The 180,975-nt window shown below is 67.3% G+C and carries 166 protein-coding genes, 3 tRNA genes, 1 pseudogene and 2 riboswitches; of the genes and pseudogenes, 99 read left to right on the top strand and 71 right to left on the bottom strand.

Annotation, left to right across the window (positions count from 1 at the left end; all coding sequences use genetic code 11):
• From AB839_RS02880 to AB839_RS02870, 3 genes are all read right to left on the bottom strand, one after another.
• The coding region (locus AB839_RS02880) for a monovalent cation/H+ antiporter subunit A (protein WP_061478207.1) at positions 1–2,250 on the bottom strand (2,250 nt) is incomplete at its 3' end.
• 331 nt (positions 2,251–2,581) lie between these two features.
• Positions 2,582–3,067 (bottom strand): Mpo1-like protein, encoded by a 486-nt coding sequence (locus AB839_RS02875; RefSeq protein ID WP_061478206.1) that lies wholly within the window; start codon positions 3,065–3,067, stop codon positions 2,582–2,584.
• A 139-nt stretch (positions 3,068–3,206) separates the two neighbouring features.
• The gene (locus AB839_RS02870) at positions 3,207–4,133 is read right to left on the bottom strand and encodes a phosphoribosylaminoimidazolesuccinocarboxamide synthase (protein WP_061478205.1); all 927 of its coding nucleotides are present in this window, start codon (positions 4,131–4,133) and stop codon (positions 3,207–3,209) included.
• A gap of 144 nt (positions 4,134–4,277) precedes the next feature.
• On the opposite strand from AB839_RS02870, the gene AB839_RS02865 reads away from it, so the two are divergent.
• From AB839_RS02865 to AB839_RS02820, 10 genes are all read left to right on the top strand, one after another.
• A complete protein-coding gene (locus tag AB839_RS02865; RefSeq protein WP_008265098.1) occupies positions 4,278–4,607 on the top strand; it encodes a DnaJ domain-containing protein in 330 nt (109 codons plus the stop codon).
• A gap of 57 nt (positions 4,608–4,664) precedes the next feature.
• On the top strand, positions 4,665–5,342 hold the full coding sequence (rpe, locus tag AB839_RS02860; protein ID WP_061478204.1) for a ribulose-phosphate 3-epimerase: 678 nt from the start codon (positions 4,665–4,667) through the stop codon (positions 5,340–5,342).
• Positions 5,343–5,354: 12 nt separating this feature from the next.
• Entirely contained in the window at positions 5,355–5,837 is a 483-nt protein-coding gene (locus AB839_RS02855) for a GNAT family N-acetyltransferase (protein WP_061478203.1), read from the top strand.
• A 223-nt stretch (positions 5,838–6,060) separates the two neighbouring features.
• Positions 6,061–6,996 (top strand): lipid kinase YegS, encoded by a 936-nt coding sequence (gene yegS, locus AB839_RS02850; RefSeq protein ID WP_061478202.1) that lies wholly within the window; start codon positions 6,061–6,063, stop codon positions 6,994–6,996.
• A gap of 200 nt (positions 6,997–7,196) precedes the next feature.
• Positions 7,197–8,672 (top strand): anthranilate synthase component I, encoded by a 1,476-nt coding sequence (gene trpE / locus AB839_RS02845; RefSeq protein ID WP_061478201.1) that lies wholly within the window; start codon positions 7,197–7,199, stop codon positions 8,670–8,672.
• A 67-nt stretch (positions 8,673–8,739) separates the two neighbouring features.
• The gene (locus tag AB839_RS02840; RefSeq protein WP_061478200.1) at positions 8,740–9,519 is read left to right on the top strand and encodes an SIMPL domain-containing protein; all 780 of its coding nucleotides are present in this window, start codon (positions 8,740–8,742) and stop codon (positions 9,517–9,519) included.
• A gap of 2 nt (positions 9,520–9,521) precedes the next feature.
• Complete coding sequence (locus AB839_RS02835) at positions 9,522–10,109, top strand: aminodeoxychorismate/anthranilate synthase component II (RefSeq protein ID WP_005419831.1); 588 nt, start codon at positions 9,522–9,524, stop codon at positions 10,107–10,109.
• A gap of 16 nt (positions 10,110–10,125) precedes the next feature.
• Positions 10,126–11,157 (top strand): anthranilate phosphoribosyltransferase, encoded by a 1,032-nt coding sequence (gene trpD, locus AB839_RS02830; RefSeq protein WP_061478199.1) that lies wholly within the window; start codon positions 10,126–10,128, stop codon positions 11,155–11,157.
• 74 nt (positions 11,158–11,231) lie between these two features.
• On the top strand, positions 11,232–12,026 hold the full coding sequence (gene trpC / locus AB839_RS02825) for an indole-3-glycerol phosphate synthase TrpC (protein WP_061478198.1): 795 nt from the start codon (positions 11,232–11,234) through the stop codon (positions 12,024–12,026).
• Complete coding sequence (locus AB839_RS02820; protein ID WP_005419826.1) at positions 12,023–12,739, top strand: haloacid dehalogenase-like hydrolase; 717 nt, start codon at positions 12,023–12,025, stop codon at positions 12,737–12,739. The genes trpC and AB839_RS02820 overlap by 4 nt, the downstream gene beginning before the upstream one ends.
• A gap of 97 nt (positions 12,740–12,836) precedes the next feature.
• On the opposite strand, the gene AB839_RS02815 is transcribed toward AB839_RS02820, so the two are convergent.
• Complete coding sequence (locus tag AB839_RS02815) at positions 12,837–13,598, bottom strand: sulfite exporter TauE/SafE family protein (RefSeq protein ID WP_061478197.1); 762 nt, start codon at positions 13,596–13,598, stop codon at positions 12,837–12,839.
• Between the two features lie 134 nt (positions 13,599–13,732).
• Positions 13,733–14,422 (bottom strand): cAMP-activated global transcriptional regulator CRP, encoded by a 690-nt coding sequence (gene crp, locus AB839_RS02810; protein ID WP_010482649.1) that lies wholly within the window; start codon positions 14,420–14,422, stop codon positions 13,733–13,735.
• Positions 14,423–14,571: 149 nt separating this feature from the next.
• Here crp and speD point away from each other — a divergent pair, with 149 nt between their 5' ends.
• Complete coding sequence (gene speD, locus AB839_RS02805; RefSeq protein ID WP_005411315.1) at positions 14,572–15,366, top strand: adenosylmethionine decarboxylase; 795 nt, start codon at positions 14,572–14,574, stop codon at positions 15,364–15,366.
• Between the two features lie 168 nt (positions 15,367–15,534).
• Positions 15,535–15,855, top strand: a complete 321-nt coding sequence (gene sugE, locus AB839_RS02800) for a quaternary ammonium compound efflux SMR transporter SugE (protein ID WP_005419816.1) — start codon at positions 15,535–15,537, stop codon at positions 15,853–15,855.
• A gap of 82 nt (positions 15,856–15,937) precedes the next feature.
• Here the strand turns inward: sugE and coq7 are convergent, their stop codons facing one another.
• Positions 15,938–16,582: a 2-polyprenyl-3-methyl-6-methoxy-1,4-benzoquinone monooxygenase gene (coq7, locus tag AB839_RS02795; protein ID WP_053443613.1), complete on the bottom strand. Its 645-nt coding sequence runs from the start codon at positions 16,580–16,582 to the stop codon at positions 15,938–15,940.
• Between the two features lie 197 nt (positions 16,583–16,779).
• On the opposite strand from coq7, the gene rplM reads away from it, so the two are divergent.
• Entirely contained in the window at positions 16,780–17,208 is a 429-nt protein-coding gene (gene rplM, locus AB839_RS02790; RefSeq protein ID WP_005414692.1) for a 50S ribosomal protein L13, read from the top strand.
• A gap of 2 nt (positions 17,209–17,210) precedes the next feature.
• Complete coding sequence (gene rpsI, locus AB839_RS02785) at positions 17,211–17,603, top strand: 30S ribosomal protein S9 (RefSeq protein WP_005411311.1); 393 nt, start codon at positions 17,211–17,213, stop codon at positions 17,601–17,603.
• A gap of 323 nt (positions 17,604–17,926) precedes the next feature.
• On the opposite strand, the gene AB839_RS02780 is transcribed toward rpsI, so the two are convergent.
• A tRNA-Gln gene (locus AB839_RS02780) sits at positions 17,927–18,001 on the bottom strand.
• 55 nt (positions 18,002–18,056) lie between these two features.
• A tRNA-Met gene (locus AB839_RS02775) sits at positions 18,057–18,133 on the bottom strand.
• Positions 18,134–18,254: 121 nt separating this feature from the next.
• Between AB839_RS02775 and AB839_RS02770 the strand changes: the two genes are divergently transcribed.
• The 3 genes from AB839_RS02770 (at position 18,255) to bfr (ending at position 19,905) form a co-directional block, all read left to right on the top strand.
• Complete coding sequence (locus tag AB839_RS02770; RefSeq protein ID WP_005419809.1) at positions 18,255–18,878, top strand: RNA pyrophosphohydrolase; 624 nt, start codon at positions 18,255–18,257, stop codon at positions 18,876–18,878.
• 204 nt (positions 18,879–19,082) lie between these two features.
• Positions 19,083–19,292 carry a bacterioferritin-associated ferredoxin gene (locus AB839_RS02765; protein WP_005411309.1) on the top strand — a complete coding sequence of 70 codons (210 nt, stop codon included), beginning with the start codon at positions 19,083–19,085 and terminating at the stop codon, positions 19,290–19,292.
• Positions 19,293–19,434: 142 nt separating this feature from the next.
• Entirely contained in the window at positions 19,435–19,905 is a 471-nt protein-coding gene (gene bfr / locus AB839_RS02760; protein WP_005419804.1) for a bacterioferritin, read from the top strand.
• A 1-nt stretch (position 19,906) separates the two neighbouring features.
• Here the strand turns inward: bfr and AB839_RS02755 are convergent, their stop codons facing one another.
• Genes AB839_RS02755 through AB839_RS02745 form a run of 3 tightly spaced genes read right to left on the bottom strand, consistent with a single transcriptional unit; the run spans position 19,907 to position 24,694 of the window.
• The gene (locus tag AB839_RS02755) at positions 19,907–22,141 is read right to left on the bottom strand and encodes an ATP-binding protein (RefSeq protein WP_061478196.1); all 2,235 of its coding nucleotides are present in this window, start codon (positions 22,139–22,141) and stop codon (positions 19,907–19,909) included.
• A gap of 1 nt (position 22,142) precedes the next feature.
• Positions 22,143–24,032: an EAL domain-containing protein gene (locus tag AB839_RS02750; protein ID WP_061478195.1), complete on the bottom strand. Its 1,890-nt coding sequence runs from the start codon at positions 24,030–24,032 to the stop codon at positions 22,143–22,145.
• A 44-nt stretch (positions 24,033–24,076) separates the two neighbouring features.
• The gene (locus AB839_RS02745; protein WP_061478194.1) at positions 24,077–24,694 is read right to left on the bottom strand and encodes a DUF4126 domain-containing protein; all 618 of its coding nucleotides are present in this window, start codon (positions 24,692–24,694) and stop codon (positions 24,077–24,079) included.
• A gap of 179 nt (positions 24,695–24,873) precedes the next feature.
• On the opposite strand from AB839_RS02745, the gene AB839_RS02740 reads away from it, so the two are divergent.
• The 5 genes from AB839_RS02740 (at position 24,874) to ampE (ending at position 28,569) form a co-directional block, all read left to right on the top strand.
• A complete protein-coding gene (locus tag AB839_RS02740) occupies positions 24,874–25,617 on the top strand; it encodes a DUF6776 family protein (protein ID WP_005411304.1) in 744 nt (247 codons plus the stop codon).
• Between the two features lie 4 nt (positions 25,618–25,621).
• A complete protein-coding gene (locus AB839_RS02735) occupies positions 25,622–26,086 on the top strand; it encodes a polymer-forming cytoskeletal protein (RefSeq protein ID WP_053497672.1) in 465 nt (154 codons plus the stop codon).
• A 31-nt stretch (positions 26,087–26,117) separates the two neighbouring features.
• Positions 26,118–26,510, top strand: coding sequence for an iron-sulfur cluster insertion protein ErpA (erpA, locus tag AB839_RS02730; RefSeq protein ID WP_005419789.1), 393 nt, complete (start codon positions 26,118–26,120; stop codon positions 26,508–26,510).
• 119 nt (positions 26,511–26,629) lie between these two features.
• Positions 26,630–27,535 (top strand): NAD(+) diphosphatase, encoded by a 906-nt coding sequence (nudC, locus tag AB839_RS02725; RefSeq protein ID WP_061478193.1) that lies wholly within the window; start codon positions 26,630–26,632, stop codon positions 27,533–27,535.
• A 146-nt stretch (positions 27,536–27,681) separates the two neighbouring features.
• Positions 27,682–28,569 (top strand): regulatory signaling modulator protein AmpE, encoded by an 888-nt coding sequence (gene ampE / locus AB839_RS02720; protein ID WP_061478192.1) that lies wholly within the window; start codon positions 27,682–27,684, stop codon positions 28,567–28,569.
• 559 nt (positions 28,570–29,128) lie between these two features.
• Here the strand turns inward: ampE and AB839_RS02715 are convergent.
• From AB839_RS02715 to AB839_RS02670, 10 genes are all read right to left on the bottom strand, one after another.
• Positions 29,129–29,554 carry a DUF2752 domain-containing protein gene (locus tag AB839_RS02715; protein WP_005419786.1) on the bottom strand — a complete coding sequence of 142 codons (426 nt, stop codon included), beginning with the start codon at positions 29,552–29,554 and terminating at the stop codon, positions 29,129–29,131.
• A gap of 43 nt (positions 29,555–29,597) precedes the next feature.
• Positions 29,598–29,876 carry a CD225/dispanin family protein gene (locus AB839_RS02710; protein WP_005419785.1) on the bottom strand — a complete coding sequence of 93 codons (279 nt, stop codon included), beginning with the start codon at positions 29,874–29,876 and terminating at the stop codon, positions 29,598–29,600.
• A 34-nt stretch (positions 29,877–29,910) separates the two neighbouring features.
• Positions 29,911–30,198 carry a CD225/dispanin family protein gene (locus tag AB839_RS02705; RefSeq protein WP_005419784.1) on the bottom strand — a complete coding sequence of 96 codons (288 nt, stop codon included), beginning with the start codon at positions 30,196–30,198 and terminating at the stop codon, positions 29,911–29,913.
• A 229-nt stretch (positions 30,199–30,427) separates the two neighbouring features.
• Positions 30,428–32,317, bottom strand: coding sequence for an MFS transporter (locus AB839_RS02700; protein WP_061478191.1), 1,890 nt, complete (start codon positions 32,315–32,317; stop codon positions 30,428–30,430).
• 98 nt (positions 32,318–32,415) lie between these two features.
• The gene (locus AB839_RS02695) at positions 32,416–33,210 is read right to left on the bottom strand and encodes an SDR family oxidoreductase (protein ID WP_061478213.1); all 795 of its coding nucleotides are present in this window, start codon (positions 33,208–33,210) and stop codon (positions 32,416–32,418) included.
• A 141-nt stretch (positions 33,211–33,351) separates the two neighbouring features.
• On the bottom strand, positions 33,352–35,529 hold the full coding sequence (gene yccS / locus AB839_RS02690; RefSeq protein WP_061478190.1) for a YccS family putative transporter: 2,178 nt from the start codon (positions 35,527–35,529) through the stop codon (positions 33,352–33,354).
• A 95-nt stretch (positions 35,530–35,624) separates the two neighbouring features.
• Positions 35,625–37,694, bottom strand: a complete 2,070-nt coding sequence (locus AB839_RS02685; protein WP_061478189.1) for a TonB-dependent receptor — start codon at positions 37,692–37,694, stop codon at positions 35,625–35,627.
• 286 nt (positions 37,695–37,980) lie between these two features.
• The gene (locus AB839_RS02680; RefSeq protein ID WP_061478188.1) at positions 37,981–41,103 is read right to left on the bottom strand and encodes an efflux RND transporter permease subunit; all 3,123 of its coding nucleotides are present in this window, start codon (positions 41,101–41,103) and stop codon (positions 37,981–37,983) included.
• 31 nt (positions 41,104–41,134) lie between these two features.
• Entirely contained in the window at positions 41,135–44,368 is a 3,234-nt protein-coding gene (locus AB839_RS02675) for an efflux RND transporter permease subunit (protein ID WP_061478187.1), read from the bottom strand.
• A 74-nt stretch (positions 44,369–44,442) separates the two neighbouring features.
• Positions 44,443–45,687 (bottom strand): efflux RND transporter periplasmic adaptor subunit, encoded by a 1,245-nt coding sequence (locus AB839_RS02670; protein WP_061478186.1) that lies wholly within the window; start codon positions 45,685–45,687, stop codon positions 44,443–44,445.
• 186 nt (positions 45,688–45,873) lie between these two features.
• On the opposite strand from AB839_RS02670, the gene AB839_RS02665 reads away from it, so the two are divergent.
• The 11 genes from AB839_RS02665 to AB839_RS02615 all read left to right on the top strand — a co-directional run bounded on the left by AB839_RS02665 (position 45,874) and on the right by AB839_RS02615 (position 57,619).
• A complete protein-coding gene (locus AB839_RS02665) occupies positions 45,874–47,193 on the top strand; it encodes a M20 family metallopeptidase (RefSeq protein ID WP_061478212.1) in 1,320 nt (439 codons plus the stop codon).
• A 491-nt stretch (positions 47,194–47,684) separates the two neighbouring features.
• Positions 47,685–48,503, top strand: a complete 819-nt coding sequence (gene queF, locus AB839_RS02660) for an NADPH-dependent 7-cyano-7-deazaguanine reductase QueF (protein WP_061478185.1) — start codon at positions 47,685–47,687, stop codon at positions 48,501–48,503.
• 212 nt (positions 48,504–48,715) lie between these two features.
• Complete coding sequence (locus AB839_RS02655; protein WP_049410686.1) at positions 48,716–49,009, top strand: LysM peptidoglycan-binding domain-containing protein; 294 nt, start codon at positions 48,716–48,718, stop codon at positions 49,007–49,009.
• Between the two features lie 43 nt (positions 49,010–49,052).
• Positions 49,053–49,565, top strand: coding sequence for a hypothetical protein (locus tag AB839_RS02650; RefSeq protein ID WP_061478184.1), 513 nt, complete (start codon positions 49,053–49,055; stop codon positions 49,563–49,565).
• A gap of 315 nt (positions 49,566–49,880) precedes the next feature.
• On the top strand, positions 49,881–52,103 hold the full coding sequence (locus tag AB839_RS02645) for an NADP-dependent isocitrate dehydrogenase (protein ID WP_061478183.1): 2,223 nt from the start codon (positions 49,881–49,883) through the stop codon (positions 52,101–52,103).
• Between the two features lie 309 nt (positions 52,104–52,412).
• On the top strand, positions 52,413–53,378 hold the full coding sequence (locus AB839_RS02640; RefSeq protein ID WP_061478182.1) for a hypothetical protein: 966 nt from the start codon (positions 52,413–52,415) through the stop codon (positions 53,376–53,378).
• A complete protein-coding gene (locus tag AB839_RS02635; RefSeq protein ID WP_005419763.1) occupies positions 53,371–53,919 on the top strand; it encodes a GTPase in 549 nt (182 codons plus the stop codon). The genes AB839_RS02640 and AB839_RS02635 overlap by 8 nt, the downstream gene beginning before the upstream one ends.
• Positions 53,912–54,328, top strand: coding sequence for a roadblock/LC7 domain-containing protein (locus AB839_RS02630; RefSeq protein ID WP_061478181.1), 417 nt, complete (start codon positions 53,912–53,914; stop codon positions 54,326–54,328). The genes AB839_RS02635 and AB839_RS02630 overlap by 8 nt, the downstream gene beginning before the upstream one ends.
• Positions 54,329–54,381: 53 nt before the next feature.
• Positions 54,382–54,741: a hypothetical protein gene (locus AB839_RS02625; RefSeq protein ID WP_005419760.1), complete on the top strand. Its 360-nt coding sequence runs from the start codon at positions 54,382–54,384 to the stop codon at positions 54,739–54,741.
• Positions 54,742–54,905: 164 nt separating this feature from the next.
• A complete protein-coding gene (aceK, locus tag AB839_RS02620; RefSeq protein WP_061478180.1) occupies positions 54,906–56,636 on the top strand; it encodes a bifunctional isocitrate dehydrogenase kinase/phosphatase in 1,731 nt (576 codons plus the stop codon).
• A gap of 80 nt (positions 56,637–56,716) precedes the next feature.
• Positions 56,717–57,619, top strand: coding sequence for a hypothetical protein (locus AB839_RS02615; RefSeq protein WP_061478179.1), 903 nt, complete (start codon positions 56,717–56,719; stop codon positions 57,617–57,619).
• Positions 57,620–57,658: 39 nt separating this feature from the next.
• On the opposite strand, the gene AB839_RS02610 is transcribed toward AB839_RS02615, so the two are convergent.
• The 3 genes from AB839_RS02610 to trxA form a co-directional block, all read right to left on the bottom strand.
• Positions 57,659–59,233: a sensor domain-containing diguanylate cyclase gene (locus tag AB839_RS02610; protein ID WP_061478178.1), complete on the bottom strand. Its 1,575-nt coding sequence runs from the start codon at positions 59,231–59,233 to the stop codon at positions 57,659–57,661.
• Between the two features lie 209 nt (positions 59,234–59,442).
• Entirely contained in the window at positions 59,443–61,173 is a 1,731-nt protein-coding gene (rho, locus tag AB839_RS02605; protein ID WP_061478177.1) for a transcription termination factor Rho, read from the bottom strand.
• A 228-nt stretch (positions 61,174–61,401) separates the two neighbouring features.
• The gene (gene trxA, locus AB839_RS02600; protein WP_005411275.1) at positions 61,402–61,731 is read right to left on the bottom strand and encodes a thioredoxin; all 330 of its coding nucleotides are present in this window, start codon (positions 61,729–61,731) and stop codon (positions 61,402–61,404) included.
• A gap of 509 nt (positions 61,732–62,240) precedes the next feature.
• On the opposite strand from trxA, the gene rhlB reads away from it, so the two are divergent.
• The 9 genes from rhlB to AB839_RS02555 all read left to right on the top strand — a co-directional run bounded on the left by rhlB (position 62,241) and on the right by AB839_RS02555 (position 70,200).
• Positions 62,241–63,965 carry an ATP-dependent RNA helicase RhlB gene (gene rhlB, locus AB839_RS02595; protein ID WP_061478176.1) on the top strand — a complete coding sequence of 575 codons (1,725 nt, stop codon included), beginning with the start codon at positions 62,241–62,243 and terminating at the stop codon, positions 63,963–63,965.
• A 165-nt stretch (positions 63,966–64,130) separates the two neighbouring features.
• Positions 64,131–64,874 carry a class I SAM-dependent methyltransferase gene (locus AB839_RS02590; protein ID WP_061478175.1) on the top strand — a complete coding sequence of 248 codons (744 nt, stop codon included), beginning with the start codon at positions 64,131–64,133 and terminating at the stop codon, positions 64,872–64,874.
• 99 nt (positions 64,875–64,973) lie between these two features.
• Positions 64,974–65,660 (top strand): cell division ATP-binding protein FtsE, encoded by a 687-nt coding sequence (ftsE, locus tag AB839_RS02585; protein ID WP_005419728.1) that lies wholly within the window; start codon positions 64,974–64,976, stop codon positions 65,658–65,660.
• Between the two features lie 3 nt (positions 65,661–65,663).
• A complete protein-coding gene (gene ftsX, locus AB839_RS02580) occupies positions 65,664–66,611 on the top strand; it encodes a permease-like cell division protein FtsX (protein ID WP_061478174.1) in 948 nt (315 codons plus the stop codon).
• A gap of 7 nt (positions 66,612–66,618) precedes the next feature.
• Positions 66,619–67,461, top strand: coding sequence for a response regulator (locus tag AB839_RS02575; protein ID WP_005411271.1), 843 nt, complete (start codon positions 66,619–66,621; stop codon positions 67,459–67,461).
• Positions 67,458–68,171, top strand: a complete 714-nt coding sequence (gene ung / locus AB839_RS02570) for a uracil-DNA glycosylase (RefSeq protein WP_005419723.1) — start codon at positions 67,458–67,460, stop codon at positions 68,169–68,171. The genes AB839_RS02575 and ung overlap by 4 nt, the downstream gene beginning before the upstream one ends.
• Positions 68,172–68,449: 278 nt before the next feature.
• A complete protein-coding gene (rpoH, locus tag AB839_RS02565) occupies positions 68,450–69,325 on the top strand; it encodes an RNA polymerase sigma factor RpoH (RefSeq protein WP_005411269.1) in 876 nt (291 codons plus the stop codon).
• A gap of 139 nt (positions 69,326–69,464) precedes the next feature.
• Positions 69,465–69,884, top strand: a complete 420-nt coding sequence (locus AB839_RS02560; RefSeq protein ID WP_241776734.1) for a type II toxin-antitoxin system RelE/ParE family toxin — start codon at positions 69,465–69,467, stop codon at positions 69,882–69,884.
• Positions 69,868–70,200, top strand: coding sequence for a DNA-binding transcriptional regulator (locus AB839_RS02555; protein ID WP_019338970.1), 333 nt, complete (start codon positions 69,868–69,870; stop codon positions 70,198–70,200). The genes AB839_RS02560 and AB839_RS02555 overlap by 17 nt, the downstream gene beginning before the upstream one ends.
• 76 nt (positions 70,201–70,276) lie before the next feature.
• Here AB839_RS02555 and purD read toward each other — a convergent pair whose 3' ends face one another.
• Together purD and purH are read right to left on the bottom strand one after the other, a co-directional pair.
• Positions 70,277–71,560, bottom strand: a complete 1,284-nt coding sequence (purD, locus tag AB839_RS02550; protein ID WP_061478173.1) for a phosphoribosylamine--glycine ligase — start codon at positions 71,558–71,560, stop codon at positions 70,277–70,279.
• 61 nt (positions 71,561–71,621) lie between these two features.
• Positions 71,622–73,205 (bottom strand): bifunctional phosphoribosylaminoimidazolecarboxamide formyltransferase/IMP cyclohydrolase, encoded by a 1,584-nt coding sequence (purH, locus tag AB839_RS02545; RefSeq protein ID WP_061478172.1) that lies wholly within the window; start codon positions 73,203–73,205, stop codon positions 71,622–71,624.
• A gap of 205 nt (positions 73,206–73,410) precedes the next feature.
• Between purH and AB839_RS02540 the strand changes: the two genes are divergently transcribed.
• Genes AB839_RS02540 through AB839_RS02515 form a run of 6 tightly spaced genes read left to right on the top strand, consistent with a single transcriptional unit; the run spans position 73,411 to position 79,211 of the window.
• Positions 73,411–74,028 (top strand): CDP-alcohol phosphatidyltransferase family protein, encoded by a 618-nt coding sequence (locus AB839_RS02540; RefSeq protein WP_061478171.1) that lies wholly within the window; start codon positions 73,411–73,413, stop codon positions 74,026–74,028.
• A 34-nt stretch (positions 74,029–74,062) separates the two neighbouring features.
• Positions 74,063–75,814, top strand: coding sequence for a bifunctional alpha/beta hydrolase/class I SAM-dependent methyltransferase (locus AB839_RS02535; protein WP_061478170.1), 1,752 nt, complete (start codon positions 74,063–74,065; stop codon positions 75,812–75,814).
• On the top strand, positions 75,814–77,142 hold the full coding sequence (locus tag AB839_RS02530; RefSeq protein ID WP_061478169.1) for a phosphatase PAP2/dual specificity phosphatase family protein: 1,329 nt from the start codon (positions 75,814–75,816) through the stop codon (positions 77,140–77,142). The genes AB839_RS02535 and AB839_RS02530 overlap by 1 nt, the downstream gene beginning before the upstream one ends.
• The gene (locus tag AB839_RS02525; RefSeq protein WP_061478168.1) at positions 77,139–77,576 is read left to right on the top strand and encodes a hypothetical protein; all 438 of its coding nucleotides are present in this window, start codon (positions 77,139–77,141) and stop codon (positions 77,574–77,576) included. The genes AB839_RS02530 and AB839_RS02525 overlap by 4 nt, the downstream gene beginning before the upstream one ends.
• A 13-nt stretch (positions 77,577–77,589) precedes the next feature.
• Positions 77,590–78,219: a lysophospholipid acyltransferase family protein gene (locus AB839_RS02520; RefSeq protein ID WP_005419712.1), complete on the top strand. Its 630-nt coding sequence runs from the start codon at positions 77,590–77,592 to the stop codon at positions 78,217–78,219.
• Entirely contained in the window at positions 78,216–79,211 is a 996-nt protein-coding gene (locus AB839_RS02515; protein ID WP_061478167.1) for a phosphatidate cytidylyltransferase, read from the top strand. The genes AB839_RS02520 and AB839_RS02515 overlap by 4 nt, the downstream gene beginning before the upstream one ends.
• Before the next feature lie 95 nt (positions 79,212–79,306).
• Here the strand turns inward: AB839_RS02515 and fis are convergent, their stop codons facing one another.
• The 3 genes from fis to prmA form a co-directional block, all read right to left on the bottom strand.
• Positions 79,307–79,582 (bottom strand): DNA-binding transcriptional regulator Fis, encoded by a 276-nt coding sequence (gene fis, locus AB839_RS02510; protein WP_005419706.1) that lies wholly within the window; start codon positions 79,580–79,582, stop codon positions 79,307–79,309.
• A 115-nt stretch (positions 79,583–79,697) separates the two neighbouring features.
• Entirely contained in the window at positions 79,698–80,465 is a 768-nt protein-coding gene (locus AB839_RS02505) for a DUF3426 domain-containing protein (RefSeq protein ID WP_061478166.1), read from the bottom strand.
• A 44-nt stretch (positions 80,466–80,509) separates the two neighbouring features.
• Positions 80,510–81,430, bottom strand: a complete 921-nt coding sequence (gene prmA / locus AB839_RS02500; protein WP_061478211.1) for a 50S ribosomal protein L11 methyltransferase — start codon at positions 81,428–81,430, stop codon at positions 80,510–80,512.
• Positions 81,431–81,594: 164 nt separating this feature from the next.
• On the opposite strand from prmA, the gene AB839_RS02495 reads away from it, so the two are divergent.
• A complete protein-coding gene (locus AB839_RS02495; RefSeq protein WP_061478165.1) occupies positions 81,595–82,560 on the top strand; it encodes a hypothetical protein in 966 nt (321 codons plus the stop codon).
• A complete protein-coding gene (locus tag AB839_RS02490) occupies positions 82,557–82,931 on the top strand; it encodes a hypothetical protein (protein ID WP_061478164.1) in 375 nt (124 codons plus the stop codon). The genes AB839_RS02495 and AB839_RS02490 overlap by 4 nt, the downstream gene beginning before the upstream one ends.
• A gap of 130 nt (positions 82,932–83,061) precedes the next feature.
• Here the strand turns inward: AB839_RS02490 and accC are convergent, their stop codons facing one another.
• The 4 genes from accC to AB839_RS02470 form a co-directional block, all read right to left on the bottom strand.
• Positions 83,062–84,429, bottom strand: a complete 1,368-nt coding sequence (gene accC, locus AB839_RS02485) for an acetyl-CoA carboxylase biotin carboxylase subunit (RefSeq protein ID WP_049412937.1) — start codon at positions 84,427–84,429, stop codon at positions 83,062–83,064.
• A 10-nt stretch (positions 84,430–84,439) separates the two neighbouring features.
• Positions 84,440–84,919 carry an acetyl-CoA carboxylase biotin carboxyl carrier protein gene (gene accB, locus AB839_RS02480; RefSeq protein WP_019660824.1) on the bottom strand — a complete coding sequence of 160 codons (480 nt, stop codon included), beginning with the start codon at positions 84,917–84,919 and terminating at the stop codon, positions 84,440–84,442.
• Between the two features lie 59 nt (positions 84,920–84,978).
• Positions 84,979–85,422, bottom strand: coding sequence for a type II 3-dehydroquinate dehydratase (aroQ, locus tag AB839_RS02475; protein ID WP_061478163.1), 444 nt, complete (start codon positions 85,420–85,422; stop codon positions 84,979–84,981).
• A 292-nt stretch (positions 85,423–85,714) separates the two neighbouring features.
• Positions 85,715–86,443: a DOPA 4,5-dioxygenase family protein gene (locus tag AB839_RS02470; RefSeq protein ID WP_061478162.1), complete on the bottom strand. Its 729-nt coding sequence runs from the start codon at positions 86,441–86,443 to the stop codon at positions 85,715–85,717.
• Positions 86,444–86,608: 165 nt separating this feature from the next.
• Here AB839_RS02470 and AB839_RS02465 point away from each other — a divergent pair, with 165 nt between their 5' ends.
• A complete protein-coding gene (locus tag AB839_RS02465; RefSeq protein ID WP_061478161.1) occupies positions 86,609–87,436 on the top strand; it encodes an isocitrate lyase/phosphoenolpyruvate mutase family protein in 828 nt (275 codons plus the stop codon).
• Positions 87,437–87,469: 33 nt separating this feature from the next.
• Here AB839_RS02465 and AB839_RS02460 read toward each other — a convergent pair whose 3' ends face one another.
• Complete coding sequence (locus tag AB839_RS02460) at positions 87,470–88,003, bottom strand: hypothetical protein (protein WP_005419691.1); 534 nt, start codon at positions 88,001–88,003, stop codon at positions 87,470–87,472.
• A gap of 125 nt (positions 88,004–88,128) precedes the next feature.
• Between AB839_RS02460 and AB839_RS02455 the strand changes: the two genes are divergently transcribed.
• Together AB839_RS02455 and AB839_RS02450 are read left to right on the top strand one after the other, a co-directional pair.
• Positions 88,129–88,725, top strand: coding sequence for an NAD(P)H-dependent oxidoreductase (locus AB839_RS02455; RefSeq protein ID WP_061478160.1), 597 nt, complete (start codon positions 88,129–88,131; stop codon positions 88,723–88,725).
• Positions 88,726–88,741: 16 nt separating this feature from the next.
• Positions 88,742–89,335, top strand: a complete 594-nt coding sequence (locus tag AB839_RS02450) for a TetR/AcrR family transcriptional regulator (RefSeq protein WP_061478159.1) — start codon at positions 88,742–88,744, stop codon at positions 89,333–89,335.
• A 13-nt stretch (positions 89,336–89,348) separates the two neighbouring features.
• Here AB839_RS02450 and AB839_RS02445 read toward each other — a convergent pair whose 3' ends face one another.
• Positions 89,349–90,131: a D-alanyl-D-alanine carboxypeptidase family protein gene (locus AB839_RS02445; protein WP_061478158.1), complete on the bottom strand. Its 783-nt coding sequence runs from the start codon at positions 90,129–90,131 to the stop codon at positions 89,349–89,351.
• 133 nt (positions 90,132–90,264) lie between these two features.
• Here AB839_RS02445 and AB839_RS02440 point away from each other — a divergent pair, with 133 nt between their 5' ends.
• On the top strand, positions 90,265–90,831 hold the full coding sequence (locus AB839_RS02440; protein ID WP_061478157.1) for a GIY-YIG nuclease family protein: 567 nt from the start codon (positions 90,265–90,267) through the stop codon (positions 90,829–90,831).
• A 7-nt stretch (positions 90,832–90,838) separates the two neighbouring features.
• On the opposite strand, the gene AB839_RS21670 is transcribed toward AB839_RS02440, so the two are convergent.
• Positions 90,839–90,982, bottom strand: a complete 144-nt coding sequence (locus tag AB839_RS21670; protein ID WP_197467661.1) for a hypothetical protein — start codon at positions 90,980–90,982, stop codon at positions 90,839–90,841.
• A gap of 98 nt (positions 90,983–91,080) precedes the next feature.
• Here AB839_RS21670 and AB839_RS02435 point away from each other — a divergent pair, with 98 nt between their 5' ends.
• Positions 91,081–91,992 carry a LysR substrate-binding domain-containing protein gene (locus AB839_RS02435; RefSeq protein WP_032954576.1) on the top strand — a complete coding sequence of 304 codons (912 nt, stop codon included), beginning with the start codon at positions 91,081–91,083 and terminating at the stop codon, positions 91,990–91,992.
• Here the strand turns inward: AB839_RS02435 and AB839_RS02430 are convergent.
• Together AB839_RS02430 and AB839_RS02425 are read right to left on the bottom strand one after the other, a co-directional pair.
• Positions 91,976–92,692: an ABC transporter substrate-binding protein gene (locus AB839_RS02430; RefSeq protein WP_061478210.1), complete on the bottom strand. Its 717-nt coding sequence runs from the start codon at positions 92,690–92,692 to the stop codon at positions 91,976–91,978. The genes AB839_RS02435 and AB839_RS02430 overlap by 17 nt on opposite strands.
• 272 nt (positions 92,693–92,964) lie before the next feature.
• On the bottom strand, positions 92,965–93,804 hold the full coding sequence (locus tag AB839_RS02425) for an arylamine N-acetyltransferase (RefSeq protein WP_061478156.1): 840 nt from the start codon (positions 93,802–93,804) through the stop codon (positions 92,965–92,967).
• A gap of 203 nt (positions 93,805–94,007) precedes the next feature.
• Here AB839_RS02425 and AB839_RS02420 point away from each other — a divergent pair, with 203 nt between their 5' ends.
• Positions 94,008–96,596 (top strand): methyl-accepting chemotaxis protein, encoded by a 2,589-nt coding sequence (locus AB839_RS02420; protein WP_061478155.1) that lies wholly within the window; start codon positions 94,008–94,010, stop codon positions 96,594–96,596.
• Positions 96,597–96,640: 44 nt separating this feature from the next.
• On the opposite strand, the gene AB839_RS02415 is transcribed toward AB839_RS02420, so the two are convergent.
• Complete coding sequence (locus AB839_RS02415; protein WP_061478154.1) at positions 96,641–99,163, bottom strand: sulfite reductase flavoprotein subunit alpha; 2,523 nt, start codon at positions 99,161–99,163, stop codon at positions 96,641–96,643.
• Between the two features lie 205 nt (positions 99,164–99,368).
• Complete coding sequence (locus AB839_RS02410) at positions 99,369–101,927, bottom strand: TonB-dependent receptor (protein ID WP_241776733.1); 2,559 nt, start codon at positions 101,925–101,927, stop codon at positions 99,369–99,371.
• 280 nt (positions 101,928–102,207) lie between these two features.
• Here AB839_RS02410 and AB839_RS02405 point away from each other — a divergent pair, with 280 nt between their 5' ends.
• Positions 102,208–103,128, top strand: coding sequence for a helix-turn-helix domain-containing GNAT family N-acetyltransferase (locus AB839_RS02405; RefSeq protein ID WP_061478152.1), 921 nt, complete (start codon positions 102,208–102,210; stop codon positions 103,126–103,128).
• Positions 103,129–103,227: 99 nt separating this feature from the next.
• Here AB839_RS02405 and AB839_RS02400 read toward each other — a convergent pair whose 3' ends face one another.
• The 4 genes from AB839_RS02400 to AB839_RS02385 form a co-directional block, all read right to left on the bottom strand.
• Positions 103,228–103,794 (bottom strand): TlpA disulfide reductase family protein, encoded by a 567-nt coding sequence (locus AB839_RS02400; RefSeq protein WP_061478151.1) that lies wholly within the window; start codon positions 103,792–103,794, stop codon positions 103,228–103,230.
• Positions 103,791–106,172 (bottom strand): protein-disulfide reductase DsbD, encoded by a 2,382-nt coding sequence (locus AB839_RS02395; protein WP_061478150.1) that lies wholly within the window; start codon positions 106,170–106,172, stop codon positions 103,791–103,793. The genes AB839_RS02400 and AB839_RS02395 overlap by 4 nt, the downstream gene beginning before the upstream one ends.
• A complete protein-coding gene (cutA, locus tag AB839_RS02390; protein ID WP_005419675.1) occupies positions 106,169–106,507 on the bottom strand; it encodes a divalent-cation tolerance protein CutA in 339 nt (112 codons plus the stop codon). Before cutA ends, AB839_RS02395 begins: the two co-directional genes overlap by 4 nt.
• A gap of 68 nt (positions 106,508–106,575) precedes the next feature.
• On the bottom strand, positions 106,576–108,366 hold the full coding sequence (locus AB839_RS02385) for an endonuclease (RefSeq protein WP_061478149.1): 1,791 nt from the start codon (positions 108,364–108,366) through the stop codon (positions 106,576–106,578).
• 311 nt (positions 108,367–108,677) lie between these two features.
• Between AB839_RS02385 and AB839_RS02380 the strand changes: the two genes are divergently transcribed.
• The 3 genes from AB839_RS02380 to AB839_RS02370 all read left to right on the top strand — a co-directional run bounded on the left by AB839_RS02380 (position 108,678) and on the right by AB839_RS02370 (position 111,445).
• The gene (locus AB839_RS02380) at positions 108,678–108,965 is read left to right on the top strand and encodes a co-chaperone GroES (RefSeq protein WP_005411227.1); all 288 of its coding nucleotides are present in this window, start codon (positions 108,678–108,680) and stop codon (positions 108,963–108,965) included.
• Between the two features lie 81 nt (positions 108,966–109,046).
• Positions 109,047–110,696 (top strand): chaperonin GroEL, encoded by a 1,650-nt coding sequence (gene groL / locus AB839_RS02375; protein WP_005411226.1) that lies wholly within the window; start codon positions 109,047–109,049, stop codon positions 110,694–110,696.
• 137 nt (positions 110,697–110,833) lie between these two features.
• The gene (locus tag AB839_RS02370) at positions 110,834–111,445 is read left to right on the top strand and encodes a DUF6445 family protein (protein WP_061478148.1); all 612 of its coding nucleotides are present in this window, start codon (positions 110,834–110,836) and stop codon (positions 111,443–111,445) included.
• A 71-nt stretch (positions 111,446–111,516) separates the two neighbouring features.
• Here the strand turns inward: AB839_RS02370 and AB839_RS02365 are convergent, their stop codons facing one another.
• Both AB839_RS02365 and AB839_RS02360 read right to left on the bottom strand, forming a co-directional pair.
• Complete coding sequence (locus AB839_RS02365; protein ID WP_061478147.1) at positions 111,517–112,677, bottom strand: serine hydrolase domain-containing protein; 1,161 nt, start codon at positions 112,675–112,677, stop codon at positions 111,517–111,519.
• A gap of 68 nt (positions 112,678–112,745) precedes the next feature.
• The gene (locus AB839_RS02360; protein WP_061478146.1) at positions 112,746–113,669 is read right to left on the bottom strand and encodes an aspartyl protease family protein; all 924 of its coding nucleotides are present in this window, start codon (positions 113,667–113,669) and stop codon (positions 112,746–112,748) included.
• Positions 113,670–113,775: 106 nt separating this feature from the next.
• Between AB839_RS02360 and AB839_RS02355 the strand changes: the two genes are divergently transcribed.
• From AB839_RS02355 to AB839_RS02330, 6 genes are all read left to right on the top strand, one after another.
• On the top strand, positions 113,776–114,483 hold the full coding sequence (locus AB839_RS02355) for a response regulator transcription factor (RefSeq protein ID WP_061478145.1): 708 nt from the start codon (positions 113,776–113,778) through the stop codon (positions 114,481–114,483).
• A gap of 32 nt (positions 114,484–114,515) precedes the next feature.
• Positions 114,516–115,814, top strand: coding sequence for an ATP-binding protein (locus tag AB839_RS02350; RefSeq protein ID WP_061478144.1), 1,299 nt, complete (start codon positions 114,516–114,518; stop codon positions 115,812–115,814).
• 71 nt (positions 115,815–115,885) lie between these two features.
• Positions 115,886–116,386: a MarR family transcriptional regulator gene (locus AB839_RS02345; protein ID WP_049411847.1), complete on the top strand. Its 501-nt coding sequence runs from the start codon at positions 115,886–115,888 to the stop codon at positions 116,384–116,386.
• On the top strand, positions 116,383–117,123 hold the full coding sequence (locus AB839_RS02340; RefSeq protein ID WP_061478143.1) for a DNA alkylation repair protein: 741 nt from the start codon (positions 116,383–116,385) through the stop codon (positions 117,121–117,123). The genes AB839_RS02345 and AB839_RS02340 overlap by 4 nt, the downstream gene beginning before the upstream one ends.
• A gap of 185 nt (positions 117,124–117,308) precedes the next feature.
• On the top strand, positions 117,309–117,566 hold the full coding sequence (locus AB839_RS02335; protein WP_005419663.1) for a hypothetical protein: 258 nt from the start codon (positions 117,309–117,311) through the stop codon (positions 117,564–117,566).
• A 295-nt stretch (positions 117,567–117,861) separates the two neighbouring features.
• On the top strand, positions 117,862–118,935 hold the full coding sequence (locus tag AB839_RS02330) for a 3-deoxy-7-phosphoheptulonate synthase (protein ID WP_049411859.1): 1,074 nt from the start codon (positions 117,862–117,864) through the stop codon (positions 118,933–118,935).
• 211 nt (positions 118,936–119,146) lie between these two features.
• Here AB839_RS02330 and AB839_RS02325 read toward each other — a convergent pair whose 3' ends face one another.
• On the bottom strand, positions 119,147–119,764 hold the full coding sequence (locus AB839_RS02325; RefSeq protein WP_005411215.1) for a trimeric intracellular cation channel family protein: 618 nt from the start codon (positions 119,762–119,764) through the stop codon (positions 119,147–119,149).
• An 84-nt stretch (positions 119,765–119,848) separates the two neighbouring features.
• A riboswitch (glycine riboswitch) is annotated at positions 119,849–119,952 on the bottom strand.
• Between the two features lie 13 nt (positions 119,953–119,965).
• Positions 119,966–120,055: riboswitch (glycine riboswitch) on the bottom strand.
• Between the two features lie 40 nt (positions 120,056–120,095).
• Between AB839_RS02325 and AB839_RS02320 the strand changes: the two genes are divergently transcribed.
• Positions 120,096–120,371, top strand: a complete 276-nt coding sequence (locus AB839_RS02320) for a GIY-YIG nuclease family protein (protein ID WP_061478142.1) — start codon at positions 120,096–120,098, stop codon at positions 120,369–120,371.
• 152 nt (positions 120,372–120,523) lie between these two features.
• Positions 120,524–120,955 carry a nuclear transport factor 2 family protein gene (locus AB839_RS02315; protein ID WP_061478141.1) on the top strand — a complete coding sequence of 144 codons (432 nt, stop codon included), beginning with the start codon at positions 120,524–120,526 and terminating at the stop codon, positions 120,953–120,955.
• 82 nt (positions 120,956–121,037) lie between these two features.
• Here AB839_RS02315 and AB839_RS02310 read toward each other — a convergent pair whose 3' ends face one another.
• Positions 121,038–122,318 carry an NAD(P)/FAD-dependent oxidoreductase gene (locus AB839_RS02310; RefSeq protein WP_061478140.1) on the bottom strand — a complete coding sequence of 427 codons (1,281 nt, stop codon included), beginning with the start codon at positions 122,316–122,318 and terminating at the stop codon, positions 121,038–121,040.
• A gap of 123 nt (positions 122,319–122,441) precedes the next feature.
• Here AB839_RS02310 and AB839_RS02305 point away from each other — a divergent pair, with 123 nt between their 5' ends.
• The gene (locus tag AB839_RS02305; RefSeq protein WP_049470953.1) at positions 122,442–123,221 is read left to right on the top strand and encodes an NYN domain-containing protein; all 780 of its coding nucleotides are present in this window, start codon (positions 122,442–122,444) and stop codon (positions 123,219–123,221) included.
• A gap of 112 nt (positions 123,222–123,333) precedes the next feature.
• On the top strand, positions 123,334–123,954 hold the full coding sequence (locus AB839_RS02300; RefSeq protein WP_061478139.1) for a glutathione S-transferase: 621 nt from the start codon (positions 123,334–123,336) through the stop codon (positions 123,952–123,954).
• An 82-nt stretch (positions 123,955–124,036) separates the two neighbouring features.
• Here the strand turns inward: AB839_RS02300 and AB839_RS02295 are convergent, their stop codons facing one another.
• On the bottom strand, positions 124,037–126,214 hold the full coding sequence (locus AB839_RS02295) for a primosomal protein N' (protein WP_061478209.1): 2,178 nt from the start codon (positions 126,212–126,214) through the stop codon (positions 124,037–124,039).
• Positions 126,215–126,626: 412 nt separating this feature from the next.
• Here AB839_RS02295 and AB839_RS02290 point away from each other — a divergent pair, with 412 nt between their 5' ends.
• The 4 genes from AB839_RS02290 to sppA all read left to right on the top strand — a co-directional run bounded on the left by AB839_RS02290 (position 126,627) and on the right by sppA (position 131,815).
• Positions 126,627–127,631, top strand: a complete 1,005-nt coding sequence (locus tag AB839_RS02290) for a hypothetical protein (RefSeq protein ID WP_061478138.1) — start codon at positions 126,627–126,629, stop codon at positions 127,629–127,631.
• Positions 127,624–128,205 carry a DUF3106 domain-containing protein gene (locus tag AB839_RS02285; protein ID WP_032954564.1) on the top strand — a complete coding sequence of 194 codons (582 nt, stop codon included), beginning with the start codon at positions 127,624–127,626 and terminating at the stop codon, positions 128,203–128,205. Before AB839_RS02290 ends, AB839_RS02285 begins: the two co-directional genes overlap by 8 nt.
• 207 nt (positions 128,206–128,412) lie before the next feature.
• Positions 128,413–129,777, top strand: a complete 1,365-nt coding sequence (locus tag AB839_RS02280) for an MATE family efflux transporter (RefSeq protein ID WP_005419642.1) — start codon at positions 128,413–128,415, stop codon at positions 129,775–129,777.
• A gap of 115 nt (positions 129,778–129,892) precedes the next feature.
• The gene (sppA, locus tag AB839_RS02275; RefSeq protein WP_061478137.1) at positions 129,893–131,815 is read left to right on the top strand and encodes a signal peptide peptidase SppA; all 1,923 of its coding nucleotides are present in this window, start codon (positions 129,893–129,895) and stop codon (positions 131,813–131,815) included.
• Between the two features lie 125 nt (positions 131,816–131,940).
• On the opposite strand, the gene AB839_RS02270 is transcribed toward sppA, so the two are convergent.
• Positions 131,941–132,153, bottom strand: a complete 213-nt coding sequence (locus tag AB839_RS02270) for a hypothetical protein (protein WP_061478136.1) — start codon at positions 132,151–132,153, stop codon at positions 131,941–131,943.
• A 111-nt stretch (positions 132,154–132,264) separates the two neighbouring features.
• Here AB839_RS02270 and AB839_RS02265 point away from each other — a divergent pair, with 111 nt between their 5' ends.
• Entirely contained in the window at positions 132,265–133,041 is a 777-nt protein-coding gene (locus tag AB839_RS02265) for an SDR family oxidoreductase (protein ID WP_014038643.1), read from the top strand.
• Between the two features lie 48 nt (positions 133,042–133,089).
• Here the strand turns inward: AB839_RS02265 and AB839_RS02260 are convergent, their stop codons facing one another.
• The 9 genes from AB839_RS02260 to AB839_RS02220 form a co-directional block, all read right to left on the bottom strand.
• On the bottom strand, positions 133,090–133,800 hold the full coding sequence (locus AB839_RS02260) for a hypothetical protein (protein ID WP_061478208.1): 711 nt from the start codon (positions 133,798–133,800) through the stop codon (positions 133,090–133,092).
• 34 nt (positions 133,801–133,834) lie between these two features.
• Entirely contained in the window at positions 133,835–134,524 is a 690-nt protein-coding gene (locus AB839_RS02255; protein WP_061478135.1) for a hypothetical protein, read from the bottom strand.
• A 43-nt stretch (positions 134,525–134,567) separates the two neighbouring features.
• Positions 134,568–135,158 carry a Sua5/YciO/YrdC/YwlC family protein gene (locus AB839_RS02250; RefSeq protein ID WP_005419629.1) on the bottom strand — a complete coding sequence of 197 codons (591 nt, stop codon included), beginning with the start codon at positions 135,156–135,158 and terminating at the stop codon, positions 134,568–134,570.
• Positions 135,159–135,256: 98 nt separating this feature from the next.
• Positions 135,257–137,740: a DNA topoisomerase I gene (locus tag AB839_RS02245; protein WP_061478134.1), complete on the bottom strand. Its 2,484-nt coding sequence runs from the start codon at positions 137,738–137,740 to the stop codon at positions 135,257–135,259.
• 193 nt (positions 137,741–137,933) lie between these two features.
• Positions 137,934–138,863: an RDD family protein gene (locus tag AB839_RS02240; RefSeq protein WP_061478133.1), complete on the bottom strand. Its 930-nt coding sequence runs from the start codon at positions 138,861–138,863 to the stop codon at positions 137,934–137,936.
• Between the two features lie 49 nt (positions 138,864–138,912).
• Positions 138,913–139,671, bottom strand: a complete 759-nt coding sequence (locus tag AB839_RS02235) for a pilin (protein WP_053496977.1) — start codon at positions 139,669–139,671, stop codon at positions 138,913–138,915.
• 39 nt (positions 139,672–139,710) lie between these two features.
• Positions 139,711–140,184 (bottom strand): DUF494 family protein, encoded by a 474-nt coding sequence (locus AB839_RS02230; RefSeq protein WP_005419622.1) that lies wholly within the window; start codon positions 140,182–140,184, stop codon positions 139,711–139,713.
• Between the two features lie 43 nt (positions 140,185–140,227).
• Positions 140,228–141,355, bottom strand: coding sequence for a DNA-processing protein DprA (gene dprA, locus AB839_RS02225; protein WP_061478132.1), 1,128 nt, complete (start codon positions 141,353–141,355; stop codon positions 140,228–140,230).
• 110 nt (positions 141,356–141,465) lie between these two features.
• The gene (locus AB839_RS02220; RefSeq protein ID WP_061478131.1) at positions 141,466–142,596 is read right to left on the bottom strand and encodes a LysM peptidoglycan-binding domain-containing protein; all 1,131 of its coding nucleotides are present in this window, start codon (positions 142,594–142,596) and stop codon (positions 141,466–141,468) included.
• A 126-nt stretch (positions 142,597–142,722) separates the two neighbouring features.
• Between AB839_RS02220 and def the strand changes: the two genes are divergently transcribed.
• From def to AB839_RS02195, 5 genes are all read left to right on the top strand, one after another.
• The gene (gene def, locus AB839_RS02215) at positions 142,723–143,235 is read left to right on the top strand and encodes a peptide deformylase (RefSeq protein WP_005419619.1); all 513 of its coding nucleotides are present in this window, start codon (positions 142,723–142,725) and stop codon (positions 143,233–143,235) included.
• A gap of 120 nt (positions 143,236–143,355) precedes the next feature.
• On the top strand, positions 143,356–144,279 hold the full coding sequence (gene fmt / locus AB839_RS02210) for a methionyl-tRNA formyltransferase (protein ID WP_061478130.1): 924 nt from the start codon (positions 143,356–143,358) through the stop codon (positions 144,277–144,279).
• A 3-nt stretch (positions 144,280–144,282) separates the two neighbouring features.
• A complete protein-coding gene (rsmB, locus tag AB839_RS02205; protein ID WP_061478129.1) occupies positions 144,283–145,614 on the top strand; it encodes a 16S rRNA (cytosine(967)-C(5))-methyltransferase RsmB in 1,332 nt (443 codons plus the stop codon).
• A gap of 22 nt (positions 145,615–145,636) precedes the next feature.
• Positions 145,637–147,346: a glycosyltransferase family 39 protein gene (locus AB839_RS02200; protein WP_061478128.1), complete on the top strand. Its 1,710-nt coding sequence runs from the start codon at positions 145,637–145,639 to the stop codon at positions 147,344–147,346.
• Positions 147,347–147,498: 152 nt separating this feature from the next.
• The gene (locus AB839_RS02195; protein WP_061478127.1) at positions 147,499–148,755 is read left to right on the top strand and encodes an O-antigen ligase; all 1,257 of its coding nucleotides are present in this window, start codon (positions 147,499–147,501) and stop codon (positions 148,753–148,755) included.
• Between the two features lie 30 nt (positions 148,756–148,785).
• Here AB839_RS02195 and AB839_RS02190 read toward each other — a convergent pair whose 3' ends face one another.
• Positions 148,786–149,592 (bottom strand): glycosyltransferase family 2 protein, encoded by an 807-nt coding sequence (locus tag AB839_RS02190; protein ID WP_061478126.1) that lies wholly within the window; start codon positions 149,590–149,592, stop codon positions 148,786–148,788.
• Between AB839_RS02190 and AB839_RS02185 the strand changes: the two genes are divergently transcribed.
• The gene (locus AB839_RS02185; RefSeq protein ID WP_061478125.1) at positions 149,591–150,649 is read left to right on the top strand and encodes a CDP-glycerol glycerophosphotransferase family protein; all 1,059 of its coding nucleotides are present in this window, start codon (positions 149,591–149,593) and stop codon (positions 150,647–150,649) included. The two genes, AB839_RS02190 and AB839_RS02185, sit on opposite strands and share 2 nt — an antisense overlap.
• A gap of 91 nt (positions 150,650–150,740) precedes the next feature.
• On the opposite strand, the gene AB839_RS02180 is transcribed toward AB839_RS02185, so the two are convergent.
• The 4 genes from AB839_RS02180 to AB839_RS02165 form a co-directional block, all read right to left on the bottom strand.
• On the bottom strand, positions 150,741–152,279 hold the full coding sequence (locus AB839_RS02180; protein ID WP_061478124.1) for a PH domain-containing protein: 1,539 nt from the start codon (positions 152,277–152,279) through the stop codon (positions 150,741–150,743).
• Positions 152,276–152,776: a PH domain-containing protein gene (locus AB839_RS02175; RefSeq protein WP_005419594.1), complete on the bottom strand. Its 501-nt coding sequence runs from the start codon at positions 152,774–152,776 to the stop codon at positions 152,276–152,278. Before AB839_RS02175 ends, AB839_RS02180 begins: the two co-directional genes overlap by 4 nt.
• A 75-nt stretch (positions 152,777–152,851) precedes the next feature.
• Positions 152,852–153,988: a GTP cyclohydrolase II RibA gene (gene ribA, locus AB839_RS02170; protein WP_061478123.1), complete on the bottom strand. Its 1,137-nt coding sequence runs from the start codon at positions 153,986–153,988 to the stop codon at positions 152,852–152,854.
• Positions 153,989–154,075: 87 nt separating this feature from the next.
• On the bottom strand, positions 154,076–154,996 hold the full coding sequence (locus AB839_RS02165; RefSeq protein ID WP_061478122.1) for a lauroyl acyltransferase: 921 nt from the start codon (positions 154,994–154,996) through the stop codon (positions 154,076–154,078).
• Between the two features lie 61 nt (positions 154,997–155,057).
• Between AB839_RS02165 and dtd the strand changes: the two genes are divergently transcribed.
• From dtd to AB839_RS02145, 4 genes are all read left to right on the top strand, one after another.
• Complete coding sequence (gene dtd / locus AB839_RS02160; RefSeq protein ID WP_005419588.1) at positions 155,058–155,498, top strand: D-aminoacyl-tRNA deacylase; 441 nt, start codon at positions 155,058–155,060, stop codon at positions 155,496–155,498.
• 90 nt (positions 155,499–155,588) lie between these two features.
• Positions 155,589–157,442, top strand: a complete 1,854-nt coding sequence (gene rpoD / locus AB839_RS02155) for an RNA polymerase sigma factor RpoD (RefSeq protein WP_005419586.1) — start codon at positions 155,589–155,591, stop codon at positions 157,440–157,442.
• 265 nt (positions 157,443–157,707) lie between these two features.
• On the top strand, positions 157,708–158,019 hold the full coding sequence (locus tag AB839_RS02150; protein WP_061478121.1) for a hypothetical protein: 312 nt from the start codon (positions 157,708–157,710) through the stop codon (positions 158,017–158,019).
• A 40-nt stretch (positions 158,020–158,059) separates the two neighbouring features.
• Positions 158,060–158,135: transfer RNA gene (locus AB839_RS02145), tRNA-Ile, on the top strand.
• 660 nt (positions 158,136–158,795) lie between these two features.
• Here the strand turns inward: AB839_RS02145 and chrA are convergent.
• Together chrA and AB839_RS02135 are read right to left on the bottom strand one after the other, a co-directional pair.
• A complete protein-coding gene (gene chrA, locus AB839_RS02140; protein ID WP_342668042.1) occupies positions 158,796–160,127 on the bottom strand; it encodes a chromate efflux transporter in 1,332 nt (443 codons plus the stop codon).
• A 164-nt stretch (positions 160,128–160,291) separates the two neighbouring features.
• Entirely contained in the window at positions 160,292–160,690 is a 399-nt protein-coding gene (locus AB839_RS02135) for a DoxX family protein (RefSeq protein WP_061478119.1), read from the bottom strand.
• A 118-nt stretch (positions 160,691–160,808) separates the two neighbouring features.
• On the opposite strand from AB839_RS02135, the gene AB839_RS02130 reads away from it, so the two are divergent.
• Both AB839_RS02130 and AB839_RS02125 read left to right on the top strand, forming a co-directional pair.
• Complete coding sequence (locus AB839_RS02130) at positions 160,809–161,228, top strand: H-NS histone family protein (protein ID WP_061478118.1); 420 nt, start codon at positions 160,809–160,811, stop codon at positions 161,226–161,228.
• A gap of 49 nt (positions 161,229–161,277) precedes the next feature.
• Positions 161,278–161,685: a hypothetical protein gene (locus tag AB839_RS02125; protein WP_061478117.1), complete on the top strand. Its 408-nt coding sequence runs from the start codon at positions 161,278–161,280 to the stop codon at positions 161,683–161,685.
• Positions 161,686–161,708: 23 nt separating this feature from the next.
• On the opposite strand, the gene AB839_RS02120 is transcribed toward AB839_RS02125, so the two are convergent.
• Positions 161,709–162,350 carry a glutathione S-transferase family protein gene (locus AB839_RS02120; RefSeq protein WP_061478116.1) on the bottom strand — a complete coding sequence of 214 codons (642 nt, stop codon included), beginning with the start codon at positions 162,348–162,350 and terminating at the stop codon, positions 161,709–161,711.
• A 467-nt stretch (positions 162,351–162,817) separates the two neighbouring features.
• On the opposite strand from AB839_RS02120, the gene AB839_RS02115 reads away from it, so the two are divergent.
• A complete protein-coding gene (locus AB839_RS02115; RefSeq protein ID WP_005419568.1) occupies positions 162,818–163,270 on the top strand; it encodes a PA2169 family four-helix-bundle protein in 453 nt (150 codons plus the stop codon).
• Positions 163,271–163,404: 134 nt separating this feature from the next.
• On the opposite strand, the gene AB839_RS02110 is transcribed toward AB839_RS02115, so the two are convergent.
• Complete coding sequence (locus AB839_RS02110) at positions 163,405–166,755, bottom strand: autotransporter serine protease (protein WP_061478115.1); 3,351 nt, start codon at positions 166,753–166,755, stop codon at positions 163,405–163,407.
• An 83-nt stretch (positions 166,756–166,838) separates the two neighbouring features.
• Between AB839_RS02110 and AB839_RS21840 the strand changes: the two genes are divergently transcribed.
• The 3 genes from AB839_RS21840 to AB839_RS02095 all read left to right on the top strand — a co-directional run bounded on the left by AB839_RS21840 (position 166,839) and on the right by AB839_RS02095 (position 167,810).
• On the top strand, positions 166,839–167,063 hold the full coding sequence (locus AB839_RS21840; protein WP_061478114.1) for a hypothetical protein: 225 nt from the start codon (positions 166,839–166,841) through the stop codon (positions 167,061–167,063).
• Between the two features lie 91 nt (positions 167,064–167,154).
• Entirely contained in the window at positions 167,155–167,355 is a 201-nt protein-coding gene (locus AB839_RS22070) for a hypothetical protein (RefSeq protein ID WP_061478113.1), read from the top strand.
• Between the two features lie 104 nt (positions 167,356–167,459).
• Positions 167,460–167,810, top strand: coding sequence for a VOC family protein (locus AB839_RS02095; protein ID WP_061478112.1), 351 nt, complete (start codon positions 167,460–167,462; stop codon positions 167,808–167,810).
• Positions 167,811–167,936: 126 nt separating this feature from the next.
• On the opposite strand, the gene AB839_RS02090 is transcribed toward AB839_RS02095, so the two are convergent.
• Positions 167,937–168,239, bottom strand: a complete 303-nt coding sequence (locus AB839_RS02090) for a KGG domain-containing protein (RefSeq protein WP_061478111.1) — start codon at positions 168,237–168,239, stop codon at positions 167,937–167,939.
• 192 nt (positions 168,240–168,431) lie between these two features.
• On the opposite strand from AB839_RS02090, the pseudogene AB839_RS02085 reads away from it, so the two are divergent.
• The 3 genes and pseudogenes from AB839_RS02085 to AB839_RS02075 form a co-directional block, all read left to right on the top strand.
• Positions 168,432–169,101, top strand: a pseudogene (locus AB839_RS02085) (S41 family peptidase); the annotation flags it as partial.
• Positions 169,102–169,199: 98 nt separating this feature from the next.
• Complete coding sequence (locus tag AB839_RS02080) at positions 169,200–170,093, top strand: NAD(P)-dependent oxidoreductase (RefSeq protein ID WP_061478110.1); 894 nt, start codon at positions 169,200–169,202, stop codon at positions 170,091–170,093.
• A gap of 212 nt (positions 170,094–170,305) precedes the next feature.
• Complete coding sequence (locus AB839_RS02075) at positions 170,306–172,837, top strand: methyl-accepting chemotaxis protein (protein WP_061478109.1); 2,532 nt, start codon at positions 170,306–170,308, stop codon at positions 172,835–172,837.
• A gap of 77 nt (positions 172,838–172,914) precedes the next feature.
• Here AB839_RS02075 and AB839_RS02070 read toward each other — a convergent pair whose 3' ends face one another.
• Positions 172,915–173,301: a DUF2628 domain-containing protein gene (locus AB839_RS02070; protein WP_014648516.1), complete on the bottom strand. Its 387-nt coding sequence runs from the start codon at positions 173,299–173,301 to the stop codon at positions 172,915–172,917.
• A gap of 213 nt (positions 173,302–173,514) precedes the next feature.
• Between AB839_RS02070 and AB839_RS21665 the strand changes: the two genes are divergently transcribed.
• On the top strand, positions 173,515–173,685 hold the full coding sequence (locus tag AB839_RS21665; RefSeq protein ID WP_005419553.1) for a hypothetical protein: 171 nt from the start codon (positions 173,515–173,517) through the stop codon (positions 173,683–173,685).
• A gap of 60 nt (positions 173,686–173,745) precedes the next feature.
• Here the strand turns inward: AB839_RS21665 and AB839_RS02065 are convergent, their stop codons facing one another.
• The gene (locus AB839_RS02065) at positions 173,746–175,779 is read right to left on the bottom strand and encodes a TonB-dependent receptor (protein WP_061478108.1); all 2,034 of its coding nucleotides are present in this window, start codon (positions 175,777–175,779) and stop codon (positions 173,746–173,748) included.
• Between the two features lie 496 nt (positions 175,780–176,275).
• Between AB839_RS02065 and mdoH the strand changes: the two genes are divergently transcribed.
• Genes mdoH through AB839_RS02045 form a run of 4 tightly spaced genes read left to right on the top strand, consistent with a single transcriptional unit; the run spans position 176,276 to position 180,700 of the window.
• The gene (gene mdoH, locus AB839_RS02060; RefSeq protein WP_061478107.1) at positions 176,276–178,201 is read left to right on the top strand and encodes a glucans biosynthesis glucosyltransferase MdoH; all 1,926 of its coding nucleotides are present in this window, start codon (positions 176,276–176,278) and stop codon (positions 178,199–178,201) included.
• 50 nt (positions 178,202–178,251) lie between these two features.
• Entirely contained in the window at positions 178,252–178,911 is a 660-nt protein-coding gene (locus tag AB839_RS02055) for a dienelactone hydrolase family protein (protein WP_082783265.1), read from the top strand.
• Positions 178,912–178,914: 3 nt separating this feature from the next.
• Positions 178,915–179,958, top strand: a complete 1,044-nt coding sequence (locus tag AB839_RS02050) for a sensor histidine kinase (protein ID WP_061478105.1) — start codon at positions 178,915–178,917, stop codon at positions 179,956–179,958.
• Positions 179,959–179,968: 10 nt separating this feature from the next.
• Complete coding sequence (locus AB839_RS02045) at positions 179,969–180,700, top strand: LytTR family DNA-binding domain-containing protein (RefSeq protein ID WP_061478104.1); 732 nt, start codon at positions 179,969–179,971, stop codon at positions 180,698–180,700.
• Positions 180,701–180,975 lie beyond the last annotated feature (275 nt).

Genomic DNA, 180,975 nt, shown 5'->3' with positions numbered 1-180,975 from the left:
CTCGCCGAAGGTATCGAAGCCGCGGAAGTCGACCAGGATCACGTTGACCACGTTCTGGCCGTAGGCCTCGGGCAACGCGCGGGCGAGCAGCTCGCCGGCCATGGTGTTCGGCGGCAGGGTCATCGCCGAATAGGCCAGCGCGCCAAGCCCGGCACCGGCGATGATCGCGATCACCGCGTCGCGGCGCTTGCGCCAGCGCGGCCGCTCCGGGCCGGACTGCGCAGGCAGGTAGTTCATGCCCAGCAGCATCAGCACCAGCGTCACCATCTCCACCAGCAGCTGGGTGAGGGCCAGGTCGGGCGCGGACAGGAACACGAAGGTCAGCGCCACCATCAGGCCGACGCCGCCGACCAGCAGCACCGCCAGCAGGCGCTGCTTGTAGATGCGCAGGGTGGCGACCGCGCAGGCCATCATCACCAGCCACAGGGCCCAGCCCAGCAGCGGAATCGGCTGCGGCGCGGTCCAGTTCGGCGAGGCAGGGTTGGCCACGAACGGCGCAGCGGCAACCACGATCGCCACCAGCACCAGGCCCAGCAGCATGCGCTGCAGGCTGCCATTGGCGATGCCGCTGGTCAGGCGCATGGCCAGCGCGGACACGGCGTCCAGCTGGGCGTGGAACACGTTGCGGCCCGTGCTGACATTGGTCACGGCATGCAGGTTGATCAGCCTGCGCAGGCCGAAGTACAGCGCCACGCCACCGACCACGCCGATCGCGCTCATCGCCAGCGGCAGGTTGAAGCCGTGCCACACCGCCAGGCTGTATTCGGGCATGGCGGTGCCGAGGATCGAGGCCGCAGCGGCGTGCAGCACCGGCGCGACGGTCAGTGCGGGTGCCACGCCCACCGCCACACAGATCACCACCAGCAGCTCCACCGGCACCTTCATCCAGCGCGGCGGCTCGTGGGGCACGCGGTCCAGGTCGTGCGGGCCAGTGCCGAAGAAGGTGTCGTGCACGAAGCGCAGGCTGTACGCCACGCCGAACACACCGGCCAGCAGCGCAGCGATCGACACCGCCGTGCGCATCGCGCCCGGGCCGCCACCGGCGGTCAGTGCCTCGGCGAACAGCATTTCCTTGGACAGGAAGCCGTTGAGCAGCGGGATGCCGGCCATCGCCAGCGAGGCGATGATCGCCAGCGCACTGGTGAACGGCATCAGCCTGCGCAGCCCCCCCAGCTTGCGCATGTCGCGGGTGCCGGTTTCGTGGTCGATGATGCCGGCGGCCATGAACAGCGAAGCCTTGAAGGTGGCGTGGTTGAGGATGTGGAACACGCCGGCGACCACCGCCATCGGCGTGGACAGGCCGAACAGCAGGGTGATCAGGCCCAGGTGGGAAATGGTCGAGTACGCCAGCAGGCCTTTCAGGTCGTGCTGGAAGATCGCGTTCCAGGCACCGATCAGCAGGGTCAGCGCGCCGATGCCGCTGACCGTATAGAAGAACAGGTCGCTGCCGGCCAGCGCCGGATGCAGCCGCGCCAGCAGGAACACGCCGGCCTTCACCATGGTGGCCGAGTGCAGGTAGGCCGAGACCGGGGTCGGCGCTGCCATCGCGTGCGGCAGCCAGAAGTGGAACGGGAACTGCGCGCTCTTGGTGAAGATGCCGGCCAGCACCAGGAACAGGGCGTACGGGTACAGCGTGCTGGCGCGGATCTGCTCGCCGGCGGCCAGCACCACATCCAGGTCGAAGCTGCCGACGATGCGGCCGATCAGCAGCACGCCACCGAGCAGGGCCAGGCCGCCGCCGCCGGTGATCACCAGCGCCATGCGCGCGCCTTCGCGTGCGTCCTGGCGGTGCGACCAGAAGCCGATCAGCAGGAACGAGCTGATGCTGGTCATTTCCCAGAAGATCATCAGCAACAGCAGGTTGCCCGACAGCACCATCCCCAGCATCGCGCCCATGAACAGCAGCAGGTAGCAGTAGAAGCGGTGCGCGTTGTCCTGCTGGCTGAGGTAGTAGCGCGCATACAGCACCACCAGGGCGCCGATGCCCAGCACCAGCCCGGCGAACATCCAGGCCAGCCCGTCCAGGCGCAGGGTGAAGTCCAGGCCGATCTGTGGAAGCCAGGGGACCAGGGTGCGAACCACCTGGCCATCGAGCACCGCCGGGGTCAGCCAGCCGAGGATGGCCAGCCCGCCCAACGGCGCCAGCGCCGCCAGCCAGGCAGCAGTCGAGCGCGAACTACGGGGGAAGGCCGCAACAGCCGCTGCCATCAGGAACGGCAGGGCCAGCAGCAGGGGCAGGCTGGAGAGCATGCAGGGAATCCATGATTCACGAGCAGGTCAGGGAGAATAACAGGCTGCGAAATGTCGCCGAAACCCATCAAACAGCGATCAATTGCATGTAACGTTCGCTGATTCATTTTTTCTGCGGCGCAACATCACGTTCCTGCGGTCCCTCCCGGTTGCCCTCGGGGGACACCCTACGCCCACGCAGGGAGACCGCAGGCCCTGTCGCACAGGGGCTGCCGTCAACAGACGGGAGGCGGGGAGCGAGTCACCGGCGCAGGCTGGCAGGGCCGCCGTGGAGTGTGGGTGATGGAATTCGCCCGTTCAGGAAACGACGGCCGCTGTCGACCGCCGGCGATCAGTAGCGCCAGTCGAGCTTGCGATAGAACTTGGCCATCACCCAGGCCGGGCCGATCAGCAGGTAGGTCAGGTCGGTCAGGAAGCTGGGCTTGCGACCCTCGAACGTGTGGCCGATGAACTGCGCGATCCAGGCCACCACGAACACGCCCACCGCCAGCCAGCGCAGCGCCTGCAGGCCGATCTCGGCCTCCAGCAGGCGGCACAGGCAGCCGAATACGAAGAACTGGACGAGCATGCCGATGCCCAGCGGGCGCGACAGCTTGTTGTAGAAGCACCAGGCGCTGAACATCGCGAACGCCGACCAGATGCCGTACTGGAACCAGGTGATCAGCGGCGGCAGGCACCACAGCAGGGCCACCACCGACCACAGGATCGCCGGCACCGCCACCACGTGGATGCGCTGGTTGATCACGTTGCGGTGGTCGTCGGAGTAGCTGGCGAAATAGCGGTCGATCGGCCGCGCAAGCTCGGTGGATGTCTGCATGCTGCGTCGCTTCCTCGGACAACGGTAGTGCCGGCCGCTGGCCGGCAAACCAGAGCATAGCCGAGTTCGCGACGTTGCCGGCCAGCGGCCGGCACTACCGAACGCGCCCCCAGCCTTTGCGGCCAGGGGCGCAGGCGGATCAGTCGACGCTGATCCCGGCCAGGCGCTGCAGCGCCTCGGCGTACTTGGCGCGGGTGCGCTCGATGATGTCGGCCGGGATGTTCGGACCCGGGGCGGTCTTGCCCCAGTCCAGCGTCTCCAGGTAATCGCGCACGAACTGCTTGTCGTAGCTCGGCGGGCTGGTGCCCACTTCGTACTCGTCGGCCGGCCAGTAACGCGAGGAATCCGGCGTCAGCATCTCGTCCATGATGTACAGCCGGCCATCGGCGTCGGTACCGAACTCGAACTTGGTGTCGGCCAGGAGGATGCCGCGCTCGCGGGCGTAATCGGCGGCGAACTTGTAGATGCGCAGGGTGGCGTCGCGCACCCGCTCGGCCAGTTCCGCACCGACCTGCTTCACCATCGCGTCGAAATCGATGTTCTCGTCATGGTCGCCGACTGCGGCCTTGGTCGAGGGTGTGAAGATCGGCTCGGGCAGCTGTTCGGCCTGGCGCAGGCCGTCGGGCAGGTCGATGCCGCTGACCTTGCCGGTGCGCTGGTAATCCTTCCAGCCGCTGCCGATCAGGTAGCCGCGGGCGATCGCTTCCACCGGCACCGGCTTCAGCTTGCGGGTGACCACCGCGCGCTTGGCGTACAGCGCCGGGTCCACGCCTTCGGGCAGCACGCTGGCCACGTCGATGCCGGTCAGGTGGTTGGGCATCAGGTGCGCGGTCTTGGCGAACCAGAAGTTGGAGACCTGGCAGAGCATCTCGCCCTTGCCCGGGATCGGGTCGGGCAGGACCACGTCGAACGCCGACAGGCGATCGGTGGCCACCATCAGCAGGTAGTCGCCCGGCGGGGTTCCGGCTGGCAGCCGCTCGCGCGGGATATCGAACACATCACGCACCTTGCCGCGATGGCGCAAGGGCAGGCCGGGGAGATCGGATTGCAACAGCGTGGTTGGCACGGGCACTCCTGGGGCGTTGTCGATACGGCTGCTGCCCAACGGACCCGGCGGGCCCGCTGACCAGCGGGCGGCCTAGTGTAAAGCCGTCCGGGCCCGCTGTGACGTAAAATGAGCGTCCATTTCGTCGGTCGACCCCGGAGCGCCATGCGCTGGTACGGAAAACTGCTCGGATTCATCGCCGGCGCCCTGCTGTTCCGGCCCAATCCGCTGTTCGGCGCGGTGGTCGGCCTGCTGATTGGCCACGCCTTCGATTCGGACTGGTTCCGCCTGAACAAGGAGAACCCGTACCGGGAGCTGGGGCTGACCTCCGAGGCCACCGATGCCGAGATCGAGCGCGCCTACCGCAAGCTGATCTCGCAGTACCACCCCGACAAGCTGGGCGGTGCCGCCCCCGAGCTGCAGCAGCAGGCCGAGCAGAAGTCGCGGCGGATCAACGCCGCCTACGACCGCATCAAGACCCTGCGCAAGCGCTGACCCGACAGTCCCGCCTGCGGGCGGGAGAATCCTTTCCCCGTTCCGAAGGCCCCGGCCATGTCCAACTGCCTCATCGCCCCGTCCATTCTCTCCGCCAACTTCGCCCGCCTCGGCGAGGAAGTCGACAACGTCCTCGCCGCCGGTGCGGATTGGGTCCACTTCGACGTGATGGACAACCACTACGTGCCGAATCTGACCATCGGCCCGATGGTCTGCCAGGCCCTGCGCAAGCACGGCGTCACCGCGCCGATCGACGTGCACCTGATGGTCGAGCCGGTGGACCGCATCATCCCGGACTTCGCCGAGGCCGGTGCCACCTACATCAGCTTCCACCCGGAGGCCAGCCGCCACGTGCACCGCACCATCCAGCTGATCCGCTCGCTGGGCTGCAAGCCGGGCATCGTGCTCAATCCGGCCACCCCGGTGGACATCCTCGACTGGGTGCTGGACGACCTGGACCTGGTGCTGCTGATGTCGGTCAACCCGGGCTTCGGCGGCCAGGCCTTCATTCCCTCGGCGCTGGACAAGTTGCGCGTGGTCCGCCAGAAGATCGATGCCAGCGGCAAGGACATCCGCCTGGAGATCGACGGTGGCGTGAAGGCCGACAACATCGGTGAGATCGCTGCCGCCGGCGCCGACACCTTCGTGGCCGGTTCGGCCATTTTCAACGCCAGGACCAGCTACCAGGACGTGATCGCGCAGATGCGCGCCAACGTCGCTGCGGCACGGGGCTGAGCCATGAGTACGGTGGCCGTGTTGAACATTCGCCCGGCCACCGTGGCCGATGCTGGCCTGATCCTGCATTTCATCCGCGAGCTGGCGATCTACGAGAAGGCCGAGCATTCGGTGCAGACCGATGAGATCGGCATCGCCGAGAGCCTGTTCGGCGCCGACGCCACCGCCCGCGCGCTGATCTGCGAGGCCGACGGCGAGGCCATCGGCTATGCGGTGTACTTCTACAACTACTCCACCTGGCTGGGCCGCAAGGGCATCTACCTGGAAGACCTGTACGTCAGCCAGGAAAAGCGCGGTGCCGGTGCCGGCAAAGCGTTGCTGAAGTACATCGCACGCCAGGCCGTGGCCGAGGGTTGCGGTCGTTTCGAATGGTCGGTGCTGGACTGGAACACTCCGGCCATCGAGTTCTACACCGCTGCTGGCGCGAAACCGCAGGATGAGTGGACCGTGTACCGGCTGCAGGGGCAGGCGCTGCACGATTTCGCCGACGGTTGACGTGAAATGCATCCACGCATGGCGTGGATCTACTGCCGGCAAAAAAAGGCCACGCCAATCACTGGCGTGGCCTCGCTGCATGCGTGGGAGGCTGATCCTGCCTCCATCCGTCGTCCCTGCTATGGCCTTCCATTCTCCAGCAGCTGAATGACATCTGCGTGACATTCACCGCGGGCAAACAGCGCGTTGCTAGCCTGTGCCACCGCATCCCTGGAAGCTCTGCATGACCACCCCGCGCTGGCGCCTGATCCTCAACGGCAAATCCGCCGGCAACGATGAGTTGCGCGACGCCGTCGGCCATTGGCGCGGACAGGGCGTGCAGCTGGAAGTGCGGGTGACCTGGGAGGACGGTGACGCCGAGCGCTATGTCGCCGAGGCGATCGATCATGGCGTGGATGTGATCGTGGCCGCCGGTGGCGATGGCACGCTCAGTGCGGTGGCCGAGACACTGGCGCATCGTGAGGAGCTGGCAGATGCGCTGCCCTCGCTGGCGCTGGTCCCGATGGGGACCGCCAACGATTTCGCCACGTCGGCAGGCATTCCCACCGAGCCCGCCGATGCCCTCGCGCTGATCGGCCAGGTGCCGGCACGGCCCATCGACCTGTTGCGCGTGGATGCCGATGGCACGCCCTGGTGGTGCGCCAACCTCGCCAGTGGTGGCTTCGGCACGCAGGTGACGGTGGAGACCGATGCCGGCTTGAAGAAGATGCTCGGTGGGCTGGCCTACGTGATCACCGGCATCGCCAAGCTGGGCCGCATCGAGCCGATCGCCGCGCGGCTGTCCGGCCCGGACTTCGCCTGGGAAGGTGACTTCATCGCGCTCGGCATTGGCAATGGCCGGCAGGCCGGCGGTGGCCAGCAGCTGTGCCCGCAGGCACTGATCGATGATGGGCTACTGGATGTCACGGTGCTGCCGGAGCTGGAAGGCGAGGTCACCGCCACCCTTGGCCATATGCTGAAGGCGGGCACCCAGGCCGCACTGGAACAACTCGCCACGCGCGCGCGGTTGCCGTGGCTGCAGGTGGAATCCGAGCGTCCGTTGACGCTCAACCTGGACGGCGAACCGGTGCAGGCCCGTCACTTCCGCGTCGAGTGCGTGCCGGGCAGGGTGCGGATGCACCTGCCGGTCGGTTGCCCGTTGCTGGACGGGCAGGGGTAGAGTCATCGGTCCCCGTGGCCGCTGCGGGCGTCCCGTGGTTCAGTCTCCCGGGGTTCCCCTGCCGTCCAAGCTGCGATACAGTCAAGGGGTGTCCAGCCTGACGACCCCGCATACTCTTTCTTCCGCACGCCGTTGGTGGCGATGGTGGCCCGTTGCCGTCGTCCGCCCCCATAACGCTGTGTCCCGGAAGGAAAGTCGTCTTGAACTCGCACGCTCAGTTTCAGCAGCAGGCCGCTGAAGGCCACACCCACATTCCCGTCGTCCGCGAAGTGCTGTCCGACCTGGACACGCCGCTCTCGGTCTATCTGAAGCTCGCCGACGGCCCCAATACCTACCTGTTTGAATCCGTCGAAGGCGGCGAGCGCTTTGGTCGTTACTCGATCATCGGCCTGCCGGCGCGCCGCGTGTATGCCTTCCACGGCCACACGCTGACCGTGCGCGAAGACGGCCAGATGGTGGAAACCCGCGAGGTGGCCGACCCGTTCGCCGAGGTCGAGGCGCTGCGCAGTGCTCACTCGGTGCCCAAGCTGGACGGCCTGCCGGGCTTCACCGGTGGCCTGGTCGGCTGGTTCGGTTTCGAATGCATCGGCTACATCGAACCGCGCCTGGCGCCGCCGGCCGGCCGTGATGAACTGGGCACCCCGGACATCCTGCTGCTGGACTCCAATGAGCTGGCGGTGTTCGACAATCTCAAGGGCCGGCTGTACCTGATCGTGCATGCCGACCCCCGGGTCGAGGGCGCCTTCGAGCAGGCGCAGGCGCGCCTGGATGCACTGACCGTCAAGCTGCGCGCACCGGGCGCCGGTTATCCCGCCCCGCTCAACAGTGATGTGCTGGACGAGTCCGATTTCGTCTCCGGTTTTACCCGCGAAGGCTTCGTCGATGCGGTCCAGCGCAGCAAGGAATACATCCGCGCCGGTGACATCTTCCAGGTGGTGCTCAGCCAGCGCCTGAGCGTGCCGTTCAAGGCGCGCCCGGTGGATGTGTACCGCGCGCTGCGTGCACTGAACCCGTCGCCGTACATGTACTTCCTGGATGTCGGCGACCTGCAGGTGGTCGGCTCGTCGCCGGAAATCCTGGTGCGTCTGCAGGATGGCGAAGTCACCGTGCGCCCGATCGCCGGCACCCGCCCGCGTGGCGCCACGCCCGAGCTGGACCTGGCACTGGAAGCCGAGCTGCTGGCCGACCCCAAGGAACGCGCCGAGCACCTGATGCTGATCGACCTCGGCCGCAACGATGCCGGGCGCGTCTCCAGGGCCGGTACCGTGGAAGTGGGCGAGCAGTTCGTGATCGAACGCTACAGCCATGTCATGCACATCGTCAGCGAAGTGACCGGCCAACTGCAGCCGGGCCTGAGCTATGCCGACGTGCTGCGCGCCACCTTCCCGGCCGGCACCGTCAGCGGCGCGCCAAAGATCCGCGCGCTGGAAGTGATCCGCGAACTGGAGCCGATCAAGCGCAACGTCTACGCCGGCAGCATCGGCTACATCGGCTGGCACGGCGATGCCGATACCGCGATCGCGATCCGCACTGCGGTCATCAAGGATGGCCGCCTGTACGTGCAGGCCGGCGCCGGCATCGTCTACGACTCGGACCCGGACAAGGAATGGGACGAGACGATGAACAAGGGCCGTGCGCTGTTCCGCGCCGTCGCCCAGGCCGCCAAGGGCCTGTGACGCTCCCCGTGCCGTGGCCTGCGCCGCGGCATCTTCCGCTGTTCCCATTGAAGACAAGGAGTACCGCATGAAGCTGCTGAGCGCATTGCTGTGGTCGTCGCTGCTGGCCACGATGGCCCCGTCTGCGTGGGCGCAGGCCAATACCATTCCGTCGCAGCCGCACCTGCTGGTGAAGGGCGAGGCGCGTCGGGTGGTGATGCCGGACCGGTTCGGCCTGCAGTTGAACATCGAAGAGACCGACATGGATGCCGACGCCGCGCGGCGCCGCGTGCAGGACAACGTTGCCCGCGTGCTGGCACTGTTCAAGCAGCACAAGGCGGTGGAAGGCAGCGTGCGCGCGGACAACCTGCGGATCGGTCCTGCGACGCGCTATGAGCAGAACCGGCAGGTCTTCATCGGTACCCGCGTGTCGCGCCAGCTGCGCGCCAGCTTCGCCAGCGTGAAGGCGATGCAGGATGTGCTGGGGGCGTTGAAGGCCGACGAGAACGTACAGGTCAGCAGCCTGGCGCCAACCTATTCGGGTGAAGTGGCGCTGCGCCGCGAACTCAAGGGTGAGGCGGCGGCCCAGACCCGCGAGTCCGCGCAGGGCCTGGCCAAGGCCTACGGCACCCGGCTGCGCGGCCTGTACAGCATTTCCGACGTAGCGCCGAACTTTGCTTATGGCATCCAGGCCGGCAGTTGGCCGAGCAGTGGGGATCTGGTGACGCCGCCTTCGCCGCCCGCGCCCGAGGCACCGATGAACAGCATCGAGACCACGGGCTCCCGCCTGCCCGAGTCGGTCGAAGCCGGCCCCATCACCTACACCGAAAACGTGTACGCCATTTTCCTGATAAGCGACGGAACCTGACCATGTTGTGGATGATCGACAACTACGACAGCTTCACCTACAACCTCGTGCAGTACCTGCAGACGCTGGGCGCCGAGGTGAAGGTGGTGCGCAACGATGCGATGAGCGTGGACGAGATCGCCGCGCAGAAGCCCGAGCGCATTGTCATTTCGCCCGGCCCGTGCACGCCCAACGAAGCAGGCGTGTCGCTGGAGCTGATCCAGCGGCTGGGCCCGACCACGCCGATCCTCGGCGTGTGCCTGGGCCATCAGGGCATCGGCCAGGTCTACGGCGGCACCGTGATCCGCGCCGGCAACATCATGCATGGCAAGACCTCGCCGATCCGCCATGAAGGAAAGGGCGTGTTCGCCGGCCTGCCGGACCGCTACCAGGCCACCCGCTACCACTCGCTGGTGGTGGACAAGAACAGTCTGCCGGACTGCCTGGAAGTGACCGCCTGGACCGAGAACGAGGACGGCTCGATCGAAGAGATCATGGGCCTGCGCCACCGCCAGTTCCCGGTGGAAGGCGTGCAGTTCCACCCCGAATCCATCCTCACCGAACACGGCCACGCCCTGCTGCGCAATTTCCTGCAGCGTCCGGCGGCCTGATCCAAGGAGCATTCCCATGAGCTTCTCCCCCCAGGAAGCCCTGCAACGCACCATCGAGCACCGCGAGATCTTCTTCGACGAGATGGTCGACCTGATGCGGCAGATCATGCGCGGCGATGTCTCGCCGATGATGACCGCCGCCATCCTCACCGGTCTGCGGGTGAAGAAGGAAACCATCGACGAGATCGCCGCCGCCGCCACGGTCATGCGCGAATTCGCGCTGGCGGTGCCGGTGGCCGACAGCACCCACCTGGTCGACATCGTCGGCACCGGTGGCGATGGCTCGCACACCTTCAACATCTCCACCTGCGCGATGTTCGTGGCGGCTGCGGCCGGTGCGCGCGTGGCCAAGCATGGCAACCGCAGCGTGTCGTCCAAGTCCGGCAGCGCCGATGCGGTCGAGACGCTGGGCGCGGCCATCGAGCTGCAGCCAGCGCAGGTGGCCGCTGCCATCGAGCAGACCGGCATCGGCTTCATGTTCGCGCCGATCCATCATCCGTCGATGAAGGTGGTCGCGCCGGTCCGGCGCGAGATGGGGGTGCGCACCATCTTCAACATCCTCGGTCCGCTGACCAACCCCGCCAGCGCGCCGTCGGTGCTGATGGGCGTGTTCCATCCTGATCTGGTGGGTATCCAGGCGCGCGTGCTGCGCGAGCTGGGCACCGAGCGCGCCATGGTGGTCTGGGGCCGCGACAACATGGATGAGATCTCGCTGGGCGCCGGCACCCTGGTGGGCGAGTTGCGCGACGGCAAGGTGCGCGAGTACGAGATCCACCCGGAGGACTTCGGCATCGCCATGTCGGCCAGCCGCAACCTGCGCGTGGACAGCCCGGAGCAGTCCATCCAGATGCTGCGCGCGGTGCTGGACAACGAGCCCGGCCCGGCGCTGGACATCGTCGCGCTCAATGCCGGCGCCGCGCTGTACGTGGCCGGCGTGGCCAGCGACATCGGTGATGGCCTGGCCCGTGCCCGTGCTGCCATCGCCAATGGCAGCGCCCGCCAGCGCCTGCAACAGTATGTGGAGACCACCCGCGCGCTGGTTGCCTGAGCGCGCGGTTCAGCCTGACCCCGTCGATGGCCGATAATGGCCGTCCTCAGCGCCCCCGCACCGAATCGAAGACGATGAGCGACATCCTGCAGACGATCCTGGCCCGCAAGGCCGAAGAAGTGGCCCAGCGCCGCGCCCAGCGCCCGCTCGAGGCGCTGCAGGCCGCCGTGGCCAGCGCCCCGCCGGTACGTGGCTTCGTACGCGCGTTGCAGGCGGCCGTGGCCAACGGCGACCCGGCGGTGATTGCCGAGGTGAAGAAGGCCAGCCCGTCCAAGGGCGTCATCCGCCCCGATTTCCGGCCGGCCGATATCGCGGTCAGCTACGAGTTCGGTGGTGCCAGCTGCCTGTCGGTGTTGACCGACGTGGACTTCTTCCAGGGCGCCGATACCTACCTGCAGCAGGCCCGTGAAGCCTGCACGCTGCCGGTGCTGCGCAAGGACTTCGTGATCGACGCCTACCAGGTGTACGAGGCGCGCGTGCTGGGCGCCGACTGCATCCTGCTGATCGTCGCCGCGCTGGACGACACCCAGCTGGCCACGCTGTCCGAACTGGCGTTGTCGCTGGGCATGGACGTGCTGGTGGAAGTGCACGACATCGACGAGCTGGAGCGTGCCCTGCAGGTGCCGGCGCCGATGATCGGCATCAACAACCGCAACCTGCGCACCTTCGAGGTGTCGCTGCAGACCACGCTGGACATGCAGCAGGCGGTGCCGCGTGACCGCCTGCTGGTCACCGAGAGCGGCATTCTCGGCCCGCAGGACGTGGCGCTGATGCGCGATGCAGGCATCCATGCCTTCCTGGTCGGCGAGGCCTTCATGCGCGTGGAAGAGCCGGGCGAGGGCCTGCGTCAGCTATTCTTCGCAACATGACAACGCACTATCCGACGCCGCGCGAGGATGCGCCGCTGGTGGTCTTCGACTTCGACCACACCCTCTACGACGGCGATTCGGGTACCCACCTGTTCGCCTCGCTGATCAAGCGCAACCCGTTGCGCATGCTGGCGGCGCTGCTGGTCACGCCGATTGCCGGGCCGATGGTGGCGATGCTGCCGACCCGTCGCGCGGGCATCTCGGTCTATGTGTGGATCGGCAGCTTCGGCCTGCACCGTGCGCGCGATTTCAACAAGGTGATCGACGCCTACGTGCTGCGCAACCAGGCGCAGATGCGCGCCAAGCTGCTGCCGCAGGCGCTGGAGGTGTTCGCCGCGCACCGCGCCAAGGGCGATCGCGTGGTGGTTGCCACCGGCGCGCCGCCGGAGCTGGCCCGCGCGATCCTGGCCTTCGTCGCCCATCAGGATGTGCCGGTGATCGGCACCGAGGTCGGCCCGCGGCTGGGCGGCGTCGGTCCCACCCGTCACTGCCACAACGAAGAGAAGATGCGCATGCTGCGCGAACGCGGCTATGGCGACATCGATATCGCCTATTCCGACAGCACCGCCGACCTTCCGCTGCTGCTGGCGGCCAAGGCGCCGGTGGTGGTGAACCCGAAGCCGGGGCGGGTGGCGTTCTTCCGCCGCGTGCTGCCGGCCGGCACCCGCATCCTCAACTGGGGATGCGTGGATCGCGGCGGCGACAAGGCCTGACCCGCGCCTGTTGTAGAGCCGAGCCATGCTCGGCTGCTCTTCGTTGCGGGATCCGTGCGTCCTCAGCCGAGGATGGCTCGGCTCTACAGGGGATGCTTCAGCGGTAGAGGTGCCCGTACACCGCATGCCCGATCTGGAACAGGCTGATGCCCAGCACCAGCACGCCGACGGCCACCAGCACCCAGCGCTCCTTCACCCGCTTGACCAGGATCGCCGCCACCGGCGCGGCCATCATGCCGCCGATCAGCAGGCCGGCGACGATCTGCAGATGCTGCACGCCCATCGACAACAGGAAGGTCGCTGACACCGTCAACGTGACCACGAACTCGGCTGCGTTGACTGTTCCGATGGTGGTGCGCGCCTGGCCGCCGCGGGCGAGCAGGGTGGACGTCGCGATCGGCCCCCAGCCACCGCCGCCACTGGCGTCGAGCAGGCCGGCGAAGAAGCCCAGCACCGGCACCCGGCGTATCTCGCCCTTGGGCATCCAGCGCCCAGCGGCGCGGGCCAGGATGAGGATCGCCAGCACCAGCAGGTACAGGTAGATCAGTGGCCGGATGATCTCGCCCGGGACCTGCGTGAGCACGTACGCGCCCACGGCACCGCCCACTGCGCCGGGCAGGGCCAGGCGCAGGAACAGGCGTTTATCGACATTTCCGGCTGCGAGGTGCGACACCCCCGAGGCGCCCGTGGTGAACACTTCTGCGGTGTGGATGCTGGCGCTGACCTGTGCCGGGGGCAGGCCCATGCTCAGCATCACCGACGAGGACACCAGGCCGAACGCCATGCCCAATGCACCGTCCACCAGCTGTGCGCCGAGGCCGATGAGGATGAACCACCAGAATTCGCTGCTCAGCTCCATGTACCGAGCCTAGCCCAGCGGGCCGCGCAGGGGCCGTGTAGAGCCGAGCCCTTGCGCGGCTGCCTTTGACGTACCGCAGCCGAGCGTCGGCTCGGCTCTACAGGATGGCTCGGCAGCGTTGGGTTGCCTTGCAATCAACGGGTGCCGTACAGCACCACGGTCTTGCCGCGGGCATGCAGCAGGCCGTCGGTCTGCAGCTTCTTCAGCACGCGGCCGGCCATTTCGCGCGAGCAGCCGACCAGTCGCGCCAGTTCCTGTCGCGAGACGCGCAGCTGGCTGCCCTGCGGGTGGCTCATCGCCTCCGGTTCCTGCGCCAGGTCGTGCAGGGTGCGCACGATCCGGTCGGTAACGTCCAGGAATGCCAGGCGGCTGGCCTTGCGGCTGGTGTCGAGCAGGCGCTTGGAAATCTGCTGGCCCAGCGCATACAGCAGGCGCGGGGCATCGGCCGACAGCGGGCCGAGGAAAAGCTGATGCAGGCGCTCGTAGCTGATTTCAGCCAGCTCGCAGGCGGTACGGGTCCGCAGGATCACCTCGCGGCGGTCCGATTCGACGAACAGGCCCATCTCGCCGACGAACTCGCCGGCACCGAAGTAGCCCAGCACAAGCTCGCGATCGTCATCTTCCTCGGCCATGATCGAAACCGAGCCGCTGATGACGTAATACAGGGTTCCCGCCGGGTCTCCGGGCCGGAAGACGTCGGTACGGGTGGGATATCGCCGCCTGTGGCTGTGCGCCAGGAAACGATCGATTGTGGCGATATCCAGGGCCAGTGGACTGCTAGCTAGGCGCACGGTTGACACGATAGGAGCGCTCCCTCTGCGCATGAACGGATTCACGGGGTCGATAGCGGAGCTTAACCAGCGCAATTGTTAAGGGCAAACAGTGTGCCAGAACTCTTGCGTCTTCACGTTCCCCCCGGGGGCAGTTTGCCCCATAATTCCCCCTTTCCCTTCTTACACAGGAATCGACCGCCGTGGTCAAGCCGTTGCCTCGCCTGAGGCTGCAGGGTTTCAACAACCTCACCAAGGCGCTGAGCTTCAACATCTATGACGTGTGTTACGCGCGCACCGAAGAGGAGCGTCAGCGTTACATTGAATACATCGATGAAGAGTACAACGCCGACAGGCTGACTCAGATCTTGACCGATGTCGCCGAGATCATCGGCGCCAACATCCTGAACGTGGCCCGCCAGGACTACGATCCGCAGGGTGCCTCGGTGACCATCCTGATCTCCGAAGAACCGGTGATCGACAAGAAGCTGGCCGGCAAGGAGCTGATCTCCGACGCCGTGGTCGCGCACATGGACAAGAGCCACATCACGGTCCATACCTACCCGGAAACCCATCCGCAGGAAGGTATCGCCACGTTCCGCGCGGACATCGACGTGGCCACCTGTGGCGTCATTTCCCCGCTGAAGGCCCTGAACTACCTGATCGAGAGCCTCGAGTCGGACATCGTGATCATGGACTACCGCGTCCGTGGCTTCACCCGCGATGTGAAGGGCAAGAAGCACTTCATCGACCACAAGATCAACTCGATCCAGAACTTCCTGGCCAAGAACATCAAGTCGCGTTACGAGATGTTTGACGTCAACGTCTATCAGGAGAACATCTTCCACACGAAGATGCACCTGAAGGACTTCGACCTGGACCAGTACCTGTTCGAGGAAAAGGCCAAGAACCTGTCGTTCAAGGAACGCATGAAGATCGAAGCGCTGCTCAAGCGCGAGATCGAAGAGCTGTTCCACGGCCGGAACCTGTCCGAGTAAGCCCCATGTGCGATGCCCGCAGGCATCGCCACCCAGGCGGGACGACCCGCCCCGTGGAACCAGTGCCCCGCACGCGTTACAGTTCCACGGTGATGTACCGACCCACGGCCCGGTGTGAAAACACCGGGCCGTTTCGTTTTTCTCAAGAAAGGTAAGGAGCCCCCACCCATGCCCTGGATCTACCTGCTGCTGGCCGGCCTGTTCGAGATCGGTTTCGCCCTCGGAATGAAGTACTCCGAAGGCTTCAGCAAACCCCTGCCCACCGTTGCCACGGTGGTATCGGCCCTGATCAGCCTGTACCTGATGAGCCAGGCGATGAAGAGCATCCCGGTCGGCACCGCCTATGCGATCTGGACCGGCATCGGTGCCATGGGCGTGGCTGTGCTCGGCATCTACCTGTTCAATGACAGTGCGTCGCCGGCCCGCCTGGCCTGCGTGGGCCTGATCGTGGCCGGCGTGATCGGCTTGAAGCTGGTGTCGCCCAACTGATTGATGGCCCGACCAACGGTCGGGCCCCACCGTCGCCCCCCGCACCTCCTGGTAGGCCCGCACCGTTGGTGCGGGCGACCCTTCAAATGCGGTAGGCGATGGTCTTCATCACCCTGGAGGCCAGCGCCATCACGCCCGGGATCGGGAACGGCAGGCGGCGTGCGCCGGCCTGCTCGGCGTGCTCCGCATGGCGGGCTTCGTCTTCCTTCATCACCTGGATGACCGCGCGGCTGCGCAGGTCGCTGGCCGGCAGGTCGACCAGGTGTTCGTCCAGATGGGCTTCCACCTGGCGCTCGGTTTCGACCACGAAGCCCAGGTTCCAGCCGTCGCCACGCAGCCCGGCCAGGGTGCCGATGGTGTAGCTGCCGGCATACCAGAGCGGGTTGAACAGGCTCGGACGGCTGTCCAGTTCGCCCAGGCGGGTGGCGCACCAGGCCAGGTGGTCGGTCTCTTCCTGGGCCGCTTCCAGCAGGTGTTCACGCGTGGCCGGGTCGCGGGCCACGGCGGCCTGGCCGAAGTACAGGCCCTGCGCGCAGACCTCGCCGACATGGTTGATCCGCATCAGCCCGGCCGCATGGCGGCGTTCAGTGCTGTCCATGCCCGGCTCGTCGGTGTCCGCAGCCGGGTAGGGACGGGCCGCCGGCGGGTTGCCGAACACCGTGTCCAGGGCGCGCTGCGCCTCGGTCAGCAGGTGGTCCAGCGGGGTGATCTGGCGGAGCACGGTCATGGCGGTACACGGTGGGGCGGAAGACCCCGCGATTCTCGCCCGGCCCCGTCCCCCTGCCAACCCGGTCAGGGGCCGGCTTGCAACGGGGGTCTGACCTGCGTACAATCCCGCCTCTTACGCTTCACCTTTTCACAACGCGTGGCAGAGTTCCGGTGAGCCTTTCGCCGCAATGAGCCCGACCTAACCTAGAGTTCTTCATGAGCACTTTCACTGCCAAGAACGAGACCGTCCAGCGCGACTGGTACCTCGTCGACGCCGAGGGCAAGACCCTGGGCCGTCTCGCCACCGAGCTGGCCCGCCGTCTGCGCGGCAAGCACAAGCCGGTCTACACCCCGCACGTTGATACCGGCGACTACCTGGTCGTCATCAATGCAGAAAAGATTGCCGTCACCGGCAAGAAGCTGCAGGACAAGATGTATCACCGTTTCACCGGTTACATCGGCAACCTGAAGACCGAATCCTTGGCACAGGCGCTGGAGCGCCACCCGGAGCGCGTGATCGAGATCGCCGTGAAGGGCATGCTGCCGAAGGGCCCGCTGGGTCGCCAGATGTACCGCAAGCTCAAGGTCTACGCCGGCACTGAGCATCCGCACGCCGCACAGCAGCCGCAGGTTCTGGATATCTAATCATGGCTATCACTCAAAACTACGGCACTGGCCGCCGCAAGTCCTCCACCGCTCGCGTGTTCCTGCGCAAGGGTTCGGGCAACATCACCGTCAATGGCCGTCCGCTGGACGAGTTCTTCGGTCGTGAGACTGCGCGCATGATCGTGCGCCAGCCGCTCGAGCTGACCAAGAACACCGAAAGCTTTGACATCCTGGTCACCGCCGCTGGCGGCGGCACCACCGGCCAGGCCGGTGCGATCCGTCTGGGCATCGCCCGTGCTCTGGTCGAGTACGACGAAACCCTGAAGTCCGAGCTGCGCAAGGCTGGCTTCATGACCCGTGACGCCCGTGAAGTCGAGCGTAAGAAGGTTGGTCTGCACAAGGCCCGCCGCGCCACCCAGTTCTCCAAGCGCTGATCTACCGCGCCTGGTTGGGCTCCTTCGGGAGCCCGCTGGATGGGAAAGCAAAAGCCCGGCTTCGGCCGGGCTTTTGTCGTTTCGGGGGGATGCATTTCCGGGTTGCCGGCCAGCGGCCGGCACTACCCATGGTTTCGCATCTCGGAAGGGGTGGGGTCAGAGCCCTTTCCTTTGGAAAAGGATCCGACCCCGGGCCTCTCTCTGGAGAAGAGTCCCCTTGTTGTTCAAGGGGGCGCGCCGACAGGCGCGGGGATAAGGTGGAATGCGCGACCAAATTAAAAGCAAAAGGCCAGATCTTTCGATCTGGCCTTTTGCTTTTAATTTGGCTGCCCCGGATGGATTCGAACCACCGAATGCCTGAGTCAGAGTCAGGTGCCTTACCGCTTGGCGACGGGGCAAAACGTGCAGCTATTTTCTCACTTTTCACACTGAAAAACAACTTGATTTTCAATGTGGTGGCTATGGGTGGACTCGAACCACCGACCCCAGCATTATGAGTGCTGTGCTCTAACCGGCTGAGCTACATAGCCTTGGTGAGCCCGCTATTCTGCGGATGTGTATCGGCCCTGTCAACACTTTTGTGCCGTGCTTGTGGGCCGACAGAGGGCATGGGATAGTCCCGACCAGTAGATTTTCTTAGGAGTCCGCATCGTGATCGATCCGGACGGCTATCGACCGAACGTCGGCATCGTGCTGATGCGGCAGGACGGCCAGGTGTTCTGGGCACGACGCGTGCGCCGGGACGGCTGGCAGTTCCCGCAGGGCGGCATGAACACCGACGAGACGCCTGTCGAGGCCATGTATCGTGAACTGCAGGAAGAGACCGGCCTGCTGCCTGAGCACGTGGAAGTGCTCGGGGCGACGCCCGGCTGGCTGCGCTACAAGCTGCCGGCACGGGCCATCCGCCGCAATGAGCGGCAGGTCTGCATCGGCCAGAAGCAGGTCTGGTTCCTGCTGCGCCTGACCGGCGATGAATCGCATGTGCAGCTGGACCATACCGACTCGCCCGAGTTCGACCACTGGCGGTGGGTGGACTTCTGGTACCCGGTGGAGCACGTGGTGATGTTCAAGCGTGGCGTCTATGCGCGCGCGCTGCGACACCTGGCGCCGTTGGCGCGTGGGGTGGCCGGGCAGGGCGTCAGCGCCATGCCCAAGAGTGCCGCCGAGGCCTGGATGCCGGGCCACGCAGCCGGCCACGACAGGCCCCGGAAGCGCACGCCCAAGCGCGGCGGCTACTGGCCGCGCAAGGCCAAGGGGGAGTCCGGGGCGGTTTGAATGGGAGGCCACGCAGGCTGTGGGCCGATCCGTCACGACGCGTCCCCCGCCGGCTGTTTCCACCAGGACCTGGCTGCCCGCCGGGCCGGTCAATCCGACTCTGAACGGTATCGAGAATGGTTCAGGTCTCTGATTGACAACCATTCTCGTTTCCATTGGAATACGCAACAGGCCGCTTCTGGCCTGTCAGCCCGGTTCCCGCCTGTGTACGTCTGCATCTGCAACGGAGTCACCGACCACCAGATCCGCGAAGCCGCCAGCCATGGCGTCAGCACGGTGGCCGAACTGACCATGCGTACCGGTTGCGGTGCCACCTGCGGTTCGTGCCTGGACATGGCCGGCGACCTGCTGGCCAAGGCACGCGCGACGCACGATCTGCCGCTGCCGGTATTGGGCCTCGCCCAGGTCGCCTGATCGTTTCCTCGCGGCCTGTTGACGCCGCGCTTTCGCGTCCTTCACCTGCAACCGCGCAGGCCAATGCGCACGATTCGCGTTCCTTCACCACCGCACGCAAGGCGTTACAGTGCCTGCGTTTTCAGCGTGCAGGAGCATCCCCATGAAGGGCGACACCAAGGTCATCGAATTCCTCAACAAGGTCCTCTACAACGAGCTGACCGCGATCAACCAGTACTTCCTGCACGCCAAGATGCTGAAGAACTGGGGCATCAAGGAACTGGCCGAACATGAGTACAAGGAATCGATCGACGAGATGAAGCATGCCGACATGCTCGCCGACCGCATCCTGTTCCTTGAAGGCCTGCCGAACTTCCAGGCGCTGGGCAAGCTGCGCATCGGCGAGAACCCGACCGAGATCCTGCAGTGCGACCTGTCGCTGGAACGCGATGGCGTGGTCACCCTGCGCGAGGCCGTGGCCTATTCCGATTCGGTGGGTGACTACGTCAGCCGCCAGCTGTTCGTGAAGATCCTCGACTCGGAGGAAGAACACATCGACTGGCTGGAAACCCAGCTCGACCTGATCGAGCGCATCGGCGAGCCGAAGTACCTGCTGAGCAAGCTGGAAGAGTGAATCAGCGGTCCTGGCCGGCGCGATGCTGTGCCAGGTAGCCCGTCAGTGCAACGCGCGCCCGGGCGAATTCCGCAACCAGCAGCGCCACCGCCACTGCGGGGCGCTGCAGGCTGCCACTACGGGCTTCGTGCTCGATCCGCTGCGCGATCGCCGACAGCGACAACGCTCCCACGTTCGCGCTTGATGATTTCAGGCTGTGCGCGACGGCCTGCATGCGCGGTTCATCGCTGTTCCGCGCGGCCAGCTGCAACTGCTGCACCATCGCCGGCACATCTTCAAGAAACACCGTGACGATCTGGGTGGCAGCATCGCCGATCACCGCGTGCAGTTCATCCAGCACATCGCGGTCGAGCACCGGTTGTGGTGCTGGCGCCACCTGCTTTTCCGGATTCGGTAGAGCCGAGCCATGCTCGGCTGATGGCGTGCGACTGCAGTTGGCCGTCAGCCGGGCATGGCCCGGCTCTACAGAAGGCCGTGCAGGTGATGCCGCTTTACCGCCACCCCAGCGCTGCAGCAGCGCATGCAGCGTTGCGCGCGCGATCGGCTTGGACAGGTAATCGTCCATGCCGGCCTGCAGGCAGCGCTCGCGGTCGCCGGCCATCGCATTGGCGGTCATCGCGATGATCGGCAGTCGCGCACGCCCGGTTTCCGCTTCTTCGGCGCGCCAGCGGCGCGTGGCGGCGTAGCCGTCCAGCACCGGCATCTGGCAATCCATCAGCACGATGTCCATCCCGCCTTCGCGAAGGGCGGCCAGGGCCTGTTCGCCATCGGCGGCGTTGCGCACCTCGCACTGGAACACCCGCAGCAGCTGCTCGGCCACCATCCGGTTCACCGTATTGTCCTCCACCACCAGCACGCGCAGATGCAGCGGCGGCAGCGTGGCAGCCGGTTGCTCGTGTTCCGCGCTGGCCAGCAGCGCAGCGGGGCGGGCAGAGGCGACCGGTGCCGCCAGCAGTGCATGCAGGGCGGCGTCGTCGAAGTGGGAGGGCAGCTGGCGCTGGCGGGGGCGTTGCGCAATCGCATCCTCCTGCAGCCACAGTACCTGCAGTGCATCGTCGTCGCCGCGTTCTCCCAGTGCAAGCTGCAGCGTGGCCTCGCCATTGCGGCGTGCGCGCGCATCGACCAGCAGCCAGGCGGGTGCCGGTTTTCCGGGCCGCGCCGGAGCGCGCAGGCGCTCGACCACGCTGTCCAGTTGCGCCAGCACCTGCACCTGCAGTCCATGGTGGGCAGCGACGCGCTCGATGCGTGCCTGCAGCGTTGCATCGGCACTGAACAGCAGCAGCGGTGCCGGCGCGCGCGTCATCGCTGGCAGGTCGCCAGGAACCTTCAGCAGCGGGATCTCGAACCAGAACGTAGCACCCTGGCCGGGCGTGGACTGCACACCGATACGCCCATGCATCAGGTCGATGATGCGCTTGCAGATGGCCAGGCCCAGACCGGTGCCGCCGTAGATGCGCGTGGTGGATGCGTCGGCCTGGCTGAAAGACTGGAACAGGCGTGCCTGCAGCGTGTCGTCGATGCCGATGCCGGTATCGATGATCTCGAAGCGCAGCTGGTGCTGCGCGGCACCTTCGCCCAGGCGCAGCACACGCAGCTGCACCTGGCCGCGGGCGGTGAACTTGATCGCATTGGCCAGCAGGTTGCTCAGCACCTGGCGCAGGCGCACCGGGTCGCCGCGCACCGGCAGGCGCACCGATGGATCCAGCTGCAGGCCCAGTGCCAGGCCCTTGGCGTCGGCGGCGCGCTGCATCAGCTGCACCACGCCATCGAGCAGATCGCGGAGGTTGAAGCTGGTGATTTCCAGCTCCAGCGCCTGTGCTTCCAGCCGGGAGTAGTCGAGGATGTCGTCGACGATGCGCAGCAGCTGCTGCGAGCTGGCCGAGGCGGTGGCCAGCATCTGCCGCTGGTCCTCGCCCAGTGGCCCGCGTGCGATCAGCTCCAGCATCGGCAGGATGCCATTGAGCGGGGTGCGGATCTCGTGGCTCATCGTGGCCAGGAACTCGCCCTTGGCCAGCACGGCCGCCTCGGCGGCCTGCTTGGCCTGCAGCAGCTGTTGTTCCAGCTGGCCCTGGCGTTCAGTGGTATGGCGTAGCTGGTCCCGTTCAGCGGCCAGCGCGCCGTGCGTGCGCTGCAGCTGCGCCAGCGCACGGTCGCGCGCACGAAGCCGCAGGCCCAGCACCATCAGCGCGATGGTGGCCGCGGCGAGGGCAACCAGCAGCACGCCCCACAGCGGCACGTCAGAGCACCGCGTTGTGGAAGTCGAAGTTCAGGTCGCTGCCGGCCGACTGCACCATGTTGCCCTGGATGTAGTCGACGCCGCCGACCCACATCGCCGCCGCAGCCTGCGGATCCTCGATCTGCTGGCCGATGATCTGCAGCCCGGCGGCATGGGCCTGATCGATCGCCTTGCGCAGCTCCTCGCGCATGGCCGGATTGGCATGGCTGCTGGAAAAGCGCGCAGCCATGCGCACGAACGACAGCGGCAGCTGGTTCAGCAGGGCATCGGCCTCGCCGCTGGGTTCGAACTGGCTCAGGCAGAAGCGCACCCCGACACTGGCCATGCGCTGGCAGAACTGCTGCAGCGGCACGGTGTGGATCAGTGCGTCCGGCAGGCGCACGTCGATCACCAATGCACTGCCCGGCAGGTCACGCTGCTGCAGTGATTCCAGCAGCCAGTCGGCGAAGGCGTCGCGCTGCAGGGTGCGCAGCGACTGCGAGACGAACAGGTTCATTGGCTGCGTCGCGTGGCGGTACAGGTCCAGCAGCCCCAGCGCGTGGTCCATCACCTGCTGGTCGAGATCGGCGATGCGGCCCGCGGCTTCCGCGGCCGGGATCACCTGCCCGGCCGCCAGCACGGTGCCGTCGGCCTGGCGAAGGCGCAACAGCAACTGGTACTGCGCGGTGTTGCCGCCGGCAACAGCGACGATCGGCTGATAGGCCAGTTCCAGCTGTCCTTCCAGCAGCGCCAGGTGTTCCTGTTCGGTGACTGCCTGGCGGTGCACATGGCCGGCCACGCCGGCGCTGAGCAGGCGCGCCTGCAGGGTGGTGCGCTCGACGGCTTCCAACGCACTGCTGGCATCGTCGAAGCCCGGTGACAGCGGTGCATAGCCGACTACGCCGCGCAGGTGCACGGATTCGTCGTCGCGGATCACGAAGGCACGTGCCGACAGCTGCTCGCGCAGGCTGGCAGCGATGCTGTCAAGGGCGTCCTCGTCGGCGCTGCGGGCCAGCAGCAGGAAACTGTTGTCGTTCAGGCGTGCCAGCAGGTGCGGATGGCCGGCTTCGGCCAGGCGCTGCCCGGCCTGCACCATCAGCCGTTCAAACGCGGCATAGCCATAGCGTTCGCGCAGGCCCAGCGCGCTGGCCACTTCGATGAAGAACACGCCGCCCTGATCGCGGTGGGCGAGTGCGGTGTTGAGCTGCTGCAGCACGTGGTGGCGCGTCGGCAGGCCGGTTTCCGGATTGCTGGTGGCCGGTGCACCGGTGGCGCCGGGGAGGGTGGCGGCCTGGGCTCGTGCGCGGCGGATGCGGTTGGCCACCGCTGCGATCAGGTGGCGGGGCCGGATCGGCTTGCTCAGGTAGTCGTCCGCGCCGCTGTCGAGGACTTCGAACTGGCGCTCCGGATCCGGATCACCGCTGAGGAACACGATCGGAAGCAGCTGCAGGCCGGGCTGCTGGCGGATCAGCGCGGTCAGGCGCATGCCGTCCAGGCCGGGCAGATGAAGATCCATCAGGATCAGGTCGGGGCGGTGCTCCTTGATGGCCTGCAGCGCGGCATCGGCATCGTTGTGGACGATCGCCTGCATGCCGGCGCCGTGCAGCACGCTCTGCGCGAACAGGGCCTGCGCGCGATCGTCTTCAACGATCAGCACGCGGTAGGGCGAGTCCGATGGCGACGGGGCCAGATCGTTGTTGCCGGCGTCGGCCAGTGCGACCGGGCCGGGCAGCGGCGGCGGCGCGCTGTTGGCCGGCGTGGACGCATCGGCCGCGACAGGAGATGGGGTCGCCGCCATCGGTGGGTCCACGGCCGGAGGTGCCGTCTCGGGGGCCCAGCGTTGCCAATGGTCAGCCGGAGGGGTTTCAGCGCGTCCCGGGCGGGCGCCCGCGGGGGATTCGTTTGCGGCCATCGGTGCTCCTGGTGTTCGCGTCCATTATGCGACAAGCCCGGCGCTCAGCCGGTACCGGTGTGCCCTGGCGGTGCTGCCGATGCACCGCGCGCCAGCCAGCGCACGCCCTTCCACAGGGCGCGCCAGACCAGCCACACCAGCAGCGCACCGGCCAGGCTGCAGGCCAGCACCACGATCAGCGCGATCCACGGGTGTGCCAGGGCGAGGGCCAGGCCACCGATCACGACGGTGTCTTCGGCCGCAGAGGCGACCCAGTTGCTGGCCGGTTCCGGCGAGGTGTTGAGCAGGGCGCGGGTACCGGCCTTCAGGCCATGGCTGGCCAGGGCGACGCCGGCACCGGCGGCGAGCGCACCGGTGCCCAGCTGGCCATCCGGCGACAGCGTGGCCGCCGCAAGGAATGCGCCGGCGGGTACGCGCGCGAGCGTCTGCACCAGGTCCCACACCGAATCCACGCCAGGGATCTTGTCGGCGAAGAACTCGGCCACCGCCAGCGTCGCCGAGGTGCCCAGCACCCACCAGGATTCGGTGGCCTGCAGGGCGGGGGGCAGGTCGACCCAGCCAAGCAGCCCGGCCAGGCCGACACCGAACACGGTGAGGTAGACGCGGATACCGGCCAGCCAGGCCAGCAGGATGCCGATCACGAACAGGTGGGCTTCGGTCATGGCGGTGCTCCGGCGACGGAACTGTGCAGGGGGCCACACTATCGACGATGGCGTGCCTGAACGCCACAGACCGTGGCCGGCCACTGCGCAGGAAACCCACCCGTCCTGTCATACACTAGCCCGTCGTTTGCCACAGGGGCCGTACCGGTGTCGCCCTTGCGATACCCCGGAAACCACCCATGACCAACCGTCCTCCCATGCGCGTGCAGGTCCGCCTGCCCGGCGCGCCGCAACCGCCTGCCGACCGTCGCCGCCTGCTGGTGATCGGCGGCATCTGGCTGCTCAGCCTGGTGCTGGCGGTGCTTGGCGGCTGCTGGATGGCCACCCCGCGCGATGCCCAGGGCCAGCGCCTGCAGGCCGCCGAGAAGCGTGCCGAGACGCTGCAGGCACAGCTGACCGAGCTGCGCCAGAAGCAGGCCACGCTGGAAGCCTCCGACCGCATCAGCCGTGCCGCCAATACCGAGGTGCAGTCCTCGCTGGCCGAGCGCGATGAGGAAATCGCCGGGCTGCGCGCCGATGTTGCCTTCTATGAGCGGCTGGTCGGCTCGACCAGCCAGCGCAAGGGCCTGAACACCCATTCGATCGAGTTCAGCCCGGAAGCGGCCGGCACCTGGCAGTACACCGCCGTGCTGACCCAGAACCTCAACCGCGGGGCCATCAGCCAGGGGCAGATGCGCTTCACCGTGGAAGGCGTGAAGAACGGCAAGTTGGCCACGATCAGCTGGGATGATCTGCACCAGCGCAGCAAGGTGCCGGGACAGGACTACTCGTTCCGGTACTTCCAGCAGCTCACCGGCAGCGTGATGCTGCCGGCTGACTTCACCCCGCAACGCGTGCGGGTGACATTGGGGAGTGGTACGGGGGGTACCACCCAGGTATTCGACTGGAAACAGGCCGGTGCGCCGGCCAGCAAAGGGGAGTAGGCAGATGTTCGGAAGCAGCAAATCCAACCGTGAAGGCCAGCTGGTGGTGGATGCCCTGATCGGCAACCAGGTGGTGATCCGCGGTGATGTGGAATTCAGTGGTGGCCTGTATGTGGAAGGCCGCATCCACGGCAAGGTGATCGCCGCCGAAGGCGCCAGTGGTGCGACCCTGACGGTTGCCGAGCACGGCGTGATCGAAGGTGAGATCCGGGCCCAGGTGGTGGTCATCAGTGGCCGCCTGGACGGCGATGTACACGCTACCGAGAAGGTCGAGTTGACCCCGAGCGCACGGGTCAATGGCAACGTCCATTACCAGGTGGTGGAGATGAACGCGGGCGCGCAGCTGAACGGCCGCCTGATCCATGCCAGCGCCCCGATGGCAGCCTTGCCGGCGCCGGAAGGCGAAGACGCCCATGATGGCAAGGGCGATACCGCCGCGCGTCGCAAGCTGGCCGAGGCGATGGCTTGAAAGCCGTCGTCGGCACCCCCATGCTGGCAGCATGAGCACGCTAGTCTCCCTGCCCGGCGCCACCCCGGTTGCCGCGCCCGATTACCAATCGCTGGAGCGCCCGCTGAACTTCACCGAGTCGGCGGCCGCCAAGGTCAAATCCCTGATCCAGGAAGAGGGCAACCCCGACCTGGCCCTGCGTGTGTACATCGAGGGAGGCGGCTGTTCGGGCTTCCAGTACGGGTTCGAGTTCGACGAGAACCGTGCCGAGGATGACCTGGCGGTACAGACCAGCGGTGTGACCCTGCTGGTCGACCCGCTGAGCCTGCAGTACCTGATGGGCGCGGAGGTGGATTACACCGAGAGCCTGACGGGTGCCCAGTTCGTGATCCGCAACCCGAACGCAAAGACCACCTGCGGCTGCGGCAGCAGTTTCAGCATGTAAGCAGGGCGCGGGGCCTGTGTCCCGCGCGACAAGGTGTGTGGAGCAAGCTCCACACCCACAGGCGGTTTCCGCAAAGCCTGCGGCTTGCCACCTGCATCGATTGGCGGCACGCTTGGCGGATGCCCAATACTCCTTCGCCGCTTTCCGGTTTTGCCTTCGTTGGCGAACCGTTGGAGCGCGCCGATGCCCTGCGCGAAGATGCCGATGCACTGGCGCGCCTGTGGCCGGGCGCGCGCATCCTCGTCCTCGATCACGATGGCAGCGCCTTCACCGGCGATGACGACCAGCCGCTGGCGCTGACCGGCGCCGACGTCGGCGGTGGCCCGGGCGCCGCAGTTTTCCTGGGGCTTCGCGGTGATCAGGCATGGTTCTCGGTCGAAGCCACCAATGTCACCGTGAGCGCGCCACGCCGACTGGATCTGCGCCAGGCTGCGTTGTTGTGGCCGATGGCCGATGCCACCGCTTTCAGCTATGCCCGTGGCATGTCCTACTGGCACTCGCGCACCCGCTTCTGCGGCGTATGCGGCGGCGCGGTGGCGTTTGCCCGTGGCGGCTTCGTCGGCCGTTGCGCGCAGTGTTCCACCGAACACTATCCGCGCGTCGATCCGGCGGTGATCGTCGCCGTGGAAAACCAGGGCCGGCTGCTGCTGGGCCGACAGTCGAACTGGGCCCCGCGCCGTTACTCGGTGCTGGCCGGCTTCGTCGAACCTGGCGAGACCTTCGAGCAGACCGTGGTGCGCGAAGTCCATGAGGAGAGCAAGGTGCGGGTGACCGCCTGCCAGTACCTCGGTTCGCAGCCGTGGCCGTTCCCCGGCGCGCTGATGGTCGGCTTCCGTGCACAGGCGCATGACGACCTGCCGACCGTGGATGGCGAGCTGGAAGACGCGCGCTGGTTCAGTGCCGACGAGGTCGGCGCCGCGTTGGCGCGCGATGTGGAGGACGACGGCCAGGGCATCCGCCTGTCGCCACCGATCTCGATTTCGCGGAGCCTGATCGAACACTGGTACCGCCAGCAGCGAGGCTGAGCCGGCGTTTCGGCCGGGCCGATCGTGGCAGCTGTATTGCCGCCACCTGAACACGGCCCGGGTTACAGTCCGGTTCACCCGCGAGGGCACCGCTGCGACAGGTAAGGTAGCGGCGCCGAGCGTTCTGTTTCGTAGGGAGACCTGCCATGTTCACCACTCTGGCCGCCGTGCTGGTGGCGCTGGCCCTGGGCCACGTTGCCCCGGCCGCTGCCGCCTCGATGCGCCGTTTCGACGGCTTCCGGCGCTGGCTGGGCTGGCTGGATGCGCGTGGTGGCAAGGCCTGGCAGGGACCGGCTGGAGTGGCGCTGGCGCTGCTGCCGCCGCTGCTGCTGATGGGGCTGCTGGCGTGGCTGCTGCGCGGAGTGCTGTTCGGCCTGCCGTCGCTGCTGCTGGGGGTGGGCGTGCTCGCCTGGTGCTGGGGGCCACGCGACCTGGATCGGGATATCGAAGCGATCATCGACGCGGATGATGCGGCGACACGACAGGCGGCCGTGCGCAACCTGCAGGCCGCCGGTGGCAGCCTGCGCGAAGACGTGCCGTCGCTGGTCGAAGCGACCTTGCTCAATGCGCTGCGTCGCTGGTTCGCGGTGCTGTTCTGGTTCCTGCTGCTGGGCCCGGCCGGTGCGTTGGGCTACCGCTTGCTGGCGCTGATGGCGGAAAGCCCGATGCGTGCACGCGTGCCGGTGGAGCCGCTGGCGCTGGCCCAGCGCCTGCTGGGCTGGATCGAGTGGCCGGTAGCGCAGCTGATGGCGTTCTCGATGGCGCTGGTCGGCAACTTCGATACGGCGTGGAAGGCCTGGCGCCAGGCCCATGGCGAACGCCTGGTCGGCACCATCGGGTTTCTGGGCGCGGTGGCGCGGGCCAGCGTCAACGCCGAGCTGCGCGAGGACGCGCACGATTACACCGAGGCGGGGCTGTTGCCGGTGTGGCAGCGGCTGCCGGACCTGCGTGATGCGATGAGCCTGGTGTGGCGGATGCTGCTGCTGTGGCTGGCGATCCTCGCGTTGCTGGTGATTGCAGGCTGGGTGACGTAGGTGTTCTGGCAGGGCTTGCAGCCCTGCACCTGCAGAGGCCAACGCCAAAGCCAAAGCGGCTCTGGGTTGCTGAGGGTTGGGCGGGGCGGTGTGGGGCTGCAGGACACGCCGTAAACCCCTCCCTGGGGGCTCGATGGCGCCATCCATGGCGCCAACGGTCCTGCAGCCCCACACCGCCCCACCCCCGACAGTTTCCCGATGACGGATGTTCTGTAGAGCCGAGCCATGCTCGGCTCCGAGCGAGCGCAGCGAAGCGATCCGCTTTCGCTTTTGATCTTCTTTTTCTTTTCCGTGGTGGACGCACACGGAAACTGTCAGAGGCCGGGCGGGTGGGCTGCGCAGGGGCGTGAGCCGCATGGATGCGGCGACCGAGCTTACATGGGTGAGGGCGCTTTGCTTGCGAAGCACTGCTTCGCGAGCGACCGAACGCACAGCCGCCAGCGGCTGGGCTGGGCCCCGGCGGGGTACTTGCAGCGGCCCCTGCGCGGCCCACCCGCCCGGCCAGATCCCGTATCAATGCACTCGCCCACCACGAGGGGCTGCGCCGTTGGCTGGAAACCTAGACCGGTGCCAGCGCGGTAAACGGTGCCCATGGCAGGTTACGCAGCAGCGCATACCCGGGCAGTACCCAGAGCCAGAACGTGGGATTGGCCAGCACCCGCATCAGCGGGTCCAGCAGGCGCGGACGGATGCCGGCGACGTTCAGCAGCATCAGCAGCAGGAAGGGCAGGCTGATGACCAGCAGCGGGTTCATCGCCATCGCGCCGGGCAGGTCGAAATGGACCAGCGAATACAGGCAGCGGGTGCTGCCACAGCCCGGGCAGTACAGGCCGGTCAGCGCGTACAGCGGGCAGCTCGGCAAGGGATTGCCGGCGACATACGGATTGACGTTGCGCAGCACCAGCGCGGCACCGGCGGCCAGGCCGGTGGCGGCCAGCAGCGGTGCCCAGCGGGCCAGTCGGGATCGGGTGGGCAGTGCGGACATGCAGCAACGGATCCGGCGCAGGCGCCGGATCCGTCCACGCGGATCAGTAGCCGCTGTTGCTCATCGCACCCATGCCGCCGAGAGCGACGATCAGGATGCCGTACAGCACGCCGACCACGACGGCGGCAATGGCCGACCAGATGGCCCACTTCTTGGCCTTGGCCGAGGATTCCTGGGCACCGGCGATGTCGCCAGCGGCCAGCTTGCCGTTGACCTGGGCGGCGTAGACGATCGACACGATGCCGGCCGGCAGGCAGCAGAACAGGGTGCTCAGGATGGCCCAGACCAGATTGTTCGGGACCTGCGGAGTGGCGGTATTCATGGGTTCAAGCTCCTTGATGGGTGGTGGTGGTGAATCATTGGTCGGAAAGAGCGCCCAGTACGGCCAAGCCGCCGAACAGCCCGAACCACAACAGCAACAGGACCGGCAGGGCCACGGCCGAAGCCACCGCCCACCAGCCCGCCTTGCGCGACGCGCTGTAGGCCCCCGGCAGGTCGCCGGCCGCGCGGCGGCCATCGACCTGGGAGGCATAGACGATCGACACCACGCCCAACGGCAGGCAGCAGAACAGCGTCGTCAGGATCGCCCAGACCAGATGGTTGGGGATGTAGACCGGACGGCTGAGCGGTGGCGGTTGATTCAAAGCAAGACTCCATTCCTTGGTGGCCGGCCTTGGTGCATTGGCCGAACCTCCCCCCTGTGGGTGCGTAATCTACCTCAACCTGCGCTGCATGTATGCGTTTACAGTCAGATGGTGGCGTGTATGGCCCTTGACTGGGCGCTATTTGACGGGCCTCTGTCATGAGACAGAGGCCGTCATTCCGGGGATTGGGGCTATCGCCTGGAAGCGCTACCGACGGCCGCCGGGCCGATCAGGCGTGATCGCCACGCAGGGCCCGCACCTGCGCCTCCAGCACCGGGGCGCGGGTGGCGTGGCCATCGACGGCCGGTGCCGCCACGACCTCGACGGTAGCGCGGAAACGGCGCGGCACCCGCATGCGGCCGAGGCGGCTGTCGCGGCGACTCCACATGCTCGACCACATGCCGCGCAGGGCCATCGGCACCACCGGCACCGGCCGCCGCTCGAGGATCTTCTCGACGCCGGACTTGAACGGCGCCATCTCCCCGTCGCGGGTCAGCGCACCCTCGGGGAAGATGCAGACCAGTTCGCCTTCGGCCAGCGCAGCGTCGATCTCGTCGAACGCGCGCTGCATCAGTGCCGGGTCTTCGCGCGCACCGGCGATCGGGATTGCCTTGGCGGTCCGGAAGATCCAGCGCATTACCGGGATGTTGAAGATCCTGTAGTACATGACGAAGCGCACCGGGCGCGGAATCGTCGCCGACAGGATCAGCGCGTCCATGTAGCTGACGTGGTTGCAGACCAGCAGTGCGGCGCCTTCGTCGGGCACGTTGGCCTCGATGCCGTGCGGGCGCAGCCGGTACAGGGTGCGCACCATCAGCCAGCTGAGGAAGCGCATCAGGAATTCGGGGACGATGGTGAAGATGTAGATCGCCACCAGCGCGTTGGCGATGGCCAGCGCCAGGAACTGCTGCGGAATGGTCCAGTGCAGCAGCGTGTGCGCGGCCAGCGACAGCAACGCCGCAGCGACGATGAAGCCCGAGTTCTGGATGTTCAGTGCGGCGAACACGCGCGACATCTGCGCCTTCGGCGTGCGGCTCTGGATCAGTGCGAACAGCGGCACCACGAAGATGCCGGTGAACAGGCCGATGCCGATCAGGTCGATGACGATGCGGATGCTGCCGGGCTGCTGCAGGAACGGCGCGATGGTCAGCCCGTGCACCGTCGCTTCGCCGCTGCGGGCGAAGTACAGGTCGAGCAGGAACGCGGTCATGCCGAACGCGCCCAGCGGTACCAGGCCGATTTCCACCGTACGGGCTGACAGCTTCTCGCACAGCAGCGAGCCGACGCCGGTGCCCACCGAGAACAGGGCCAGCGCGAAGATGTACAGGGTCGGCTCGCCGCCCAGGTTGGTCACTGCGTAGGCCGGTAGCTGCGAGGTCAGCACGGTGCCAACGAACCAGAACCAGGACACGCCCAGGATCGAGTTGCGCACGGCCTTCTGCTGGCGCGCCATGCGCAGTACCGCCAGCGATTCCGGCAACGGGTTCCAGTTGATCTTCAGGGTCGGGTCGCCTGCATCGACCCTGGGAATCAGGCGCGCGGCGATGTTGCCGCAGATCGCCAGGGCGATGATCGCGCACGCAGCCACCACCGTGCCGTGGCTCCCGGCCACGGTGAACACCAGGCCGCCGACGATCATGCCGGAGAGGATCGACATCGAGGTCCCCATCTCGACCAGGCCGTTGCCGCCGGTCAGCTCCTCGGGCCTGAGCACCGACGGCAGCACCGAATACTTCACCGGGCCGAACAGGGTCGATTGCATGCCGGTGCAGAACAGGGCGACCAGCAACACCGGCAGGCTCTGGGTGAGGAAGCCGGCGGCGGCCAGCGACATGATCACGATCTCCATGGTGGTGGTGATGACGATCAGCCGCGATTTTTCCAGTTTGTCGGCGATCTGCCCGGCCAGTGCCGAGAACAGGAAGTACGGCAGGATGAAGATGGCCGGTGCCAACGTGGCGTACAGCCCGAGTTCCTCCTCTGGCACGGCCATGAACAGCAACATGCTGATGATCGCTTGCCGGTACACGTTGTCGTTGAACGCACCGAGCGCCTGTACCACGAAGAACGGCAGGAAACGGCGCTGGCGGAGCAGGGCAAACTGGTTGTGACCGGACATGGAACCTCCTTGACCGGCGCAGCCTAGCATTCCTGCCCATCCGCTGTGGGTGCGGACCTGTGGGTGCGGACCGTTGGTCCGCACACCTGCCGTCGGACTCAGACGATATCGTCGACCACGCCGCCATCCACGCGCAGTGCCGCACCGGACGTGGCCGAAGCCTGCGGCGACGCCAGGTACACCACCATGTTGGCCACTTCCTCGACCGTGGCAGTGCGCTGGATCACCGAGGACGGCCGGTGTGCCATCACGAACTCGCGGCCGATCTGCTCCAGTGGCTTGCCGCTGCGTCGGCGTTCATCCTCGAACATCGCCGCGAAGCCGTCGGACAGGGTCGGGCCAGGCAGCACCGCGTTGACGGTGACGCCGCTGCCGGCCACGCGCTTGGCCAGGCCGCGCGACAGTGACAGCTGCGCGGTCTTGCTGACCCCGTAATGGATCATGTCGGCCGGGATGTTGCGCGCCGATTCGGACGAAATGAACAGCACGCGGCCCCAGCCGGCATCGACCATCGCTGGCAGCAGCGCACGCGACAGGCGTACGCCGGACATCACGTTGGTCTGCCAGTAGCGCTCCCAGGTGGCGTCATCGGTCTGGAAGAAATCCTCTGGGCCGAAGATGCCGGCGTTGTTGACCAGGATGTCGATCTTCGGCAGCCCGGCCAGCAGCGTATCGACACCGGCCGCATCGGAGAGGTCGGCGGCGACACCCAATACGTCGGCTCCCGGCACGGCCGCGAGCAGATGCTGGCGGGCGCGCTCGACGCTGCTGGTGCTGCGGCCATTGACAATGACCCGCGCACCAGCGCTGGCCAGGCCTTGGGCGATGGCCAGGCCGATGCCGGCGGTGGAGGCGGTGACCAGCGCGGTGCGACCGCTGAGTTCGATTTTCATGGTGATGATCCAGAGCGGGCGATTGCCCAGTATCCGCCTGGCGCCGTGATCGAACTGCATCGCCAGGTGCAACGCGCCGTTGCACGCGGCGCAGCAGATCCACGCCATGCGTGGATGGGATGCCCGATCAGCGATGAGGGATCAGGTCAGGTTGGTCACCGCCTCATTGGCCGCTGCCCGCACCTTTGGCAGCATGCGCAGTACCAGCGCCATCTGGGTACGGATCAACTGCAGTTTCGGCGGCATCGCCTCGTCGATCTGCTCCAGCTCGGCAGCCGCCGCGCGGTCGGCGTCGTTGTCATCGTCCGCGACGGGTTGCCGCGCGGTCAGCGCCGTCGCCAGCTGCTGAAGTGCCTTGCGCACGCGATCGCCCGCGGCCAGCGCCAGTGGATCGCCTGCGTAGCTGTCCACCTGGTCGCGGTGCGCACCCAGCGCCGACAGATGCCCCAGCAGCGTGTTGGACAGCGCCAGGAAGCGGAAGCCGGCATCCAGGTTGCGGCGCACGTGGCCGGGTTCGCGCAGCATGTTCGACAGTGCGGTGGACAGCGCGGCGTCGGCGTTGTGCATGTCGCGGCGGGCGATGCGGTAGGCCAGGTCGTCGCGCATGCCGCTGCGGTACTGGCCCAGCACCGAATCCAGGTAGCGAGCGGCGGTATCCAGCACGCGTGCCAGGACGAGATGCAGCTGGCGGCCCTGCCAGTCGGGCAGGATCAGGAACGCGGCGGCGGCGGCGATCGCGCAGCCCAGCAGCGTATCGACCATGCGCGGCACGATCAGCACGAAGCCATCGCCGATCAGGTTGAAGCAGGTCAGCGCCATCACGGTGATCGCGGCTGATGCCACCAGGTAGCGGTCGGTGCGGGTGAAGAAGAACAACAGTGCCGACAGCAGTGCGATCAGCAGCTGTACGTGCAGCTGCGGGAACAGCTGCAGCAGTGCCCAGGTCAGCACCAGTCCGGCGACGGTGCCGACGATGCGCTGTGCCAGGCGCTGGCGGGTGGCGCCGAAGTTGGGCCGGCACACGAACACGATGGTCAGCAGTACCCATGAACCGTTCTGCGCATTGAACAGCCGGATCGCTGCAAAGCCGGCGATCAGCGCCAGTGCCATGCGCAGGCCATGGCGGAACAGCACCGAGCCGGGCGTGAGCTGCTGGCGGATGCGCACGCCCATCTCGCGCAGGGTATGCGGGTTGCTGTCGCGCAGGCGAGTGTCGACGTTGTCCAGGCTGGCTTCGGAACGTTCGGCATCCAGCAGGCGGCGCTCGATGCTGCGCAGGTTGTGAACCAGCAGGTCCAGCGAACCGAGCAGGCGCTGCCACTGCGGGCGCTGCTGGTCACGCAGGTAGGCGAGCGCGTCGGCCAGGTCGCGCCCGGCCTGCTGGTTGCTTTCGCCGTATACGAACGGACGACGCAGCCGGATCGCCTCGCCCAGGCGGGCACAGGCCTGGCCCTGCAGGTCGAGCAGGCGCTGGCAGCGGTAAAGCACATCGCTGTGGAAGAAGGCGTCCACCAGCGCGCCATACGGGTAGTGCGAGGAACTGGCGCGCTCGTGGAAATCCTGTGCCATGTAATACAGGCGCAGGTACAGGCCGGAGTTCACGCCCGGCCGCCCGGAACGGCCGAAGCGGGCCAGGATCGCGGTCTTGGCCTCGTTCAACGCACCGACCACGCGCCGGTTCTGTTCGGCCAGGTCGAGCTGGCGACGTTGCAGGTCGGCTTCGCGCACCGGCTCGAACAGCGCAGCCTTCAGCTGCAGGTAGCGGCCCAGCTCAACGTACAGCCGCGCCACGCGTTCGCGCACCGGCCGGTTGGCGAACAGCGCAGTCCACAGGATCGACAGCAGCCCGTACCAGGCTGCACCGGCCAGCAGATGGCTGACCGCGTCCAGCGCGCTGTGGAGGTCGCTGGCGCCATGCTGCTCCAAGCCGATCATCGTGTAGATCGCCAGCGTCACCGTGGCCTGGGCAATGGATGCGTAGCGCTCACCGAGCGCGCCAAGCAGTGTCAGGCCGAAGGTGGACAGTGCCAGCGCACCGATGAAGATCCACGGCCACGGGAACAGCCAGATCACCGAGGCCGCCGCAATGCAGAAGCACAACAGTGACAACACCACGGCCTTGATCCGGCCCCACCAGTTGTCGTCCGTTTCCGCGATGGCGCTTGCGATGATGCCGAGGAACACGCCGGGCAGGGCGGTCAGCGCCTCGAACTGCCAGCACACGGCCACGGCCGCGGTCAGCGCGATGAACACGCGCAGGCCGTAGCTGGCCTTTTCGTGGGCCCACAGGCGGCTGAGGCGGGATTGGCGGGCGGACATGCAGGCTCGGTGGAAGGGTCTTCCACCATTATTGCGGGCTGCGCGTGAAATATGGAGTGCGGACCAACGATCCGCACCCACGGTGGTGCCGGGCCTTACATGTCGAACCGCACGCTCACAGCGAACGTGCGTGGCAGGCCTGTGCCGGCGTTGGACCAGTACTTCCGGTTGGCCAGGTTCTCGACACTGGCGCGCACGGTCACCGGATGACCGGAGGCGAGCAGGCGGTAACCGATGCCTGCATTGACCAGCGTGTAGTCGGGCAGCTTCAGGGTGTTGTCGGCGTCGTACCAGACATCGCCGTAATAGCGCACCGCGGCGTAGGACTCCAGCCCATCCACCCACGGCAGCTGGTAGGTGGCGTGCACGACCCCACTCCAGCGCGCTGCACCGGCGGTACGGTTGCCTTCCTGTGCGACGCTGGCCGGGGACAGCCTGTCGTAGGTCGGGTCAAGCCAGGTGACGCCTCCGCCAACCGTGAGGACATCGCTGAGGTGCAGGTCGGCACTGGCTTCGATGCCTTCGTACAGCGTGATGCCGTCCTGCACCAGGCGCTTGCCGGCCGGTGTGAGTTCATCGATATTTGCGCCACGCTCCAGCCGGAACGCCGCCACGTTCGCATTCCAGCGCGCGGCCTCGGCCTTCGCGCCGATCTCGTACTGCTTGCTGAGGGTCGGGTCGAGCACATCACCGGCGTTGACGTAGTTGTTGCCTACGCGGCTGCCCGCTTCCAGCGATTCGATGTAGCTGGCGTAGAGGATGACCGCCTCGCTGGGCTTGAACATCACGGCATAGGTCGGTGTGACCGGATAGGTGTGGTAGCGGCCCTTGGTCTCGTAATCGTTGTAGCGCCAGCCCGCCAGCACCGACCAGCCGCTGCCGAGATCGACGGTATCGCTTGCGAACACGGCCTGCTGCACGGTCTCGTCGCCGCGGGTCATCACCCGTGAACCGACGGCGTCATGGCGGATGGCATGGCGCTGGTACAGGTTGGCGCGGCCGATCAGGCTCCATTCGTAGGGACGGTCCCAGCCCAGCCCGGTCTGGTGACTGATGCCTGCCACCACCTGATGCTGCAGCGGACCGGTGTGGAAGCTGCCCTGCAGCATCGCCTGCGCCAGCTTCCACTCGCTCTTGCCACCCAGTTCATAGACGTTGACGTCATAGTCGCCATTGGGCGAATCGATGTAGGCGAAGATCTTGTTGACGTCATTCCACGAGGTGGTGACGCCATAACTCAGGCTGGTTTTCCAGTCGCTGTTGATCTGCCAGTCCAAGCGGGTCGACAACAGGCTGGAACGAGTGTCGTAGTAGGTGCCGGGGACACTGTTGCCGGCATTCCCGGCGATCGGTCGTGGCAATGAGGTCAGTCCGCGGGAGTAGTACTGCGGCGATTCCTCGCGCAGGTCGCGTGACTGGAACACGCCGTCGAAGGTCCAGATCAGTGCGTCGCTCAGGCGCGCGTCCAGCGACAGTGCGCCCACCTTGCGATCGACGTGGCCACCGTTGAAGGTTTCGCCCTTTTCCCGGTAGGCGTTGAAACGATAACCGAACATCTGCTCGTTGCCGAAGCGGCCGCCGACGTCGATCCCGCCGCTGACGATGCCCTGCTCGCGCCAGCCCAGCTGGGCGGAGAAGGTGGGCGTGTCGGTCGGCTTCTTGGTGATGTAGTTGACGATGCCACCGGGGGCACCGAAACCGTACAGGAATCCGCCCGGGCCTTTCAGCAGATCGACCTGTTCCATCACTTCCAGCGGCCACTCGGTACCCCACGAGGAGACCTGCAGGCCATTGACCCGATAGCTGTCGAAGTTCAGGTCGATGCCACGGTTGCGGATCGGCGAACTCCAGCCACTGGCATAGGCGCTGACCTGGGTGGTGACCGAAGGGTCGAGCAGGAACGCTTCGCCCAGCGAGACCACTTGGCGCTGCTCGATCTGCTCGCGGCCCACGGCGGTGATCGCAAACGGGGTATCACGCAGCACGCGATCACCAAGGGCGCCGGTATCGGCGTGGGTGCGTTCGGCGGTGACCTTCACCGCATCCAGATCGGTGGCACTGCGGTTCCGATGGGTGCGCTCGGGTACGGACTGGGCATGCGCGGCACAGGCCAGTGACAGGGAAACGGCAAGCAGGGCCGGGCGGCAGAGTGGGTGCAGGAGCATGGTTCAGTCATCCTCGGCGAACGGCCACGCGCCATCCGCCCGCATGGGGGGAAAGGTTGATGGCTGGGATCACGCAGGCTTGCCGGAGAGGGCAGCGGGGCGCCGCGAAGGGGCGCAGGACCATGGCTGGAGGGGAATTGTTCTCTTTTCGTTACAGCACGTCAAACCCGGAGGCGTGCGGACCAACGGTCCGCACCCACCCTCCGTGCCCGTGGTAGTGCCGGCCGCTGGCCGGCAGATTCGCAGCACCTAGAAGTAGATCCACGCCATGCGTGGATGGGCTCTGCTACGCCCGCTGCGCGCGCTTGAGCAGCTTCGCTTCGCGCCTGCGCGCGCGACGGGTGCGCCAGCGCTCGGCCAGGCAGGAGAAGATCACGTACAGCGCCGGCGTGCTGAGCAGGGTCAGGCTCTGCGAGAACAGCAGGCCGCCGATCATCGCGATGCCCAGCGGGCGGCGCAGCTCGGACCCTTCACCCAGGCCGATGGCCAGCGGCACTGCGGCCAGGATCGCGACCATCGTAGTCATCATGATCGGGCGGAAGCGCACGATGCTGGCCTCGCGTGCGGCATCGCGCGGCGCCAGCCCATGCTCGCGCTGCGCCACCAGTGCGAAGTCGATCATCATGATCGCGTTCTTCTTGACGATGCCGATCAGCAGCACCAGCGCGATCATCGAGATCACCGACAGCTCGGTGTTGGTGCCGAACAGGGCCAACAGCGCACCGACACCGGCCGCCGGCAGCGTGGACAGGATGGTGACCGGGTGGATCAGGCTCTCGTAGAGCATGCCCAGTACCAGGTACACGGTCAGGATCGCGGCGAACACCAGGATCAGCATGTCGCTGGGATCGGAGTTGAAGCCGAAGCCCGCATCGTCGGCCAGGCGGATGTCGCCGGGCATGCGCATGCCGGCCACGGTCGCGTCGATGATCGCCTTGGCCTCGCCCATGCTCACGTTGGGAGCCAGGTTGTAGCTGAGGTCCATCGTCGTGTACTGGTTCTCGTGGGTGATCTGCGATGGGGCCAGGCCAGGCATCTGCGTGGCCACCGCGGTGATCGGCACCATGTCGCCGTTGCGCGCACGCACGTACACCTCATCCAGCGCCGCCGGGGTGGCGGTCTGCGAGGGCAGGGCATTGACCACCACGCTGTACTGGTTGATGTCCGAATAGATGGTGGAGATCTGGCGCTGGCCGAACGCACCGTACAGCGCGCCGTCGATGGCGCCCACCGTGATGCCCAGGCGCGCGGCCTTTGCGCGGTCGATCTGGATGTTCTGGCGCAGGCCGGCATTGTCCACGTCGGTCCCGACGTCGCGCAGCTTCGGGTTCTTCTTCAGTTCCGCCTGCAGCTTGGGCAGCCATTCCTGCAGTCCGGCCAGGTCGTTGCCCTGCAGCGAGATGCGGTACTGCGCGCCCTGGCTGGAACCGCCGCCATCGTTGCTGGGCAGGTCCTGGATCGCGCGCAGGCGCAGCTGCAGGTCGGGATAGCGATCGGCCTTGGCACTGAGGCGCGCCAACGCATGCGCGGTGGTTTCGCGGCGGCCGTCGCTGCGTGATTTCAGCTCGATGTTGAACTGTGCACTGGAGCCCTGGCGGCCGCTGCCCAGGCGTACACCCACCGTCTTCACCGCCGGGTCGGCCATCAGCATGTCGGTGATGCGGCGCTGGCGCGCGACCATGTCCTCGAACGACACGGTGGCACTGGAGTTGGCGCGGCCCCAGATCAGGCCGGTGTCCTGCGGCGGGAACGCGCCCTTCTTCACCGCGCCGAACAGGAAGATGGTGACGCCGATCAGGATCAGCGGCGTCAGCGACAGCAGCAGCGCGTGGCGCAGCGAGAAGTCGAGGAACACGGTGTAGATGCGCAGCATGCGCTCGTGGCCGGCGTCCAGCCAGCGGCCAAAGCGCGACGGTGGCGCGCTGTGGTCGTGCGCACTGAGGAAGCGGCTGCACAATGCCGGGGTCAGCGTCAGCGAGACGATCATCGAGACCACGATGGCCGCCACCAGGGTGACGGTGAACTCGCGGAAGAACGCGCCCATCATGCCGCTGGCGAACAGCAGCGGGATGAACACCGCCACCAGCGAGGCGGTGATCGAGACGATGGTGAAGCCGATTTCGCGCGCACCGGTCAACGCCGCCTGCATGCGCGGCATGCCTTCGTCGAGGTGGCGCATGATGTTCTCGATCACCACGATCGCATCGTCGACCACGAAGCCGATCGCGATCACCAGCGCCAGCAGGCTCAGGTTGTTCAGGGTGAAGCCCATCACGTACATCACCAGCGCGGCGCCGGCCAGCGACAGCGGCACGGTCACCGCCGCGATCAGGGTGGGTGCCAGCCGGCGCAGGAACAGCGCCATGGTCAGCACCACCATCGCCAGGCTGATCAGCAGGGTGACCTGCACTTCATGCAGCGACGAACGGATGGTCGGCGTACGGTCGAAGTACGGCGTCATCGTGGTGCCCGGCTGCAGGTAGTCGCGCAGGGTGGGGATCTGCGCCTTGACCCGGTCCACGGTCTCCACGATGTTGGCGCCGGCGCGGGTGAACACGTACATCACCACCGCCGGCTTGTGGTCGAACCACGCCGCCTGGTAGGCATCCTGTTGGCCGTCGTAGACGTTGGCGATATCCTTCAGCCGGATCACCCGGCCGTCGCCCTGGGTCTTGACCACCAGGTCGGCGAAGTCGGCGGCGCGCGCCACCGAGTCGTTGGCGATGATCGCCGTGGTGGTGTTGCCATCGCTGAGGAAGCCGGTGGGCGAGGTCACGTTGGCCGCGCGCACTGCGTTGCGCAGGTCATCGGCGGTCAGGCCCAACGCGTTCATCAGGCGCAGGTTGACATCCACGCGCACCGCCGGCGTCGACGCGCCAGCGATGTCGACCGAGGCGACGCCGCTGATCTGGCGGATGCGCTGCGCCAGCAGCGAGTCGGCCACGTTGTAGAGCTCGTCGGCCGACTGCGTCTGCGAGGTCAGCGCGATGGCGATCACCGGGTCGTCGTTCGGATTCGCCTTCTGGTACATCGGCGAGCCCATGCCCGAGGGCAGGTCGGCCTGGGCCGAGTTGATCGCCGTTTGTACATCCAGTGCCGCCGAATCGATGTTGTGGCCGCTCTGGAAGATCATGAACACCAGCGAGCTGCCTTCCGAGCTCGACGAGCGCATGCGATCGATGCCCGGCAGCTGGCCGAGATGGCGTTCCAGCGGCGCGGTGACGGTCGAGGCCATGGTCGCCGCGTCGGCGCCGGACTGGCTGGCATGCACGAAGATTACCGGGATCTCGATGTTCGGCAGCGCCGATACGCCCAGGCGCAGGTAGCAGATCAGGCCGACCATGAACAAGCCGATGGCCAGCAGTGCGGTGCCGATCGGGCGGCGGATGAAGGGACCGGACAGGTTCATCGCGCGGCCCCCCACGGCAGTGGGGCGTGGATCATGCCTGCGGCTCCTGCAGCGAACCATCGCGCAGCGCACGCTGTTCGCGGCGGCGCGCCAGCCACTCGGAGAAGCGCTCCATGTACAGGTAGATCACCGGCGTGGTGTACAGGGTCACCAACTGCGACAGCAGCAGGCCGCCAACGATGGCGATACCCAGCGGGCGGCGCAGCTCCGAACCGATGCCGGTGCCCAGCGCCAGCGGCAGTGCGCCGAGCATGGCCGCAGCGGTGGTCATCATGATCGGGCGGAAGCGCAGCAGGCAGGCGCGGCGGATCGCTTCATGCGCGTTGGCACCGGCGCGGCGCGCCTCGATCGCGAAGTCGACCATCATGATGCCGTTCTTCTTGACGATGCCGATCAGCAGCACGATGCCGACGATGCCATCCACCGACAGGCTCAGCCCGCACAGCATCAGCGCCAGCAGCGCGCCGACGCCGGCCGGCGGCAGCGTGGAGATGATCGTGATCGGGTGGATGTAGCTCTCGTAGAGCACGCCCAGCACGATGTAGATCACCACCAGCGAGGCCAGCAGCAGCCACACCACGTCGGTCTGGCTGCCGGTGAACTCAGCCGCCTTGCCGATGAACTCGGCATGCAGGTGGGTGGGCATGTCCAGGCTGTCCTTGGTCTCCTGGATCGCTCGCACCGCTTCGGACAGCGAATAGCCCGGCGCCACGTTGAACGACACGGTCACCGCCGGCAGCTGCTGCTGGTGGCTGACCACCAGCGGGGCGCTGCTGACCTTGCCTTCGGCCAGCGCCGACAGCGGGATGATGTTGCCGGCGCCGACGGTGATGCCGGTGTTCTGCGCGCCGATGCCGGTGGCGGTGGACGAGTTGGAGGAGGTGACCTGGCCGAAGCTGGTGGCATTGGTGCCGGTCAATGCGCCGGCGCCGTTGGAGGCGACCGCCAGCTGTTCCATCAGCGCGGTGCTGGTGCGGAACTCCGGTGCCACTTCCAGCACCACGCGATACTGGTTGAGCTCGGTGAAGATGGTCGAGATCTGGCGCTGGCCGAACGCATCGTAGAGCGTGTCGTCGATGGTCTGCATCGGCACGCCCAGCACGCTGGCCTTGTCGCGGTCGATGTTCAGTTCCAGGGCGCGGCCCTGGTTGGACAGGTTGTTGTCGACGTCGGCCAGTTCCGGGCGCTTGCGCAGCGCTTCGGTCAGGCGCGTGGCCTGGGTCGCCACCGTCGCCGAATCCACGTCCGACAGCGAGTACTGGTACTCGGTGGCGGCCACGCGGGTATCCAGGGTCACGTCCTGCACCGGTTTCAGGTACAGCGCCACGCCCGGAATGCCGGCCACCGCCTTCTGCAGGCGCGGCAGGATCTCATCCAGGCCATCGCGCTCGCCGCGTTCCTTCAGCACGATCGACAGCTGGCCCTGGTTGAGCGTGGGATTCATGCTGCCCGCGCCAATGAAGGCCGACACGCCGGTCACATCCGGGTCCTGGCGCAGCGCTTCGGCCACCTGCCGGGTGCGCTGCTCCATCTGCGGGAAGGCGATGTTCTGGTCGGCCTGCACCACGCCGGTGATCAGGCCGGTGTCCTGTTCGGGCAGCAGGCCCTTGGGGATCAGCACGTACAGCAGCACGGTCAGCACCAGCGCGCCACCGGCCACGGCCAGGGTCAGGCGCTGGTGGCCCAGCACCCAGTCCAGGCTGTGCTCGTAGAGGCCGACGGTGCGCGTCCACAGGTTCTGCTTGCCGGCCGCTGCCGCGCGCTCATGCGCGTCCTCGCCCTCGGGCAGGGCGTCGGGCTTGAGCAGGTAGGCGCACATCATCGGGGTCAGCGTCAGCGAGATCAGCATCGACAGCACCACGGCGATGCTCAGCACCCACGCGAACTCGTGGAACAGGCGGCCGGTGACGCCGGGCATCAGCAGCAGCGGCAGGAACACCGCCACCAGCGAGACGGTCAGCGACAACACGGTGAAGCCGATCTGGCGTGCGCCGATCTCGGCCGCTTCCTTGCCGCTCTTGCCCTGCTCGATGTAGCGCACGATGTTCTCGATCATCACGATCGCGTCGTCGACCACGAAGCCGGTGGCCACCACCAGCGCCATCAGCGACAGGTTGTCCAGCGACATGCCGGCGAAGGCCATCACCGCGAAGGTACCGGCCAGCGAGAGCGGTACTGCCACCGACGGGATGATCGTGGCCCACAGGCGGCGCAGGAACACGAAGATCACCGCCACCACCAGGCCGATGGTGAGGATCAGGGTGAACTGCACCTCATGCACCGAGGCGCGGATGGTCTCGGTGCGATCGTTGAAGATTTCCAGGTGCACGTCGGCCGGCAGCACGCCCTGCAGCTGCGGCAGGATCGCGCGGATGCGCTCGACGGTCTGCACGATGTTGGCACCGGGCTGGCGGCGCACTTCCAGCAGCACCGCCGGCTTGCCATCGGCCCAGGCGGCCAACTGGTCGTTCTCCACGCCATCGATCACCTCGGCCACGTCCGACAGCCGCACCGGGCGGCCGTTCTTGTAGCTGATGATGGTGTCGCGGTACTCGGCGGCGCTGGCCAGCTGGTCGTTGGTGCCGATGCTGTAGGACTGGGTCTTGCCGTTCAACGAACCCTTCGGCGCGTTGACGTTGGCCTGGGTCAGCGCGCTGCGCAGCTGTTCCAGGGTCAGCCCCATGTTCGACAGCTGCGCCGGATTGACCTGGATGCGCACGGCCGGACGCACGTTGCCGGCAATCGAGACCAGGCCCACGCCCTGCACCTGCGACAGGCGCTGGGCCAGGATCGAGTCGGCGTAGTTGTTGACGTCGCGCAGCGGGCGCGTGTCAGAGGTCAGCTTCAGGGTGACGATGGCCGCGTCGGCCGGATTCACCCGGTTGTAGACCGGCTGGTAGGGCAGCGATGAGGGCAGGGTGGCCTGGCGGATCGCCGCCTGCACGTCCTGCGCGGCGATGTCGATGTCGCGGTCCATCGAGAACTGCAGGATGATCGTCGACAACCCGGCCGACGAGTCCGACGTCATCAGTTCCAGCCCGGAGATCTGCCCGAACTGGCGCTCCAGCGGGGTGGTGACCAGCGAGGCCATGGTGGTGGCGTTGGCGCCGGGGTACTGGGTGGTGACCACCAGGCTGGGCGCATCGATTTCCGGCAGCGCCGACACCGGCAGCTTGCGGTAACCGAGGATGCCCAGCAGCAACAGGCCCGCCATCAACAGCGAGGTAGCGATCGGGCGGCGGATGAAGATCGTCGAAAAGCCCACGGACTGATCCTTGCTGGCACTTCAATGTCGGCGCCGGCAGGTCCGCCGGCGCGAGGGAGAACCGTGGCCTGCGCTCAGCGCGGGCCACCACCGCGACGGCCACCGCCGCCACCGTTCTTCTGCTCGGCCGCCTTCAGCTCGGCCTCGGTCGGCGCGGCCGGGGTCTCGCCCGGCTTCAGCGCGGTGACCTTGCTGCCCGGCTTCAGGCGGAACTGGCCTTCGCTGACCACCCGCTCGCCGCCCTTGAGGCCTTCGGCGATCTGCACCTGGCTGTCGCCCACTTCCACGCCGCTGCGCACGGTCTGCATCTTCACCGTGTTGTCGCCCTGCACGACATAGACGTACTCGCCGTCCGGGCCACGCAGCACCGCCTGGGTCGGAATGACCACGCCGCCGCCGATGGTGCGCAGCTGCATGCGCACGTTGACGAACTGGCCCGGCCACAGGCTGTTGTCGGTGTTGTCGAAGACGGCGCGCGCCTTGAACGTGCCGCTGTCCGCACTGATCAGGTTGTCGACCACATCGAGCTTGCCGTCGCCGGACAGCACGTGCGAATCCGCGCGGTCCAGCGCCGCCACCGGCACCGTGCCGGCGGCCTGCGCCTGGCGCACATCGCCGAGCTGGCGCTCGGGCAGGTTGAACAGCACGTGGATCGGATGGATCTGGGTCAACGTGACAAGCGCGGTACCGGCGTTGACCACGTTGCCGGCGTCGACCGCACGGATGCCGGCGATGCCGGAGATCGGTGCGGTGACCCGGGTGTACTGCAGCTGCACCTGCGCCGAGCGCATGCTGGCCTCGTTGGCGGCCACGGCGCTTTCGTACTGTGCCACTTGGTTTCGCTGTGTATCCAGATCGGTCTTGGCGACGTACTGGCGATACTCCGGCGCGTTCGAGCGCTGGTAGTTGGAGCGAGCGGTGGCGAGCAGGGCCTCGTTCTGGCGCTTGGCTGCCGCGGCCTGGTCGTAGCTGGCCTGGGCGGTGCGCGGATCGATCACCGCCAGCACATCACCCTGCTTCACTTCCTGGCCTTCACGGAAATTCAGGCTCATCAGCTGGCCGCCGACCTGCGGGCTGACGGTGACGGTGTTCATCGCGGTCACCGTACCCAGCGCGCTGGCATACACCGGCACGTCCTGGAGCGTGGCCTCCACCACGGTCACCGGCACTGGACCGGCACTCGGATCTTCGCCGCCCTGGCGCGCGCCCGCAGCAGGTTTTCCAGCCTTGTCCTTGCCCCCGCCGATGACGCGCAGGCCGACCACGGCCAGCACCAGGATCGCCACGACCAGCAGCACGATCTTCCAAACACGTGACATTACGAGGACTCCGAGAGGGCTGGACCGGACGGGACGCCGGGACAATGCGCAAAGCATACCTGTGCCACATCACGTTTCCTGCATGACGGATGGGACGGGCGCTAAGACCGGATGCGGCGCCGGAGGTTCCCGTGGCGCCGGTGTTGCCCTACATTCAGCTGGAACCCTCTTGCTGTGGAGATTGCGATGCGCCGTTCGCTGCTGCTGTCCGCCCTGCTGCTGGCCCTGCCGGCGCTTGCCCATGCCCAGGAAGGGCAACGCCCGGAAGTGACCGCCGCCGCGCAGCGGCTGCAGGCCCGGGTGGTCGAATGGCGTCGTGACTTCCACCAACATCCGGAGCTGTCCAATCGCGAGGCGCGCACCTCGGCCGAGGTCGCCAAGCGCCTGCGGGCGATGGGCCTGAAGCCGAAGACCGGCATCGCCCACCACGGCGTGGTGGCGATCATCGAAGGCGGCAAGCCGGGTCCGAAGATCGCGTTGCGTGCAGACATGGACGCGTTGCCGGTGACCGAGCAGACCGGCCTGCCGTTCGCCTCCAAGGCCACCGACCAGTACCGCGGGCAGACCGTGGGCGTGATGCATGCCTGTGGCCACGACGCGCACACCGCGACGCTGCTGGGCGTGGCCGAAGCGCTGGTATCAATGAAGAAGGACCTGCCGGGCCAGGTGATGCTGATCTTCCAGCCGGCCGAGGAAGGCGCGCCGCCGCCGGAAGAGGGCGGTGCCGCACTGATGCTGAAGGAAGGGCTGTTTGCCGACTTCAAGCCGGAGGCAGTGTTCGGCCTGCATGTGTTCTCCAGCGTGCAGGCCGGCCAGATCGCGGTGCGCGGCGGCCCATTGATGGCTGCCTCTGATCGCTTCGGGATCAAGGTGATCGGTCGCCAGACGCATGGCTCGGCACCGTGGAACGGTGTTGACCCGATCGTCGCCACCGCCGATCTGGTCGGCACCGCGCAGACCATCGTCAGCCGCCGCGCCAACCTGTCCAAGCAACCGGCGGTGCTGACCTTCGGCGCAATCAACGGCGGCATCCGCTACAACATCATTCCCGATGAAGTGGAGATGGTCGGCACCATCCGCACCTTCGACGAAGGCATGCGCCAGCAGATCTTTGCCGACCTGCGCAACGTGGCCGAGCACACGGCCGCCGCGCACGGTGCGAAGGCGGTGACCGACATCTACGAATCGGAGGGCAACCCGGCCACGGTGAACGACCCGGCGCTGACCGCGAAGATGCTGCCGAGCCTGCAGGCGGTCGTGGGCAAGGACAACGTGTACGAGCCGCCGCTGCAGATGGGCGCGGAGGATTTCTCGCTGTACGCGAAGGAAGTGCCGGGCATGTTCTTCTTCGTCGGGTCCACCAGCGTGGGCATCGATCCGGCGACGGCGCCGGCCAACCATTCGCCGAAGTTCCTGCTGGATGAGAAGGCGCTGGATGTGGGATTGCGCGCGTTGCTGCAGGTGAGCCTGGATTACCTGCACGGTGCCGGCTCGCCTGCGGGGTGAGGGTTGCCGGCAGGGCTTGCAGCCCTGGGTACGCGACATCGCATGCGCGCTGTCGCTCCCACAGTTCGCTGCGCGAACAGTGGGCCCCCCTTACCAGCTTCCAGACCCCTGCCGCTTCGCGGCCGCCCCCTGACTCAGGGGGCTTTCCTCCAGACCCGATCCCGTGGCTTGCCGGTAGATCCACGCCATGCGTGGATGGCAGACATCGAAAATGTCCGAAGGATCGGATTTTGACTTTCTGATCTTTCCCGTGGTGGATCGGCGGCAGAAATGTGTCGGGGGGCCGGGCGGGTGGGGCTGGCGGGGTATCCGCGCCATGGATGGCGCGGCTAAGCCTCCAGGGACGGATTCACGGCGTCCCCGCCAGCCCCATCCGCCCGGCCCACTCCCGGGAATCCAGGCTTTCGACGACCCAACACCCCACCACGGAGGGGCTCCGCCGTTGGCCGGCCAGGCCGAAGGCCCTCCCTCCGCGCGATACAATGCGTCTCATGAACACCCCACAGGATTCCAGCCTCGGTCGCGAGGTCAGTTACCCGTCGCAGTACGATCCCGGCCTGCTGTTTCCCATCCCGCGCAGCGGCGCCCGTGCCGAGATCGGCCTCGATGATGCCGCGCTGCCGTTCGTCGGCCACGACCGCTGGCATGCGTTCGAACTGAGCTGGCTCGACCCGCGTGGCAAGCCGCAGGTGGCCGTGGCCACCGTCCAGGTGCCCTGCACCTCGCCGCGGTTGATCGAGTCGAAGTCGTTCAAGCTCTACCTGAACTCCCTCAACAGCACCCGCATCGACAGCGCCGAGGCGCTGCGCTCGCGCATCGTGGCGGACCTGTCGGCCTGTGCCGGTGCGCCGGTCCAGGTCGAGTTCGGCCTGCCGGGTCTGCGCGAGACGCCGCTCGGCGAATCCATCGACGGGCTGGACGTGGAGATCGATTGCTACGGCCCGCCGCAGGCCGACTTCCTTGCCGCCGATGCGGGCGAGGTGGTGGAGGAGACCCTGGTTTCGGCGTTGCTGAAGTCCAACTGCCCGGTCACCGGCCAGCCGGACTGGGCCACGGTCAGCCTGCGTTACCGTGGGCCGAAGATCGACCGCGCCGGCCTGCTGCGCTATCTGGTCAGCTATCGCGAGCACGCCGAGTTCCACGAGCAGTGCGTCGAGCGGATCTTCAGCGAGGTGTCCGCGCGCTGCCAGCCGCACTGGCTCGAGGTTGAGGCCCGCTACACCCGCCGTGGTGGCCTGGACATCAACCCTTGGCGTGCCAGCCCCGGCATCGCCGCCCCGGCTGCGACCTACCGCGAGCTGCGGCAGTAACCGAGCAGGCGGTTACCGGTCGTGCCGGCCGCTGGCCGGCAACCACGTGGAACCGGTGTCCAGGGCAAGCCGGCCAGCGGCCGGCACGACCGGACACCTTCTCTCCCGATTGTTCAGCCGCCCCCGGGGGCGGCTTCACATCTGCACCATCCCCATTTAACAACCTCCATGGCACCGTGCGGACCACGTAGTCATGCAGACGGGAGTTGTGGATGAGTACCGAGAAGAAAGCCGATTTCTCCGGCGTCAGCAGCAGCGTCGACAGTACCGCCGAACAGGCACCGAAGGCGGACTTCTCCGGCGTCAGCGCTTCGGTGGACAGCACCGCAGACGTTGTCAGCGGCGGCACCTATACCGTGCAGAAGGGTGACTCGCTGTCGAAGATCGCCAAGCAGCATCTGGGCGACGCCAATGCCTGGAAGAAGATCTTCGAAGCCAACCGCGATGTGCTTGATGACCCGGACAAGATCTTCCCGGGCCAGACCCTGAAACTGCCGCCGAAGTAAGCCGGCCAGAGTGCCGTCCAACAATCCCTGGGAGGAACCCCGAATGATCAAGACCACCCCGCTCCAGACCGCCTTGATCGCCGCCCTGCTGGGCAGCGTCGCCCTGGTCGGTTGCAAGAAGAAAGAAGAGTCGACCGACAACAATGCCGCTCCGGCAGCGACTGCTCCGGCCGAACCGGCAGCACCGGCCCCGATGACCGGCGCGCCGCCGCCGATGGCCGAAGCCGCTGCTGTCAGCGTCTCGTCGGTCACGGTCGGCAAGACCGCCGCCGCCGACAAGTCGGTTGCGACGACGGCTCTGTTCGCACCGAAGGACGACATCATCGTCTCGGTCAAGACCGACGGCGCGGCAAACAATGTCAACGTTGGCGCGAAGCTGACCTATCAGGACGGCCAGGTGGCCGGCGAACAGAATGCCACGCTGAACACCAGCGGTGCGGAAACCACCAACGTCACCTTCAAGAATGCAAAGGGCTGGCCGGCCGGCAAGTACCGCGCCGAAGTCACCGTCGATGGCAAGGCGGCCGGAACGCCGCAGGAGTTCGAGGTCAAGTAAGTCCAGCCGACTCTCTCCCGGCAGGGCTCACGATGGACGCAGCCGCGAGGCTGCGTCCTTTTTTGTTGGGCGATGGTTGGCTTCATCCAGGCGTCGATGGATCACAGCGTTGCCGGCATGCAGTACCGCCGCGTATGGCGTGGCTTTGCCCCGCGCGACTGAAAACGCGACAATGCAGGGGTTTCCCCGCCGCGCGCCCACCCTGACGGCGACGGGGGAAAGCGTGGGGCCCCGCCTCGCGCGCGACACGGTTGCACGTGGCCCGGCGCTGGCGCCGGCCTTCCCCTGAGCATTGCTACAGAGTCCAAGTCCCCCATGTCCAAGATCCTCTACACGCTGACCGACGAAGCACCGTTCCTGGCCACCCAGTCGCTGCTGCCGATCGTTGACGCCTACACCGCCACGGCCGGCATCGTGGTGGAAACCCGTGACATCTCGCTGTCCGGCCGCATCCTGTCGCAGTTCCCGGAACTGCTGTCCGACGCGCAGAAGGTCAGCGACGACCTGGCCGAGCTGGGCCAGCTGGCGACCACCCCGGACGCCAACATCATCAAGCTGCCGAACATTTCCGCCTCGGTGCCGCAGCTGAAGGCGGCCATCAAGGAACTGCAGGACCAGGGCTACCCGCTGCCGGATTACCCGGAAACCCCGGCCGACGACCAGCAGCGCGACTACAAGGCGCGCTACGACAAGGTCAAGGGCAGCGCGGTGAACCCGGTGCTGCGCGAAGGCAACTCCGACCGCCGTGCACCGCTGTCGGTGAAGAACTACGCGCGCAAGCACCCGCACCGCATGGGCGCTTGGGCGCCGGATTCGAAGTCGCACGTCGCGCACATGGCCGCCGGCGATTTCTACGGCAGCGAAAAGTCGGCCACCCTGGCCAACGCCGGTTCGCTGAAGATCACCTTCCACGGCAAGGACGGCAGCGCCGTCGTGCTGAAGGAAAAGACCGCGGTCAAGGCCGGCGAGATCGTCGACGCCGCCGTGATGAGCCGCAAGGCACTGGCCGCGTTCATCGGCGAGCAGATTGCCGATGCCAAGGCTCAGGGCGTGCTGTTCTCGCTGCACCTGAAGGCGACCATGATGAAGGTCTCCGACCCGATCATGTTCGGCGTGGCGGTCAATGAGTTCTACAAGGACGTGCTGGCCAAGCACGCCGACGTGCTCAAGCAGGCCGGTTTCGACGCCAACAACGGCATCGGTGACCTTGCTGCGCGCCTGCCGTCGCTGCCGGAAGCCACCCGTGCTGCGATCGAAGCCGACCTGGCTGCCGAGTACGCACAGCGCCCGGGCGTGGCCATGGTCAACTCGGACAAGGGCATCACCAACCTGCACGTGCCGAGCGACGTCATCGTCGACGCCTCGATGCCGGCGATGATCCGCGACTCCGGCAAGATGTGGAACGCCGAAGGCAAGCTGCAGGACACCAAGGCCGTCATTCCGGACCGCTGCTATGCCGGCGTGTACCAGGCCGTCATCGACGACTGCAAGGCGCACGGCGCCTTCGACCCGGCCACCATGGGCTCGGTGCCCAACGTCGGCCTGATGGCACAGAAGGCCGAGGAGTACGGCTCGCACGACAAGACCTTCCAGATCGCTGCCGATGGCGTGGTCAAGGTCACCGACGACGCCGGCAACCTGGTGTTCGAGCACACTGTAGAAGCCGGTGACATCTGGCGCATGTGCCAGACCAAGGACGCGCCGATCCAGGACTGGGTCAAGCTGGCCGTCGAGCGTGCCCGCCTGAGCAGCACCCCGGCCGTGTTCTGGCTGGATGCCGCCCGCGCCCACGACGCGCAGGTCATCGCCAAGGTCGAGCAGTATCTGAAGGACCACGACACCAACGGCCTGGACATCCGCATCCTGCCGCCGGTGGAAGCGACCGCGTTCTCGCTGGACCGCATCCGCAAGGGCGAGGACACCATCTCGGTGACCGGCAACGTGCTGCGCGACTACCTGACCGACCTGTTCCCGATCATGGAACTGGGCACCAGCGCCAAGATGCTGTCGATCGTGCCGCTGATGGCCGGTGGTGGCCTGTTCGAGACCGGCGCCGGTGGTTCGGCCCCGAAGCACGTGCAGCAGTTCGTCGAAGAGGACTACCTGCGCTGGGATTCGCTGGGTGAGTTTCTGGCCCTGGCCGCGTCGCTGGAACACCTGGGCAACCGCTATGACAACGCCGCCGCCCGCGTGCTGGCCAAGGCGCTGGACGAAGCCAACGGCCAGTTCCTGGACAACGACAAGTCGCCGTCGCGCAAGCTGGGTGGCATCGACAACCGTGGCAGCCACTTCTACATCGCGCTGTACTGGGCGCAGGCGCTGGCCGCGCAGGACGAAGATGCTGCACTGAAGGCACGCTTCGCACCGCTGGCCAAGGCGCTGACCGACAACGAGCAGAAGATCGTCGACGAGCTGATCGCGGTGCAGGGCAAGGCCGTGGACATCGGTGGCTACTACCGCCCGGACCTGGCCAAGGCCAGCAAGGCGATGCGCCCGAGCGCGACCTTCAACGCCGCGCTGGAGCAGCTGCGCGGCTGATCCTGCGCCGTTCGGTGGTGACACTGGAACCCGCGCTTCGGCGCGGGTTTCTTTTTTGGCTCCGGGGTCAGATCCCTTTTGCATGGCAAAAGGGATCCGACCCCTGGCGATGAAAACCGTGACATCCGTCAGCTGTCGGACTGCCGTCAACGGGGCATGAAACTTGCCCGCGATGGCTGTCGCAGAACCGGCAGAAGGGGGTGTGCAAGCGCCTTCAATCTGAGCAGTCGATCACGACGGTCTTCGTCGGCAATATCCTAGCCTTGGCGACGCGAGACCACCGGGGAGGTGGTCGCCCGGGGAACACGGATGGCACGCGTGCTGGTGGTGGGAACCGATATCCAGGGCGAGCAGGCCCTGCTGCAACGGCTGCGCTTGGCGTCGGCACTGCCGGACGGCCACGTCCGGCGCAGCCAGGACCTGGACGATTGCGACCTGCTGGTCATCCGCGATACCCCGGCACTGCGCAACGCGGCCCAGCGCATGCGACAGCAGCGACCGCGCCTGCAATGCTGGATCGAGGACAACGGCGGCCAACTGCGCGACGGCGACGGACACCAGGATGTGCTCGACGACGGTGCCATCGGCCGCGCGCTGCGTCGCATGCAGTTGGCACCGGAGCCCCTGGCCATGCCCGCACCCGCGCTGATACGTCTGGCCGATGGCGCACACGCCATTACCCGCCTGCTGCGCGAGCGGTTGCCGCTGCGCCATGGCCAGGCACTGTTGAGTGATGCGGGCGAACCTTTGCTATTGATGGATCTGGAGCACGACCAGGCCGTGCTGTTGCAGGAACCTGCGAGCGCAGTGGTGGAGCGCCTGGCCGATGCTTTCGAACGCCTGCAGCTGGATGCACTGACGCCAATGCGCCTGCAGGCGCTGGCTGGTGAGCGACCACGCCAGCCGCTGCGGCCGCTGTTGTGGCAATGGGCGCAACGCAGCCGCCACTGGCAGGCACTGGACGAACGCCTGCGCGGCGCTTCGGTGAAGCTGCTGCGCTGGCCGGATTTCCGCGTCCTGGGGCACGACCACGATGGATTCCGCCTGTGCTCGTTGCTGCTCAAGCGCGCGTGCACGGTTGAAGAATGCGCGATGCTGCTTGAGCTGCCGGCGGCGGCCGTTCGCGATTTCATCCACGCGGCCTACCTGTGTGGCTACGCGCAGCTGCAGGCCGCCCCGGCGGCGCCGATGATGGCGACCGGTGGCACCCGCACCGACAACGGACTGCTTGCCCGCCTGTGGCGGCACCTGCGCGGGAGTGAGCGCAATGCGTGAGCACAAGGTGGTGGTGCTGGGCGGCATGGGCAGCGGCAAGTCGACGCTGGTACGCAGCATCGCGGCCGGCGCGGTAGTCGACACCGATGTGGCCAACAGTGATCGCCTCGGTGCCGACAAGGCCTCCACCACCGTCGCGCTGGACTATGCAGACATCGACCTGCCCAACGGAGAACGCCTGCGTCTGTACGGAACGCCCGGCCAGCAGCGTTTCGATTTCCTGTGGCCGATCCTGCTGCAGGGTGCACGGGGCGCGGTGCTGCTGCTGGACGCACGTCGCGCCGGCATTGCCAGCGAGCTACAGGACTACCTGCAGGTGCTGCAGCCGTTCGCATCATCCCTGGCACTGGTCGTGGCCGTCACCCACCTGGACCAGGCACCACAGGCGGCGCTGGATGACTGGGCCACGCACGCCTGCCTCGACGACCAGCCGCTGCCGTTGCTGGCCGTCGATGCCCGTGACCGCGAACAGGGACTGCTGCTGATGGATGTACTGATGAGCGAAATGGAAGCGCACGCACTGGTGGCCGCGTATGGGTGACGGGCAGATGGCGGTACTGCCCGATGCGGGCCAGCGTGAGCGCCTGCAGCCGCTGCTGCAGGACCTGCAGCAGCGGGTGGAAGGCGTGCGCACGGTGGTGCTGGCCAGCGTCGATGGCTTTGCCCTGGTCAGCGCCGGTGCCGACGGGCGCGGCGAACGGCTGGCGGCGATGACCAGCGCGATGCTGGCGTTGGCCGCAGCGGTGGGGCGCGAACTGGTGCTGGGCGATCTGCAGACGCTGATGCTGGAAGCGATGGGCGGCAAGGTGCTGATGCTGGCAATCCAGGCCGAAGGGCGTGCGCCGCTGCTGCTGATGGCGGCCTGCGACCAGCGCAGCGTGATCGGGCAGGTGCTGTGGCAGAGCAGGGAATGTGGCCAGGCGATCCTGGCCGAACTCGGCGGATCGTGAGCCCGGCCGCAGGGGAACGAGGGGCTCGAACCAACATCGACAAGGGGTGCGACGTGGCTGGATTGAATGAATCGTTGAACGCACTGATGGGCATCGACGGCGCGCAGGCAGTGGCGCTGGTCGACTACGAAAGCGGCATGCTGCTGGGCGAAGCCGGTGCCGGCATGGACATGGAAGTGGCCGCCGCCGGCAACACCGAAGTGATCCGGGCCAAGATGAAGACCGCTGCCTCGTTGAACCTCAATGACAGCATCGAGGACATCCTGATCTCGCTGGGCAAGGCGTACCACATCATGCGACCGGTCGCGAAGAAAAAGGGACTGTTCTTCTACATCGTGCTGGACCGGACCAAGTCCAACCTTGCACTGGCCCGACGCAAGGTGCAGGACGTAGAGGCCGAACTGGCGATCTGAGCCATTGGCTTCGGTAGAGTCGAGCCCGCCCGACTGCTCTTTGCAACTGTAGAGCCGAGCCATGCTCGGCTGCTTCTGCCTGGATCAGCCGAGCATGGCTCGACTCTACACAAGCCACCCCACGCCAGCGTATGGTGAAGCCGGTCCTCCCGGCTGAGTCCTGCATGTCCGAGCCTGATATCGATGCCGAGCTGGCGTCGCGCATCGCTGGTGCCATCCACGCTGGCTTCGAGCAGTACCACGCCCGCTTTGCGGCGATCACCGCCCGCGCGCGGCAGCGTTTCGAGCAGCGCGACTGGGCGGGCGCGCGCCGGGATGCAGTCGAGCGCATCGCGCTGTACGACCTGTGCATTGCCGAACAGATGGATGCACTGCGGCGCCTTGCCGGCGAAGCAATCGGGGAGCGCGCACTGTGGCTGCAGGTGCATGCACGCTACAGCGCATTGCTGCGGGGGCTGATCGACGCCGAACTGTACAAGACGTTCTACAACACCCTGTCGCGGCGCTTGTTCTCCACCCGTGGCGTGGACCCGGCGCTGGAGTTCATCGCCTTTGACGTGGAGCCGTCCGATGCGATCACCCATCCGGTCGCGCGGCATACCTACGCGGTTTCACCGACGCGGCCGGTGGAGGCCCTGCAGCGCGTGTTGGCCGATTACCGCTTCGACATTCCGTATGCGCACCAGTTGCGCTGCGCGGCGGCCATCGCCGTGCGCCTGCAGGATGATCTGGCCCACTGGGGCGATACGCCGGTGCGCAGCATCGAGCTGCTGGACACCGTGTTCTATCGCGAGCGCCGTGCCTACCTGGTGGGCCGCGTGTTCGGCGAGCACCGCTTCTCACCCTGCGTGATCGCGCTGGTCAACGATGAGCGTGGACTACGTGCCGACGCGGTGCTCACCCGGCGCCGCGACGTCGCCCACCTGTTCGGCGTGTCGCGCAGCTATTTCCAGGCCGACCTTGCCACGGTGGGCGATGCGGTGGTGTTCCTGCGCAGCCTGCTGCCAGGCAAGCCCATCGATGAGATCTACACCGTTCTGGGCCGTGCCAAGCAAGGCAAGACCGAGCGCTACCGGACCTTCTTCCGCCACTTCAACGAACACCCGCAGGAGCGGCTGGTGCCCGCCGAAGGAACACCTGGCATGGTCATGGCGGTGTTCACCCTGCCCAGCTATCCGCTGGTGTTCAAGCTGATCCGCGACCGCTTCGCCTGGCCCAAGGCGATGTCGCGGCAGCAGGTGGAAGAGAAGTACGCGCTGGTGTTCAACCTCGACCGCGTCGGCCGCCTGCTCGATGCGCAGCCGTATCGCCACCTGCGCTTCCCGCGCGACCGCTTCGCACCGGCCTTGCTGGAGGAGTTGCTGCAGCAATGCGCACAGACCGTGCGGGTCGATGGCGACCATGTGGAAGTCGCACTGTGCTACGTACAGCGTCGTTTCCGTCCATTGAACCTGTACCTGCGCGAGCAGGGGGGCGAGGCGGTGCGCGCAGCGGTACTCGACTACGCACAGGCGATCACCGACATGGCGCGCAACAACATCTTCCCCGGCGACATGCTGCCGAAGAACTTCGGCGTATCGCGGCATGGCCGGGCAGTCTTCTACGACTACGACGAGCTGTGCCTGGTCAGCGACTGCGTGTTCCGCGCCTGGCCGCAGCCGCGTACGCCGGAGGAAGCCATGGCCGATGAACCCTGGTTCCATGTCGGTCCACGCGACGTGTTTCCCGAGCGCTTCGGCCCGTTCATGGGCCTGCCCGCCAGCGAACTGGCGGCAGTGCGGGAACACTACCGGCACCTGTTCGATCCTGCGTGGTGGCAGGGCCTGCAGGTGCGCTTCGCCGCAGGTGATTATCCGGATACGCCGCCCTACGCGGCGGCCCATCGCCTGGCCTGAACGGCGTGGCGTGAGGCGCGTGCCGGTCCGGTCTGGACTGCGGTACGCTCGGTGCTCACTTCATCACCACGGATCCGGCAATGATGCGTTCCCCCCTGTTCCTTGCCCTGGCCCTGGCGTTCTCCGCCGGTGCCCCCCTGCTGCCAGCCGATGCCGTCGCCCAGAACGCGCGCGCCGTGCGTGCCACCGCCGAGATGAGCATGGCGCTGTCGGGCAGTATCGACGTGGCGGCCGATGGTTCGGTCAGCGCGCTGGTCCTGGACCAGCAGGCGATGCTCGCACCGGGTATCGCCTCATTCGTGGAGGGCACCATCCGTGGCTGGCAGTTCGAGCCGACGCTGCGCGATGGCAAGCCGGTGGCGGTCCACGCACCACTGCGGGTGCGCCTGCGTGGCAAGCAGCAGGAGGACGGCAGCTACCAGGTCAGCATGACCAGTGTCGACTTCAGTGAGTATGACCCGAAGGCTACCGATTCGGTGACCCGGAAGAGCATGCCGCCACCGCGCTACCCCGAGGATGTCTTCCGCAGTGGTGGGCAGGGTGATGTGCTGTTGCTGGTCAAGGTAGCCCGCGATGGGACCGTGGCCGACGTCATTGCCGAACAGGTGAACATGACCGTGGTCGCGCCGGAGCGGACCCTGGCCAAGATGCGCGACCTGCTCGCCAAGGCCAGCATCAGCGGCGCGCGCAAGTGGACCTTCGTCCCGCCGACCACCGGCGAGAACAGCACGCGCGACTTCTGGACCGTGCGCGTGTTGGTGAACTTCGCCCTGAACAGCGACACCGGCAGCAACGGCAATGCCCAACCTGAGCACTATGGCCGCTGGCGTGCCTACATCCCCGGCCCGCGCCAGGCCGCACCGTGGCGCAAGCCGGATGCCGTCGAACAGGCGGGCAGTGATCTGCTGCCGGCCGGGGGCGTGTACATGGTCGATGGCACCCAGCGCGGCCTGCGCCTGCTGACACCGTTGGCGCAGCGCTGAGCCCGGCGCGGTGAAGCGGTCGGCCAGGCCGGCCGCTTTTCAGTCCGCGTACGGGTAGACCACCACCCGGTTGCGGCCCTGTTCCTTGGCCATGTACAGGGCCTTGTCGGCCAGCCGCAGCGCCTGCTCGGCATCGACATGGAAGCTGGGGAAGTGGGCCACGCCCAGTGACACGGTGATGGTGCCGACCGGCTCGAACGGATGATCGGCGATGTGCTGGCGCAGGCGCTCGCCGGCCTGGCGCGCAGAGTCGGTGCTGATGCCCGGCAACAGCAGCAGGAATTCCTCGCCACCGGCACGGCAGAGGATGTCGCTGTCGCGCGAGTAGCGGCGCATCTGGTCGGCGATATGGACGATGGCGGCGTCGCCGACGTCGTGGCCATGGCTGTCGTTGATCGATTTGAAGCGATCGATGTCCAGCGCCAGGATCGCGAACGGAATGCCCTGCACCTGCAATGCATCCAGCGCCTGCTGCAGGCCGCGGCGATTGAGCAGGCCGGTCAGCGGATCGGTACGGTTGGCGCGGCTGAGCGTGCCGATGCGGTCCTGCAGCGCGTTGAAGCTGTGCAGCACCGCCTGCTTGAGCTGGGCCACCTCGAAGTACCACGCGCGGATGCCGCTGACGTGGCTGATCGCGTTGCCGGTGTCCTCGCCACCCTGCACGTTCCGCGCCAGCTGCCACAGCGGCATCGAGATGCGACGGGCGAACCACCAGGTGACCAGCAGTGACAGCAGGCCGAGCGGGATCGCATTCCAGATCACCGCGGTCATCAACCGCGACAATGGCTGCAGCGTGGCCTCGGTCGGCCGCTGGGCGATGATGCCCCAGCCGGTGGCCGGTACCGGCGCATAGCCGGCCAGCATCGACACGCCCAGGTTGTTGCGGACCTGCTGCGCACCGCGTTCACCGCGCACGACTGCCTTCACCGCCGGGTTGCCGACCACGTAGTCGCCGACCCGCTTGCCATCGGCGTGGTACAGCAGGCGGCCATTGCGGTCCACCACGTACAGGTACGAGCCGTCGCGGTAGTAGTGCTTGCCCAGCAGCGTGTGCAGCGCACTGCGCTGGCGCAGGTACAGGGTGCCGCTGACGTAGCCGCGATAGCGGCCCTGGCGATCGAAGATCGGGTGCGACAGCGAGACCAGCAGCTTGCCGGTGGTCGACTGGTAGGGATCGCTGATCATCGGCTGGCGCGCGGCCAGTGCGGCGTTGTTGCCGGCGCTGTGCAGGATCTCGCCCTGCAGCTGCAGGGTCTGCGGCGAGGTGGCGATCACCAGGCCGTCGGCATCCACCACCAGCGAGGAGTTGAAGCTGTTGGTCTGCAGCTGCAGGCGGCTGGCCTCATCCTGCGCCTGTGCCGGATCGAGGTTGCTCTGGCCGAGCCGGGTGGCGGCGTAGGCCAGCTCCTGCTGCGCGGCCAGCAGGAAGTTCTGGGTGGTCTCGGCCAGCTTGGTGGCATAGACGCGGTTGGCTTCCAGGGTGTTGCCGACCAGCTGGTCGCGCTGCACGCGGTAACTGGCCAGCAGGGTATTGGCCAGGGCGATGATGGCGCTGAGCAGGGCCAGGGCGAGGATCAGCTTGCCCAGGTTGAGGCGGGTGGACAGCGTTCGCATGCGTCGACGGATCCGGCAGGAGGCTGGACCCGACCGGTTCTCCGGAAGGGGCGACAGCGGGAATCGGTGGCCACGCCCTTGGGGCCGGGCAGGGTATGGGGCGAATTATCGCCAAAAGTCAGCGGCGGCAAAGTGAAGCAGGTCGCCCTGCAGGCAAAAAAAAACCTGCCGCAGCGGGCGGCAGGTTCTTTTCGATGCAATGGCGCGGATCAGCGCTTCATCGAACCGAAGAACTCGTCGTTGGACTTGGTGTTCTTCATCTTGTCCAGCAGGAATTCCATCGCGGCCATTTCATCCATCGGATGCAGCAGCTTGCGCAGGATCCAGATCTTCTGCAGCAGTTCCGGTTCGATCAGCAGGTCTTCGCGGCGGGTACCGGAACGGTTGATGTCGATGGCCGGGAACACGCGCTTTTCAGCGATACGACGGCTCAGGTGCACTTCGCTGTTGCCGGTGCCCTTGAACTCTTCGTAGATCACCTCGTCCATCTTCGAGCCGGTGTCGACCAGCGCGGTGGCGATGATGGTCAGGCTGCCGCCTTCCTCCACGTTGCGCGCGGCACCGAAGAAGCGCTTCGGGCGGTGCAGGGCGTTGGCGTCCACGCCACCGGTCAGCACCTTGCCCGAGCTCGGCACCACGTTGTTGTAGGCGCGGGCCAGGCGGGTGATCGAGTCGAGCAGGATCACCACATCCTTCTTGTGCTCGACCAGACGCTTGGCGCGCTCGATGACCATTTCGGCCACCTGCACGTGGCGCGCGGCCGGCTCGTCGAAGGTCGAGCTGATGACCTCGCCGCGCACCGTGCGCTGCATTTCGGTCACTTCTTCCGGGCGCTCGTCGATCAGCAGCACGATCAGGTGCACGTCCGGATGGTTGGTGGTGATGGCGGTGGCGACCTGCTGCATCATCATCGTCTTGCCGGCCTTGGGCTGCGACACGATGAGCGAGCGCTGGCCCTTGCCCTGCGGCGCCATCAGGTCGAGGATGCGGCCGGTGATGTCTTCCGACGAACCGTTGCCACGCTCCAGGGTGAAGCGGCGGCGCGGGAACAGTGCGGTCAGGTTCTCGAACAGCACCTTGTTCTTCGACGCTTCGATCGGCTCGCCGTTGATGGTGTCGACGATGTTCAGCGCGAAGTAGCGCTCGCCGTCCTTCGGGAAGCGGATGCGGCCGGAGATGTGGTCGCCGGTGCGCAGGTTGAAGCGGCGGATCTGGCTGGGCGAGATGTAGGTGTCGTCCGGGCCGGCCAGGTAGCTGGCTTCGGCCGCGCGCAGGAAACCGAAGCCATCCGGCAGGATTTCCAGCACACCATCGGCGGCGACGCCGTCACCGTGGCGGGTCAGCACCTTCAGCAGGGCGAAGATCACGTCCTGCTTGCGGGCACGGGCCACGCCTTCGGAGATCTGCAGCTGTTCGGCGATTTCCAGCAGCTTCTGTGCCGGCATGCGCTTGAGGTCGCTCAGCGAGTAGACCGGGAAGCCCTCGGGCACGTTGGCGTGCGGGCGCGGCACGAACGGCTGCTGTTCGCCGCCGTCATTGGACATGCCATCGTCGCGGAAGCGGTTGTTGCGGTCACGGTCGCGGCGGTTGCGGAAGCGGTCGCGGCGGTTGCCCTGACCTTGCCCCTGGCCCTGCTGGCCGCTCTGGTTGTACGGGTTCTGGCCCTGGTTCTGGCCCCCCCCCTGGTGATTCTGCTGCCGCGGCTGGCCGGATTCGCGGCCCTCGCCACCCTCGCCACCGCCACTGCTGGCGGGGGCCTCGGCGGCGGGCGCGCTCGGCGCAGGTGCTTCGGGCGCGGCGGCCAGCGGCAGGGTCGGCTGCGCCGGAGCGGCGCTGGTTTCTGCGGCTGCCGGGGCGGCGGCCTTGCTCACGCGGGGCTTGCGCACGCGCTTTTCGGCGGGCGCATCAGCGCTGCCGGTTTCGGAAGTGTTATCGGACAAGAGCGTTATTCCTCGCTTGAAGGTGCGAGCGCCCGGCTGGGGCGGCGAACGTTGGGAATGGGTCTGGAAGAAACTGCGTCCAGAGGGTGCGGCACGCGAACGCGGCCGGATATGCCGACACTATCATCGGCCTGCGGCGCCATGCAAGGGTCGCCGGGAACAGCATTCATCATGGGCGTGGTGCGCCCGCCGGCAGCCGCGCTCGGCGGCTGCCGGAGACCGGCAGGATCAGGCCAGGGCCTTGTCCAGCAGGCCGGCCAGCTGGGCCTTGCCCACCGCACCGATCTGCTCGCCGACCTTCTCGCCATCCTTGAACACGACCAGGTACGGAATCGAACGCACGTGGTACTTCGCGGCCAGCGCACGGTTGTGGTCAACGTTGACCTTGGCGATCTTGGCGCGGCCCTGGTAGGCATCGGCCAGCTCGTCCAGCGCCGGGGCGATCATCTTGCAGGGGCCACACCACTCGGCCCAGAAATCGACCAGCACCGGTTCCTTGGAATTCAGCACTGCGCTATCAAAGTCGGCGTCGCCGACATGTACAACCTTGTCGCTCATCTTGGTTTCTCGTCTTGGATTGCACCCGGCCATGCCGGAGGTGGGTGAACTGGGCCTTGCCCGGTGGCGCGACCCTCGTCGTTGCCTCGCGGCGCACTGCCGCGGTGCGTTCGGCGGGATGCCTGGACGCTCACGGCCGGCAGTGTACCCCTATCGCGGGGCAGGGACAGGCGCCGTCTGGAACCCAGCGTATCGTGATCGCTTCGATGGCCGGTATGTGTCGGATTTCACTGTCTTCCTGAAGATGGGGCTGGCAGTGGGCGACACCAGCGCCTCCGTGCAAGCCGTTCAAGTCCGGTGTGGCTGGGTGAAGGTGGCGTCTCTGGGCGCCGTGAGACGCGGCATTCCGGTTTGCCTGCCCGAGTGCGTTAAACTGGGACATTGTGCGGCGCACGGACCGAGGGGTCCCGGCCTGCCAACCCGCCGCAGGGGCCGCAGTTTGCGACGGTTCCCCTAGACGCTGAAGTGCCAGCCGCCCCAAGGGCCGGCGGCCATACCAAGACGGACTCATGAGCGACAAACCGCTGACCGATTTGACCTTCTCCTCCTTCGAGCTGCACCCGGCCCTGCAGGCCGGCCTTGAAGGAGCCGGATTCACCCGCTGCACCCCGATCCAGGCGCTGACCCTGCCGGTCGCGCTGCCCGGTGGTGATGTTGCCGGCCAGGCCCAGACCGGTACCGGCAAGACCCTGGCCTTCCTGGTCGCTGTCGTGAACCGCCTGCTGACCCGTCCGGCGCTGGCCGACCGCAAGCCGGAAGACCCCCGCGCCCTGATCCTCGCCCCGACCCGCGAACTGGCCATCCAGATCCACAAGGATGCGGTGAAGTTCGGTTCCGACCTGGGCCTGCGTTTCGCGCTGGTCTACGGTGGCGTGGATTACGACAAGCAGCGCGAGCTGCTGCAGCAGGGCGTGGACGTGATCATCGCCACCCCGGGCCGCCTGATCGACTACGTCAAGCAGCACAAGGTGGTTTCGCTGCATGCCTGCGAGATCTGCGTGCTGGACGAAGCCGACCGCATGTTCGATCTGGGCTTCATCAAGGACATCCGCTTCCTGCTGCGCCGCATGCCGGAACGCACCATCCGCCAGACCCTGCTGTTCAGCGCCACCCTCAGCCATCGCGTGCTGGAGCTGGCCTACGAGCACATGAACGAGCCGCAGAAGCTGGTGGTCGAAGCCGAGACCATCACCGCTGCCCGCGTGCGCCAGCGCATCTACTTCCCGGCCGACGACGAGAAGATCCCGCTGCTGCTGGGCCTGCTGTCGCGCAGCGAAGGCGCGCGGACCATGGTGTTCGTCAACACCAAGGTGTTCGTCGAGCGCGTTGCCCGCTCGCTGGAAAAGGCCGGCTATCGCGTCGGCGTGCTGTCCGGCGACGTGCCGCAGAAGAAGCGCGAGAGTCTGCTCAACCGCTTCCAGAAGGGCCAGCTGGAAATCCTGGTGGCCACCGACGTCGCCGCGCGCGGCCTGCACATCGACGGCATCAAGTACGTCTACAACTACGACCTGCCGTTCGATGCCGAAGACTACGTACACCGCATCGGCCGTACCGCGCGCCTGGGCGAAGAGGGTGATGCGATCAGCTTCGCCTGCGAACGCTACGCGATGGGCCTGCCGGACATCGAGGCCTACATCGAGCAGAAGATTCCCTCCGAGCCGGTCACCAAGGAACTGCTGACCCCGCTGCCGCGCCCGGAACGCCCGGCCCCGGCTGCAGGCGAGGAAGGCGAGGACAACGAAAGCGTCGGCCAGATCTTCCGTGAAGCGCGCGAAGCCCGCGCCGCCGAGGAAGAGCGTCGGGGCGGTGGCCGCAGTGGCGGTCGTTCCGGCAGTGGTGGTGGTCGTGGTGGCCGTGACGGCGAGCGCAGCGGCGAACGCCGTTCGCGCGGCCCGCGCAAGCCGCGCGTGGAAGGCGAGCAGGCCGCAACTGCCCAGGTGGAAGGTGCTGAAGCCGCTGTCGCCCAGGCTCCGCACCCGCCGCGCCCGCCGCGTGCCGAAGGTGCGCCGGAAGGTGCGGTGGATGGCGAGCGCAAGCCGCGCAAGCGTCGTCGTCGTCGCCACGGCCGTCCGGTCGAAGGTGCCGAAGGCGTGCAGGCCACAGCCGGCAATGGCGCCAGCCCGGTCACCCCGGTGCAGGTGGTGGCCAAGCCGGTGCGCACCGCGGTCGATACCGGTGATTCGTTCCTGACCCGCATCGGCCGCAAGATCCGCCGGATGCTGTCGGGCAGCTGATCCAGTAGCACCCGGCCGTTGGTCGGGTGGCATTGCAGGGTAGTGCCGGCCGCTGGCCGGCATGCAGCGCAGTCGCCGGCCAGGAAACCCTGTCGCGTCTGACTCTGGCCGCGCCTGCCGGCCTGCAGCCAAGCTGATTCCTCCTGCATCCGGAGGAGTCACGCGATGGCATCCGTACCCTGTTACGACACATTCGATCTGCACTACGCACAGCACGTGGCGGCCTCTGCGTCCCGTCCGCTGGAACGCCGGACGCTGCTGGAGCTGGCCGGTCCATTGCAGGGGCGGGATGTCATCGACCTGGCCTGCGGCTCCGGTGACTTCGGCCGTCACCTTCTGCTTCACGGTGCACGAAGCGCCCTCGGCGTCGATCTGTCCGCAGCGATGATCGAACAGGCGCGCCAGCTTTCGGCGCAGGGTGGTGACGCCATGCAGTTCCTGCACGGCGATGCGACCCGGCTGGACCTGCCAGCCCGTTTTGATATTGCCGTGGCGGTCTGGCTGTTCAACCATGCCGATACGCTGCAGGAACTGGAGCGCATGTACCGGGCAGCAGCGAGCGTGCTCAAACCGGGCGGTCGGCTGCTGGGCATCGTCACCCATCCTGCCTTCCGGCTGGCCAACGGTGACTTTTCGCGTTACGGCGCGCGCATCGTCCGGCAGCAGGCCCGGAATGACCATCACCTGGTAGAGGTGGAGTTCGCCGGTGCGGCCGTGGCACGCGTCACCGACCATCAATGGCGTGCGGACCAGCATGAGCAGGCGGCAGCCCGCGCGGGGCTGCCCGGGCTGCAGTGGCGGGTGCCGGCGCCGACAGCGGCGGAGTGCCGGGGCCGGCCTCCCGGCTTCTGGGATGAATACCGGGACAACAACGCGCTGGTGGTACTGCACGCCCGCAGGGAGGGGTAGCGCCAGCGCAGGTCGGGCGGACGTAGCGGCGGATCGAAGATTCCGCCGGGCATGGCCCGGCGCTACCGATCCGTCGCGCCGGTCCTGCATAATCGGGGCATGAGTGTCCTGCGCTTCGACAATGTCAGCAAACAGTACGCCGGTGGCCACGAGGCACTGACCGATGTCAGCTTCGAGGTCGCGCCGGGCGAGATGCTGTTCGTCACCGGCCATTCCGGTGCGGGTAAAAGTACGCTGCTCAAGTTGATCCACCTCGACGAGCGGCCAAGCCGCGGCGCGGTGGTGTTCGACGAGCGCAACCTGCTGAAGGTGCGCGGCGGCGACGTGCCGCGCCACCGACGCGCGGTGGGGGCGGTCTACCAGGACCACCGCCTGCTGATGGACCGCTCGATTGCCGAGAACGTGGCGCTGCCGCTGATCCTGCGTGGTACCCGCCGTGGCGACATCAACAAGCGCGTGCGTTCAGTGCTCGAGCGCATGGGCCTGGGCCACCGCGAGAAGGCGCTGCCCTCGCAGCTGTCGGCCGGCGAGCAGCAGCGCGTCGGCATCGCCCGTGCCATCGTCGGCGAGCCCAAGCTGCTGGTGGCCGATGAACCAACCGGCAACCTCGACCCGACCCTGGCGGCGGAGATCATGGCCCTGTTCGCCGAGCTGCCCTCGCGCGGCACCAGCGTGCTGGTGGTCAGCCACGACCTGCCGCTGCTGCGCCGCATGCGCAAGCGCGTGCTGATCCTCGACCACGGCCGGCTGGTGGATGACATCTCGCCGCAGGACCTGGCGGAGTAACCGATGGCGAAGAACGAAAACAGCGAAGCCGCCGCCCCGTCGCGCGTGGGCGTCTGGTTCCAGCACCACGTGCACAGCGTGGTGTTCAGCCTGGGCCGCGCCTGCCGCAAGCCGTGGGCGACCCTGCTGACCGTGATGGTCATGGCGCTGGCGCTGGCGTTGCCGCTGGGGCTGTCGATCGCGCTGGACAACCTCAAGCAGTTCGCCGGCAGCGTGCAGCAGTCGCGCGACATCAACGTGTTCCTGAAGGGCAACGTCGATGGTCCCGGTGCGCTTCGCCTGGCCGGCCAGCTGCGCGACCGCGATGACGTGGCCGAGGTGAATGTGCGCACACCCGAGCAGGGCCTGCAGGAACTGCGCGATGCCGGCCTCGGTGAGGCGATCGATGCGCTCAACGACAATCCGTTGCCCTCGCTGCTGGTGATCACCCCGGGCCAGGGCAAGGATGACGCACGCCTGGCACGCGCGCTGGAAAGCCTGCCCGAGGCCGATCTGGTGCAGCACGATGCGCTGTGGCGCCAGCGCCTGGACGCCTGGCTGGCGTTCGGTGCACGTCTGGTGCAGGTGCTGTCGGTGCTGCTCGGCGTGGGTGCCGCGCTGGTGGTCGGCAACACCGTGCGCCTTGATATCCAGGCCCGTCGCGAAGAGATCGGCGTGCTGCAGCTGCTCGGCGCGAGCGATGGCTTCATCCGCCGCCCGTTCCTGTACCTGGGCGCGTGGTACGGGCTGGGCGCCGGCGCGGTAGCGCTGGCCCTGATCGGCGCCGCCGGTGCCGCCCTGCGCGTGCCGCTGGCCGAACTCTCGCGCAGCTACGGCAGCCCGTTCGTGCTGCATGGCCTGGACCTGCTGCACGGCGGCCTGGTCCTGGTCGGCACGCTGCTGCTGGGCTGGCTGGGCGCCTGGCTGGTGACCGGCCACTTCCTCCGCCAGACCCGTCCGACCGACACCTGAGACCGGCATGCAACCGCAAGCGCTGAAGCACCTTGAAGGGCCCGCGACGCGGGTGATGGTGGTCGATGGTTCGAAGCTGGTCCGCAAGCTGATCGCCGATGTCCTGCAGCGTGACCTGCCGGGCGTGGAGGTGATCGGCTGCGACAGCATCGAGGATGCGCAGCAGGCGCTGGCGCAGGGCCCGGTGGACCTGGTGACGACCTCGCTGACCCTGCGCGATGGCGACGGCCTGGCGCTGGCGCGGATGGTGCGCGAAGCCGCCGGCCAGGCCTATGTGCCGGTGATCGTTGTGTCCGGCGATGCCCAGCAGCACCTGGAGCAGCGTCGCTTCACCGAGTACGTCACCGACTATTTCGACAAGGCGCTGGGCCATGAGGCACTGGCGACCTTCATCCGTGGCTATGTGCAGCCGCAGACCATCCCCGGCGCCACCATCCTCTACATCGAGGACAGCCGGGTGGTGGCCGAGGCCACCAAGCGCATGCTTGAGCGGCAGCAGTTGAACGTACTGCACGTGGTCAGCGCCGAAGAGGCATTCACCCTGCTCACTGCCGAGTCGCTGGGCCGCAGCCGCCACCGCATCGACCTGGTGCTGACCGATGTCACCCTGAAGGGCGAACTGAGCGGGCGCGACGTGGTGCAGCGCGTGCGCGTGGACTTCGGTTACGGCAAGCGCCGCCTGCCGGTGCTGGTGATGACCGGTGACGGCAACCCGCACAACCAGACCGGGCTGCTGCAGTCCGGTGCCAATGACCTGGTGCTCAAGCCGATCGAAGAGCGGCTGCTGGTCACCAAGGTGCTGTTCCAGCTGCGCCTCGCGCGATTGAACGATGGACCCCTGATCCGATGATGGATGAAGTAGCCGACACCCCGACGATCCAGCTGGAACCGAGCTGGAAGCAGCATGTCGGCGATTACCTGCTGCAGCCGCAGATGCGCGAGCTGTCCAGCTTCCTGCGCCAGCGCAAGGCCAGTGGCGCGGCGGTGTTCCCGCCCGGCCCGCAGATCTTCGCCGCGTTCGACGCCACGCCGTTCGAGCAGGTGAAGGTGGTGATCCTCGGGCAGGACCCGTACCACGGCCGCGGCCAGGCGCATGGCCTGAGTTTCTCGGTGCCGCCGGGCGTGCCGGTGCCGCCGTCGCTGCTGAACATCTACAAGGAGATCGAGAGCGATCTCGGCATCCCGCGCCCGGACCACGGCTGCCTGATTCCGTGGGCGCAACGTGGGGTGCTGCTGCTCAATGCCGTGCTGACGGTGGAAGAGGGCAAGGCTGGTGCCCACCAGGGACGTGGCTGGGAGGGCTTCACCGATCACGTGGTGGACGTGCTCAACCGCGAACGCGAAGGCCTGGTGTTCATGCTGTGGGGCGCCTATGCGCAGCAGAAGGGCAAGGTCATCGACACCCGACGCCATCGCGTGCTGAAATCGCCGCACCCGTCGCCGCTGTCGGCCCATCGTGGCTTCCTCGGCTGCCGGCATTTCTCGATGGCCAACGAGTACCTGCAGCGTCGCGGCCAGGCCCCGATCGACTGGTCGCTGCCGCCGCGTTCGGCGCTTTGAGCACCGGCGGGCTGCCGGGCCTGAACACTGGGCAACGTCTTCGGCGCTGAATGGGCCTTCAGAACGGCCCGTTCAGCTCCGCTTGACTGAAATCGGCCGGTTTCCGCCCGGTAATTGCTTGAATTCCAAGGGATTGTGAATCCCGAAAAGCGTGCTCGCCACTGTCATCAAATCGCGCTACGGTAGGGCTCTGTTTGGGACCAGTGTTGCATCAATAGGATGCTGGAACTTTTTCCTCCTTTAGCAGTCCAAATCCCGGACTGCTAAGATGGGTGCCTATGAGCCAGAACACCTCTACTGCCCTTGTGGCAAACAATCTCCCGATTCCCAGTGCGCTCGGTTCGCTGGACGCCTACATCGGTGCCGTGCACCAGATCCCGGTGCTGTCGGTCGATGACGAACAGGACCTGGCCCGTCGCTTCCGCGACGGCAACGATCTGGACGCCGCCCGCGAGCTGGTGCATTCGCACCTGCGCTTCGTGGTGCACGTGGCCCGCGGCTACAACGGCTACGGCCTCGCGCTGGGCGACCTGATCCAGGAAGGCAACATCGGCCTGATGAAGGCGGTCAAGCGCTTCGACCCGGACATGGGCGTGCGCCTGGTCTCCTTCGCCGTGCACTGGATCCGTGCCGAAATGCACGAGTTCATCCTGAAGAACTGGCGCATCGTGAAGGTCGCCACCACCAAGGCGCAGCGCAAGCTGTTCTTCAACCTGCGCAAGTCGAAGACGCGCCTGGGCTGGATGAACGCGGCGGAAGTGAGCGCGGTGGCCAAGGACCTGAACGTGTCCGAGCGCGAGGTCATGGAAATGGAGTCGCGCCTGTCCGGTCGCGATATCGGTTTCGATGCGCCGACCGACGAGGACAACGAGCACGCTCCGCCGTCGCCGGCTGCGTTCCTGGTTGCCGATGACGAAGACCCGTCGATGGCCTACGAGCGCGAGGACAGCGAAGACAACCAGATGCAGCTGCTGCGCGAAGGCCTGGCCGAACTGGATGCGCGTTCGCGCGACATCATCCGTCGTCGCTGGCTGGATGCCGACAGCAAGGTGACGCTGCAGGAGCTGGCCGACGAGTATGGCGTGTCCGCCGAGCGCATCCGCCAGGTCGAGGCGAACGCGCTGAAGAAGATGAAGGCGCTCTTCACCGCGTAAGGCGGGATGGCGTTGAAGCAATGAAAAGGCCCGGGCACTGCCGGGCCTTTTTCGTTTGTGGGGCTTAGCCACGCATGGCGTGGCTCTACTCTGACGCCAGAGCGGTGATTGTGCCGACCGGGCCATGTGCTGGATGCTGATGTTCACGCCGTACCACGCAGTGGCACGGTATGATCATGCCACGCGTCTTCCGCACACGAAGTTTCAATCGCAGTATGCGCAGGACCACCTGTCCGACGCTGCGCTGTACCGGTCGGTACGTGAAATGGAAGCGGGTCTGGTGGATGCTGATCTTGGCGGCGGAATCTTCAAGAAGCGCGTTCCGTTGCCGGGGCGAGGAAAGCGTGGGAGCGTTCGAATCATCGTCGCCACACAGCGAGGCGGGCATTGGTTCTTCCTTTCCGGCTACGAGAAGAATGAACGTGCTGCGATCACGAATGCGGAACGGGATGCGCTGCAGTTGTACGCATCGGAGTTCCTGAGAATGAGTACGGCGCAGCTGAATCGCGCCGTGGAGTACGGGGATCTACAGGAGATCGGCCATGACGAAGACCCCTGAGCGACGGCGCGCGAAAAGTGCGCTTCTTGAAGCGGTGCATGATGCTGCTGTGAGTCTGCACGCGCATGGCTTCATCGATAAACGTCGGTTGAGCAGCTACGAAGCACTTTGCCTTGAGCCGGTCCCTGAGTACAGCAGTGCCCAGATCCGTGCCCTGCGTACGTCACTGCAGCTCAGTCAGCCGGTCTTTGCGGGGGTTCTCAATACCAGCGTTTCCACCGTACGCAGCTGGGAGCAGGGCGAAAAGAAACCCAGCGGACCGTCACTGAAGTTGCTTAACCTGATTGATCGGAAGGGTCTCGAAGCAGTCCTGTAGAGCAAAGGCCCGGCAATGCCGGGCCTTTGCTTTACCGTGGTATTCAATCCGCGCCATGCATGGGAGCGGGGGAGCCTCACCCCTCGCGTGCGATCGCGCGCCAGCCGATGTCGTTGCGGTGGAATTCGTTGGCCCAGGTCACCTTGGCCACGCCGGCATAGGCGTTGGCCTGCGCGTCGCGCACGCTGTCACCCAGCGCCGCCACGCACAGCACGCGGCCGCCGGCGCTGACCACCTGGCCCTGCGCGTCCAATGCCGTGCCGGCATGGAACACCTTGGCGCTGGCCGGCACGTCGCCCAGGCCGGAAATCACATCACCGGTGATCGGCGATTCCGGGTACGGCCGGGCGGCCATCACTACGCCCAGCGACGGGCGCGGGTCCCAGTGCGCCTGCACCTGTTCCAGCCGGCCGTCGATGGCCGCTTCGACCAGTTCGACCAGATCGGACTGCAGGCGCAACATCACCGGCTGGGTTTCCGGGTCGCCGAAGCGCACGTTGAATTCGATCACCTTCGGCGCGCCGCTGGCGTCGATCATCAGGCCCGCGTAGAGGAAACCGGTGAACGGGATGCCGTCGGCGATCATGCCCTGCACGGTCGGGTTCACCACTTCGCGCATCACGCGTGCATGCACCTCCGGCGTCACTACCGGCGCCGGCGAGTACGCGCCCATGCCACCCGTGTTGGGGCCGGTGTCGCCGTCGCCGACGCGCTTGTGGTCCTGCGAGGTGGCCATCGGCAGCGCATGCACGCCGTCCACCATCGAAATGAAGCTGGCTTCCTCGCCATCGAGGAATTCCTCGATCACCACGCGGGCGCCGGCATCGCCGAACGCGTTGCCGGAGAGCATGTCACGCACCGCGTCTTCGGCCTCGGCCAACGTCGTTGCGACGATCACGCCCTTGCCGGCGGCCAGGCCATCGGCCTTGACCACGATCGGTGCGCCCTTCTCGCAGATGTAGGCCAGGGCAGCGTCCACGTCGGTGTGCACGGCATAGAACGCGGTGGGGATGTTGTGGCGGGCCAGGAAATCCTTGGCGTAGGCCTTGCTGCCTTCCAGCTGCGCGGCGGCGGCGGTTGGCCCGAAGATGCGCAGGCCGGCGGCGCGGAAGCGGTCGACCACGCCGGCCACCAGCGGTACTTCCGGGCCGACCACGGTCAACGCCACGCCTTCAGCCTGGGCCAGCGCCAGCAGGCCGTCGATATCGGTCACCTTCACCGCCACGTTGCGGCACTTGTCTTCGCTGGCGGTACCGGCGTTGCCGGGCGCCACGATCACGTCGGTGACACGGGAGGACTGGGCCAGCTTCCATGCCAGGGCGTGTTCGCGGCCGCCGGAGCCGATGACGAGGATCTTCATGGGACAGGGTTCTCGGATACGGAAAAGAAAAGCCGGGCAGGGCCCGGCTTGGTGATGCGGATCAGTGGCGGAAGTGGCGCACGCCGGTGAACACCATGGCCAGGCCATGTTCGTCGGCGGCGGCGATCACTTCGGCATCGCGCATCGAACCGCCCGGCTGGATGACCGCCTTGATGCCGGCGGCAGCGGCGGCATCGATGCCGTCGCGGAACGGGAAGAACGCATCGGAGGCCATCACCGAACCCTCGACCACCAGGTTCGCATCGGCGGCCTTGATGCCGGCGATGCGGGCCGAGTACACGCGGCTCATCTGGCCGGCGCCGACACCGATGGTGCGGTTGTCCTTGGCATAGACGATCGCGTTGGACTTCACGAACTTGGCCACCTTCCAGGCAAACAGCAGGTCGGTGAACTGCTTGTCGGTCGGCGCCAGCTTGCTGACCACCTTCAGCTCGTCGCGGGTCATGCCGCGGTTGTCCGACGACTGCAGCAGCAGGCCCGAGCCGACGCGCTTGCTGTCGAAGTTGTTCAGGCCGTCGCCATGCGGGATGCGCAGCACGCGTACGTTGGCCTTCTTCTGCGCGTACTCCAGCGCGGCCGGCTCGTAGTCCGGGGCAATCAGCACTTCCACGAACTGGCGGTCCAGGATCACCTTGGCGGTGGCGGCGTCCAGCGGCGTGTTGAAGGCGATGATGCCGCCGAACGCGCTGGTCGGGTCGGTGGCGTAGGCCAGCTCGTAGGCATCGCCGTTGCCGGCACCGACGGCCACGCCGCACGGGTTGGCGTGCTTGACGATGACGCAGGCCGGCGCATCGAACTGGCGCACGCATTCCCACGCCGCATCGGCATCGGCCAGGTTGTTGTAGCTCAGCTCCTTGCCCTGCAGCTGCTGGAAGGTGGCCAGCGTGCCCGGCACCGGGTGCAGGTCGCGGTAGAACGCGCCGCTCTGGTGCGGGTTCTCGCCGTAGCGCAGGTCCATCACCTTCACGAAGGTGGAGTTCATCTGCGCCGGGTATTCGGCACGGGCCGGCACGGCGGCGTCGGTGGCGGTGACCGCCGACAGGTAGTTGCTGATCGCCGCATCGTACTGGGCGACGCGGTTGAACGCGGCCACCGAGAATGCGAAGCGGGTGGCAGCCGTCAGCTGGCCGTTGTTGGCCTCCAGCGAGGCCAGCAGCTCGGGGTACTGCGACGGGTCGGTGGCCACTGCCACGCGGGCGAAGTTCTTGGCCGCCGAACGCAGCATGGCCGGGCCGCCGATGTCGATGTTTTCGACCGCGTCGGCCAGGGTGCAGTCGGCCTTGGCGGTGACCGATTCGAACGGGTACAGGTTCAGCACCAGCAGGTCGATGGCGCCGATGCCGTGCTCGGCCATCACCGCGTCATCCAGGCCGGAGCGGCCCAGCAGGCCGCCGTGCACCATCGGGTGCAGGGTCTTGACCCGGCCGTCCATCATTTCCGGGAAACCGGTGACCTCGGCCACGTCCTTCACGGCCAGGCCCGCCTCGCGGATCGCCTTGGCGGTGCCGCCGGTGGACAGCAGCTCCACGCCGCGTGCCGCCAGCGCAGTGGCCAGCTCGACCAGACCGGTCTTGTCGGAAACGGAGAGGAGGGCCCGGCGGACGGGCAACAGATCAGCAGTCATGGGACGGAATCGGCAGCGGAGCGGGGCCGATATTGTAGGCGGTGGGGGCCGGTGGCGGGCGCTGGTGGTGGTAATCAACCCGCACCGATGGCCTGTGGCCGCCTTCAGCACCGTCTGGCCGGGGGGCCGCAATCAATTCGATGGGGCGCGCGGCCCCAATCGGGTAGGCTGTGCGGGAACTGCCAAGGATCAGCGGGTTCGGATCGTGTCGATCTATGCATTGAAAGGACGTTTTCAGGACCTCCTGCGTCCGGCCGTACGCGGCCTGTACCGCATGGGGATCACCGCCAATGCGGTGACAGTGGCCGCTGCCGTGGTCTCGCTGCTGGTGGCCGGCGCCGTCTGGTGCTGCGCACCGGCCCAGCCATGGCTGTACCTGCTGCTGCCGCTGTGGATGCTGCTGCGCATGGCGCTCAACGCCGTGGACGGCATGCTGGCCCGCGAATTCGGCCAGCAGTCGCGGCTGGGTGCCTATCTGAACGAATTGTGCGATGTGATCGCCGATGCGGCGCTGTACCTGAGCCTGCTCAGCGTGCCGGGCGTGCGCCCGGAGCCGCTGTGGCTGCTGGCCTGGACCGCGGCGCTGAGCGAATACGCCGGCGTGCTGGGGCTGATGGTCGGCGCCAGCCGCCGCTATGACGGCCCGATGGGCAAGAGCGACCGCGCCTTCGTGATCGGTGCGCTGGGCTTGCTGCTGGCCTTCGGCTGGGGCGGTGCACTGACGGTCAGCGGCGTGGCTGCAGCCATGGCAGTGTTGTGCGTGCTGACGATGATCAACCGGGTCCGTCGCGGACTGCGGGAAGCGGCGGTTTCGCCGAATTAATCAAGCAGATACAAAAAGACAATCAGGAGATTGCATGCGTCAGGCGCAGGAACGGGAATTCCACAGCTTCGACCAGGTACCGCTGTTCTACCGGTACTGGGCCGGCACCACCGCCACCCCGGCCACCCGGGCCATCGTGCTGCTGCACCGCGGGCACGAGCACTCCGGGCGTGTTACCCATCTGGTCGATGAGCTGGACCTGCCTGACACCGCCTTCTTCGCCTGGGATGCGCGCGGCAATGGCCGTTCGCCGGGCGCGCGTGGCGATGCACCGGGCTTTCCGGCGCTGGTGCGCGACCTGGACAGCTTCATCGCCCACATCGGCGCCGAGCATGGGATCGCGGTGGAAGACATCGTGGTGATCGCGCAGAGCGTGGGTGCCGTGGTCGCCGCCACCTGGGTGCACGACTACGCGCCACGCCTGCGCGCGCTGGTGATGGCCTCGCCGGCGTTCAAGGTGAAGCTGTACGTGCCGTTCGCACGCCCGGGCCTGGCCTTGATGCAGAAGCTGCGCGGCAACTTCTTCGTCAACAGTTACGTCAAGCCGCAATGGCTGACCCACGATCCGGCGCGGGTGGAAAGCTACCGCACCGATCCGCTGATCACCCGGCCAATCTCGGTGCGGGTGCTGCTGGGCCTGTACGAGGCGGCCGATCGCATCGTCGCCGATGCGCAGGCGATCAGCGCGCCGGTGCAGCTGCTGGTGTCCGGCTCGGACTTCGTCGTGCACCGTGGCCCGCAGGACCGCTTCTACGAGCGCCTGTCCAGCCCGATCAAGGAGCGCGTGCATCTGCCAGGCTTCTTCCACGACACGCTGGGCGAGCGTGATCGGGCACCGGCACTGGCGCGCATCCGCAGCTTCATCCAGGCGCGTTTCGCCGAGCCGTTGCGCGAGCTGTCGCGCCGCGATGCGCACCGCCATGGGCCGACCTTCGAGGAATCGGAGATCCTGGCCTGGCCACCGGAACGCAACAGCCTGGCCGACCTGCGCTGGCGCGTGGTGCGTGGCGGCCTGCGTTTCGGTGGCACGTTGTCCGAAGGCATCGCGCTGGGCCTGCAGACCGGTTTCGATTCGGGCAGCACGCTGGACTACATCTATCGCGACGAAGCACGTGGCAAGGGCCCGTTGGGTCGCCTGGTCGACCGCAACTACCTGGATGCGATCGGCTGGCGCGGCATCCGCATTCGCGGTCGGCACCTGCAGGAACTGCTGCGCGATGCCGCCCAGCGCCTGCGCGGGCAGGGCACGCCGGTGCGCGTGCTGGACGTGGCCGCTGGCCATGGCCGTTATGTACTGGAAGCGCTGGGCCAGGGCGAGCAACGCGCCGAGCGCATCGTGCTGCGCGACTTCAGCGGTCTGAACGTGACCCAGGGCCAGGCGTTGATCGAGCGCCTCGGTGCGTCCGACATCGCCCGTTTCGAGCAGGGCGATGCGTTCGATCCGGTGCAGCTGGCGCAGGTCGACCCGGCGCCGACACTGGCGGTGGTATCGGGGCTGTACGAACTGTTCCCCGACAACGACGCCGTGCTGCGCTCGCTGCAGGGCATCGCCGCAACGGTGCCGATGGGTGGCTACCTGGCCTACACCGGCCAGCCCTGGCACCCGCAGCTGGAGTTCATCGCCCGCGCGCTGACCAGTCATCGTGGTGGCGCTGCGTGGGTGATGCGCCGCCGCACCCAGCAGGAAATGGATGAACTGGTGCGCCTGGCCGGGTTCGAGAAAGTGGCGCAGCGCATCGATGACTTCGGCATCTTCACTGTGTCGCTGGCACGCCGGACCGCGTGATGGCGACGCTGGCTGCAACTCCGCTTGCCACGGCGGGGCGCCCCTGGCGGCGCGCGCTGCTGTGGCTGGCCCTGCTGGGCCCGTTCTTCTTTGCCAGCTACGGCTTCGCCAACTGGATGGCCGGCCGCCACGCCGAACTGCCGGTGATGGCGTTCGGCTGGGAAACGCAGATTCCGTTCGTGCCATGGACGATCGTGCCGTACTGGTCGATCGACCTGTTCTACGCAATCTCGTTCTTCCTGTGCCGGCAGCGCCTCGAACTGGACCGGCACGCATTGCGGCTGTTCAGTGCACAGCTGATCGCGGTGACCTGTTTCCTGCTGTGGCCGCTGCGCTTCAGTTTCGAGCGGCCGGAGATCGGCGGCGTGTTCGGCTGGCTGTTCGATGTGCTGCTGGGTTTCGACAAGCCGTTCAACCAGGCGCCATCGCTGCACATCGTGCTGCTGATCGTGCTGTGGGTGAAGTTCGCGCAGTACCTGCACGGTGCCTGGCGCTGGGTACTGCATGTGTGGGCGCTGCTGATCGGTGTCTCGGTGCTGACCACGTTCCAGCATCATTTCATCGACATCCCGACCGGCCTGCTGGCCGGCTGGCTGTGCGTGTGGTTGTGGCCGGAGCAGGGCACGCCACCGCTGCGGGCCTGGCGCATCGCGCGGCATGCCAAGCGGTGGCGATTGGCTGCGCTGTACCTGCTGGGGGCCGCTGTGCTGCTGGTGCCGGTGGTCCTGCTGCGGGGTACGGCGTTGTGGTTGCTGTGGCCGGTGGTGTCGCTGCTGCTGGTGGCGCTGGCCTATGCCGGTCTGGGTACGGCGGTGTTCCAGAAGCGCGCCGATGGTCGCCTGACCATGGCGGCACGCTGGCTGCTGGCACCGTACCTGGGCGCCGCCTGGATCAACTCGCGGCTGTGGACACGGCGTGCGCCGCAACCGGTGCCGGTGCTGGACGGCGTGTGGCTGGGCCGGATTCCCTGCACGGTATTGCCGGCACCTTTGGTGGGCGTGGTCGATGCCTGCGCCGAGCTGTCCTGCCGCGCGCCGGGCGCGGCGTATGCCAGCGTGCCGATGCTGGATCTGGTGGTGCCCACGCCGCACCAGTTGCGCGAGGCGGCCGAGGCCATCGAACGGCTGCGGGTACAGGGGCCGCTGCTGGTGTGCTGCGCATTGGGTTACTCACGCAGTGCCGCCAGCGTGGCGACGTGGCTGCTGCGCACGGGCCGTGCCGCGGAAGTCGAGGCGGCGGTCGCCATCGTGCGTGCGGCACGCCCCGGCATCGTGCTGGGCCCGGAGCATCTGCAAGCCATCACCGCAGCGGCTGGAGGACGCGCATGAGTGCCGTTCCCGATCTGGCGACCATGCAGCTGCTGCTGCGCCAGGGACGCTGGCCCGCGCTGCTGTCACTGGGGCTGCTGCTGGTGGCGCTGCTGCTGCTGGGCATCGAACCGGGGCTGGCGATGATCGCCGCCGGGCTGTTGCTGCTCAGTGTGGGCGCTGGGCTCATGCAGGCCTACCATGCATGGCGGGTCGGGCTGGACGCGAGCCTGCTGCAGCTGTTGCGCGATGAAGGCCTGGACGGCGAAGCCGCTGCACGCCGTACCGACCAGCTGCTGCAGGACAGTGGCCTGCGCCGCACACCGGCCGATGCGCCGCTGCGCGGCTGGGACGTGCGTTGGGCCGGCATGCGCCGGCTGCTGCTGCGCCAGTACCTGCTGACAGCAGTGCAGGCCGCACTACTGGTGCTGGCCTTAGTGTGGCCGCAGACGTGAACGGGAGGGGCCGATGTTCGCCGAACTGATTGCACGCGCCTGCAGTGGCGCGATCCACGTGGTGACCGGCGCCCGTGCGCTGTGGATCGGCTGTGCGCCGTCCAGCGAGCGCCGCGTGTACTACGGCAACCACGCCAGCCATGGTGACTTCGTGCTGATCTGGTCGTCGATGCCGCCCGCGCTGCGGCGACAGGTACGCCCGGTGGCCGCCGCCGAATACTGGCAGCGCGACGGCCTGCGCCGCTACCTGATCGATGCGGTGTTCAATGGTGTACTGGTAGAGCGTGAGGCCGGGCATCGCCAGCAGGACCCGTTGCAGGTGCTGCGCGATGCGGTGGACGAAGAGTGCTCGCTGATCCTGTTCCCGGAAGGCACGCGCAATGTGGGCGATGAGCCGCTGCTGCCGTTCAAGAGCGGCATCTACCACCTGGCGCGGCAACGGCCGGAGCTGGAGTTCGTGCCGGTGTGGATCGACAACCTGAAGCGGGTGATGCCGAAGGGCCGGTTCCTGCCGCTGCCGCTGCTGTGCACGGCTACGTTCGGCACGCCGCTGCGGCTGCAGGCCGACGAGGACAAGGCCGCATTCCTGGCCCGCAGCCGGCAGGCGCTGCTGGACCTGGCGCCGAATGGAGGGCGCGCATGAGCTATCTGATGGACGTGTCCGGCGACCTGGCCGCGCGCAGCGTGGGCCAGCAGACCGGCCTGCTGTTTGCCGGCGTCGGCGCGGTGCTGGTGCTGGCCACGCTGGTGGCCGAGACCCTGCGCTGGCGGCAGCGTGGGCAGCCCAGTGCGGTGATCGCCAACCTGGTGTCGCGCATCCGCGCCTGGTGGGTGATGGCGATCGTGGTCGGGCTGGCGCTGTTCTTCGGTCGCGCCGGGGTGATCGTACTGTTTGCGATCATCTCGCTGTTCGCGCTGCGCGAGTTCATCACTCTGGCACCGACCCGCTCGGGCGACTACTACGCGCTGCTGGCCGCGTTCTACATCGTGCTGCCGTGGCAGTACTACCTGGTGTGGATCGACTGGTACGGCATGTACACGCTGCTGATCCCGGTCTATGCGTTCCTGTTCCTGCCGATCCTGTCGACCATCGGTGGTGACACCACGCACTACCTGGAGCGGACGGCGAAGGTGCAGTGGGGGCTGATGATCTGCGTGTTCTGCATTTCGCATGTGCCGCTGCTGCTCAACCTGCATGTGCCCGGGCATGACCCGGCGCGCAACGTGCTGCTGTTTGCCTTCCTGGTGATCGTGGTGCAGTCCTCGGATGTGCTGCAGTACATCTGGGGCAAGCTGCTGGGCCGGCACCTGATCGCCCCGAAGCTGTCGCCGTCGAAGACGGTGGAGGGCTTCGTGGGCGGCGTGCTGAGTGCCAGCGCGCTGGGAGCGGCGCTGTGGTGGATCACCCCGTTCACGCCGCTGCAGGCGTTCGGCCTGTCGCTGCTGATCAACCTGATGGGGTTCTGGGGCGGCCTGGTGATGTCGGCGATCAAGCGCGACCGTGGCATCAAGGACTGGGGCCACATGATCGAGGGCCATGGCGGCATGCTCGACCGGCTGGATTCGGTGTGCTTCGCCGCGCCCGTGTTCTTCCATGTGGTGAGGTACTACTGGAAGGCGGGCGGAGGCGGCTGATTCTGCCGGGCTTCGATCCACGCATGGCGTGGATCTACCGGTCCTGCCATCGTTCATGGGGTTGCCGGCCAGCGGCCGGCACTACCCACGCGCGCTTACGCGCTGATGCCGTATTCCTTCAGCTTCTTGCGCAGGGTGGCGCGGTGGATGCCCAGCATCGCTGCGGCGCGGCTCTGGTTGCCTTCGCAGTGGTTGAGCACTTCCACGAACAGCGGGATTTCCATCTCGCGCAGCACGATCTCGTAGACATCGTCCGCGTCGCAGCCATCAAGGTCACGCAGGTAGCGGCGCACGGACTGGGCGACGTGTTCACGCAGCGGTGGCCGGGGAGCGCCACGACTGTTGTCAGGACGAGAGAGGACAGCGTTCAAGGGGGTTCCCGATTCGGTTGGCCCGTGCGCGCGGAGCGCGCGGCCGGACGAGGTGGTGGCGGCCAGTCTAGCGCGAGCGTGCCCGACCTGCCACGGCTGGTCGCCTCTATCCTGCTCAGAGGAAGTCGAAGGTGAATGCGACGGTGGATGCGGCGGGTTCCTGCACGCGGAACGCAATGCGTGCACTCTGGCCCGGTTCCAGCACGGCCGCGCCGGGGTTCTCGCCGAGGTACTGCGCCGGTACGAACACGCCGCTGCCGATCACCCGGCCATCGGCGTCAGACAGCGACAGGCGCAGATCCGGCCAGGCCTGTGCCCAGCGTGCATCGTTGCGGATGCTGGCCTGCACCTGCAGTACGCCGGCCTGGCCCGGCAGGGGGCGGATCTCGCGGCTGGTCATGGTGAACGCGGTGGGTTCATGCCAGGCCGGCAGGCTGCAGCGCAATACGCCGCACAGTGCGCCCAGCCAGGCGCGGTTGCCGGCGTCGGCGGCCAGTCGCGCACGATCGGCCAGCACGCTCTGCAGGACCAGCAGCAGTGCCAGTCCGGCGACCAGCCCCCAGTGCCAGCGTGGCGTCGGCAGTGCGCGTGGCCGCGAGGTGCCCAGGAAACTGGGTGCATCCCCAGCCACGGCCTGCGGGGCCGGAACGGCAAGGACGGGTTCGATCACGGCCGCTTCGTCGGGGTTGACGATGTCATCGCTCGGTCGCGTTTCCGCCATCGGTGGCAGCGCCGCTTCGAGGGGGGCGCGGGCTTGGGCTGGCGGGATGTCCTGCATCGCCGGGTCGGGCGTGCGTGAATCGGTCGCAGGTGCAGCCTCGCCTTCCGACGCGGGGCGCAGGAAGGTGGCCAAGGGGCGGCGCGGCGGGTTCGGCTCGGACATGCTCAGAGGGTGCGGGCTCGGATCCAGCGGTCATTCAATCACGATCAGGCGCGGCGTACGCCGGTGATGCGCATCCAGTCGCCATCCTGGGTCGCCTGCAGGTCGTCGAACCACGCGGCGTAGCGCTGCAGCAGTTCGCCTTCCTGGCCATGCAGGATGCCGGACAGGGCGATGCGGCCGCCGGCAGCGACGCGCGCGGCCAGCAGCTCGGCCAACGCGTCCAGTGCCGAGGCAAGGATGTTGGCGACCACGATCGGGTAGGTGGCGACCGGTTCGTCCTGCGGCAGGTACACGTGCATGCGCGCCTGCTCGCCGTTGCGCTCGGCATTGTCGGCGGTGGCGACCAGCGCCTGTGGATCGTTGTCCACGCCGACCGCTTCGGCGGCACCCAGCTTCAGCGCGGCCAGGGCGAGGATGCCCGAGCCGCAGCCGAAGTCGAGCACGCGCTGGCCCTGCAACTGGCCGTCCACGGCCAGCTGGTCCAGCCAGCGCAGGCACAGGGCGGTGGTCGGGTGGGTGCCCGAGCCGAAGGCCAGGCCCGGGTCCAGCCGCACCACGGCGGCATCGGCGGCCTGCGCGGCGTCCGGCAGTTCATGGTTCCACGGCACGATCCAGGTACGGCTGCCGAAATCCATCGGCTGGAACTGGTCCAGCCAGGCGCGTTCCCAGTCTTCATCCTCGACGGCGCGGAAACTGCCGTTGCTCCAGTCCAGTTCCGGATCGAACGATTCCAGCGCGGCCAGCAGCAAAAGCGCATTGCTGTCGGCGGGGAACAGTGCGCTCAGCACCAGGGTGTCCCACAGCGGCGTTTCACCCACGCCGGGTTCGAGGATGGCCTGTTCGTTGCTGGTGTCGGCTTCGGCATCGAGCAGGGTCACGGCCAGTGCGCCGACGTCCTCCAGCGCATTTTCATAGCGGGGCTGGGTGGCTTCGGTGCAGCGCAGGGTCAGTTCCAGGAACGGCATGGCGGTGGGGGCAATCACGGGAAAGGGGGCCATGCTAGACCATCGGAGCGTCTCCGTATCGCGTGAGATGCCACCTTGAGATGAACGGGGGCAGTTCAGACAGGCCTGCCGGGCCTTGCTAAACTCGGCACTTTCCTGTGCGCCGTGAACGCTCACCGCCGCCGATGGCTTTCGCCCCGACCCTGAAAACCTGGTTGCTCGTGCTGCCGGCGGTGGCCGTGCTGGGCGTGGCCGGGTACCGGGCCAGCGGCCATGCGGCGGGCGTGGCATCACCGTCGCCGGACCTGCCGACCGTCGTGGCCAGCCGCGACAGCGGAGCGGCGTTGCCGGTGGTGCCGGAAGCCCTGGCGCGCCGGCTGGCCACCGTCGAGCGCGGCAACACGCTGCCGTCGGGCCTGCCGTTGGACCTCCGCGCCGACATCGAAGACGCCAGCGATCTGTACGCCTACGCCCAGCGACTGCGCGTGCAGGCCGATACAGGTAACCATGAAGCGCGCTGGATGCTCAGCCGCGTGTATGACTATTGCGCGCAGTACGCACTCGATCCGGGTGGCTACCGCTTGGACAACAACGTGTTGAGCGGGTTGGGCCTGACCGTGGCGCCGGCGATGATCGAGGCCCGCGAGCGCGTGGCGCAGCGGTGTGGCGGCTTCGTTCCGGGCGACAAGCTGGGCGCTGCGCTGGTGCTGGCCGAACGCCGCAAGGCGGCCGCGCAGGGCAACCTCGCCGCAGAAGCATCGTTGTTCGCCGAGGGTGAGCCGTTGCATGACAGTGCCGAGTACCGCCGCGACCTGGTCGAACGCGTGCGCACTTCGCGTGACCCGGAGGCCTATATGGCGATCGCGCCGGGCATGGGCGTGCGTGCCGCCGGTGACAGCGCACTCGACGGCCTGGTGGCGGGCGAACAGCTCAGTGAGCTTGCATGGCGGCTTGCGGCCTGCGAACTCGGTCTACCGTGTGGAGCGGACAGCGTGCTGGTCAACAGTTTTTGTGCGAACGGAGGGATCTGTTCGCAGGATGGAGCGCAGGATTTCCGGGATTTCGTGTATGACGCTGCGGTATCGCGGCAAGGTGCTGGGAAAATGAAGGAATGGATCAAGCGATTGATTGGAAAGAGGGACGGGCGATGAATTACCGTCGATTCCTGCATGGGGCCAAGTTCTGGTTCTGGGTGGTGCTGTTCGTGGCCTACTCTGCCGGTGCGGTCGGCCTGCTGATGATCGATACCTACGAGGATCGGTACCGGCATCTGTCGAAGGTGGAACTGACCACGGTGAAGGCGCAGGAAGACGTGCGCCGCGCCGGCGCCAGCCAGGTCGCTGCGGTCTATCGCGCGCAGACGGGCATGCCGTTCGCTTCACTGCCGGCTGGCAGCACCTTCCAGGTAGTGTGGCCGGATGGCTCGACCGAGACCATGGTGATCGTCGATCCGACCTCGCCCAATGGCGTGCGGCCGCTGGCCAATTCGCAGATTCCGGCCGACGTGGCCGACAAGCGCTGATGCGCCGGCTGTAGAGCCGAGCCCACGCTCGGCTGAGCTTTCCAGCAAGCCGAGCATGGGCTCGGCTCTACAGCAACAAAAAAAGGGCGGGGATATCCCCGCCCTTTCCATGTCCAGCATCGGGTGACGATCAGGTCAGCGCGATCGGCTTGTTCTTGCGCTCGGCAAGGCGCTTTTCCAGGTAGTGGATGTTCTGTCCACCGGCCTGGAAGCCCTTGTCGCGCATGATCCGCTGCTGCAGGGCGATGTTGGTCTTGATGCCATCGACCACCATCTCGCTCAGCGCCACCCGCATGCGGGCGATGGCGGTTTCGCGGTCCGGGCCGTGCACGATCAGCTTGCCGATCATCGAGTCGTAGTTGGACGGCACGCGATAGCCACTGTAGATGTGGGTATCCACGCGCACGCCGGGGCCGCCCGGCGGATGGAAGCCGGTGATGGTGCCCGGGCTCGGCACGAAGGTCTCAGCATCTTCGGCGTTGATGCGGCACTCGATGGCATGGCCGGTCAGTACCACGTCACTCTGCTTGATCGACAGCTTCTGGCCAGCGGCGATCTTCAGCTGCTCGGCCACCAGGTCGATGCCGGTGACCATTTCGGTGACCGGATGTTCCACCTGGATGCGGGTGTTCATTTCGATGAAGTAGAAGCGGCCGTCCTCGTACAGGAACTCGAACGTGCCCGCGCCACGGTAGCCGATGCGGATGCAGGCTTCGGTGCATACCTTGCCGATCTGCTCGCGCTGTTCGGCGGTGATGCCCGGTGCCGGTGCTTCTTCCACCACCTTCTGGTGGCGGCGCTGCATCGAGCAGTCGCGTTCGCCGAGGTGGATGGCGTTGCCCTGGCCGTCGGCCAGCACCTGGATCTCCACGTGGCGCGGGTTCTCCAGGAACTTCTCCATGTAGACCTCGCCATTGCCGAACGCGGCCTTGGCCTCGCTCTTGGTGGTTTCGATCGAGGTCTTGAGCGAGGCTTCGGCGTGCACGACGCGCATGCCACGGCCACCGCCACCGCCGGCCGCCTTGATGATGACCGGATAACCGATCTCACGGGCGATCTTGGTGTTGGCGACGATGTCCTCGCCCAGCGGGCCGCCCGAGCCGGGCACGCACGGCACGCCGGCGGCCTTCATCGCGCGGATGGCTTCGACCTTGTCACCCATCATGCGGATGGTGTCAGCCTTGGGGCCGATGAAGATGAAGCCCGACTCTTCCACGCGCTCGGCGAAGTCGGCGTTCTCCGACAGGAAGCCGTAGCCCGGGTGGATGGCCTGGGCGTCGGTGACTTCAGCGGCGGCGATCAGTGCCGGGATGTTGAGGTAGCTCTGCGGCGACGGCGCCGGACCGATGCAGACCGACTCGTCGGCCATGGCCACGTGCTTGAGGTTGCGGTCGACCGTGGAATGCACGGCCACCGTGCGGATGCCGAGGGTGTGGCACGCGCGCAGGATGCGCAGCGCGATCTCCCCTCGGTTGGCGATGACGACTTTGTCGAGCATGGCGCGCCCCTCAGCCGATCACGAACAGCGGCTGGTCGAACTCCACCGGCTGGCCGTTCTCGCCGAGGATGGCGACGATGGTGCCGGACGTGTCGGCTTCGATCGGATTGAACATCTTCATCGCTTCGATGATGGCCAGGGTTTCGCCTTCCTTGACCTGCTGGCCCACGGTGACGAAGGCCGGCTTGTCCGGGGCGGACGAGGCATAGAACGTGCCGACCATCGGCGAGCGCAGCACATGGCCTTCCGGCAGCGCCGGGCCCGGCTTGGCGGTGCCGCCGGTGGACGCTTCGGTCGGCGACTGCATCGGCATCGCCTGCGCCGCCGGCGCCGCCGGGGCGGCGTACACCGGAGCTGCGACCGGCGCGGCATAACCAGCGACCGGAGCGCGCGACAGGCGCACCGACTCTTCGCCTTCCTTGATTTCGATTTCAGCCAGGTTCGACTCTTCCAGCAGGTCGATCAGCTTCTTGATTTTGCGCAGATCCATGAGGGCCTCTTTGGTTTCTATCTAGGTGAGGAGAGCGCCGTGGGCGCCCGGGTCGACAATCAGGTGGCGGATACGCGCAGCAGCGCCGCGTCCATCGCGTAGCGGTAGCTGTCGGCACCGAAGCCGCACACCACGCCCACCGCCTTGTCACTGAAGTAGCTGTGCTGGCGGAACGGTTCGCGGGTATGCGGGTTGGACAGGTGGATCTCGATGAACGGCACCGCCACCGCTGCCAGCGCATCGCGCAGGGCCACCGAGGTGTGGGTGAAGGCGGCGGGGTTGATCAGGATGAAAGCGGTTCCGTCGTTGCGCGCAGCCTGCACGCGGTCGACCAGCACATGCTCGGCGTTGGACTGCAGGCTCTCCACGGCGTGCCCGGCAATGGATGCCTGCGCGGCCAGGGCCTGGTCGATGTCGGCCAGCGTGGTGTGGCCGTACACCTCCGGCTCGCGGGTGCCGAGCAGGTTGAGGTTGGGGCCGTGAAGGACCAGCAGCTTCGCCATGGGATGCGGAAGACGGGAAAGGGCGGCAGTCTGGCGGAACCGGCGGATGCTGTCCAGTTCGGCGAAGTTTGCAACGTTTCAATCGTCCGTTTGAAATTCGCCGCAGGGCTTGTCGCCGTACGGCGGGCGCTGGATCAAGGCGCGCTGAACGGCGTGCTTGCGGTGGATGCGAGCACGTAGGCCGACGATCACGTCCGGGCCGCTCATCGGCACAGCCACACCCTGTGTGGATGAGGAGGCGTAGGGCGCAGCCGCTGTGCCCTTACCAGGGAGTTGCCTGTCAGCCGATCGCTCAGGTCTCCAACGGTACCGTCGGCACCACGTTCGGGAATACCTCCTCCAACGGCTCCTGTTCCCCCGGTTGCGGCGCCGGCCAGTTGTAGGCGTTCACCGGCTGCGCGCGGTTCACCCACAACGCGTAGTACAGGTGATCGGCGCGACCGTCGCCGGTGTTGGGGTGGATCAGGATGGTCAGGCCCAGGCTGTTGAGCTGCAGCCACGGCACCAGCACCGGCAGCAGGTCGTTGGTGAAGCCGAAGTAGAAAGAGGGCGTGACGTGCGGGCCACGCGGCTCCAGGTTCCAGTTGCCCAGCTCCACCGGGAAGCGCTCGGCGGCCCAGCGCCGCAGCAGGGCTGCCTTCTCGAAGCTGTCCTCATCGAAATAGATATGGGCGTGGTAGCTCTTGATGTCGGTGTAGGCGCGCGGGGCGGTGGGCAACGTGGCCTCGCCGGGGCGCACGCTGACCGGGCGCGGGGTCGGTTCGCTGGCCGTGGCCTGGCCCCAGGGGCTGCGGCCCTTGGACGCTGGCGGAACGATGGCGCGGAAGCCAGGTCGCCCGGGTTCGGTGGTGTTCACGGCGCTGCCGACGCGCGCGGCGGCGGTGGCGGTGGACGCGCTGGCCAGGCCGCCGGCGGCCAGGCCGGCCGACGCGATCAGGCGCCGGCGGGCGGGCGAAAGCAGGTCGGCCCAGTGGGCGTCATCGTCGCCCGCGTCGATGAGGGGCTGCGGGTCCGGGTGCATGAGGGGCTCCGTGGCGGCATTGTGGGGGCAGGCGTTCACGCTCGGGCACGGCTGCCGGTGGCGTCCAATAAGCAGCCGGCATCACTTCATGCACGGCTGCCTTCGTCGCCTTGAGCGCGACCGAACGGCGGGCTAGGGTGCAGGTCTGCCGCCCCGGAGCCCGCCATGGCCTCGCCTGATGCCGACACCCTGCGCAAGCGCGCCAGCTTCCGCCAGTTGCATGCAGCAGGATGCTTCGTGCTGCCTAACCCGTGGGACGTGGGCAGTGCGCGCTATCTGCAACGGCAGGGCTTCCAGGCCTTGGCCACGACCAGTGCCGGCTGCGCCTGGAGTGAGGGGCGGCCGGACGGCGCGGTATCGCTGCAGGCCACGCTGGAGCACCTGCGACTGATGGCGGCGGCGACCCCGTTGCCGTTGAATGCCGACTTCGGTGATGGTTTCGGCGCTACGCCACAGGCGGTGGAGGAGGCGGTGGCCGCGGCGCTCGATACCGGCATTGCGGCGTTGTCGATCGAGGACGCCAGCGGCCTGGCCGATGCACCACTGAGGCCCATCGAGCAGGCGGTCGAGCGACTGCGCGCGGCGCGTGCGGCCATCGACCGCGCGGGCGGCGACGTGCTGCTGGTCGGGCGAGCGGAGAACTTCTTCGTGGGCGTACCGGATCTGCAGGATACCCTGCGGCGCCTGCGTGCCTACGCCGAGGCCGGAGCCGATGTGCTGTACGCACCGGGCATCAGTACGCGCGAGCAGATCAGTGCGGTGGTCGCCGCCGCGGGCTCCAGGCCGGTGAACCTGCTGGTCGCTGGCCCCACAGCACTGAGCCTGCAGGACATCGCCGCACTTGGCGTTCGCCGGGTCAGCCTGGGCGGTGCGCTGGCGCGTGCCGCGTGGGGTGGACTGATGCAGGCGACCCAGCCGATCGTGCAGGACGGACGCTTCGATGGTCTGCAGCAGGCGGCGTCCGGGGCTGCCTTGAACGCGTTGTTCCAGTAGCCCCGCGCCCTGCATGGCGGGAAGGGCCGGCGACTACAACGCCTCGATCTCCCGCTTGGGCAGGATCACGCCGGGTTCCAGCGCTGGCAGCAGTTGGCGAAGCAGGCGCGGATTGTCCTGCAGCCCCGTGCCGTCCAGATACGTCCAGCCGGAACCGCCAATGCGGCGCACGGCCACCATGAACGTGGTGCTGCGCATCGGGGTTTCACGCACCCGCACCAGGGATTGGCGTGGCACGAAGCAGACTTCTTCCTCCCCGGCCGCATAGGTCCGGGTCGGCACACCGACGTCCTCGCTGATGACCACCACGCCGCCGCTGTGCTGCTTCTTCAACGCATCGCGGGTGATCGCCTGGAAGGCCTCATCGCCGCCGGCCAGCCGCTTGAGGCTGGGATGCGTGCGCTCGATGAGGAAGTCCGCATCCCCGCGGGCGTAGGCAGTCATCAGGGCGCGCACATCTTCGCGCAGGGCCTTCGCGTCACTGGGACTGAGTTCACCCGCGAAGGCGGATGGCAGCAACAGCGACAGCAGCAGCGTCAGTATCGTCAGGGGCAGGCGTCGATCCATGTCCGGATGTCCCACAAGGCATCGCTGCACTATACGTTGGACGCAAAAACAGCGTCCCACCGGTGGCGCTGGTTTCCCCGGAATCGTTACTTACCATTGGTAGGTATCGATTCCTGGAGATCCCCATGCACAGCCTCATTGTCATCGCCCACCCTGAGCCCGGTTCGCTGACCCACGCGATGGCGCGTCGCATCGGTGATGGCATTGCCGCGGCCGACACCGGCAACACCGTGGCCTATGCCGACCTGATGGCCGAAGGCTTCGATCCGCGCTTCAACCCGCAGGACCAGGCGTTGTTCCGCAGCACCGGCGCGGTACCCGCCGATGTCGCTGCCGAGCACGCGCGGCTGGATGCCACCGATACGCTGGTGCTGGTGTTCCCGTTGTACTGGTGGTCGTTCCCGGCGCTGCTGAAAGGCTGGATCGACCGTGTGTTCACCAACGACTGGGCCTACGCACAGGATGCGCAGGGCAGGCTGGTGAAGAAGCTGCAGCGCCTGAATGTGCATCTGGTCGGCTTGGGCGGCGCCGACGCAGCCATGGTCGAACGTCGTGGCTACGACGCGGCAATGAGGACGCAGATCGACATGGGCATCTTCGACTATTGCGGCGCACGCGTGCTGTCGTCCCACCTGCTGTTGGACGCCGATACCGGTGCCGCTCAAGCGCATCTGCAGACCGCACTGACGATCGGCCGTAAAATTGGTGTTCCGATGCGCTGATCGCCGTGCTCCGCCGATGCCCGCCAACGCCACCCCCACGCGCCGCCGAATGACCCGGGAGCAACGCACCCGCCAGTTGCTGGATGTGGCCTGGGCACTGGTCCGCGAAGAAGGTACCGGCGCGTTGACGCTGGGGCGGCTGGCCGAAGCGGCGGGCGTGACCAAGCCTGTGGCCTATGATCACTTCGTGACCCGCAATGGCTTGCTGGCGGCGCTCTACGATGACTATGACGGACGCCAGACCGTGGTCTTCCACGAGCGCATCGGTCGCGCCCGGGCGCAACTGGTCGATCGGGCGGCGGCCATCGCCTCCGGCTACATCGACTGCGTCCTCAGCCAGGGCAGTGAAGTGCAAGGCATCCTCGCCGCGCTGGTGGGGGCGCCGGAACTGCATGAGGCGCGGCGGCGCTACCAGCAGGATTTCATCGACAACTGCCAGGTCTGGCTGGGCCCGTTCGCGGCCGACGGCACGGTGTCGCTGGCCGGGCGCTGGGCCATTCTCGGTGCGGCTGAAGCCCTTTCAGAGGGCGTGGCTGCCGGCGCGCTGGACAAGGCCGGTGCCGTGGCCGAGCTGCAGCGGCTGATCGTGGCGACGGTCAAGCGGCGCTGAGCCGCACGAGCGGTCAGCCGCCGGCCAGGGCGGCGAATCCCGCGGCCAACTGGTCGCGCACCAGTGCGTCGCGCGCGTCGCGGCTTGCAGAGCCCAACACCACGGTGATCAGCCGTACCGGCTGGTCCCGCCCGGGTACTGGCCGGCACGCGGTGGCGGCCAGGCAGAAGCCTGCGGCCTGGGTGTAGCCGGTCTTCAAGCCGTCCACGCCGTCTTCGCCGAGCAGGGCGTTCTGGTTGCTGCGGTTGAAGCTGCCATGGGCGAACGCGCGCTGCGCGCTGATCGCCAGGATCTGCGGATGATCGTTCAACAGGCGGGCGGCCAGCACCGCCATGTCGCGCGCGCTGGAGACATGGTGCGGTGTGGTGATGCCGGACACGCTGGCAAACCAGGTGCTGCGCAGCCCGAGCTGGCGTGCGTGCCGGTTCATGCGTTCCAGGAATGCGGCCTGCGATCCGTCCAGGTGGCGCGCGATCGCCAATGCAGCGTCATTGCCGGACACCACCATCAACCCTTCCAGCAGGCGCGCCAGGGTGATTGTCTCGCCGGGCACCAGGCCCATGTGCGTTTCATCATCGGCCACGGCATGCACATCGTCGGCGGCGATGGTGACCGGGTCGTCCCACGAGCGTCCGTTCTCTTCGACGCACGCATAGGCGGCGTAGGCGGTCATCAGCTTGGTCAGCGATGCCGGTTGCCGCGCGGTTTCAGCGTTGTGCTGGTGGATCACCGCAGAGGTTGCCGCTTCCAGGGTGATGGACGAAATCGGTAGGGGGGCGGGCGCAGCAGACGGCATGGCGGGCGGAGATGGCAGCGACAGTCAGCAAGAATAGTTCGTGCCGGCTGCACGAAGCCGCACTGCCGGAGCGCTGCAGCGTGCACGGTAGCGCCCGGTTGCGCCCGGGCTGAGGTGGAGGCAGCCTGCGCACATGCAATCGGATATCCGCATCGACGGTCGTGTCTTTACCTACGTCTTCCCGTGTGCGTGGGAGGACTACGCGAAGATCGGCTTTTCACGTGATCCGCTCGGACGCATCAGCGCATTGCATCGGCGCTGGTTCGAGTTCTTCGACCTCGATGCCGGTGCGCTGGTGGAAGCGGAGGGCGAGCGTGATGCACGTGATCTGGAGCTGCAGCTGCGTTCGCCGTTCAAGGCGCACCGCGCACCGGCACCGATGACGATCCAGCACAAGGCTGGGGGTCGTACTGAATGGGTACGTGGTGCCAACCAGGCCTTGTCGCTCGCAATTGCTGCGTTGGCTGAACAAGGCTATCGCTGTTATCCGCTGAAGGCATGGCTGCAGGCGGCGATGCGCCTGCGCATGGACCGGCTGCACGACTGGGCCGTGGTGCAGCTTCCGGAAGAGGAAGGCCTGCGGATTCCCGGTGGCCCCGGTGAGGGCGTGTTGCGTGACACGCTCGACGGTTGCCGGGCACTGGATATCGATCCAATGCCCTGGCTGCCTGAATACGTCCAACGCTGGTACACAGGTTGAGCCGCGTTCAACGGGTCCCCGGCTGCTGAACCGGCGTGGCCGGTTGCGCCGCGCACGCAGGGGCGGCGGTGGACGGGCTGGCCAGCTGGCGTGCCAGCTCGGTGTTGACCACATGGCCGTGCAGGAACAACAGGCTGCCGAAGATGTTCATGAGCGTGCCTCCACTTGAGTGGATTGCACGATACGGGCAGCATGGGCGGGCAAACAGCGACATTTCCGCAAGCATGCCTTGAGAGGAATTCAAGCCTGATGTCCCGTCCGCCCCTTCATGCCCTGCAGGGTTTCGTGGCCGCCGCGCGGCTGGGCAACCTGTCACGGGCAGCGGCGTCGATGAATCTGACCGTCAGTGCGCTCAGCCATCAGATGCGCCAGCTGGAAGAGCGGCTCGGGCAGCCACTGCTGGTCCGCCAACCGCGTGGCGTCGCCCTCACCCTGGAGGGGCAGCGCCTGCTCGACCAGGTCGGCCCGCATCTGGATGCGATCAACGAGGCCTTCCAGCCCTATGCGGCCCGCGCCGAGCACGTGCTGACGATCAGTGCGGTGCCGTCGATGGCGTCGGCGTGGCTGGTGCCGCGCCTGGGTCATTTCGTGGCTGAGCACCCACAGATCGAGATCAACCTGCAGTCGAGTGAGCGCCTGATTGATTTCGAGCGGCAGCGCCAGTTCGACGCCGCGCTGCGGCTGGGCAGCGGGCAGTGGCCGGGCCTGGTGGTTGAGCCGCTGTTCGACGAGTGGCTGCTGCCAATGGCGAGCCCGGCGCTGATCGAACGCATGGGAGGGATCGACCGGGTGCCACTGAACCAGTGGCCACTGCTGGGGGACCCCGATGGCGCGTGGGGGGCCTGGTTCGCGTTGAGCGGGCAGACCCCGCCGTCGCGCTTCGTAGCGGTGCTGGATGATTCGGAGGCACACCACCGTGCGGCGCTGGACGGGGTGGGCGTGGCGCTGGGGCGGGTGACGCGGGCGCGCTTGTTGCTGGATTCCGGCCAACTGGTTGCGCTGTCCAACCTGCGCCTGAAAACCGCCTGGCCGCATTGGCTGGTCTACCCGCAGCGTTCGGCCCGCCACCGCGGCTTTCTTGCCTTCCGCGACTGGCTGCACGCGCAGGCTGCCGAACACGTGCGGCACATGGCGGACGCTACACTCATCGCACCAGCGTGACCGCCTGTCCGGCGCGCGCGAACGCCTCCTCCAGCAGCGAGCCGGCCTTGATCGCCTCCACTTCCTCGAACAGCGCCTGCAGCGCGTCGGCGGGGCGGGATGCCGGCGCCGCCACCGCCTGCTGGATCGCGGTGAAACGGTCGGCCAGCACGCGGTGGCCGGGATGCGCCCGCGCCCATGCTTGCAGCGGCTGGCGCACGCCGGCGGCGGCATCCAGGCGCTGCAGATCGAACAGGGTGATCGCAGCCGCCGACGTCTCGGCCCGTTCGATCGTGGCGTGGCGCAGTTCGCGGCTGAGAAACAGATCGTAGGCTGCACCGCGGCCCACCGCGATGCGCAGCCCCTCGCGGTCGAGGTCGGTCACCTGCTGCGCGGGACTGTCCTCGCGCACCAGATAGGTGCCTTCGATCTCCACGTACGGAGCACTGAAGGCGATGCGGTCGGCGCGTGCCGGATCGATGGCCAGGAAGGCCAGATCCCAGCCGTCTTCGCCTGCCGCAGCGACCACCGAGGCTGCGGCATCGTGACAGGTGAAGCGTGCCTGCACACCCAGGCGCTGCGCCAATATCGCGGCCAGCTCCACCGACGGTCCGCGCGGCGAGTGCGCATCGCCCTGCGCCAGCACCGGGTTGCCCAGGTTGATCGCCACGCGCAGGAAGCCCTGCGGTGCCAGCGCACTTTGGTGATCGGCCAGGGACATGCAGGACTCCGCGAGGAAAGGGGCACCCAGCATGCCAGCACTGCCCTGCAAGGGGTGTCATGCTGCACGACTGCAGGATGGCCTACCTTCCGTTTGCCGACGAGGCCGCAGGTGTGGGCATGGACTTGGAGGTGAGCCTGGAACGTGGCCGAGATCTGCGACAGTGAAGGCAACCGGATTGCGTTGCAGGCGCGCGCGGTTCCGTAGAGCCGAGCCCATGCTCGGCTGCTGTTGACCCAGCCGCCCAAGCTCAGCCGGGCATGGGCTCGGCTCTACAAGGTCGCGGCGCGTGAGCGCTGCAGCCAGTCGTTGATCGCCGGATCGAGCCGCGGGTCTTCGGGCAACTGCATGCCAAAGCGTTGCTGCAGCACGTCGCGCACGTCGGCAACATCGTGCAGCGGACGCTTGTCCGGTGCCTGGCCGGGGCGGTACTCGGTGTAGTTGCCACTGCCGATGGTGCGTCGCCAATCTGGCCCGGTCAGCGACGCGCGCAGCTGGCCAGGGAAGCTGGAGTCGGGATGGGTGCACACGTACCAGTTGCCCACCACGTTGTCGATCGGTGCCGGCACGTGCAGGTCGAAACGGTACATCGCCCGCCAGCCGTCACCGGATTCGGCGGACAGCACGAAGTCCCCCTCGCCAGGCAGCCGCTGCAGCAGATAGCGTTCGTGCGGCGTGGCCTGCGGCTGCGGATCATGCAGCCGCAGCGGCACGGTCGGGGTCAGGCTGCCGAAACCGGCATCCACCAGCCAGTCATCGCCATCCACCTGCACGCGCAGCAGCAGGTGGGTCCGTGCGGTCAGCTCGCCGTCCTGGGCAGCCAGCAGCACGCGCGCGCTCAATGGCTGCGCATCGAAGCCCAATGCCTGCAGCAGTGCCAGCAACCCGCCATTGAGTTCGAAGCAGTACCCGCCACGGCGGTCGTCAAGCAGCTTGCGCTGCACGCTGTCCAGGTCGATCGGCACCGCATCGCGCAGCAGGCAGCTGAGGGTTTCGAAGGGGAGCAGTGCGTTGTGGCGCTGCTGCAGCAGGGTCAGGCCGACCAGCGTCCGTGGTGGCGGCGCATCCAGCTGCAGGCGCTGCAGGTAGCGGGGGATATCGAGCGTCGTCATGGGGGCACCTGGCGGGGAAGGGACGTCCACTGTGCTCCCCCAACCGGGGTTGAGGTCAAGGGTGCTGGTCGTGTCACGCCAGCGTCGCCTGCACCCGGTACAAAGGCCGCGTCCGCCCGTCACCGCTGGGCCAGGACGACGAAAGTTCTAAAGTTGCCTTGAATCCGGCCGATACAGGTGCGTCCTTCTGCCTGGAGTCTGTCATGTCGGCCGTTGTCTCCCACCTCCGGTCCCTGCGCACGCGGCTTGCGGCGCTGCGCCCGGCGTCCTCCGGCCTGCTGCTGTGGCTGCAACCGCATCGGCTGAGCGTAGCCAACAAGCTCAAGGCGACCTTGTGGGTCTGTGGCCTGGGACTGGTCGCAATCGCAGCCGTCTACGCCTGGACCGGGCATGCCAGCACGCAGGCTGCGCGCAGCCAGGCCAGCTACCAGCGCGGCAGTGACCTCGCCGCGCGCCTGGCCACGCGGGTGGCCGAAGCGCGCCGCCTGCAGACCCAGTATGCACGCAGTTTCGATGATGCTGACCGCAGCCAGCTGCTGGCTACACAGAAGGCCTTGCAGGCCGACCTGCAGGCGCTTCGCGCGATGCCCATGGACGCCGGCCGGCGCAAGGCGCTGCAGGCGCTGACCGAAGCGGCCGACGCGTTCTCGCAGGGTGTGGCCGCCCTGTTCGAACGGGTCGACGAGATGGGCCGTGGTGAGGCCGGCCTCGCCGCGCAGCTGCAACAGGCTGCAGACACGCTGCAGGGGCAGGTGGATGCGCAGCAGCGGGATGCGCTGGCGTTGTCCCTGCAGAAGATGCGGCGGCAGGAGGCACTGCTGCTGCTCGACGGTGATTCCACCCACGCCGACCGCGCCAGCGAAGAAAAGCTGCCGTTCGATCTCGCGCTGGCGGGCCTGCCCGCGGATGCGCAGGACACCCTGCGCACCGGAATGGAGGCGTATCAGGCCGCATTGCTGGGGTATACCGCTGCCCGTGTCGGCCTGGATGTGGAAGCGCAGTCGCTGCTGGATACCGCTGCGGGCGTAGCGCCTGCGCTGGCCGCATTCCAGCAGGCACAGGCCGCGGCACTGGCCCGTGCCCAGGCCCGCCAGCAGGCTGGTGCGCGCACGATGAGCGTGCTGTTTGCATTGACCGTGCTGCTGGTCGCCGGTGTGCTGATCACCAGCCTCGTGCTGGTGCTGCGTGCAGTGCGCCAGCCGATCCAGGACACCCTGCACTTCGCCAGCGACATCGCCGACGACCGCCTGGACACCACCCTGCGCGTCTACAACGCCAACGACGAGATCGGCCAGCTGGCCCAGCGCCTGGTCGACATGCAGCAGCGCCTGCGCGCGCGTATCGAGACCGAGCGTGCCGTGGCGCGCGGCAACACCCGGGTGCGCCAGGCATTGGACAGTGCGCTGACCGGTTTGATGGTGATCGATGCGGAAGGGCAGGTCGCCTACGCCAACCCGGCACTGCTGCAGCTGCTTGACCTGCGGAACGAGGCGCTGGTGGGCAGCGACGCGGTACGCCTGCATCCGGCGTTGGCCAGCCTGGCCGGCGTGCGCCAGCGCGAAGAGCGCGAGATCGGCCATGCCGGCACGCGTTACCAGCTGATTGCCAACCCCGTCATCGATGACGGGCAATTCCTCGGCGTAGCGGTGGAATGGCGCAGTCGAGCGCTGGAGACCCTGCTGGAAACCGAGGTCGCTGCGCTGGTCGATGCTGCAGCACACGGTGACCTGCACGGTCGCATCGCGCTGGAGGGCAAGCAGGGCTTCGTGCGCACGTTGTCGACCAGCATCAACCGCCTGCTGGCGACGTTTGAAACCAACCTCGGCGACCTGCAGGCATTGCTGGCCGCGCTGGCTCGTGGTGACCTCAGCGTGCGCATGGAGGGTGAGCTGCAGGGCGTGTTCGCGCGCATGCGCGATGATGCCAACGCGACGGTCGCGCAGCTGGGCCGCATCGTCACCCGCATCCAGCACGCCACCTCCAGTCTCGATACCGGCGTTGGCGAGATCGTTGCCGGTCATCAAGATCTGTCACAGCGCACCGAGCAGCAGGCCGCCAACCTGGAAGAGACCGCCGCTTCCATGCACGAACTGACCGATACGGTCGGTCGCAATGCTGATGCCGCAGGCCGTGCCGACGCGCTGGTCAAGGGTGCGGCAGCGGTGGCGCAGCGCGGCGGCGAGGCTGTCGGCCAGGTGGTGGCGACCATGCAGGGCATCAGCGAGGCATCGCGGCGGATCGGCGACATTACCCAGCTGATCGACGGCATCGCCTTCCAGACCAACATCCTGGCGCTGAATGCGGCGGTGGAAGCGGCGCGTGCCGGTGAGCAGGGCCGCAGTTTCGCCGTGGTGGCCGCGGAAGTGCGCCTGCTTGCACAACGCAGCGCAGAGGCGGCCAAGCAGATCAAGGGCCTGATCGAGGATTCGGTGGCGCGTGTGGGACAGGGCAACCAGCAGGCCGAACAGGCCGGCACCACGATGGGCGAAATCGTCGGCAGCGTGCAGCAGCTGGCCGACCTGCTGGCGGCTATCCGCAGTGCGTCGCACGACCAGCATGCCGGCATCGCACAGGTGAACCAGACCATCGTGCAGATGGAAGCCAGCACCCAACGTAACGCCAGCCTGGTGGAAGAGGCCGGTGCCTCCACGGCGCAGATGCAGGTCCAGGTGCGTGCCCTGGCCGAAGCGGTGGGCGCATTCCGTTTGCAGTCGATGCCGCAGCCGCGCGCCGCAGCGGCCTGGTCAGCCGAGCGTAGGCTCGGCGCTACATCGGCTGCAGGAACACTGTAGAGCCGAGCCCATGCTCGGCTCACACCAGCGTTCGGCGGCAGGAATCAATACACGTCGCGGCGGTAGCGCCCGTTTTCCAGCAGCGTTTCCACCGCTTCATCACCCAGCGCGGTTCGCAGCACCTGGTCCACGCCTTCGGCCATGCCCTGCAACGACCCGCAGACATGGATCACCGCACCGCGCTGCATCCAGTCGCGCAGCGTTCTGGTGGCCGCCTGCAGGCGATTCTGCACATAACCGCCGTCGCCATCGCGCGAGAACGCCAGGTCCAACCGGGCGAGATGGCCATCGGCCTGCCACGCTTCGATCTCGTCAGCGAACAGGAAATCGTGCGCACGCTGGCGTTCGCCGAACAACAGCCAGTGCCCGTGTTCGCCTGCACGGGCGGCTTCGCGCAACAGGCTGCGCAGCCCGGCGATGCCGGTGCCGTTGCCGATCAGCACCATCGGCGCGCCAATGACGCGATGGAAACCGGGGTTGCGATGCACGCGGGCGACGATGCCGGCATCGATCGGCGCATGCAACGACAGCCAGCCCGAGCCCAACCCGGCTCGACCGGAGGCGTCATGCACCAGCCGCACCACCAGCTCCACCACGCCATCATCCTTGCAGGAGGCGATCGAATACTCGCGACTGGGCAGCAGCGGCAGCCCGGCCAGCCACAGGCAGGCATCCTGCACCGCCAGCGCAGCATCGGCCTCGGGCAGCTCGCGTTCACTGGCCAGCGCCAGCAGCGTGCGCGGATGGCCATCGACCAGCAGTGGCTGCAGCGGATCCAGCCCATGCGCCTTCAACACGGCACCGGCATGCTGGGCATTGTGGCGGGGCGCGATGTGCAGGATGTCACCCGCCTGCCACTGCACGTCGGCCGGTGCGGCAAGACGGATACGCCAGATGGCTCCGCCGACGCTGCCAGGGTTGAGGCAGTCGCGGCCGAGCAGGCGCCACTCATGCATCTGCGTAGCCGCAGGCAGCACGCTGTCATCGGTGACGATGCCGGTGAGCGCACCCAACTCCTGCTGCCACCGGCGCAGCGCCGGGACCGAGGCGGCATCGACGTCGACGCGCTCGAACAGTGCACGCGCGCCGTTTCCGATCAACCAGCCATCGACCCGGCGGCCGAAGCCGCAGTAGTGCGGGTACTGGCGGTCACCCAGCGCGAGCAGGCCGAACTGCAGGCCCGAAAGGTCCAGCGCTTGTGCCAGCAACTGCCGCGCTGCGCGCCGGGCGGCATCGGGCGGCTCGCCGTCGCCGAAGGTGCTCAGCACGAACAGCGCGCTCGATGCGCGCAGCAGGAGCGCGGCATCGATGCGCGCCAGCGGCAGCACCCGCACCGCATGGCCGGCCGCCTGCAGCTGTGCCGCCGCGCGCCACGCCAGCTGTTCGCCCAGTCCGCTCTGGCTGGCATGCACCACCAGCCACGCTGCGTTGCCGGCATCGCTGGCCGGCATCGGTAGCGCCTGGCGCAGCCCGCGCGCGGCACGCTGGCTGCGGCGGCGGTCCAGGTACAGCATCCAGCCGGTGATGAAGAACAGGCTCATGCCCAGGCTGCTGAGCATCACCACCACGCGGCCGGGCACACCGAAGTAGCTGCCCGAATGCAGCGCGAACACACTGGTGGCCAACTGTCCGCCCGCGCCCTGGCGTGCGTACGGACGGGCATCGAGAACGGCACCGCTGGCCGGATCGAGCTGCAGCAGGTCATGCGCACGATCGTGGTGGCCGCCGCGCTGCGACGGATCACCGGCCATCACCCGAACATTCAGTGCCTGTCCGGGCTTCTCCGGCAGGCGCAGGTCAATGAAGCCGGCGCGCACGCCCGGCAGCGCGTACAGCGTGGCTTCAATGCGGTGCAGGTCCAGCGACGCATCGGTGGCAACCTGGTGCTTGGCCGTCGGTGGGACGCCCAGCAGCGTGCTGGCCGCGCTGCGATACCCGTCGAACGACCACCACAGGCCGGTCAGCGCACTCATCAGGTAGATCAGCAGCACCCAGGTGCCGACTACCGAGTGCAGGCTCCACAGGAAGCCGCGCCCGCTGCGTTTCCACTCCACTGCCAGCCAGCTGCGCCAGTGCCACCAGCGTCGTGGCCAGCGCAGGTAGAGGCCGGACAGGGTGAAGAACAGCAGGGCGATGGCACAGCTGCCGGTGATCCACTTGCCGCGTTCGCCCGCGGCAAGGTGGCGATGCAGGTCCTCGACGAAGTCGAAGAACGCCTGGCCGCGCAGGGCGCTGAAGCGCTCACCGCTGTACGGGTCGAAGTACACCCAGTGTTCCCTGCCACCGGCAAAGCGCGCCACCGACGGCCGCTGTCCGGTGGCATCGATACGCAGGCGTTGCAGGGGGCGTTCGCTGCCGGCCTGGAGCAGCGGCACCAGTTCACTGAGTGCAAGGGGAGGCTGCCCGTCGGCATGGTGCTCGGCGATCTCGGCAAAGCCGGGATTGGCGGCGCGCAGCAGTTCGTCCTCGAAGGACAGCGTGGCGCCACTGAGGCCCATCACGGCCAGGACGGCACCTGCGGTGATGCCCAGCAGCCAGTGCAGTTGGAACAGGACGTTCTTGAACATCGAAGAAGGAGGGCCCGGGAGGCTGCCGCCCGCATCCTGCGCAACAGCAAATGAGAATTAGTCGCGGAATTCTCCGTGGCGCGTTGGCTGCGGTCAAGCCGTTGGACAGAGGCCGGGCTGTGCCTGGCCTCTGCCCCCGTCGCGGTGTACTTGGACGCAGGGACGCAGCCTTCCCTGGCTGTCGTCCCGGGTCTTCACGCAGGGCTCAGAACTTCCAGCCTACCCGCGCGTAATAGAAGCCGCCGTTGAATCCATAGGGCGAGTGCACGGGGTACTGCGCACCGGCCACCCCGCTCCAGGGGTTGTCGGCCGGCGTGCGGTCGAACAGGTTCTGCGCGCCGAGGCTGAAATACAGGCCCGAATCGAACTTCCAGCCCACCTCTGCATCCACGATCAGCGCGCTGCCGCCGTAGATCGGCAGGCCCCCGTCCTCGGCGGAGATCACGCCGCTGTCCAGATGGTCTTCGTACCAGCTGCTGTAGTAATTGAAGCGCAGGTTGGCATGGAAGATCTGCCGCTGGTGGTGGATGCTGAAGTAGCCCTTGGTCCTGGGCAGCGATTTCTCCAGCTTGTAGACGCGGGCTTCGTCGATGAAGTCGGTGTCGTAGCGATCCACCCTGGTGCGGTTCCAGTTGGCGGCAAGCGAGTAGGTGGTTACCCCGCCGAAGTGATCGCTCTTGAAGCTGGTCACCAGATCCACGCCGGTCGTGGTGGTATCGAAGGCGTTGCCGAAGTAGGTCACCTGCGAAATGGAGGCGGCCTCCGCATTGCCGCCGGCCACCAGCGCCGCGCGCTCTTCCGGGGTGACCGCAAAGCTGGTGCTCAACGCGATGCGGTCTTCCACCTTGATCTGGTAGCCGTCCAGGGTGATCAGCCAGTCGCCCGCGGTCCACACCGCTCCCAGTGACACATTCCTGGACTCTTCCGGACTGAGCGGCTGGGCGCCCTTCAGTTGCGCGATCGGGTTGGTGGGCGGAAGCGTGGCAATGTCCTCCAGCGCGGTGCCGCCGAACACGGTGCTGATCTGGCTGACGTTGGCTTGGCCGGGAGTCGGTGCGCGGAAGCCGGTGTTGTAGGCACCGCGCAGGGCGAAGTGCTCGTTGAAGTCGAAACGCGCGGTGAACTTGCCGGTAGTGGTGCTGCCGAACGAATCGTAGTCCTCGTAGCGCAGCGCACCGGCCAGCAGCAGCTTGTCGGTGAGCTGGGCTTCCAGGTCGGCATAGGCCGCCCAGTTGCGGCGATCAAAAGTGCCGGCGGTGCGCGTGCTGAAACCATTGAAACCGTTGGAGCCAAGCGCGAAGCCCTGTTCGGTCAGCGGGCCGATGGCGGTGGATGGGCCATCACCGGGGCTGATCCTGAAGCTCTCCTCGCGCCATTCGGCGCCCATCGCCAGGCGCAGCGGCTGGCTGCTGAAGCTGGCCGGTATGTCCCGGCTTACGTCCACGTTGAGGTTCTTTTCGGTCTGGGTGTTACCGCCGGGCCGGAACAGCAACCCGGCCGGCTGGTCAGGCCCGAGCGACGCGTTGACGGTGTTGTAGATGGTGAATTCAATATCGTTGCGGCCCCAGGAGCCGCTTACGTCCCAGTACCACTGGCCCCACGTGCCCTTGGCGCCAGCGAACACCGAAGCGTCCTCCAGTTCGCCGCCGAAGCGTGGGGTGAAGCCACCGGGCAGACTGGAGAGGAAGGTGAAGCAGTTGGCCGGCAGCGCACCCACGGCGCCACTTACGGTGCTGTAGGGCAGCAGGCTGCCGGCGCCGTCGCGCAGGGCGATGGAAGGGCAGCTGCCCACGCCGGTCAGGTTGCCCACCAGCAGCGTCTCCCCCCCATCATTGGAGTACACGCCCGAACGCGCGGTGGGGTCGCGGTAGTAGAACCCGCCGTCCACCTTGCGCTTGGCATAGTTGCCGAACAGGTAGAACTCCACGTTTTCGGTGTTGTAGCCGAGGTTGGCGACCAGCTTGAGGTCGTCGTCCACCTTCGGCGATCCCCAGATCTGCGCCGGGTCGTTCACCCCGGGGTAGCCGGCCGCCGCCACCGCGGCGGCATCATCGCGCTGCACGCTGCGCGAAGTGTCGTCGGCCTTGCGCCACTCAGCCGTCAGGGTGGCGAAACCGTGCTCGGTCAGCGGAAGGCCGATCTGCGCCGAGTACTGGGTGGTAAGCCCGTCGCCCTTGTAGTACTGCCCGGCGAAGACCTCGGCAGTACCGCCTTCGCGCAGCTTCTTCAGGCCGAAGTTGAGCACGCCGGCGATGGCGTCCGATCCATACTGCGCGGCGGCACCGTCGCGCAGGACGTCGACCTGCTCCAGTGCCAGTGACGGGAACACCGAAAGGTCAGGGCCCTGCGCACCATCGGAGAGGCCATGGCCGAGGAAGGTGATCACCGCCGAGCGGTGGAAACGCTTGCCGTTGACCAGCAGCAGGGTGTTGTCCGGCGGCAGGCCACGCAGGTTGGCCGGACGCACCAGGCTGGCCGCATCGTCGATGGGAATCGTGCTGACGTTGAAGGAAGGCACCAGCACCTTGAGCTGGTCGAGGGCGTCGGTCGCGCCCTGGTTGCGGAACTCTTCACCGCTGATGATGTCGATCGGCACCGCCGACGACGACACCGTGCGCGGTTTGGTGCGGCTGCCCAGCACCGAAACGGTATCCAGGGTGGTGGCCGCGTCGGGCGTCGTCGATGTGCTGCTGTCCTGCGCCCATGCAGCGGGGCTGGTGGACAGCAGCGCGGTGGCGAGGGCCACCATTACTGCGGATGCCAAGGGCGTGATTGCGTCTGGAGCCCGAACACTTCTGCGAATTCCGTGTTTCATGCATGCACCCTGCAGTCGATTTGAGTGGTTTGTCGGTCAGTGGTTCATCCTGTTGGTTCTCCTTGCAGCCAGGGCCCTGGTCGCTAAACGTAGAATTAACAGAACGTAAACCGTACCGCAACGGATCTTTCGATTTAAGGTGCAAAGTCGCGGAATGGATCGCAGAACAGTCTCATATGTATGCTGAAAGCACGTAGTATGTGCTTCAGGCAACCATCAGGAATGTCCCGTGTCTACGCTCATTGCCGATCCCGTTGCACAGGTCCGCGCCTTCAACCGCTTCTACACCCGCAGGATCGCCGTGCTCGAGGAGCGGTTGCTGCACAGCGACTTCACCCTCACCGAAGCGCGGGTGCTGTTCGAACTGGCGACGGGCCAGGGCATCACAGCTGCGCAGCTGGGCCATCGGCTGGACCTCAACGCGGGCTACCTCAGCCGGTTGTTGAGCGGGCTGCAGGCGCGCGGTCTGGTTCAACGCGAGCCATCGGTGATGGACGCGCGCGCGAACCGGCTGGTGTTGACCGAGGCGGGCCGCGCCGCCTTCGCACAGCTGGATGCAGCGTCCAGCGAAAGCATCGGTGCCATGCTGGGAGGCATCAGTGAAGCGGGATGCCAGCGCCTTCTGGAGGCGATGGGACACATCCAGGCGCTGCTGGGAGGTGCATCGTCGGGTTGCGTGCTACGCGATCCCCGTCCCGGCGACATGGGCTGGGTGATCCAGAAGCACGGCGCGCTGTATGCACGCGAATTCGGGTGGAACGCGGAGTTTGAAGCGCTGGTGGCCGACATCGTCACCCGCTACCTGCGCGAGCATGACCCGCAGACCGAGCGCTGCTGGATCGCCGAACTGGATGGCACCGCGGTGGGCTCGGTGTTCGTGGTCCGGCACGACGCGCACAATGCCAAGCTGCGGCTGCTGCACGTCGATGCCAGTGCGCGCAGGCGGGGCATCGGGCAGCGGCTGGTGGAGGAGGCGATGAGTTTCGCGCGCGCGGTGGGCTACAAGCGCATGGTGCTGTGGACCAATGCCGCGCTCACCGACGCGCGCGGCCTGTACGAACGGGCCGGTTTCGAGTTGATAGCAGAGCAGAACGAACAGCTGTTCGGCCAGCCGCAGGTGTCCCAGCTGTGGGCGCGCCCGCTGGTCTGATGCGATCGGCCGCAGCGCATGCTGCCGGGACCCGCATGCTGCCGGCGCAGGACGTTCTCCAGCAGGTCGTTGAGTGGCACCTGCACCGCCGACGCAGGCCTATGGGGCGGCCCATGCCTCGATCTCGCCAGGCGCGAACGGTCCCAGCTTCGCCTTCACCATTCGCCCCTGCGCATCGAACAACACGCTGTAGGGCAGCAGGCCTTGCGCGTTGCCGAGCTGCACGCTGGCATCGCGCGGGCCCGGTGTCTCGATCACGATCGGGTAGTCCACCGGCACCTGCTGCAGGAAACCGCGCACGTCGTCCGTAGTGTCCAGCGCCAGACCCAGCACCTGCACACCGTTGTCGCCCTGGGCATCGGCGAAGCGCGCCAGTTCGGGCATCTCTTCCACGCAGGGCGCACACCAGCTGGCCCAGACGTTGATCAGCAGCGGCCGGCCGGCGAAGCGATCGCGCAGGACCAATGGCTGACCCGCCAGGTCCGGCAGTGTCAGCGCGGGCAACTGATCGCCCACCTGCAGCGTGGGCTTCATGGCCGTCGCCCTGGAAGCCGTCGCTGGCGCGGCAGGTGATGATGGGCCGGGTGCCAATCGATGCCCGGCCCACAGGCCGAGGCCGGCGGCCAGCACCGCTGTCCACAGCAGCGCTGGCCGTTGCCACTTCATCGTGCGGTGCGCAGCAGCGCTTCCTCGACCACCGCCTGGGTCAGCAGGGTCGGCAGCACGGTCGGCGGCGCGCCGGGGCCGTACACCACGTACAGCGGTACGCCCACCGCCTTGTGCTCTTCCAGGAACGTGGTGATCTGCGGGTCGACGTTGGTGTAGTCACCGCGCATGTACACCGCATTGGTGCGCTTGAGCAGTTCCTTGAACTCCGGCCGTGACAGCACCGCACGTTCGTTGGCCTTGCAGCTCACGCACCAGTCGGCGGTCATGTTGACGAACACCACGCGGTTGTCGGCGCGCAGGCGGTCCAGCAGCTGCGGCGAATACTCGACCACGTTGTCGCTGGCGGCCTGCGCGGCTCTCGCCGGCAGTGCCAGCTGGGTCACGCCCCAGGCCGGAACCAGCGCACCGATCGCCAGCAGCACGCCGAGCAGGGTCCCCGCACGCGAGCCGGTCCAGCGGTTGCGTTCAAACAGCCACAGGCCGAACGCGAACAGCAGCAGGCCGCCCAGCACCAGCGCCATGCCGTCCACGCCGCGCTGCTTGCCCAGCACCCACAGCAGCCACAGCGCAGTGGCGTACATCGGGAAGGCCAGCACGTGCTTGAGCGTTTCCATCCACGGGCCGGGCTTGGGCAGGCGGCGTGCCAGCGCTGGCACGAAGCCGATCAGCAGGAACGGCAGCGCCAGGCCCAGGCCGAGGAACAGGAACACGGTCATCGCCTTCAGCGGCGGGGCAATGAAGGCGTAGGCGATCGCACCGCCCATGAACGGGCCGACGCAGGCACTGCCGACCACGCAGGCCAGCGCACCGGTGAAGAAGTCACCGGCCGGGCCGCTGCGGCTGGCCAGCGACTGGCCAAGGTTGCCGATGCCGCCGCCGAGGGTGAACACGCCGGACAGGCTCAGGCCCACCGCGAACATGATGTAGGCCAGTGCCGCCACAACGCCCGGGTGCTGCAACTGGAAGCCGATGCCGACGGCGTTGCCGATCGCGCGCAGGCTGACCATCAATGCGCCGATCACGGCGAACGCGACCAGCACGCCCAACGTGTACCAGAGCGCGTGGCTGCGGGCGCGCTGCGGGCTTTCGCCGCTCTGCGCCAGGCTCAGCACCTTCAGCGACAGGATCGGCAGCACGCAGGGCATCAGGTTCAGCACCAGTCCACCGGCCAGCGCCAGCAGCAGCACCCAGACGAACGAACGGTCCGGGTTCGGGGTGGTCGCCGGCGGACGCGTGCGCAGCGCATTGTCACCACGCGCGTCGGTGGCGAACGCGTTGCCTGCGCCCTGGCCGCCCGTGGCGGCGGGAGTGGCGTTGCCGTCGTTGGGTACGGTCGGCAGCAGGCGCAGCGGTACGCCATTGGCGGATTCACGCGGCGTACCGGCAGCGCGCAGCGCATTGACGGCTTCCTCGCGCACTGGCGCCTGGCCGGTGCCGGCGTTGAGCTTGCCGGCCGGAATCGACAGCTTCACCCGACGGGTCATCGGCGGGTAGCAGATACCATCGGTCTGGCAGCCCTGGAAGGTCACCACCAGGGTGCTGTCGACCGCATCAGTGACGGTGCGGCGCAGCGGCAGCGGCACTTCCACCTGGTTGAAGTACACCGAGACATCGCCGAAGTGCTCGTCGCGATGCGACTGCGCGGCCGGCCAGCGCGGCTTGTCGGCGAGCACGCCGGCGCTGCCTTCCAGCTTCAGCGAAGTGCGGTCGCGGTACAGGTAGTAGCCGGGTGCCGGGCTGAAGCGCAGCAGCAGGGTGTTGCCGTCGCTGGCGATGGCATCGAAGCCGAACGCCTGTTCCGACGGCAGCGGCAGCGCCTGGCTGTTGTTGGCCGCGCCCGGCAGGCGCAGGCCACCGCTGTTGCCGGCACCGGCCAGCGGGTTGTTGAACGGACTGGCGGCACCGGTACGCGCGGCAGGCACCGCCGCCGCCGCGCCGGTACCCGGGAGGGTGACCTGCACCACGCGCTTCTGCGGCGGGTAGCAGACGCCGGCATCGGCGCAGCCCTGGTAGCGTACTTCCAGGCTGATGGTGCCGGCGGCGCCCGTCGGCGTGCCGGGCAGGGTGGCCTGCAGGCGCTCCCGATAGGTTTCGACCTCGCCGAAGAAGTCATCGTGGTGCCTGTCACCCTTGGGCATCTGCAGCGTGCCGGCATTGAATGCCGGATCCGCCTTGACGCTGGTGCGGTGGCGATACAGGTAGTAGCCCGGTGCGATCTTGAACTGCAGTTGCACCTGGCCCCGTTCGGGGGCCGTGGCGGTCAGCGCGAACGCCTGGTCCACCGGCAGCAGGTCCTTCTCATCCAGGGCCAAGGCCGGCAGCGAGAGCCACAACAGGGCGCACAAGGCGGCGCCACGCGCAAACAGAGTCTTCAATCAGTGTCCTCCCGGGTCTGTGCCCGGATCCAGTCCAGATACGCCGGCAGGCCGGCCCGGGTTTCGACCGCGATGCATTCCGGGAGTTCATACGGATGCAGTTCGACGATCCGGGCGATTGCGTCATCGACGCGGCTCGCGGTGGTCTTTACCAGCAGCTGCAGCTCGGCATCGGTGGTCACCTCGCCCTGCCAGCGGTAGGTGGACTGCGCGCCATCAAGGCGGGTCACGCACGCGGCCAGGCGCTCGCCGACCAGCGCGTGCGCGATGCGCTCGGCACTGGCCCGGTCCGGGCAGGTGGTCAACAGCAGCAGGACGGGATCGACGGTCGGCATGACCGCCGAGTATAGGGCCGCCGCCGGGTCAGGGCCCGGCGGCGGCAGTGGACCGCTGCGTTGCGCGGTCAGTTGGCCAGCTGGCAGGTGGCTGGCTTGGCCGAGGTGAACAGGGCCGGGGTCGCCCACTCGGGGTGGTCGATGAACGGGTTGCGATTGCCCTGGAAGCTGTAGACCACGTCATTGCGGGCACGCTCGGCATCATCCGGCGGATCGGACAGGTGCCAGTCGATCAGCGTCGACAGCAGGCCCATGTAGGCCGGCGAACTGCTGGTCTTGACGATCTTGCTGCGGTCGTCGGTCAGCTCCAGGTCCGGCTCGGACTGACCGGTGGCCGCATCCTTGCCACCCTCATAGCGGATCGCCATGTACATCACCGCACGCGCCATGTCGCCCTTGCGCTTGCCCCACACCTCGAAGGTGCCGGTGTTGCCGTCCGGCGTGCGCACCCAGTTGGAATTGCCCGGGTAGCCGCCGCTGCCGCCGCCCTGGCCGTTGTTGGCTTCGGTGGCACGCTCGCCGCAGCTGGCATCGCACTTGGCGAACGGCTTGTTGCCACGGTCGGCGTTCCACTGCGCGTCGGTCAGGTACAGCATGTGGGTGTCGGTGTACGGCGCGTAGGGCAGGCCCTTGTCACCGGTGGTGGTGGCAAAGCCCAGCGAGTTCGGCCAGGTGTGCTCGCGGTTGTAGGTCAGGCCGCTGCCGGTGCCCGCACGATCACTGACCTTGGCGTAGCTGCGGTTGCGGTAGGCATCGAGGATGCGGTTCGGATTGTTCGGATCCTCGTCGGCGATTTCCAGGATGGTCCAGGTGCTGGTGCCCGAGCCGCTGTATGGGTAGGCGGTATGGCCCTTGATGGTGGCGTGCAGCGAGCAGCGCAGCTGGCTGGGGCTGCTGGTGTTGACCCTGGAGTAGTAGCCGGCCGGCACGCCCGGGTTGCCTGGGTCCGGATTGCCGCCGGTGCTGGCCACGGTGAAGGCGATGCGGCTGTCGGCGGCCGGATGCGCGCCCTGCAGGTCGGTGATGCGCGCGGCGCGGATGTCGAAGCGGCAGGCTTCACCGGCCACCAGCGCGGTATTGGTGGACAGCTTCACGCTGCGGCCGCTGGCCGGGAAGGTCAGCGGCACGCTGCCGGAGGTGCCGCAGCTCAGGGCGAAGGCGCCACTGGCCAGGTTCACCGTCTCGCTGAACACCACTTCCAGGTCGGCGGCAGCGGGGAAGGTGCTGCTGCCCTGCGCCGGGGTGGTGGTGGACACTGACGGCGGCGTGTTGGGGCCTGGCGTGCCACCGCCGCTGAAGGTCTGGCCGTTGTTGCAGCTGCCGAACGTCTGCCCGGCCGATTCGGCCCAGGTGAAGTGGGCGTACTGGCTGCCGCTGCCGGTCAGCTGCAGTGACGTACCCGGCGCGGTGCTGTTGCTTTCGGCCACCGGGATGTTCTGGCTGGTCATGCCCGCGGCAGGGCCACCGGAGGCGGTGATGGCGCCCTCGTAGCTGAGGAACTGGACCACCTTGCCGCTGGCATCGACCAGGGCGATGCCGTCGTTCGGACCATTCTGGAGGCCGTTGGTCGGGTAGTTGACCACGGCGATGGTGGCGCTGCCGCAGCCGGCAGCGGTGCCGGCCGGGACCGGGTTGTTGGCGTAGACGGTGGCGGCCGACGGGTTGCTGCCGTTGTAGAGGTACAGGCGGTAGCCGGACAGGTCCTCACCGGCAGTGGCTACGACCTCGATCGCTTCGCCGACGTCACCGGCGGCGGTGCTGTCGTCGTAGTGCAGTTCATTGATGAAGACCTCGGCCTGGACCGGCGCGGCGGCCAGCGCCAGCAGGCAGGCGGCGGCAAGCGGGGACAGCAATCGCATCGACTACTCCTTGTGATTGGGAATGCCTGACCGAGCCTAAGGCCGATCCAGTGACACTTTGTCGTAAATGAACGTCAGATATCTGACAGTGCGACGCTTGTCACCGAAATTGATCTGGACCGACGCCCTGGCCGAGGCGCGCGGGCGAAAAAATTTTTTCATTCCGCCCTTGAAAGGGGGCGGCAGGGCTCCATCTCTGCCCTGCTCCCGACGTTGTCGGGTTTCTTCACGTGCGGTTCTGGCACTCGCCTGGGGTGAGTGCTAACATCGCCGGACTTTTTTAGACCAATCAATCACTTAAGAGGTCTCCTATGAGCATCAAGCCGCTGCACGACCGCGTTGTGGTCAAGCCGATCGAAGCCGACGAAATCTCCGCCGGTGGCATCGTCATCCCCGACTCGGCCAAGGAAAAGTCCACCAAGGGTGAGGTCGTGGCCGTCGGCCCGGGCAAGCCGCTGGACAACGGCAACGTGCGCGCGCCGTCGCTGAAGGTCGGCGACAAGGTCATCTACGGCCAGTACGCCGGCAGCTCGTACAAGAGCGAAGGCGTCGAATACAAGGTCCTGCGCGAAGACGACGTGCTCGCCGTCATCGGCTGAGCCCCGGCGCGACCTGTTTCAACCTGATCCCAAACTCCCAGCCGCCGGGCATCGTCCGGCGCTACCAATGAGGTAAATGCAATGGCTGCCAAGGATATTCGTTTCGGTGAAGACGCCCGTTCGCGCATGGTGCGCGGCGTCAATGTTCTCGCCAATGCCGTCAAGGCCACCCTGGGCCCGAAGGGCCGCAACGTCGTGCTGGAGAAGAGCTTCGGCGCCCCGACCATCACCAAGGACGGCGTCTCCGTCGCCAAGGAAATCGAACTGGCTGACAAGTTCGAGAACATGGGCGCGCAGATGGTGAAGGAAGTCGCGTCGCGCACCAACGACGATGCCGGCGACGGCACCACCACCGCCACCGTGCTGGCCCAGGCCCTGATCCGCGAAGGCGCCAAGGCCGTTGCCGCCGGCATGAATCCGATGGACCTCAAGCGCGGTATCGACAAGGCCGTTTCGGCTGCCGTCGCCGAGCTGAAGAACATCTCCAAGCCGACCGCCGACGACAAGGCGATTGCCCAGGTCGGTACCATCTCGGCCAACTCGGATGAGTCGATCGGCCAGATCATCGCTGACGCGATGAAGGAAGTCGGCAAGGAAGGCGTCATCACCGTTGAAGAAGGCTCGGGCCTGGACAACGAGCTGGACGTGGTCAAGGGCATGCAGTTCGACCGCGGCTACCTGTCGCCGTACTTCATCAACAACCAGCAGTCGCAGACCGCTGACCTGGATGATCCGTTCATCCTGCTGCACGACAAGAAGATCTCCAACGTCCGTGACCTGCTGCCGGTGCTGGAAGGCGTCGCCAAGGCCGGCAAGCCGCTGCTGATCGTCGCTGAAGAAGTCGAAGGCGAAGCGCTGGCGACCCTGGTGGTCAACACCATCCGTGGCATCGTCAAGGTCGTGGCCGTCAAGGCCCCGGGCTTCGGTGACCGTCGCAAGGCGATGCTGGAAGACATGGCCGTGCTGACCGGCGGCACCGTGATCTCCGAAGAAGTCGGGCTGTCGCTGGAAAAGGCCACCATCAAGGACCTGGGCCGCGCCAAGAAGGTGCAGGTCTCCAAGGAGAACACCACCATCATCGACGGCGTCGGCGACAAGGCCAACGTTGATGCACGCGTGGCGCAGATCAAGACCCAGATCCAGGACACCTCCTCGGATTACGATCGCGAGAAGCTGCAGGAACGCGTGGCCAAGCTGGCCGGCGGCGTTGCCGTGATCAAGGTCGGCGCCTCGACCGAAATCGAAATGAAGGAAAAGAAGGATCGCGTCGACGACGCCCTGCACGCCACCCGTGCAGCCGTTGAAGAAGGCGTGGTCCCGGGCGGCGGTGTTGCCCTGGTCCGCGCGATCACCGCGCTGGCCGGCCTGAAGGGTGCCAACGAAGACCAGAACCACGGCATCCAGATCGCCCTGCGTGCGATGGAAGCCCCGCTGCGCGAGATCGTGGCCAACGCCGGCGACGAGCCGTCGGTCATCATCAACAAGGTCAAGGAAGGCACCGGCAGCTTCGGCTACAACGCGGCCACCGGCGAGTTCGGCGACATGCTGCAGTTCGGCATCCTGGACCCGACCAAGGTGACCCGTTCGGCCCTGCAGAACGCGGCCTCGATCGCCGGCCTGATGATCACCACCGAAGCCATGGTTGCCGAAGCTCCGAAGAAGGACGAGCCGGCCATGGGCGGCGCTGGTGGCATGGGTGGCATGGGCGGCATGGGCGGCATGGACTTCTAAGTCCACGCCTCCGGCGGTCGTTGCCGGCCTCGGTCGGCACGCCTTCCCGATGTGATGTAAAGAAGAACCCCGCCGCAAGGCGGGGTTTTTCGTTGCCCGGTTGCCGTCGCCGCAGTGCATCGCTACGCTCGGTGACCATGCCTACTTCGTTCATCGTCGTTGACGACTTCCTTTCTCCCGCCGATGCGCAGGGGTTGCGCCAGGCGGCACTGGGCCTGGACTATCCCGTCCAGGAGGGCGCATTCCCCGGCCGCAATTCACAGCAGCGGCTGGAGTTGGAGGGACTGTCCGGTGCGGTCTCGCGACTGGTCAACGAACCGCTGCGGCCGGTCAACCCGCTGCAGTCGCACGGCAAGTTCCGCCTTACCCTCGCCGGCGACATCGGCCGCGCCAAGGTACACGCCGACCACTCGCACTGGTCGGGCATTCTCTACCTGAGTGCACCGGAGCACTGCGAGGGCGGCACCGAGTTCTTCCGCCATCGCCGCACCGGCACCGAGCGCATGGCCCTGGACGCGGCGGAGCTGGCCGCATTGGGCTACGCCAACGGCGGCGACATGCATCGCGACATCATCGAGCGCGACAGCAACGACGACAGCCAGTGGGAAATGACCATGCGCATTCCGATGCGCTTCAACCGGCTGGTGCTGCTGCGGCCCTGGTTCTGGCACACCGCCGGGCCAGCGTTCGGTGATCGACCGGAGAATGGCCGGCTGGTGTACCTGATGTTCTTCGAGCAGGCGCGTTGAAGAGTGCCATCCACGCTTGGCGTGGATGCTCCTCTCCCAGCCGCGTTCGCCATGCAGGCGTCATCGCACCCTCATTCGACGAATGCCTTCGCCGCGCCATACTCCCACTGCCACGGCACGCCGGTATCGCCCAGTACGAATGCCACCAGTGCCGGGAACGCAGCTTCCGCCCGTACATCGTTGCCCAGAATCACCACGCAGCGTTTGTGCCGTTCGATGCACACCAGCGTGTTGCCGACCGCATCGTCGTGGCCGCCCTTGTAGAAGCCTGCGCCCTGCGGGCCGCGGAACGTCACCACGCCCAGGCCCGCGGCCAGATCCTTGCGTTGCTGCGCCACGGGCAGCTCCGGCTGCAGCGTGGGGAACTGGCTGGCGGTGGTGATCGGCAGCTGCGGCCGCACCAGTTCCCTGCGCATTGCAGGCGACAGCCCATCGCCGCGGACATAGCCGGCGGCGAAGCGCGCCATGTCGGCGATGGTGGTATCCATCGAACCGGCCGCACGCACGCGGCTGCGTTCATCGTGCGGCTCGGCCGTGCCTTCCGCTGTCCAGCCATCGGCCAGGTTGGCGGCGAAATCCTCACGCCACATCATGCTGGTGCGGACCATGCCGAAGCGGTCGAATACCTGCCGCTGCATCAATGCACCCACGTCCTGGCCCAGCCGTCCACGCTCGATCACGAACTGCAACAGGATCAGCCCTTCGCCGGAATACCCATAACGACTGCCCGGATCGAAGTGGAACTTCAGGCGGCCATCCGGTTCGAGAAAGCCGAAGTTGGCGAAGCCACTGGAATGGTTGAGCAGCAGGCGCGGGGTGAGCTGGCGCCAGCGCGCATCATCGGCCAGTACGCTGTAGTCGGCGTACTTCTTCGGCTCCGGCGGGTAGTCCGGCAGCGGCTTGTCCAGCGCCGTGGCGATGCTGGCGTCCAGCTCGATCCGTGCGTCCTGGGCAAGCTGTGCGACCAGGTGGCCGAACGCCATCTTGGTCAGCGAGGCGGCGTACATCACGGTATCGGTGCGCAGCGGCTCGCCTGCGGCGTTGCGTTCGCCGTAGGCGGCCACGTGTACCACCTTGCCGCCATCGATCACCGCCAGCGCCATCCCGCGCGCATGCGCCGCCTGCATCAGCCGCTGTGCTTCGGCATCGATGCGCGCGGGCGAGGGTAGCGGCGGCGCGGCCAGCACGGCCGGCGGGAGCAGCGTCAGCAACAGCAGGACAGCACGGCGCATGCGTGGAACTCCTGGCGGGACGTGGCGCGATGCTACGCCTGCCAGCTCCCGCCGTCATGCGCCGGACGTCAGCCGGGTCGGCGCAGGCAGATCCGCGCGGCACCCGCACCGATGTCCACCTGGCCACCGCGCATCGCGTCGGCACCGAGGATCAAGGCCGGTCGCGCCTCCAGGCCGATCGCCCTGAACACCGGCAGTTCGCTGATCCGGACCTCCATCGGCGGGTGCTGCCAGTTGCCGCCGGTCATGCCGGGCAGGGTGTACAGCCAGGTTGCCTGTGCACCGCCACCCAGCCCCTCGGTGCCCTCTTCACGTGCACGCACCCGAGCATCGCTGCCGTCGGTGCGCAGGCCCAGTGCGCGGGCTGCTTCGGCGTTGAGGACGGTCTGCGCGGCACCGGTGTCGACCACGGCGATGGCGTCCACGCCGGGCGTACCCAAGGCAAGCGTGATGAAGCCGAACTGGCGCAGGCCGTCATCGCGGCCGGGCAGCGCATTGGGTTGGCAACCCGGTCCTTCCAGGTCCAAGCCGCCGGGTGTCCACAGCGCCAGTTGATTGCGGCCGAAGTCCCAACGGGTGTCCCAGCGCCCGGTCAGGTCGTTGCCGATCAAGCCGTCAATGGCCGGATCATCGCCCTTCGCCAGCGATGACAGGTCGACCTGCATGCCGCTGGCCTTCAATTGCCAACTGCCCAGCTGCCACGCTGTGCTGCGCATGCGCTGCAACCGCGCCGCCTTCGCGCTCGCGCCCTGGGCCTGCGACATTGCCGCTTCCGCATCCTGCAAACCATAGCGCCGCACTACGCGTGCATCGACCAGGGTTGCCCCGGCGGCACTGTCGACCACGAAGCGCAGCGGCTCTGAACGCCCGTCCAGCGAGACGGCCACTGCCGGATGACCGCCCTGCATCCACATCGGCAGGACGTGCTCGGCGGCATCGGAGGCGAGCGCCGGCAAGGGGATGGCGAACAGGGGCAGCAGGAACAGGCGCAAGGGGAGACTCCGCAGTGATCGTGGGCGACCATTGGCGCGCAGCGGCGTATCACCGCGATATCGGCGTTGATACCGTCCTGATACACAGGTGCGGGATACTGGGCGAATGAACACTCCCATCCGCGTCATCGTCGTCGATGACGATGCCAGCATTCGTGACGCCATCGCCGACCACCTGCTGCTGCACGGCTACCAGGTGCGTGTGGCGGCGGATGCAACAGCGCTGGACGTGTTGCTGCAGGTTGAACGTCCTGACCTGATCATCCTCGACTGGATGATGCCCGGTGAGGATGGCCTGTCGGTATGCCGCCGGCTGCAGGCGCGGGCGATCCCGATCCTGATGCTGTCGGCGATGGGGGCCGCGCCGGATCGCGTGATCGGCCTGGAGATGGGCGCGGACGACTACCTGGCCAAGCCGTTTGACCCGCGCGAGCTGTTGGCGCGGGTACGCGCGCTGCTGCGCAGGCAGGACAAACTGCGCGCACAGGTGGCCAGCGAGCTGCGGTTTGATGGCTGGCGATTGCTGCCTGACCAGCGTCGCCTGTTCGCGCCGGATGGCGCCGAACTGGTGCTGAGTCGCGGTGAATTCTCCCTGCTGCTGGCACTGGCTGAACGTCCCGGGCGGGTGCTGGCGCGCGAACAGCTGCTGCAGTTGAGTCGCGGAGAAGCCAGTGACAGCGTGGACCGTGCCGTCGACCTTGCGATCAGCCGCCTGCGCCGCAAGCTCGGGCAGGCCGCGTCCGGCGCTGAAGCCCTTGTGCAGACACTGCGTGGCGAAGGGTACCGCTTCAACGCGGAGGTAGGGGTGTTGTGAGCAGCCGGTGGTCAACCACCCGCTGGATCGCGATGCTGGCCTTGGCCAGCCTGCTGCTGGCAACCCTGGTCAGCGTGGGGGTAGTGGGGTGGATGCCCCGGCCCGCGCCGCCACCGATGCGGCTGGACCATGCGATGCAGGTGCTGCGTGGGGAACAGGCGCCGGCGCCACTGGGATTGCATATGTCGACGCAGGACGCGCCACCCCGGGGCAGCGCCAGTGACTGGCTCACCCAGTTGGCGGCGCTGCAGATGGACCTGCCGGCCAGGAATGTACGCCTGGTGTGGACGGGGCAGGGCAGGGCGCCCGATGTGCAGGTCATCGAGGGTGGCGCGGTACTGGACGCCTCCGCTCGTGCTGGCGTGCTGAAATCGCAGGCCGCGTTGCTGACCGCCATGCAGTGGCCGCCGTTCGAACTGGGGATGCGGCAAGCCGATGGCCGATGGCGGGTGGTCGGCAGCGACCACAGTGACCTGGCGGCCTGGCGCCGCCAGGTGATGCTCGCCCTGCTGGGCGGTGCGATCCTGCTGGCCCCTCTGGCGGCGTGGGCGGCGATCCGGTTGGGGCGCCCGCTGCGACGCCTGGCTGAAGCCAGCGCACGGGTCGACCTGCAGGCCGAAACGCCATTGCCTGATGACGGTCCACGCGAAGTGCAGGTACTGGCCACAGCGATCAGCACCGGTCGCGAACGTCTGCGCGCCCAGGCACGGGACATGACGCATATGCTGGCGGCCGTGGCGCATGACCTGCGCACGCCCTTGACCGGCCTGCGCCTGCGCGCGGAGTTCGCTCCCGCGCCACAGGCCGCCAGGATGGTGGCAGACATCGAGCGCATGGATACGATGATCGAGCAGGTGCTCGACTACGCACGCGGTGAGCTGCAGCCGTTGCAGATGCAGATGCTGGATCTTTCAGCGCTGCTGGAGGACTGCGTGCAGGCGGCGCTGCTGCGCGGGGTCGACATTTCCCTTCAGGGCCCGGATACGTTGCCGTGGCATGGCGATGCGCTGCTGCTCCGGCGCGCGGTCGACAATCTCATCGACAACGCCGAGCGCTACGCGGGCGCCGTGGAGCTGTGGGTCGCCATGGCGGGGGATGGAGTGCAGCTGGACGTGATGGACCGCGGCCCTGGCATCGCCGAGATCGATCGCGCACGCCTGCTGCAACCGTTCCAGCGCAGCGAGGGCTCGCGTAGCCGCGCCACCGGGGGCGCCGGACTTGGACTGGCCGTGGCTGCCAACGTGGCGAAGCGCCACGCGGGCGAACTTCAGCTGCTGCACCGCGAGGGCGGGGGGCTGATCGCGCGGCTGCTGCTGGGACGCACTTCCTGAGTCAACTCAGATTTGCTTCCAAGGGCCACTCCTCCATATGATTAGGTGCCTAATCAGACGGTGAGGAAAGGATGATCGAAGCCAAGCATCAGGCGTTGCTGGAGGAAGCGCAGCGGCGCGGCCACGCCAACATCGCGCAGCTGCGCCTGTGCTTCCAGCTGCTCTCGTTGTCCTCGTCGATCGATCGCGACTGCGCTGCGCGGTTGGCACCGCACGGGCTCAGCGAGGGTCGCTTCATCGTGCTGTTCCTGCTGCACGGGGCCGGCGGCGCACTGGCGCCGCACGCGCTGGCCGAGCGCGCTGGCGTGACCCGGGCCACCATCAGCGGCCTGCTCGATGGCCTGCAGCGCGAAGGCCTGCTGCAGCGTCGCAGCGATGACGAGGATGGCCGTCGTCTGCAGATCGTGTTGACCGCACCGGGCAAGCGTTTGGCCGAGTCGCTGTTCGAGCAGCACACTCAATGGATCAGCGGCCTGTTCAACGGCCTGGATGCTGATGAACGGCAGCAGCTGTCACAACTGCTGCACAAGGTCTGGCAGCACACGGACACCGGGCGGGAAGCCGCCGCATGAGCACGCCCATTCCCGCGGAACGGCTGCGTGCACTCAACAGCGGTAGTACCGCTGCCACGCATCTGGCCGAATGCCTGGCAGTGGATTTCGCCGCGCTGTTGCAGGGAGTGGCACCTGTGCTCGAGCCGGAAGCGCTGCAACGTATGCGCGACGCCTCCGGCAAGGGCATCACCCAGCGCATGGCGCTGGCGGCGCGGTTGCTGCACGAAGCCGGGCAGGGTGATCCCGCGCACTGGCAGGCACACGCATCAGACACCGTGCGTGGCTGGGCCTGCTACCTGATCGGCAGCGATGCCGGCGCGACGCTGCCGGCCAAGCTGCGGGCGATGCGTCCGCTGGCTGACGACCCGCACTTCGGCGTGCGCGAATGGGCATGGCTGGCGCTGCGCAGCGACATCGTTGCCGCACCGTTGCAGGCGCTTGAGTACCTGCAGGTGTGGACGCAGGAAGCATCGCCTTACCTGCGCCGCTTCGCCTGCGAAGCGCTGCGCCCACGAGGCGTGTGGTCCACGCATATCGCGCTGTTCAAGCAGCATCCAGAACTCGCGTTGCCGATGCTGGAAGCAATGGCCAACGACCCGGAGCGCTACGTGCAGGACTCGGTCGGGAACTGGCTCAACGATGCCGGCAAGACTCAGCCGCAGTGGCTGCATGAGCTGTGCACGCGGTGGCAACAGCAGCACCCTGGCGATGCCAATGCCTACATCCGCAAACGCGCCATGCGCTCGTTGCGGTAGTGCCGGCCGCTGGCCGGCAACCTCATCAACCTCAAGGAAGGCCTTCCATGTCCTACACCCTCATCGAGCTCTACACCGCTCTGGCCGCCTTGTAACAGCGCCTCCGGAGGCGCATGGCACATGCGTCTGTCACCCGGACGCGGTAAACAGGACATTGCCCATGTCCATCCGCAGGGAAGTTGATCATGCAGAGCACGCTCCAGGTAACGCTGTACGGCCCGCAGGGCGATACGCCGGCACTGCAGCTGCCGCAGATGGAAGGGCCCTCGGTGGCCATCCCGGAAGCGGTACTGCGCCGGCTGGTGTCCGATCTCTACACCACCCGTTCCCTGCTCAATCCCGAGCAGCTGGACGAGGCCCGGCAGGAGCTGGACCGCGTGCTGGAGCGCTGGGCCGACATCCACGAAGGCCTGCTGCTGGACGTGGAAGTGCATGGCAGATGAGCGACCTTGCACGGCGGCCACCGCGTGGGCTGCGCGGTCAGGCGCATCACTGAACCGCGCCCCCAGTTGCGGATGAAACATTTTGCACTGCGCAAAAGCTGTGCTATCAATAGATCCCATGAACGCAGCCGCTACCCGCTTTTACTGGTATTACTTTCCGAAGCCACTGGCGGAGGAAGGACTGCGCTCACCCTGAAGAAAGCTTCAGACGCATTCCCGAAAGCCGCCAGCGAACCTGGCGGCTTTTTTCATGCCGCCACGCTGGGGACCCCCAACGTTCCGGAGATCTCCTGCAATGCCCCCGCACACCGACGACCTGCGTATCCGCACCATCGAACCGCTGACACCGCCTGCCCAGCTGCTGGCGATGCTGCCCTGTGACGATGAAGCCTCCGACACCGTCAGCGCCTCGCGCGCGGCCCTGCACCAGATCCTGCACGGCCGTGACGACCGCCTGGCGGTGGTGGTGGGCCCGTGCTCGATCCACGACCCGAAGGCCGCCATCGAGTACGCCCAGCGCCTGAAGCCGCTGCGCGACGCGCTGGCTGGCGAGCTGGAAATCGTCATGCGCGTGTACTTCGAGAAGCCGCGCACCACGGTGGGCTGGAAGGGCCTGATCAACGACCCGGACCTGGACGGCAGCTTCAGGATCGACAAGGGCCTGCGCATCGCCCGTGGCCTCCTGCGCGACATCAACAAGCTCGGCCTGCCGGCCGGTGTTGAATTCCTCGATGTGATCTCGCCGCAGTACATCGCCGACCTGGTGGCATGGGGCGCGATCGGCGCACGCACCACCGAAAGCCAGGTGCATCGCGAGCTGGCTTCGGGGCTGTCGTGCCCCGTCGGCTTCAAGAACGGCACCGATGGCAACGTGAAGATCGCCGCCGACGCGGTGGGTGCGGCATCCAACCCGCATCATTTCCTGTCGGTCACCAAGCAGGGTGGCACTGCCATCGTGTCGACCACCGGCAACCCGGATTGCCATGTGATCCTGCGCGGTGGCAAGCAACCGAACTACGACGCTGGCAGCGTGGCTGAGGCCTGCCAGGTGCTGGCCAAGGCCAAGCTGCCGGCGCGCCTGATGATCGATGCCAGCCATGCCAACAGCCTGAAGAACCCGGAGAACCAGCCGAAGGTGATCGACGACATCGCCGCTCAGATGGAAGACGGCGAACAGCGCATCGTGGGCGTGATGATCGAGAGCCATCTGGTCGGGGGCCGCCAGGAACTGGTGGAAGGCCAGCCGCTGGTCTACGGGCAGAGCATCACCGATGGCTGTATCGACTGGGACACCACCGTGACGGTGCTGGAGCGACTGGCTGCGGCCGTGCGTGCCCGTCGTGAAGTGAAGGTGTCCGAAGCAGCGTGAATGAAGCCGCCTGATGGCGGCACGTGTGTGGATGGCGGCCAGCGCCTGCGGGGGTGCGGCCGCGATCAGGGCCGGCCGGAGTTGGAGACCGGCCCATCTGCACCGGCGATGCGCCTGGCGCTGCGCATGAGCGACAGCGCCAGGTACATCGCCGGGGTGGTGCAGGGCGCGAAGGGTAGCGCCGGGCCATGCCCGGCGAACACGCTATCGTTCAATGCACTTCGTCGTGGTACACGAACTTCGGCATTTCCCAGCGGTAGTGGATCGCCAGCAGGCGCAGCGCGAAGCCGCCGCCGAGGCAGCACAGGATCGCGGTGGCGTCGGCCACGCCCCAGTGCAGCAGCAACAGATACGCCGCGCCGGTCAGCAGCGCGATGATCGCGTACAGCTCCTTCTGGAAGATCAGCGGCACCTCGTTGCAGAGGATGTCGCGCAGCACGCCGCCGAACGCGCCTGTCAGCATGCCGGCGATCAGCACGATCGGCATCGCATGGCCGGCCTCGCGCGCAATCGAGCAGCCGATCAGGGTGAAGGCGATCAGGCCCAGGCCATCGAGCACCAGGAAGGTGCGGCGGAAGTGGTGCATCCAGCGTGCCACCCAGGTGGCGATCAGCGCCGCGCATACGGTGAACCCCAGGTATTCGGGATGCTTCACCCAGCCCAGCGGATAGTGGCCGAGCAGGATGTCGCGCAGTGATCCACCACCGAGGGCAGTGACACAGGCGATCATGACCACTCCGAACAGGTCCATGCGGCGGCGGCCGGCAGACAGTGCACCGGTCATGGCTTCGGCGGAAATGGCAATCAGGTAGATGATGGACAGCAGCATGGAACAGGCTCCGGGCGCGGTGGGGCCGGCCATGCGCGACTACCGCCACTGCCTGCGCAATGACGGGATGACGATGACCGGTGCCGCTCCCGCTGTCCTTTTGCCTGAGAGTTCAGCGGCGTTGGCCGCGTGCCCCTTCGGCGGATCGTCCCGGGCGTGCCCGGTGACCTCTCTCCAGCTCGGCGAGTCGAATGCATGGTTGGTGGGATTCCAGCCCACCGGCCTGAGCGATCATGGGAGCCTGCGCCTTCGGCGGGCGCCAGCGCGGCGCCACTCTCCTGCATTCGGGCGCCAGTATATCCGCTGCAGTGCAGCACGGCATAATCCAGGCATGGCCCCGTCCCTCCGCCCGTGGTTCCTGTACTTGCTCGAATGCCGCGATGGCAGCTATTACGCCGGCATCAGCACCGACGTGGACGCGCGTTTCGCCGCCCACCAGGCCGGCAAGGGCGCGCGCTACACCCGGGCCCGGCCACCGCTGCGCGTGCTGGCCGTGCGCGAATACCCGGACCGGGCCGCCGCCTCGCGGGCCGAGTGGCAACTGAAGCAGCAGCCCCGCGAACGCAAGCTGGCCTGGCTGCAGGCGTTGGATCCTGCGCTTCTGTAGAGCCGAGCCCACGCTCGGCTGCTGGACTCGGCGACAAGCATCAGCCGAGCATGGGCTCGGCTCTACAACATCGCCGGTAGATCCACGCCATGCGTGGATGGGGTGCACCCGGCCATGCCATGATCGCCCAGCCCTCAGCGCTGGAGACCCGGATGTCCACCGTTGCCCTGTTGTTCGCGCTTTCTGCAGCAGCCAGCCCCACTGCCGACGCCACCACGATCGCGGCCATCGAAGCCACCTGCCACGACTACGTCGATGGCCAGCTGGAGGCCGACCCGCAGCGGGTCGCCCGTTCCCTGCATCCGGACCTGGCCAAGCGCGCTGTGCTCGGCGATACACCCGACGAACGGCTGGGCCTGCGCCGGATGTCGAAGGAAGAGCTGGTCTCGCTGACGAAGCAGGGCGCGTTGAAGACCCCGAAGGATCAATGGGATCGTCGCTGCACGGTGCTGGACGTGACCGGCAACGCGGCCTCGGTGCGGCTGGAGACCCCGTGGTTCGTCGATTACTTCCACATGGGGCGCTTCGACCAGCGCTGGGTCATCGTCAACGCGTTGTGGTACCCGAAACCGAAGGCGCCGTAGAGCCGAGGCCATGCTCGGCTTCTGCAATCCGCGCGAAGTGCAGCCGAGCATGGCTCGGCGCTACAGGAGCATGCGTGCGCTCCTACCGCCTCGGCCGCCGGTCATCCTGGTCATCACCGAAGATGATGCGCGCACTGCGCTGGTAGCTCCAGTACGCCACCGCCCAGTTCAGCAGCACCACGATGCGGTTGCGGAAGCCGATCAGGAAGAACACGTGCGCGGCCAGCCAGAACCACCACGCCAGCACGCCCGACAGCTGCAGTCGGCCCAGGTGCACGATGGCGGCCATGCGGCCGATGGTGGCCAGGTTGCCGTAGTCGGCGTACTTGAACGGACCGGGCTCGGGCTTGCCGTGCAGCCGTGCGCGGATCACCTCGGCCACGTACTTGCCCATCTGCTTGGCGGCCGGTGCCACACCGGGAACCGGCTTGCCGTCGGCCTGGCTCAATGCGGCCAGGTCGCCGGCCACGAACAGCTCCGGGTGATCGGGCAGGGTCAGGTCCGGTTGCACCGGCACGCGTCCGGCGCGGTCCAGTGGCACGTCCAGCGTGCGCGCCAGCGGTGAAGCGGCCACGCCGGCGGCCCAGACCACGGTGCGCGCCGGTATGAACTGTTCGCCGAGCTTGAAGCCCTGGCTGTCGATGTCGCTCACCGGGGTTCCGGTCAGCACTTCCACGCCCAGTTTTTCAAGTTGGCGGCGCGCCTTCAGCGAAAGCACATCCGGGAACGAGGACAGCACGCGCGGCCCAGCCTCGACCAGCCGCACCCTGGCGCTGGCCGGGTCGATGTGGCGGAATTCGTTGCGCAGCGTGTGGCGCGCGATCTCGGCCAGGGTGCCGGCCAGTTCGACGCCGGTGGGACCACCACCGACGATGGCGAAACTCAGCCACGCCGCCTTCTTCGCCGGGTCCGGTTCGGCCTCGGCACGCTCGAACGCCAGCAGCAGCTTGCGGCGTAGTGCGATGGCATCGTCCAGCGTCTTCAGCCCGGGCGCATCGTCGGCCCACTGATCGTTGCCGAAGTAGGCGTGGGTGGCGCCGGTGGCCAGCAGCAGGCTGTCGTAGTCCAGCGTGCTGCCATCGGCCATGCGGATCTGCCGCGCCTGCTTGTCGATGGCCACCACTTCGCCGAGGCGGACTTCCACATTGCGCTGGTGGCCGAGGATGTGGCGCAGCGGTGCGGCGATATCCGGCGCGGACAGGCCGGCGGTGGCCACCTGGTACAGCAGCGGCTGGAACAGGTGATGGTTGCGGCGATCGACCAGGGTGATGCGTATGCGCTCGCGGGCCAGGGCACGGGTGGCCCAGAGACCGGCAAAACCGCCGCCGACAACGACCAGGTGGGGAACGCGTTCGCGACTCATCGACTCACTCCAGTGGGGGCATCGGGGGAAGCGCCTGGCATCTTCGCACGGCGGCCACCTGTCACGTCAGCGCCTGCCCGGATCGGCGATACTCGGGTTCAGGCAACGGCCCGTGAGGAGCCCATGAGCGAACCGGAAAAGCGCATCGCCCTGTTGATCGACGCCGACAATGCGCCGGCCTCGAAGATCGACGAGGTCCTGGCGGAAGTCGCCCGCTACGGCGTGGCCAACGTGCGCCGTGCCTACGGCAACTGGAAGAGCCCGCGACTGAAGGGGTGGGAAGCGGTGCTGCATGAGTATGCGATCCGCCCGATCCAGCAGTTCGCCTACAGCAAGGGCAAGAACGCTTCGGACATGGCGATGGTGATCGATGCCATGGACCTGCTGTACGCGCGCAACCTTGATGGCTTCGCCATCGTCTCCAGCGATGCGGACTTCACCCCGATGGTGATGCGCCTGCTGACCGATGGCGTGAAGGTATATGGCTTCGGCGAGAAGAAGACGCCCGAGCCATTCGTCAATGCGTGCTCGAAGTTCACCTACCTGGAGGCACTGGGCCAGACCCATGCCAGCGTGCCGGATGCCGAACAGGCGTCCAGCGAGCAGGCCTCGAACGAGCCGGTGGCCAACGACGATGCGCGTCCGCGCAAGAGCGGTGCGGAAATGCGCAGTGACACCCGGCTGGTGAAGATGCTGCGCCGTGCGGTGTCCGCGGCCGAGGGTGAGGATGGCTGGTCGCACCTCGGCCCGGTCGGCAGCCAGATCGGCAATCAGGCCTCGTTCGATCCGCGCAACTATGGCTACGGCAAGCTCAGCGACCTGCTGGCGGCGATCGGCCTGTTCGAACTGAAGAAGGATGGCAAGTCGTCCTACGTGCGCGCGCTGCCAAAAAAGAACCGGTAGTGCCGGCCGCTGGCCGGCAGCGCGCAGGCGCCCGATCCCGCATCCGGCACGCACACACCCGTAACGATCAGGCGTATCGTTGCCGCTCGCATTGCCAGCAAAGGAAACCCGCATGTTGAAGATCTGGGGCCGCCGCAATTCCAGCAACGTCCGCAAGGTGCTGTGGTGTGCCGAGGAAATCGGCCTGCCGTACGAATCCATCGAGGTCGGCGGCAGCCACGGCGGCACGCAGACGCCGGAGTACCAGGCGATGAATCCCAACGGCCTGGTGCCGGTGATCGAAGACCACGGCCTGCCGCTGTGGGAATCGAACGCCATCGTGCGCTACCTGAGCGCGCGCTATGCGCTGGGCACGCTGTACGCCGCAGACCCGATGGAGCGCGCCCAGGCCGAGAAGTGGATGGACTGGAGCACTTCGCGGATGGCGCCGCTGTACAGCGACCTGGTCTGGGGCATCATGCGCACCGCGCCGGCCGACCGCGATGAAGCGCGGATCAATGCCGCCATCGTGCGCGCCGGTGACTACCTGGCGATGGCCGACGCCACCCTGGCCAGGCAGCCGTGGCTGTCGGGCGAGACGTTCGCGATGGGCGACATCCCGCTGGGCTCGCTGGTCTATGCCTGGTTCGAACTGCCGATCCAGCGACCGGAGCTTCCGCACCTGGCGGATTGGTATGCGCGCCTGCGCGAGCGGCCGGCCTACCAGCGCGGCGTGATGTCGCCGCTGACGTAAGCACTGCCCGGTACTGAAACGCAGCCGAGCACGGCTCGGCTCTACGGTAGTGCCGAGCCATGCTCGGCAGTGCTCTACGGGATCAATACAGGTCCGTTGGATCCACATCCAGCGACCAGCGCACCTTGCGTGCTTCCGGCAGCGCATAAAGCTGCGGCACCAGCTGCGCGAGCACGCCATGCAAGGGTGGCCGCTGCGGCGCCGACAGCAGCAGCTGTGTGCGCTGGTAGCCCGCGCGCCGCGGCATCGGCGCCGGCATCGGGCCGTACGCCTCCACCACGTTCTGCTCGCCCAGCAACTGCCGCGCAGCCAGCAGGAACGCATTGGCATGCTCCACCTGCTGCGCTTCAGCACGCATCAACGCCAGGTGCGCGAATGGCGGGAATCCTGCGGCTTGCCGCTGGTTCAACTCGGCCTGCGCGAACGGGTGGTAGCCACCGCTCACCAGGGTTTCCAGCAGCGGGTGACCCGGGTGATGGGTCTGCAGCCAGACCTCGCCGGGGTCACGTGCGCGCCCGGCGCGACCGGCCACCTGGATCAGCTGTTGCGCGAGTTTCTCACTGGCGCGGAAGTCAGCGGAGAACAGGCCTTCGTCGATGCCCACCACCACCACCAGGGTCAGCTTCGGCAGGTCATGGCCCTTGGCCAGGATCTGCGTGCCGACCAGGATGCCGGGCTGGTCGCCCAGTTTCGCCAGCTGCTGTTCCAGCGCATCGCGGCGTGAGGTGGTGCCACGGTCGATGCGTACCACCGGGAAATCGGTGAAGGCGGCGGTGAGGTGTTCTTCCAGGCGTTCGGTGCCGATGCCCTGCGGCTGCAGCGCCAGGCTGCCGCAGGCCGGGCATGCCAACGGCGCCGGTTGGCGCGCGCCACAGTGGTGGCACTGCAGGCGTCGGCCGCCGCCATGCACGGTCATCGGCGCATCGCAGCGCTGGCACGGCGCGGTCCAGCCGCAGTCGTGGCACAGCAGCACCGGTGCGTAGCCGCGGCGGTTCTTGAACACGAGCACCTGCTGGCCACGCTGCAGGTGTTCGCCGATGCCGGCCAGCACATCGGCCGAGAGGCCATCGTGCAGCGGCCGCTTGCGTACATCGAGGATGCGCACGCGCGGTGGCCGTGCATCGCCGGCGCGCTGCTTCAGGCGCAGGTGCGTGTAGCGCCCTGCGTAGGCGTTGTGCAGCGTTTCCAGCGAAGGGGTGGCGCTGCCGAGCAGTACCGGAATGCCCAGTGCCTTGGCCCGGACCAGGGCAAAATCGCGCGCGTGGTAACGGATGCCGTCCTGTTGCTTGTAGCTGCCGTCGTGTTCCTCGTCGACGATCAGCAGGCCGGCCTGCGGCAATGGCGTGAACACCGCCGAGCGGGTGCCGACGATGACCCGTGCTTCGCCACGTGAGGCGGCCGCCCAGACGCGCGCGCGCTCGTTGTCGTTCAACCCCGAATGCAAGGCGTGCACGGCGATGCCGAGGCGGCCGCGGAAACGTGCCAGGGTCTGCGGGGTCAGGCCGATTTCCGGCACCAGCACCAGCGCCTGCCTGCCCTGCGCCAGGCAATGGATGATCGCCTGCAGGTAGACCTCGGTCTTGCCGCTGCCGGTCACGCCGTCCAGCAGGAACGGCTGGAAGCCGTCGGCAGCGTTGATCGCAGCCACCGCCCCGGCCTGGTCCGGGTTGAGCGTGGGGCCGGGCAGCGGCTGCGCATGCTGCGGTGCCACCGTCATCGCCACGCGCTCGGCCAGCGCGCGCTTGGCCAGGCTGCGTGCAGCGGCGCGCCAGTCGGCCATGCGTTCGCCGAGCACGTCCTCATCCACGATCGCTCCGGCCAGCAGCTCGGCCAGCTGCCGCGGACGGCTGCCGGCGCGCAGCTTTTCGCGCTGGGCGTGGCCTTCGGTGGTCAGCTGCCAACCCCAGTGGTGGGTGTCGGGCAGGGCCTCGCCATGGCGCAGCGGTCCGGGCAGGGCGGTGCTCAGCACCTCACCCAGTGGCGCATGGGTGTAGCGCGCCAGCCACTGCAGGCTCTGCCAGAGTTCGCCCTGCAGCAGCGGCTGCCGGTCGCACCAGGCCAGCGCCTGGCGCAGTCCCTGGCCGTCGTCGGTCTGGCCGTGGCCTGCCACCACGCCGACCAGCTCGCGGTTGCCGAACGGCACCTTCAGGCGGCAGCCGACCGCGGCCGTGGGGCCATCGCCCTCCGGCGACAGGTAGTCGAACAGGCGGGGCAGGGGGACGGGCAGGGCGACCTGCAGGGTCGGAATGGGCGAAAGCATCGGGCCAGTGTAACGGGCCATGCGCGCGCGAATGGCAGGGGGCAGAGGTGCCCGGGCACGACCGTTGAATCATAAATGTCACCTAAATATCGGTGTCCATTGGAGATTCAGTCTTATCCACATGTTCTGTGGATAACGTTGTGCGTTACCGGTCGACGGCAACCCAGGAGGCCGATGGCGACGAGCTCACGCTTGGGTTGGTCAAAAAATCGCCACACTTAAAAGGCATTCAAAATCAACAGCTTGAGTGTGAAACATTGCTGAAACAGAGTGAATTCAGCTGCATGCCGCAATTTCCCGCGCGGGGAGCGTGGTGCTGTGCACAACCTGCAGCACGAAGTGCCTGTGGGCGCAAGTCCTACGGGGGCCGATGGGCTGCCGCTATCATGCCGGCAGACCTTTGGAGTGACCGATGACGGCTGTGCCCGCCCCTGTTTCCTCGACCGCGGCCGGCGCGCTGTCGGCGTTCCTGCGTGGCGTCGAACGCCGCGCCTTGGTGGTGGCTGAACTGCAGTGCGGCGATGCCGCCCGTGCCGAGCAGACCCTGGTGGCAGTGATGCGCGCGTTTGCGGCGGTCGCCAGCGACCTGCCGATGGCGCAATGGCCGACCCGTTTCTGGACCTTGCTGGGCCAGCGCCAGGCGCTGCGCGAGCCGGCGGGCGGGCAGTGGGCGCCGTCGTTGGCCGCGTTGGGCGCGATGCCGCCACTTCCTCGACTGGCGCTGCTGCTGCGGGTGGGCGGCAGCCTGGACGAGGGCATCGCCATGCGCGTGCTCGACCAGGACGAGGCCGGCTACCAGCACCTGCTGGCCGATGCCTGCCCGCGTGATGCCCAGGGCCGGCCCGATGCCGTGGCCTGGCGCCAGTTGGCCGAGCAGGTACAGGCCCGTGTCCGTGACCTGCCGGCCGCGCGCCTGCAGCAGCTCCAGCAGCCGGCCGCACCCACCACCCACAATGAAGCACCGGCCTCCAGCTGGCGCGCACCGCAGCGCGACGAGCGTGCGGCCGCCAACGGCAAGCGCCGCCGCGCGAATGCCAGGCCGCGCTGGCGCGGTCCGCTGATCCTGCTGGTGACCGTGGCGGTACTGCTGGCCGCGGCGCTGGGTTGGCGCCACCTGCAGGGACATTCGTTCGGCAGCGATGCACCCTTGCCGGAGGGCGTGGTGGCCGAAGCCGGTCCGGTGACCGTGGAAGCCCTGCCACCGAGCAGGGTCGACGCCGCACCGGACGCGGGCCAGGCGCAAGCCAATGATGACGCAGCGATGCTGGCAGACCGCGACTACCCGCTGGTCGCCGATGCCGACCTGTACGCGTGGACTGCCGCGGGCGGCCCGCTGCCGGTGGATGAATCGCAAGCCAAGCCGAGCCGGCCGGAGCCGGCCAGTGCCACGCTGGAAACTGCTGCCGCCGATGAATAAGTCCGTGCTCGCCAGCCTGCTGCTGGCCCTGCCGCTGTCGCTGTCCGCCGCACCGCAGCCGTTGAGCGTGCCGTTGCCGCCACCAGTTCCGGGCAGTTCGCCGGCCACGCCGGCGTCGGCCGCTGCAACAGCACCTGCCGAATTCGCCCAGCTGGATACGCAGCAGCAGCGACAGCGCCGTGCCGACTACGCCGCCTGGCGCGCATTGCCGGAAGCAGAGCGCGAGCGCATCCGTCAGGCGGCTGCGCGCTTCAATTCGCTGCCGGCCGATCAACAGCAGCGCATGCGGCAGCAATTCCAGGCGCAGGATCAGGCGTTCCGCGCCGGATGGCGGCTGGGCCCGCAGCTGGGCCTTGAATTCCCCAAGCTGCACGGACTGTTCGGATTCGTGCCACCGGAGCAACGCGAGACCGCGCTGGCCGTGCTGCGCCAGCTCAACCCGGCGCAGCTGGCCCAGCTGGCCCTGGTCGCGCAGCGCACGCCGCCGCAGGAACGCGACACGGTACGCAGCGCCTTCCTCGCCGTGCCCGCCGCCGAGCGCGACAGCTGGCTGAAGCGCCAGGCCGGCCAGTAGAAAAGGGGACGGAGGGGATTAAGTCGCATCCGGCACTGACGGGCCTGAAACGACTTAATCCCCTCCGCCCCCTTTTTTGTGTGGGGCGGCTGAAACCCAGCATTCACGCCATGTCATGGGAATGCAGGCGCCGCCCGCGTAAGATGAGCGCCCGCAACCCGGTGCCTGTGCCCTTCGCGCGCAACCGCAGTTCGCGTCAAGCACCTTATGTCTACTGCAACCTCCACGCCGCGCTTCAGCAAGGAAGTCGGCGCCACCGGTCTGCTCGCCCTGCCGCTCGTGCTGGGCCATGTGTCCACCGGTCTGATCTCCTTCGTCGACAACGTGATTGCCGGCCACCACGCTACGGCGACCCTTGCCGCAGTCACCATCGGTACGGCGCTGTTGTGGCTGCCGATGCTGATTCCGATCGGCACCCTGATCTCGCTCACCGCTTCGGTGTCGCAGCTGCACGGCGCCGGCCGCGAGCGCGAGATCGGCCCGCTGTTCCGCCAGGCACTGTGGCTGGCGCTGGGGCTGGGGCTGATCATGTTCACCTTCCTCACCGTGGTGCCGCCGCTGCTGCCGGCCTTCGGCATCGCGCCGGACATCGTGCCGGGGGCGACCGCGTTCCTGCATGCGGTGCGCTGGGGTGGCCCGGCGCTGACCCTGTACTTCTGCATGCGTTATCTCAGCGAGGGCATGCACTGGACGTTGCCGACCATGCTGCTCGGCTTCGGTGGCCTGCTGGTGCTGGCACCGATGGGCTACGTGCTGGCCAATGGCAAGCTCGGCTTCCCGGAGTTGGGGGCCGAGGGCCTGGGCATCGCTTCGGCGGTGATGATGTGGCTGCAGGCAACCGCATTCGCCCTGTATCTGTGGCGGACCAAGCGCTTCGCCCATCTGCAGCTGTTCTCGCACTTCGAGGGACCGCGCTGGAAGGCGATCTGGGAGCTGCTGCGTACCGGCCTGCCGATCGGCATCACCGTGTTGATGGAAGGTGGCCTGTTCATCGTCACCGCCTTGCTGATCGGCCGCCTGGGCGCCAATGAAGCGGCGGCACACCAGATCGCGATCAACGTCGCGCAGCTGTGCTTCATGATCCCGATGGGCGTGGCCGAGGCCACCACCGTGCGCGTCGGCCATGCGGTCGGCCGTGGTGACGGCTTCGGCGTGCGGCGTGCGGCCTGGGCCGGCTACGCGATCATCATGGGCACGCAGACGTTGTCAGCGGCGGTGCTGCTGTTCGGCCACGATGCCATCGTCGGTGTGTACACCAACGACCTGGCAGTGGCCGGCCTGGCCTCGACCCTGCTGCTGTACGCGGCCACCTTCCAGTTCCCGGACGGCATCCAGGTGCTGTCGGCGGGTGCGCTGCGCGGCCTCAAGGACACCCGCGTGCCGATGTTCATCGCCATGTTCGCGTACTGGGGCCTGGGCATGCCGCTCGGCGCCGGGCTCGGCCTGGGGCTGGGCATGGGCCCGCAGGGCATGTGGATCGGCCTGATCGTCGGCCTGACTGCCGCTGCCATCCTGATGGGCTGGCGCCTGCGCCGCAGCAGCCAGCGCATCGGGCAGTCCGCGCTGTCCTGATCTTCCTGCCCGCCATGCCGACCCATGGCGGGCGATCCCCTGACTTGTGTCCGATGCCGCATCACGCGGCACCGGCTATGCTGGTACCACGGCAAGAAGCCATCCGGAGCGTTCCATGAATCAACCCGTGCCCCCGCTGCCCCCGGCGCGTCGCAACCCCGTCGCCAGTTTCTTCATCGGGCTGTGGGACGTCATGAACTTCACCCGCCGGTTGATCCTCAACCTGGTGTTCTTCGGCCTGCTGTTCCTGCTGCTGGTGATGTTCGTCATCGCCGCCGGCATGGGCGCCGGTGCCAGCAAGTCGCTGCAGGACCGCACCACCCTGGTGATCGCGCCGGAGGGCCGCCTGGTCGAGCAGTTCAGTGCCGATCCGGTCAGCCGCGCACTGGCCAAGGCGGTGGGTGACAACGGTGCCGAAGAGATCCAGCTGCGCGATCTGCTGCGGGTGATCGAGTCGGCCAAGGACGACAAGAAGATCGAGCGCGTGGTGCTGGAGCTGGACAAGCTGCAGCCGTCCGGCTTCGCTTCGCTGCGCGAAGTGGCCGCCGCGCTGCAGGATCTGCGTGCCTCCGGCAAGCAGCTGGTGGCCTACAGCGAGAGCATGGGCCAGTCGCAGTACCTGCTGGCCGCGCAGGCCGACGAGGTCTACCTGGACCCGATGGGTTCGGTCGTGCTCGAAGGCCTCGGCCGCTACCGCCAGTACTTCCGCACCGGCCTGCAGGACAAGCTGGGCGTGGACGTGCACCTGTTCAAGGTGGGCGAGTACAAGTCCGCGGCCGAACCGTACGTGCTCGACGCCGCGTCGCCGGCCTCCAAGGAAGCCGACCTGTTCTGGATGAACGATGTGTGGCAGCGCTATCTGGGCGACATCGCCAAGGCGCGCCGCCTGGATCCGGCGCAGCTGGCTGCCGGCATCGACACGCTGCCGGAAGGCATTGCCGCCGCCGGTGGCGACCTGGCCAAGTTCGCGCTGCAGCAGAAGCTGGTGACCGCGCTGAAGACCCGCGAGGAGTTCGAGGATCTGATGATCGAGCGCGGCGTGGCCGACGAAGACGCCGACGGTGGTTTCCGCAACGTCGACTTCGGGCGTTACCTGGCCCTGCTCGACGCGCGCCGCAACCCGGTGGACTCGCGTCCGCAGGTGGCCGTGGTGGTGGCTGCCGGCGAGATCAGCGGTGGCGACCTGCCGGCCGGCCGCATCGGCGGCGAGTCGACCTCAGCGCTGTTGCGCGCCGCGCGCGACGACGACAACGTGAAGGCTGTGGTGCTGCGCGTCGATTCGCCGGGCGGTGAGGTGTTCGCCTCCGAGCAGATCCGCCGTGAAGTGGTGGCGCTGCAGGCCGCCGGCAAGCCGGTGGTGGTGTCGATGGGCGACCTGGCTGCCTCCGGCGGCTACTGGATCAGCATGAATGCCGATCGCATCTACGCCGATCCGTCGACCATCACCGGTTCGATCGGCATCTTCGGCATGGTGCCGAACTTCAGCCGCGCGCTGGACAAGATCGGCGTGCACACCGATGGTGTCGGCACCACCCGTTTCGCCGGTGCATTCGATGTCACCCGCCCGATGGATCCGGCCGTGGGCCAGGTCATCCAGTCGGTGATCAACAAGGGCTACGCCGACTTCACCGGCCGCGTCGCCGACGCCCGCAAGAAGCCGGTCGAGGCGGTGGACGAGGTGGCTCGCGGCCGCGTGTGGAGCGGTGCGCAGGCCAAGGAACGGGGCCTGGTCGATGCCTTCGGTGGCCTGAAGGATGCCGTGGCCGACGCTGCCAGCCGTGCCAAGCTGGGCAAGGCCGACGCTTATCGCGTGCGCTACATCGAGAAGGCGGCCACGCCGTTCGCACAGTTCGTCAGCGGTTTCGCCGGCAGCCGCGCCGGTGCCTGGATGCTGTCCGATTCGGGCATGGCACGGATGATGCTGGCACGCACGATGCCGGAAGTGGATACGCAGCTGCGCTTTGTCGAGAACGCGGCCCGCGAGAAGGGCAATGGCGCACCGGTGAAGGCGCTTGCTTACTGCTTCTGCGGGTTCTGACGGAAGCCATCCACGCAGGGCGTGGAACTACTGGACAGCGAAACGCCCGGCCTTGGCCGGGCGTTCTCGTTCATGGGGTCGGATCCCTTGGCTTCGCAAAGGGCTCTGACCCCATAGGCCACTCGTCATTGCGCCGCGTCGACCTCGGCCTTGCGCTCGCGAGCGGCGGCTTCATCCACGGCCTTCTGCGCGCCCTTGGCGCGGTCCAGCGGCTCCTGCATCGCACGCGACATCGCCTTGGGTACCGGTGGCTTCTCCGGATTCGGCGTCGGCCGACGCTGGCAGGCCACCAGCAGCACGATGGCCAGCAGGGACAAGAACAGGATCAGGATGCGCATGGCGGTACTCCGCGGTGGGCGTTCTCGCAGTGTCGCATCTCCGGCAACGCCCTGCCGTGAGCGCGTATCCTTGCGGCATCGAAACACAGCGGGCGCGGCCCCGGAGGACACATGACCCAGCAACGGTGGCGCCTGGACGGCCAGACTGCCCTGATTACGGGCGCCAGCGCCGGCATTGGCCTGGCCATCGCGCACGAACTGGCCGGCCTCGGCGCCGACCTGATGATCGTGGGCCGTGACATCGATATGCTGGAGACGGCGCGCGACGAACTGCTGGACGTGTATCCGCAGCACCAGGTGCACGCCCTGGCTGCCGATGTCTCCGATGACGAGGACCGCCGGCAGATCCTGGACTGGGTGGAGGACCACAGCGATGGCCTGCACATCCTGGTCAACAACGCCGGTGGCAACGTCACCAAGGCGGCCACGGAGTATTCCGAGGACGAATGGCGCAAGATCTTCGAGACCAACCTGTTCTCGGCCTTCGAGCTGTCGCGCTACGCGCACCCCCTGTTGGCGCGGCATGCGTCGTCATCCATCGTCAACGTCGGCAGCGTATCCGGCCTGACCCACGTGCGCAGTGGCGTGGTCTATGGCATGACCAAGGCCGCGATGCACCAGATGACCCGCAACCTGGCCGTCGAGTGGGCGGAGGATGGCATCCGGGTCAACGCGGTGGCGCCCTGGTACATCCGCACGCGGCGCACGTCCGGTCCGTTGTCGGACCCGGACTACTACGAGGAAGTGATCAACCGCACGCCGATGCGTCGCATCGGCGAGCCGGAGGAAGTGGCTGCCGCGGTAGGCTTCCTGTGCCTGCCGGCGGCCAGCTATGTCACCGGCGAGTGCATCGCAGTGGATGGTGGTTTCCTGCGCTACGGGTTCTGATCTTCCGAGGGGTAGCGCCGGCCAGCGGCCGGCACTGCCGCATGGCAGTCACCCCGGTACCGGGCAGTTGCTGGCCTCCAGCACGCCCTGCAACCGTTCGCGTTCCCCCCGGGCCTTGTCGCGGTTCTCCGGTGAGGCGAACCGCTCGCGGCCACGTGCGTCGCGGAAGCGTTGCTGCCAGCTGCTGCAGCGCTGCGCGTCCGGCAGTTCCTCGCAGCGGTCGCGCACCACTTCGCAGCCTGCAGCGTTGACCGGTGTGGCGCCGCCCAGGCCCTGCACGGTCATCAGTTCGCAGCGGCCGGGGGCAGCTTCGTATTCGTGCAGGTAGCCACCGCCCTGGCCGTCGGTGCACTGGAAGATAGGCGGCAGCGGCGGCTTCGGCGGCGCATTGCTGTCCGGCGCGGCATCGGCCTGGCGTGGCAGCGATGCACTGTCGAGTATCAGATCGCCGCCTTCGCGTTCGACCATGCCGGCTTCCATGATCGTGCGTCCTTCGCCGGGGCGGCGGGGGCTGGGCGCGGAAGCCGGCGGCATACCCGCCGCCGCCGGTGCGGGTGGCGACGGCACAGGGGCCGGCGTGGGCGACGCACTGGCAGCGGCCGGAATCCGCACCACCTGCTGCTTGCTGCCGGCAGGGCAGGGCGTACGTTGCAGGGTGGGCACATCGCTGTTGCTGGAGGTGCAGCGGTAGATCACCCCGTCGTCGGCCACTGCGTTGCCGGCGAACAGGCCCAGGGCCAGCCAGATCAGGTTCTTCATGCGCACAGCGTACATGCCACGGCAGGTGCTGCGCTCAGCGTCCGCAGTCGCGCGACAGGCGCGCGTCGATGCCACGCTGTTCGTTGCTGATGGCGGTGCGTTCACTCTGCAGCGCGCTGTTGTAGCGGCGGTCCAGTTCCCAGCGGCGGTCGCGCAGGCGCGCGCAGACTTCCTGTGGCGGCAGCGCATGGCAGCTGTCGCGGACCAGCACGCTGCCGGCCGGAACCTGTACACCGACACCCACCGCTGGCGGCCGGTAGCCGGTTCCTTCACCGATGGGGGTGCCGACCGGCGTGCCGAAGGCCGGGCGTGGGCCGGGATGGACCGGGCCGTGGTGCCCGTGCGGGAGCCAGACGCTGGTCCACAACGGCACCCAGCGCGGATTGCCCTCGTTGTTGTCGCTGGTGTAGCGGCGACCGTCGTCGCTTACGCACTCGTACAACGGTTGTGGTGGCTGGAGGTAGACGTGGCGGACCTCACGATCACGCATCACCGGAACCTCGTCCGGCCGGGCGGGTGCCGCGTCGCTGCGCACCACCCGGGGGGCCGGGTCGCGCGGGCGCTGCAGGTCACGCACTTCCTGCCGGCCACTGCTGCATGGCTTGTCCTGCAGGGCCACGGCGCCGTTGCTGGCGACACAGCGGTACACGCGCACGTCCTCGGCGGCGGGTGCGGTCCATGGCAGCAACAGGCACAGGCCCAGGGCGGTGCGCAGCAGGTTCATGGCGGCAGGGTGCGTGATTGTCCGCGGCAGTGCAATCGTCGGTTCAGGAGCGCAGTACGTTGCCGCTGAGCGCGTCGCGGATCGGGGTTGGCTGGGCCAGGCCGCCGGTCTCGCCGTCGAGGAGGCCATCGAGCAGGCGCAGCAGGCGCGGATCGAGCTCGGCACGGCTGCGGGCCGGCGGTTCACCGGCCAGGTTGGCGCTGGTGGAAACCAGCGGGCCACCCCAGGCGCGGCACAGGGCGGCGACCAGCGGGTGGGCGCTGATGCGCACCGCGATACCGCTGTGTTCGCCGGTGACCCAGGGCTGCGCGTGCGGACCGGCCGGCAGGATCCAGGTGTTGGCGCCCGGCCAGCTGGCCAGCACCGCGCGCTGGCGGGCGTCGGGCAATGCCTGCAGGCGGACCCAGCCCTCCAGCTGCGACAGTTCGGCGGCCACCAGGATCATGCCCTTTTCGATCGGGCGCTGCTTCAGCCGCAGCACCGCGTGCACCGCGGCTTCATGTGACGGATCGCAGCCCAGGCCCCAGACCGCTTCGGTCGGATAGGCAATCACGCCACCGGCGCGGAGCGTGGCGACAGCAGAGTTCAGGGTGAGTTCTTTCATGACGGCGACCGGCCCGGCGTGGGCCTCCATTATCCCCCCGCTGCGTGCAGAAGGGGTGGTCGGCGCGGACGGTAGGTGCGGACCGTTGGTCCGCACACCTTGCCACCTCATCCACGCATGGTGTGGATCTACTTCTTCGCAGCGGCCTTCTTGACGGCCTTCTTCGCCGGTGCCTTCTTTGCGGCAGCTTTCTTCACCGCCTTCTTGGCCGGCGCTTTCCTGGCCGCTGCCTTCTTCGGCGCTGCTTCCTTCTTCACTGCAGCCTTCTTGGCCGGCGCCTTCTTCGTGGCGGCTTTCTTGGCGCCGAAGCCCTTGCGCACCGGCTTGCCGGTTTCTTCCATCAGCTGTTGCACTTCGGCCAGGGTCAGCGAGGCCGGCTCGCGATCCTTGGGGATCTTGCCGTTCATCTTTCCATCGCTGATGTACGGGCCGAAGCGGCCGTTCAGCACCTGGATGTCGCTGCCCTCGAACTCCTTGATGATCCGGTTGCGCGCGATCTCTTCCTTCTCTTCGATCAGGAATACGGCGCGGGCCAGGTCGATGGTGTACGGGTCGTCTTCCTTCTTCAGCGAGGCGTAGGTGCTGCCGCGCTTGGCGAACGGGCCGAAGCGGCCGATGCCGACGCTGACCGGCTCACCATTGTCCTCGCCCAGCGCGCGCGGCATCAGGAACAGTTCCAGCGCGTCTTCCAACGAGATGGTGTGCATCGACTGGCCGGGGCGCAACGAGGCGAACTTCGGCTTTTCCTCGGCGTCCTCGGCAGTGCTGCCGATGGCAGCATACGGCCCGAAACGACCCAGCCGCACGCTGACCGGCTTGCCGGTCTTGGGGTCGGTGCCGAGCTCGCGCGCGCCACTGGCCTCGGCGCGGTCGACCGATTCCTTCTTGTCTTCGACCAGTTCCTTGAACGGCTCCCAGAAACGGGCCATCAGCGGAATCCATTCTTCCTCACCGCGCGAGACGGCATCGAGCTCGTCCTCAAGCCTGGCGGTGAAGTCGTAATCCACGTACTGGGTGAAGTGGCTGGACAGGAACTTGGACACCGCGCGGCCCACGTCGGACGGGCGGAAGCTGCGGCCTTCCATTTCCACATACTTGCGGAACAGCAGGGTCTGGATGATCGAGGCGTAGGTCGAGGGACGGCCGATGCCGTACTCTTCCAGCGCCTTCACCAGCGCCGCTTCGGTGTAGCGCGGCGGTGGCTGGGTGAAATGCTGTTCGGCCAGGATGCGTTCCAGCGGGATGCGGTCGCCCGGCTTCATCGCGGGCAGCTTGCGGCCCTCATCTTCGTCCTCGGCGCTCTTGTTGTCCTTGCCTTCCTCGTACACGGCCAGGAAGCCGGGCACGACCACGGTGGTGCCGCTGGCGCGGAACACGTGTTCGCTGCCGGCCGACAGGTCGACGCTGACGGTGTTGAGCGTGGCCGGGATCATCTGGCAGGCCACCGCACGCTTCCAGATCAGCTCGTACAGGCGCCGCTCGTCGTCGGTCAGGAAGCGGGCGACCTGTGACGGCGTGCGCAGGGCCGAGGTCGGGCGCACCGCTTCGTGCGCTTCCTGGGCGTTCTTCGACTTGGTCTGGTAGGTGTTGGGCTGGTCCGGCAGCGAGGCGATGCCGTAGTCGCGGGCGATCACGTCGCGGATTTCCGCCAGCGCGTCCTGCGACAGGTTCACCGAGTCGGTACGCATGTACGAAATCAGGCCGACGGTGCCTTCGTCGCCGATGGCCACGCCCTCATACAGCTTCTGCGCCACCTGCATGGTCTTGCGGGTGGTGAAGCCGAGCTTGCGCGAGGCTTCCTGCTGCAGGGTGGAGGTGGTGAACGGCGGCGCCGGGCGGCGCTTGCGCTCCTTGCTGGCCACGTCGGTGACGTGCAGCGAACCCTGCGCGGCCTGCTGGATGCGCATGCGCGCCGCTTCAGCGGTGTCGCCATCGGTGATGGTGAACTGCTCGAATTTCTGCCCGTCCAGCTTGACCAGCTTGGCATTGAAGTGCTGGGACGGGTGCGCGCACTCGGCAGCGATCGACCAGTACTCGCGGGCGATGAAGGCTTCGATCTCTTCCTCGCGCTCGACGATCATGCGCAGCGCCGGGCTCTGCACGCGGCCGGCGGACAGGCCGCGCTGCACCTTGCGCCACAGCACCGGCGACAGGTTGAAGCCGACCAGGTAGTCCAGCGCGCGGCGGGCCTGCTGGGCGTCGACGAGGTCGCTGGCGATCGCGCGCGGCTGGCTGATCGCTTCCTTGATGGCCCGCGGGGTGATCTCGGTGAACACCACGCGCTGCATCGGCTTGTCCTTGACCAGCCCGCGCTCCTTCAGGATCTCGGCGATATGCCAGCTGATCGCTTCACCCTCGCGATCCGGGTCGGTTGCCAGCAGGATGTCGTCGGCGCCCTTGGCGGCCTTGGCGATCGCATCGACATGCTTTTCGTTCTTGTCGATCACGTCGTAGTGCATGGCGAACCCGTTGTCCGGGTCGACCGCGCCTTCCTTCGGAATCAGGTCACGCACATGCCCATACGAGGCCAGGACGGTGTAGTCCTTGCCGAGGTATTTGTTGATCGTCTTGGCCTTGGCCGGCGATTCGACGATGAGCAGGTGCTTGGGCATGGCAGCAGTGTCTGTGGGGCGAGCCGCAGGGAAGGGGCCGCTAGGGTGGAGCAAACGGCCGCATTAGTGAAGCGGCCACGGACAAATCAATACGCTGAACGCCCGGTAGTGTGCCGGGCGTTCAGGTTTCACCTTACTAGAGGAATCACGCCCGGCCAGCCCCTGTCAAGCAGCCAGACGTGAGGATGGCCGTTCATGAGGCCATCTTGGCGATGAAGCCGACCGCAGCCACCAGCAGCACCAGGCCCGCCACCGTCAGCAGGCCGGTCAGTACCAGGATCACGATGGTGACCGTACCCAGCTCATGGCGCTGCAGCTGCGGCTGGTCGGTGTAGGCCCAGCGGTCGACCACCAGGGTGTCGCAGATCATGTCGTGCAGGCCCTGCTTGCGCTCGGTGAAGGCGGCCATCAGGAAGCCGATGCCCAGGGTGAAGCTGCTCAGCAGCATGGCCCAGTAGCGACCGAAGGCGCGGCCCCGGGTCAGCCGGTCACCGTTGCTGCGCACGACCTTGATGCCGACCGCCATCTTGCCCAGCGTGGCGCCGCCCGGCGAGGAATGGAACCAGGTGTAGTAGGCCACGCCGATGGCCATGTTGATCAGCGCGCTGGCCAGCTGCGCGACGATTTCGATGGAGGTTTCGCCACTGCCCACCGCGCCCATGCTGGCGCCAAGCACCACGCCGATGATGGCGCCGATGATGCCGCCCGGCACGGCCAGCACGAAGTAGTCGATCATGTAGGCCGCGACGCGCTTCCAGAAGCCGGCGTAGACCACCTCGCCGCCGATCACCGGCCGCGCGCCACCGGCAGCGGCGGCGGCCGGGGCGTTGTAGGGCGAGCTGCTGAGCGCGCCCGTGCCAGGCAGCGGCGCAGTGCCGTTGTCGATGGCGGCGTAGTCGCTGCGCAGGTCGAAGCCGCCACTGGCAGTGGCGGTGCTGGCGTCGGCCAGCGTCTGCAGGCCCAGTTCATCGACCACCTGGCGCAGTGCAGCCCACTGGGCCATGCCTTCGCGCCAGACCAGGGTGTCCAGGTTCAGTTCGCCGCGCTGGAAGCGCTGGCGGATCTCCTGGACCGACAGCGGGCCCTGGCGTTGCTGTCCTACGGCGTAGTACCACTCAGTCATTGCATGTTCCCTGTTGGATCGTCCTTGGAGGTGCTGCCGTGCGCGTGGCTCAGCCGCGGCATGACGTCGGCAGGTACTTGTCGTCGCTTTCACCGCTGCATTCCCAGCGGCCGCTGTCGCGATCATATTCCAGCCACAGCAGGTCGCCATCGAGGCTCTTGCCGGGCACGGCCAGTGTTGCTTCGATGCCACAGTGGCCGTTGTTGAAGCGGCCGATGTTCACCGCCGACAGGCCGGCCTGGGTGAAGTCACCCGGGGCCGGGAAACCGGCATCGTTGGCGCCGGGGCAGCGGCCTTCATCGTCGGCGAAGTGCTGCACCTGCTGTTTCAGCGGCTGCAGGGCATTGACCGCGGTCGCGATCCTGGCACGCACGGTGTAGTCGTTGTATGCGGGCAGCGCGATCGCCGCGAGGATGGCCATGATCGGTACCAGTACCAGCAGCAGGCCGCCGCCGATGATCGCGGTCAGGGCGCAACCGGAGAGCTTCTTCTTCGGCGGCGGCAGGACCCCGGCCGCCGCCTGGGTGGCATAGGGCGTGGACGGCGGCAGTACAGGCGGCTGCGGCGGAGGCGGGGCCACCGGTTCCGGTTCCGGCTCGGGTTGCTGGGCCGGCGCAGCAACGTCCAGCGCCGGCACGATCAGGCCCAGCTCGTCGACAACGGTGCGCAAGGGCTGCCATTGCGGCAGGCCGTCGCGCCAGACCAGGGTGTCCAGGGAGATCTGGTTGTTTCGGAACAACTCGACCAACTGTTCCGCCGGCAGCGGGCCTTGCTGCCGGTTGCCTTCTGCATGGAACCACTCGCTCACGGGGACGCTCCTGAATGCGCTATGCCCCCAAGTGTACGGTCAGTGAAGGGGTTCTGGCTCGTCCATGAACATCTGCGTCTCCATCCAGGCATAGGCCGCTTCGGAGCCGGGCTGGTTGAACAGCACCATCAGCACGACCCATTTCAGGTCGTCCAGGTCCAGTTCGTCCTGGTCCAGGGCCATCGCCCGGTCCAGCACCAGCTCGCGCTGGTCGGCGTCGAGGATGCCGTGCTGTTCCAGGTACAGCAGGAAGCCGCGGCATTCCACATCCAGCTTGTCCAGCTCGGGGCCATGGTAGATGCGCACGGGGCCGTCGACCCGCGCCTGGGCCACGCTCGGCCGCTGGGCGGCCAGGGCATCGAGCCAGTCGAACGCCTTGTTGATCTCGGTGGGGCTGAAACCGGCCTGGATCAGGCCGTTCTGCAGCGAATCGCGGTCACGGATCAGGTCCGCATCTTCGCTGAAATAGTGTTCAAACAGGTACAGCAGTACATCCAGGATGCTCTCTTTCATTGCCCCTCGGCCTGCGTCGCGCGACGCTGTGGAGGTGAAGAAACTAGGGAGTTCGACAGTAGCGGCCGTGTACGCACACCACGATTCCCGCCAGTTCCATGGCCAGCAGCATGGAGGACACCTGGGACGCCGTCAATCCACAGCGCGTGATCAGTGAATCCGTACCGCTTGGGTTGTGGTCCAGGGCTCGCCACAAGCACTGGTAGTCAGGGTCGTTGGCCCAGCGCGCCGGCAGGACGGCCGGCAGTGCCTGTTCAGTGGGGGTGGCCAGCCGCGATTGCAAGCCCGGCAGTTGCTGGCGAAGGGCGGGGGCGAGCAGTTCCAGAACCTCCTCGGGGCGCTCGACCAGCGCCGCGCCCTCGCGGATCAGGCGGTGGCAGCCAGCCGCGCGCGGGTTGAGCACCGACCCGGGCAGGGCACAGACCTCGCGGCCTGCCTCGGCGGCCAGGCGCGCGGTGATCAGCGCGCCCGAACGCTGCGCGGCCTCGACCACCACGGTGGCCAGCGCCAGCCCGGCTACCAGCCGGTTGCGCGCGGGGAAGTGGCCTGGGCGGGCCGCCGTACCCGGCAGGTACTCACTGAGCACCACGCCCTCGGCGGCGATGCGCGCCTGCAGCCGGGCGTGGCTGTCCGGATAGGCGCGGTCAGGGCCCGTGCCGATCACCGCCACGGTGCAGCCACCGGCCTCCAGCGTGGCCTGGTGCGCAGCCGCATCGATGCCTGCGGCCAGGCCGCTGGTCACCGCCAGGCCCGCCTCGACGAAACAGCCGGCAAAACGCGCGGCCAGTGCGCGCCCACCCGGGGTGGGGGAACGGCTGCCGACCAGCGCCACCGACGGGCGCCAGGCCAGGCTGGGGTCTCCGGCGACGAACAGCGCCAGCGGCGGGTTGGGCACCTCCAGCAACGAGGGTGGAAAGGCCGGATCGGTGCAGGGCAGCAGGTGATGGTTGTCCTGTTCCAGCCAGCGCAGGGCGGATGCACACGCCCGGGCGTCGGGACGTTCCAGCGCGGCGCATTGCTCCGGCGTGCAGCCGTGCGCGCGCCAGTTCGCCGGGCCTTGCGCGATGGCGGCTTGCGCACCGCCCGCGGCCTGCAGCAGGGCCCGTCGTGGCGCCAGTGCGCCTCCCGCCATCAACAGGCGCAGCAGCGCCTCATATGCATGCGTGGTCATCCCCCACTATCGGCCGCACGCAATAAAGGCGCCCTAGGGCGCCTTCGCATGTGATCGTCAGGTTTTCCCGCAGACGCCTGCCGGACAGCGGCCGGCACGCCCGGCAACGGTTACTTTGCGTCCGGGTGCAGCGCGTTGTAACCGACCTGTACCGGCTTCACGCCCTGCATCACCAGCGCGTAGCTGACGTTGTCGAAGGTACGGAACACCATCGCGTGCGCGGCATACTCGTCCGGCAGCGAGACCCGGCCCGCGCCGGTGCTGAGCGAGTCGTCCATGCGCGAGGAGCCCGGGTACTTCATGCGGTGCGCCACATGGCGGCCCGGGCGCCACAGCGAGAACACGGTGCCGTTGTCCACGCCCTGGGCACGGCCGGCCGAGATCGCGATCACGTCGCGCGGGCCACCGGCATTGAACATGTCGGTGACGGCCAGCACGCGCACGTCCACACCCTCGACACCGGCAGCGGGTACATGAGGGATGAACTGCAGGTCGTACGGCTTGGCTTCGACCGGCACCAGGCGGTCACCGGCGCGCACTTCGCGGCCGCCGTCGTTCTTGTCCAGCACCAGCGTGGAGGCCTCGACCTTGCCGCCGGCAATCTGGGTGATGGTGCCGGTAGCGACCTGGGCCAGCTCGTAGCCGAGCACGCCACGGCGGGCGTTGAGCGCGTTGTAGGCCTTCCACAGGTTGCCGCTGCCCGGGGTCACGTCGCCATTGGCGGTCAGGTCTTCGGTCGGCTTGGGCTGGGCGTACCGCACGGTCGGGCGTACCACGGCCCAGCGCTGGCCCACCTGGGCATCGGCCAGGCGCACATAGACGGTGTCACCGCCGGACACGCGCAGGCGGCTGTCCTCCAGGCCGACCACGTAGGGCAGCTGCTTGATGCTGTCGACAACGCTCAGCTGCTTCAGGAACGGCTCGACCTGGGCCAGCGGAATGGCGTCGATCGGGGCCTCCTGGCGCGGGCCGGCCTGGGATACGGTCACCCGGTCCAGGTAGGCCAGGCTCAGCACGTCACCTGGATAGATCAGGTGCGGGTTGGCGATCTGCGGATTGGCTTGCCAGATCTCCGGCCACAGCCAAGGCTTCTGCAGGAAACGTGCGGCGATATCCCACAACGTATCCCCTTTTCGGACCACATAGGTGTCCGGGTGCCCGCCATTCACTTCCACGGCGGTAGCATAGGCAGCCACGGTCAGCATCGCCGCGGCGACGACCGTACGAAAACGAAGCAACATAGGTGTGAAGCCCTGATTCCCCAACAGGTCCGCGCACTATAGTCCAGAAACCGGGGCGCAAGGCAAGCGTTGGAGCTAGAATCTGCGACGTATGCCGGCGTGCCGGCCCCCTATCCGGAAACAGCCATGGCCCTTCTCCCCATTCTCGAGTTCCCCGATCCGCGCCTGCGTACCAAGGCTGCGTTGATCGACGCCGCCGAAGTCACCACGCCGGCCTTCCAGGAACTGATCGACAACATGTTCCAGACCATGTACGACGCCCCGGGCATCGGCCTGGCGGCCACCCAGGTGGACGTGCACAAGCGCTTCATGGTCATCGATGTCAGCGAAGAAAAGAATGAACCGCATGTGTTCATCAACCCGGAAATCGTCGCCAGGGACGGGGGCCGGGTGTACCAGGAGGGCTGCCTGTCGGTCCCGGGCATCTTCGCCGACGTCACCCGCGCCGACACCATCACCGTGAAGTACCTGGACCGCAACGGCCAGGAGCAGCAGCTGGAGGCCGGTGAAGTGCTGGCCACCTGCATCCAGCACGAGATGGACCACCTGGACGGCAAGCTGTTCATTGACTACCTGTCGCCGCTCAAGCGCGAGATGGTCCGCAAGAAGCTGGCCAAGCAGCGCAAGCACGTGGCGTGATCGCCCATCCGGGCCGCCCTTCGGGTGGCCCGTGCCTGCGCGACGCGCGCGGGCTGCACGGCGCCGGCCGACGGCGCCGTTTTCTTTCCTGCACGAATCCATCCTGCAAGTGGGGTAGCCATGAGGATTGTCTTTGCCGGTACGCCGGAATTCGCGGTGTCGTCGCTGCGCGCCGCGGCGCGCCACCACGAGGTCGTGGCCGTCTATACCCAGCCTGACCGGCCGGCCGGCCGTGGCCGTGGCCTGGCGCCGTCGCCGGTCAAGCTGGAAGCCGTGGCCCGTGGCATTCCGGTCTACCAGCCCGAATCACTGAAGGACGAGGCTGCCCAGCAGCAGCTGCGCGACCTGCAGCCGGACCTGATGGTGGTGGTGGCCTACGGCCTGATCCTGCCCAAGGCAGTACTGGCGATCCCGACCCACGGCTGCTGGAACGTGCATGCCTCTCTGCTGCCGCGCTGGCGCGGTGCTGCGCCGATCCAGCGCGCGATCCAGGCCGGTGACGCAAAGACCGGTGTGTGCCTGATGCAGATGGAAGCGGGCCTGGATACCGGCCCGGTGCTGCTGCACCAGGAACTGCCGATCGCTGCCACCGATACCGGTGGCCAGCTGCATGACAAGATGGCCGAGCTGGGTGCACAGGTCCTGTCCGACGGCCTGGGCCTGCTGCGGGCCGGCATCAAGCCGATCGCGCGGCCGCAGCCGGAGCAGGGCGTGACCTATGCGCACAAGCTGGACAAGGCCGAAGCCCGTCTGGACTGGGCGCAGGGCGCCGATGTGCTGGCGCGTACCGTGCGTGCCTTCAATCCGTGGCCGATCGCCGAAGCGACGCTGGCTGGCGAACGCGTGCGCATCCATGGCGCGGTGGCGCTGGATGCGGCCCACGGCCAAGCGCCGGGCACGGTGCTGGCGGCCAGCCGCGATGGCATCGACATCGCCTGTGGCCAGGGCGCACTGCGCTTGCGTACGCTGCAGCGCGAAGGCGGCAAGGCGATCACCGCCGCCGACTACCTCAACGCCCGCCGTGATCTGCGCGTGGGAGCATAAGCGGTGTCGAAGCAGAACGATTTCTCCGTGGCCAAGGCGGCGCCGGGCGCGGCCACGCGCATGCTGGCCGCGCGTGTGCTGGCACAGGTGTTCACCCGTGGCCGTTCATTGAAGGCCGAACTGGCCTGGGCGCTGCCGAAGCTGGCCGACAGCCGCGATCGTGCCCTGCTGGAAGCGCTGTGCTTTGCGGTCCTGCGTCGCCGCAGTACCTATGACGCTGCCTTGCAGTCGTGGATGCAGAAGCCGCTGTCGGCGCGCGACGCCGACCTGCGCACCCTGTTGATGGTGGGCTTCGCCCAGCTGGACGTGCTGGAACTGCCGGCGCATGCGGCGCTGTCGGCCACGGTCGATGCCGCGCGTGCGCTGGGCCGTGAGCGCCAGGCCGGCCTAGTCAATGCGATCCTGCGCCGCGCGCAACGCGAGGGTTTCCCGGAGCAGCCGGCGCGCGATGCCTTCCCGGAATGGCTGGCCGATGCGGTGGAACGCGATTGGCCGGCACAGGCCGAGGCGATCTTCAGCGCCAGCCTGCAACCGGCACCGTTGTGGCTGCGTGCCAACCGCCAGCACGGTGGCCGCGACAAGGCACTGGCGGCACTGGCCGAGGCGGGCATTGCCGCCGAACCCAGCGCGCTCTGCGCCGATGCATTGCGCCTGGCAGCCCCCGTTGCGGTGAACCAGCTGCCGGGTTTTGCCGACGGTGCACTGTCGGTGCAGGACCTGTCGGCGCAATGCGCAGCCGACGCGCTGGCGCCCGCGACCGGCGCCCGCGTGCTGGACGCCTGTGCGGCGCCCGGTGGCAAGTCGGCGCACCTGCTGGAACGTGACCCCAGTCTGCGCCTGCTGGCGCTCGATATCGATGCGCGTCGCCTCGCGCGCGCCCGCGATACCTACACCCGCACCGGTGTGGGTGAGGGCGCGCAGACCCGGGTGGCCGATGCCAGCGATCCCGGGGCCTGGTGGGACGGCACGCCGTTCGACGCCATCCTGCTCGATGCCCCGTGCTCGGCCACCGGCGTGATCCGCCGCCAGCCGGACGTGATGTTCCACCGCCGCGCCGAGGACATCGATGCGCTGGTCGGCGTGCAGGCCCGCCTGCTGGAGGCCTGCTGGTCGATGCTGCGCCCGGGAGGCGTGCTGCTGTACGCCACCTGTTCGATCCTGCGCGCCGAGAACGTCGATCAGGTGCGAGCCTTCCTGAAGTGGCATCCGGACGCAGCGGCACAGCCTCTGGATGACACATTCGGCCTCGATTGCGAGGGGATTGCGCGCCAGCGCCTGCCGGGTGACAACGATGCTGACGGTTTCTTTTACGCGCGTCTGCTAAAAACAGCCTGACCCCGCTGACGTTCCGAGTCCCATGCTGAAATCCCGCGCGTCGCGCGAGACGTGGTTGTTCGTGGTGATGGCCCTGCTGGTGCTGGGGGCCGGGCTGGGCCTTCGTGATCCGTGGCCGTCGGACGAACCGCGCTTTGCGCTGGTGGCCAAGCAGATGTTCGACAGCGGGCAGTGGCTGTTCCCGCATCGCGGCACCGAGCTGTACTCGGACAAGCCGCCGATGCTGATGTGGTGGCAGGCCACGCTGTACAGCCTGGTCGGGCAGTGGCGCGTGGCCTTCCTGCTGCCGTCGCTGCTGGCGGCCCTGGGCACGCTGTGGTGCGTGGTCGACCTGGGGCGGCGCCTGTGGACGCGGCGGGTGGGGCTGTATGCCGGCTGGGCGCTGCTGTTCGCGCTGCAGTTCACCTTCCAGGCGAAGAAGGCGCAGATCGACCCACTGCTGCTGCTGTTCATCACCCTGGCCAACTACGGCCTGCTGCGCCACCTTCTGCTGGGACCCAGCTGGCGCTGGTGGTGGCTGGGCTGGTTCTTTGCTGGCATCGGCGTGATCACCAAGGGCGTGGGGATGCTGGCGCTGCTGATGCTCGTGCCTGCGGCGATCGCCGCGGCGCTGCAGTGGCCACGGGTGGGACTGCATGCGCGCGATGCGCGCTTCTGGCTGGCGCCGCTGGCCTTCCTGCTGGCGGTGTCGTTGTGGCTGGCGCCGATGCTGCTGGCCGGCTTTGCCACCGGCTCGGACGAGTACCGGGCCTACATGGACGACATCCTGTTCCAGCAGACGGCGCGGCGCTACGCCCATTCCTGGGACCACCACCAGCCCGCCTGGTACTTCCTGGCGACGATGCCGCTGATGTGGATCCCGGCGTTCCTGGCCCTGCCCTGGGCGATTCCGGCGTGGCGCCGCCGGCTGCGCCGCCGCGACCCGCGCTACCTGCTGCCGCTGGCCTGGTGGCTGATGGTGGTGCTGTTCTTCTCGATTCCGGCCGGCAAGCGCGATGTGTACATCCTGCCGGCGCTGCCGATGTTCTGCCTGGTGCTGGCGCCGCTGTTGCCTGGATTGCTGAGGCGGCGCGATGTGCAGGCCGTGGTGGGGGTGTTCACCGGCCTGCTGTCACTGGGCCTGGCCCTGGCCGGTGCGATGGCGGTGCTGGGCGACCCGGCCTTCGAGCTGCGCCTGACCCACAGCCGCGGGCTGGGGCCCGGCGCTGTCGACGCACTGGCCTGGACGATCCTGGCGATGGGCGTGTGGGGCGGATTGAGCCTGCTGGCCTGCGGCCGTCGCCGGCATCTGGCGCTGGTGTCGACCCTGGCGATGGTCTGGGTGCTGTACAGCCTGGTCGGCTATCCGCTGCTGAACGATTCCAGTTCCGCCCGCGGCCTGATGCGCACGGTTGGTGACCGTCTGGGACCGGATGCCGAATTGGGGCTGGTGGCCTGGAAGGAGCAGCATCTGCTGTTGGCCGACCGCCCCGCAGCGACCTTCGGTTTCGAGACGGACTGGGACGAGCAGCTGATTGCGGCCACGCGCTGGCAGCGGCTGGCGCCCGGACGCCGCTGGTTGCTGGTGCACGAATACGCGATGCTGTCGTGCGTCGACCGCAACCGTTCTGAACTGGCCGGCGTGGCCAACCGGCGGCGCTGGTGGCTGGTGCCGGCAGCAGCGGTGAAGGTGCCCTGCGTGGTCACTGCAGAGGAGCGCGAACGTGAACGGCGTTTGCGGGAACATGACTAGCCACCACGATTCCGGCTTGTCCAGTCTGCCCAAGCGGGCCCAAAGGCAGTAAAACAGCAGGCTGGGACGGCCTGCGTTGGCCCGTCCCGTTCTTCCCGCAGATTGCAGCGATACTTCCCGACGTGCCAGCTTCACCGGACAACCTGAACCCCTTGGCCGGAAACCCGCTGGGCGTTCCCGCCGGTGGGCGCCATGGGGTCGCGCATGCGCTCGCCCAGCTGGGCCTGTTCTGCCTGCCGGCACTGGTGCTGACCGTGCCGATCAACCTGTTGCCGTATGGCCTGCTGCTGCTGCTCAGCACGCTGCTGGCGCCGGAGCTGCTGTGGCGCGCGCGCGGCATGGCCGGTCAGCCGGTGAAAGTGCTGGCCTGGCTGATGCTGGCGGTGCTGGCGCTCGGCGTACTGTCGGTGGTGTTGTTCGAGCAGGGCCTGCGTGACGTCGACAACCGCTCGCGATTCGTGGTGATCCCGTGGATCGCGCTCTGGGTCTGCGCGCTGCGTCCCAACCTGCGGTGGCTCTGGTACGGATCATTGACCGGCCTGCTCGCCACCTTCGCGATGTCGCTGTGGCAGGTGCTGGGTGGCGCCCCGCGCGCAGAGTTGTTCACCAACGCCATCGTGCTGGCCGACATCGTGATGGTGTTGATGGTGCTGCTGGTGTTCTGTCGCCCATCGCGGCGCTGGTCGCTGGTGATCCTCGGCATGGCCGCCGGCTGCGGCACCATCGTGCTGACCGGCAGCCGCGGCGTGTTCGCCGCCCTGCTGGCGCTGCTGGTGGTGCTGGCACTGAGCCTGCGCTGGCGCACCGGCGCGGCGCGCCTGTCGGTGCTGGCCGGCATGCTGGCGATCGGTGCGACCCTGCTGCTGTCGGTGCCGGAGCTGCGTCACCAGGTGCGCCTGAGCGAGCTGCACAGTGACGTGCAGCGGATGGAACTGGGCGACAGTGATTCTTCTGCCGGTGCCCGCGTGGAACGCCTGCAGGTGGCCTGGGAGACCTTCCTCGATCACCCGCTGGTGGGCGTTGGCATCGGTCATTTCGACAGCGCGATGCTGCGCGTGCCGGTCTGCCGTGAGAATCCGGAAGAGATGCGTTGCCACCTGGGGCATGCGCACAACGATGTTGCCGAATGGGCAGCGACCCAGGGCGTACCGGGCCTGCTGCTGTTGCTGGCGGTGTATGGCATCCCGCTAGGGGTGTTCGTGCGGCTTCATCGCCGCAGCGGACGGACGACCTTCCGGGGGCCGGCCGCAGCCGGCATCATGCTGGTGATCACCTATGCGCTGTGCGGCCTGACCCAGTCGATGTTCGCGCACCAGATGACGGCCAGTTTCTACGTGACCCTGGTCGGCCTGCTGACCGGCCTGTCGATCGTCGAAGGCGCGCGCCACCGGGCAGTCACCGGGGCGTGATGCATCGGCGCGCCGGGCAGGGCCCGGCGATCAGGGGTTCGGCGGGTCGGCTACGGCCTGGCCGTTGCCCAGCATCCACAGCATGATGGTCTTCTGGCGCACGTAGTTGGCGCGCACATAGGCGTACACCAGGCCATGCCAGCCGTCGCGGAAGCCGCCACGGAACACGAAGCCGCGCCAGAACCGCCAGGCCGGTGCCAGCACCAGCTTGCCCAGGGTGGCCCGCTTGCCGCGCGCGAACTCGTGCTCGGCCATCATCCGCGCGTACTTCTCGGTCTTGGCCAGCTGCTGCTGCAAGGAGCGGTAGGGGTAGTGGACCAGGTCGCCGCGCAGGGTACCGACACTGCCATCGACGCTGGCGGCCTCGTGGATCTCGCGCTTGCCGCGCCAGCCGCCACGGCGGCGGTCGAACAGGCGCATCACCCGGTCCGGGTAGGCATTGCCATGGCGCAGGAACTTGCCGAAGTACTCCGACAGGCGTGCGAAGCGATAGCCGGCATGGCCAGCGAAGCCACCGTCGCGGGCCTGTTCGATGGCCTCACGCAGTTCCGGGCTGATCCGCTCATCGGCGTCCAGGCACAGCACCCAGTCGTGGCCGGCCTGCTCGACGCAGTACGCCTTCTGGCTGCGGAAGCCGTCGAACGGGCGCTGCAGCACGCGGGCGCCTGCGGCCTCGGCGATGGCCACGGTGGCATCGGTGGAGTAGGAGTCCACGACGACGATCTCATCGCAGAAGGCCAGCGAGGCCAGGCAGTCGCCGATGCGGCCGGCCTCGTTGAACGCGATAATGCAGGCCGAGATGCGAGGCCGTTCGATGGGAGCGGTCGTGGAGGACATGATGGCCGGGTACCTGTTGTTTGCGACGGAGCGCTATGCGCTGCCTATTCTCGCCCCGTTGGCGCAGGCCTTGCACGTCTCCGGGCAGGAGGTGGCGGCCTGGTTCGAGGGCGGCGCGGCCGGCAGCCAGCTGCCGGGAGTGCCCAACATCGGCCTCAAGCAGGCGCTGGCAATGCGGCCGCGGGCGGTGTTCAGCGCCGCCAACTGGGTGCCGACCTTCCTTTCGGGAGCCAAGGTGCAGCTGTTCCATGGCTTCAACGTGGAGAAGCGGGACAGTGCGCGCGGCCACTTCCGGGTGCGCGGCATGTTCGACCTGTACTGCACGCAGGGGCCGGCCACCACCGGGCCGTTCCGCGAGATCGCGGCCCTGCAGGGCCACTTCGCGGTGGCCGAGACCGGCTGGCCGAAGCTGGATCCGCTGTTCCGCGACGATGGTGGCGAGAGCGCCGCGCTGCGCGCCGCCGCTGGAGGACGCCCGGTGATCCTGTTCGGTTCGACCTTCACCGAACGCCTGAGCGCAGCCCCGCACCTGCATGCGCAGATTGCTGCCGACATCGCAGAGGGCAACCGCTACTGGCTGCTGACCCTGCACCCGAAGTGCCCACCGGAATTGTTCGAACGCTACCGCGCGCTGGCCGGTGCCAATGCGCGCTTCATCGAGCCGGAGCAGGTGATGGCCGCACAGCGCGCCGCCGATGTGCTGGTGTCCGATACGTCCTCGATCGTTTCGGAGTTCATCGTCCAGCACAAGCCGGTGGTGACCTTCCGCAACCGGGTGCCCAAGCCGCACATGATCGACTTCGATGACCCGGTGCAGCTGCCGGCGATGCTGCAGCGCGCGCTGCATCCCGACGCCGCGCTGCAGGCGGAGATCGTGCGCTACGCCGATGCCATCCATCCGTACCGCGATGGCCTGTCCAGCGAGCGCGTGATTGCGGCTACCGAGGATTTCCTGTCCGGTGAAATGGGCGTGCTGCGGCGCAAGCCGTTCGGCAGCTGGGTGCGCGACCTGCAGATCCGCAAGGACCTGGGGTATTGGGGGCCGTCGCAGCGGTAAGCCGAGCGTGGGCTCGGCTCTACAGTAGATCCACGCCATGCGTGGATGCGCGACCCCGGCCGCGGTAGTGTCGGCCAGCGGCCGGCACTGCCTACCAGCGCAGCTTGCGCCGCGCCAGCGCGGCCGCCAGTTGATCCATCACCTGTTGCGCCTGCGCCTGCGGCAGGTAGTGCAGGATCAATGCCACATCGCCATGCGCGCCGGCGGTATCCAGCTGCAGGCTGCTGGTGCCCAGCAGCTTGTCCAGTGGCGAGCGCAGCAGGCGCAGGCCCTGCACCTTGTCCAGCTCGGCCCAGCGCCACCAGCGCTTCCACCAGCCGCCGCGCACGGCGACGTAGTGGTCATCCAGATACCAGCCCATGCGCGCCATCTGCCGGTGGGCCACCAGCAGCGCCAGCGGCAGCCAGGCCAGCACGATCAGGCCCCATGATCCCCAGCGCCAGTACGCGGCGGCGGCCAGCAGGGGAACCAGCAGCAGCGCGCCCAGGCACAGCCGCCACCAGCCACGCTGCGGAATGGACTGCCATTGCGCCGGCGGCCACTGCAGTTGAGGCAACAGGTGCTGCACCAGCTGCTCGCAGCGCATTGCCGGGGCCAGCGGTGCCAGCTCGCGCAGAGCGCGGTCCTGGTCCCGCGAAGGGCCGCCGGCGGCGCTGTCGACGCGCAGCTGGCGCAGGCCGAACCAGCGATGCAGGGTGGTCTCGTACAGCGTCCAGGCCTGGATGCGGCGACGCGCGACACTGCTGCGGGTTCGGCTGACCAGGCCAGCCGAGACGGTCAGCCGGCGATCCTGCTCGCTGAGAGTGAAGCCGTGATAGCGCAGCAGGGTCAGCACCACCGACAACGCACGCAGCGCCAGCCAGCCCAGCAGCAGGGCTGCGGCCAGCAGCAGGAAGGCGCCGGCCACGCCGGGATGCAGGTGGCTTGCGTAGCCGAAGGCCTCCCTGCCACCACGCTGGATGGCCGCGTCCATCACCGGCCGCGGCACGGTCTGGAACAGCACGCCGAAGGCGGCGATCGCCAGTGCCCATCCGCGGTTGGAGAGCAGGCCCATGCGCACCACGTCCCAGCTCGACAGGCGCAGCAGCACCTGTTCGGTGTCGGCCCCGGTGATCGAGGGAGTGGCAACGGCGTCGGCGGGCTGCGGTGCCTGCCCACGCTGGCGCACCAGCCGTTCCAGCGCCAGCGCCTGGTCCAGCCTCAGTACCCGCATCTCGGCTTCCGGCCGCACGCCGCCGGCCGATTCCAGGCGCAGCTCGGCCACACCGAACAGCCGGTGCAACGGGTTCTGCCGCACTTCCACGTTGTGGATGCGGGCGAACGGGATCTCGCGGCGGTTGCGCGCCAGCAGCCCGCTGCGCACGGTGATGGCATCGCTGCCGATGCGGTAGCGGTAGCTGAGGTACTGCAGCACCGAGACCAGCACCAGTGCCGCGATCGCCGACAGTGGAATCAACTGCGCCCACATCGGGTCGCGCTCGCCACGCTGGCCGAACACCAGCAGCGCGACCAGCGGCAGGAAGTAGTGTCGCAGCTGCATCAGCAGCACGAACAACCACGACCACGGGTGCAGGCGATGGTCCTCGCCACCGGCAGGCAGCGATGCGGGCAGGGGCGGCGGCAGGCTCACAGGGCGTCGGCGTCCTGGTCGAGCTGGTGCGAGAGGGTGTCGCGCAGGCGCTCGGCGTCGGCTTCATCCAGGCCGTTGACGGTGACCGCGCTCATGCGGGTACCGGCAGTGTGCACGATCAGCGTGGCCAGGCCGGCGCGTCGCTCCAACGGGCCCCGGCGCAGGTCCAGGTGCTGTACGCGCGAAATGGGAATCCGGGTTTCCAGCTGCCACATCAGGTCGCGGCGCAGGCCCAGGCCCTGGTCATCCAGGCGCCAGCGGGTGCGGGTCAGTCGCCGGCGGCCGAGCCAGGCGCCGAAGAGGATGCCGATCAGCAGCCCCAGGGCGGCAGTCCACAGGCCGCCGGGCAGATCGAAGAACCAGGCAGCTGCGGCCAGTGGCAGACCCGGTACGAACAGTCCGCCGAAGGCGCCTTCCAGTGCGGCCAGGCGGGCGGCACGTTGCGGCAGCGATTGCCAGGCTTCGGTGGTCGGGGCGATGGGGGCGACGTCGGTCACGCGGGCTCCGTCAGGTGGCAGGGCGAGCGGCGGCGGCGGTGGCCGCACCGCGCAGACGGTAGCAGGTCGGCTGTGTTACTGGGCAGCCTGGATCAGCGCATCGACATCCAGCAGGTGACCAGCACGATCGGCCTTGGTGCGCAGGTAGTGTTCGTTTTCCGCGGTGATCTCGCCGGTGACCGGAATGCAGTCCAGCACCTCGATGCCGGCATTGCGCAGGCGCTGTGCCTTGGTCGGGTTGTTGCTGAGCAGAGCCACGCGCGAAATGCCCAGGCCATGCAGCATCGCCACCGCACTGCCGTAGCGGCGTTCGTCGGCACCGAAGCCCAGCTGTGCATCGGCGTCGATGGTATCCAGGCCGTCGTGCTGGTAGCCATAGGCGCGCATCTTGGCGGCGATACCGGTGCCGCGGCCTTCCTGGTCCAGGTACAGCAGCACGCCACCGCCCAGTTCCTTCAGCTTGCGCAGGCCGCGCCGCAGCTGGTCGCCGCAGTCGCACTTGAGCGAGCCGAACAGGTCGCCGGTCAGGCACGAGGAGTGCACGCGTACCGGTACCACCGCCGACAGGTCCGGTTCGCCGACGATGATCGCGACCTGGTCGCGCTGGGCCACGCCGCCGCGGAACACCGCGAAGGTGGTCATGCCGACGTCGCGCAGCGGTACCGGCGAACGCGCCACCAGTTCGTAGTCGTGGGCCGCATGTGCTGCGCCTTCGGCCAGGTCGCACAGGGCCACCTCGGCGGCACCGTCGAACGTGTGGTCATCCACGTCCAGGCGCACCGCGACCATTGCCGGCAGCAGCAGGCCCAGGCGGGCCAGCTCCACCGCGCCGGCATCGAAGGCGTCGCCGGCCGCCCAGCCGTCGGGCATGGGGCCGGGCTCGCGCAGGTAACCCAGCGAGGGCAGGGTATCGAAGGCAATGCCGGCCAGCGGCAGGCGCGCGCCTTCCGGTGCTTCCACGCCGAGCACGCGGGCGCGGGTGGCGGTCAGGAACAGGTAGTGGCGCTCGCGCGCGGCAGCGGCGAACGTGGCAAAGCTGCTGGCAGTGGCGCTGTCCAGTGCAATCACCGCCAGGCGCTGGCCCTGGCCATCGTGGAGCAGTACCGGGCGACCGGCACGCAGTTCGGCCACCGCGCGTTCGCAGCGGATCGCGGCGGGGTCGCCGAACAGGGAAGAGGCAGCAAGCATGGCAGGACCGGGGGAGGCGGACATCGCAGTCTCTATGGGGGCGACGGCGTCGTATTCAACGTGGTGCGGCCGCCGGTCGCAGGGGCCGGACGGGCCCGCGTGATGCGACCGTCAGTGCGGATGCTCTTCGGTCGCGTACGGGTCTTCCTCGCCGCTGCCTGGTGGCCGCAGCGTATAGCGCTTGTAGGTCCACTGGTACTGCGTCGGGTCGCGGCGGGCGATGCGCTCGATGCCGGCGTTGAGCGCGGTGGCCGCCAGCTGCGGGTCCGGGTCGGCCACGGCGGGGTCGGTCGGCTCGATGTGCAGGGCGAATTCCATGTCCGGCCCGATGCGCTCGCACCAGCCATACAGCACGGTGGCGCCGGTGCGCTCGGCCAGCCGGTTGACCAGGGTCATGGTCAGTGCCTGCACGCCGAAGAACGGCACGAACACGCCGTCGCCGGCCTTGGGTTGCTGGTCGGGCAGGATGCCGGTGGCACCGCCGTCCTTGAGCACCTTGAACAGCTGGCGCACGGCGGGGCCCTCGGCGCGTACCTGCTGCACGTTCTGGCCGCCCCGCACCAGCTGCAGGAAGGCGTCGCTGGCCTCGTCCTCTGGTGGCTTGTAGACGATGGCGATGTGCCCGCGCGAGGCCAGCCACTGGTTCAGCAGCTCCCAGTTGCCGAAGTGGGGTGCGGCCACGATCACGCCCTTCCCGCTGGCCAGCGCCGCGTCGTACAGGGCTTCCCCGTGGCGCTGCTTCAGGTGCAGGCGCAGGTTGTCGGCCGGCCTCTGGCTCCAGAGCCGCAGCGTCTCGATGGCCTGCAGGGCGGTGGAGCGCAGCAGCTCGCGGTGCAGGCGGTCGCGCGCCGGACCGTCCAGTTCCGGGTAGGCCAGTTCCAGGTTGCGCCGGGTGACGCGGCTCTCGCGAGCGTTGAGACGGACCCACGTCCACGCCAGGGCATGCGCGAACGCCCGCAACACTGGCCAGGGCAGGCGGGCGAACAGGGTGGTGGCGCGGTAGACCAGCCGGGCTTTGCGTTGCGGATTCATCGGCGCCAGTTTAGCCAAGGGCGCTGCTATCGTGGCCGGCCCTGTTCATTGGAAGCCCACGATGCTCGTCCTGATCCAGCGCGTCAGCCAGGCCGCCGTCCACGTCGACCAGGAAGTGGTGGGGCAGATCGGCCCCGGCCTGCTGGCCCTGGTCGGCATGGAACCGGGCGATACCGAGGCCCAGCTGCGACGGATGGCCGAGCGCCTGCTGGGCTACCGGGTGTTCGCCGACGAGGCCGGCAAGATGAACCGGTCGCTGCGCGACACGGGCGGCGGCCTGCTGCTGGTCAGCCAGTTCACCCTGGCCGCCGATACCCGTTCGGGCATGCGCCCCAGTTTCACGACCGCCGCACCGCCGGACGAGGCTGAACGCGGGTTCAATCGATTTGTCGAGATCTGTCGTGAAAATCACGCGCCCGGGGTGGAAACGGGCCGATTTGGTGCCCATATGGTCGTCAGCCTGGTCAATGACGGTCCCGTGACCTTCCTTCTCAGGCCCTGAGCCTGCGGGACCACCGCCCGGCAGGCGGGGCCCCGGGCTGGTATAATGCTACGTTCCCTATTTCTCCCTAGCCGGTGGCGCGAGCACTACATGGCCAACGAACGTCCTGCCCAATCCGAAATCAAGCAACTGATCAGCAAGGGCCTGGAACAGGGCTACCTGACCTACGCCGAAGTCAATGACCATCTGCCGGACGACATGGTCGACCCGGAACAGATCGAAGACATCATCGGCATGATCAACGGCATGGGCATCGATGTCCATGAAGTTGCGCCGGATGTGGAAACCCTGCTTCTCAACGATGGCAACACCGGCAACCGCGAAGTCGATGACACCGCGGCTGAAGAAGCTGCCGCCGCGCTGAGCGCGCTCGACACCGAAGGTGGCCGTACCACCGACCCGGTGCGCATGTACATGCGCGAAATGGGCACCGTCGAGCTGCTGACCCGCGAAGGCGAAATCGCCATCGCCAAGCGCATCGAGGAAGGCCTTTCGCAGGTCCAGGCGGCCCTGGGCCAGTTCCCGGTTTCGGTCGAGTCGCTGCTGAACGACTACGAAGCCCACAAGGAAGGCAAGAAGCGCCTGGCCGAAGTGATCGTCGGCTTCAACGACCTGGTCGACGAAGAGCCGGCACCGCCGGCGGTCGTTGCCGATGACAGCGCCGATGCGGACGCCGAAGGCGACGAGGACGAGGACGACGATGTCGACGGTGGCGATGAAGAAGCCGCACCGACCGGTCCGGATCCGGAGGAAGTCGCCGCGCGCATGCAGGCACTGAGCGATGCCTTCAACGCTTTCAAGAAGGCCGCGACCAAGGGCGACAAGAAGAACCTGCCGCGCCTGCGCGAAGAGATGTCGGCGGTGTTCGTCACCCTGAAGCTGCCGCTGCCGCTGACCGACGTGCTGACCAAGCAGTTGCGCGACACCATGGCCGACATCAAGTCGCATGAGCGCCGTGTGCTGAACCTGGCCACCGTCACCGCGCGCATGCCGCGCAAGGACTTCATCCGTTCCTGGGAAGGCAACCAGACCAACCTGGAGTGGGTGGAAGACGCACTGAAGCGCAAGCAGAAGTGGTCGTCGGCCCTGCGCGAAGTGAAGGACCAGATCATCGCCGAACAGCAGGCGACGATCGACATCGAGAAGCTGACCCAGCTGGACCTGGAAGAGCTGAAGGAAATCAGCCGTGCCATGGCCTACGGTGAAGCCAAGGCGCGCAAGGCCAAGAAGGAAATGGTCGAGGCCAACCTGCGCCTGGTGATCTCGATTGCCAAGAAGTACACCAACCGTGGCCTGCAGTTCCTCGACCTGATCCAGGAAGGCAACATCGGCCTGATGAAGGCCGTGGACAAGTTCGAGTACCGCCGCGGCTACAAGTTCTCGACCTACGCCACCTGGTGGATCCGCCAGGCGATCACCCGCTCGATCGCCGACCAGGCGCGCACCATCCGTATTCCGGTGCACATGATCGAGACGATCAACAAGTTGAACCGCATTTCCCGCCAGATGCTCCAGCAGTACGGCCGCGAGGCTACGCCGGAGGAGCTGGCCAAGGAAATGGACATGCCGGAAGACAAGATCCGCAAGGTGATGAAGATCGCCAAGGAGCCGATCTCGATGGAAACCCCGATCGGCGACGACGAGGATTCCCATCTGGGCGACTTCATCGAGGACACCAACGTGGAGTCCCCGATCGAGAACACCACCAACATCAACTTGTCTGAAACCGTTCGCGACGTGCTGGCCGGCCTCACCCCGAGGGAAGCCAAGGTGCTGCGCATGCGCTTCGGCATCGACATGAACACCGACCACACGCTGGAAGAGGTCGGCAAGCAGTTCGACGTGACCCGCGAGCGCATCCGCCAGATCGAAGCGAAGGCCCTGCGCAAGCTGCGTCACCCGAGCCGTTCGGAGCAGCTGCGCAGCTTCCTGGATATCGATTGATAGCCAGCGGCTGTTGAAGCGTTGAGAGAGACCCCGCCTGGTGCGGGGTTTTTCTTTGGTCGTTCCCGGCCATGCCGCTCGGATCCTGACGATGTCGCATCTGCCATTTGATTACGTCCCGCGGTGGCCGCACGCTGACCGTGCAGATGCTCAACACATCGCGTAGGCAGGCCGGTCTCCATCGGCGCTGATGCAAGCGCGCAGCAGGTCACGTACATCACATGCGGCCTGCGGCACTGATTTGCCATGCATCCGGAGTAACGCCATGAATGATGTGGAGCACGATCTGTCTGATTCCCGGCAGACTGATTTTTCGTCGCTGCTTGATTGGGATGAGGTGATGCAGGATGAGCGTGAGGATCGGCTGGGGTTTGCCCGCCGCACGACGTATGCGTTGCTGACGCTGTCTGGTGCGGAACTGGTCGAGGGCTTTGACGGCGGCAACCAGAAGGCACTGGAAGAGGCCAGGAGGACGGTGGCGCTGTTCCAGGCACATCTGCGGCGGCAGATGTGGTTTGCGGAAGCGGCGGAGAAGCGGTTGGGGCGCGTTGCTGAGGCTCTTGCTGCTGCCGGGTAGCCGATCGAGCATGGCCTCCACTACACTGTGGCGCTGCGCAGGGCCTATAGCTCAACGGTTAGAGCAGGGGACTCATAATCCCTTGGTTCCAGGTTCGAATCCTGGTGGGCCCACCATCGAATCAGGCACTTGGAATTATCTGCAGTGTCTTTTCGTCGAGCCAGCGCAACCCGGTGGCATGCACAAAGCTCCGCCGCCTGAGCGAGCGTCATCAGCTTGTTAGCCTGATCCATCAGCGCTTCCCCTTCGTTGGTCACAGCGGCTCAAGCGGGCAAGAGCCTCTTCCACCCGCGCAGACCTCGGTGCAACAGATGGAGTGTTGGAGCCAACACGCCCACGCATGGCCCAGTGGCTGGCATTGTGAATAGCCCTATACAGTTCACTCTTCTCATAGAGCTGCTTGCCCATGAAGTTCCTAGGGACAAGGCCGAGATCAGGAGCGTTCTTCCGGAACTGGCCGGACGACAGCCGCAATAGTGCGCGGCCTCGTCAACAGTGAGCCACTCCTTGCCTGAAATATGAAACGAAGGACCGCCAACCGCTGGCGGAGAGCTTTGATCTCGTCCTGCAGGGAAATGTCGGGTTCAGAGGTATCCATTTAGATCTTCGCCAGCGTGTCCCGACCACCCCGCCGCAGTACGGGCCGTGCCGGAACCCAGGAGATCGGCGAACGGGATTTCAGGGACAGTCACGTCGCCTCCACCGGACGTTCGCCGGGCTGTGCGCCAGTGGCCTACGCCCCTGTGCGGCCCATGGTGCTCCACGCGCACGCTCACTCACCAGTTCCGCATCAGGTACACAGCCAAACCCAGCAGCGCGCAGCAGGCCAATACCTGGATGACACCCCGTTTGAAACGGAACAGGGCCACGACGGCGAACAGCGTGAGCAGCGCCGATGGCCAATCGAACGGGCCGACAAACCCCTGCGGCCAGAACACGTGGTAGCCAAAAAACAGGGCCAGGTTGAGGATCACGCCGACCACGGCGGCGGTGATGGCCGTCAACGGCGCGGTGAACTTCAGTTCGTTGTGCGTCGATTCCACCAGCGGGCCACCCGCGAGAATGAGCAGGAAAGAGGGCAGGAAGGTGAACCAGGTGACCACGCTGGCAGCCACCGCGCCAGCCAGGAATGCCTGACCAGTACCCACTGCATCAGCGGCATGCCCACCGACGAAGCCGACAAAGGCCACCACCATGATCAGCGGCCCCGGCGTGGTCTCGCCCAAGGCCAGGCCGTCAATCATCTGCGTGGGTGTCACCCAGCCGTAGTGGACCACCGTGCCCTGGTAGACATAGGGCAGCACCGCATAGGCGCCGCCAAAGGTCAGCAGTGCGGCCTTGGTGAAGAACCAGCCCATCTGGGTCAACGTGCCTTCCCAACCAAACAGCGCGGTCAACACGCCCATGGGCAACGCCCATAGCGCCGCGCCTGTGGCTGCCAGCACGATCAGGCGCCGCCAGCGAAAGCGCGCATGCGCCGGCGCAGGGGTATCGTCGTCGATCAGCGCAGGTCCGAACGTCTGCCGCGGGGCACGTTGGTCACCATCGACGCCGAACATCCGTGGGGCGAATCGTCCGCCGCAATAACCGATCAGCGCAGCACCCAGTACGATCAGCGGGAAGGGCAGGCCGAAGGCGAAAATGGCCAGAAACGAGGCAGCGGCGATCACCTGCAACCAAGCATTCTTCAGCACGCGCGTGCCGATGCGATAGGCGGCATGCACCACGATGGCCGTGACGGCCGGCTTGATCCCGTAGAACAACCCGGCCACCACGGGCATTTCACCGAACGTCACATAGAGCCATGACAGCCCGATCAGGATGAGCAGCGAGGGCAGCACGAACAGCATCCCGGCAACCACCCCGCCCCAGGTACGGTGCATCAGCCAGCCAATGTAAGTGGCGAGTTGCTGGGCTTCCGGCCCGGGCAACAACATGCAGTAGTTCAGTGCATGCAGGAAGCGCCGTTCGGAAATCCAGCGCCGACGCTCGACCAGCTCCTGGTGCATGATCGAAATCTGACCGGCGGGACCGCCAAAACTGATGAAGCCGAGCTTCAGCCAGAAGGCAACGGCCTCCCGGAAGCTGACCGATCGCGGTGGCTGCAGCGGATCCTGCGTGTCCTGCACTGTGTGCTTCACGTTGAGACGATTCCCTGACGAGGTTGGCCAGCCAGCCGTCAGCAATGACGGAAGTCGCGGTCAGCCGTTGATCGTCCTGGTCCAGTGCCTCCCGCATCCGGCGAGGGTACTCTCGCTGCCCTGGTCTGGCGTTACAGCTGCGTGCGCCGCCCACGCCCATCGATGCTGTAGCGCCCGGCTCCGGTGCAGGCCAGCAGCAGGAAGCCACCGGCCAGGCCCAGGTTCTTCAGGAACATGATCTGCTGGGTCTGATCGGCGAAGTTGTGGTGGAAGATGAAAGCGGTGACCAGGCTGAAGCCTGCGAGCACGACCGCCACCAGCCGGGTCTGGAAGCCGAGCAGGATGCACAGGCCGCTGCCGATTTCGAAGGCGATGGTCGGCCAGAGCAGGATGCCGGGTACTCCCATCGCCTCCATGTAGCCCTGGGTACCGCTGAGATCGCCGAGCTTGCCCAGCCCGGAGACCAGGAACAGGGCCATCAGCAGGATGCGTGCAAGCAGGTAGGCGAGCGAATGCGATGAAGTGCTCACGTCGAGGTCCTCGGAGATGGCCGACGCAGGCGATCGGAGCCCACCGGCGGTGAAGCCCGTGTCTACGCGCCGGGCAAGGCGCCTTGACAGCTGCCGCGCTGCAGTAGACCTTTCCCGCATGACGATCGATATTGAATCGCTCAGCCTTCGCGAGCTGGGTGCCCTGGTGGTTGCCGCTGAACAGCGGAAACAGCTGATTTCCAGCCGCCGTCCGGCCAGTGCGGTGCGGCGGATGCTGAAGGCCGCCGCCGCCGAAGCCGGCTACACCCTCGAAGAACTCTTCGGCGGCCAAGCCTCGGAAACACCTGCGCCCGCCCGCAAACCCGCCCGCCGTAAATCCGGCAAAGTCGCGCCCAAGTATCGCGACCCGGAATACAAGCGCCTGACCTGGACCGGTCGCGGGCGCATGCCGCGCTGGTTGGCGTCCAAGGTGTCGATGGGCCACAAGGTCACCGATTTCCTGATTCCTGGCTTGGCCAGGCCGACCGCTGGCAGGACCAGCACCATCGGCAAGCGGACCGTCATCAAGAAGGGATGAGGCTGCAGCACTGCTACCCTGCCCGGGTCTTTCAACCAAGGAACACGGGATGGCACACGCGAGTGGCATGACGATCACGCCGAAAGTCCTGCACGCCGCCGCAGGCGCGGCCGTGCTGGTCAGCCTGTTGGCCTGGGCGGTGGAATGGAGCGGGATGGCCTATGTCTGCCCGTACTGCCGCGTGCAGCGCACGGTCATCGGCGTGCTCGGCCTGCTGACGCTGTTCGCGCGCCCGGGGAGCCTCATCGTGCCCTGGTTGTCGTACACAGCGGGTGGCTTCGCCTTCGTGGTCGCAGCGATGCAGCACTTCAACGGTTGGAAACGCATTTCCGCAGGCGACTTCAGTTTCAATGAGCAGTGGTACATCGACCCTTGGCTGTTGTCGGGCTGCGCGATGCTGATCCTGGTGGCGCAGCTGATGCTGGTGCAGGCCGCCTGCCGGCGCAGCTTGCGCTGAGTGTTTCCACGCATGGCGTGGAACTACCCGTTCTGGAATACCGCCAGCTGCGCGGCGAAGGCGCGCTGGTAGGCGGGCCGCTGCGTCGCGCGGGCCACATAGGCGGCCACCGTCGGATACTCGTCGAGCAGCCCGCTGCTCTTCAGGCGCAGCAGCACCGAGACCATCATAAGGTCGCCCACGCTGAACTCGCCGTCCAGCCACAGCGCCTTGGCCAGCCATGTCGACAGTTGCGCCAGTCGCGCCCGAACCCGCTCATCCAGCATCGGCAGCCGTTGCGCGTACCACGGCTGCTCGCGCTCCAGCACCCAGGCCATGGAGCGCTCAACGATGGGTGGTTCCACCGTGTTCAGCGCAGCGAACACCCACATGAGCGCGCGCATGCGGGCGTCCGGATCGCGCGGCAGCAGGCCGGGGTGCTGTTCGGCCAGGTGCAAGACGATGGCGCCGGATTCGAACAGGGTCCGGTCGCCCTCCTGCCAGGTGGGAATCTGCCCGAACGGATTCCGTGCCAGGTGCGCGGGCTGCTTCATTTCGGTGAAGGTGAGCAGTTGTACGTCATAGGCTACGGCCAGTTCCTCCAGTGCCCAGCGCACGCGCATGTCACGGGCCAGGCCCTGGCCGCGGTCGGGGGAGGTGGCGAAGGCGGTGAGGATGGGAGGCATGGGGGCAGTCCGCGGTCAAGGATGGCTTTGATGCTCTGACGAGCGAGTGCGCCGTAAATCGACATGCGGGCGGTGCCCTGCACGTTGCCTGCACGTGTTCTGCACGCACGCACTGTCCTGGATACATCAGTCTGCCGGGGTCATCCGCAGAGACAGGTAACAGGCATGAATACCCCCGGAAAACCGAAGCCCAGTTGGCGCCAGAGAAACGTGCTGATGGGAGCACTCGTTGCGGTCCTGGTGATCGTGCTGATCATCCTCTTTGTTCCTTGGTGACCCTGCCCAGGATCGCTCGATGTGATCCACGCGCCACCGCCGCGTGAAAAAGTCAGTGCGGGTTGGGTGAAGTGATGTACGTATCAATCGTTGCTCACCTGCGAACCACACGAGTGTGTCCAGAGTGGATCCACAGGCAGCGCGGTCGAGGCTGCTTTTCTCCCCCGAAACGACGATACAGGAGCAACGCCATGAGCACCCAGTCCACCATCGAACATCGTCTCAACGACCTGATCGAGATCGCCCGTGACGGCAAGTCGTTCTATGAAGAAGCGGCGACCAAGGTGAAGGATGCCGAGCTGTCGGCCCTGTTCACCCGCATCGCCGGCGTCAAGGGCCGCATCGTCGCGGCGCTGAGTGGTTCGGTGGCTGCCAGCGGCGGCAAGCCGGCCGAGCATGGCACCGTGGTGGGTTCGATGCAGCAGTTCTACGGGAAGGTGCGTGCAGCCTTCGGTGACACCAACTATGGCTATGTGGCCGAGCTGGAAGAATCGGAGGACCGCCTGCTGGGCGCGTTCAAGGACGTGCTGAAGGACAACGAGCTGCCGCCGGCGGTACGCCAGGAAGTCACCCAGCTGTTGCCGGAAGTGCAGGAGTGCCACAACGTGATGCGCGCGCGCAAGCATGCGATGAAGGCGGCCTGACGATCAGCGGCGTCCCACTCCCCAGGGTCGCCGCGGCCGGGGCGGCACCGCTGCCCCGGCCACCCTTGCCGGTGTGCTGCTAGAAGGGGGCGGCCATCAGGCCGCCCCGATGCTTCAAGCGCACATTTTCGGAATCAGAACCGCACCGACCAGCGCACATTCGCACTGTGGTCGCGGCTTTCACTGCCGTACTGGCCGCTGTAGCCCAGTTCCAGCTGCTGGCGCTCGGTCAGCCAGGCCGACAGACCCAGTTCGGCCACCACCGCGTTGTCGGCGATCGGCGCGCCGTTGACCGCAAACGTCGTGCTTCCGTTGGCGAAGGCCAGGTTGGCGACCTGGCTGCGATCACCGGAAGCGCGGCGATAGCCGACGCCACCGCGCAGGTGCAGCCAGCTCTCCTGCTGGAACGAAGCCTTCAGTCCCTTGTCGAAGCGCAGGCCGGCAGTGGCGATCGTGGTTCCGGTATCGTCCACCTTGCCCTGCAGTGCCGCTGCTCCGCCGCGTTCGTTGACGCGCTTGAGGTCCACTTCCACGCGTGCGACCTGCAGGTAGGGCTCCAGCCCGGCTTCCGGGCCACCGAAGCGGTAGCCGGCTTCGATGAAGGCCTGGCGGGTACGGGCGTCGTAGCGCGCGCTCAGGCTGTCGCTGAAGCCTGCGAAGGCGACATCACGCGTGCTCTTCACCTCGTGCCTGCTCCACGCCACACCACCGCGCAGGCCGAAACCGCCCCAGTTGTGGCTGGCGTAGGCACCGAAGTGCGTGTTGTCGATCTTCGACTTGGCGCGACGCTCCTGCTGCTTCACGTCGGTGCGGCCCGTACCGGCCAGCACGCCGACCTGCCAGCCGGAGAACTCGCGGTCGATGCCGACCAGCAGGCCGTTGCTGTTGGCTTCGGTGCGGGCAGTGTTGACGTCACCGTCCAGCTTGCTATTGCCACCGATGGCCTGCACCCATGCACCCGTCGCGTCACCCACGTCGCTACCGGGCGCGGCGGCGCCGACACGGCGTGACAACGCGGCATCGCGCACGTAGCGGCTGCCCTCGACCAGGGCGATGGCCGTGGCCGGATGCAGCTCGCCGCTGAGGCCATCGAGCACGCCTCCAACCTGCTGCGGGAACAGCTGGGTCAGTGGTTTGGGCAGGCCCTGGGCGATCGGCAGCAGGTCGGCGGCGGCCGCCACGGCACGCTGGTTGGGCGTGTGCGCGGCGGTGGTCAGTGAAGCGCCACGGGCGACGTCGATGCGCGTGCCGTTGGTGCCGTAGGCCAGGCTGAACTGCAGGAATGGGGAGAACGCGCTGAAGTCGGTCTTGGCGAACTGGCCGTTGATGCCTCCATCGGCACGCAGGAAGTTGAACTGCTCGCCGAGGTAGTACACACCCGGCTCCGGCAGCGCGACCAGCGTGCCGCCAAGGGTGGCGGTGCCGGTCACGTGCAACTGGTCACTGCGGCCACCCGGGGCCAGCTCGGCGGCATAGACGCCGGTGGCACCCTGCACGTAGTTGCCGTTGATGGTCAGCGTGCCGATCGAGTTGCCCGGCGCGATGATGCCGTCCACGCGGGTATGGCCGAGCGTGCCGACGCCCTTCAGCAGGCCGTTGGCGCCGACCGTGGTGGTGCCGCCGGTCTGCGTGCCGTTGAAGGACACCACGCCGCCGTTGATCACCAGGTTGCTGTTGTTCAACACGCCGCTGGCGCTGACCGTGCTCACGCCACCGGTAGTGGTCAGTGCGGTGGAGACCAGGCTGCCGTTGAGCAGCAACTGGCCGCCCTGTACTTCGACCGCCGAGGCAAGCGTGTTGGCGCCGTTCAATTCCAGCGTACCGTCCTGCAGTACCGCGCCGTTGAAGCTGTTGTTGCCGCTCAGGCGCAGCCAGCCGATACCGGATTTGGTCAGCTTGCCAGGGCCACCGATGTCGTTGGTCCAGTTGTCCCAGGCATCGCCTTCCCAGACTTTCAGGCCGCCGGCCTTCTGGTTCATCACCACGTTGGTGTCCACGCGCAGCGAGCCGTAGCCCTCGATGGCCTTCTTCAGGTCCACCATGCCCCAGCCGTAGATCGGATCGATGCCTGCTGCACCCAGGTCGCGTGCGGTGGTCAGCAGCACGTCGCGCACCTGCGCGTTGTCCAGATAGGGGAAGCGCTCCATCAGCAGGCCGAGCGCGCCGGTGATGTGCGGCGCCGCCATCGACGTGCCGGTCTTGGTGCCATAGACGTACTGGGTGTTCTCGCTGTCGATGATCAGCCGCACATAGGCGGAGGTGTTCTCGACGCGGCCCTGGATATCGCCGGACACGATGGTGCTGACGATGTCGGTGCCGGGTGCCGAGATGCACCAGTTGGCGGCAACGCCGCAGATGCTGGAACTGCCATCGATCACATAGTCGGTTTCGCCCGCAGCGGCGTTGGGTCGGCGGACGTTGGCCACGGCCAGCCAGTACGGTTCCAGTTCGGGCTTCCAGCGCGGCATGGCGGCCGTGATTCCGGCGACGGCGCCGCTGCCGTTGCCAGCCGACCACACCTGGATGAGGGTGGAGCCCGGGGTATCGCCATTGCTGGCGTAGATGCTGCCGTACACGCCGTAGTCGGCACCGATGTTGGCGTACTGCTGGTCCAGCGCGGCGGCGGTCATGTTGCGCGTGGAGATGCCCCAGCTGTGGTTGATGGCACGCACGCCCTGCGCCTGGATCTGTGCATACATATCCAGCGTGGCGGCGTCATCCGGATCGGTGCGGTACACCGCGCGCGGGCGATAGTAGTTGTCCGGATCCAGGCGCCACTCATAGTAGGTGTCGCCGAACACGCGGGCGGCGGTGAGATCCGCACCAAAGGCCACGCCATGCATGCCGGTGCCATTGCGGTTGGCGCCGATGGTGCCAAGCACATGCGTTCCGTGGTCGGCGTAGCTGAAGCCATAGGGCTGGCCGGCCGCGATCAGGCGTGCCGCGAGTGCGGCCGGAACGCCGGCACCGAGGCCGTAGTAGTTGTAGCCGGGCTGTTCGCCGCGGGTCTGCCCGCAGGCACCGGTCCCCGCGACCACACCCGGCGTCGCGCAGTCGGCACCGATGGTGATGCTGGAGGTATTGCGTCCTGCAAACTCCGGATGCGCCAGCGCGGAGCCCGAATCGAACAGCGCCAGGCGTACGCCCTTGCCGGTCAGGCCGCGTGCATAGGCGTAGTCCGCGCCCATCGCAGCCAGGCCCCAATCGGCGTTGAACTCATCGCTGCGCCAGCTGGCCGGATCGCCCGGGTTGCCAAGAACGGCGGTGCTGCTGGCGGCAGGTGCAGCGGTTGTCACTGCGGGTGCCATGCTGGCAGCGGGCTGCGCCCACGCGGCCTGCAGCTGGCGCTGCTGCTGCCAGGCCTCGAGTGATTCGCTGGCCATGGCTGGCAGTGCGGTGGCCAGCAGCAGCGAGCTGGCGACGGCAAGCGCCAGCGGGCGGTGCGACAGGGAGCGGGACGAACGGCCGTACAGCGGGTGATTCATCGGACAACTTCCTTGGTTGACGGACAACAAGGCCGTTAACGGCAAGGCAAGGCGACATCCCCCAGTGATGTGAAGACAATTTTATGAACGCGTTAATTTTCTGTGACGGGCATCTGCGGCGGCTCCGCCGGGCAGCGCACCGTGACTCTCTTTCGAGGTGCTGGAGCCGTCTTGTCGGGGCCGGTGGCGGGTCCGATGCGCTGCCGGACAACCCGCCGGACGAGCGCGGCAATTCGTCGATCCTGCCGTGGCGCAACATTGATGAGCTGGCCGGGCAGCTGCGTGTGCTGGGGTTGCTGCACCGCTGAGTCGAGCGGCATCGGCCTTCACCCAGCGTCCCGTGTGCAGCGCTAAGGTGGCCCGGCCTGGGATCACCAGGCTTATCAAGGAGCGATGTCGATGCGTACTTTCGGGAAAGTGATCGCCGGTGTTGTGTTCGCGTTGGCCTGCAGCGGCTCGGTGGCCGTGGCCGGACCGGTCCAGCCCTGCGATCTACCCTGCTGGAAGGCTTACCAGGCATGTGTGTCCGGTGGTGGTGATGCCATGGAATGCCAGTACGAATACGATCGATGTGTCATGGAGCGCTGCGGCGCGGTGTAAGCCCAGCCATGCTCGGCTGAAGACGGGCCCCGTCCGTGACGGGGCTCTTCTGCTCGCGCGCAAGGTCGGGCAGTCTCGACACATTCTTCCTGGCGGAGTGGAACATGGCCGTCAAGCGTGTCGTCGCCAACATCGCCACGCCCGATCCCTCACGTGCCGCGGCGTTCTATGGCGAGCTGCTCGGCATGCCGGTGGTGATGGACCATGGCTGGATCGTCACCCACGGCGGGCAGGGCAGTGCGCTGGCGCAGGTCAGCTTCGCCAGTGAAGGGGGTTCGGGCACGCCGGTGCCGGACCTGTCGATCGAAGTGGACAATCTGCAGGACGTGCTCCAGCGCATGCGCGCGGCCGGCATCGCGCTGGAATATGGCCCGGCCGACGAACCCTGGGGCGTTCGGCGCTTCTTCGTCCGCGATCCGTTCGGTCGGCTGTTGAACATCCTCGCCCACGCCTGAGCGGTGGATGGTGCCTCAGGCACGCTTGGCGGTGCGCGCGGGACGATGACCGTCCACCGGCGTGCTGGCCCTGCTCGCGGCATCCGGGCTGCTCCGGCAGCACAGGCGCGCCTGAACGCGCCGCGGTCAGCCCTGCTGGCGTTGTGGACCGTCCCCCGTTGGCGTCTCTTCGGCCGCTTGCCGCTGCTGCCGTGCATTGGCGTGGCGAGCGTGCCCGCCTTCGCGGCCGATCGCTGCCATGTGCTGGCGGTTGCGGCTGATCGCCTCGCCGCCCTTGCGGCCGGCCACGCGTGCCTCGGCCGGGCTGAACTCATGTGCATTGCCGGACGCATGCGCGGCGCGTCCTCCCTTTGCGGCGATCGCGCGCTGCTTGTCCTGGTCCATCGAGGCGAAGCCACGATGGGAAGTGCCGTGGTGCTGGTCGGCCATGGGAAGGCTCCCGTTGCATGGAAGGGAAGCTCATCCTTGCCGGTGCCCGGCTAACGGAGTGTCCGCACCAGTGCGGCTGCCTTCACGCCGCACCGTACTGCTTTTCACGGCGCAGGTACGCCGCTGCGCGCATCGCCCTGCGTGGCTAGGACGAACTGCACCCTTTACCCAGGCCGGCGTGATGGGTTCGTCCACGTTGAACGCGTGGACGCAGCGGCCGGCCAGGACGATTGGTTGATGGCCTGGCGCGCCGATGCCCGCAGCAATGGTGCCGGCGTGCGCGAGGTGCGGGTGATGGAGGGCAACATCGGCTACCTGCGCCTGAGCACCTTCTACCCGCTCGATCTGGCCCGGCCGAAGCTGGCCGCCGCCTTCACCCTGCTGGCCGACACCGATGGCCTGGTGCTGGATCTGCGCCAGAACGGGGGCGGCGACGATGCGAGTGCCGACCTGCTGGTACGCACGCTGCTGGACGCGAAGATCGACGCGGTGCAGCAGCTGGACCAGCGCGGCCGGCGCACGCCGGTACCGCTGCCGCCTGCCAGCCTGCCTGCGTACCTGAAACCGCTGGTGGTGCTGATCGACCGCCGCACCGGTTCGGCGGCCGAGTTCGTCGCCTATTCGCTGCAGGCACTGGGCCGCGCGCGGATTGTCGGCACGCGCAGTGGCGGTGCCGCGCATATGTTTGGTGATCCTGTGCTGCTGCCCGATGGCTATCAGATCAGTATTCCCGACCGGCAACCCATCAATCTGCGCACCGGTGGAAACTGGGAACGTACTGGCGTGAGGCCTGATGTGGCCGGCGGCGACGATCCGCTGTTCATCGCGGCAACTGCTGGCGCCTGCGAAGTCGTCAAGATGAACGCACGATTGCATGGCTGTCCTATCGCGGATGCGCGATTGCATGCCTAGAATCGAAGCATCCCGGTAGTTCCCGGGCGCTTCGAGTGAATGGACTCAATGAAGATTCTGTTGACCGGCAGTTCCGGCCGCATCGGGCGCGCGATCTTCGGTGCGTTGGCGGCTGCCCACGAAGTGGTGGGGCTGGACCGCAGTCCGTTTGCCACCACGCGCATCATTGCCGATGTCAGCGATCGGCAGGCCGTCGCGCGCGCGGTGCAGGGCGTGGATGCAGTCATCCATACCGCGGCCCTGCATGCCCCACATGTCGGCCTGGTGCCGGATGCGGTGTTCCAGCAGATCAACGTGGAGGCCACCGCACACCTGCTGCAGGCGGCACGCGAAGCCGGTGCACGGCGCTTCGTGCTGACCAGCACCACTGCGTTGTATGGCCATGCCGTGGTGGCCGGTGGCTGCCGTTGGATCGACGAAGACACCGAGCCGCTGCCGCGCACGATCTACCACCGTACCAAGCTGCAGGCAGAGACCCTGGCCGAAGCCGCCGCCACGCCGGGCTTCAGCGTTCGCGTGCTGCGCATGGGCCGGTGTTTTCCGGAACCGCCCGAACGGATGGCGATGTTCCGCCTGCATCGCGGTATCGACGCCCGCGATGTGGCCAGCGCACATGCTGCACTGCTGCTCGACGAAGGCGCCCGGTTCGCGCGCTACCTCGCCTGTGCCCCGACGCCGTTCCGGCGCGAGGACTGCCTGGAGCTGGCCACCCACCCGCGCAGCGTGCTGGCCCGTCGCGCGCCGCAGCTGCTGGCCGAGTTCGAACGCCGTGGTTGGCCGCTGCCATTGAGCATCGACCGTGTCTACGACAGTGCCCGCCTGCGCGGCGAGCTGGGCTGGCAACCGTGCTTCGGGCCGGACGACGTGCTTCAGCAGTATGCCGTCGGCAGCATCGAGGTACTGCCGCGGGCACAGTGGATCAAGGACCGCGTGGCCGAGTGAGGGCATCGCGAGAGGGGGAGCGTTGAGCCGACCCTGAGCGGATTCAGGAATGTGCAGGCCGACCGCCTCAACCTCGTTGGCGGGCGGCCGCTAACTCAGTGCGCTTCCAGCGCCGGGCGCGCCCCGGCGGCCGGTGGCCTGCGCGACGGATCGCGCGCCTGCGCGGTGCCCTCGTGGTGCCGGTCGTCCTGAACTGCCTTGCGGACCCTCCCATGTCTTCTTCCCGCTCTGCCGCTGCCCAACGCCCGGGCAGCATCGCCCACAAGTTGATGCTGGGCACCGCCGTGATCGCGCTGCTGTGCTTCGGCCTGACCGCCTTCCTGATCTACCGGCAGGCCAGCGCCAGTCTGATCAGCGCCTCGCGCCAGACCATGACCAGCGAGGCCAACGCTGAGGCGCGCCAGGTGGCGGCTGATCTGGGCACCGCTTTCGCCAGCAATGACGCCATGGTCGAGGCCGTGCTGGCCCAGCGTGCCCGTGGTGATATACCCGACCGCGCCAGCTTGGCGGCGGTGCTCGGCGAACAGCTGCGTGCTCATCCTCAATGGCTGGGCAAGAGCACCATGTGGGAGGCCGATGCCTTCGACGGCAAGGATGCGGAGTTCGTCAATACCGAAGCACACGATGCCACCGGCCGCTACATGAGCTACTGGGCCTGGCAAGACGGCAAACCGCAGCAGTCGGTGATGACCGACTACACCGAGACTGCCAGCGGTTCCGGTGACTGGTACATGGTGCCCAGCCGCGACAAGCTGCCGAAGGTCAGCGAACCTTACGCCTATGACATCGCCGGCCAGAAGGTGCTCATGAGCACCCTGAGCACGCCGATCATCGAGAACGGCAGATTCCTGGGCGTGTTCACCGTCGACTTCTCGCTGGCAGCGCTGCAGAAGCACCTGTCAACGCTGAAGCCGATGGGGGCTGGCCGCGTCGAACTGCTGTCGCCCAAGGGCGTGGTGCTGGCCTCGGCCAATGCCGCCGAGATCGGCAAGCCGCGCAACGATGCCCTGACCCGCAGCATGCTGGCCGACATCGCCGCCGACCGTCCGTTCGAGGCCTTCAGCCCCGACGCGGCCGGCAATGTACGCGTGTATGTGCCGCTGCGCGTGGGCGACGCCCCGCAACGCTTCGCGCTGGGCGTGGTGATGCCGCATGCGGTGATCGTGTCTGAGGCACGCCAGCTGCTGTGGCTGACCCTGCTGGTCGGCGTGATCGCCGCGCTGACCCTCAGCGCCGGCGTCTACGTGCTGCTGCGCCGCCTGGCAATCCGCCCGTTGGCCGAAGCGGTACGCGTGGCCGGAGATGTCGCCGCCGGCAAGCTGGACAGCACGCTGCCGGCGCGCAGCAACGACGAAGTGGGGCGCCTGCTGGACGCAATGCAGGGCATGCGTGGGCAGTTGCAGTCGGTGATGGCTGCGCAGGCCGAAATGGCGCGCCGGCACGATGCCGGTGAACTCAGCTATCGCATGGATGCTGCGGCCTTCCCGGGCGAGTACGGCCGCATGGTGGCCGACAGCAACCAGCTGGTGGCCTCCAGCAATGCGGTCACCCAGCGCCTGGTTGAAGTGATGCAGCGCTATGCCGTGGGCGACCTCAGCGTGGACATGGAAGTGCTGCCGGGCGAGAAGGCGGTGTTCACTGCCGCAATGGCGACCACCAAGCGCAACCTGGCCGCTATCAACGAGCAGATCCAGCAACTGGCCGCCGCCGCCGCCGCCGGTGACTTCGCCGTGCGCGGTGATGCACTGCGCTTCGAGCATGATTTCCGCCGCATGGTGGAGACCCTGAACACAATGATGCAGGTCAGCGACCACAACCTGGCGGCACTGTCGACGCTGCTGCGCGCGATCGCCGCCGGTGACCTCAGTGCGCGCATGCAGGGCGACTTCCACGGCGTGTTTGCGGTGATGCGCGACGATGCCAACAGCACCGTGCAGCAGCTGACCCAGATCGTCGGCCAGATCCAGCAGTCGGCGGCCAGCATCCGCCTGGCCGCCGGTGAAATCGCCGCCGGCAACAGCGACCTGTCGCGCCGCACCGAACAGCAGGCCGCCAACCTGGAAGAAACCGCCGCGTCGATGGAAGAACTGACCTCCACCGTGCGCCAGAATGCCGACCATGCGCTGCAGGCAAACACGTTGGCCGGTTCCGCAGCGGGCGTGGCCAGCGAAGGCGGCCAGGTGGTCAGCCAGGTGGTGCACACGATGGAGCAGATCGAGGCGTCTTCGCAGCGTATCGCCGAGATCATCTCGGTGATCGATGGCATCGCGTTCCAGACCAACATCCTGGCGCTGAACGCCGCAGTGGAAGCGGCGCGCGCCGGTGAACAGGGTCGTGGCTTCGCAGTGGTGGCCAGTGAAGTGCGGGCGCTGGCGCAGCGCTCGGCGGGTGCTGCCAAGGAGATCAAGGAGCTGATCGACGCCTCGGTGGCCCAGGTCGGTGCCGGCGCGCAGCTGGTGCACGGTGCGGGGCGCACCATGCAGGACATCGTCGGTCAGGTCGGCCGGGTCAACGAGATCATGGCCGAGATCTCGGCCGCGTCGCGCGAACAGTCGGCCGGAATCGAGCAGGTCAACCAGACCGTGGTACAGATGGACGAAACCACCCAGCAGAACGCCGCGCTGGTGGAGGAAGCCAGTGCCGCCGCCCGTGCGATGGAGGAGCAGGCCGAGCAGCTGGCAGTGGCGGTGTCGCGCTTCCGCCTGCAGGCCGAGCCGGAGGGCATGGCCCGCCGCGCGGCTTGATGCCGGAAACGAAGACGCCCGGCGGCTGCCGGGCGTCGGATGCATCCTTGCCGCGCATCCTGCGCAGGTCTGATGGCTCAGAACATTCCTTCAAACGGATTCCAGCTGGCGCGTCCTTCCACCTTTTCCAGGTAGTAGCTGTAGTTGGTGCTGGAGGCGACCAGCAGGTTCATGGCGATGAACAGCATGCGCCCGACGACATCCGGCAGGAACATGCTGACGATGGCCAGCGCGATGTTGATGCCGATCACCACCAGTGCCTTGCGCCACATGCCGAGAATCAGCAGGTAGATGGCACCGAAGAACAACGCGAAGAAGTTCAGGTTGATCTTCAGGCGGTCACCAAAGGACAGCGCCTTCCAGGCCTGCTTGAAGCCGGGGTTCTTGGGGGCGCCGTGCTGGCGGAAGAAGTTGAAGCGGAACTGCCACTTCGGGCTGAACTGGGACAGGTCGGTGGTATTCATTGGGAAACATCCCTGTGAGAAAACGTTTTCATGATAGGACAAGTCCTATTCAGGATCCAAGCGCTAGCGTCAAGAATGTGACGCCTGCCTTGTTCCGCGCCTGCGGCCAAGCGCCGCGCCGTCACCCACCCGCCTTGCTTTTAGGATAGGGTGCGCAGTTCCGCTGCCGCCCCGGCTGAGCCCGTGCGGCGGCGGGATGTCCATGGAGGTTGCATGACCACACCTGCTACACCGGAAAACGCACCGGGACCGGTGCTCCTGCCGACACCTGAAGTGGTGCAGGCACAACAACTGCTCGCACGCCAGCAACTGGCGGTGGCGATGGACCGTGCGCGCACGGCCGCCACGCGGGATGCGGCTCCGGCCGCGCTGGAAAGCGAGTAACCCGCAACACCGTCGATCGCGCTGGCATGTCGCCAGCGCGATCACGGCGCGTGCCGCCGGTCAGAACCGCGCGGTCATGCTCAGGAAGTAGCTGCGCCCGGCGACGAAGTAGTCGGTGGAGCCTTCCGCATACAGCTTCTTGTCGGCCAGGTTGCTGACGCCACCGCGCAGGGTCAGCACTTCGTTGACGTTCCATGCCGCGGTCAGGTCATACAGCGTATAGGCCTTGAGGAAGGTCGTGGCGGTGCCGGTCTGCCTGCCGGTGTACTGCGCCGACAGGCTGCCGGAAAACACCGTGCTGGGCGCCCAGTCCAGCGACGAATAGCCGGAGAACTCCGGTGTATCGATCAGGTTGCGGCCGGTGGTCAGGTTCCTGGCTTCCTTCATCCAGGTCGCCGAGGTGCGCCAGCGCCACTGCTCGCCGAAGCGGACGTTGAGGTTGCCTTCCATGCCTCGGGTGCGCGCGCGCTGTACGTTGCTCATGCGCGTCCACCAGATGCCGTTGAACCGGCCCAGTGGTGCGTACTCGATCTTGTTCCGGAAGTCGGTGTGGAAATAGGTCACGCCGACATCGATCAGGTCATTGTCGAAACTGATGCCGATCTCGCGGTTGGTGCTGGTCTCCGGATCCAGGTCCGGGTTGCCGGCCATGTAGCACCCGCCGCGGGTGTAGCCCAGCGGGATCAGCGAGGTGCAGCCGCGGCCCCCGGACTGGGTAGCGGCACTGGCCGAGTTCTCGGTCAGGCTGGGCGCACGGAAGCCCTTGGAGACGCCACCGCGGATCGTCCACTGTTCGGCCGGGTGCCACACCAGGTACCCACGCGGGCTGACGTGGCCGCCGAACTGCTCGTGATGGTCCAGGCGCGCGCCCACGGTCAGGGCCAGGGTGCGGTGCAGTTTCAGCTCGTCCTCGGCAAACAGCGCCCAGGTGTCCACGTCCAGAGTGGAGCCGCTGACCGCGTTGCCGGCATAGTCGATCGGCGCGCGGCCGATGGTGTCGGTGTTGGTCAGCTCCTGCCGCTTCCATTGGCCGCCTACGGCGAACTGGTGTTCAACGCCGAGGGTGAACGGCGTGGTCAGGCTGCCCTCGATGATCGTATCGGTCGCTTCGGAACGGCCGGCAGCACCGATGTCGTTCCTGTACTCGGTCCAGTACGCACTGATCTTCGAATTGCCGAAGCGCCACTTGCCATCGTGGTTGAGCGCCAGCGAGCTGCGCTTGAGCTCACTGGCACCCCAGGCACCTTCGTCCTGCTTTTCCAGCGACGCATCGATGAAGGCCTGCTGCACGCCGTGCCCGGCTTCCAGCGACAGTTCCTGTGCGTCGCTCAGCTTCCACTGCAGCAGCGCATCGACGTTGCGGTCCTTCTCGCCGGCATAGGCGTTGCCGTAGACACCGCCGTTGGAGCGGTCCGAATCGCGGCGCATGCTGTTGGCGCCGATGCGCAGGCCGAAGCGTTCGCCCAGCGGTCCGGAGAACGTGGCGCCGATCTGCTGGGTATCGCCGCGCTTGCCGTCAGCCGGGCGGGTGTAGCTGTGGGTGGCGCTGCCGTTCCATTCGTCGCCGATGCGCCGGGTGATGATGTTGATCACCCCGCCCATCGCATCGGAGCCATACAGCGACGACATCGGCCCGCGCACCACTTCGATGCGCTCGATCTGGTCCGGCGAGATCCAGTTCAGGTCCTGGCGACCGAGGTCGGGGCGATAGTGGGTCGAGGCCGAGCTGCCCATGCGCTTGCCGTCCACCAGCACCAGCGTGTAGTTGGACGGCATGCCACGCAGCTTGATCTTGGACTGCTCGCCGACGGCGCTGAGGCCGCCGGTCACGCCCGGTACGCGGCTGAGCAGGGCGGCCAGGTCCGGTACCGGCTGGCGCTCGATGTCCTCACGACTGATCACGCTGATGCTGGCCGGGGCATCCTTGATCCACTGCTGGCTGCCTGAAGCCGTGACCACTACGGTATCCAGGTCCTTGGTGGAGGCATCGGCGGCGGCCTCTGCGGTGGCCAGGCCGGGCAGGGCCAGCAGGCAGGCGGTGGCCAGGCGGGTGCGCGGCAGGCGCGCGGAACGGGAACGGGACGACAGGGACATGACGGCTTCCATGGGAGGTGGGGTGACCCGGTGGAAGCAGCAGGCGCAGGCAGACAGCAGGCAGCCCCCCCTTCCGTGGGTCGTCGGGTGCGCGGTCAGGACCGGCGCAGCTGGGTGGGTCGCGGCCGTGCGGAGGACGGTGACCTGCCTGGTTGATTAAATGATAACCGTTCGCGTTTGTTACGATCCAGTACCGGGGGCGATGCAATGACATCTGGCCATGCCCTGGCGTGATCGCCTGCTATTTGCTGAATGGGGACAAATCCCGGTGTAGACCTTCGCACCCGGCTTACATTCTGCGCCCTAGACTGGGTCGCATTTTCGATTCCGCCCCGTTGGAGATCGTGTGGGTTCCGGTAGTGACAGACATCGACTGTGCGGCGTGAGGCCGACACAGCCAGGACAAGTGCGGGCGCCGGGAAAGCGCGCCGGGAACCTTGGTGCATGCAGCCCGGCCGGGATGGCCGGCCGTGCCGACGGCGCGGAGTAAGCGACGATGGGGGTGCAGACCATCCATGCGGAAGCAGGAACGCCCCGGCTCGATGCCGGCTGGGCGCTGCTGCCCGCTGAATCGCCGTTGCCGATGCCCGAACAGACCCTGCGCGAAGGCGCGCTGAAGGTCCGGCGGCATCGCACCTCGCCGCGCTTGATCGGCCTGCGCCGGCTGTACCTGTTTGGTGGCACGCTCGGCATGACCGCCGTGGCTACGCGGATGATGTGGCGGGTGCTGTCGGCCAATGGCATCAGCGTGCTCGAAGCCTGCCTGCTGGTGCTGTTCGTCGGCCTGTTTGCCTGGATCGCGCTGTCGTTTGCCAGCGCCCTGGCCGGCTTCCTGACCGCTGTGTTCGACCGGGGCTATCGGCTCGGCATCGACCCGGACAAGCCGTTGCCGGCCGTGCACAGCCGTACTGCGCTGTTGATGCCGACCTACAACGAAGACCCGCGCCGCCTGCTGGCGGGCCTGCAGGCGATCTACGAGTCGGTGGCGGCCACCGGCCAGCTCGACCGCTTCGACTTCTTCTTGCTCAGCGACACCCGCCGCGAGGACATCGCCGCTGCCGAGGAACAGGTGTTCGCCGAGCTGCGCGAGCGTGTCCCGGAGGGGCAGACGCGCCTGTTCTATCGTCGACGTGGTGACAACAGCGGGCGCAAGGCCGGCAACATCGCCGACTGGGTCCGCCGCTTCGGCGGTGCCTATCCGCAGATGCTGATCCTTGATGCCGACAGCCTGATGACCGGCGACAGCATCGTGCGCCTGGTGGCCGGCATGGAACACAACGCCGACGTCGGACTGATCCAGACCCTGCCGTCGGTGATCGGCGGCCGCACCCTGTTCGCGCGCATGCAGCAGTTCGGTGGCCGCGTGTACGGGCCGGTGATCGCCCGAGGCGTGGCCTGGTGGCACGGTGCCGAGAGCAACTACTGGGGCCACAACGCCATCATCCGTACCCGTGCCTTCGCCGACCACGCCGGCCTGCCGGCGCTGCCCGGGCGCAAGCCGTTCGGCGGCCACGTGCTCAGCCACGATTTCGTCGAAGCGGCGCTGATGCGTCGTGGCGGCTGGGCCGCGCACATGGTGCCCTACCTCGGTGGCAGTTACGAGGAAGGCCCGCCGACGCTGACCGACCTGCTGGTGCGCGACCGCCGCTGGTGCCAGGGCAACCTGCAGCACGGCAAGGTGGTCGGCAGCCGCGGGCTGCACTGGATCAGCCGCACGCACATGCTGATCGGCATCGGCCACTATTTCACCGCACCGATGTGGGCCATGCTGATGCTGATCGGCATCGCCATCCCGCTGTTCCAGGAAGGCATCGATTTCAACGCCCTGCTGCACCTGTCGCCCAGCGTGTACTGGCGCGCACAGGATGAAGAGCAGGTGGTGCGCCTGTTCGCCGCCACCATGGCGGTGCTGCTGCTGCCCAAGGTGCTCGGCTACCTGGCAATGCTGCTGGACCCGGTCGACCGCCGCGGTTGTGGCGGTCCGATCCGTGCCTTCGTATCGATGCTGGTGGAAACCGTGCTCGCCGCGCTGATGGCGCCGGTGGTGATGTACGTGCAGTCACGCGGCGTGGCCGAAGTGTTGTCCGGGCGCGATTCCGGCTGGGACGCGCAGCAGCGTGACGACGGCGGCATCTCGTGGATGGCGTTGATCCGTGGCTACGGTGGCCTGGGGGTGTTCGGCGCCTTTATGGGCGTGCTGGCCTGGGCGGTGTCGCCGTCGCTGGCGGCCTGGATGGCGCCGGTGGTGATCGGCATGGTTCTGGCCGTTCCGGTGGTGGCGCTGACCTCCTCGCGCGGCCCCGGTGCTTTCCTGCATCGCCTCGGCCTGCTCGATATTCCCGAAGAGAACATTCCGCCACCGGTGCTGGTACGCGCCGCGCAGCTGCGGCGGGAAGCGGCCGAGCAACCGCCGCTGTACTGATTGCCCCGCGCCAGCGGCATAATGCGGCTCGAACTTGAAGGAGCCGCATCATGCTGCAAACGGTGGAACAGGAAACCGGCGCCTCGCCGCAGTGGTCGGTGATCTGGTTGCACGGCCTCGGCGCCGACGGCCATGATTTCGCGCCGATCGTGCCGGAACTGGTGCGGCCGTACTGGCCGGCGCTGCGCTTTGTGTTCCCGCACGCACCCGTGCGGCCGATCACGATCAACAACGGCGTGCCGATGCGCGGCTGGTACGACATCGTGGGCATGGACTTCCGTTCGCGCGCCGACATGGCCGGCGTGCAGGAATCGGTGGTGCATCTGGACGCACTGATCGCGCGCGAGATCGAGCGCGGCATCGCGCCGGAGAAGATCTTCCTGGCAGGCTTCTCGCAGGGTGGGGCGATCATCCTGACGGCCGCGCTCTCGCGTACCGCGCCACTGGCCGGCCTGATCGCGCTGTCCACCTATCTGCCCGAAGCCGACAGCGCCACGCGTGTTGACGGCGCGGTGCAGGTGCCGGTGTTCATGGCCCATGGCAGTGGCGACCCGGTGATCCCGCAGGCCGTCGCCGCGCACAGCGCGCAGGCACTGCGTACGCTGGGCATGGATGTGGCGTGGCACAGTTACCCGATGGCCCACCAGGTCTGTGCCGAGGAGATCCAGGCACTGGGTGACTGGCTGCAGGAACGCCTGGGCGCCGCCTGAGCCATGTCGCCGGCCAGCACACCGCCGTGGATGCCGGAACTGTGCCGCCTGCCACGGCTGGCGGCGATGCTCGGCCTGGCCGAGCTGGTGGTGGTGGTACTGGCGCTGGCGCCGGACGGCAGCCGTCACTGGACCTTCGGCGAACTGCTGTCGGCCAGCGGATTCGCGCTGTGGCTGGCGCTGGCGGTGACCGCCAGCCTGTGCCTGCTGCGGCCGACCCTGTCGCGGCTGCCGCCGGTGATGGGCGCCATTGCGGCGACCGTGCTGGCCACCCTGATCGCGGTGGTCTGCGCCGGCATCGTGCACGCGCTGTACGCGGTGCTGGGCGACAACTTCGCCAGTGGCATCAGCTTCTGGCGTTTCACCCTCGGCAGCGCGGCAACCACGGCGCTGATCGCCGCGCTGGCGCTGCGCTACTTCTACGTAAGCGATCGCTGGGCCGCGCAGGTGCAGGCCAACGCGCGCGCGCAGGCCGACGCGCTGCAGGCGCGTATCCGCCCGCATTTCCTGTTCAACAGCATGAACCTGATCGCCAGCCTGCTGCATCGTGACCCGGCAGTCGCCGAGCGCGCGGTGCTGGACCTGTCCGATCTGTTCCGTGCCGCGCTGGGGGCGGGCGAGGGCGATTCCACCCTGCGCGACGAATGCGAGCTGGCCGAGCGCTACCTGTCGATCGAATCGCTGCGCCTGGGCGAACGCCTGCAGGTGCGTTGGCAGCGCGACGAGCCGCTGCCATGGGACCTGCCCTTGCCAAGGCTGGTACTGCAGCCGCTGGTGGAAAATGCCGTGCTGCATGGCATCTCGCGCCTGCCCGACGGCGGCACCATCGAACTGCAGCTGGCGCGCGAGGGCAATGAGCTGCAGATCCGCGTACGCAACCCGGCACCCGATCCGCAGGCGCCGGGGCTGGCGCTGGCACGCGGCGCCGGCCATGCCCAGCACAGCATCGGCCATCGGCTGGCCTGGCGCTTCGGCAGCGCCGCGCGGATGACGGCTGGCTGGAGCGAGGGCTACTATGCCTGCCAGGTGACAGTGCCGATCCAGTGAGGGAACGATCGTGAGGGTAGTCATCGCCGACGACGAACCGCTGGCGCGCGAGCGCCTGCGCAGCCTGTTGGCGGCACAGGACGGCGTGGACGTGGTGGCCGAGGCCGGCAACGGTGAGCAGGCCCTGCACGCGTGCGCGGAGCTGCAGCCGGACCTGGTCCTGCTGGATATCGCGATGCCCGGGCTGGATGGCCTGGAAGCGGCCCGCCACCTGGCCAGCTTCGAACCCCGGCCAGCGGTGGTGTTCTGCACCGCCTACGATGCGCATGCGCTGTCGGCGTTCGAGGCCGCAGCGATCGACTACCTGATGAAGCCAGTGCGTGCCGAACGGTTGGCGGCGGCGATCGCGCGTGCGCGCACGTTCCTGGCCGGCCGCGGTGGCCGGCCACAGGAGCACAGCGGGCAGCAGGCACGCAGCGTGCTGTGCGCACGCCTGCGCGGCAGCCTGCGCCTGATTCCGCTGGACGATATCCACTACCTGCAGGCCGAGGAGAAGTACGTGGTGGTGCACCACGCGCGCGGCGAGGACCTGATCGAGGAATCGCTGAAGTCGCTGGAAGAAGAGTTCGCCAGTCGTTTCATCCGCATCCATCGCAACTGCCTGGTGGCACGCCACGAGCTGGTGGAGCTGCGTCGGGGCTCGGGCGGGCAGGTGCAGGCGGTATTGCGGCATGGCAAGCAGCCGCTGGAAGTCAGCCGCCGGTGCGTGGCGACGCTGAAGCAGGAACTGCGGCACTTGTGAGAGTTCCGCGCGGCCTGCGGCCGCGACTGCTTGCGAGCAACATCGAAAGCAACAGCAACAGCAACAGCAACAGCAACAGCGTTTCATGGCTCGGTGTTGCTACTGCTGGGTCGGGCCGGGGTGGGGGCGCGGGACACGCCGTAAACCCTTCCATGGGGGCTCGATGGCGCCATCCATGGCGCCAACGGTCCCGCGCCCCCACCCCGGCCCAACCCTCTCGTTGTCTACTGCGTCGGACAGCAAGACCTTTGGTGTTGTTGGCTTGGAAAGAGGGG

It is taken from the genome of Stenotrophomonas sp. DDT-1 (genome assembly GCF_001580555.1).
Lineage (GTDB): Bacteria > Pseudomonadota > Gammaproteobacteria > Xanthomonadales > Xanthomonadaceae > Stenotrophomonas > Stenotrophomonas sepilia.
This window is presented reverse-complemented; position numbering and strand designations above follow the sequence as displayed.

Excerpts from the sequence above, each read along its gene's own strand:
- AB839_RS02875 (WP_061478206.1), bottom strand. The coding sequence starts at position 3,067 with ATGCAGACATCCACCGAGCTTGCGCGGCCGATCGACCGCTATTTCGCC.
- AB839_RS02865 (WP_008265098.1), top strand. The coding sequence starts at position 4,278 with ATGCGCTGGTACGGAAAACTGCTCGGATTCATCGCCGGCGCCCTGCTG.
- rpe (WP_061478204.1), top strand. The coding sequence starts at position 4,665 with ATGTCCAACTGCCTCATCGCCCCGTCCATTCTCTCCGCCAACTTCGCC.
- yegS (WP_061478202.1), top strand. The coding sequence starts at position 6,061 with ATGACCACCCCGCGCTGGCGCCTGATCCTCAACGGCAAATCCGCCGGC.
- AB839_RS02840 (WP_061478200.1), top strand. The coding sequence starts at position 8,740 with ATGAAGCTGCTGAGCGCATTGCTGTGGTCGTCGCTGCTGGCCACGATG.
- AB839_RS02835 (WP_005419831.1), top strand. The coding sequence starts at position 9,522 with ATGTTGTGGATGATCGACAACTACGACAGCTTCACCTACAACCTCGTG.
- trpD (WP_061478199.1), top strand. The coding sequence starts at position 10,126 with ATGAGCTTCTCCCCCCAGGAAGCCCTGCAACGCACCATCGAGCACCGC.
- trpC (WP_061478198.1), top strand. The coding sequence starts at position 11,232 with ATGAGCGACATCCTGCAGACGATCCTGGCCCGCAAGGCCGAAGAAGTG.
- AB839_RS02820 (WP_005419826.1), top strand. The coding sequence starts at position 12,023 with ATGACAACGCACTATCCGACGCCGCGCGAGGATGCGCCGCTGGTGGTC.
- AB839_RS02815 (WP_061478197.1), bottom strand. The coding sequence starts at position 13,598 with ATGGAGCTGAGCAGCGAATTCTGGTGGTTCATCCTCATCGGCCTCGGC.
- crp (WP_010482649.1), bottom strand. The coding sequence starts at position 14,422 with ATGCGCAGAGGGAGCGCTCCTATCGTGTCAACCGTGCGCCTAGCTAGC.
- sugE (WP_005419816.1), top strand. The coding sequence starts at position 15,535 with ATGCCCTGGATCTACCTGCTGCTGGCCGGCCTGTTCGAGATCGGTTTC.
- coq7 (WP_053443613.1), bottom strand. The coding sequence starts at position 16,582 with ATGACCGTGCTCCGCCAGATCACCCCGCTGGACCACCTGCTGACCGAG.
- rplM (WP_005414692.1), top strand. The coding sequence starts at position 16,780 with ATGAGCACTTTCACTGCCAAGAACGAGACCGTCCAGCGCGACTGGTAC.
- rpsI (WP_005411311.1), top strand. The coding sequence starts at position 17,211 with ATGGCTATCACTCAAAACTACGGCACTGGCCGCCGCAAGTCCTCCACC.
- bfr (WP_005419804.1), top strand. The coding sequence starts at position 19,435 with ATGAAGGGCGACACCAAGGTCATCGAATTCCTCAACAAGGTCCTCTAC.
- AB839_RS02750 (WP_061478195.1), bottom strand. The coding sequence starts at position 24,032 with ATGGCCGCAAACGAATCCCCCGCGGGCGCCCGCCCGGGACGCGCTGAA.
- AB839_RS02745 (WP_061478194.1), bottom strand. The coding sequence starts at position 24,694 with ATGACCGAAGCCCACCTGTTCGTGATCGGCATCCTGCTGGCCTGGCTG.
- AB839_RS02740 (WP_005411304.1), top strand. The coding sequence starts at position 24,874 with ATGACCAACCGTCCTCCCATGCGCGTGCAGGTCCGCCTGCCCGGCGCG.
- AB839_RS02735 (WP_053497672.1), top strand. The coding sequence starts at position 25,622 with ATGTTCGGAAGCAGCAAATCCAACCGTGAAGGCCAGCTGGTGGTGGAT.
- erpA (WP_005419789.1), top strand. The coding sequence starts at position 26,118 with ATGAGCACGCTAGTCTCCCTGCCCGGCGCCACCCCGGTTGCCGCGCCC.
- nudC (WP_061478193.1), top strand. The coding sequence starts at position 26,630 with ATGCCCAATACTCCTTCGCCGCTTTCCGGTTTTGCCTTCGTTGGCGAA.
- ampE (WP_061478192.1), top strand. The coding sequence starts at position 27,682 with ATGTTCACCACTCTGGCCGCCGTGCTGGTGGCGCTGGCCCTGGGCCAC.
- AB839_RS02715 (WP_005419786.1), bottom strand. The coding sequence starts at position 29,554 with ATGTCCGCACTGCCCACCCGATCCCGACTGGCCCGCTGGGCACCGCTG.
- AB839_RS02710 (WP_005419785.1), bottom strand. The coding sequence starts at position 29,876 with ATGAATACCGCCACTCCGCAGGTCCCGAACAATCTGGTCTGGGCCATC.
- AB839_RS02700 (WP_061478191.1), bottom strand. The coding sequence starts at position 32,317 with ATGTCCGGTCACAACCAGTTTGCCCTGCTCCGCCAGCGCCGTTTCCTG.
- AB839_RS02695 (WP_061478213.1), bottom strand. The coding sequence starts at position 33,210 with ATGAAAATCGAACTCAGCGGTCGCACCGCGCTGGTCACCGCCTCCACC.
- yccS (WP_061478190.1), bottom strand. The coding sequence starts at position 35,529 with ATGTCCGCCCGCCAATCCCGCCTCAGCCGCCTGTGGGCCCACGAAAAG.
- AB839_RS02685 (WP_061478189.1), bottom strand. The coding sequence starts at position 37,694 with ATGCTCCTGCACCCACTCTGCCGCCCGGCCCTGCTTGCCGTTTCCCTG.
- AB839_RS02680 (WP_061478188.1), bottom strand. The coding sequence starts at position 41,103 with ATGAACCTGTCCGGTCCCTTCATCCGCCGCCCGATCGGCACCGCACTG.
- AB839_RS02670 (WP_061478186.1), bottom strand. The coding sequence starts at position 45,687 with ATGTCACGTGTTTGGAAGATCGTGCTGCTGGTCGTGGCGATCCTGGTG.
- AB839_RS02665 (WP_061478212.1), top strand. The coding sequence starts at position 45,874 with ATGCGCCGTTCGCTGCTGCTGTCCGCCCTGCTGCTGGCCCTGCCGGCG.
- queF (WP_061478185.1), top strand. The coding sequence starts at position 47,685 with ATGAACACCCCACAGGATTCCAGCCTCGGTCGCGAGGTCAGTTACCCG.
- AB839_RS02655 (WP_049410686.1), top strand. The coding sequence starts at position 48,716 with ATGAGTACCGAGAAGAAAGCCGATTTCTCCGGCGTCAGCAGCAGCGTC.
- AB839_RS02650 (WP_061478184.1), top strand. The coding sequence starts at position 49,053 with ATGATCAAGACCACCCCGCTCCAGACCGCCTTGATCGCCGCCCTGCTG.
- AB839_RS02645 (WP_061478183.1), top strand. The coding sequence starts at position 49,881 with ATGTCCAAGATCCTCTACACGCTGACCGACGAAGCACCGTTCCTGGCC.
- AB839_RS02640 (WP_061478182.1), top strand. The coding sequence starts at position 52,413 with ATGGCACGCGTGCTGGTGGTGGGAACCGATATCCAGGGCGAGCAGGCC.
- AB839_RS02635 (WP_005419763.1), top strand. The coding sequence starts at position 53,371 with ATGCGTGAGCACAAGGTGGTGGTGCTGGGCGGCATGGGCAGCGGCAAG.
- AB839_RS02630 (WP_061478181.1), top strand. The coding sequence starts at position 53,912 with ATGGGTGACGGGCAGATGGCGGTACTGCCCGATGCGGGCCAGCGTGAG.
- aceK (WP_061478180.1), top strand. The coding sequence starts at position 54,906 with ATGTCCGAGCCTGATATCGATGCCGAGCTGGCGTCGCGCATCGCTGGT.
- AB839_RS02615 (WP_061478179.1), top strand. The coding sequence starts at position 56,717 with ATGATGCGTTCCCCCCTGTTCCTTGCCCTGGCCCTGGCGTTCTCCGCC.
- AB839_RS02610 (WP_061478178.1), bottom strand. The coding sequence starts at position 59,233 with ATGCGAACGCTGTCCACCCGCCTCAACCTGGGCAAGCTGATCCTCGCC.
- trxA (WP_005411275.1), bottom strand. The coding sequence starts at position 61,731 with ATGAGCGACAAGGTTGTACATGTCGGCGACGCCGACTTTGATAGCGCA.
- rhlB (WP_061478176.1), top strand. The coding sequence starts at position 62,241 with ATGAGCGACAAACCGCTGACCGATTTGACCTTCTCCTCCTTCGAGCTG.
- AB839_RS02590 (WP_061478175.1), top strand. The coding sequence starts at position 64,131 with ATGGCATCCGTACCCTGTTACGACACATTCGATCTGCACTACGCACAG.
- ftsE (WP_005419728.1), top strand. The coding sequence starts at position 64,974 with ATGAGTGTCCTGCGCTTCGACAATGTCAGCAAACAGTACGCCGGTGGC.
- ftsX (WP_061478174.1), top strand. The coding sequence starts at position 65,664 with ATGGCGAAGAACGAAAACAGCGAAGCCGCCGCCCCGTCGCGCGTGGGC.
- AB839_RS02575 (WP_005411271.1), top strand. The coding sequence starts at position 66,619 with ATGCAACCGCAAGCGCTGAAGCACCTTGAAGGGCCCGCGACGCGGGTG.
- ung (WP_005419723.1), top strand. The coding sequence starts at position 67,458 with ATGATGGATGAAGTAGCCGACACCCCGACGATCCAGCTGGAACCGAGC.
- rpoH (WP_005411269.1), top strand. The coding sequence starts at position 68,450 with ATGAGCCAGAACACCTCTACTGCCCTTGTGGCAAACAATCTCCCGATT.
- AB839_RS02560 (WP_241776734.1), top strand. The coding sequence starts at position 69,465 with ATGTTCACGCCGTACCACGCAGTGGCACGGTATGATCATGCCACGCGT.
- AB839_RS02555 (WP_019338970.1), top strand. The coding sequence starts at position 69,868 with ATGACGAAGACCCCTGAGCGACGGCGCGCGAAAAGTGCGCTTCTTGAA.
- purD (WP_061478173.1), bottom strand. The coding sequence starts at position 71,560 with ATGAAGATCCTCGTCATCGGCTCCGGCGGCCGCGAACACGCCCTGGCA.
- purH (WP_061478172.1), bottom strand. The coding sequence starts at position 73,205 with ATGACTGCTGATCTGTTGCCCGTCCGCCGGGCCCTCCTCTCCGTTTCC.
- AB839_RS02535 (WP_061478170.1), top strand. The coding sequence starts at position 74,063 with ATGCGTCAGGCGCAGGAACGGGAATTCCACAGCTTCGACCAGGTACCG.
- AB839_RS02530 (WP_061478169.1), top strand. The coding sequence starts at position 75,814 with ATGGCGACGCTGGCTGCAACTCCGCTTGCCACGGCGGGGCGCCCCTGG.
- AB839_RS02525 (WP_061478168.1), top strand. The coding sequence starts at position 77,139 with ATGAGTGCCGTTCCCGATCTGGCGACCATGCAGCTGCTGCTGCGCCAG.
- AB839_RS02520 (WP_005419712.1), top strand. The coding sequence starts at position 77,590 with ATGTTCGCCGAACTGATTGCACGCGCCTGCAGTGGCGCGATCCACGTG.
- AB839_RS02515 (WP_061478167.1), top strand. The coding sequence starts at position 78,216 with ATGAGCTATCTGATGGACGTGTCCGGCGACCTGGCCGCGCGCAGCGTG.
- AB839_RS02505 (WP_061478166.1), bottom strand. The coding sequence starts at position 80,465 with ATGTCCGAGCCGAACCCGCCGCGCCGCCCCTTGGCCACCTTCCTGCGC.
- prmA (WP_061478211.1), bottom strand. The coding sequence starts at position 81,430 with ATGCCGTTCCTGGAACTGACCCTGCGCTGCACCGAAGCCACCCAGCCC.
- AB839_RS02495 (WP_061478165.1), top strand. The coding sequence starts at position 81,595 with ATGGCTTTCGCCCCGACCCTGAAAACCTGGTTGCTCGTGCTGCCGGCG.
- AB839_RS02490 (WP_061478164.1), top strand. The coding sequence starts at position 82,557 with ATGAATTACCGTCGATTCCTGCATGGGGCCAAGTTCTGGTTCTGGGTG.
- accC (WP_049412937.1), bottom strand. The coding sequence starts at position 84,429 with ATGCTCGACAAAGTCGTCATCGCCAACCGAGGGGAGATCGCGCTGCGC.
- accB (WP_019660824.1), bottom strand. The coding sequence starts at position 84,919 with ATGGATCTGCGCAAAATCAAGAAGCTGATCGACCTGCTGGAAGAGTCG.
- aroQ (WP_061478163.1), bottom strand. The coding sequence starts at position 85,422 with ATGGCGAAGCTGCTGGTCCTTCACGGCCCCAACCTCAACCTGCTCGGC.
- AB839_RS02470 (WP_061478162.1), bottom strand. The coding sequence starts at position 86,443 with ATGCACCCGGACCCGCAGCCCCTCATCGACGCGGGCGACGATGACGCC.
- AB839_RS02465 (WP_061478161.1), top strand. The coding sequence starts at position 86,609 with ATGGCCTCGCCTGATGCCGACACCCTGCGCAAGCGCGCCAGCTTCCGC.
- AB839_RS02460 (WP_005419691.1), bottom strand. The coding sequence starts at position 88,003 with ATGGATCGACGCCTGCCCCTGACGATACTGACGCTGCTGCTGTCGCTG.
- AB839_RS02455 (WP_061478160.1), top strand. The coding sequence starts at position 88,129 with ATGCACAGCCTCATTGTCATCGCCCACCCTGAGCCCGGTTCGCTGACC.
- AB839_RS02450 (WP_061478159.1), top strand. The coding sequence starts at position 88,742 with ATGCCCGCCAACGCCACCCCCACGCGCCGCCGAATGACCCGGGAGCAA.
- AB839_RS02445 (WP_061478158.1), bottom strand. The coding sequence starts at position 90,131 with ATGCCGTCTGCTGCGCCCGCCCCCCTACCGATTTCGTCCATCACCCTG.
- AB839_RS02440 (WP_061478157.1), top strand. The coding sequence starts at position 90,265 with ATGCAATCGGATATCCGCATCGACGGTCGTGTCTTTACCTACGTCTTC.
- AB839_RS21670 (WP_197467661.1), bottom strand. The coding sequence starts at position 90,982 with ATGAACATCTTCGGCAGCCTGTTGTTCCTGCACGGCCATGTGGTCAAC.
- AB839_RS02435 (WP_032954576.1), top strand. The coding sequence starts at position 91,081 with ATGTCCCGTCCGCCCCTTCATGCCCTGCAGGGTTTCGTGGCCGCCGCG.
- AB839_RS02430 (WP_061478210.1), bottom strand. The coding sequence starts at position 92,692 with ATGTCCCTGGCCGATCACCAAAGTGCGCTGGCACCGCAGGGCTTCCTG.
- AB839_RS02425 (WP_061478156.1), bottom strand. The coding sequence starts at position 93,804 with ATGACGACGCTCGATATCCCCCGCTACCTGCAGCGCCTGCAGCTGGAT.
- AB839_RS02420 (WP_061478155.1), top strand. The coding sequence starts at position 94,008 with ATGTCGGCCGTTGTCTCCCACCTCCGGTCCCTGCGCACGCGGCTTGCG.
- AB839_RS02415 (WP_061478154.1), bottom strand. The coding sequence starts at position 99,163 with ATGTTCAAGAACGTCCTGTTCCAACTGCACTGGCTGCTGGGCATCACC.
- AB839_RS02400 (WP_061478151.1), bottom strand. The coding sequence starts at position 103,794 with ATGAAGTGGCAACGGCCAGCGCTGCTGTGGACAGCGGTGCTGGCCGCC.
- cutA (WP_005419675.1), bottom strand. The coding sequence starts at position 106,507 with ATGCCGACCGTCGATCCCGTCCTGCTGCTGTTGACCACCTGCCCGGAC.
- AB839_RS02385 (WP_061478149.1), bottom strand. The coding sequence starts at position 108,366 with ATGCGATTGCTGTCCCCGCTTGCCGCCGCCTGCCTGCTGGCGCTGGCC.
- AB839_RS02380 (WP_005411227.1), top strand. The coding sequence starts at position 108,678 with ATGAGCATCAAGCCGCTGCACGACCGCGTTGTGGTCAAGCCGATCGAA.
- groL (WP_005411226.1), top strand. The coding sequence starts at position 109,047 with ATGGCTGCCAAGGATATTCGTTTCGGTGAAGACGCCCGTTCGCGCATG.
- AB839_RS02370 (WP_061478148.1), top strand. The coding sequence starts at position 110,834 with ATGCCTACTTCGTTCATCGTCGTTGACGACTTCCTTTCTCCCGCCGAT.
- AB839_RS02365 (WP_061478147.1), bottom strand. The coding sequence starts at position 112,677 with ATGCGCCGTGCTGTCCTGCTGTTGCTGACGCTGCTCCCGCCGGCCGTG.
- AB839_RS02355 (WP_061478145.1), top strand. The coding sequence starts at position 113,776 with ATGAACACTCCCATCCGCGTCATCGTCGTCGATGACGATGCCAGCATT.
- AB839_RS02350 (WP_061478144.1), top strand. The coding sequence starts at position 114,516 with ATGCTGGCCTTGGCCAGCCTGCTGCTGGCAACCCTGGTCAGCGTGGGG.
- AB839_RS02345 (WP_049411847.1), top strand. The coding sequence starts at position 115,886 with ATGATCGAAGCCAAGCATCAGGCGTTGCTGGAGGAAGCGCAGCGGCGC.
- AB839_RS02340 (WP_061478143.1), top strand. The coding sequence starts at position 116,383 with ATGAGCACGCCCATTCCCGCGGAACGGCTGCGTGCACTCAACAGCGGT.
- AB839_RS02335 (WP_005419663.1), top strand. The coding sequence starts at position 117,309 with ATGCAGAGCACGCTCCAGGTAACGCTGTACGGCCCGCAGGGCGATACG.
- AB839_RS02330 (WP_049411859.1), top strand. The coding sequence starts at position 117,862 with ATGCCCCCGCACACCGACGACCTGCGTATCCGCACCATCGAACCGCTG.
- AB839_RS02325 (WP_005411215.1), bottom strand. The coding sequence starts at position 119,764 with ATGCTGCTGTCCATCATCTACCTGATTGCCATTTCCGCCGAAGCCATG.
- AB839_RS02320 (WP_061478142.1), top strand. The coding sequence starts at position 120,096 with ATGGCCCCGTCCCTCCGCCCGTGGTTCCTGTACTTGCTCGAATGCCGC.
- AB839_RS02315 (WP_061478141.1), top strand. The coding sequence starts at position 120,524 with ATGTCCACCGTTGCCCTGTTGTTCGCGCTTTCTGCAGCAGCCAGCCCC.
- AB839_RS02310 (WP_061478140.1), bottom strand. The coding sequence starts at position 122,318 with ATGAGTCGCGAACGCGTTCCCCACCTGGTCGTTGTCGGCGGCGGTTTT.
- AB839_RS02305 (WP_049470953.1), top strand. The coding sequence starts at position 122,442 with ATGAGCGAACCGGAAAAGCGCATCGCCCTGTTGATCGACGCCGACAAT.
- AB839_RS02300 (WP_061478139.1), top strand. The coding sequence starts at position 123,334 with ATGTTGAAGATCTGGGGCCGCCGCAATTCCAGCAACGTCCGCAAGGTG.
- AB839_RS02295 (WP_061478209.1), bottom strand. The coding sequence starts at position 126,214 with ATGCTTTCGCCCATTCCGACCCTGCAGGTCGCCCTGCCCGTCCCCCTG.
- AB839_RS02290 (WP_061478138.1), top strand. The coding sequence starts at position 126,627 with ATGACGGCTGTGCCCGCCCCTGTTTCCTCGACCGCGGCCGGCGCGCTG.
- AB839_RS02285 (WP_032954564.1), top strand. The coding sequence starts at position 127,624 with ATGAATAAGTCCGTGCTCGCCAGCCTGCTGCTGGCCCTGCCGCTGTCG.
- AB839_RS02280 (WP_005419642.1), top strand. The coding sequence starts at position 128,413 with ATGTCTACTGCAACCTCCACGCCGCGCTTCAGCAAGGAAGTCGGCGCC.
- sppA (WP_061478137.1), top strand. The coding sequence starts at position 129,893 with ATGAATCAACCCGTGCCCCCGCTGCCCCCGGCGCGTCGCAACCCCGTC.
- AB839_RS02270 (WP_061478136.1), bottom strand. The coding sequence starts at position 132,153 with ATGCGCATCCTGATCCTGTTCTTGTCCCTGCTGGCCATCGTGCTGCTG.
- AB839_RS02265 (WP_014038643.1), top strand. The coding sequence starts at position 132,265 with ATGACCCAGCAACGGTGGCGCCTGGACGGCCAGACTGCCCTGATTACG.
- AB839_RS02260 (WP_061478208.1), bottom strand. The coding sequence starts at position 133,800 with ATGAAGAACCTGATCTGGCTGGCCCTGGGCCTGTTCGCCGGCAACGCA.
- AB839_RS02255 (WP_061478135.1), bottom strand. The coding sequence starts at position 134,524 with ATGAACCTGCTGCGCACCGCCCTGGGCCTGTGCCTGTTGCTGCCATGG.
- AB839_RS02250 (WP_005419629.1), bottom strand. The coding sequence starts at position 135,158 with ATGGAGGCCCACGCCGGGCCGGTCGCCGTCATGAAAGAACTCACCCTG.
- AB839_RS02245 (WP_061478134.1), bottom strand. The coding sequence starts at position 137,740 with ATGCCCAAGCACCTGCTCATCGTCGAATCGCCGGCCAAGGCCAAGACG.
- AB839_RS02240 (WP_061478133.1), bottom strand. The coding sequence starts at position 138,863 with ATGACTGAGTGGTACTACGCCGTAGGACAGCAACGCCAGGGCCCGCTG.
- AB839_RS02230 (WP_005419622.1), bottom strand. The coding sequence starts at position 140,184 with ATGAAAGAGAGCATCCTGGATGTACTGCTGTACCTGTTTGAACACTAT.
- dprA (WP_061478132.1), bottom strand. The coding sequence starts at position 141,355 with ATGACCACGCATGCATATGAGGCGCTGCTGCGCCTGTTGATGGCGGGA.
- AB839_RS02220 (WP_061478131.1), bottom strand. The coding sequence starts at position 142,596 with ATGTTGCTTCGTTTTCGTACGGTCGTCGCCGCGGCGATGCTGACCGTG.
- def (WP_005419619.1), top strand. The coding sequence starts at position 142,723 with ATGGCCCTTCTCCCCATTCTCGAGTTCCCCGATCCGCGCCTGCGTACC.
- fmt (WP_061478130.1), top strand. The coding sequence starts at position 143,356 with ATGAGGATTGTCTTTGCCGGTACGCCGGAATTCGCGGTGTCGTCGCTG.
- AB839_RS02200 (WP_061478128.1), top strand. The coding sequence starts at position 145,637 with ATGCTGAAATCCCGCGCGTCGCGCGAGACGTGGTTGTTCGTGGTGATG.
- AB839_RS02185 (WP_061478125.1), top strand. The coding sequence starts at position 149,591 with ATGATGGCCGGGTACCTGTTGTTTGCGACGGAGCGCTATGCGCTGCCT.
- AB839_RS02190 (WP_061478126.1), bottom strand. The coding sequence starts at position 149,592 with ATGTCCTCCACGACCGCTCCCATCGAACGGCCTCGCATCTCGGCCTGC.
- ribA (WP_061478123.1), bottom strand. The coding sequence starts at position 153,988 with ATGTCCGCCTCCCCCGGTCCTGCCATGCTTGCTGCCTCTTCCCTGTTC.
- AB839_RS02165 (WP_061478122.1), bottom strand. The coding sequence starts at position 154,996 with ATGAATCCGCAACGCAAAGCCCGGCTGGTCTACCGCGCCACCACCCTG.
- dtd (WP_005419588.1), top strand. The coding sequence starts at position 155,058 with ATGCTCGTCCTGATCCAGCGCGTCAGCCAGGCCGCCGTCCACGTCGAC.
- rpoD (WP_005419586.1), top strand. The coding sequence starts at position 155,589 with ATGGCCAACGAACGTCCTGCCCAATCCGAAATCAAGCAACTGATCAGC.
- AB839_RS02150 (WP_061478121.1), top strand. The coding sequence starts at position 157,708 with ATGAATGATGTGGAGCACGATCTGTCTGATTCCCGGCAGACTGATTTT.
- AB839_RS02130 (WP_061478118.1), top strand. The coding sequence starts at position 160,809 with ATGACGATCGATATTGAATCGCTCAGCCTTCGCGAGCTGGGTGCCCTG.
- AB839_RS02125 (WP_061478117.1), top strand. The coding sequence starts at position 161,278 with ATGGCACACGCGAGTGGCATGACGATCACGCCGAAAGTCCTGCACGCC.
- AB839_RS02120 (WP_061478116.1), bottom strand. The coding sequence starts at position 162,350 with ATGCCTCCCATCCTCACCGCCTTCGCCACCTCCCCCGACCGCGGCCAG.
- AB839_RS02115 (WP_005419568.1), top strand. The coding sequence starts at position 162,818 with ATGAGCACCCAGTCCACCATCGAACATCGTCTCAACGACCTGATCGAG.
- AB839_RS02110 (WP_061478115.1), bottom strand. The coding sequence starts at position 166,755 with ATGAATCACCCGCTGTACGGCCGTTCGTCCCGCTCCCTGTCGCACCGC.
- AB839_RS21840 (WP_061478114.1), top strand. The coding sequence starts at position 166,839 with ATGAACGCGTTAATTTTCTGTGACGGGCATCTGCGGCGGCTCCGCCGG.
- AB839_RS22070 (WP_061478113.1), top strand. The coding sequence starts at position 167,155 with ATGCGTACTTTCGGGAAAGTGATCGCCGGTGTTGTGTTCGCGTTGGCC.
- AB839_RS02095 (WP_061478112.1), top strand. The coding sequence starts at position 167,460 with ATGGCCGTCAAGCGTGTCGTCGCCAACATCGCCACGCCCGATCCCTCA.
- AB839_RS02090 (WP_061478111.1), bottom strand. The coding sequence starts at position 168,239 with ATGGCCGACCAGCACCACGGCACTTCCCATCGTGGCTTCGCCTCGATG.
- AB839_RS02080 (WP_061478110.1), top strand. The coding sequence starts at position 169,200 with ATGAAGATTCTGTTGACCGGCAGTTCCGGCCGCATCGGGCGCGCGATC.
- AB839_RS02075 (WP_061478109.1), top strand. The coding sequence starts at position 170,306 with ATGTCTTCTTCCCGCTCTGCCGCTGCCCAACGCCCGGGCAGCATCGCC.
- AB839_RS02070 (WP_014648516.1), bottom strand. The coding sequence starts at position 173,301 with ATGAATACCACCGACCTGTCCCAGTTCAGCCCGAAGTGGCAGTTCCGC.
- AB839_RS21665 (WP_005419553.1), top strand. The coding sequence starts at position 173,515 with ATGACCACACCTGCTACACCGGAAAACGCACCGGGACCGGTGCTCCTG.
- AB839_RS02065 (WP_061478108.1), bottom strand. The coding sequence starts at position 175,779 with ATGTCCCTGTCGTCCCGTTCCCGTTCCGCGCGCCTGCCGCGCACCCGC.
- mdoH (WP_061478107.1), top strand. The coding sequence starts at position 176,276 with ATGGGGGTGCAGACCATCCATGCGGAAGCAGGAACGCCCCGGCTCGAT.
- AB839_RS02055 (WP_082783265.1), top strand. The coding sequence starts at position 178,252 with ATGCTGCAAACGGTGGAACAGGAAACCGGCGCCTCGCCGCAGTGGTCG.
- AB839_RS02050 (WP_061478105.1), top strand. The coding sequence starts at position 178,915 with ATGTCGCCGGCCAGCACACCGCCGTGGATGCCGGAACTGTGCCGCCTG.